The 227,495-nt window shown below is 68.4% G+C and carries 204 protein-coding genes, 2 tRNA genes and 2 pseudogenes (2 of these 208 running past the window's edge); 86 read left to right on the top strand and 122 right to left on the bottom strand.

Annotated elements, in window-relative coordinates; all coding sequences use genetic code 11:
• Positions 1 to 235 carry the 3' end of a protease inhibitor Inh/omp19 family protein gene (locus tag J2126_RS15870; protein WP_209487868.1) on the top strand. It extends 326 nt beyond the left edge of the window, so the window shows 235 of its 561 coding nt (coding positions 327-561); its start codon lies beyond the left edge, outside the window; the stop codon is at positions 233 to 235.
• A gap of 60 nt (positions 236 to 295) precedes the next feature.
• Here J2126_RS15870 and bluB read toward each other — a convergent pair whose 3' ends face one another.
• From bluB to J2126_RS15840, 6 genes are all read right to left on the bottom strand, one after another.
• The gene (gene bluB, locus J2126_RS15865) at positions 296 to 964 is read right to left on the bottom strand and encodes a 5,6-dimethylbenzimidazole synthase (RefSeq protein ID WP_209487867.1); all 669 of its coding nucleotides are present in this window, start codon (positions 962 to 964) and stop codon (positions 296 to 298) included.
• A 70-nt stretch (positions 965 to 1,034) separates the two neighbouring features.
• Positions 1,035 to 2,522 (bottom strand): glycerol kinase GlpK, encoded by a 1,488-nt coding sequence (gene glpK, locus J2126_RS15860; RefSeq protein WP_209487866.1) that lies wholly within the window; start codon positions 2,520 to 2,522, stop codon positions 1,035 to 1,037.
• Between the two features lie 21 nt (positions 2,523 to 2,543).
• Complete coding sequence (gene glpD, locus J2126_RS15855) at positions 2,544 to 4,052, bottom strand: glycerol-3-phosphate dehydrogenase (protein WP_209487865.1); 1,509 nt, start codon at positions 4,050 to 4,052, stop codon at positions 2,544 to 2,546.
• 96 nt (positions 4,053 to 4,148) lie between these two features.
• Positions 4,149 to 4,910, bottom strand: a complete 762-nt coding sequence (locus J2126_RS15850; RefSeq protein WP_209487864.1) for an SDR family NAD(P)-dependent oxidoreductase — start codon at positions 4,908 to 4,910, stop codon at positions 4,149 to 4,151.
• Positions 4,911 to 4,948: 38 nt separating this feature from the next.
• Positions 4,949 to 6,568, bottom strand: a complete 1,620-nt coding sequence (locus J2126_RS15845) for an acyl-CoA synthetase (protein WP_209487863.1) — start codon at positions 6,566 to 6,568, stop codon at positions 4,949 to 4,951.
• Between the two features lie 26 nt (positions 6,569 to 6,594).
• Positions 6,595 to 7,491 (bottom strand): IclR family transcriptional regulator, encoded by an 897-nt coding sequence (locus tag J2126_RS15840; RefSeq protein WP_348634315.1) that lies wholly within the window; start codon positions 7,489 to 7,491, stop codon positions 6,595 to 6,597.
• 221 nt (positions 7,492 to 7,712) lie between these two features.
• Between J2126_RS15840 and J2126_RS15835 the strand changes: the two genes are divergently transcribed.
• Entirely contained in the window at positions 7,713 to 8,744 is a 1,032-nt protein-coding gene (locus J2126_RS15835; RefSeq protein ID WP_209487862.1) for a TRAP transporter substrate-binding protein, read from the top strand.
• A gap of 55 nt (positions 8,745 to 8,799) precedes the next feature.
• On the opposite strand, the gene J2126_RS15830 is transcribed toward J2126_RS15835, so the two are convergent.
• The 5 genes from J2126_RS15830 to J2126_RS15810 form a co-directional block, all read right to left on the bottom strand.
• Positions 8,800 to 10,440, bottom strand: a complete 1,641-nt coding sequence (locus tag J2126_RS15830; protein WP_209487861.1) for an alpha-amylase family glycosyl hydrolase — start codon at positions 10,438 to 10,440, stop codon at positions 8,800 to 8,802.
• A 120-nt stretch (positions 10,441 to 10,560) separates the two neighbouring features.
• Positions 10,561 to 11,532 carry a HEAT repeat domain-containing protein gene (locus tag J2126_RS15825; protein ID WP_209487860.1) on the bottom strand — a complete coding sequence of 324 codons (972 nt, stop codon included), beginning with the start codon at positions 11,530 to 11,532 and terminating at the stop codon, positions 10,561 to 10,563.
• A gap of 5 nt (positions 11,533 to 11,537) precedes the next feature.
• Positions 11,538 to 11,771 (bottom strand): 4Fe-4S dicluster domain-containing protein, encoded by a 234-nt coding sequence (locus tag J2126_RS15820; protein WP_024277657.1) that lies wholly within the window; start codon positions 11,769 to 11,771, stop codon positions 11,538 to 11,540.
• Between the two features lie 30 nt (positions 11,772 to 11,801).
• A complete protein-coding gene (locus J2126_RS15815) occupies positions 11,802 to 13,550 on the bottom strand; it encodes a fumarate reductase/succinate dehydrogenase flavoprotein subunit (protein ID WP_209487859.1) in 1,749 nt (582 codons plus the stop codon).
• Positions 13,547 to 13,885: a DUF971 domain-containing protein gene (locus tag J2126_RS15810; RefSeq protein WP_209487858.1), complete on the bottom strand. Its 339-nt coding sequence runs from the start codon at positions 13,883 to 13,885 to the stop codon at positions 13,547 to 13,549. The genes J2126_RS15815 and J2126_RS15810 overlap by 4 nt, the downstream gene beginning before the upstream one ends.
• A gap of 133 nt (positions 13,886 to 14,018) precedes the next feature.
• Here J2126_RS15810 and J2126_RS15805 point away from each other — a divergent pair, with 133 nt between their 5' ends.
• Positions 14,019 to 15,122, top strand: coding sequence for an NAD(P)/FAD-dependent oxidoreductase (locus tag J2126_RS15805; RefSeq protein WP_209487857.1), 1,104 nt, complete (start codon positions 14,019 to 14,021; stop codon positions 15,120 to 15,122).
• Positions 15,123 to 15,412: 290 nt separating this feature from the next.
• Here J2126_RS15805 and typA read toward each other — a convergent pair whose 3' ends face one another.
• Positions 15,413 to 17,242 carry a translational GTPase TypA gene (gene typA / locus J2126_RS15800; RefSeq protein ID WP_209487856.1) on the bottom strand — a complete coding sequence of 610 codons (1,830 nt, stop codon included), beginning with the start codon at positions 17,240 to 17,242 and terminating at the stop codon, positions 15,413 to 15,415.
• A 266-nt stretch (positions 17,243 to 17,508) separates the two neighbouring features.
• On the opposite strand from typA, the gene J2126_RS15795 reads away from it, so the two are divergent.
• From J2126_RS15795 to J2126_RS15745, 11 genes are all read left to right on the top strand, one after another.
• A complete protein-coding gene (locus J2126_RS15795) occupies positions 17,509 to 17,934 on the top strand; it encodes a potassium channel family protein (protein ID WP_245327366.1) in 426 nt (141 codons plus the stop codon).
• Positions 17,935 to 18,106: 172 nt separating this feature from the next.
• Positions 18,107 to 19,402 carry a PP2C family protein-serine/threonine phosphatase gene (locus J2126_RS15790; RefSeq protein ID WP_209487854.1) on the top strand — a complete coding sequence of 432 codons (1,296 nt, stop codon included), beginning with the start codon at positions 18,107 to 18,109 and terminating at the stop codon, positions 19,400 to 19,402.
• A 70-nt stretch (positions 19,403 to 19,472) separates the two neighbouring features.
• Positions 19,473 to 19,793 carry a hypothetical protein gene (locus tag J2126_RS15785; protein WP_209487853.1) on the top strand — a complete coding sequence of 107 codons (321 nt, stop codon included), beginning with the start codon at positions 19,473 to 19,475 and terminating at the stop codon, positions 19,791 to 19,793.
• Positions 19,794 to 20,131: 338 nt separating this feature from the next.
• On the top strand, positions 20,132 to 22,339 hold the full coding sequence (locus tag J2126_RS15780) for an FAD-dependent oxidoreductase (protein ID WP_209487852.1): 2,208 nt from the start codon (positions 20,132 to 20,134) through the stop codon (positions 22,337 to 22,339).
• Positions 22,340 to 22,480: 141 nt separating this feature from the next.
• Entirely contained in the window at positions 22,481 to 24,643 is a 2,163-nt protein-coding gene (locus tag J2126_RS15775; RefSeq protein ID WP_209487851.1) for a heterodisulfide reductase-related iron-sulfur binding cluster, read from the top strand.
• A 3-nt stretch (positions 24,644 to 24,646) separates the two neighbouring features.
• Positions 24,647 to 26,050, top strand: a complete 1,404-nt coding sequence (locus J2126_RS15770) for a hypothetical protein (protein ID WP_209487850.1) — start codon at positions 24,647 to 24,649, stop codon at positions 26,048 to 26,050.
• Positions 26,051 to 26,058: 8 nt separating this feature from the next.
• The gene (locus J2126_RS15765; protein ID WP_209487849.1) at positions 26,059 to 26,853 is read left to right on the top strand and encodes an electron transfer flavoprotein subunit beta/FixA family protein; all 795 of its coding nucleotides are present in this window, start codon (positions 26,059 to 26,061) and stop codon (positions 26,851 to 26,853) included.
• Positions 26,853 to 27,824, top strand: a complete 972-nt coding sequence (locus J2126_RS15760; RefSeq protein WP_209487848.1) for an electron transfer flavoprotein subunit alpha/FixB family protein — start codon at positions 26,853 to 26,855, stop codon at positions 27,822 to 27,824. The genes J2126_RS15765 and J2126_RS15760 overlap by 1 nt, the downstream gene beginning before the upstream one ends.
• 188 nt (positions 27,825 to 28,012) lie before the next feature.
• A complete protein-coding gene (locus J2126_RS15755; RefSeq protein WP_209487847.1) occupies positions 28,013 to 29,728 on the top strand; it encodes an APC family permease in 1,716 nt (571 codons plus the stop codon).
• Between the two features lie 19 nt (positions 29,729 to 29,747).
• Entirely contained in the window at positions 29,748 to 30,887 is a 1,140-nt protein-coding gene (locus J2126_RS15750; protein ID WP_209487846.1) for an aminomethyltransferase family protein, read from the top strand.
• 285 nt (positions 30,888 to 31,172) lie between these two features.
• Positions 31,173 to 32,252: a helix-turn-helix transcriptional regulator gene (locus J2126_RS15745; protein ID WP_209487845.1), complete on the top strand. Its 1,080-nt coding sequence runs from the start codon at positions 31,173 to 31,175 to the stop codon at positions 32,250 to 32,252.
• Between the two features lie 12 nt (positions 32,253 to 32,264).
• Here J2126_RS15745 and J2126_RS15740 read toward each other — a convergent pair whose 3' ends face one another.
• Together J2126_RS15740 and J2126_RS15735 are read right to left on the bottom strand one after the other, a co-directional pair.
• Positions 32,265 to 33,032 carry an IclR family transcriptional regulator gene (locus J2126_RS15740; RefSeq protein ID WP_209487844.1) on the bottom strand — a complete coding sequence of 256 codons (768 nt, stop codon included), beginning with the start codon at positions 33,030 to 33,032 and terminating at the stop codon, positions 32,265 to 32,267.
• Complete coding sequence (locus tag J2126_RS15735) at positions 33,029 to 34,060, bottom strand: 3-hydroxyacyl-CoA dehydrogenase (protein ID WP_209487843.1); 1,032 nt, start codon at positions 34,058 to 34,060, stop codon at positions 33,029 to 33,031. Before J2126_RS15735 ends, J2126_RS15740 begins: the two co-directional genes overlap by 4 nt.
• Positions 34,061 to 34,437: 377 nt before the next feature.
• Here J2126_RS15735 and J2126_RS15730 point away from each other — a divergent pair, with 377 nt between their 5' ends.
• The 6 genes from J2126_RS15730 (at position 34,438) to pcaD (ending at position 38,985) form a co-directional block, all read left to right on the top strand.
• Entirely contained in the window at positions 34,438 to 35,661 is a 1,224-nt protein-coding gene (locus J2126_RS15730; protein ID WP_209487842.1) for an ABC transporter substrate-binding protein, read from the top strand.
• 121 nt (positions 35,662 to 35,782) lie between these two features.
• Positions 35,783 to 36,058 carry a muconolactone Delta-isomerase gene (gene catC, locus J2126_RS15725; RefSeq protein WP_209487841.1) on the top strand — a complete coding sequence of 92 codons (276 nt, stop codon included), beginning with the start codon at positions 35,783 to 35,785 and terminating at the stop codon, positions 36,056 to 36,058.
• A gap of 23 nt (positions 36,059 to 36,081) precedes the next feature.
• Positions 36,082 to 36,390 (top strand): YciI family protein, encoded by a 309-nt coding sequence (locus J2126_RS15720; protein ID WP_209487840.1) that lies wholly within the window; start codon positions 36,082 to 36,084, stop codon positions 36,388 to 36,390.
• The gene (locus J2126_RS15715) at positions 36,387 to 37,106 is read left to right on the top strand and encodes an SDR family oxidoreductase (protein WP_209487839.1); all 720 of its coding nucleotides are present in this window, start codon (positions 36,387 to 36,389) and stop codon (positions 37,104 to 37,106) included. Before J2126_RS15720 ends, J2126_RS15715 begins: the two co-directional genes overlap by 4 nt.
• A gap of 27 nt (positions 37,107 to 37,133) precedes the next feature.
• Positions 37,134 to 38,168, top strand: coding sequence for a cyclase family protein (locus J2126_RS15710; protein WP_209487838.1), 1,035 nt, complete (start codon positions 37,134 to 37,136; stop codon positions 38,166 to 38,168).
• Between the two features lie 19 nt (positions 38,169 to 38,187).
• The gene (gene pcaD, locus J2126_RS15705) at positions 38,188 to 38,985 is read left to right on the top strand and encodes a 3-oxoadipate enol-lactonase (protein ID WP_209487837.1); all 798 of its coding nucleotides are present in this window, start codon (positions 38,188 to 38,190) and stop codon (positions 38,983 to 38,985) included.
• 65 nt (positions 38,986 to 39,050) lie between these two features.
• On the opposite strand, the gene J2126_RS15700 is transcribed toward pcaD, so the two are convergent.
• On the bottom strand, positions 39,051 to 40,052 hold the full coding sequence (locus tag J2126_RS15700) for a hypothetical protein (protein ID WP_209487836.1): 1,002 nt from the start codon (positions 40,050 to 40,052) through the stop codon (positions 39,051 to 39,053).
• A gap of 355 nt (positions 40,053 to 40,407) precedes the next feature.
• Positions 40,408 to 40,481 (bottom strand) — tRNA-Gln (locus tag J2126_RS15695).
• Between the two features lie 268 nt (positions 40,482 to 40,749).
• Here J2126_RS15695 and J2126_RS15690 point away from each other — a divergent pair.
• Complete coding sequence (locus J2126_RS15690) at positions 40,750 to 40,956, top strand: DUF1127 domain-containing protein (RefSeq protein WP_209487835.1); 207 nt, start codon at positions 40,750 to 40,752, stop codon at positions 40,954 to 40,956.
• A 118-nt stretch (positions 40,957 to 41,074) separates the two neighbouring features.
• On the opposite strand, the gene pbpC is transcribed toward J2126_RS15690, so the two are convergent.
• Positions 41,075 to 43,162: a penicillin-binding protein 1C gene (gene pbpC / locus J2126_RS15685; RefSeq protein ID WP_209487834.1), complete on the bottom strand. Its 2,088-nt coding sequence runs from the start codon at positions 43,160 to 43,162 to the stop codon at positions 41,075 to 41,077.
• Positions 43,159 to 48,489, bottom strand: a complete 5,331-nt coding sequence (locus J2126_RS15680; protein WP_245327364.1) for an alpha-2-macroglobulin family protein — start codon at positions 48,487 to 48,489, stop codon at positions 43,159 to 43,161. The genes pbpC and J2126_RS15680 overlap by 4 nt, the downstream gene beginning before the upstream one ends.
• 469 nt (positions 48,490 to 48,958) lie before the next feature.
• Between J2126_RS15680 and J2126_RS15675 the strand changes: the two genes are divergently transcribed.
• The 8 genes from J2126_RS15675 (at position 48,959) to J2126_RS15640 (ending at position 60,517) form a co-directional block, all read left to right on the top strand.
• Positions 48,959 to 50,020, top strand: coding sequence for an HAD family hydrolase (locus J2126_RS15675; RefSeq protein WP_209487833.1), 1,062 nt, complete (start codon positions 48,959 to 48,961; stop codon positions 50,018 to 50,020).
• A 298-nt stretch (positions 50,021 to 50,318) separates the two neighbouring features.
• A complete protein-coding gene (locus J2126_RS15670) occupies positions 50,319 to 51,311 on the top strand; it encodes a phosphate acetyltransferase (protein ID WP_209487832.1) in 993 nt (330 codons plus the stop codon).
• 4 nt (positions 51,312 to 51,315) lie between these two features.
• On the top strand, positions 51,316 to 52,527 hold the full coding sequence (locus J2126_RS15665; RefSeq protein ID WP_209487831.1) for an acetate/propionate family kinase: 1,212 nt from the start codon (positions 51,316 to 51,318) through the stop codon (positions 52,525 to 52,527).
• Positions 52,528 to 52,537: 10 nt separating this feature from the next.
• Positions 52,538 to 54,838, top strand: coding sequence for a DUF3141 domain-containing protein (locus tag J2126_RS15660; protein ID WP_209487830.1), 2,301 nt, complete (start codon positions 52,538 to 52,540; stop codon positions 54,836 to 54,838).
• Between the two features lie 309 nt (positions 54,839 to 55,147).
• Positions 55,148 to 56,200, top strand: coding sequence for an efflux RND transporter periplasmic adaptor subunit (locus J2126_RS15655; RefSeq protein WP_394030441.1), 1,053 nt, complete (start codon positions 55,148 to 55,150; stop codon positions 56,198 to 56,200).
• A 4-nt stretch (positions 56,201 to 56,204) separates the two neighbouring features.
• Positions 56,205 to 59,372, top strand: a complete 3,168-nt coding sequence (locus J2126_RS15650; protein WP_209487828.1) for an efflux RND transporter permease subunit — start codon at positions 56,205 to 56,207, stop codon at positions 59,370 to 59,372.
• 234 nt (positions 59,373 to 59,606) lie between these two features.
• The gene (locus J2126_RS15645) at positions 59,607 to 59,795 is read left to right on the top strand and encodes a hypothetical protein (protein ID WP_209487827.1); all 189 of its coding nucleotides are present in this window, start codon (positions 59,607 to 59,609) and stop codon (positions 59,793 to 59,795) included.
• 92 nt (positions 59,796 to 59,887) lie between these two features.
• Entirely contained in the window at positions 59,888 to 60,517 is a 630-nt protein-coding gene (locus J2126_RS15640; RefSeq protein WP_348634314.1) for a glycosyltransferase, read from the top strand.
• A gap of 2 nt (positions 60,518 to 60,519) precedes the next feature.
• Here J2126_RS15640 and J2126_RS15635 read toward each other — a convergent pair whose 3' ends face one another.
• From J2126_RS15635 to J2126_RS15610, 6 genes are all read right to left on the bottom strand, one after another.
• Positions 60,520 to 61,473: a cupin domain-containing protein gene (locus J2126_RS15635; protein ID WP_209487826.1), complete on the bottom strand. Its 954-nt coding sequence runs from the start codon at positions 61,471 to 61,473 to the stop codon at positions 60,520 to 60,522.
• Positions 61,470 to 62,717 carry a Zn-dependent hydrolase gene (locus J2126_RS15630; RefSeq protein WP_245327363.1) on the bottom strand — a complete coding sequence of 416 codons (1,248 nt, stop codon included), beginning with the start codon at positions 62,715 to 62,717 and terminating at the stop codon, positions 61,470 to 61,472. The genes J2126_RS15635 and J2126_RS15630 overlap by 4 nt, the downstream gene beginning before the upstream one ends.
• Positions 62,718 to 62,724: 7 nt before the next feature.
• Entirely contained in the window at positions 62,725 to 63,630 is a 906-nt protein-coding gene (locus tag J2126_RS15625; RefSeq protein WP_209487824.1) for an alpha/beta fold hydrolase, read from the bottom strand.
• 164 nt (positions 63,631 to 63,794) lie between these two features.
• On the bottom strand, positions 63,795 to 64,928 hold the full coding sequence (locus J2126_RS15620; protein WP_209487823.1) for a pyridoxal phosphate-dependent aminotransferase: 1,134 nt from the start codon (positions 64,926 to 64,928) through the stop codon (positions 63,795 to 63,797).
• A 63-nt stretch (positions 64,929 to 64,991) separates the two neighbouring features.
• Positions 64,992 to 65,771 carry an SDR family oxidoreductase gene (locus tag J2126_RS15615; protein WP_209487822.1) on the bottom strand — a complete coding sequence of 260 codons (780 nt, stop codon included), beginning with the start codon at positions 65,769 to 65,771 and terminating at the stop codon, positions 64,992 to 64,994.
• A gap of 105 nt (positions 65,772 to 65,876) precedes the next feature.
• Positions 65,877 to 66,581, bottom strand: coding sequence for a GntR family transcriptional regulator (locus J2126_RS15610; protein WP_245327361.1), 705 nt, complete (start codon positions 66,579 to 66,581; stop codon positions 65,877 to 65,879).
• A gap of 240 nt (positions 66,582 to 66,821) precedes the next feature.
• On the opposite strand from J2126_RS15610, the gene J2126_RS15605 reads away from it, so the two are divergent.
• From J2126_RS15605 to J2126_RS15575, 7 genes are all read left to right on the top strand, one after another.
• Positions 66,822 to 67,673 carry an ABC transporter ATP-binding protein gene (locus J2126_RS15605; RefSeq protein WP_245327359.1) on the top strand — a complete coding sequence of 284 codons (852 nt, stop codon included), beginning with the start codon at positions 66,822 to 66,824 and terminating at the stop codon, positions 67,671 to 67,673.
• Entirely contained in the window at positions 67,673 to 68,464 is a 792-nt protein-coding gene (locus tag J2126_RS15600; RefSeq protein WP_209487820.1) for a class II aldolase/adducin family protein, read from the top strand. Before J2126_RS15605 ends, J2126_RS15600 begins: the two co-directional genes overlap by 1 nt.
• Before the next feature lie 208 nt (positions 68,465 to 68,672).
• The gene (locus J2126_RS15595; RefSeq protein WP_209487819.1) at positions 68,673 to 69,695 is read left to right on the top strand and encodes an ABC transporter substrate-binding protein; all 1,023 of its coding nucleotides are present in this window, start codon (positions 68,673 to 68,675) and stop codon (positions 69,693 to 69,695) included.
• Entirely contained in the window at positions 69,692 to 70,498 is an 807-nt protein-coding gene (locus J2126_RS15590) for an ABC transporter permease (protein WP_209487818.1), read from the top strand. Before J2126_RS15595 ends, J2126_RS15590 begins: the two co-directional genes overlap by 4 nt.
• Positions 70,495 to 71,247 (top strand): ABC transporter permease, encoded by a 753-nt coding sequence (locus J2126_RS15585; protein WP_209487817.1) that lies wholly within the window; start codon positions 70,495 to 70,497, stop codon positions 71,245 to 71,247. Before J2126_RS15590 ends, J2126_RS15585 begins: the two co-directional genes overlap by 4 nt.
• A 4-nt stretch (positions 71,248 to 71,251) precedes the next feature.
• A complete protein-coding gene (locus tag J2126_RS15580) occupies positions 71,252 to 72,550 on the top strand; it encodes an LLM class flavin-dependent oxidoreductase (protein ID WP_209487816.1) in 1,299 nt (432 codons plus the stop codon).
• Positions 72,551 to 72,651: 101 nt separating this feature from the next.
• Positions 72,652 to 73,047 carry a VanZ family protein gene (locus tag J2126_RS15575; RefSeq protein WP_209487815.1) on the top strand — a complete coding sequence of 132 codons (396 nt, stop codon included), beginning with the start codon at positions 72,652 to 72,654 and terminating at the stop codon, positions 73,045 to 73,047.
• Positions 73,048 to 73,056: 9 nt separating this feature from the next.
• On the opposite strand, the gene J2126_RS15570 is transcribed toward J2126_RS15575, so the two are convergent.
• Positions 73,057 to 73,611: a copper chaperone PCu(A)C gene (locus J2126_RS15570; RefSeq protein ID WP_209487814.1), complete on the bottom strand. Its 555-nt coding sequence runs from the start codon at positions 73,609 to 73,611 to the stop codon at positions 73,057 to 73,059.
• Positions 73,612 to 74,245: 634 nt separating this feature from the next.
• Between J2126_RS15570 and zigA the strand changes: the two genes are divergently transcribed.
• Positions 74,246 to 75,484, top strand: a complete 1,239-nt coding sequence (gene zigA, locus J2126_RS15565; RefSeq protein WP_209487813.1) for a zinc metallochaperone GTPase ZigA — start codon at positions 74,246 to 74,248, stop codon at positions 75,482 to 75,484.
• Between the two features lie 42 nt (positions 75,485 to 75,526).
• Here the strand turns inward: zigA and J2126_RS15560 are convergent, their stop codons facing one another.
• Positions 75,527 to 77,026: a CoA-acylating methylmalonate-semialdehyde dehydrogenase gene (locus J2126_RS15560; protein WP_209487812.1), complete on the bottom strand. Its 1,500-nt coding sequence runs from the start codon at positions 77,024 to 77,026 to the stop codon at positions 75,527 to 75,529.
• 96 nt (positions 77,027 to 77,122) lie between these two features.
• Between J2126_RS15560 and J2126_RS15555 the strand changes: the two genes are divergently transcribed.
• Positions 77,123 to 78,025: a LysR family transcriptional regulator gene (locus J2126_RS15555; protein ID WP_209487811.1), complete on the top strand. Its 903-nt coding sequence runs from the start codon at positions 77,123 to 77,125 to the stop codon at positions 78,023 to 78,025.
• On the opposite strand, the gene J2126_RS15550 is transcribed toward J2126_RS15555, so the two are convergent.
• The gene (locus tag J2126_RS15550) at positions 78,012 to 78,905 is read right to left on the bottom strand and encodes a LysR family transcriptional regulator (protein ID WP_209487810.1); all 894 of its coding nucleotides are present in this window, start codon (positions 78,903 to 78,905) and stop codon (positions 78,012 to 78,014) included. The two genes, J2126_RS15555 and J2126_RS15550, sit on opposite strands and share 14 nt — an antisense overlap.
• 129 nt (positions 78,906 to 79,034) lie before the next feature.
• On the opposite strand from J2126_RS15550, the gene J2126_RS15545 reads away from it, so the two are divergent.
• Positions 79,035 to 80,675, top strand: a complete 1,641-nt coding sequence (locus J2126_RS15545) for a GMC family oxidoreductase (protein WP_209487809.1) — start codon at positions 79,035 to 79,037, stop codon at positions 80,673 to 80,675.
• A gap of 176 nt (positions 80,676 to 80,851) precedes the next feature.
• Here J2126_RS15545 and J2126_RS15540 read toward each other — a convergent pair whose 3' ends face one another.
• The 4 genes from J2126_RS15540 to J2126_RS15525 all read right to left on the bottom strand — a co-directional run bounded on the left by J2126_RS15540 (position 80,852) and on the right by J2126_RS15525 (position 87,724).
• Positions 80,852 to 82,399, bottom strand: a complete 1,548-nt coding sequence (locus J2126_RS15540) for a class I adenylate-forming enzyme family protein (RefSeq protein WP_209487808.1) — start codon at positions 82,397 to 82,399, stop codon at positions 80,852 to 80,854.
• A 63-nt stretch (positions 82,400 to 82,462) separates the two neighbouring features.
• A complete protein-coding gene (locus tag J2126_RS25375; protein WP_245327357.1) occupies positions 82,463 to 85,366 on the bottom strand; it encodes an HD domain-containing phosphohydrolase in 2,904 nt (967 codons plus the stop codon).
• Between the two features lie 112 nt (positions 85,367 to 85,478).
• Complete coding sequence (locus J2126_RS15530) at positions 85,479 to 86,183, bottom strand: class I SAM-dependent methyltransferase (RefSeq protein ID WP_209487807.1); 705 nt, start codon at positions 86,181 to 86,183, stop codon at positions 85,479 to 85,481.
• 11 nt (positions 86,184 to 86,194) lie between these two features.
• Positions 86,195 to 87,724, bottom strand: coding sequence for a PLP-dependent aminotransferase family protein (locus J2126_RS15525; RefSeq protein ID WP_209487806.1), 1,530 nt, complete (start codon positions 87,722 to 87,724; stop codon positions 86,195 to 86,197).
• 160 nt (positions 87,725 to 87,884) lie between these two features.
• On the opposite strand from J2126_RS15525, the gene J2126_RS15520 reads away from it, so the two are divergent.
• Positions 87,885 to 88,409 (top strand): CinA family protein, encoded by a 525-nt coding sequence (locus J2126_RS15520; protein WP_209487805.1) that lies wholly within the window; start codon positions 87,885 to 87,887, stop codon positions 88,407 to 88,409.
• Positions 88,410 to 88,417: 8 nt separating this feature from the next.
• A complete protein-coding gene (locus tag J2126_RS15515; protein ID WP_209487804.1) occupies positions 88,418 to 89,380 on the top strand; it encodes a CobW family GTP-binding protein in 963 nt (320 codons plus the stop codon).
• Between the two features lie 47 nt (positions 89,381 to 89,427).
• Here J2126_RS15515 and J2126_RS15510 read toward each other — a convergent pair whose 3' ends face one another.
• On the bottom strand, positions 89,428 to 89,922 hold the full coding sequence (locus J2126_RS15510) for a hypothetical protein (protein WP_209487803.1): 495 nt from the start codon (positions 89,920 to 89,922) through the stop codon (positions 89,428 to 89,430).
• Between the two features lie 323 nt (positions 89,923 to 90,245).
• Here J2126_RS15510 and J2126_RS15505 point away from each other — a divergent pair, with 323 nt between their 5' ends.
• From J2126_RS15505 to J2126_RS15460, 10 genes are all read left to right on the top strand, one after another.
• Positions 90,246 to 90,995, top strand: a complete 750-nt coding sequence (locus J2126_RS15505; protein ID WP_209487802.1) for an orotidine 5'-phosphate decarboxylase / HUMPS family protein — start codon at positions 90,246 to 90,248, stop codon at positions 90,993 to 90,995.
• A complete protein-coding gene (locus J2126_RS15500; RefSeq protein ID WP_209487801.1) occupies positions 90,992 to 92,449 on the top strand; it encodes an aldehyde dehydrogenase family protein in 1,458 nt (485 codons plus the stop codon). Before J2126_RS15505 ends, J2126_RS15500 begins: the two co-directional genes overlap by 4 nt.
• Before the next feature lie 119 nt (positions 92,450 to 92,568).
• Positions 92,569 to 93,825, top strand: coding sequence for an amidohydrolase family protein (locus tag J2126_RS15495; protein WP_209487800.1), 1,257 nt, complete (start codon positions 92,569 to 92,571; stop codon positions 93,823 to 93,825).
• 95 nt (positions 93,826 to 93,920) lie between these two features.
• On the top strand, positions 93,921 to 94,811 hold the full coding sequence (gene nadC, locus J2126_RS15490; RefSeq protein ID WP_209487799.1) for a carboxylating nicotinate-nucleotide diphosphorylase: 891 nt from the start codon (positions 93,921 to 93,923) through the stop codon (positions 94,809 to 94,811).
• Between the two features lie 24 nt (positions 94,812 to 94,835).
• The gene (locus J2126_RS15485; RefSeq protein ID WP_209487798.1) at positions 94,836 to 95,591 is read left to right on the top strand and encodes a pyrimidine 5'-nucleotidase; all 756 of its coding nucleotides are present in this window, start codon (positions 94,836 to 94,838) and stop codon (positions 95,589 to 95,591) included.
• Positions 95,592 to 95,593: 2 nt separating this feature from the next.
• Positions 95,594 to 96,724, top strand: coding sequence for an ABC transporter substrate-binding protein (locus J2126_RS15480; protein WP_209487797.1), 1,131 nt, complete (start codon positions 95,594 to 95,596; stop codon positions 96,722 to 96,724).
• A 115-nt stretch (positions 96,725 to 96,839) separates the two neighbouring features.
• Positions 96,840 to 97,724, top strand: a complete 885-nt coding sequence (locus J2126_RS15475) for a branched-chain amino acid ABC transporter permease (RefSeq protein ID WP_024280736.1) — start codon at positions 96,840 to 96,842, stop codon at positions 97,722 to 97,724.
• Entirely contained in the window at positions 97,721 to 98,605 is an 885-nt protein-coding gene (locus tag J2126_RS15470) for a branched-chain amino acid ABC transporter permease (protein ID WP_209487796.1), read from the top strand. The genes J2126_RS15475 and J2126_RS15470 overlap by 4 nt, the downstream gene beginning before the upstream one ends.
• The gene (locus J2126_RS15465; RefSeq protein ID WP_245327355.1) at positions 98,605 to 99,375 is read left to right on the top strand and encodes an ABC transporter ATP-binding protein; all 771 of its coding nucleotides are present in this window, start codon (positions 98,605 to 98,607) and stop codon (positions 99,373 to 99,375) included. Before J2126_RS15470 ends, J2126_RS15465 begins: the two co-directional genes overlap by 1 nt.
• Positions 99,368 to 100,096 (top strand): ABC transporter ATP-binding protein, encoded by a 729-nt coding sequence (locus tag J2126_RS15460; protein WP_209487794.1) that lies wholly within the window; start codon positions 99,368 to 99,370, stop codon positions 100,094 to 100,096. The genes J2126_RS15465 and J2126_RS15460 overlap by 8 nt, the downstream gene beginning before the upstream one ends.
• A 256-nt stretch (positions 100,097 to 100,352) precedes the next feature.
• Here J2126_RS15460 and J2126_RS15455 read toward each other — a convergent pair whose 3' ends face one another.
• Complete coding sequence (locus J2126_RS15455) at positions 100,353 to 102,077, bottom strand: SulP family inorganic anion transporter (protein WP_348634313.1); 1,725 nt, start codon at positions 102,075 to 102,077, stop codon at positions 100,353 to 100,355.
• 187 nt (positions 102,078 to 102,264) lie between these two features.
• On the opposite strand from J2126_RS15455, the gene J2126_RS15450 reads away from it, so the two are divergent.
• Complete coding sequence (locus J2126_RS15450; protein WP_209487793.1) at positions 102,265 to 102,759, top strand: DUF2165 family protein; 495 nt, start codon at positions 102,265 to 102,267, stop codon at positions 102,757 to 102,759.
• Between the two features lie 4 nt (positions 102,760 to 102,763).
• Here the strand turns inward: J2126_RS15450 and J2126_RS15445 are convergent, their stop codons facing one another.
• The 3 genes from J2126_RS15445 to J2126_RS15435 are packed head-to-tail and all read right to left on the bottom strand — an operon-like array spanning position 102,764 to position 107,101.
• A complete protein-coding gene (locus J2126_RS15445) occupies positions 102,764 to 104,017 on the bottom strand; it encodes an ABC transporter substrate-binding protein (protein ID WP_209487792.1) in 1,254 nt (417 codons plus the stop codon).
• 46 nt (positions 104,018 to 104,063) lie between these two features.
• Positions 104,064 to 105,758, bottom strand: coding sequence for a dihydroxy-acid dehydratase (locus J2126_RS15440; protein WP_209487791.1), 1,695 nt, complete (start codon positions 105,756 to 105,758; stop codon positions 104,064 to 104,066).
• Between the two features lie 17 nt (positions 105,759 to 105,775).
• Positions 105,776 to 107,101 (bottom strand): FAD-dependent oxidoreductase, encoded by a 1,326-nt coding sequence (locus J2126_RS15435; protein ID WP_209487790.1) that lies wholly within the window; start codon positions 107,099 to 107,101, stop codon positions 105,776 to 105,778.
• A 117-nt stretch (positions 107,102 to 107,218) separates the two neighbouring features.
• Here J2126_RS15435 and J2126_RS15430 point away from each other — a divergent pair, with 117 nt between their 5' ends.
• On the top strand, positions 107,219 to 108,271 hold the full coding sequence (locus J2126_RS15430; RefSeq protein ID WP_209487789.1) for a LacI family DNA-binding transcriptional regulator: 1,053 nt from the start codon (positions 107,219 to 107,221) through the stop codon (positions 108,269 to 108,271).
• A 19-nt stretch (positions 108,272 to 108,290) separates the two neighbouring features.
• Here the strand turns inward: J2126_RS15430 and J2126_RS15425 are convergent, their stop codons facing one another.
• The 6 genes from J2126_RS15425 to J2126_RS15400 form a co-directional block, all read right to left on the bottom strand.
• On the bottom strand, positions 108,291 to 109,907 hold the full coding sequence (locus J2126_RS15425; protein ID WP_209487788.1) for an MFS transporter: 1,617 nt from the start codon (positions 109,905 to 109,907) through the stop codon (positions 108,291 to 108,293).
• Complete coding sequence (locus J2126_RS15420) at positions 109,904 to 110,341, bottom strand: DoxX family protein (protein WP_209487787.1); 438 nt, start codon at positions 110,339 to 110,341, stop codon at positions 109,904 to 109,906. The genes J2126_RS15425 and J2126_RS15420 overlap by 4 nt, the downstream gene beginning before the upstream one ends.
• A 3-nt stretch (positions 110,342 to 110,344) precedes the next feature.
• Entirely contained in the window at positions 110,345 to 112,210 is a 1,866-nt protein-coding gene (locus tag J2126_RS15415) for an amidohydrolase (RefSeq protein WP_209487786.1), read from the bottom strand.
• A 36-nt stretch (positions 112,211 to 112,246) separates the two neighbouring features.
• Entirely contained in the window at positions 112,247 to 112,534 is a 288-nt protein-coding gene (locus J2126_RS15410; protein ID WP_209487785.1) for a XapX domain-containing protein, read from the bottom strand.
• A gap of 59 nt (positions 112,535 to 112,593) precedes the next feature.
• Complete coding sequence (locus tag J2126_RS15405; RefSeq protein ID WP_348634401.1) at positions 112,594 to 113,424, bottom strand: alpha/beta fold hydrolase; 831 nt, start codon at positions 113,422 to 113,424, stop codon at positions 112,594 to 112,596.
• Positions 113,425 to 113,630: 206 nt separating this feature from the next.
• Positions 113,631 to 114,254 carry a hydrolase gene (locus J2126_RS15400; RefSeq protein ID WP_209490211.1) on the bottom strand — a complete coding sequence of 208 codons (624 nt, stop codon included), beginning with the start codon at positions 114,252 to 114,254 and terminating at the stop codon, positions 113,631 to 113,633.
• 118 nt (positions 114,255 to 114,372) lie between these two features.
• Here J2126_RS15400 and J2126_RS15395 point away from each other — a divergent pair, with 118 nt between their 5' ends.
• Positions 114,373 to 114,735, top strand: a complete 363-nt coding sequence (locus J2126_RS15395; protein WP_209487783.1) for a winged helix-turn-helix transcriptional regulator — start codon at positions 114,373 to 114,375, stop codon at positions 114,733 to 114,735.
• 191 nt (positions 114,736 to 114,926) lie between these two features.
• Here J2126_RS15395 and J2126_RS15390 read toward each other — a convergent pair whose 3' ends face one another.
• The 7 genes from J2126_RS15390 to J2126_RS15360 all read right to left on the bottom strand — a co-directional run bounded on the left by J2126_RS15390 (position 114,927) and on the right by J2126_RS15360 (position 119,330).
• On the bottom strand, positions 114,927 to 115,826 hold the full coding sequence (locus tag J2126_RS15390) for a helix-turn-helix transcriptional regulator (protein WP_209487782.1): 900 nt from the start codon (positions 115,824 to 115,826) through the stop codon (positions 114,927 to 114,929).
• Between the two features lie 134 nt (positions 115,827 to 115,960).
• Positions 115,961 to 116,584 (bottom strand): HupE/UreJ family protein, encoded by a 624-nt coding sequence (locus J2126_RS15385; RefSeq protein ID WP_209487781.1) that lies wholly within the window; start codon positions 116,582 to 116,584, stop codon positions 115,961 to 115,963.
• Positions 116,585 to 116,628: 44 nt separating this feature from the next.
• Positions 116,629 to 117,150, bottom strand: a complete 522-nt coding sequence (locus J2126_RS15380) for a DUF1097 domain-containing protein (RefSeq protein WP_209487780.1) — start codon at positions 117,148 to 117,150, stop codon at positions 116,629 to 116,631.
• Between the two features lie 127 nt (positions 117,151 to 117,277).
• Complete coding sequence (locus tag J2126_RS15375) at positions 117,278 to 117,616, bottom strand: nitrile hydratase accessory protein (RefSeq protein WP_209487779.1); 339 nt, start codon at positions 117,614 to 117,616, stop codon at positions 117,278 to 117,280.
• Between the two features lie 13 nt (positions 117,617 to 117,629).
• A complete protein-coding gene (gene nthA, locus J2126_RS15370) occupies positions 117,630 to 118,262 on the bottom strand; it encodes a nitrile hydratase subunit alpha (RefSeq protein WP_209487778.1) in 633 nt (210 codons plus the stop codon).
• A 55-nt stretch (positions 118,263 to 118,317) separates the two neighbouring features.
• Entirely contained in the window at positions 118,318 to 118,992 is a 675-nt protein-coding gene (nthB, locus tag J2126_RS15365; protein WP_209487777.1) for a nitrile hydratase subunit beta, read from the bottom strand.
• Positions 118,989 to 119,330 carry a hypothetical protein gene (locus J2126_RS15360; RefSeq protein WP_209487776.1) on the bottom strand — a complete coding sequence of 114 codons (342 nt, stop codon included), beginning with the start codon at positions 119,328 to 119,330 and terminating at the stop codon, positions 118,989 to 118,991. Before J2126_RS15360 ends, nthB begins: the two co-directional genes overlap by 4 nt.
• A gap of 295 nt (positions 119,331 to 119,625) precedes the next feature.
• On the opposite strand from J2126_RS15360, the gene J2126_RS15355 reads away from it, so the two are divergent.
• From J2126_RS15355 to J2126_RS15345, 3 genes are all read left to right on the top strand, one after another.
• Positions 119,626 to 120,777 carry a transporter substrate-binding domain-containing protein gene (locus tag J2126_RS15355; RefSeq protein WP_209487775.1) on the top strand — a complete coding sequence of 384 codons (1,152 nt, stop codon included), beginning with the start codon at positions 119,626 to 119,628 and terminating at the stop codon, positions 120,775 to 120,777.
• 13 nt (positions 120,778 to 120,790) lie between these two features.
• A complete protein-coding gene (locus J2126_RS15350) occupies positions 120,791 to 121,438 on the top strand; it encodes an ANTAR domain-containing response regulator (RefSeq protein ID WP_209487774.1) in 648 nt (215 codons plus the stop codon).
• Between the two features lie 89 nt (positions 121,439 to 121,527).
• Positions 121,528 to 122,565 carry an acetamidase/formamidase family protein gene (locus J2126_RS15345; RefSeq protein ID WP_209487773.1) on the top strand — a complete coding sequence of 346 codons (1,038 nt, stop codon included), beginning with the start codon at positions 121,528 to 121,530 and terminating at the stop codon, positions 122,563 to 122,565.
• A 63-nt stretch (positions 122,566 to 122,628) separates the two neighbouring features.
• Here J2126_RS15345 and J2126_RS15340 read toward each other — a convergent pair whose 3' ends face one another.
• From J2126_RS15340 to mmsB, 13 genes are all read right to left on the bottom strand, one after another.
• Positions 122,629 to 122,937: a GNAT family N-acetyltransferase gene (locus tag J2126_RS15340; RefSeq protein WP_209487772.1), complete on the bottom strand. Its 309-nt coding sequence runs from the start codon at positions 122,935 to 122,937 to the stop codon at positions 122,629 to 122,631.
• A 56-nt stretch (positions 122,938 to 122,993) separates the two neighbouring features.
• Complete coding sequence (locus J2126_RS15335; RefSeq protein ID WP_209487771.1) at positions 122,994 to 124,073, bottom strand: glycerol dehydrogenase; 1,080 nt, start codon at positions 124,071 to 124,073, stop codon at positions 122,994 to 122,996.
• Positions 124,070 to 124,846 carry an SDR family NAD(P)-dependent oxidoreductase gene (locus J2126_RS15330; RefSeq protein WP_209487770.1) on the bottom strand — a complete coding sequence of 259 codons (777 nt, stop codon included), beginning with the start codon at positions 124,844 to 124,846 and terminating at the stop codon, positions 124,070 to 124,072. Before J2126_RS15330 ends, J2126_RS15335 begins: the two co-directional genes overlap by 4 nt.
• Before the next feature lie 12 nt (positions 124,847 to 124,858).
• Positions 124,859 to 125,695 (bottom strand): carbohydrate ABC transporter permease, encoded by an 837-nt coding sequence (locus J2126_RS15325; protein WP_209487769.1) that lies wholly within the window; start codon positions 125,693 to 125,695, stop codon positions 124,859 to 124,861.
• Positions 125,696 to 125,702: 7 nt separating this feature from the next.
• The gene (locus J2126_RS15320; protein ID WP_209487768.1) at positions 125,703 to 126,563 is read right to left on the bottom strand and encodes a carbohydrate ABC transporter permease; all 861 of its coding nucleotides are present in this window, start codon (positions 126,561 to 126,563) and stop codon (positions 125,703 to 125,705) included.
• 150 nt (positions 126,564 to 126,713) lie between these two features.
• A complete protein-coding gene (locus tag J2126_RS15315) occupies positions 126,714 to 128,042 on the bottom strand; it encodes an ABC transporter substrate-binding protein (RefSeq protein WP_209487767.1) in 1,329 nt (442 codons plus the stop codon).
• Between the two features lie 50 nt (positions 128,043 to 128,092).
• Entirely contained in the window at positions 128,093 to 129,190 is a 1,098-nt protein-coding gene (locus J2126_RS15310) for an ABC transporter ATP-binding protein (protein ID WP_209487766.1), read from the bottom strand.
• A complete protein-coding gene (xylB, locus tag J2126_RS15305) occupies positions 129,183 to 130,739 on the bottom strand; it encodes a xylulokinase (RefSeq protein ID WP_209487765.1) in 1,557 nt (518 codons plus the stop codon). Before xylB ends, J2126_RS15310 begins: the two co-directional genes overlap by 8 nt.
• Positions 130,729 to 132,231: an FAD-binding oxidoreductase gene (locus J2126_RS15300; protein WP_209487764.1), complete on the bottom strand. Its 1,503-nt coding sequence runs from the start codon at positions 132,229 to 132,231 to the stop codon at positions 130,729 to 130,731. The genes xylB and J2126_RS15300 overlap by 11 nt, the downstream gene beginning before the upstream one ends.
• Before the next feature lie 141 nt (positions 132,232 to 132,372).
• Complete coding sequence (locus tag J2126_RS15295; RefSeq protein ID WP_348634312.1) at positions 132,373 to 133,425, bottom strand: LacI family DNA-binding transcriptional regulator; 1,053 nt, start codon at positions 133,423 to 133,425, stop codon at positions 132,373 to 132,375.
• A gap of 222 nt (positions 133,426 to 133,647) precedes the next feature.
• Positions 133,648 to 134,859 carry an ABC transporter substrate-binding protein gene (locus J2126_RS15290; RefSeq protein WP_245327940.1) on the bottom strand — a complete coding sequence of 404 codons (1,212 nt, stop codon included), beginning with the start codon at positions 134,857 to 134,859 and terminating at the stop codon, positions 133,648 to 133,650.
• Positions 134,860 to 134,992: 133 nt separating this feature from the next.
• Positions 134,993 to 136,492: a CoA-acylating methylmalonate-semialdehyde dehydrogenase gene (gene mmsA, locus J2126_RS15285; protein WP_209487762.1), complete on the bottom strand. Its 1,500-nt coding sequence runs from the start codon at positions 136,490 to 136,492 to the stop codon at positions 134,993 to 134,995.
• 33 nt (positions 136,493 to 136,525) lie between these two features.
• The gene (gene mmsB / locus J2126_RS15280; RefSeq protein WP_281066342.1) at positions 136,526 to 137,431 is read right to left on the bottom strand and encodes a 3-hydroxyisobutyrate dehydrogenase; all 906 of its coding nucleotides are present in this window, start codon (positions 137,429 to 137,431) and stop codon (positions 136,526 to 136,528) included.
• Positions 137,432 to 137,618: 187 nt separating this feature from the next.
• Between mmsB and J2126_RS15275 the strand changes: the two genes are divergently transcribed.
• Positions 137,619 to 138,506, top strand: a complete 888-nt coding sequence (locus J2126_RS15275; protein ID WP_209487760.1) for a LysR family transcriptional regulator — start codon at positions 137,619 to 137,621, stop codon at positions 138,504 to 138,506.
• A gap of 79 nt (positions 138,507 to 138,585) precedes the next feature.
• On the opposite strand, the gene J2126_RS15270 is transcribed toward J2126_RS15275, so the two are convergent.
• The 4 genes from J2126_RS15270 to J2126_RS15255 all read right to left on the bottom strand — a co-directional run bounded on the left by J2126_RS15270 (position 138,586) and on the right by J2126_RS15255 (position 141,820).
• Positions 138,586 to 140,139: a PLP-dependent aminotransferase family protein gene (locus J2126_RS15270; RefSeq protein WP_209487759.1), complete on the bottom strand. Its 1,554-nt coding sequence runs from the start codon at positions 140,137 to 140,139 to the stop codon at positions 138,586 to 138,588.
• Positions 140,140 to 140,225: 86 nt separating this feature from the next.
• Positions 140,226 to 140,936, bottom strand: coding sequence for an ABC transporter ATP-binding protein (locus J2126_RS15265; protein WP_209487758.1), 711 nt, complete (start codon positions 140,934 to 140,936; stop codon positions 140,226 to 140,228).
• Between the two features lie 123 nt (positions 140,937 to 141,059).
• Positions 141,060 to 141,278 carry a hypothetical protein gene (locus tag J2126_RS15260; RefSeq protein ID WP_209487757.1) on the bottom strand — a complete coding sequence of 73 codons (219 nt, stop codon included), beginning with the start codon at positions 141,276 to 141,278 and terminating at the stop codon, positions 141,060 to 141,062.
• Positions 141,275 to 141,820, bottom strand: a complete 546-nt coding sequence (locus J2126_RS15255; RefSeq protein WP_209487756.1) for a dihydrodipicolinate synthase family protein — start codon at positions 141,818 to 141,820, stop codon at positions 141,275 to 141,277. Before J2126_RS15255 ends, J2126_RS15260 begins: the two co-directional genes overlap by 4 nt.
• A gap of 211 nt (positions 141,821 to 142,031) precedes the next feature.
• Here J2126_RS15255 and J2126_RS15250 point away from each other — a divergent pair, with 211 nt between their 5' ends.
• Positions 142,032 to 144,074 carry a molybdopterin-containing oxidoreductase family protein gene (locus J2126_RS15250; protein WP_209487755.1) on the top strand — a complete coding sequence of 681 codons (2,043 nt, stop codon included), beginning with the start codon at positions 142,032 to 142,034 and terminating at the stop codon, positions 144,072 to 144,074.
• Between the two features lie 95 nt (positions 144,075 to 144,169).
• Here the strand turns inward: J2126_RS15250 and J2126_RS15245 are convergent.
• The 9 genes and pseudogenes from J2126_RS15245 to J2126_RS15205 form a co-directional block, all read right to left on the bottom strand.
• Positions 144,170 to 144,292: pseudogene (locus J2126_RS15245) on the bottom strand (transposase); the annotation flags it as partial.
• A 92-nt stretch (positions 144,293 to 144,384) separates the two neighbouring features.
• Positions 144,385 to 144,711: a Na+/H+ antiporter subunit G gene (locus J2126_RS15240; RefSeq protein WP_209487754.1), complete on the bottom strand. Its 327-nt coding sequence runs from the start codon at positions 144,709 to 144,711 to the stop codon at positions 144,385 to 144,387.
• Positions 144,712 to 144,720: 9 nt separating this feature from the next.
• On the bottom strand, positions 144,721 to 144,990 hold the full coding sequence (locus J2126_RS15235) for a K+/H+ antiporter subunit F (protein WP_209487753.1): 270 nt from the start codon (positions 144,988 to 144,990) through the stop codon (positions 144,721 to 144,723).
• Entirely contained in the window at positions 144,987 to 145,478 is a 492-nt protein-coding gene (locus J2126_RS15230; protein WP_209487752.1) for a Na+/H+ antiporter subunit E, read from the bottom strand. The genes J2126_RS15235 and J2126_RS15230 overlap by 4 nt, the downstream gene beginning before the upstream one ends.
• Before the next feature lies 1 nt (position 145,479).
• On the bottom strand, positions 145,480 to 147,012 hold the full coding sequence (locus J2126_RS15225; RefSeq protein ID WP_348634311.1) for a monovalent cation/H+ antiporter subunit D: 1,533 nt from the start codon (positions 147,010 to 147,012) through the stop codon (positions 145,480 to 145,482).
• A complete protein-coding gene (locus tag J2126_RS15220; RefSeq protein WP_209487751.1) occupies positions 147,009 to 147,359 on the bottom strand; it encodes a Na+/H+ antiporter subunit C in 351 nt (116 codons plus the stop codon). The genes J2126_RS15225 and J2126_RS15220 overlap by 4 nt, the downstream gene beginning before the upstream one ends.
• A gap of 3 nt (positions 147,360 to 147,362) precedes the next feature.
• A complete protein-coding gene (locus J2126_RS15215) occupies positions 147,363 to 150,212 on the bottom strand; it encodes a monovalent cation/H+ antiporter subunit A (RefSeq protein ID WP_209487750.1) in 2,850 nt (949 codons plus the stop codon).
• Positions 150,213 to 150,311: 99 nt separating this feature from the next.
• Positions 150,312 to 151,280: a universal stress protein gene (locus J2126_RS15210; protein WP_209487749.1), complete on the bottom strand. Its 969-nt coding sequence runs from the start codon at positions 151,278 to 151,280 to the stop codon at positions 150,312 to 150,314.
• A gap of 99 nt (positions 151,281 to 151,379) precedes the next feature.
• Positions 151,380 to 152,294: a LysR family transcriptional regulator gene (locus tag J2126_RS15205; RefSeq protein ID WP_209487748.1), complete on the bottom strand. Its 915-nt coding sequence runs from the start codon at positions 152,292 to 152,294 to the stop codon at positions 151,380 to 151,382.
• A 139-nt stretch (positions 152,295 to 152,433) separates the two neighbouring features.
• Here J2126_RS15205 and J2126_RS15200 point away from each other — a divergent pair, with 139 nt between their 5' ends.
• Complete coding sequence (locus tag J2126_RS15200) at positions 152,434 to 153,426, top strand: MBL fold metallo-hydrolase (protein WP_209490205.1); 993 nt, start codon at positions 152,434 to 152,436, stop codon at positions 153,424 to 153,426.
• Positions 153,427 to 153,595: 169 nt separating this feature from the next.
• A complete protein-coding gene (locus tag J2126_RS15195) occupies positions 153,596 to 154,552 on the top strand; it encodes an isochorismatase family protein (protein WP_245327353.1) in 957 nt (318 codons plus the stop codon).
• On the opposite strand, the gene J2126_RS15190 is transcribed toward J2126_RS15195, so the two are convergent.
• The 3 genes and pseudogenes from J2126_RS15190 to J2126_RS15180 form a co-directional block, all read right to left on the bottom strand.
• Entirely contained in the window at positions 154,492 to 156,537 is a 2,046-nt protein-coding gene (locus J2126_RS15190) for a hypothetical protein (RefSeq protein ID WP_209487747.1), read from the bottom strand. The two genes, J2126_RS15195 and J2126_RS15190, sit on opposite strands and share 61 nt — an antisense overlap.
• A gap of 345 nt (positions 156,538 to 156,882) precedes the next feature.
• Positions 156,883 to 158,038: pseudogene (locus J2126_RS15185) on the bottom strand (IS3 family transposase); the annotation flags it as partial.
• A 93-nt stretch (positions 158,039 to 158,131) separates the two neighbouring features.
• Positions 158,132 to 159,178: a class I SAM-dependent methyltransferase gene (locus J2126_RS15180; RefSeq protein WP_209487746.1), complete on the bottom strand. Its 1,047-nt coding sequence runs from the start codon at positions 159,176 to 159,178 to the stop codon at positions 158,132 to 158,134.
• A gap of 161 nt (positions 159,179 to 159,339) precedes the next feature.
• Between J2126_RS15180 and J2126_RS15175 the strand changes: the two genes are divergently transcribed.
• Positions 159,340 to 160,356, top strand: coding sequence for a GlxA family transcriptional regulator (locus J2126_RS15175; RefSeq protein WP_209487745.1), 1,017 nt, complete (start codon positions 159,340 to 159,342; stop codon positions 160,354 to 160,356).
• Between the two features lie 114 nt (positions 160,357 to 160,470).
• Here the strand turns inward: J2126_RS15175 and J2126_RS15170 are convergent.
• Both J2126_RS15170 and J2126_RS15165 read right to left on the bottom strand, forming a co-directional pair.
• Positions 160,471 to 161,657, bottom strand: a protein-coding gene (locus J2126_RS15170) for an IS3 family transposase (RefSeq protein ID WP_209490203.1) whose coding sequence is annotated in 2 segments (ribosomal slippage) — positions 160,471 to 161,408 and positions 161,408 to 161,657 — 1,188 coding nt in all. Because the reading frame shifts where the segments join, the coding sequence is not laid out codon by codon here.
• Positions 161,658 to 161,850: 193 nt separating this feature from the next.
• Positions 161,851 to 162,873, bottom strand: a complete 1,023-nt coding sequence (locus J2126_RS15165; RefSeq protein ID WP_209483277.1) for an IS110 family transposase — start codon at positions 162,871 to 162,873, stop codon at positions 161,851 to 161,853.
• Positions 162,874 to 163,079: 206 nt separating this feature from the next.
• Between J2126_RS15165 and J2126_RS15160 the strand changes: the two genes are divergently transcribed.
• Complete coding sequence (locus J2126_RS15160) at positions 163,080 to 163,439, top strand: hypothetical protein (protein ID WP_209487744.1); 360 nt, start codon at positions 163,080 to 163,082, stop codon at positions 163,437 to 163,439.
• Positions 163,436 to 163,975 (top strand): hypothetical protein, encoded by a 540-nt coding sequence (locus J2126_RS15155; protein WP_209487743.1) that lies wholly within the window; start codon positions 163,436 to 163,438, stop codon positions 163,973 to 163,975. The genes J2126_RS15160 and J2126_RS15155 overlap by 4 nt, the downstream gene beginning before the upstream one ends.
• A gap of 9 nt (positions 163,976 to 163,984) precedes the next feature.
• Here the strand turns inward: J2126_RS15155 and J2126_RS15150 are convergent, their stop codons facing one another.
• The 5 genes from J2126_RS15150 to J2126_RS15130 all read right to left on the bottom strand — a co-directional run bounded on the left by J2126_RS15150 (position 163,985) and on the right by J2126_RS15130 (position 168,810).
• The gene (locus J2126_RS15150; protein ID WP_209487742.1) at positions 163,985 to 164,359 is read right to left on the bottom strand and encodes a hypothetical protein; all 375 of its coding nucleotides are present in this window, start codon (positions 164,357 to 164,359) and stop codon (positions 163,985 to 163,987) included.
• A 353-nt stretch (positions 164,360 to 164,712) separates the two neighbouring features.
• Positions 164,713 to 164,802, bottom strand: a tRNA-Ser gene (locus J2126_RS15145).
• Positions 164,803 to 165,258: 456 nt separating this feature from the next.
• Entirely contained in the window at positions 165,259 to 166,116 is an 858-nt protein-coding gene (gene dapD, locus J2126_RS15140) for a 2,3,4,5-tetrahydropyridine-2,6-dicarboxylate N-succinyltransferase (protein ID WP_209487741.1), read from the bottom strand.
• A gap of 57 nt (positions 166,117 to 166,173) precedes the next feature.
• On the bottom strand, positions 166,174 to 167,781 hold the full coding sequence (locus J2126_RS15135; protein ID WP_209487740.1) for a peptide chain release factor 3: 1,608 nt from the start codon (positions 167,779 to 167,781) through the stop codon (positions 166,174 to 166,176).
• 66 nt (positions 167,782 to 167,847) lie between these two features.
• A complete protein-coding gene (locus J2126_RS15130; protein ID WP_209487739.1) occupies positions 167,848 to 168,810 on the bottom strand; it encodes a helix-turn-helix transcriptional regulator in 963 nt (320 codons plus the stop codon).
• An 87-nt stretch (positions 168,811 to 168,897) separates the two neighbouring features.
• On the opposite strand from J2126_RS15130, the gene J2126_RS15125 reads away from it, so the two are divergent.
• Both J2126_RS15125 and J2126_RS15120 read left to right on the top strand, forming a co-directional pair.
• Positions 168,898 to 169,557: a glutathione S-transferase family protein gene (locus tag J2126_RS15125; protein WP_209487738.1), complete on the top strand. Its 660-nt coding sequence runs from the start codon at positions 168,898 to 168,900 to the stop codon at positions 169,555 to 169,557.
• A gap of 143 nt (positions 169,558 to 169,700) precedes the next feature.
• A complete protein-coding gene (locus J2126_RS15120; RefSeq protein ID WP_209487737.1) occupies positions 169,701 to 170,156 on the top strand; it encodes a hypothetical protein in 456 nt (151 codons plus the stop codon).
• Positions 170,157 to 170,160: 4 nt separating this feature from the next.
• On the opposite strand, the gene J2126_RS15115 is transcribed toward J2126_RS15120, so the two are convergent.
• The 4 genes from J2126_RS15115 to J2126_RS15100 form a co-directional block, all read right to left on the bottom strand.
• Positions 170,161 to 170,664, bottom strand: a complete 504-nt coding sequence (locus J2126_RS15115; RefSeq protein ID WP_209487736.1) for a hypothetical protein — start codon at positions 170,662 to 170,664, stop codon at positions 170,161 to 170,163.
• Positions 170,665 to 170,797: 133 nt separating this feature from the next.
• Positions 170,798 to 171,133, bottom strand: coding sequence for a ferredoxin FdxA (fdxA, locus tag J2126_RS15110; RefSeq protein WP_024277374.1), 336 nt, complete (start codon positions 171,131 to 171,133; stop codon positions 170,798 to 170,800).
• Between the two features lie 106 nt (positions 171,134 to 171,239).
• Positions 171,240 to 171,515: an RNA-binding S4 domain-containing protein gene (locus tag J2126_RS15105; protein ID WP_209487735.1), complete on the bottom strand. Its 276-nt coding sequence runs from the start codon at positions 171,513 to 171,515 to the stop codon at positions 171,240 to 171,242.
• Positions 171,516 to 171,518: 3 nt separating this feature from the next.
• Positions 171,519 to 174,872, bottom strand: coding sequence for a helicase-related protein (locus J2126_RS15100; protein ID WP_209487734.1), 3,354 nt, complete (start codon positions 174,870 to 174,872; stop codon positions 171,519 to 171,521).
• 361 nt (positions 174,873 to 175,233) lie between these two features.
• On the opposite strand from J2126_RS15100, the gene J2126_RS15095 reads away from it, so the two are divergent.
• Positions 175,234 to 176,028 (top strand): creatininase family protein, encoded by a 795-nt coding sequence (locus J2126_RS15095; protein WP_432445336.1) that lies wholly within the window; start codon positions 175,234 to 175,236, stop codon positions 176,026 to 176,028.
• Between the two features lie 202 nt (positions 176,029 to 176,230).
• Here the strand turns inward: J2126_RS15095 and J2126_RS15090 are convergent, their stop codons facing one another.
• The 10 genes from J2126_RS15090 to J2126_RS15050 form a co-directional block, all read right to left on the bottom strand.
• Positions 176,231 to 176,848, bottom strand: a complete 618-nt coding sequence (locus tag J2126_RS15090) for an NUDIX domain-containing protein (protein WP_209487732.1) — start codon at positions 176,846 to 176,848, stop codon at positions 176,231 to 176,233.
• Positions 176,849 to 176,853: 5 nt separating this feature from the next.
• On the bottom strand, positions 176,854 to 178,488 hold the full coding sequence (locus tag J2126_RS15085; protein ID WP_209487731.1) for an ABC transporter ATP-binding protein: 1,635 nt from the start codon (positions 178,486 to 178,488) through the stop codon (positions 176,854 to 176,856).
• A complete protein-coding gene (locus J2126_RS15080) occupies positions 178,485 to 178,934 on the bottom strand; it encodes a type II toxin-antitoxin system VapC family toxin (protein WP_209487730.1) in 450 nt (149 codons plus the stop codon). The genes J2126_RS15085 and J2126_RS15080 overlap by 4 nt, the downstream gene beginning before the upstream one ends.
• Positions 178,931 to 179,161, bottom strand: coding sequence for a hypothetical protein (locus J2126_RS15075; protein ID WP_209487729.1), 231 nt, complete (start codon positions 179,159 to 179,161; stop codon positions 178,931 to 178,933). Before J2126_RS15075 ends, J2126_RS15080 begins: the two co-directional genes overlap by 4 nt.
• A 40-nt stretch (positions 179,162 to 179,201) precedes the next feature.
• On the bottom strand, positions 179,202 to 180,410 hold the full coding sequence (locus tag J2126_RS15070) for an ABC transporter permease (protein WP_209487728.1): 1,209 nt from the start codon (positions 180,408 to 180,410) through the stop codon (positions 179,202 to 179,204).
• Between the two features lie 3 nt (positions 180,411 to 180,413).
• Complete coding sequence (locus tag J2126_RS15065; protein WP_209487727.1) at positions 180,414 to 181,526, bottom strand: microcin C ABC transporter permease YejB; 1,113 nt, start codon at positions 181,524 to 181,526, stop codon at positions 180,414 to 180,416.
• A gap of 103 nt (positions 181,527 to 181,629) precedes the next feature.
• Entirely contained in the window at positions 181,630 to 183,525 is a 1,896-nt protein-coding gene (locus tag J2126_RS15060; protein WP_209487726.1) for an extracellular solute-binding protein, read from the bottom strand.
• Positions 183,522 to 185,438 (bottom strand): extracellular solute-binding protein, encoded by a 1,917-nt coding sequence (locus J2126_RS15055; RefSeq protein WP_209487725.1) that lies wholly within the window; start codon positions 185,436 to 185,438, stop codon positions 183,522 to 183,524. Before J2126_RS15055 ends, J2126_RS15060 begins: the two co-directional genes overlap by 4 nt.
• A gap of 163 nt (positions 185,439 to 185,601) precedes the next feature.
• Complete coding sequence (locus J2126_RS25635; protein WP_281066341.1) at positions 185,602 to 185,724, bottom strand: hypothetical protein; 123 nt, start codon at positions 185,722 to 185,724, stop codon at positions 185,602 to 185,604.
• Between the two features lie 274 nt (positions 185,725 to 185,998).
• On the bottom strand, positions 185,999 to 186,598 hold the full coding sequence (locus tag J2126_RS15050; RefSeq protein WP_209487724.1) for a c-type cytochrome: 600 nt from the start codon (positions 186,596 to 186,598) through the stop codon (positions 185,999 to 186,001).
• Between the two features lie 227 nt (positions 186,599 to 186,825).
• Here J2126_RS15050 and J2126_RS15045 point away from each other — a divergent pair, with 227 nt between their 5' ends.
• Positions 186,826 to 187,611: a 3-deoxy-manno-octulosonate cytidylyltransferase gene (locus J2126_RS15045; RefSeq protein ID WP_209487723.1), complete on the top strand. Its 786-nt coding sequence runs from the start codon at positions 186,826 to 186,828 to the stop codon at positions 187,609 to 187,611.
• 2 nt (positions 187,612 to 187,613) lie between these two features.
• A complete protein-coding gene (locus J2126_RS15040) occupies positions 187,614 to 188,492 on the top strand; it encodes a prephenate dehydratase (protein WP_209487722.1) in 879 nt (292 codons plus the stop codon).
• A 66-nt stretch (positions 188,493 to 188,558) separates the two neighbouring features.
• Here the strand turns inward: J2126_RS15040 and J2126_RS15035 are convergent, their stop codons facing one another.
• The 3 genes from J2126_RS15035 to J2126_RS15025 all read right to left on the bottom strand — a co-directional run bounded on the left by J2126_RS15035 (position 188,559) and on the right by J2126_RS15025 (position 191,840).
• Positions 188,559 to 190,364 (bottom strand): solute carrier family 23 protein, encoded by a 1,806-nt coding sequence (locus tag J2126_RS15035; RefSeq protein ID WP_209487721.1) that lies wholly within the window; start codon positions 190,362 to 190,364, stop codon positions 188,559 to 188,561.
• A complete protein-coding gene (gene nudC, locus J2126_RS15030) occupies positions 190,357 to 191,295 on the bottom strand; it encodes an NAD(+) diphosphatase (protein ID WP_209487720.1) in 939 nt (312 codons plus the stop codon). The genes J2126_RS15035 and nudC overlap by 8 nt, the downstream gene beginning before the upstream one ends.
• A gap of 122 nt (positions 191,296 to 191,417) precedes the next feature.
• Positions 191,418 to 191,840, bottom strand: a complete 423-nt coding sequence (locus tag J2126_RS15025) for an HIT family protein (RefSeq protein ID WP_209487719.1) — start codon at positions 191,838 to 191,840, stop codon at positions 191,418 to 191,420.
• Between the two features lie 306 nt (positions 191,841 to 192,146).
• Here J2126_RS15025 and J2126_RS15020 point away from each other — a divergent pair, with 306 nt between their 5' ends.
• The 5 genes from J2126_RS15020 (at position 192,147) to J2126_RS15000 (ending at position 199,647) form a co-directional block, all read left to right on the top strand.
• The gene (locus J2126_RS15020; protein WP_209487718.1) at positions 192,147 to 193,406 is read left to right on the top strand and encodes an aspartate kinase; all 1,260 of its coding nucleotides are present in this window, start codon (positions 192,147 to 192,149) and stop codon (positions 193,404 to 193,406) included.
• 95 nt (positions 193,407 to 193,501) lie between these two features.
• Positions 193,502 to 195,769: a phosphoenolpyruvate--protein phosphotransferase gene (ptsP, locus tag J2126_RS15015; RefSeq protein ID WP_209487717.1), complete on the top strand. Its 2,268-nt coding sequence runs from the start codon at positions 193,502 to 193,504 to the stop codon at positions 195,767 to 195,769.
• 71 nt (positions 195,770 to 195,840) lie between these two features.
• Positions 195,841 to 196,923: a peptide chain release factor 1 gene (prfA, locus tag J2126_RS15010; RefSeq protein WP_209487716.1), complete on the top strand. Its 1,083-nt coding sequence runs from the start codon at positions 195,841 to 195,843 to the stop codon at positions 196,921 to 196,923.
• Between the two features lie 3 nt (positions 196,924 to 196,926).
• Complete coding sequence (gene prmC, locus J2126_RS15005; RefSeq protein ID WP_348634310.1) at positions 196,927 to 197,865, top strand: peptide chain release factor N(5)-glutamine methyltransferase; 939 nt, start codon at positions 196,927 to 196,929, stop codon at positions 197,863 to 197,865.
• Between the two features lie 606 nt (positions 197,866 to 198,471).
• Positions 198,472 to 199,647 (top strand): DUF4167 domain-containing protein, encoded by a 1,176-nt coding sequence (locus tag J2126_RS15000; protein ID WP_245327349.1) that lies wholly within the window; start codon positions 198,472 to 198,474, stop codon positions 199,645 to 199,647.
• 82 nt (positions 199,648 to 199,729) lie between these two features.
• On the opposite strand, the gene cynS is transcribed toward J2126_RS15000, so the two are convergent.
• The 9 genes from cynS to J2126_RS14955 all read right to left on the bottom strand — a co-directional run bounded on the left by cynS (position 199,730) and on the right by J2126_RS14955 (position 208,077).
• A complete protein-coding gene (gene cynS, locus J2126_RS14995; RefSeq protein ID WP_209487714.1) occupies positions 199,730 to 200,218 on the bottom strand; it encodes a cyanase in 489 nt (162 codons plus the stop codon).
• Between the two features lie 38 nt (positions 200,219 to 200,256).
• Positions 200,257 to 201,207, bottom strand: a complete 951-nt coding sequence (locus J2126_RS14990; RefSeq protein WP_209487713.1) for an ABC transporter ATP-binding protein — start codon at positions 201,205 to 201,207, stop codon at positions 200,257 to 200,259.
• Between the two features lie 5 nt (positions 201,208 to 201,212).
• Complete coding sequence (gene ntrB / locus J2126_RS14985; RefSeq protein WP_209487712.1) at positions 201,213 to 202,052, bottom strand: nitrate ABC transporter permease; 840 nt, start codon at positions 202,050 to 202,052, stop codon at positions 201,213 to 201,215.
• 3 nt (positions 202,053 to 202,055) lie between these two features.
• On the bottom strand, positions 202,056 to 203,420 hold the full coding sequence (locus J2126_RS14980) for a CmpA/NrtA family ABC transporter substrate-binding protein (protein WP_209487711.1): 1,365 nt from the start codon (positions 203,418 to 203,420) through the stop codon (positions 202,056 to 202,058).
• Positions 203,421 to 203,493: 73 nt separating this feature from the next.
• Positions 203,494 to 204,672, bottom strand: a complete 1,179-nt coding sequence (locus tag J2126_RS14975) for an NAD(P)/FAD-dependent oxidoreductase (RefSeq protein WP_209487710.1) — start codon at positions 204,670 to 204,672, stop codon at positions 203,494 to 203,496.
• Positions 204,669 to 205,295 (bottom strand): 2-hydroxychromene-2-carboxylate isomerase, encoded by a 627-nt coding sequence (locus tag J2126_RS14970; protein ID WP_209487709.1) that lies wholly within the window; start codon positions 205,293 to 205,295, stop codon positions 204,669 to 204,671. The genes J2126_RS14975 and J2126_RS14970 overlap by 4 nt, the downstream gene beginning before the upstream one ends.
• 22 nt (positions 205,296 to 205,317) lie before the next feature.
• Positions 205,318 to 206,181 (bottom strand): sulfurtransferase, encoded by an 864-nt coding sequence (locus J2126_RS14965; RefSeq protein ID WP_209487708.1) that lies wholly within the window; start codon positions 206,179 to 206,181, stop codon positions 205,318 to 205,320.
• A 101-nt stretch (positions 206,182 to 206,282) separates the two neighbouring features.
• Complete coding sequence (locus J2126_RS14960) at positions 206,283 to 207,416, bottom strand: acyl-CoA dehydrogenase family protein (protein ID WP_209487707.1); 1,134 nt, start codon at positions 207,414 to 207,416, stop codon at positions 206,283 to 206,285.
• A gap of 94 nt (positions 207,417 to 207,510) precedes the next feature.
• On the bottom strand, positions 207,511 to 208,077 hold the full coding sequence (locus J2126_RS14955; protein WP_051678987.1) for an OsmC family protein: 567 nt from the start codon (positions 208,075 to 208,077) through the stop codon (positions 207,511 to 207,513).
• Positions 208,078 to 208,297: 220 nt separating this feature from the next.
• Here J2126_RS14955 and J2126_RS14950 point away from each other — a divergent pair, with 220 nt between their 5' ends.
• From J2126_RS14950 to J2126_RS14940, 3 genes are all read left to right on the top strand, one after another.
• Positions 208,298 to 208,933, top strand: coding sequence for a TetR/AcrR family transcriptional regulator (locus J2126_RS14950; protein ID WP_209487706.1), 636 nt, complete (start codon positions 208,298 to 208,300; stop codon positions 208,931 to 208,933).
• A gap of 110 nt (positions 208,934 to 209,043) precedes the next feature.
• Positions 209,044 to 210,171 (top strand): zinc-dependent alcohol dehydrogenase family protein, encoded by a 1,128-nt coding sequence (locus tag J2126_RS14945; RefSeq protein ID WP_209487705.1) that lies wholly within the window; start codon positions 209,044 to 209,046, stop codon positions 210,169 to 210,171.
• A gap of 82 nt (positions 210,172 to 210,253) precedes the next feature.
• A complete protein-coding gene (locus tag J2126_RS14940) occupies positions 210,254 to 210,391 on the top strand; it encodes a hypothetical protein (RefSeq protein WP_168462333.1) in 138 nt (45 codons plus the stop codon).
• 20 nt (positions 210,392 to 210,411) lie between these two features.
• On the opposite strand, the gene J2126_RS14935 is transcribed toward J2126_RS14940, so the two are convergent.
• Positions 210,412 to 211,476 carry a c-type cytochrome gene (locus J2126_RS14935; protein WP_209487704.1) on the bottom strand — a complete coding sequence of 355 codons (1,065 nt, stop codon included), beginning with the start codon at positions 211,474 to 211,476 and terminating at the stop codon, positions 210,412 to 210,414.
• 180 nt (positions 211,477 to 211,656) lie between these two features.
• On the opposite strand from J2126_RS14935, the gene J2126_RS14930 reads away from it, so the two are divergent.
• From J2126_RS14930 to J2126_RS14905, 6 genes are all read left to right on the top strand, one after another.
• Positions 211,657 to 212,259 carry a 50S ribosomal protein L25/general stress protein Ctc gene (locus J2126_RS14930; protein ID WP_209487703.1) on the top strand — a complete coding sequence of 201 codons (603 nt, stop codon included), beginning with the start codon at positions 211,657 to 211,659 and terminating at the stop codon, positions 212,257 to 212,259.
• A gap of 78 nt (positions 212,260 to 212,337) precedes the next feature.
• Entirely contained in the window at positions 212,338 to 212,946 is a 609-nt protein-coding gene (pth, locus tag J2126_RS14925) for an aminoacyl-tRNA hydrolase (protein WP_209487702.1), read from the top strand.
• Between the two features lie 137 nt (positions 212,947 to 213,083).
• Entirely contained in the window at positions 213,084 to 214,181 is a 1,098-nt protein-coding gene (gene ychF, locus J2126_RS14920) for a redox-regulated ATPase YchF (RefSeq protein ID WP_209487701.1), read from the top strand.
• Positions 214,182 to 214,190: 9 nt separating this feature from the next.
• Positions 214,191 to 214,649 (top strand): MaoC/PaaZ C-terminal domain-containing protein, encoded by a 459-nt coding sequence (locus J2126_RS14915; protein WP_209487700.1) that lies wholly within the window; start codon positions 214,191 to 214,193, stop codon positions 214,647 to 214,649.
• Between the two features lie 252 nt (positions 214,650 to 214,901).
• Entirely contained in the window at positions 214,902 to 215,366 is a 465-nt protein-coding gene (locus tag J2126_RS14910; protein WP_209487699.1) for a MaoC family dehydratase, read from the top strand.
• The gene (locus J2126_RS14905; protein ID WP_209487698.1) at positions 215,363 to 215,848 is read left to right on the top strand and encodes a MaoC family dehydratase; all 486 of its coding nucleotides are present in this window, start codon (positions 215,363 to 215,365) and stop codon (positions 215,846 to 215,848) included. The genes J2126_RS14910 and J2126_RS14905 overlap by 4 nt, the downstream gene beginning before the upstream one ends.
• 7 nt (positions 215,849 to 215,855) lie before the next feature.
• On the opposite strand, the gene J2126_RS14900 is transcribed toward J2126_RS14905, so the two are convergent.
• Both J2126_RS14900 and J2126_RS14895 read right to left on the bottom strand, forming a co-directional pair.
• Positions 215,856 to 217,676, bottom strand: a complete 1,821-nt coding sequence (locus tag J2126_RS14900; RefSeq protein ID WP_209487697.1) for an ABC-F family ATP-binding cassette domain-containing protein — start codon at positions 217,674 to 217,676, stop codon at positions 215,856 to 215,858.
• Between the two features lie 138 nt (positions 217,677 to 217,814).
• The gene (locus J2126_RS14895; RefSeq protein ID WP_024277333.1) at positions 217,815 to 217,994 is read right to left on the bottom strand and encodes a YdcH family protein; all 180 of its coding nucleotides are present in this window, start codon (positions 217,992 to 217,994) and stop codon (positions 217,815 to 217,817) included.
• A gap of 201 nt (positions 217,995 to 218,195) precedes the next feature.
• On the opposite strand from J2126_RS14895, the gene J2126_RS14890 reads away from it, so the two are divergent.
• A complete protein-coding gene (locus J2126_RS14890; RefSeq protein ID WP_024277332.1) occupies positions 218,196 to 218,402 on the top strand; it encodes a YdcH family protein in 207 nt (68 codons plus the stop codon).
• Between the two features lie 95 nt (positions 218,403 to 218,497).
• Here the strand turns inward: J2126_RS14890 and J2126_RS14885 are convergent, their stop codons facing one another.
• On the bottom strand, positions 218,498 to 218,983 hold the full coding sequence (locus J2126_RS14885; protein ID WP_209487696.1) for a peroxiredoxin: 486 nt from the start codon (positions 218,981 to 218,983) through the stop codon (positions 218,498 to 218,500).
• A gap of 94 nt (positions 218,984 to 219,077) precedes the next feature.
• The gene (locus J2126_RS14880) at positions 219,078 to 219,830 is read right to left on the bottom strand and encodes a protein-disulfide reductase DsbD domain-containing protein (protein ID WP_209487695.1); all 753 of its coding nucleotides are present in this window, start codon (positions 219,828 to 219,830) and stop codon (positions 219,078 to 219,080) included.
• A 326-nt stretch (positions 219,831 to 220,156) separates the two neighbouring features.
• On the opposite strand from J2126_RS14880, the gene J2126_RS14875 reads away from it, so the two are divergent.
• On the top strand, positions 220,157 to 220,774 hold the full coding sequence (locus tag J2126_RS14875) for a YqgE/AlgH family protein (protein WP_209487694.1): 618 nt from the start codon (positions 220,157 to 220,159) through the stop codon (positions 220,772 to 220,774).
• 122 nt (positions 220,775 to 220,896) lie between these two features.
• On the opposite strand, the gene J2126_RS14870 is transcribed toward J2126_RS14875, so the two are convergent.
• From J2126_RS14870 to J2126_RS14860, 3 genes are all read right to left on the bottom strand, one after another.
• A complete protein-coding gene (locus tag J2126_RS14870; protein WP_245327346.1) occupies positions 220,897 to 222,270 on the bottom strand; it encodes a cell wall hydrolase in 1,374 nt (457 codons plus the stop codon).
• A 124-nt stretch (positions 222,271 to 222,394) separates the two neighbouring features.
• The gene (gene meaB, locus J2126_RS14865) at positions 222,395 to 223,372 is read right to left on the bottom strand and encodes a methylmalonyl Co-A mutase-associated GTPase MeaB (protein WP_209487693.1); all 978 of its coding nucleotides are present in this window, start codon (positions 223,370 to 223,372) and stop codon (positions 222,395 to 222,397) included.
• 145 nt (positions 223,373 to 223,517) lie between these two features.
• A complete protein-coding gene (locus J2126_RS14860) occupies positions 223,518 to 223,850 on the bottom strand; it encodes a glycine zipper domain-containing protein (RefSeq protein WP_209487692.1) in 333 nt (110 codons plus the stop codon).
• Between the two features lie 290 nt (positions 223,851 to 224,140).
• Between J2126_RS14860 and J2126_RS14855 the strand changes: the two genes are divergently transcribed.
• The gene (locus J2126_RS14855; RefSeq protein WP_209487691.1) at positions 224,141 to 224,482 is read left to right on the top strand and encodes a rhodanese-like domain-containing protein; all 342 of its coding nucleotides are present in this window, start codon (positions 224,141 to 224,143) and stop codon (positions 224,480 to 224,482) included.
• A gap of 68 nt (positions 224,483 to 224,550) precedes the next feature.
• Here J2126_RS14855 and leuB read toward each other — a convergent pair whose 3' ends face one another.
• The 3 genes from leuB to yddG all read right to left on the bottom strand — a co-directional run.
• Entirely contained in the window at positions 224,551 to 225,663 is a 1,113-nt protein-coding gene (gene leuB, locus J2126_RS14850; protein WP_209487690.1) for a 3-isopropylmalate dehydrogenase, read from the bottom strand.
• A 136-nt stretch (positions 225,664 to 225,799) separates the two neighbouring features.
• Complete coding sequence (locus tag J2126_RS14845; protein WP_209487689.1) at positions 225,800 to 226,651, bottom strand: SDR family NAD(P)-dependent oxidoreductase; 852 nt, start codon at positions 226,649 to 226,651, stop codon at positions 225,800 to 225,802.
• 27 nt (positions 226,652 to 226,678) lie between these two features.
• Positions 226,679 to 227,495: the 3' portion of an aromatic amino acid exporter YddG gene (gene yddG, locus J2126_RS14840; protein ID WP_209490196.1), read on the bottom strand. It continues 38 nt past the right edge of the window; 817 of the gene's 855 nt are visible here — the last part of the coding sequence; its start codon lies off the right edge, out of view; its stop codon occupies positions 226,679 to 226,681.

Here is a 227,495-nt window from a genome sequence, read left to right as displayed (position 1 = left end):
GGGCTCCTGCCCGGTCCGCCTCGGCACCGATCGCGGCCTCAGCGGCCTGTCCGCCCAGGCCGACGTCTCCTGCCCCAGCGAGATCTTCATGACCAAGGGCTGGGATATGATGGGCTCGGACATCGTGCTGCAGAACCATCAGGGCAAGGTCACCGCCCGGCTCCAGCCGGATGGTCCCAACCATTACGTCGGCACCATCGCCGAGACCGGCCAGCAGGTCGCCCTCGCCCGCTGAGGCGGGCAACGTCAGGGGCATCCGCTGAGGCGGGCAACGCAGAGGCCTGCGCGGCGCGCCTCACGTCACCGCCTTATCCCCAAATCGCTCCGCGAAGACCAGCTCCTCCAGGGGCAGCCGCTGGCGCCAGCCGGTGCGCTCGAGGTCGGGCGTTGTCGCGAACCCATCCACATAGCCAACGCACAGCAGCGCCACCGGCACGATGGTATCCGGAATTGCGAGGATGCGTCTGAGGTCGGCAAGGTCGAGGATCGACACCCAGCCGACCCCGAGATTTTCCGCCCGCGCCGCCAGCCAGATGTTCTGCACCGCGCAGACGGTGGAATAGATGTCCATCTCGCTCTGGTGGGTGCGCCCCAGCACGACCGGCCCCGCCCTGTCCCGCTCGCAGGTGATGCACAGGAGGAGTGGCGCCGCGCGCAGCCCTTCCAGCTTCAGCGTGCGATAAAGCTGTGCCCGCTCGCCCTCGAACATCTCGGCCGCCTCCGCGTTGGCGCGCGAAAAGGCTTCGTGCAGCGCCACCTTGGTCTCGTCCGAGCGCACCACGATGAAGTTCCACGGCTGCAGGAAACCGACGGACGGCGCCGCATGCCCGGCGGCGAGCACGCGGGCGAGCACCGCGTCGGGCACCGGATCAGGCAGGAAGTTACGGCGCACATCCCGGCGGGCGGCAATGCAGCGGTAGATGGCGGCGCGCTCCTCCGCCGAGAAACTGTCGTCCCGGACCATGGCGCTCTCCCGTACTCGTTCAGTCAATTCGGCGCCGGCGCGCCGGCAAGTCAATCCCGAAGGCCCTGCCTCACACCCCGCCGATCAGCCGCCCCACCGCATCCCGCCACTGGGCGATGCGGCCGGCGCGCACCTCCGGCAGCATCTGCGGCGTGAACCGCCGCTCCAGCCGCCACTGTCCGGCGAACACGTCCGGCGGTGGGAAGAAGCCGCACTCGAGGCCAGCAAGATAGGCGGCGCCGAGCACGGTCGTCTCCTTCTCAACCGGCCGGTCCACCGGCGCGCCCAGCAGGTCGGCGAGGCGCTGCATGGTGAAGTCGGACGCGGTCATGCCGCCGTCCACGCGCAGCACGGTGTCGCCGTCCGGCCAGTCGGCCCGCATGGCATCGATGAGGTCCACGGTCTGGAAGCACACGCTTTCCAGCGCCGCCCGGGCCAGCTCCGCCGGGCCGGTGGCACGGGTGAGGCCGAACAGGGCGCCGCGCACCTCCGGCCGCCAATAAGGCGCGCCGAGCCCGACGAAGGCGGGCACGAGGATGACGTCCTGTCCCGCGTCGGCCTCGGCGGCGAGGCGGTCGCTCTCGCTGGCGGCGGAGATGATCCTCAGCCCGTCGCGCAGCCACTGCACCGCCGCGCCGGCAACGAAGATGGAGCCTTCCAGCGCATAGGTCCGCCGCCCGCCAATCTGATAGGCGATGGTGGTCAGCAGCCGGCTGGAGGAGGCGACGGGCGTGATCCCCGTGTTGAGCAAGGCGAAGCAGCCGGTGCCGTAGGTGGATTTCACCATGCCGGGCGCGAAGCACGCCTGCCCCACCATGGCCGCCTGCTGGTCCCCCGCCACGCCGCGGATGGGGATGGGCCCGCCGAACAGCGCCGGATCGGTGGTGCCGAAGTCGGCGGCGCAGTCCTTCACTTCGGGCAGCAAAGCGCGCGGCACGCCGAACAAGGCGAGGAGATCATCGTCCCATTCCCCGCGATGGATGTCGAAGAGCAGGGTTCGGGCGGCATTGGTGGCATCCGTCACATGCGTTCGGCCGCCGGTGAGGCGATACAGAAGGAAGCTGTCCACCGTGCCGAACGCCAGTTCCCCGGTCTCGGCCCGCTCCCGCGCGCCGGGCACGGCATCGAGGATGTGGGCGATCTTGGTGGCGGAAAAATAGGGATCGAGCAGCAGGCCCGTGCGCGCGCTCACCAGCGCCCCGTGGCCCTCCGCCTCCAGTTGCGCGCAGGTCTCGGCCGTGCGGCGATCCTGCCAGACGATGGCACGATGGATGGCGCGGCCGGTCGCCCGCTCCCACACGAGCGTCGTCTCGCGCTGGTTGGTGATGCCGATTGCGGCGATATCGTAGGCCGTGGCACCGGCCTTCTCCAGCACCGCGCGGCAGCAGCGGAGCACGGTGCCGAAGATGTCCTCGGCCTCCTGCTCCACATGGCCGGAAGCAGGGAAATGCTGCGGCAGTTCCTCCTGCGCCAGCGCCGCGACCGAGCCATCCCGGCACACCAGAAGCGCGCGCGATGAGGTGGTGCCCTGGTCGATGGCGAGAATATAGGCGGCCATGGCGTCCTCCCCTGTTCTGTTTCAGGCGCGGCGCGCCGCCATATAGGCATCGAGCGCCTCCACCGCGTGCGGCGCGGTGCGTAGGCCGAGCTTGGAGCGCCGCCACAGCACGTCGCCGGCGGTCTGCGCCCATTCGCGATCCATCAGATAATCCACCTCGCGGGCGCACAGATGCGCGCCGAACCAGTCGCCGAGGTCGTCCTCCCCGGTGACACCTTCCAGCAACTGGAAAGCCGACGTGCCATAGGCCCGCGCGAGCCGCGCCAGCAGAGCGGGATCGAGCGCCGGGAACGCGCCGCGCAGGGCGCGCACCAGTGTGTCGTAGCCCTGCCGGGGAAAGTCGCCGCCCGGCAGCGGCGCGGTTGCGGTGAAGGGCGCTCCGAGGTGGGGAAAGTGCGGCGCGAGCCGCGTCAGCGCCGCCTCGGCCAGCCGGCGATAGGTGGTGATCTTGCCGCCGAACACGGTGAGCAGCGGGGCGCCCTCCTCCGGCGCGTCGAGGGTGAGTACATAGTCCCGCGTCGCCGACTGGGCCGCGGTCGCCCCGTCGTCATAGAGGGCGCGCACGCCGGAATAGGTCCACACCACCTGCTCGGGGGCGATGGTGGCGGCGAAATACTCGCTCGCCGCCGCGCACAGATAGGCCACCTCCTCCGGCGTCGCGTGCACCTCCTCCGGATGGCCGGAGAAGTCGCGGTCGGTGGTGCCGATGAGGGTGAAGTCGCCTTCGTAGGGAATGGCGAAGATGATGCGGCCGTCGGCATTCTGGAAAATGTAGCAGCGGTCGTGCGCATAAAGCCGCGGCACCACGATGTGGCTGCCCTGCACGAGGCGGAGCGGCGCGTGCGCCTCGCCCCTGCCGGCCTTGAGCACGTCGAGCACCTCGCCCGCCCAGGGGCCGGCCGCATCCACCAGCGCCCGCGCCTTCACCGTATGGGGTCGGCCGCCATGCTCGCTCTCGATCACCCACAGCCCCACCTCCCGCCGCGCGCCGGTGACGCGCGTGCGCGGGCGGATGGATGCGCCCCGGTCGGCGGCATCGCGGGCATTGAGCACCACGAGGCGCGCATCCTCCACCCAGCAGTCGGAATATTCGAAGGCCCGGCCATAGCCCGGCCGCAGCGGCTGGCCGGCGGGATCGTGCCGCAGGTCCAGCGTGCGCGTGGGCGGCAGAAGGCGACGGCCGCCGATATGGTCGTAGAGCCACAGGCCGAGCCGCAGCATCCAGGCCGGACGCAGGCCCGGATGATGCGGCAGCACGAAGCGCAGCGGCCAGACGATATGCGGGGCGATGCCCCACAGCACCTCCCGCTCGGCCAGCGCCTCGCGCACCAGCCGGAACTCGTAATATTCGAGATAGCGCAGGCCGCCATGGATCAGCTTGGTGGAGGCGGAGGAGGTGCCGGAGGCGAGATCGCCCTTCTCGAACAGCACCACGGATAGGCCGCGCCCCACGGCATCGCGAGCGATGCCGCAGCCGTTGATGCCGCCGCCCACGATGGCGAGGTCGAAGACCCGGCCGCTCTCCTCCATCCCGGCCTCCCGGCAACTGGCGTTCCCGCGCCGGCTGACCGCAGCGCCCGACGGCACGCGATTCGGCCGGCACAGAATGCCAGAACCGGGCGGGTGTCACACGCCGATCAGGCCGGCGGCGGTGAAGCCGCCATCCACGCTGATGGTCTGGCCGGTGACATAGGAGGACTTCTCGGGGTCGAGCAGGAAGGCGATGGTGCCCGCCATTTCCTTGGGCTGCGCATAGCGATTGAGCGGCACGCGCGCGGTCCATGCGGCACGGGCCTGTTCGGTATGGACCGCCTGCACCAGCGGGGTATCCACCGGCCCCGGCGCGATGGCGTTCACACGGATGCCGAGCGCCGCGAACTCCACCGCGAGGATCTTGGTGAGCACGACCACCGCACCCTTGGACGAGCCGTAGGCGGCGCGGCCGAGATTGCCCTGGATGCCAGACACGGACGCGATGTTGACGATGGAGCCGGCGCTGCGCGCCTGCATCACCTTCGCCGCCTCACGCGCCACGAGAAATGTGCCGATGACATTCACGTCGAGGATCTTGCGGAAGATGTCGGCAGAGGTGTCCAGCGCCGGGATGTCGCGGGCGATGCCGGCGGAGTTCACAACACCCCACAGCGGCCCGAACCCGCTTTCGGTCTCGGCGACGAGCTTCACCACCTGCGCCTCGTCCGAGATGTCCGCCTGAACCACCCGCACGGCATCGCCATGGCCGGCGAGCGCGGCCCGCGCCTTCTCGACGCTCTCGGGCACGAGGTCGGCGGCGACGACGCGCCAGCCCTCGGCCAGAAGCTCTTCCACCACGGCGAGGCCGATGCCGGAGGCACCACCCGTCACGATCACGCTTCCCGGTCTCGACACGGCGTTTCTCCCTAAGGGTGTCTCTGTGAAGTTTCGGCTCAGATGAGCCCGCGCTCGGCCAGGGCCTCGCGCACCATCTTCTTGGTGATCTTGCCGTAGGCGGACTTCGGCAGGGCATCCCAGAAATGCACGCGCCGGGGCAGCTTGTAGCGGGCGACCTTCCCGTCGAGGAAGGCGATCAGTTCCTCCTCGCTTACTGCATGGCCTTCGCGCGGCACGCAGACGGCGACGCCCACCTCGCCCCACATGGCGTCCGGCACGCCGAGGATGGCCACCTCCGCGATGGCGGGATGAGTGAGCACCTTTTCCTCCACCTCGCGCGGATAGACGTTGGAGCCGCCCGAAATGTACATGTCGGAGGCGCGCCCGGTGATGTAGACGAAGCCCTCATTGTCCATGTGGCCGAGGTCGCCGGTCCGGAACCAGCCATTGCGGAACGCCTTCGCATTGGCTTCGGGATTGTCGTAATAGCCAGCCAGCACCGCCGGGCCGCAGACGCAGATCTCGCCGGTCTCGAAGGGAGCGACCTCGCCGCCCGCATCGTCCTGGATCTGGACCTGCATGCCGGTGCGCTCGAAGCCGCAGGTGCCGAGCTTCACATGCGGGCCGTCCTCGGGATCATGCAGATAGGGCGGCAGGACGGTGATGTTGCCCGTCACCTCGCCGAGGCCGAAATACTGCACCAGCACCTTGCCGAGCTTCCTCAGCGCGAACTTCTGGTCCTCCCGGTACATGGGCGCGCCGGCATAGATCACGTAGCGCAGGGAGGAGTGGTCGAACTGGTCCGCCGAGGGGTGCTCGGTGAGCAGCTTGGTGATGGTGGGCACGGTGAACATGTTGGTCACCCGCCAGTCCTCCACCAGCCGCCACGCCTCGGCGGCATCGAAGCGCTCGGAGGGCATGAGGATGGTCTTCACCCCGCGCGCCACCTGCACCAGTTGGTGCACGCCCGCGCCGTGGGAGAGCGGCGCAACCACGAGGGAGGCGTCCTGCTCGGTGGTGCCCGGCATCAGGTCGCAGAGGTGGTTGGTGATGACAAAGGCCATCTGGCCGTGGGTCAGCACCGCCGCCTTGGGGCGTCCGGTGGTGCCGGAGGTGAAGAAGAACCAGCAGGGGTCGTCATGCTCCACGTCCGCCACGGGCACCTTTTCACCGAGGCGGGCGGCGACGATCTCGCCATAGTCGGCGCCGAAGGGGGCGGCGCCGATGGCGATGACCTCGCGGATCGCCGGCGCCTCCGCGCGCACCGCTTCCACATGCTCCGGGAAATCGCGGTGGCAGATCATCACGCTCGCGCCCGAGGCTGAGGCGAGATAGGCGACCTCCCCGGGTGTCTGGCGGTAGTTGGTGGGCACCCACACCGCGCCGAGCCGGAAGGCGGCGAACATGCTCTCGAACATCTCAAGGCAGTTCTTCGACTGCACGAGGATGCGGTCACCCTTGACGACGCCGCGTGCCGCCAGCTCCGCCGCCATCGCGTCCACGCGCGCATCCATCTCAACCCACGTCACGGTGCGCGCGCCCTCCACGAAGGCGATATGGGCCGGTAGCCGACGCGCCGCCTGGCGCAGGAAGTGGGAGAGGTTCATCACCCGTCGGCTGGTACGCGCGACGCCGCCGCGCGGGGCCTCGGCAACGGTCTGGGCAGGTGCGGACATTCGCTTCACTCCGGGATCGGAAACGGTCAGGGGGCCGGGCGGGCCATGGAACGGGCCGGGCGTTGCGGCGGACCACGCTCGCTGCCGCCGAGCTTCGCCTCCAGCGCGGCGGCTTCGCGCTGGAGCAGCGGCACCAGTTCCTTCTGCCGCTCCGCGCCGAGACGGCTCTCGATGGCGGCGAGCGACAAAGCCGCGAGGGGACGCCCGTCCGGACCGATCACCGGCACGCCGATGCCCCACGAGCCGGCGACATAGAGGCCGGGATTGAGCGCATACCCGCGCGCGCGGGTATCGCCCATGGCGCGTCGCAGCAGATCGGGGGAATAGCCGGGATAGCCCGCGAGCGCCGCAGCATTCGCCTCGACGATCCGTGCCGCCTCGGACTCAGGGAGCGCGGCGAGGATGGCCAGCCCGCCGGCGCCGATGCCGAGGGGATGCCGGTCGCCGGCCTGCAGCACATGGGTGCGGATGGGCCAGGTGCCCTCCTCGCGGTGCAGGCACACGGAGAACGTCCCACGCGGCACGGAGAGAAAGGCGCAGTCGCCGCTCTGGCGGGCGATGCGGGAGAGGCCGTCGAGGGCGAGGGCATGGATGCCGAAGCGCGGGGCGGCCAGCGTGCCGAGCACATAGGCCTCGGGCCCCACATGATAGCGGCGGGTCGCCTCGTCCTGGTCCACCAGCCCGGCGCGCACCAACGCCAGCAAGACGCGCCGCACGGTGGGCTTGGACAGGCCGGAACTGGCCACGAGATCGGCGAGACGGGCGCCCTCCGCCCCGGCGCGACCCACCAGCATCAGCAGCGCCACCGCGCGCTCGATGCTCTGGGTGCCGCCGGTCGCCTCGGGCGCGGCGTCGGGGCTGGCGCCCGACGCATGCTGCGGCCCGGTCGTTCCGGCGGCGGGCGCCTTCAATCCCCCTGCCACGCGCGCTCCCTCGATCCAGAATATGGACCTGATTTATCTGGCGAATTGGGACTGCCGCCGCGCGGCATCCGAAGGGACCATAATCTGCTTGCGAAATAGCCACAAGCGGGCCAGCATGGGCGGCGGGAAAAGAGGTCCATATATTGGACCCATGGAAACCAGTCGGGCCGGGCCGGAGCCAGTCGGGGCGCCGCGCGAAACGGCCGCAAGGAGGAACACCGATGACGCTGACCCGCCGCACCCTCATCAAGGCGAGCGCTGCCACGGCGCTGACCGGCGCGATCGCCCCGGCCCTGTTCGCCCCCACCGTCGCGCGGGCGCAGAGCGCCGAATTCGCCTACAAATACGCCAACAACCTGCCTGTCACGCATCCCATGAACGTGCGCGCGCAGGAGATGGCAGCGAAGATCAAGGCCGAGACCAAGGGCCGGGTCGAGATCAGCATCTTCCCCTCCAGCCAGCTCGGCGGCGACACCGACATGCTGAGCCAGATCCGCTCGGGCGCCATCGAGTTCTTCACGCTGTCGCCGCTGATCCTCTCGACGCTGGTGCCCAACGCCTCCATCAGCGGCATCGGCTTCGCCTTCCCGGACTACGCCACCGTCTGGAAGGCCATGGATGGCGACCTCGGCACCTATGTGCGCGGGCAGATTGCCAAGGCCGGCATCGTCGCCATGGACAAGATCTGGGACAACGGCTTCCGCCAGATCACCACCTCCACCAAGCCCATCGAGACGGCGGCCGACCTCAAGGGCCTGAAGATCCGCGTGCCGGTCTCCCCGCTGTGGACCTCCATGTTCAAGGCGTTCGACAGCGCGCCCGCCTCGCTCAACTTCGCCGAGGTCTACACCGCGCTGCAGACGCGGGCGGTGGACGCGCAGGAAAACCCGCTCGCCATCATCGCCACGGCGAAGCTCTATGAGGTGCAGAAATACTGCTCCCTCACCAACCACATGTGGGACGGCTTCTGGTTCCTCGCCAACCGTCGCGCGTTCGAGAAGCTGCCCGAAGACCTGCGCGCCATCGTGGCGAAGAACATCAACGACGCCGGCCTCAAGCAGCGCGACGACGTGTTCGCCCTCAACAATTCCCTGCGCAAGGAGCTGGCGGAGAAGGGCCTCGCCTTCAACGAGCCGAAGGTGGACAGCTTCCGCGACCAACTGCGCAAGGCCGGCTTCTACGCCGAGTGGAAGGGCAAGTATGGCGACGAAGCCTGGGCCACGCTGGAGAAGTACACCGGCCAGCTCTCCTGAGTCCCGAACCCGCTGAGATCGATAGGGGCGGCCTCGTCAGGCCGCCCCTTTTCGTTCAGGGCGCCAGCTGCACGACGATGCCCTCATTGGGCCGCAGATCGATGGCGTCGCCCACCCGTTCCTCCGCCCGATCGCAGAAGGTCGAGAGCAGGAGGCGACCCCCACCCACCGCTCCCGGTAGCGTTGCCGACAGCGGATCGCCGCCGAGATTCAGCGCCACCAGCATCGCCTCCCCCTCCCCCTGCCTGAGATAGGCGACGAGATCGCCCACCGCCGCCACGGGCGACCACAAGCCCACGGACAACGCCGGGTGCGCCCGTCGCAGGGCCAGCAGCGCGCGGGTCAGCGTGAGCATTGAGGCCGCCTGCCCCTGCTCCCGCTTCACGTTCACCTCGGTGAAATCGTCCGCCAAAGGCAGCCACGGCTCCACCGTGGAGAAGCCGGCGAAGGGGCCGTCGTCCCACTGCATGGGCGTGCGGGCGCCGTCGCGGCCGAGGCCGAGGCCGGGGACATTCTTCTCGAAGGGGTCCTGCACCCGCTCGGGCGGGATGGACACCTGCGACATGCCGATCTCGTCGCCGTAATAGAGCGTCGGCGTGCCCCGGAGCGTCAGCAGCAGCATGGCCGCCACCCGGGCCTGATCCGGCCCCAGCCTGCCAACCACACGGGGGCGATCATGGTTGGAGAGCACCCAGTTGGGCCAGCCGCCCTCCGGGATGGCGGCTTCATAGGCGGCGATCAGCGGCGCCAGTTCCGCGGCGTTCCACGGCGCCGCCAGCAGCGTGAAGTTGAACGGCAGATGCACGCCACGCCCGTCCTCGCCGTAATAGGCGGCGATGCGGTGGAGCGGCAGATAGGCCTCGCCGATCAGCACCCGGTCGCCGTCATAGGAATCGGCGAGGTCGCGGAAGCCGGCGATCACGTCCATCACCTCCGGCCGGTCGCCGGTGTAGATGTGCGTGAGAGCGGAATGGGGGTTCATGCCTTCGCGGAAATCCGGGTTGGCCGGATTGTCCCTAAACTCCGCATCCTTGATGACGTGCCAGAGCGCATCGATGCGGAAGCCGTCCACACCCCGGTCCATCCAGAAGCGCAGGGCGTCGTGCATGGCTTTCACCACGTCCGGATTGCGCCAGTTGAGGTCCGGCTGCTCCTTCAGGAAGGCGTGGTAGTAATACTGGCCGCTGGCCTCGTCATATTCCCAGCCGCTGCCGCCGAATTCCGAAAGCCAGTTGTTGGGCGGGCCGCCATCCGGGCCGGGATCGCGCCAGATGTACCAGTCGCGCTTGGGGTCGTCCTTGGACGAGCGCGACGCCTTGAACCACGGATGCTCCTGCGAGGAGTGGTTGGGCACGAAATCGAGGATGATCTTCAGCCCCCGCGCATGGGCTTCCTCAACCAGCCGGTCGAAGTCATCGAGCGTCCCGAACAGGGGATGGATGGCGGTGTAATCGGCCACGTCATAGCCGAAATCGGCCATGGGCGAGGGATAGATGGGGGAGATCCAGATGGCATCGACGCCAAGGTCGGCGAGATAGGGAAGCCGGGAGATGATGCCCGGAATGTCGCCCACCCCGTCGCCGTTCGAATCCTGAAACGAGCGGGGATAGATCTGGTAGACCACGCCGGACTGCCACCACACAGGCCCGGTCTTCAGCCGCTCGCGTTCCTGCTCCGCCAGTTCCTGCTCCGCCATCGGCGCCTTCTCCCGCTCTGCCGGAGCACTCTGGCGCTCCGGCTCAGATTGGAGAAGTACGGCCGGCCCGGTTCGGTTTCATGACCGGGCGCAGGCCGGGGTGCCACAGAGCCGATCGACTCAGGCCGCGCGGCAGCGGTCGATGGCCCAGCGCACCAGCTTGCGCACGTCCGGGTCGGGATCGTCATAGACGGCTTCGAGCGCGGGCACGGCGGCGGGATCGGCGATCTCGCCCAGCGCCGCGGCGGCCTCCTTGCGGACGTTGGACAACTGGTCGCCCAGCGCTTCGGCAACAACGGGCACGGCGGCGCGGGCCTTCAGCTTGCCGAGCGCGTTCACGGCCTTGGCCTTGACCTGCCAGGCGTCGTCATTGGCGGCGACGATCAGGGGGGCCACCGCCTCCTGGATCTTGGCCTTGCCGATGGAATAGGCGGCTTCCTCACGCACCTGCCAGTGGCCGTCCTTGAGCCCGGCGATGAGCGCGGGCACGCCCGCCGTGCCGCTCTTCACGAACACGAGGGCCGCCATCACCGCCCGTCGCACTGCCGCTTCCGGGTCGGTGGCGGCGAGCAGCAGCGCGGGGAGCGCGGCATCCGCCTTCAGATAGCCGAGAACGCCCAGCGCCTCGCGCCGCACGGCGATCTCCGGGTCGGTGAGGGCGGCAAGAGCCACCGGCATGGCCGAGGGGTCCTGCATGTCGCGCAGCGCCCGGAGCGCCGAGGCGCGGACGAAGGCCGAGCACGCACCGCCCGTCTCCTGTGCCCGCTCGATGAGGCGGGGGGCGGAGGCCGGCTCCTTCTTGTCGGCGAGGCTCTCGGCAGCCGCGAGGCGCACCGCCTCCTCCGCGTCGTCCAGGGCATCGATGAGGCCGAGGGCGGCCGGCAGGCCGGAATGCTCGTCCAGGGACTTGGCGGCGGCTTCCCGCACGCCGGCATCGGCGTCCTTCAGGCCGGCGAGCAGCAGGTCCACCGCGCCCGGGTCCACGCTCTCGGCGAGACCCAGCATGGCCACGCGGCGGATGCCGGCATCGGGGTCGCGGGCGCGATCCGCCACGGCGTCGAGATCGTCGTCGAAATCGTCGAAGATGGCCATGGCGCTCACCGCAGCAGATAGGGGATTTCGACCTTCACCGCGCCGGTGGGGCAATCCACCTCGCACGGCATGCAATACCAGCACTCGTCATACTTCATGTGCGCCTTGCCCGAGGCCGGGTTGATGGCGAGCACGTCGAGGGGGCACACGTCGATGCAGACGCGGCAGCCCTTCTCGGCGATGCACTTGTCGTCATCGACGGTCACGGGCACGGAGGTGGTGTGATTGGCGAAAGGCATGGGGCAGCTCCGGAATTCGGGGTGTGAGGCTCACTCAGCGGCGATGGCCGGCGTGCGCAGCTGGTGGTAGGCGCCCATCTCGTCCTCATCGATCTCGACGACATAGGGGTCCACCGCGCGCTTCTTGTGCGCCATGCGGCCCATCTCGTCCTTGTAGAGGAGGGTGTGGCAGAACCAGTTCTCGTTGTCGGTGGCGGGGTGATCGACGCGCCAGTGGTAGAGGCCCCACCGGCTCTCGGTGCGGTAGAGCGAGGCGGCGGCGGCCATGTCGGCGCAATCGAGGATGGATTGCAGCTCCAGCGCCCGCATCAATTCATGCGGATCCTTCACGCACAGGGCCGAAAGATCGTCGCGCACCTCGGCGAGCCGGGCCTGGCCGATCTTGTACTTGGCCGTCACCTTCGGCGGCTGGAGATAGTCGTTCACGAGGCGGCGGGCCTTGTACTCCATCTCGAAGGGAGTAAGTCCGTCATCGCGACGGGTGGGCGCCATCACGCGGGCCTGCTCGCAGGCCACGTCGGCGGCGTCATAGACGGGCAGATCGGTGGAGGCGCAATAGTCCGCCGCATCCTCACCCGCGATGCCGCCGTTCACGAAGGCACCGAGCATGTAATTGTGCGGCACGCTCGCCATGTCGCCGGCGGCATAGAGGCCGGGCACGGTGGTGCGGGCATTCTCGTCCACCCACACGCCCGAGGCCGAATGGCCGGAGCAGAAGCCGATCTCGGAGATGTGCATCTCCACCATCTTCTCGCGATAGTTGGTGCCCCGGTTCTCGTGGAACCGGCCGCGCGAGGGCCGCTCGTTGGAGTGGAGGATGGTCTCGATCTCGGAGATGGTCTCCTCGGCGAGGTGGGTCATGTTGAGGAAGACCGGGCCGTTGCCGCTCAGCAGCTCGCCGTAGAATTCCTTCATCATCTGGCCCGACCAGTAGTCGCACTCGATGAAGCGCTCACCCTTGTTGTTGGCGGTGTAGCCGCCGAACGGGCCGGTGACATAGGCGCAGGCCGGGCCGTTGTAATCCTTGATGAGCGGGTTGATCTGGTAGCACTCGAGGTTCGCGAGGCCCGCGCCGGCATGATAGGCCATGGCGTAGCCGTCGCCGCAGTTCGCGGGGTTCTCGTAGGTGCCGAAGAGATAGCCGGAGGCCGGCAGGCCAAGGCGGCCGGCGGCGCCGCAGGCCAGCACCACAGCCTTGGCGCGGATCACCAGGAACTCGCCGGTGCGGGTGTTCACCCCGATGGCACCGGCGACGCGGCCGTCCGTGCCGGTCAAGAGGCGGGTGGCCATGTAGCGGTTTGTCACCAGCACCTGATGCTTGCGCAGCTGGCGGTAGAGCGCCTTCTTGACGTGGTGGCCTTCCGGCATGGGCAGCACGTAGGTGCCCATGTGGTGGACCTTGCGGACATTGTATTCGCCGGAGCCGTCCTTCTCGAACTTCACGCCGATGGAATCCAGATACTGGATCATCGGGTAGGAGCCCGTCGCATAGGCCATCACCGCCTTCTGGTGGACGATGCCGTCATTGGCGACGGTGATCTCCTTCACATATTGCTCGGGGGTCGCGTAGCCGGGGATGACGGCGTTGTTCAGCCCGTCCATGCCCATGGAGACCGCGCCGGAGCGCTTCACATTGGCCTTCTCCATGAGGACCACCTTGAGGCCGGGATTCTTCTCCTTGGCCTTGATGGCCGCCATGGGGCCGCCGGTGCCGCCGCCGATGACGAGGATGTCGGTCTCGACGATCTCGGTCTTCATCTCGCTGTCGAACGCGCTCATGGGTTCATCTCCGGAAGATCGTTGGCGGCTTCCGCGGCCAGCGCCGCGAGATAGGCGAAGGGGTAGACCCCGCGCTTGTGGCCGTCGGAAAAGGTCAGGTTCAGGCCGTGCGCGCCGAACGGCTCCACGCCGGTGAGCGCCACGCCCGGGAAGGCTGAGGGAAAGCGGTCGCGGGCGCGGTCCGCCGTGCAGGCGGCGCAGCGGCAGGCGCTCCGCAGGCGCTCGGCCGAGAATTCCGCCCGCGTCCCGCCATAGGCGAGGGTCAGGCGGCGCCGGTCCCGGTCGAGGCGGACTTCCTCTACGGCAAAGGGGAGGGGTGCGGGGGCAGACGTCATCATGCCCCCGATTGGACATCGCGGCCCCTCCTGCCGATAGCAACTAGTTGCTGGCTGGAGCACTTCCAGGAAGCCGCTCCCCGCAGGCCCTGCCTGCGCTATGGTACCCGCCGAGGATCACGGGATGAGCTGAATGGATCAGGTGGACTGCATCGTGGCGGGCGCAGGCGTCGTGAGCCTCGCCATCGCCCGCGTGCTGGCGCTGGCGGGCCGGGAAGTGGTGCTGGTGGAGGCGGCGGACGCCATCGGCACCGGCACCTCCTCGCGCAATTCGGAGGTGATACACGCCGGCATCTATTACGAGCCCGGCAGCCTCAAAGCCGAGCTGTGCGTGCGCGGCAAGGAGATGCTCTACGCCTTCTGCGAAAGCCACGGGGTGGGCCACAGGCGCATCGGCAAGCTCATCGTCGCCGCGACGCCGGAGGAAGTCGCTTATCTCGAAAAGCTCGCCAGGACCGGGGCGGCCAACGGCGTCGATGATCTGACGATGCTGAGCGGGGCGGAGGCGCGGGCGCTGGAGCCGGCCCTTTCCGCCCATGCGGCGCTGCATTCGCCCTCCACCGGGATCGTGGACTCCCATGGCCTCATGCTTGCGCTGCTCGGGGATATGGAGGCGGCGGGCGGGATGCTCGCCCTCTCTTCGCCTGTTGTTGCCGCCGAGGCGGGGCTGGACGGCGTCGTGCTCACCACCGGCGGGCCGGAGCCCATGACGCTCGCCTGCCGGCTGTTCGTCAACGCCGTCGGGCTCGATGCCCCGGCGCTCGCCCGCGCCATCTCCGGCATGCCCGCCCATCTCGTGCCGCAGGAGACCATGGCCAAGGGCAACTACTTCACCTGCCTGCGCAAGGTGCCCTTCTCGCGCCTCATCTATCCAGTCCCGGAGGTTGGCGGCCTCGGCACGCACCTCACACTGGACCTCGGCGGGCAGGGGCGCTTCGGGCCGGATGTGGAGTGGGTCAGCACGCGGGACTACGTTGTCGATCCCACCCGCAAGGCCGCCATGATGGCCTCCATCCGCCGCTATTGGCCGGATGTGCGGGAGGAAGACCTGGCCCCGGGCTATTCCGGCATCCGGCCGAAGATCCCCGGCGTGGACGGCCGCGCGCCGGATTTCGTCATCCAGGGGCCAGCGGTGCATGGCGTTCCGGGGCTCGTGAACCTCTTCGGCATCGAATCGCCGGGGCTGACGAGCTGCCTCGCCATCGCGGAGCGGGTGGCGGAAGTGGTGGAGGGGTAGGGGCCACGAGAGCCTACCCTCTCCCTCAAAGTCGGCTGTTGCCGATTTCGACCTTTGCGAGCCCAACTCGGCAACAGCCGAGTTGGGGCGGGAGAGGGGCCGGGGGTGAGGGGGATGCCGGGGCAAAGACCAGCCATCGGGGCAAAAGGCGCCACCCCCCTCACCCCAACCCTCGCCCGCAAGGGGAGAGGGAGTCGCCCACGTCCGCACGCCAGACGGCCGTCGCCGCCAAACAAAAAGGGCAGCGGCCGGAACCGCTGCCCTCTTCAAAACCCGGTCGCGGATGGCCCTCAGGCCATCTCGCTTTCCTTCTTGCGCTCCTCGCGCTTGCGGTCGTTGGGATCGAGCAGGCGCTTGCGCAGGCGGATGGACTTGGGGGTCACTTCCACCAGCTCGTCGTCCTGGATCCAGGCCAGCGCGCGCTCCAGCGTCATGCGGATCGGCGGGGTAAGGCGCACCGCCTCGTCCTTGGAGGTGGTGCGGATGTTGGTGAGCTGCTTGCCCTTCAGCACGTTCACTTCCAGGTCGTTGTCCCGGTTGTGAACGCCGATGAGCATGCCCTGGTACACCTTCCAGCCGGGCTCGATCATCATCGGGCCGCGGTCCTCGAGGTTCCACAGGGCGTAGGCCACCGCCTCGCCCGCCGCATTTGCGATGAGCACGCCGTTGGTGCGGCCGGCGATCTCGCCGCGATAGGGCGCGTACTCGTGGAACAGCCGGTTCATGATGGCCGTGCCGCGGGTGTCGGTGAGCAGCTCCGACTGGTAGCCGATGAGGCCGCGGGTGGGGGCGTAGAAGACGAGGCGCTGGCGATTGCCGCCGGAGGGGCGCATCTCGATCATCTCGGCGCGGCGCTCGCTCATCTTCTGGACGACGGTGCCGGAATATTCCTCATCCACGTCGATCAGCACTTCCTCGATGGGCTCGAGGGTCTGGCCGGTGGCCTCGTCCTTCTGGAACACCACGCGGGGACGCGACACGGCGAGCTCGAAGCCCTCGCGGCGCATGGTCTCGATCAGCACGGCGAGCTGAAGTTCGCCACGGCCGGAGACGAAGAAGGAGTCCTTCTCGGTGGATTCCTCGATCTTCAGCGCCACATTGCCTTCCGCCTCGCGGAACAGGCGGTCGCGGATGACGCGGCTGGTCACCTTGTCGCCCTCGGTGCCGGCGAGGGGCGAATCGTTCACGATGAACGACATGGTGACGGTGGGCGGATCGATGGGCTGGGCTTCCATCGCCTCGGTCACTTCGAGCGCGCAGAAGGTGTCGGCCACCGTGCCCTTGGAGAGACCGGCGATAGCGACGATGTCGCCCTGCACGCCTTCCTCGATGGGCTGGCGCTCGATGCCGCGGAAGGCGAGGATCTTGGAGACGCGGCCCTGCTCCACCAGAGAGCCGTCCTGCGCCAGCACCTTGATGGCCTGGTTCGGCTTGATGGAGCCGGAGGTGATGCGGCCGGTGATCATGCGGCCGAGGAAGGGGTTGGCCTCCAGCAGCGTGCCGATCATGCGGAAGGGGCCGTCGTCCACGGTGGGCTCGGGCACGTGCTTCAGCACCAGATCGAACAGGGGCGCCATGCCCTGGTCCATGGGGCCTTCCGGGCTGTCGGCCATCCAGCCGCTGCGGCCGGAGCCGTAGAGGATGGGGAAGTCGAGCTGGTCGTCGGTAGCGTCGAGGGCCGCGAACAGGTCGAACACCTCGTTGATGACCTCTGTCGGCCGGGCGTCGGAGCGGTCCACCTTGTTGATCGCGACGATCGGCTTCAGGCCGATCTTCAGCGCCTTGCCGACCACGAACTTGGTCTGCGGCATGGGGCCTTCCGCGGCGTCCACCAGCACGATGGCACCGTCCACCATGTTCAGGATGCGCTCCACCTCGCCGCCGAAATCGGCGTGGCCGGGGGTGTCGACGATGTTGATGCGCGTGTCCTTCCAGACCACCGAGGTGGCCTTGGCAAGGATGGTGATACCGCGCTCCTTTTCGAGGTCGTTCGAATCCATCACGCGCTCGGCGACCCGCTGGTTCTCGCGGTAGGACCCCGACTGCTTCAGCAGCTCGTCCACCAGCGTGGTCTTGCCGTGGTCGACGTGGGCGATAATGGCGATGTTCCGCAGCTTCATGGGCCGTCCAGCACGAAAACGCGGGTCCGAATGGCTCGGGCCCGCCGGGAAAGGGGTATTTTGCGGCGCAAAATACACACAAACCGCGCAAGATCAATGCGCCGGCACCGCGACCCTGTCACCCTACCTCCTTGCGTGGCTTCCACCACCCGCCGCGCCAAGGCGTGGCGGGTGCGCGCCGCCACCCCTTGCTGTCGCGACCGGACTGGTCCATCAGGCAGGTTCTGGGACCTACCCACGAAACGGGGAAATCGATGGGGACGTGGATGGACGGGGCGTTCATTTCGGGTCTTCTGGTGAGCGTCATCACCATCGCGATCCAGGCCATGGCCACCCTCTGCGTCATCAAGATGGTGCGTTACGCCGCGCGCCACGTCAGTGGGCGGCGCAAGATCGAGGCCCTCGTCGTGGTCATGGCCGCCGCGGGTACGCTCCTCACGGTCTTTCACCTGCTGGAGGTGCTGGTGTGGGCGCAGCTTTATGCGATCACGGGAGCGACCGAGATCGACAACGTCTATTATTTCGCCTTCGTCAATTTCACGACACTGGGCTACGGCGACCTCATCCCGGCCCGGCCCTGGCGCATCCTCGGGCCTATGACGGCGGCCAACGGCATGCTCCTGTTCGGCTGGTCCACGGCCGTGCTGTTCGCCGTGCTGTCGCGGGCCATCACCCAGTTGCACATCAAGTAGGCCTCCGGCTTTCCCGCGTTTGAGGTAAGGCCGTCCCGCCCGGCCTGCGCTATAGTGGTGCATCGCGAGGGGCGCGCAGCGGACGATGACACCAGGAGCAACGCAGCAGACGGCACCGGACCCCGGGGCTCCGGACAAGATCGCGCAGCTTGTGTCTGCGGCCGCGCAGGCAATGGCGCGCCACCCCTATTTCGCGGCGTTTCCCATGGCGGAACTCAGCGCTCTTATCGCCGGTGGCGAATGGATGCATGTCGCAGCCGGAACGCGCCTGCTGCGGCGGGGCGATGTCGGCACCTTCGCGCTTCTGGTGTTCGAGGGCACGGCCGTCGTCACCATCGACACCCCCTACGAGCACGTCCAGTTGGCACAGCTTGAGGCACCGGCCGTGATCGGCGAGATCGCCGCCTTCACCGGCGTCGCCCGCACCGCCCATGTGGACGCCCTCACCCCCATCCGCGCGGTGCGCCTTTCGGCTGAAGCGCTCGAAGCGGCCGGGCTAGTGCATCCCGATCTCCTGTCCGCGGTGATGCGCCAGTTCGGCCGCCGCTTCGAGACGTTCAACCAGGTCTTCGGCTTCTATGCCAACGCGCTCAACGCGCTGGAGCGGCGCGAGTTCGACCTCGCGTTGCTCGACGACCTGCGCAATCCACTCCCCGAGATGGTGGATTTCTCCCACTCCTTCCGCCGGCTCGCCGAGGCCATCATGAGCCGGGCGGCGGAGCGGCGCGAGATGGCGAACGCCGCCGCCATCCAGCGCGCCATGCTGCCCCCGCCCCTGCGGCCGGACGTGCTGGACGGCAAGGCGGATATCTTCGCCGCCATGCGCCCAGCCAAGGACGTGGGCGGCGATTTCTACGATTACTTCATCATCGACGGCCGCCGGCTTGTGGTGACGCTGGGGGACGTGGCTGGAAAGGGGACGCCGGCAGCCCTCTTCATGAGCGCCACCCAGACCGCGCTGCGCATGGTGCTCCGGAGCGAGCCGGACCTCGCCGTCGCGGTGGCGCGGGTGAACGACCTGCTCTGCGCCACCAATGGCGAGGACATGTTCGTCACCCTGTTCTGCGGTGTCATCGACCTCGACACCGGCATCCTCACCTACTGCAATTGCGGCCATACCGACTGCATGATCCTGCGCGCGGACGGCGCGGTGGAGCGCCCCGTGGCCACGGGGCCGGCACTCGCCATGATGGAAGGCGCCCGGACCCGTGCCGAGACCGTCGCGCTCGCGCCTGGCGATCGGCTGTTTCTGTTCTCGGATGGGCTCACCGATGCGTTCGATCCCGCCGAGGAAGCCTTCGGCGAAGCACGGCTGGAGACCGCAGCCCAGGCAGCCCTCGCGGCCGCGCCCGACCTTGCGGCCGAAGCCTTCCTGTCCGGCATCTTCGACACCGTGATCCGCTGGGCCGATACCGCGCCGCAGTTCGACGACATGACCGCGCTGGCGGTGACGCTCGGCCCGCGCTGATCCTCGCGGTGCGCGGAACCCCGTCGCCCCGCCGGTGTTGCCCGAAGGGGCGAGCAAGCGGAGAACCGCCATGGCCGACAAGAACAGCACCCACCTCTCACAGGGCGAGAGCCTGCCGGCCCGTACACCGCTGGAGCTGGACATCGCCGCCGCCGCCCATCGCAAGCTGCTGGTGCTGGTGCTGCAGCTGATGGCGCGGGACGACACCCTGCGAACGGCTCTGGTGGAGGCCATCAGCCAGAAGCTCACGTTTCATGATGCCCACGAGGACGCGGGCCTGGAAGCCGACGCCGCCTTCGCCTTCGAGCGGCGTGTGGACGAGGAGTTCCGGCGCATCCTGTCCGACGTGGAAGCCGTGCTCGGTGAGGAAATGCGCTCGCCGGTAGCCTGAGGGCGCCGCCAGCCGATCAGTCCCAGGCCATCGCAAAGGCTGCGAACCCGCACGCGCTTTACTCTACGTCAAGCAGTGACCCCCGGCATCAGTCGATCCTGATCTTGCAGTGCCGCATGTCACGATAGTGCCATTTGGCACTATTGCCGGAGACATGGCCCGGCGCGTTAGACTTATCCCAATAAGAAAACGACCGGGAACAGACAAGCAAGCTCTTCATCGAGAAGCGACAGTATCGGTGTGCGCACCCGTGCGCGCAGAGCCTTCTGCTTGTCTTTTTCGGCGAAGAGATCCGGTCGTCACACACCTGCCTTCCGGATTATTTACGGGGAGTCGAGATGACGCACGAAACGCTGGGTGTCAGCAAATACGATATTCTTTTCGAGCCCATCAAGATCGGGCCGAAAACACTTCGGAACCGCTTCTACCAGGTGCCGCACTGCATCGGTGCCGGCTCCGACAAGCCCGGCTTCCAGGCCGCGCACCGCTCGCTGAAGGCCGAAGGCGGCTGGGCGGCCCTGAACACCGAATACTGCTCCATCCACCCGGAATCCGACGACACGCACCGCGTTTCCGCCCGCATCTGGGACGAGGGCGACGTGCGCAACCTCGCCGCGATGACCTCGGAAATCCATAAGTACGGCGCCCTTGCCGGTGTCGAGCTGTGGTACGGCGGCGCCCACGCCCCGTGCATGGAGACCCGCCAGACCGCGCGCGGCCCGAGCCAGTATGCCTCCGAGTTCGAATCCCTCACCTATTGCCACGAGATGGACCACGACGACATCCGTCGTGTGCAGGGCTTCTACGTGGAAGCGGCGCGCCGCGCCCGCGATGCCGGCTTCGACATCATCTATTGCTACGGCGCGCACTCCTATCTGCCGCTGCAGTTCCTCTCCAAATATTACAACAAGCGCACCGACAAGTACGGCGGCAGCTTCGAGAACCGCGCCCGCTTCTGGATCGAGACCCTGGAGCAGATGAAGGCGGCCGTGGGCTCCGAATGCGCCATCGCCACCCGCTTCGCCGTCGATACGCTGATCGGCGAGGACGGCATCGAGGTGGAGCGCGACGGCCTCAAGTTCGTCGAGCTGGCCGACGATCTCGTGGACCTGTGGGACGTGAACGTGGGCGACATCGCCGAGTGGGGCGAGGATGCCGGTCCCTCCCGCTTCTACCGTCAGGGCCACCAGCTCTCCTGGCAGAAGTTCGTGAAGCAGGCATCGAAGAAGGTCGTGCTGGGCGTCGGCCGCTTCACCGATCCGGAGAAGATGGTCGAGGTGATCCGCAACGGCGAGCTGGACGTGATCGGCGCCGCGCGGCCCTCCATCGCCGACCCCTTCCTGCCGGAGAAGATCCGCGACGGGCGGCTCGACGACATCCGCACCTGCATCGGCTGCAACGTCTGCATCTCCCGCTGGGAGATCGGCGGCCCGCCCATGATCTGCACCCAGAACGCCACCGCCGGCGAGGAATTCCGCCGCGGCTGGCATCCCGAGCGCTTCCCCAAGAAGGGTTCGGACGATGCCATCCTGGTGGTGGGGGCCGGCCCCTCCGGTTCCGAGTGCGCCCGCGTGCTCATGGAGCGCGGCTATGTGGTCCATCTCGTGGACAGCGCCGAGAAGATCGGCGGCTATGTGAACGAAGTGGCCACCCTCCCCGGCCTCGGCGAGTGGAGCTATCACCGCGACTATCGTGAAGTGCAGCTGAACAAGCTGGTGAAGCGCAACCGCGACAGCCAGATCGCCCTCGGCGGCAAGAAGCTCTCGGTGGAAGACGTGCTCTCCTACGGCGCCGACAAGGTCGTCGTCGCCACCGGCGCCCGTTGGGTCACCGACGGCACCAACTGCCTCACCCACGCGCCCATTCCGGGCCTGGAGGGCACGCCGCGCGCCAATGTGCTCACGCCGGAAGACGTGATCCTCGGCACCAAGCCCATCGGCAAGCGGGTGATGATCCTCAATGCCGACCCCTATTACATGGCGCCGAGCCTCGCGCAGAAACTGGCGGAGGCGGGGCATCAGGTGACGGTGGCGTCGGGCGTGGAACTCGGCCGCTACATGCACTTCACCCTTGAAGCGCCGAACATGCACCGCATGCTGCACGAGCTGCACATCAACGTGCTCTCCAGCACCTGGGCGAGCCGCGTGGAAGACGGCCGGATCGAGCTCTACAACCTCTGGGGCGACGGGCATAAGCGCGTCTATACCGGCCCCGGCAAGATGCCGCGCAGCGCCAACACCACCCACGCCTGGCACGAGTACGACACCCTCGTGCTGGTCACCGCCCGCCGCTCCGAGGATGCCCTGTTCCGGGCCCTCAAGGCGCGCTCCGGCGAGTGGGATGCCCGCGGCATCAAGGGCGTGTACGTGATCGGCGACGCCTGGGCGCCCAAGCTCATCGCCGACGCCACCTTCGACGGGCAGCGCCTGGCCCGCGAGATCGAGGAGGCGAACCCGCAGGAGCCCAAGCCCTACCGGCGCGAGGCCGCCGTCTACGGCGCGCCCTACCAGCCGGGCGGCTCTTACGAGATCCGCTACCAGGGCTAGTTCCCCTCGTCCTGGTCAGAGCGGGCGGGGCGCGGCAGATCACGCGCCCCGCATGCCCGCCGTCGTCGGGGTCCAATCCCTCGGCCGGAACGGGCATTTGCACGAACGCAATCAAGAAAAAGATCAGAGGGCGAAGAGCACATGATTCCGAGCGGCATCGACCCATCCAAGGTCACGCGCATCCTGTTCCAGGACTTTTCGCCCTGGATGCTCGCGATCTTCTATGTCTATGCCATCGGCTGCATGGCGGCGTTCGCCTGGGGCGTCTACGCCCAGGTTCACAAGTATCGCGCCGGACGCCGGGGCGCGCGCCTCGCCTGGGGCGACATCGGCCGCAGGCTGCTCGACACAGCGAAGACCATCGCCTCCCATCGCACGCTGCGCCGGCGCGACACCGCGGCCGGGCGGCTCCATGCCTTCATCTTCTATGGCTTCGCACTGCTGTTCATCGGCACCGCCACCATCACGTTGCAGGAAGACATTCTCGGCCCGCTCATCGGCCTTAAATTCTGGCACGGCCCCTTCTATTTGCTGTTCAAGCTCACGATGACCCTGGCCGGCACCGGCTTCATCTGCGGCCTCCTCTACATGATGTGGCGGCGCGGCTGGCTGAAGCCGCCGAAGCTCGATTATGCGCGGCCCGACCGCACGCCGCAGGATGCCGACTTCTCCCGCGAGCGCTACCGCATCGAGGACTGGGCGTTTCTCTGGACCCTGCTGCTCATCGGCGTCACCGGCTTCCTGCTCTCCGGCGCGCGCATGGTGTGGCTCCAGAACGATCCCGCGGTGTGGGACACGCGCTGGTGGGCCCCGGTCGGCGCGTCCATCGCCGCCGGGCTGAAGGCGGTGGGCTTCACCAGCGCCGGCGCAGGCGCCCTACGCATGGGGCTGTGGTGGCTGCACGGCGTGCTGGCGCTCACATTCATCGCGCTCATCCCCTACACCAAGGCGAAGCACATCTTCACCGCCGCCGCTTCCTGGCTGCTGCGCAATCCCGAGGCGATCCGCCATCTGCCGCTCGGCGATCTCGATGCCGCGCGCATCGGCTATCGCGAGCTGGGCGACGTTGCGAGCCGCTATCTCGTCCAGGCGGACGCCTGCACCAAGTGCGGCCGCTGCCACGAGGCCTGCCCGGCGCGGGCTGCCGGCTATCCGCTCTCCCCGCGCGACGTGGTTCTGACGCTGCGCGAGCAGGCCAACACCCATCTCGGCGAGGTGCTGCCGAAGCCCCGCGCCGCCGGCTGCGCCACGCCACTCATCGGTCTCGCCACCGGCGAATACCGGCCGGAGACCCTGTGGTCCTGCCGCCAGTGCGGCGCCTGCACGGAGATCTGCCCGGTGGGGGTGGAGCACGTGCCGCTCATCAACATGCTCCGCCGCACTTTGGTGGACGAAGGCGAGATGGACCCGGCGCTCCAGCGTACCCTCGGGGCGGTGAACAAGACCGGCAATTGCTTCAACGAAAGCCGCCGCAAGCGCCCCAACTGGACCAAGGACCTGCCGTTCAAGATCAAGGACGCGCGCAAGGAGCCGGTGGATGTGCTGTGGTTCGTGGGGGACTATGCGAGCTTCGACCCGCGCAACCAGAAGGTCAGCCGCGCCTTCGCCCGCATCCTGCATTCCGCGGGCATCGACTTCGGCATCCTCTACGAAGGCGAGACCACGGCCGGCAACGACGTGCGCCGCGTGGGCGAGGAGGGGCTGTTCCAGCAGCTCGCCGAAGGCAACATCTCGACGCTTCAGGATTGCAGCTTCAACCGCATCGTCACCACCGATCCGCACTCCTTCAACACGCTGAAGAACGAATATCCCGACCTCGGCGGCACCTATGACGTCAGCCACGCCAGCGCCTTCCTGAAGGAGCTGATGGCGGACGGGCGCATCACCCCCGCCCGGAAGCTCGACTTCACCGTCACCTATCACGACCCCTGCCACCTCGGCCGCCTCAACAAGGGCTATGACGCCCCGCGCGAGGTGCTCGCGGCCACCGGCGTGACGCTGGTGGAGATGGGGAAGAGCCGGGACAATTCCTTCTGCTGCGGCGGTGGCGGCGGGCGGGTGTGGGTGCCCGACCCGCCCGGCACCACGAAAGTGGGCGAGATCCGCGCGCGGGAAGCCGCCGAGATCCATGGCCTCGACGCTCTGGTGGTCAACTGCCCCAAGTGCATGACCATGCTCGAGGACGCGGTGAAGACCACCGGCAACGAACGCAACTTCCGGGTGCTGGAACTGACCGAGCTTCTCGCCGAGGCGCTGGAGCCCGAGGAGCCCGCCCTCCTCCCCGCCCCCGCCGAGGTCGGCTGAGCGATGGGTGCGCCCGGCAACATGGCCGCGCTGACGGGTGCGCTGATCGCCCGGGGCGACGCCTATCTGGCACTGCCGGCCTATGGGGCGGAGGGCGCTGAGTGGGCGCAGGCGGCGCTGGCGCGGCTGCTGCTCTCGGACGCGCGACTGAAGCTGGTGTTTGCCGCCCTGCCCTTCGCGCCGCCGGCTTTCCTCGCCCTCCTCGCCGGCGAGGATCGGCCCGCCATCCTCCAGCGCATCCTGCGCAACCCTGCCGCGTCGGGCGCGACGCTGCTGCGCATCGCCCGGCAGATGGATGATGCAGCGACGCGCGCGGCGCTGGCGGCCCATGCCAACACACCGGCCATCGCTCTGATCGGCCTCGCCATGCATTCGGAGGCGCCCGTGCGCGCCGCACTGCTGCGCAATGCCGGAACGCCGGCTGTCGCCCTCCATGCCCTGCTGGACCACGCGGATGCCGCGGAGCGCGCCGCACTCGCCCGCCATCCACAGGCGGACGGTGACCTGCTGCGCACCCTCCTTGCCGGCGGCGATGCCATCATCCGCACCGAGGCGGTGGCTCACCCCCATTGTCCGCTCACGCAGGTGGCCGATGCGTGCGTCGATGCCGATGCAGCCATCCGCCGCCGGGCAGCCACCAATCCCGTTCTGCCGCCGAGCCTCAGGCAGGCGCTGATGGGCGATCCCGATCCGGCCGTGCGGGCGGAGGCCCTGCGCGGCCATGCGGAGGGCCAGGGGGTTTCGCTGGCGGGCGACACCGACGTGCGGGTGCGCCGCGCCCAGGCCCGCCATGTGACCCTGCCGGAGGATCTGGCAGAGGCGCTTTCTCGCGACGGCGACGTGTGGGTGCGCGTCTGGATCGCCCGCAATCCGGCTTTGCCGGCGGCTCTCATGCACCGGCTCGGCGTTGATGCCGAGGCGCGGGTGCGCCATGCCGCCGGCCGCAATCCGGCCTGCCCCGCCGACGTGCTCGCGACCCTCGCCCGCGACAGCGACGAATGGGTGCGTGCCGCCGTCGCCTGCCGTCCCGACCTACCGGCCGAGCCCCTGCGCGCCCTCGAACGGGAAGACGGGGAGGATGTGGCCTCCGCCGTCGCCCGCAATCCGCAGACGCGGGAAGCCGCGCTCCGCCGCCTCGCCCGGCACGGGCAGGCGGACGTGCGGCGCGCGGTGGCGCTCAATCCGGTTGCGCCCGCAGCCGCCCTGCGCCTGCTGCTGGACGATCCTTATCCCCTCAACCGCGCTTTCGCCGTGCGCCATCCGAACCTTCCGGTCGCGGATGCCTGGAGCTCAGCCGACGACGGCGCGCCGCAGGTGCGCTTCGCGGTGGGCAAGCGCGCCGCCACCCACGCAGCGGCCGCCGGGCGCGCCGCATGCAGGCACCTCGAAACCTTCCCACAGCCGTGAGGACACCCATGAAGATACTCGTGCCGGTGAAACGCGTCGCCTCGCTTGATGACGAGTTCGAGCTCAACGACGATGGCCGCGACGTCGATCCCGATTTCTGCGAGTTCGACCTCAACGAATTCGACGAATACGCGCTGGAAGCGGCGGTCCAGATCAAGGAAGCCGCGCCCGAGGGCACGGTCGAGGTGGTGGTGCTGACCATCGGCCCCGACGATGCCGACGACGTGCTGCGCAAGGCCCTCGCCAAGGGTGCCGACCGCGCCATCCGCGTGGACGATGCCGGCCTCGAAGAGGCGGACCGCGTGGCCATCGCCCGCGTCATCGCCCAGGTGGCGGAGAACGAGGAGCCCGGCCTCGTGCTGTGCGGCGCGCAATCCGCCGACCAGGGCCACGCCCAGACAGGTATGTCGGTCGCGGCGCTGCTCGGCTGGGCGCGCACGGCGGTGGTGTCGAAGCTCGACTTCACGCCGGGCGCCGCCACCGCTCAGGTGGAGCGCGAGCTGGAAGGCGGGCTCGTGGAGCGCATCGAGGTCGAGACGCCCGCGGTGCTCACCATCCAGCTCGGCATCAACACGCCGCGCTATGCCTCCCTGCGCTCCATCAAGCAGGCCAACGCCAAGCCCATCGAGTGCCTGACGCCCCAAGACATCGGCCTTGCCGCTGCCGAGATCGGCGGCGCTGGCGCGCTCAGCCGGGTGCGGCGCGTGTTCGTGCCCGAGCGCGGGCGCGGCGAGATCATCGCGGGCACCCCCTCCCAGCAGGCGGCCCGTCTTCTTGAGATCATTTCGGAGGTGAACGGCTGATGTCCGGCATTCTCATCCTGGCCGAGCACCGGCGCGGCACCCTGCGCGATGCCACTCTGGAGGCCATCGGCGCCGCCGGTACGCTCAAGGCCGTCCTCGGCGGTCCCGTCACAGTCCTCGTCATCGCGGCCGATCCCGCCCCGCTCGCCAAGGCGGTCAGCGTGGGCGCGGTGGACGAGGTCATCACCGTCGCCCGCCCCGATGCGGCGACCTACGAACCGCATGTCTACGAGGCGGTGCTGCGCAGCGTGATCGCCCAGCGCTTGCCCGCGCTGGTGCTGATGTCGCACAGCGTGGACAGCTTCTCCCTCGCGCCCGCCGTCGCCATCGGCGAGGGCCTCGGCTTTGCCACCGACGTGTTCGGTGTCGCGGTCGAGGACGGCGAGGTGGTGGCGACGCGTGCCGGCTACAACGAGAAGGTCTTCGTGGAGATCGACTTTCCCGGCCGCACCGGCGTGCTCCTCACCCTGCGCGGCGGCGCCTTCGCGCCGGAGACGGCGCCGGCCAGCCCGGCCGTGTCCGCCCTTGAGGCGGGCGATGGCAAGGCGCGCAGCAAGCACCTCGACTGGCGTGATCCGCCGGCCTCCGGCGGCATCGACATTCCCGGCTCGCCCTTCATCCTCTCCATCGGCCGCGGGGTCGGGGACGAGGCAAACGTGGCGCAGTTCCTGGAGCTGGCGGACGGCCTCGGCGCGACGCTCGGCTGCTCGCGGCCCATCGCCGACAACGGCTGGCTGCCCAAGGCGCGGCAGGTGGGCCAGTCCGGCCAGCTGGCGGCCAAGTGCAACCTCTACATTGCCATGGGCATCTCCGGCTCCGTGCAGCACCAGTGGGGCATGAAGCACGTGGAGACCATCGTGGCGATCAACAAGGACCCCGAGGCCTCCATCTTCACCATCGCCCGCTACGGCATCGTCGGCGACATGCTGGAGATCGCCGAGGAACTGCGGAAGCAGAAGGGCATCCAGTAGAGCACAGCTGAAAATCCGGGCCGGGACCGAGCGCCAAATCGGTCCCGGCCGCAGGCCCTGTCGATCGCGTCCAGAGGCAAGAAGAGCGACCTCCGAATTCATCGGAAGCGCAGCAGAGGTGACGACAAACACCATCCGGGCCGGGCACGCGCGCCGTCGCCTGAAAGCACCGGGCAAGGGAGGACACCGTGACGACGATAACCAACATTCACGCGACAACGGAGGGTGACGGGAAGCTGCACCGCTCCATCAGCTGGACCGGGGCCTTCTGGGTGGCGAGCGGCGTGCCTGCTTTGGTGCTGTTCTCCATCGGCGGCATCGCCGGCACCACCGGGACGCTCTCGTTTCTGATCTGGGCCATCTCCATCGGCATGGGCTTCATCCAGTCCTTCATCTATGCCGAGATCGCCGGCCTGTTCCCGAACAAGTCGGGGGGCGCCTCCATCTATGGCGCGGCTGCCTGGGTGCGCTACGTGAAGCTGGTGGCGCCGCTCTCGGTGTGGTGCAACTGGTTTGCCTGGAGCCCGGTGCTCTCGCTCGGCTGCTCCATCGCCGCCGCCTACATCCTCAACGCCTTCGCCCCCATCCCGGCGGTGAACGGACCCGAGGTGGCGCAGTGGATCGCCGCCCATGCCACCACCCTCACCGGCACCGATGCCGAGAAGGCCGCCGCCGCGGTGGCCGCGCTGACACCGGCCGTGCGCGACTGGACGCTGTTCTCCCACGCCATCGGCCCCGTCTCCTTCTCGCTGAACGCCTCCTTCTTCGTGGGCGCGACGCTGATGCTGGTGGTGTTCGCCATCCAGCACCGGGGCATCATGGGCACCGCTAGCGTGCAGAAGTGGATCGGCCTCTCGGTCATCATTCCCATGGTCATTGTCGGCCTCGTGCCGATCCTCACCGGCAAGGTGGACTGGGCCAACTTCTCGCCGCTGGTGCCGCTGGCCGCCGCCGGCGCGGCCGATCCCGGCAGCTGGAACATCCCGGGCTGGACGCTGGTGCTCGGCGGCCTGTTCATCGCCGCCTGGTCCACCTACGGCTTCGAGACCGCCGTCTGCTACACGAGCGAATTCCGCAATCCCGAGAAGGACACCTTCAAGGCCATCTTCTATTCGGGCCTTCTGTGCCTCGCGCTCTTCATCCTCGTGCCCTTCACCTTCCAGGGCGCGCTGGGACTTTCGGGAATGCTGGACCCGGCCATCGTGGACGGCTCGGGCGTCGCCCAGGCGCTAGCCCACATGGTGGGCGGCGGCAAGGTCATCGAGAGCGCCCTCGTGATGCTCATGATCCTCGCCCTCATGCTGTCCATCATGACGGCCATGGCGGGCTCCTCGCGCACCCTCTACCAAGGCGCCGTGGACGGCTGGCTGCCCCGCTTCCTCGACCATGTGAACGAGCACGGCGCGCCCACGCGGGCCATGTGGGCGGACCTGTGGTTCAACCTCGCGCTGCTCGCCATCGCCTGCGCGGACGCCACCAGCTTCTTCTTCGTGCTGGCCGTCGCCAATGTCGGCTACATCATCTTCAACTTCCTGAACCTCAACTCCGGCTGGATCCACCGCATCGATTCCGGTCACGTGGCGCGGCCCTACAAGGCCCCCACCATCCTCATCGTGCTCGGGACCGTGTTCGCCTTCGCCAATGCGGTCTTCATGGGCGCCGGCGCCAAGGTGTGGAACCCGGTGGCACTGTGGGCGGGGCTCATCACCGCCGCCCTCATCATCCCGGTCTTCATCTTCCGGCACTATGTGCAGGACGGCGGCAAGTTCCCGCACGAGACCTTCGAGGATCTGCAGGTCGGCGATGGGACGAAGACCCAGAAGCGCGCCGGCATCCTGCCCTATCTCACGCTCATCGCCGGCGTCGCGGTGGTGATCCTCTCCAACCTCTTCTTCCACCTCTGATCCGCAAGGAACATGCAGGATGACACAGGGACTTTCCGCCTTCTCGCGCCTCTCCGCGCTGTCCGACCGGCACCGCGCGCTCGGCACCGCCTTCGAGGCCTCCTGGAACGACATGCCGGTGCCGCAGAACTACGCCACCGACACCTATGACGAGGTGATCGCGGTGCGTACTGCCGCCGGCCTGTTCGACGTCTCCGCGCTGCGCATCATCGACGTGGCTGGCAAGGAAGCGCTCGCCGTGCTGAACGAGATGTGCACCTCGGACATCTCGAAGATCGCGCCTGGCGCCTCCTCGCTCTCCAGCGTGGTCGACGAGAACGGGTCCCTCATCGACGACGTGCTGATCTATTGCGATGGGCCCAACGCCTATCGCATCTCCCACGGCGGCGGCTCGCTGGAGGACATCCTGCCCGGCGTTGCGGCGGGCCGGGACGTGACCTTCACCAAGGACAACGACGTCCACATCATGTCCCTGCAGGGGCCGAAGGCGCTCGACATCCTCAACCCGAACACCCCGTTTGCGCTGGAGACCCTGCCCTATTTCGGGCACCAGCGGACGACCCTGTTCGGCCGCCCCGTCTCCATCGCCCGCGGCGGATACTCCGGCGAGCGGGGCTACGAGGTGTTCTGCGCGGCGGCGGATGCGGTCGCCTTGTGGGACGCCATCCTCGCCGCCGGACAGCCGTTCGGGGCCATGCCGGCCTCCTGGTCCTGCCTCGACGTGGTGCGGGTGGAGGGCGGCCTCCTGTTCTTCCCCTATGACATGCCGCAGGGCGACACCACCCCGTGGGAAGTCGGCCTCGGCTGGACCGTGGACCTGTCGAAGCCCGCCTTCCGCGGCCGTGACGCGCTGGTGCGCCGCAAGGGCCAGGAGCGGGTGGCACAGGTGGGGGTGGAGATCGACCACCACGCTGCCGTCGAGCCCGGCGCCAAGCTGTTCCGGGACGGCAGGGAGGTGGGACTTCTGAACTCCACCGCCTACAGCCACTACCTCATGCGCTCCCTCGCCCTTGCCCACGTGACGCCGGAGCTTGCCACCTGCGGCACCGAGCTGGAGGTTCGTGGGGCCGATGGCACGTTCGTGGCGCGGGTGGTGAAGACGCCCTTCTACGACCCGCTGCGCCTGCGCACCCACCCGCTTGAAGAACGTACGGCCTGAAACCTTAGCCACCTCAGGCCGTCGTGCCCCAGGGCTCCCTCCGACGCGCTGCCTCCGAGGCGCGTCCTGAGGGGCTTCCCCCCTGGGCGCTGCCGGAGAGCGTGCCGTCCCAATCGCGCTCTCCGGCCCTTCCCACTTGGGGCCGGCGTCGGCCGGCCCCATTTTTCTGAACGAGCCCCGCTACATGGTCCCTTCGCGTCCCCAGAATTGCCAAGCGCCGAAGCTTCGGCTTTATTCGCCGCAACAAGAATTTCGCGTGTGGCGAATCCGTTGGGGCACGTTGCCATGGTCGATGCCGATCACCCCCGGCCCGCTGCCCTTTCTGCCCGCTACAGCGCCGTGCGCCTGAACAGCCCGGACTGGTTCGCGCGCGTGGGCGATGTGGCCCGCTCGATCGGTTCGGACCGCTTCCATCGCGAGCTGGTGGAACTCGCCGGCGCCGCCATCAACCACGATGCCTGCTGGATCATCCGCTATTCACGCGTGGCGCCGCCGGATGTGCTCTACACCAAGGACGTGGCGAGCGACGTGGTCGCCTATTATTCCAACCTCTATTCGTCCGTGGACCCCTTCTCCGAATACTGGAGGAACAACGGCAGTCCCGGCGTGCTGATGCTGAACGACGTGCGCTCTCCCGGCCAGTCGTGGGACATGTACCACAAGGTTTTCCAGACGCTGGCCAGCATCTCCGACGAACTGGGCATGTTCTTCTCCACCGTCGGCCATTGCTGCTTCGGCCTGTTCCTGGAGCGGGAGACGGGGCGTTTCTCGCAGACCGACATCGAGCGCGCGCGGCTCATCTTCCCCATGCTGGAGGGCTTCCACCGCTCCCACCTCGGCGCCCTGTTCAACGATTTGCGCAACCCGCGCGGGGCGCAGGTGGAAGGATTCATCACCCGGCCCACCCTCATCGAGGACCGCTTCGGCGTGGATGTCTTCGCCAACGATGCCTGGCGCGACGCCGCCCGGCGCGCGCCCGCCCTCGCCGATGCGGTGGAGGCGCTGCGCGTCGCTCCGGCCGGGACGATCCATGCCTCGGGGCCGCTGAGCGTGAAGGTGGAGGCCTTCGACCGCGATTTTCCGCTCGCGCCGGGCGGGCGCATGTATGTGCTCGATGCGCCGCAGCGCGGGGCGGAGGACGATCCCGACCGCCTGCTGGAGGACGCGCTGGGCATCTTCACGCCGCGCGAGCGCGAAATCCTCCTGCTTCTGATGAACGGTCAGACCACCGGCGAGATCGCCCAGAAACTGAGCCTCAGCAAGGGCACCATCAAGAACTGCCGGCTGCGCATGTATCGCAAGACCGGCGTCGGCTCCGAGCGCGCGCTGGTCAAGCACGTGATGCAGTCCATCGGGGCGCGTTAAAGCAGAGGCCGGCTATTGCGGCAGCGCTGCCGAAATGCGCTGGGCGGCATCGAGAAGCGCCGGCAGGAAGCGGGTGCGCATCGCCTCGATGGAGCAGCGCCCCTCATGGGTGGAAACATTGAGGGCGGCCAGCACCTCCCCACGCCGGTTGCGCACCGGAACGGCGATCGAACGCAGGCCGAGTTCCAGCTCCTGGTCCACCAGCGCCCAGCCCTGCCGGCGCGCATTCTCCACAGCCTCCTTCAGGGCCACCATGGTGGCCACCGTTCGGGGCGTGCGCTTCTCGATTTTCACGCGGTCATAGAAAACCGCGAGTTCCGCTGGCGGGAGGCCCGAAAGTAGAACGCGCCCCATGGAGCTGCAGAAGGCAGGCAGGCGCGAGCCGATGGACAGGCCAATCGTCATCACCCGCGCCGTCGGCACGCGCGCCACGTAGACGATATCGTCGCCGTCCAGCACCGAGAGCGAGCAGGATTCCTGCAGGGAATTGACCACGTCGCGCATCACCGGCTGCGCCACCTCCCACAAGGGCAAAGAGGAGAGATAGGCGAAGCCCAGCTCCAGCACCTTGGGGCGCAGGGCAAAGAGCTTTCCGTCGGTCTCCGCATAGCCCCCGCGCACCAGAGTGAGCAGGAAGCGGCGGGCGGCGGCGCGGGTAAGGCCGGTGTGCTGCGCCACCTCGCTCAGCGTCATGCGCGGCTTGTACTGGCTGAAGGCGCGGATCACCTCGAGGCCGCGTACGAGGGACTGGACGTAGTCCTTGTCCTCGCCCGTCGTCATGCCCCCTCCTGCGAACCGCTGGCGGCGGAGTGCCCGGCCGGCGCATGATAGGGGCCGGCGTCCGCCTGCCCAGCGGCCCGGCTTATGTCGTCCGCCTGCTCGGCAGCGCGCGCCGCCATCAGACGCTCGTCGCGCCAGGCGACGCGAGCCTCCCAGTCCTCCAGCGGCAGCAGCGCCCGCCGCTCGGCCGTGGCGCGGGCGACGAGGGCCTCGCTCCATCCTTCCGGCTGGCCGCGCTCGGCCCCCATCTGCCGATATCGCTCGCCCATGCGCTGGGCATGCTCGGCGAGGCCGCCGCGATAGTTGAGATCCGCCGTCTCGAACGGCCCGACGATGGACCAGCGGAGCCCCAGGCCCGAGGTCATCACCCGGTCGATGTCCGCCACATCCGCGATGCCCTGCTCCAGCATCCAATAGGCTTCGCGCAGCACGGCACCCTGGAGCCGATTGTAGATGAAGCCGTTCACCTCGCGCTTCAGCACCACCGGCACCTGCCCTGCCCGCGCCATGAGCGCGCGCGTGCGGGCGGCGGCAGCTGCATCGGTGAAGGGGGCGGGCACGATCTCGACGATCGGAAGCAGATGGGGCGGATTGGCCGGATGGGCGACGAGGCACCGCGCGCGGCCGGGCAGACCACCGGCGAACTCCGAGGCCGGGAGCGAGGAGGTGGAGCTGGCGAGGACCGCATCCGGCGGCGCCATCTCGTCCATCGCGCGAAACAGCGCGATCTTCAGGTCCAGCCGCTCGGGGACGCTCTCCTGCACATGGATGGCACCATCCAGGGCATCAGCGAGCGTATCGACCACGCTCACGCGCGCCATCACCGCCTGCGGGGACTCATCCAGCAGCCCGTGCGCGGTGAGCATCGCGAGACGCTCTTCGACGGCGGGTAGAACGGCGCCGCGAACGTCCGTCGATGCATCATGGACCCTCACGTCGAGGCCTGCCCGGGCGAACACGATGGCCCAGCCCACGCCCATGCTCCCACCGCCCACGAGAGTGACGGGTCCGCTCCGGCCTTCGCTCATGGCGCGCCCCAATGTGCGTTCTAAACAATATATGTTCGTAATGCGAACAAGAGAGGAAAGCAAGGACGCAGGATCTGAAACGCAACCGGAGCGAGACTAAAATGAATCAAGTAACTGTAAATTATATATTTATTCCAGCATAGATCGATCAGTTCGCAGATGCAGCATCGATTCTCCTTGACTGCGATCGCAGCTACGCCGTACCAAACTACGCATTATAGTGCGCATATCGCACAAATGGAAGTTTGCGCGACGAGCCCCGCCCAAGCCCCCATCGGGGCGCGCAGCGGGCCGCCGGAAGCGAAACGGAACGCCGGCGTGCGGATGTGCTGACCAACCGGCCACTTCAGTCCCGCGTTGAGCTCGATGGAGGAAATATGAAGACCAAGGCTCTCGCTGCGTCCTTCGCGGCCGCGCTCCTCGCCAGCGCTATGATGGTCGCCCCCGCGGCCGCCCAATATGCCGGCGGCGGCGTGAAGATCGGCGTGCTGACCGATATGTCGGGGGCCTATTCGGACCTCGCAGGCTCGGGATCGGTGGAAGCCGCGAAGATGGCCATCGAGGACTTCGGCAAGCCCATCAACGGCAAGCCGGTCGAGCTCGTCTCCGCCGACCACCAGAACAAGGCGGACATCGCCTCCGCCACCGCCCGCAAGTGGTATGATACGCAGGACGTGGACGCCATCTTTGACATCAATGGCTCCGTGGCGGCGCTCGCGGTGCGCGAGGTGGCCAAGGAGAAGGGCAAGGTCGACATCAATTCCGGCGCGGCGTCCATGTCGCTGACCAACAAGGCCTGCTCGCCCACCGGCCTGCACTGGACCTACGACGTCTATTCGCTGGCCGCCGGCACCGGCAACGCGCTGGTGAGCGAAGGCTACAAGACCTGGTACTTCATCACCGCCGACTACACCTTCGGCCACGACCTGGAGAACCAGGTGGCCAAGATCGTGAAGGAGAAGGGCGGCACGGTGAAGGGCTCGGTGGCCCATCCCTTCGGCTCTTCCGACGTATCGTCCTATCTGCTCCAGGCGCAGGCTTCCGGCGCCAAGATCATTGCCATGGCGAACGCCGGCTCCGACACCATCAACACCATCAAGCAGGCCCGCGAGTTCGGCATCACCCAGGGCGGCCAGACGCTCGCGGCGCTGCTCCTGTTCCTCACCGACATCCACTCGGTGGGCCTCGACGCCGCCCAGGGCATGGTGCTGACCACTGGCTTCTACTGGGATACGGACGACAAGACCCGCGCCTTCTCCAAGCGCTTCGCCGAGCGCATGAAGGGCAAGATGCCCACCATGGTTCATGCCGGCGTCTATTCATCCGTGCTGCACTATCTGAAGGCCGCCGAGGCCGCCGGCACCGACGAGGGCGAGAAGGTGATCGCCAAGATGCGTGAGCTGCCCATCGAGGACATGTTCGCCAAGAACGGCAAGATCCGCCCCGATGGCCGCATGGTCCACGACATGTATCTGGCCAAGGTGAAGTCCCCCAAGGAGTCCAAGGGCCCCTGGGACTATTACGAGATCGTCCGCGTGATCCCCGGCGACGAGGCCTTCCAGCCGCTCAGCGAGAGCACCTGCCCGCTGGTGAAGAAGTAATCTCGCGCGCGCCGGCCCGTCTCCTCCCGGACCCGGCGCGCGCCCCGGGCGCCCGCGCGCACTTGCGGCGCGGGCGCCCGGGGTTTTTCCTTATCTCCGCACGGTCAAGAAGGCGAAGCCCATGCTGTTCCATGTCGAGATGCAGGTGAACATCCCGCACGACTTCCCGGCCGAGAAAGCGGACGCCATCAAGGCGGCGGAGAAGGCCTATGCGCAGGATCTTCAGCGGCAGGGCAAGTGGGTGCATCTGTGGCGCATCGCGGGGCGCTACGCCAACGTCTCCATCTTCGACGTTTCGAGCGTGGACGAACTGCACACGCTCCTCTCCTCGCTCCCCCTCTTCCCCTTCATGGACATCAAGGTGACGCCCCTGACGCGCCACCCCTCCGCCATCTGAAGCCGCGCCCGAAGGATCACCGCATGCCCTACATGATCGAGACCTTCGACAAGCCCGGCACGCTGGACTTGCGTGCTCAGGTGCGGGACACCCACCTCGCCTTCCTCGATGCGCACAAGCACCTGCTGCTCGCCTGCGGCGCCAAGCTGGACGACGACGGCAACGCCGCCGGCGGCGGGCTCTATGTGGTGGCGCTGGAGACGCGGGCGGAGGCGGAAGCCTTCATCGCCGCCGACCCCTTCTTCACCGCCGGCCTGTTCGAGCGTGTCCAGATCCAGCGCTGGCGCAAGGCCTATGTGGACGGCGTGTGCTACCTGCCGGAGGCGAAATGAGCCCGCGGACCCTGGTCACCGGCGGATCGAGCGGCATCGGCCTCGCGGTAGCGCGGCAGGAACTGGCCGCCGGCCGCGCCGTCGTGGTGCTGGACCGTGAGCCGCCCCCCGCCGATCTCGATGCCCGCTTCATCTGCGTCAACCTCATGGACGAGGCCGCGACCACCGCCGCCCTCGCGGAAGCCCTCTCGCACGGCCCCATCACCCGCCTCGTGAACAACGTGGGCATGGTGCGACCCGCCAGCCTCGACGACACCACTGCGGATGATTTCGCCGCGGTCATGCGGCTCAATCTCGGCGTCGCCATCCAGGCCACGCAGGCGCTCCTCGCGGGCATGCGGGCGGCACGCTTCGGGCGCATCGTCAACGTTTCGAGCCGCGCCGCCTATGGCAAGGAGTTGCGCACCGCCTATGCCGCCAGCAAGGCGGGGCTCATCGGCGCCACCCGCACCTGGGCGCTGGAACTGGGCAAGGACGGCATCACTGTGAACGCGGTCGCGCCCGGCCCCATCGCCACGCCATTGTTCACTACAGCCAACCCGCCCGACGCCCCGCGCACCCGCGCCATCGTGGAGGCCATCCCCGTCGGCCGCATGGGCACCCCGGAGGACGTGGCGCAGGCGGTTTCGTTCTTCCTCTCGGACGAGGCCGGCTTTATCACCGGCCAGACGCTGCCGGTCTGCGGCGGCATCACGGTGGGCAAGGGCGCGGTCTGAAAGGCACCGCCCGTCAAAGGAGACCGCATGCCGTCCAATCCCCGCTGGACCCGCCGCCCCGAAGGCTCCACCTGGGGCGACTTCGGCCCGGACGACGAGCTCGGCCGCCTCAACCTCATCACCCCCGACAAGGTGCGCGCCGCCGTCACCGAGGTGAAGGAGGGCCGCACCTTCTGCCTCAGCCTGCCCCTCGACCGCCCCGGCGGCAACGTGCTGAACGTGCGTCGGCTGCCGCCCGTGCTGAAGCCCACCGGCACCGAGGACGCGCCGCGCTTCAACGCGCAGCTGTGCGTAGAGGATGCGAGCCTTGTCGACGTGGTGAGCGACGACAAGGTGGAGATCTGCCTGCAATACTCCACCCAGTGGGACAGCTTCGCCCATGTGGGGGCGCTGTTCGACGTGAGCGGGGAGGGCCGACCAGAGCCGGTCTATTACAATGGCTTCCGTGCCGGAACAGATATCGTCGGCCCGCGCGACGCCGAGGCGCGCGGTATCGCCTCTGGCGCGCATCGTCTGGGCATCCACAACGCCGCCCTCCATGGCGTGCAGGGCCGCGGCGTGCTGGTGGATTTGCTCTCCCTCTTCGGCCGCGCGCGCCATCTTGTCGGCTATGACGATCTCATGCGGGCCATGGACGCCCAAGGCGTGACCGTGGAAGAGGGCGATATCCTCTGCCTCTACACCGGCTTCACGCAGGTCGTGATGGAGATGAACGGCATCCCCGACGGCGCGATCCTGAGCAAAAGCTGCGCCGCCCTCGACGGCCGCGACGCGCGCCTGCTGCAATGGATCTCGGATAGCCGCATCGCCGCCCTCGTCGCCGACAATTATGCGGTGGAGCATCTGCCGGCGAAGCGCCTCGCCGCCACGACGCAGGCGGCCATGCCGCTGCACCACCATTGCCTGTTCAGGCTCGGCGTTCCGCTCGGCGAATTGTGGTGGCTGGCCGATCTCGCCGCCCATCTCAAGGCCGCCGGCCGTAATCGCTTCCTCCTTACCGCCCCGCCGCTGCGCCTGCCCGGCGCCGTGGGCTCTCCCGTCACCCCCATCGCCACCGTGTGATCTTCCACAGGAGACCCGGATGCCCTTTATCGCCATCGACGGTCGCACCACCCATTACGCGCTCGAAGGGGCGGAAGGCGCACCGGTCCTGCTGCTCGCCAATTCGCTCGGCACCAGCTTCCTCGTCTGGGACGCGGTGATGCCGGCGCTGACCTCCCGCTTCCGCGTGCTGCGCTACGACATGCGCGGTCACGGCCTCTCCGACGCTGCCCCGCTGCCGGATGAGAATACCGGCTATTCCATTGCCACCCTTGCCGGCGATGCGCTGGGATTGCTCGATTCTCTAGGCATCGAACAGGCCCATGTGTGCGGCCTGTCCATCGGCGGCATGGTGGCCCAGCATCTGGCGGCCCATGCGCCGGCGCGGGTGGACCGCCTTGTCCTGTGCGACACCGCCATGCAGATCGGCCCCGCCTCGGTGTGGAACGAGCGCCTCGCCGTCATCCGCCGCGACGGGCTCCCCGCCATCGCACCCGGCGTCATGGCCCGGTGGTTCACCGACGGCTTCCGCGAGCGGGTGCCGCACATCGTCCGCGGCTATGCCAACATGGTCGCCCGCACGACACTGGAAGGCTATGTGGGCTGTGCCATGGCGGTGCGCGACGCCGACCTGACCGCCTCCGCCGGCCGCATTTCCGCGCCGACGTTGGTCGTGGTCGGCGACAAGGACCCCTCCACCCCGCCCGCGGCGGCCGAAGCCATGGCGGCGGCCATTCCCGGCGCGCGGCTGGAGGTGATCGCAGAGGCCTCACACATCCCCTGCGTGGAGCAGCCGGAAGCGCTCGCCCGCGCGCTGCTGGAGCATCTGGGCGCGTGACAAGGTATTGACCTGACAGGCCGATCGGGCTGTGCCACGCAAGCACTCCCGATTGGGGAACGTTCTCAGCTCCCGGCCCTGCCGCCTTTGGCATCGGGCTTCGCCTCCGGCTTGACCTCCGGCGGGGGGCCTGCGGCGCGCAGGTTCACCAGTTGGTTGAGGAGCTGGAACCAGAACGGCGCACCAAAGGAGATCGCAATGGCGGTCAGGAGCCACCCGGCGACATTCAGCGCATCCGTCCAGCGCAGCTCCGCGCGCACGAGGCGCTCCGGTGAAACGCAACGGGTCGAACCTGTTGGCGGCGTTGCGGAAATTGACGGCTTGGCGGCCTCCGCACCGGTTTGTTGAGCGCCGGACGGACAAAAATGCCAGCCGATCGGCAGTGGCGCCAGATCGGACAGAATGCGCGAAACGGAGATATCCCCATCGGGCGGAAGCCCTTGTTTCGAAAAGACTTCCGCCTTCAGCTGAAGCTCGGCCCGCAACTGGGGGCTTTTCATCAGCGCATCCACGAGGGTGAAGGTATCCACGTTCAGGGCGGCGGCGAGGAGGAAGCCGATGGCCACCAGCCAGGCTTGGGTATGGCGCTTGTACTGGCCATTGAGCCGGTCCATGGCCTGATCGTACCAGCCATCCACCGCAGCCCGGAAGGAATCGAGGTCAGCGCCAGCGCTTTCCATAAGCGTAGTAAGGGCTTGCTTCAGCTTACCATCCGGCAGGGCCCCCACCGTCTTGCGGATGTCGACCATGGTATCCGCCTGAGATCCCTGGCTGACGAGGGAGAGGAGGGCGAGGGTGAAATTCCGCGCCGGCACGTAGGACGGCCTGCCCTTCGGGCTCGTCCCACCAACCAGGGCATGTCCATATAATTCCTCAGCTATTTGGCGCAGCTGCCCATTGGTTGTCCCGTCCGGGGCGACCAGTTCGCGGATGGCGGCTTCGAGGCCCTTCTGGCGGTTCTTGAAGATGGCGGCGACCTGCTCCTGAACGGTGGAGACGAGCAGACTCATCATGGTGTAGGTGAGCACCAGCGCGATGGTGATCGTGAGGACATCGCTTAAGGTCATAAGCCCCTCCCCCAATTGGCTTTTTCCAGAGGTCCGGCGCCCCCGCGCCGCATCACAGGACCACTGGACAATTGAATTGTATATCGCAACAAAACAACTTTTAGTATATACCTTCGCGCGCGCCCGCCGGCCGCTGAAGGAAAATCAGAACGGCAAGCCAGATAATCCCGTAGCCGGCACGTATTCGTCGAGGATTGTAAAGACCGTGCAGCTCGGCGCCAGAATTCTCACGCTGCAGCCAAGGCCATTCGCCAGAACGCGAGCGTCAAGAAGAGACGAGGCCCGACGCGCAATCGCACGAAAGCGACCGCTATTACATCGGCTTCGGCACGTCGTCTTGTCCAAGAAGCGAATTTGGCTGGGGGACCTGGATTCGAACCAGGATTAACGGAGTCAGAGTCCGCGGTTCTACCGTTGAACTATCCCCCAACACCCGGCGTCCGCAGGAGCGGAGGCGGGAGGGTCTGCCGAGGCAGGTGGGCTCTATACGCAATTCGATCGCCGGGTTCAACTCCCGATTCAGCGTCATTCACACCCCCTTTTCGAGAGGGGTAGCACCGGGGGTATCGGCAGCGTTCGGCGGCAATCGGACCTGACTCCCTATTGGTATACGTCATACGCAATGGTGCCATGCACAATTCGCTATGTTGCAATGCACGCTGATGCCCTATCTTCCCTTCATCAAACGGAGGCGAAAATGGTCACGATCACTGCACATGCTCCCCGCGAAACCGGCTTCTTCGGTCGCATCGGCAATGCGGTCGGCGACTTCTTCGACGCCATCGCCGAAGCCCGCGCCATGTCGGAGCGCTACGAGTATCTCTCTCGCCGCTCCAACAGCGAGCTCGCCGAGATGGGCCTCGACCGTCAGCGCATCGCCCAGGCTGTTGCCCGCGGCTTCTGAGAATTTCTGAAGGCCCGGCCGCGCGGTCTCGCGGCGGCCGGATGAAGTCCCTGTCTTCCGCGTTTCCTCCCAGTGCCTCAACCCGCTGTCGCAAGGCAGCGGGTTTTTTCTTTTGCCCCTACTCCACCTTCACCGTCACGCTGTCGCTGCGTCCATCCGCATCGATGACGGTGAGGCGGGCGAAGCCGCGGCCGGGCGGGGTCCAGAACAGGGTGCGGCGGTCCTCCACCCGCGCAACCGGGCGGCCGTCCATGAGCAGGGTCAAGGGGAAGGTGCCGCCATCCACCTTGAGGGCCAGCGTCTCCGCCCCCTCGGCCGCGACCCGCGCGCCATCCGGCGGATAGACCACCTCCAGCGCCTGCTCCTGCCGCGCCCGGCCGAAATGCCGCTGCGGCGGGGGAAGCCTTGCGTTGCCGGCCATCACCGCTCCGCGCGGGGCGGCGGCGAGGCTCGCGGGGGTGCGCACGATGCGGGCGAAGGCGTCGAACAGCAAAGGCGCCGCCGCCGCGCGGCCGGTGAGGTCGGGCACGGCCTGCCCGTCCGGACGGCCGACCCAGACGCCCACCGTGCGCCGCCCGTCGAAGCCCACCGCCCAGCTGTCGCGATAGCCGTAGGAGGTGCCGGTCTTGAAGGCGATACGCCCGCCGAGCGCATTCTCGGGCGCCGGCGTGCCCAGAAGACACTGGCCCACATACCAGGCGGCCACCTCGTCCACGAGGCGGGCCTTGCGCGGCGCCGCCACCGCCCCGTCGCCCCGGCGGAAGACCGGGGCATGGGCCTCCCCGCCCCGCGCCAAAGCTGCATAGAGGGTGGTGAGGTCGATGAGGCGGATGCCCACGCCGCCAAGGCCCATGGGCAGGGCCGGCGCGGCGCCGGGGGGCAGCTCCAGACGGCCGCCCGCCTGCTGCATGCGGCTCGCGAGGCGCTGCGGCCCCACCGCCTCCAGCAGCCGCACGGCCGGCACGTTCAGGGACAATTGCAGCGCCTTGCGCACGGAGAGGGTGCCCTGGAAGGTGCGGTCGAAATTCTCCGGCCGCCACGCGCCGAAGCGGGCGGGCCGGTCCTCGATCAAAGTCTCGGGATGGGCGATGCCGTCCTCGAAGGCGAGAGCATAGATGAAGGGCTTGAGCGTGGAGCCCGGCGAGCGCACGGCACGGGCGAGGTCCACGGCACCCGCGCGGTCCCTGTCGAAATAGTCGGCGGCGGCCACATAGGCGCGCACCTCGGCGCTGTCATTGTCCATCACCACGATGGCGGCGGAGAGCCCGCGCCCCAGCGTGCGGGTGCGCTCGCGCACCAGTTCCTCCAGCCGCTCCTGCAAGGGGGCATCCAGCGTAGAGAGGTGGCGGGCGAGGTCCGGCCGCTCCGCCGCCATCTCCTCGGAGAGGTGCGGCGCGATCTGCGGCAGGGGCCGGCGGGCCGTGGGCACGGCCTCGGCCTTGGCGACGCGCACCTCGTCCGGCGCGAGGAGGCCCTGCGCGGCGAGGCGGTCCAGCACGCGGTCGCGCGCCGCCTTCGCGCGGACGGGATAGCGGTCGGGCCGGCGCGTCTCGGGGGATTGGGGCAAGGCCACCAGCAGCGCCGCCTCGCCCAGCGTCAGCCGGCGCGGCTCCTTGCCGAGATAGGTGAGGGCGGCCGCACGCACCCCCTCGATGTTGCCGCCATAGGGCGCGAGGGTGAGGTAGAGTGAGAGGATCTCGTCCTTGGAGAGCCGCGCCTCCAGCTCCAGCGCGCGCCGCATCTGGGCGAGCTTGGCATCGAGCGTGCGGGCGCGCGGCGGCAAGGTGAGGCGCGCCACCTGCATGGTCAGCGTCGAGCCGCCGGAGACGACGCGCAGCGATCCCGCCGCCTGCCCCGCCGCGCGCAGCAAAGCGAGGGCATCGACGCCCCTATGGTCACGGAAGCGCCTGTCCTCATAGGCGAGGATCATGGCGACGAGGCGCGGGTCCACATCGCTCGCGGAGGCGGCGAGGCGCCAGCGCCCGTCCGGCAAGGCGAAGGGGCGCAGCAGGCGGCCCTCCTTGTCTACTACCTCGGCCGAGACCTTCGGCTCGGGCGGCGGCGGCGCGTTGGCGCGAAGGACGGCGAGGCCGGCCGCACCGGCCCCCACCGTTAGCACGAGGCCGAGCCCCGCCGCGCCCGCCATCCAGCGCCAGCGGCGCGGGGGAGCGGGGCGTTGGTCACCGATCGCGTCGGGGCCGCTCATCGCGCGGGCGCGACCTCCATGCTGCCGGCCGCCGTGCGGGCGAAGCGGTCGGGGCGGTACATGTCCTCCACCATGGCCGGCGGATGGGCATAGCGGCCGGGCGAGACGGCCCGCACCGTATAGGCGACGACGAAGGGCTCATCGCCCTCCTCCCGCGTCACCGAGGCGACGAAGCGGTCGTCGCGGAACTCCACATGGCCGGCCTCGCTGGTCTCGTCGAGCCAGGTGAAGCCGCCGTCGCCGCCCTTGATGAGGTTGGGGTTCTCGATCTCGAAGCCCGCCGGCAGGTAGTCCACCAGCAGCACGTCGGCGAGCGCGCTCTTCTCCTCCGAGAAGGTGAGCACCACCGCGAAGCGCTGGTTCTGCACCGCCTTCGTCGGGTCGGCGGGCTTGCCGTCGAGGGTGAAATACTTGCGGTCCAGCGTGAAGCCCTTGGAGATGGCAGGCTCGGGCGCCACGGGGGCGCCGTTGACGCCCACCACCACCTTCACCGCTTCGGTGCCCGCATTGCGCACCGTGAGCGGGCCGCGCTCCAGATCGGCCCGCGAGAGCTTGCTGCCGAAGGGGCCGCGGTTGAGCCCGCCGTCCACCTCCAGCGTCATGTTGGCGGCGCTGGCGGCAAGCGTGCGGGCGGCGAGCAGCATCCACGCATTTTCCTGCGTCGAAGTCCGCTCCGTGCGCACGCGGGCCGCATCCACGCGGGCGAGCGCCACGGCGGCGACCTTGTCCAGCCCCGCCTCGCGGGCGAGCACGGTGAGGGCGGCGGCATCGCGCAGCACCGATCCGAAATCGGCGCGGCCGATCTCCGGCGCGGTGGCGCTGGCGGGGATGCCCTCCAGCGCCACGTTGAAGGCCCGTTCCGCGCGGGTGCGGTCGCCCAGCAGCGCGAGGGCCGCGCCCACCTGCCCGCGGGCGAGGGGCGAGGAAAGGTCCTTCAACCGCGTGTCGGCGAGGTAGCGCAGGTCGCCCAAGGGCGCCCGGCCGTTGCGGGCGAGCACATAGAGGGCATAGGCGAGGCCCTCGCTGGCGGAGCGCATGTCGGCGCCCGCGAGGTTCACCGTGTTGCGCAGCCGGTCGAGGGCCAGCGAGAAGGCCTGATCGGGAATTGCGAAGCCCTTCTCCTTCGCGCGGGTGAGGAAATCCACCACATAGGCGTCCAGCCACGTATCGCTGCCCCCCGCCGACCACAGGCCGAACGATCCGTCCGACCCCTGCCGCGAGAACACGCGGACGATGGCGTCGCGGATGCGCTGGTCGGCCTCGGGATCGGCCGCCCGGCCCACGAGAACGGACAGCTCGTTGTAGGAGAGCAGCGGCAGGGCGCGGCTCGTCACCTGCTCGGTGCAGCCATAGGGGTAGCGGTCGAGGGCCGCCAACAGCGCCGGCACGTCGATGGCACTGGAGGGCGACACGCTCACCGCCACGCTGCCGGTGCCCGGCAGCAGGTCGGCGAGGAGATCGCGCGACACGCTGATGCTCTCGCCGGGGGCGAGGTTGCGCACCGTGCGCCGCTCGATGTCCGGATAGGCCGGGCGCACCTGCATCTGGAAGGAGCGGGTGATGTCGATGCCCTGCCCCGTCAGCCGTGCCGTGAGGGTGGCGGGGCCGACGCCCCGGCCCTCCAGCGCGAGCCGCACCGACTGGCGCTGCTTCTGGGCCAGCGTGATGGCCGGCACGGCGCCGGTGACGGCGGCGGCGCCGGTGGCGGTCACCTCCAGCCGGTACTCGCCCGCCGGGCCTTCCACATTGGTCAGGTCCAGGTTGAAGCTGGAGCGGTCGCCGGAGGCGAGGAAGCGCGGCAAAGTGGCGAGCATCACCACCTTGTCGCGCACCACCACGTCGGCCGAAGCATGGCCGAGGCGGTTCTGGCTCCAGGCGATGGCCATCACCCGGAGCGTGCCGTCGAAGGCGGGCACGGGGAAGGAGACGGTGGCGGTGCCGTCCGCCCCCACTTCCACGAGGCCGGAGAACAGCGCCACGGGCGGGCCCTGCGGCGGGCTCGCCATCATGGCCGCCTCGCCGCCGTCGCCGCCGGAGCGCAGCCGGCCGGCGGCGCCCTGCATGCCGTCGATGAGCGCGCCGTAGAAATCGCGGATGTCGGCGGCGAGCCGGCGCTGGCCGAAGACGACGTTATCCGGCGCGGGCGGCTTGTAGCCGGTGAGGTTGAGGATGCCCACATCCACCGCCGCCACCGTCACGAACGCCTTCTCGCCGGCGGGGAGGTTCGACAGCTTCACCGGGATGGCGAGGGTCGTGTTGGGGCGCATCTCGGCGGGCGGGGACAGCTCCACCTTCAGGGTGCGCGCCGCCTTGTCCACCGAGAACCACGAGAGGCCCATGGCGCGGCCGGGCATGCGGCTCGCCTGAACATCCAGCGGGCGGTGGAGGAAGGCGACCACATAGGCCCCCGGCCCCCAATTTCCATCCACCTTGAAGCTGACCTTGGCGGCGCCCGGCTGCACCTGCAGCACCTGCTGCGCGCGCACGCCGTCATTCACCACCATCACGGTCGCGGTGCCGGCCGTGCGGGCGGTGACGGTCGCTTCCAGCGTGTCGCCGGCGGCGTAGGCCTCCCTGTCGAGGGTGAGTTCGAGGCGGTCCGGCGTATCGGCATTGCCGTCGCCGCCGAATCCGGCCTCGAAGGTGAGGGAGGTGAGCGGCAGGCCGTCGCCCGAGAGGTCGAGGCGGTAGCGGCCGTACTGGGTGGGCACGGAGAGGCGCGCCGGCCCGTCGGCGGTGGTGGCGATGGTGCCCTCGCCCATGCGGGTCACGGTCTTCACCGGCTCATAATCCCACGAGCCGCTCACGCGGTACCACTGGTAGCGCGTCTCGATGCGCGAGAGCTTCCACGTCAATCCCGGCGAGGCGAGGAGCTTGTCGTCCACGCCGGCCACCACCACGTCGAAATTGGCCGTCTCGCCCTCGCGGACACGATCGGCGAAGAGCGGTTTCACGCCGATCTGGCTGCCGGCCGGGGCGAGCGGGAGCACGATGGTGCGCTGGACGGCGCGGCCGCCGGCCTCCACGAGGCGCACGAAGGCCTCCATCTCCAGCGGACGGGCGGTCTTCGGCAGGTCGCCGGCCAGCAGGCGGAGCGTGGCGCGGCCGCGGGCGTCGGTGACGGGGGCGTCGGCGGTGGGCTGGCGCTCGGCCAGAACCTCGTCCTGCGCATTGCCGAAGGCATAGCCGGCGAAGCCCGGGCGGTTGGCGGCGGCGCGCAATTCGGTCTCCGCCTCCACGTCGAGGCCGGAGGCGGGGGCGCCGAACAGGAAGCGCCCATCCACCAGCACCTCCACCGCCTTGTCGCGCGGCAGGCGCGGTGCGCGGGCGGTGAGGTCGAACTCCACCCGGTCGGGGACGTAATCCTCCACGAGGAACGTCACCTCGCCGATGGCCGGGGCCTTGAGATCGGTGAGCGCCTTCAACCGCCAGGTGCCGGTCATGGCACCCTTGAGGATTGGCAGGTCGAGGGTGCGCCCGCCCGCGCCCTGGTCCTGCACCACCACCCGCCGGTCGGCGACGCCATCCGGCCGCACCAGTTGCACGGTCAGCGGTACGTTGGGCGCCGCATTGCCCGTCGCGTCGCGCAAAAGGACAGTGAGATGTACCGTCTCGCCGGAGCGGTAGACGCCGCGCTCGGTGGCGAGGAAGGCATCCAGCGCGCCGGGCGCCTCGCGGCCGGAGACGCCCCGATCGGTGAGGTCGAAGGCGTTCTCCTTCATGGAGAGGAAGGCGTAGTCGCCATTGGCGGCGCGCGCCGTCACCACCTCCGGCCCCATGCCGGCGGGGCCGCGCGAGAGGCCGGCATCGAAGCGGGCATAGCCGCTGGCGTCGGTCTTCGCGGTGCCCAGCACCTCATTGGAGCGGGCCACCAGAGTCACGTCCGCCCCGGCCACCGGCTCGGCACCGCCGAGCGAGCGCACCAGAACGTGGACGCCATCCGGCCCCGCAAGCGCGGTCATGCCGAGGTCGGAGACGATGAACCATTGGGTGGCGAGACTGCCGTAATCGTCCTCGCCCGAGGTCTCGCGCGGCTCGGCGGTCATGGCGTAGACGCCGGCTTCCAGCTTGCCCACCGCCTCGTTGACCGGGATGGCGGTGACCACGTCGGCATTCAGCGCGCCGTCCACCTCCAGCGTACCGGAGAACACCTCGATGGCCGCACCCTCGGCGAGCCGCTCGCGCACATAGCCGTCGAGGCCCTGGCGGAACTCGCCCTGGATGGCGGTGGGCACGAGGCCCCGGTCGCCGATGCGCAGCACCTTGATCTTCAGTTCCCGCGTGTTCACCGAGGTGACGGGGATGCCCTTCTGGCCCGTGCGCGGCAGCACATAGTTGCGGCCGGAGAAATGGGCGGAGGGCTGGCGGTCGCGCACATAGATGGAAAGCTCGGTCGCCTTCTTCAGCTTCTCGCCATTGGCCGAGGGCACGCCCGGCCGCACCGCGATGGTGTAGCGCGAGCCGTGCTTGAGGCCTTCCACGCAGATCTGCCGCGCCTCGCCGGTGATGGCGGGCTTGTCCATTCCGCCCACCTGCACGAAGGCGGCGAAATCGGTGCCGGGGGCAATGTCCTCGGAGAACTGTACGCAGGCGCGGGGCGTCACCGCGTCGGATTCCACCGAATAATCCACCAGCCGGAAGCCGTGCTCGTCCTTCAGCTTGTCGTAGAACGCGCGGTCGGCGGGGGTGTCGCGCAGGTCGAGGGCCAGCTTCATGGTGTCGATGGCCGGCTGCCACAGGCGCCGGTCCGCATAGACATGGCCGATGAAGGAAAGCGCCTCCCCCTCCTCCACCCGCGTCGCGGCGCGGCGGTAGGCGATGAAGGCGGCGGCCAGCGCATTGTCGATGAAGGTGGAGGCGTCCTCGTCGTCCGTGGGCTTGATGGCGGCGAGCGAGCGGGCGAGGCGCATCCAGATGGCGGGGTCCTGCGCCTGCACCAGCGCGAGGCCGGCATAAAGCTCGGCCGCGGCGCGGGCATCGTTGCGCTGGAAAGCCTGCGCCGCGTCGCGCCGCGCCTTGTCGATGGGGCCGGTGGGGGCGGTCGCCTCGCGGCGCAGCAGGCGCTCGTAGCGCCGGGCGCCGGTGATCAGGTCCTGCCGCTGGAACGTCTTCTGGCTCGCCGCGCGGGGCGGCAGCGGGGTGGCCGGCTGCGCGGGCGCGGGCTGCGCGGCGGGGGTTTGCGGGCGCGCCTGCTGGGCGAAGGCGGGCGTGCCGGGAACCGCGCCGGCCGTGAGCACGCTCGCCATGAGCGCGAATGCGAGGCCGAAGCGCGTGGGCAAAGGGGCGCGGTTGCGGCTGATATTGAGGAGACGACGGCGAAGGTCCATGGACCGCTCCCTCGGTGCGCAGCACCGTTGCGGGAGGCGAGGCGTGCGATGCGGCGGGACAGCTCCGGAGAGCGGCTCCTGCCCGCAGATCGTTCGACCGGCCCCCTCACGAGAAATGACCGACCGGTGCCCGTCATCCCCGTTCCGGAACGACGCAGCCCGACCCCGCACCGCCATCTATGCGCAACCCGAGCCGCTCGCCAAGAGGGACGTTTGCGGAACGTCAGTTATTCGCTGTGCGGGGACCGGACTCCCCTCTCCCCTTGCGGGAGAGGGGGCGGGGGTGAGGGGGCTGGCTCCGCCATCCCGGTTCTGGTGAAGGGGGAGAGAACCACCCCTCACCCCGGCCCTCTCCCGCAAGGGGAGAGGGAGTCCATGCGGCGACGATCCCGGCTTGAAGCCGTCGCGCAGGCGTCGCAGAATCGGGCAACATGCGGGGCGGCGCGACAGGGCGCGGGGGGCTTGATCCATGGTGTCGTTGAGATTTTCCGCCGGCCTGCGGCCGCTTGCCAGCGCCCTTCTCCTCGCCGCCGGCCTGTTCGGCGCGGTGCTCTCCACCCCCGCCCTCGCGCAGGTGGCCGACCCCCTCCCCTCCTGGAACGCCGGGGCGACCAAGACCGGCATCCTCGATTTCGTGAAGGCCGTCACCACCCCCGGCGGACCGGACTTCGTCGCCCCCGCCGACCGCATCGCCACGTTCGATCAGGACGGCACGCTGTGGGTGGAACAGCCGGTCTATACGGAGGTCGCCTTCGCCGCCGCCCGCGTGCGCGCGATGGCGAAGGCCAATCCGGCCCTGAACACCGAAGAACCGTTCCGCACCGCCATTTCCGGTGACGAGAAGGCCAGTGAGGAAGCCCTGGGCAAGCTCTCCTCCGGCGATTTCATGAAGATCATCATGCTGACGCTGGAATCTCTCACGGTGGAGGAGCTTCGCACCGCCGTGCAGGACTGGATGGCCACCGCCCGCAATCCGGTGCTCAACCGCCCGCACACCGAGCTCACCTACCAACCCATGCAGGAGGTGTTGCAGCTGCTGCGCGCCAACGGCTTCCGCACCTATATCGTCACCGGCGGCGGACAGGATTTCGTGCGCGCCTTTGCCGAGAAGCTCTATGGCATCCCGCCCGAGCAGGTGGTGGGCACGCCGGCCGCGGTGCGCTTCGGCTACGATGCCTCCGGCCGCCCGGTGCTGCGGCTGGAACCGGCCGTTCTGTTCGAGGACGTGTACGGCGGCAAGCCGGAGGGCATCCATCTCGTCATCGGCAAGCGCCCCATTGCCGCCTTCGGCAATTCCACAGGCGACCGGCAGATGCTGGAATATACCAAGGCCGGCAAGGGCGCGCGCTTCGCTGCCCTCGTGCTGCACGACGACGGCAAGCGCGAATTCGCCTATGGTCCGGCGCAGGGCCTGCCCAACTCCGAGGTCGGCACCTTCACGCAGAAGCTCTATGACGAGGCCAAGGCGCGCGGCTGGTTCGTCATCTCCATGAAGGACGACTGGAAGAAGGTGTTCGCCTTCGAGCCGTGAGGCGCCGTAACGTCCTCCTCCATTTTGGGGATGCGGCGCGGACCCGGTCCGTGGACCATGGCGTCGCGCTGAACCGAGACCTCCCGGGAAGCGCCGGCCGGGCCGCCGCTTCCCCGCAGGCGCCCGGCCGGATTTTTCTGACCGTCCCGCACCCGGACACCATCTCGCGCCCCGCGCACGCGCCCCTTGATCTGCATCATGGAAGGGGAGACGCTGCCGGCCGACAGCTTGGGGCGAGCATCCGTGCGGAGGCCCTGCCCCCTGGCCGGCCCGGACGGCGGCACGAGGGAGAGCGCACATGACCGCTCATTTGGCCGCGGCGGCGGCTCAGGACGCCCAGCAAACGCGCCATGCCAAATACGATCGCCTCATCGCGGCGGCGCAGGCGCTGCCGAAGCTCCGGGTGGCGGTCGCCCATCCGTGCGACGACGTTTCCCTGCGCGCGGCGCTGGAGGCTGCCGGCCTCGGGCTGATCGAGCCCATCCTCGTCGGCCCCCCGGCCAAGATCGCGGCGGCGGCGGCCGGCGGCGGGCTCGACCTGTCCGGCGTGCGTCAGGTGCCCGCCGCCCACAGCCACGAGGCGGCCGAGAAGGCGGTGGCGCTGGTACGCTGTGGCGAGGCCGACGCCCTCATGAAGGGCAGCCTGCACACCGACGAGCTGATGGGCGCCGTGGTCGCCCGCGACACCGGCCTGCGCACGGCGCGGCGCATCAGCCACTGCTTCATCATGGACGTGCCGAGCCATCCGGACGCGCTCATCATCACAGACGCCGCCATCAACATCGCCCCCTCGCTGGAGGACAAGGCGCACATCGTGCAGAACGCCATCGAGCTGGCGCACGCGCTCTCCTTCCCGGAGGTGCGGGTGGCCATCCTCTCCGCCATGGAGACGGTGAACCCCGCCGTGCCCTCCACCATCGAGGCGGCGGCCCTCTGCAAGATGGCCGATCGCGGCCAGATCACCGGCGGCATCGTGGACGGGCCGCTGGCGCTGGACAATGCCATCGACCTCGGCTCGGCGGCCATCAAGCACATCTCTTCCCCCGTGGCGGGGCGGGCCAACGTGCTGGTGGTGCCGGACCTCGAAGCCGGCAACATGCTGGCGAAAAGCCTCTCCTTCCTCGCCGGCGCCGATGCGGCGGGCATCGTGGTGGGGGCGCGGGTGCCCATCATCCTCACCAGCCGGGCGGATTCGGCGACGACCCGCCTCGCCTCCTGCGCCGTGGCCGCGCTGCTCGCCGCCGCGCAACAGGCCTCCGCGCGGGCGGCGGCCAAGGCGCTGGAGGGCTGAACCCATGGCAAAGGTGCAACTCGTCCTCAACGCCGGCTCCTCCAGCCTCAAGTTCCAGGTGTTTCTGGACGATGGCGCGGACGTGCCCAACCGCATCTATCGCGGCCTGTTCGAGGGGCTGGGCACTGACCCGCACTTCAAGGTCAAGGATCACGAGGGCGCGACCGTCGGGGAAGAGCACTGGGCCGGACAGACCGCGTTCGGCTTCGAGGAGGCGTTGGCCTACCTCTCCGACTGGCTCGGCGCCCACCGGGGCGGCCACCAGCTCGCCGCCGTGGGCCACCGCGTGGTGCATGGCGGCCCGCATTATACCCATGCGGTGGAGCTGACGCCCGCCATCATCAACGAGCTGGACACCCTCTCCCCGCTCGCGCCCCTGCACCAGCCGAAGAGCCTGGAACCCATCCGCATCATCGCCCGCCGCGTGCCCGGCCTGCCGCAGGTGGCGGCCTTCGACACAGCCTTCCACCGCACCCAGCCGGAACTGGCGCAGATGTTCGCCATTCCCCAGTCGATGACCGATGCGGGGGTGAAGCGCTACGGCTTCCACGGCCTGTCCTACGCTTTTCTCGCCACCCAGTTCCCCAAGGTGGACCCGCGCCTCGCCAAGGGGCGGGTGGTGGCGGCGCATCTCGGCAACGGGGCAAGCCTGTGCGCCTATGAGGCGTCGCGCTCGATTGCCACCACCATGGGCTTCTCGGCCCTCGACGGGCTGGTGATGGGCACGCGCAGCGGCAGCATCGATCCCGGCGTCGTCTTCTATCTCCAGCGCGAGATGGGCATGAGCGCGGAGGAGGCGGAGCACTTCCTCTATACCAAGTGCGGGCTCATCGGCGTCTCCGGCCTCTCCAACGACATGCGCGTGCTGCGCGAGCGCTGCGAGACGGATGCGGGGGCGCGGCGGGCCATCGACCTGTTCGTCTACCGCATCAACCGCGAGTTCGGCTCGCTGGTGGCGGCGCTGGGCGGCATCGATGCCCTCGTCTTCACCGCCGGCATCGGCGAGAACGATGCCGAGACCCGCGCCGAGGTGCTCCGCGCCGCCGCCTGGGCCGGCTTCGAGCTGGACGCCGAGGCCAACCGCGCCGGCGCCACCCGCATCACGCGGGGTAGCGGCCCGCAGGCCTATGTGATCCCCACCGACGAGGAATGGACCATCGTGCGCGAGATGCGGCAGGTGCTGTCGCATACGGCTGCCGACACGACTTCGGCCTGAGGAGGCTCCCATGCATCCCATGGACATGATGAAGGTCTACGGCCGGGTGGCGGAAATCTACCGCCTGCGCATCGGCGAGGCGGTCTCGGCCTATGGCGCGGCCATGCGTGATGCGGCCTCCGCCTTCGCCGGGGCGGGCCGCCCGCAGACCCCGGCCGAGGCGTGGCGGGACAGCGTCTCCTACGCTTTCGACGCGGCCCAGCGCTCGCTGATCTTCTGGGACACCATGCGCCAGCGTGGCAACAACTGGATCGCGCACGAGAAGGCCGGCAAGCCGCCGCTGCTCGCCTTCGACCATGAGATGGTGGCGGATGCCCGCACCTTCGCGCGGCCCTGCAATTACGCTCTCGTGCGCATCCTGCCGCCGGACGGCGTGACGGTCGATCCCGAGAAGCGCGCCTTCCTCATCATCGATCCGCGCGCCGGCCACGGGCCGGGCATCGGCGGGTTCAAGAAGGAGTCGGAAGTCGGCTTCGCGCTGAAGGCGGGCCATGCGGTCTACATGGTCATCTTCTTCCCCGAGCCGGTGCCGGGGCAGACGCTGGCGGACGTGTCGCTGGCGGAATCCGAGTTCGTGCGCCTCGTGCGCGAGCGCCATCCCACCCGCGAGCGGCCGGTGGTGATGGGCAATTGCCAGGGCGGCTGGGCGGCCATGCTGGTCGCCGCGCTGGACCCGGACAATGTGGGGCCCATCGTGGTGAACGGCGCGCCCATGTCCTACTGGGCCGGCAATGATGCCGAGAACCCCATGCGCTATGCCGGCGGCGTGCTCGGCGGGGCCTGGACCGCCTCGCTCGCGGCGGACCTCGGCGGCGGCGTCTTCGACGGCGCCTATCTGGTGGACAATTTCGAGTATCTCAACCCCGCGAATACGTATTTCACCAAATACTATTCGCTCTACTCGAAAATCGACACCGAGCCACCGCGCTTTCTCGAATTCGAGCGCTGGTGGGGCGGCTACTTCCTGATGAACCGGGAAGAGATCCGCTGGATCGTCGAGAACCTCTTCGTCGGCAACCGGCTCGCCGCCGGCAAGGCGGAATGGGCGCCGGGCAAGAGTTTCGATCTGAAGGCCGTGCGCTCGCCCATCATCGTCTTCGCCTCGCTGGGCGACAACATCACCCCGCCCCAGCAGGCCATCAACTGGGTGGCGGACCTCTACCCCACCACGCAGGCGCTGAAGGATGCCGGGCAGGTCATCGTCGGCCTCATGCATGAGAGCGTGGGCCATCTCGGCATCTTCGTCTCTGGCGCCATCGCCCGGCGCGAGCATGCGCAGATCGTGGACCTTCTCGATTATGTAGAGGCGCTGCCGCCCGGCCTCTACGGCATGAAGATCGAGGAGGACCGGTCCGGCCCCGAGGTGAAGTATGACGTGACCCTCACCGAGCGCCGGGTGGAGGATCTCGCGGTGCTGCAGAAGTATAACCGCAAGGACGAGATCCCGTTCGAGGTGGTGGCCAACGTCTCGCAGACCAATTCGCGGCTTTACGAGACCTTTGTCCATCCCGCGCTCGCCGCCGTGGTGACGCCGGAGATGGGCCGCCTCGTGCGCGCGGTGCATCCGCTGCGCGCGGTGCGCTGGGGCCTGTCCGATCTCAATCCATGGCTCAAGGCGATGGCGCCGCTGGCCGATTTCGCCCGCAGCCAGCGCACCCCGCGCGACGACAAGGGCGTGCATGTGGCCGGAGAACATTTCGCCGCCACCGCCATCACCGCCGGGTGGGACCTCTATCGCCGCCTGCGCGACGCGACGGTGGAGACCGAGTTCTTCCGCCTCTACGGCACCGCCGCCATGCTGGACCCGGACCTCACCGCGCCGGCCACCGCCGCAGCGCTGGTCGAGCAGCCGCCGGCCGAGGTCGCGGCCGCGCTCGCCGCCATAAGAGAAGGCGGCTTCACCGATGCCGGCGTGCGCGTGGCGCTCATCGGCTTCAAGCGCGGCGGCAACGAGCGCCGGCTTTCCACCCTGAAGCAGATCCGCGAGCTGGTGGGCTACGAGCTGGGGCTGCTCGCTTTGCCGTCCGATGTGGCGCAGGCCATCATCCGCCGCCAGTCCATCATCGTGGACCGCAACGAGGCGGCGGCCATCGCCACCCTGCCGGCGCTGCTGAAGACGCCGCAGGAGCGCTCGCGCCTCCTCGCCATGCTCGACCGGCTCACCGCCAACATGGACATCGCCCCAGAGGCTGCCTCGGTGGTGGACGAGGTGCGCGCGGTGCTGGCGGCGGATGCCGCGCTGGAGACGCACGCACAGACGCACGCACAGACGGGCGCGCAGGTGGTGCCTTTCCCGCTCAACGTGGCCTGAGACGAGCGGCGAGAACCGCCGGCTGGCGTCAAATGGCAATTGGCCCGGCGCGCCCCCTGTGCCAAGCGCAGGGACGAGACAGGTTCATTGCCGGCCCCGCCCATGGTGCTACTGTGCGCGCAAGCGCGGCGCTGCAGGGGTGTGAGACGGCGCTGCGGCAAGGTTGCGGGGTCCGGCACGTCGCCTGAACGGCATCGTCCGGCCGATCTGGGGAAAGCCATGGGCATCATCGTTCGCCGGGCGCCGGCGCGTTCGAAATCCGTTCGTCCCGCGCGGTGGGGCGCCGCCGTGCTGCTCGGCGCCACGCTCATGGGCGCGCTTCCCGCCCACGCCCAGCAAGGACCAATCCCCGTGGGCGTGGTCGCCGCCGAGCTGAAGCCCGTCGCCGACGCCATGGAATTCGTCGGCCGCGTGGAGGCGCCCGAGCGGGTGGACATCCGCGCCCGGGTGAAGGCCATGCTGGAGGCCGTCCTGTTCAAGGACGGCGAGACGGTGAAGGAGGGCCAGCCCCTCTACCGCATCGAGAAGCCGCCCTTCCAGGCCGACGTGCAGCAGGCGGAAGGCGACGTGGAGCGGGCCAAGGCGGCGTTGACCCTGGCCAAGATCCAGCGCGAGCGCGCCGAGGAACTGCTCGCCAAGAATGCCGGCACGGCGGTTGCCCGCGACCAGGCGATCGCCAACGAGGAAAGCGCCAAGGGCGCGCTGCTCACCGCCGAGGCGGCGCTGAACACGGCGAAGCTCAATCTCGGCTACACCGACATCGTCTCCCCCATCACCGGCCGCATCGGCCGCACCGCCTTCACGCGCGGCCACATCATCGGCCCGGACAGCGGCCCGCTCGCCACGGTGGTGAGCCAGAACCCCATGTACGTCACCTTCCCGGTGAGCCAGCGCGACTATCAGGAAGCGCAGAAGGACGAGGGCAAGGTGGACCTCTCCAACGTGGAGGTGCGCATCAAGTTTCCCGATGGCACCTTCTATGGCGAGGTGGGGCGCATCAACTTCATCGACGTCTCGGTGAGCCGCACCACGGACACCGTGGTGATGCGCGCCGACGTGCCCAACCCCAAGGGCCAGTTGGTGGACGGCCAACTGGTGCGGGTGGAGCTGAAGTCCGGCAAGCCGGAGGAGCGCATCGTCATCCCGCAGGCGGCGCTCATCGCCGATCAGGCCGGCGTCTATGTCTTCGTGGTGGAGGACGGCAAGGCGGTGGTGCGGCGCGTGAAGCCGGGCGGCAACGTCGGCAGCAACATCATCGTGGAGGGCATCAAGGCCGGCGAGCCGGTGATCGTGGACGGCTTCGAGGCGCTACGCCCCGGCGCCCCCGTGCGCGCGACCCCCGTCGTCGGCCTGAAGGGCTGAGCCCATGTTCTCCTCCGTCTTCGTCGACCGCCCGCGGCTCGCCATCGTCATCGCCATCGTCACGGTGATCGCCGGCCTGCTCTCCCTCTTCGCGATCCCCGTGTCGCAATATCCCGACATCATCCCGCCGCAGGTGTCGGTGACCACCTTCTATCCCGGCGCCTCCGCCGAGGTGGTGGATTCCACCGTCGCCCAGCCCATCGAGGCGCAGGTGGTGGGCGTGGACAAGCTCATCTACATGAAGAGCGTGTCCGGCGACGACGGGTCCTACACGCTGACCGGCTCCTTCGAGCTGGGCACCGACCCGGACATCAACACCGTCAACATGAACAACCGCGTGCAGGTCGCGCTCTCCAAGCTGCCGGAGGACGTGAAGCGCCAGGGCGTGACGGTGAAGAAGAAATCGTCCGCGCTGCTCGGCGTGCTGGCGATCTATTCGCCCAAGAAGACCTGGGATCCGCTCTACATCTCCAATTACGTCACCATCAACATCCTCGACGAGTTGAAGTCCATCCCCGGCGTCGGCGACGCGGCCCTGTGGGGTCCGCAGGACTATGCCATGCGCGCCTGGGTGAAGACCGACCGCCTCACCGGCCTCGGCCTCACCGCCGAGGACGTGGTGAACGCCATCCGCTCGCAGAACATCCAGGCCGCCGTGGGCCGCCTCGGCGCGCGGCCGGTGGCGGACGACCAGCAATTGCAGCTGAACCTGCGCACCAAGGGCCGGCTCTCCAGCATCGCGGAATTCGAGAACATCGTCCTGCGCACCAATGACGACGGCTCGGTGCTGCGCCTCGGCGACGTGGCGCGCCTCGAGCTTGGCGCCTCGAACCTCGACCGCGAGACCCTGTTCAACGGTGGCCCCTCGGCGGTGCTGGCGCTCTATCAGTCGCCCGGCGCCAACGCCATCACCACCATCGGCGCCATCCGCGACCGCATGGACGAACTGGCCAAGGCCTTCCCGGACGATCTCGCCTGGAAGGTCACCTACGACCCCACCGTGTTCGTCACCGACACCATCCACGAGGTGCAGAAGACGCTCATCGAGGCCTTCATCCTCGTGGTGCTGGTGGTCTACCTCTTCCTCGGCTCGTTCCGCGCCACCCTCATCCCGACGCTGGCGGTGCCGGTGAGCCTGATTGGCACCTTCATCGTGCTGAACGCCATCGGCTATTCGGCCAACACCGTGTCGCTGCTCGCCATCGTGCTGGCCATCGGCATCGTGGTGGACGACGCCATCGTGGTGGTGGAGAACGTCGAGCGCGTGATGGAGGAGCATCCCGAGCTCTCCCCCGCCGACGCCACCAAGAAGGCCATGGCGGAGATCACCGCCCCCATCATCGCCATCACCTTGGTGCTGCTCTCCGTGTTCGTGCCGGTGGCCTTCATCCCCGGCATCTCGGGCGAACTGTTCCGTCAGTTCGCCATCACGGTGGCGGTGGCCATGTTCCTCTCGGCCATCAACGCGCTCACCCTCTCGCCGGCGCTGTGCGGCATCCTGCTGAAGCCCTCCCACGGGCCAAAGAAGGGGCCGATCGGCTACGTCATGCGTGGCATCGACAAGGTGCGCGACACCTACGGCGCGGTGGTGGCGCGGCTCGTGCGCTTCTCGCTCATCGGGCTCGTCTGCGTGTTCGTGGCCTCGGGCGGCATCTTCGCTCTGTCGAAGCTCACCCCCACGGGCTTCCTCCCCGAGGACGACCAGGGCGCCTTCTTCGTCGTCGTGCAGCTGCCCGGCGGCGCCTCGGTGGGGCGCACCACGGAGGTGATCCGCAAGGCCGAGGCGATTCTCAAGGAAGAGCACACGGTGGAGGACTACACCTCCGTCATCGGCCTCAACTTCATCGACAATTACTCCCAGCCCAACGCCGCCTTCATCGTCGTCACCATGAAGCCGTTCGAGGAGCGCAAGGGCAAGGACGAGAGCGCCAACGCGGTGCTCGCGCGCCTCGGGGCGAAGATGCGCATGATCCCCGGCGGAACGGTGGTGCCGCTGGGCCCGCCGCCCATCGTCGGCCTCGGCACCGGCGGCGGCTTCTCCTTCGTGCTGCAGGATCTGCGCGCGGGCGATCCCAAGGTGCTGGCGCAGGTGCTGCGCGGCCTGCTGATTGCCGCCAACCAGGACCCGCAGCTCACCCGCGTGTTCTCCACCTATTCCGCCACCAACCCCTCGCTCCAGCTCGACATCGACCGCGACAAGGCGCAGGTGCTGGGCGTGCCGCTCGACAGCGTGTTCACCGCGCTCCAGACCTCGCTCGGCGGGCTCTATGTGAACGACATGAACCTCTACGGCCGCACCTGGCAGGTGCAGGTGCAGGCGGAGGGCGAGGACCGCAAGGACGTGGAGGACATCTACCGCATCCATGTCCGCAACAACAAAGGCGAGATGATCCCGCTCCGGTCCATCGTGGAGGTGCGGGTGGAGGTCGGCCCGCCGGCGCTCATCCGCTACAACAACAAGCGCGCGGTGACCGTGCAGGGCACGCCGGCCCCCGGCGTCTCCTCCGGACAGGCCCTCGCCGCCATGGATGCGGTGGCAGCGAAGACCCTGCCGCAGGGCTTCTCCGGCGCGTGGACCGACACCTCGTTCCAGGAGAAACGGGCGGAGGGCAAGACGGGCACCATCCTCGCCTTCGCCGTGCTGTTCGCCTTCCTGTTCCTGGTGGCGCTCTATGAAAGCTGGTCCATCCCGGTGCCGGTGCTGCTCTCCGTCACGGTGGGCATGCTCGGCGCCTATGCGGCCATCGTCATCGGGCAACTCACCCTCGACCTCTACGGGCAGATCGGCATGATCGTGCTCATCGGCCTCGCGGCGAAGAACGGCATCCTCATCGTCGAGTTCGCCAAGGAGCGGCGCGAGCATGGGGAGGACCTGCTCCAGGCCGCCACCGAGGGCTCGCGGCTCCGGTTCCGGCCGGTGATGATGACGTCGCTCGCCTTCATCCTCGGCCTCTACCCGCTGGTGGTTGCCACCGGCGCGGCGCAGATGGCGCGGCAGAACGTGGGCACGCCGGTGTTCGGCGGCATGATCGCCGCCTCCTTCCTTGGCATCTTCGTCATCCCGCCGCTCTACGTGCTGTTCCAGGGCCTGCGCGAGAAGCTGCGCCCCGGTGCCCGGCCGAAGGTTACGGCGCCGCCGGCACCGGAGGCGGGAGCCGGCAGCGGACACTGAGGCGGTTTCCTCCGAACGCGCCGTCATGCCCCGGCGCGTCCGGGGCATCCACCGGGCCGAAAGAGGGCTTCATGGGCCGAGGTCCCGGCCCGGCCACACCGTGGATCGCCCGGACCAGCCGGGCGATGACGGCGGATGGGGCCGTCCCGCCCCAACCTCGGGCGCGGCCGTTCTTGATTTGGCACCCCGGCGAACCCATACTGGCGGCATTGCCATAGCCAGTGGATTTCAGCCATGCCCTTGAAGGAAGAGGATATTCAGCCCGGCAAGTGCTACAAGACGAAGGGCATCGAAAATTACAAGGTCATCTCCATGACCCGCGGCATCGTCACCTACCAGACGTGGACCTCGCCGCTGCGCATCAACGTAGGGGTGAAGCAGTTCGCCGATGCGGTGTACAAGGAAGTGCCCTGCCCCAAGTAGGGCGCCGCCGGGGTGCGTTGACGCATACGTCAGGAATGTTGCATTGCGGCATCGACGCCGCTCGCCGGTAGCGGTATAGCTGGAAACTCCCCGTGAGAACGTTTCCCGTGCTGTCCGCCATTATCGCAACGCACAATTCCGAGCGCCGGCTCGTGCCGGTCCTGTCCGCGCTCGTCCAGGGCGTGACGGCGGGCGTGCTCAGCGACGTGACACTGGCGGATTCCGGCTCCACCGATGGCACCGCGACCATCGCGGATGCCGCCGGCTGCAACTTCTTCAAGGGCGCGCAGGACATCGGCCTCCGGCTGAAGCAGGGCGCCGCGCAGGGCCGGGGCTCGTGGCTCCTCTTCCTCACCGACGGCTCCATGCTGGAGGAAGGCTGGCCGCGCGAGGTGCTGGCCTTCATTGAGACCGCCCAAAGGCGCGGGCAGGCGGACCGGCTCGCCGCCACCTTCCGCCTCGCCGTGGACGGCTACGGCCTGCGCCCGCGCATCGGCGAAGCCATGGCCGCCGCGCGCCTCGCCGTCATCGGCCTGCCGGTGCCGGGCCAGGGGCTGCTCATTTCCCGCCGATACTACGACCGGCTCGGTGGCCACCCTCAAGGCCCCAAGGCGGAACGCCGCCTCGTCGCGCGCATCGGCCGGCGCCGCATTCATGTGCTGCGCCCCCGCGTGCTGCTGCCCGAGACGGGCAAGGTGGCCGAGTCCGCCCCGGCCGCCTGATCTCACTCCAGAAAGCTGAAGCCCATGGTGCGGGCGTGGTAGTGCAGCCCGCCGTCCTGCACGATGAGGAACAGCGCCCGCGCGTTGCCCTCATTGTGGTGCGAGTGGGGGGCGCCGGGCGGCGTCACCAGGGTCGCCCATTGCGACCACGGGCAGCGGGCGCCGTCCACCATGGAGTGGCAGTTTTCGCCCTGGAGCACGAGGGTGATGGCCGCCGAATTGTGCCGGTGCGCCCGCTGGTGCTCGCCGGGCGGCAGCGTGTTCAGCGAGAGCGTCAGGCTCGGCAGGATGTTGCGCGCCGCCGCCTGCGGCTCGGACGAGAAGATGAGGGCGATGCCCGAGGTCTCGCCGTTCTGGGCGTGGTCGTAGATGATGTCGATCTGCCGGGCGATCTCGGCGGCGGGATAATGCACTACCGCCACCGGGCGGCGTGCCTCGTCCGGCGGCAGGTCGCCGTTCAAGGCGAGCTGCGGCTCGTTGGACACCACCCACAGCACCAGCTTTTCCGCCCCGGCCGTGATGCGCACCGGCGAGCCCGGCAGCAGGAACGCGTCGCCCGGAGCCACGGAGAGGCTCTCGCCGAGGCAGTCCACCTGCCCCCGTCCCGCGATCACGTACCAGATGGAGCCGGTCGCCCGCAGGTCCGCCGTGAAGCGCCCGCCGGCCTCTACCACGGCGTAGCGCGCCAGCATCAGAGGCGTGGTGGCGGGGAAGCCGCAGGTGAGCGCGTCCGACTGGTCGCAGGGGATGAAGCCGGTGGATGTCCCCTCCGCCAGCGCGCGCGCCGGCTCGTCCGTGAACAGGCGGCTCGGCACCGGCGGCAGCTTGATGTTGAAGGCGTTGCCGGAATTGAAATAGCGCGCCCGTGCCTCGGCCGGGCTTCTCGGCGTGGCGGGATGCTGGGCCGGCAGGTCGGCCATATCGGGTTTCTGAAGCACGGCGGCGGGCTGGCTCATGATGCGGTCTCCTCGCGGGCCAGCTCGCCCAGCACGTCGGCCAGCACCTGCGTGCCGGCGGCGATGTGGGCGGGCTCGGCGAATTCATGCTCGGCGTGGGACACGCCATCGCGGCAGGGAATGAAGATCATGGCGCTGGGGCACACCTTGGCGAGGTGGCGCGCATCGTGCCCGGCGGCGGAGAGGATGGGCATGGCCGGAATGGCGTGACGCTCGGCGGCGGCCGCTATCTTCGCCATCAGGCCCGCGTCAAAGCCGTTGGGCGGCGCATCCACGAGGCGGGTGAGGGTGAAGCCGCAGGGTGCCGCCTCCTCCGCGCAGATGGCCTCGAAGCGGGCGCCCAAGAGGTCCAGCGCCGCGCCGTCGGGATGGCGCAGGTCCACCCGGAAGGTGACGCGGGCGGGCACCACGGAGGGGGCGTTGGGCTCCATCACGAGCCGGCCGATGGTGAACATGACCTGTTCGTCGTGACCGCCGACCTCCGGATAGAGCCGGTGCGCCATGCGGGCGAAGGCGGCGAGCGCATCGCGGCGCTCCGCCATGGCCAGCGTGCCGGCATGGCCGGGCGCGCCTTCGACGACGACTTCCCACGTCTTCTTGCCCTGGATGCCGGTGACGACACCCACCACGTTCTCCCGCGCCTCCAGCACCGGCCCCTGCTCGATGTGCAGTTCCAGATAGGCGGCGACGGGAAAGCCGAGCGGTCGGCGCGGCAGGTCCGGGAAGGCGGCATGCAACGCATCGAGCGCGGTTGCGACGCTCACGCCCTCCGCATCTGTCACGGCGCGGATCTCGGAGAGGGCGCGCACGCCGGCGAAGGCTTCCGAGCCCATCATGCCGGGGGCGAAGCGGGAGCCCTCCTCGTTCATCCAGGCGACCACGGTGAGGTCGCGGCGGGGCGTCACGCCCGCGCGCTTCAACGCCACCACCGCCTCCAGCGCCGCCATCACCCCGGCCGCACCGTCATATTTGCCGCCGGTGGGCTGGGTGTCGATATGGCTGCCGGCGAGCACCGGCGGCAGGGCACGGTCGGCGCCGGGCCAGGTGAGGAAGAGGCTGCCGGCATCATCGCACGCCGCCTCCAGCCCCTCCGCTTCAGCCCATGTCAGGATGAGCCGCCACGCCGCGATCTCGCCATCGGTGAGCGCCTGCCGGTCCACCCCGCCCTGCGGCAGCGCGCCGATTTCGGCGAGCCGCATCAGGCGGGACATGAGGCGGTCGGGGGAGATGGCGGGCGTGCTCATCATCGCCTCACGCGGTGCGCATGATCTGGCCGGGGATGGCGCGCGGATCGCGCGGCAGCCACTTGCCGGCCTCCACCTGCGCGATGAACTCGGCGAGCTGGGCGTTGAACAGGGCCGGCTCCTCCAGGTTCAGCGTGTGCCCGGCCTTGGGGAAGACGCTGAGGCCGCAGGCGGGGATCACCTTCTTGAGGTAGATCCCCGGCTGGAGGCAGTGGTCGTCCTCGTCGCCCACCATCACGAGGGTGGGCACCATCATCTGCTTCAGCCCCTCTTCCAGATCCCAGAAGGAGGGGCGGCGCGCCTGCACGCCGCGCATGGTGAGGGCCGCGCCAATGTCCGAATGGGTGGCGAGGCGGTCGGCGAATTCGCGCCAGCCGCGCGGGTCCTTCACCTCGAACTGCACGCGGCTCGCGCCCAGCGCGTAGATCTTGGAGAATTCCTTCGCACCGATCTTCTCGAAGTTTTCCGCCACGGCCAGCGACACGCCGCGGAAGTATTCCTCATGCTCTTTCTCGCAGCCGTATCCCGCCCCCGCGACGGTGAGCGAGAGCGCGCGCTCCGGCGTGCGCAGGCCGAAATGGACGGTGCAGAAGCCGCCCATGGAGAGGCCGACGATATGCGCCTTCTCGATGCCGAGGCCATCCAGCACCGCCACCGCATCATCCGCCGCGATGGCCTGCGAATAGGCCTCCACGTCGGTCGGAATGTCGGAAGGCGCATAGCCGCGCGCGGCGTAGGTGATGCAGCGGTGACGGCGGGCGAAGAACCGCATCTGCGGCTCCCAGCTCATGTGATTGCCGCCGAATTCGTGGATGAAGAGGATGGGCGTGCCCTGTCCCGCCTCTTCCACGTGGAGCTTCACGCCGTCCTTGGCGGAGATTTTGTGGGTGGCGGTGAGGTCTTGGTAGGTCATGGCAATAGTCCCTTTGGGGGGGCAGGCGTTCTGATTTCTCGCTGTCATCCCCCGGCTTGTCCGGGGGATCCACCGCGCCGTCGGCGCGCTGTCCGAAACATCGTCCCGGCCGTTCCGTGGATGCCCCGGACAAGCCGGGGCATGACGGCGCTTGAAAATTACCGTCAGAACTGCGCCGGCACGTCGTTGAGCGTGCGGGCCTCGGCCACCAGAGACGGCAGCAGCTCCACGAAGCGGTCGGCCCATTCCTCCGGAACGGAGGTCGAGACCTTGATGAAGCGGTCGCCGAAGCGGGCAGTGTGGTAGGTGCCCTGGCGGATCATCAGATCCTTGCGGCGGGCCGCCTCCACCAGCGCCTCGGGGCGGATGCCGGCGGCCTGCGTCTCAATCACCAGGAAGTTGCCGTGGGAGGGATAGACCGGGATGCTGAGCCCCTCGATGGCCAGCGCCGCATCGTGGATCTTAGCCTTGTTGGCGCGGTCGATGCGGCGCACCGTCTGCATCCATTCCGGCTTCACCTTGAGGCCGGCTTCCGCCGCGCGCTGGGCGATGACGCTCGCCCCGAGCACGGAGGTGGTGCGGGCGGAGCAGGCGTCCAGCAGCGCGGGCGCGCCCACCAGCGCGCCGATGCGCATGCCGGCGAGGCCCAGCCACTTGGAGAAGGAGAGCGAGACCAGCGCACGGTCCGGCGCCGCCAGCAGCGCGGGATAATGGCCGTCGGCGAAATCGCGATAGGTGCAATCGTGCACCAAGAGCGCGCCGCAATCCTTGGCGATCTCGCAGAACGCCTCGATCTCCTCCCGGGTGTAGCGGATGCCGAGGGGATTGTTGGGGTCTACCAGATAGATGATGGCGGTGCGCTCATCCACGTTGGCCTTCAGCGCCTCGGGGGTGAGCTTGTAGTTCACGGCCGGATCGTAGATCGGGATCTCGATCACCTCGGCGCCCATCTGGGCGGCGAACAGGCACGGCCACTTCCAGGTGGGATCGGTGGTGACGAAGGTGGTGCCCGGCCGGCAGTGGGCGCGGCACACGAGGGCCAGCGCATTCACCCCGCCCTCGGTGATGAGGGCTTCCGCGCCCGGCGTGCCGAGGTCGTCCACGATGGCGGCGCGCAGCGCCTCGAAGCCCAGCGGGGGCGCGTAGGCATTGTATTCCTGCGCGCGGATGGAGGCGATCATGGCCTCCTCGACGGCGGGATGGGCGGCGATGTGGTTGGTGTTCTGGCCCATCCACATGAGGCCGGGGGTGGAGAACAGGGTGTCGAAATAGCGGTTGCGCAGCCGGGCGGAGGACATGAAGGCGGTTTCCTCGAAGGGGAGGCCGGCGCGCCGTTGCGGCGGCGCCGGCGAACGGGTGCGTCAGATGACCGAGCCGCGGGCCGAGATGCCGCCGTCGATGGTCACGTTGGTGCCGGTGATGTAGCCGGCGCGCGGCGAGGCGAGGAAGGCGACGAGATCGGCCACCTCTTCCGCGGTGGCGGGGCGCTTGCCGGGATACTTGTCGAACAGCTCCTCCCAGCGCTCCTCGGCGCCGAGCATGTCGATGGCCTTGCGCTTCATGATCTTGAGCATGCGGTCGGTGGCGACGGGGCCGGGGTTCACGCCCACCACGCGCACGCCGTCGTTCAGGCTCGCGCCGCCGAGCGCCTTGGTGAAGCTCATGAGCGCGGCATTGCCGGTGGAGCCGGCGATGTAGCTCGCATCCCAGTTCTCGCCGGAATTGCCGATGACGTTGACGATGACGCCATCCTTGCCGCGCATGCGCGAATAATAGGCGCGCGACAGGGTGATGTAGCCGAAGACCTTGAGGTCGAAGCCGCGCCGCCAGGAAGCGTCGTCCACCACGTCCAGCGAGCCGGCGGGGATGTCGCCGGCATTGTTGACGAGGATGTCCACGTCGCCCACGTCCGCCGCGAGCTTCTCCATGGCTTCCGTGGAGCCGAGGTCCACCGGATAGATGCTGACCTTGACGCCGTAAGCGGCCTCGATCTCGGCCTTCGCCTGGGCGAGCGCCTCGCCGTTGCGGGCGGCGAGATGGAGATGGCAGCCCTCAGCTGCGAACACGCGGGCCGTGGCGAGGCCGATGCCCTTGGACGCGCCGGTGATGAGGGCGGTCTTGTCGGTGAGGTCGAGCTTCAAGTTTGCATCTCCGATGGGCAGGTGGCGCCGAAGGGGTCGCCAAATTGGATATACAAACTCTAGCAATATGCATACCAAGAAATTCAGAAACCGCCGGCTGCGCCCTCACCCGTAGGCGGCGAGAAAGTCCAGCAGGTCGTCCCCCAGGAGGTTCACATGGTCCCGCATGGCGCGCTGGGCGGCCTCGTCGTCATGCACGCGGATGGCCGCGATAACCTCGCCATGTTCCTTCAACGTCTTGGGAATCCGGCTCGGGCGGTGGGTCACGCGGCGGCGATAGGCGGCCACCTGATTGCGCAGGCGGCGGGTCTGGTCGGCGAGGAAGCCGTTTGAGGAGGCCTCATAGACGGCCTCGTGAAACTCCTGGTTCACATCATAAAAGAGGTCGATGTCACCTGACGCGCTAACCTCTTCCAGCCGCTTGTGAATCGCCTCGATGCGACTGAGCTGCGCGGGATTCGCCCGCCGGGCCGCGAGGCGCGCGCACAGGCCTTCCAGTTCCGCCATCACCTGAAACATCTCGATGAGGATCTGCGCGGAAATGGTGCGCACCACCGCGCCCTGTCGCCCCCGCAATTCCACCAGATGACTTGCCGCCAGAAGCCGGAACGCCTCGCGCACAGGCGTACGGGACACGCCATATTGCTCGGCCAGTTCCTGCTCATCCAGCTTCGAGCCGGGCTCCAGCCGGCCGGAGGAAATATCCGCCTCCAGCGCCCGGCGGATGCGATCGGCCAGGGTCTCGCCCGGCACGCTGGAGCGCCCATTCTGGTCAAGGGGCAGGCAGGTGCTGCCTTCTTGTGCACTCATGATAGCCATTTGCATTCTCAAAATTGCAGTTCAGTATACATCAACGCGACCGCGGCATCCATTCAGAGGGCTTCGGAAGGCGCTACGTTCCGTTACCTTCACTGGTTGACGCCCGGCGCGCCGTCCATAGAGTGTCCTTGCAAGAAGTGTGGCATGTCGATTGCTAGCAGGGAAGGCATGACCACCGTCCTTTCGCATGCGCCAACCGGCGCTCATTATACAAAGAAGAAAGAGGCAGGCTTGCCGGCTTCCCCAAACAGGCCCGGCGCGGCCGTCCTCGCCGCCGACGCGGCGGGTGCGCCCGACGCCGCGCAGATTCTCTCCCTCACCGGCGTCACCAAGACGTTCGGGGCCACCCGCGCCCTCGACGGCTTCACGGCGACCATCGAGAAGGGCGAGTTCGTCACCGTGGTCGGCCCCTCCGGCTGCGGAAAGAGCACGCTCTTCAACATCGTCGCCGGCCTCGAGGAGCCGGACCCCGGCTGCGCCATGCGCTTCGAGGGCAAGAGCGTGATCGCCGCCGACCTGCTCGGCCGCGTCTCCTTCATGCCCCAGCGCGACCTGCTGCTGCCGTGGCGCACGGTGATCGACAACGCGATCCTCGCGCTGGAGGTGGAAGGCGCCCCCCGCAAGGAGGCCCGCGCCCTCGCGGAAAAGATGCTGCCGGAGTTCGGCCTCACCGGCTTCGGCCAGCAGTATCCGCACCAGCTCTCCGGCGGCATGCGCCAGCGCGTGGCGCTGATGCGCACCTTCCTGTTCAAGCGCGACCTGATGCTGCTGGACGAGCCGTTCGGCGCGCTGGACGCCCTTACCCGCACCATGATGCAGCGCTGGCTGCTGGACGTGTGGCAAAAGCACCAGCGCACCATCCTCTTCATCACCCACGACGTGGACGAGGCCCTCTTCCTCGGCGACCGCGTGCTGGTGATGAGCGCCCGTCCGGGCAAGGTGAAGCTGGAGCAGAAGGTGGACCTGCCTCGCCCGCGCCCGGCGGAGATCGTCATCTCCCCCGAATTCATCCGCCTCAAGCGCACGCTTCTGGAGGCGATCGAGGAGGAAGCCATGAAGTCCTTCACCGCGGAGGGCAAATGATGGCCGCTCAAGTTATGGGCGCTCTCGCCGAAAAGCCGGCCTCCATGGAGGCCTCCGAGTGGGAGGCGCGTGTCGCCCTCGCCGCCTGCTATCGCATGGTGGCGAAGCTCGGCATGGACGATCTCATCTACAACCACATCTCCATGCGCGTGCCGGGGCATGAGGAGCAGTTCCTGCTCAACCCCTACGGTCTCCTCTTCGACGAGATCACCGCATCGAGCCTGGTGAAGATCGACATCGACGGCCGCAAGATCGACAACACGCCCTACGAGATCAATCTCGCCGCCTTCGTCATCCACGCGGCGATCCACAAGACCGGCTCGGACGCCGCCTGCGTGCTGCACACCCATTCGGATGCCAGCGTCGCCGTCTCGGGGCAGGAACAGGGGCTGCTGCCGCTCTCCCAGTTCGCCATGCGCTTCTACGACCGGCAGGCTTTCCATGATTACGAGGGCGTCGCCATCGACATGGACGAGCAGGCCCGCCTCGTCGCGGACCTCGGCCCGCACAAGGTGATGCTGATGCGCAACCACGGCATCCTCACCGTGGGCCGCACGCCGGGCGAAGCCTTCATGCTGCTCTATTATTTCGAGCGCGCCGCGCGCATCCAGCTCGCCATGCAGGCGGCCTGCGCCTCCGGCGTGAAGCTGGTGATGCCGCCCCACGAGGTGTGCGAGAAGGCCGCGCGCCAGTTTTGGGAGATGCAGGGCGACATCCTCGTTCCCGGCGAGCGCGAATGGCCCGCCCTCATGCGCCAGCTCGACCGCGCCGATCCGAGCTACCGGAGCTGAGCGGGATGGCGCTCTTTCCCCCTTGCTGCGTCATCCCCCGCCTCGTGCGGGGGATCCACCCCGTCGCATGTCCGGTGCTGGAAGCCCTGACCCCAGCCCGGCCGCACCGTGGATCCCCCGCACAAGGCGGGATGACGAGCGGAGAGTGTCGAACCACCCTTACCCAGACACAACACCAACAACACACCCTTCCAGCGGAGACCACCTGATGATCCCTCGCCGTACCTTCCTCTCCACCCTCGCGGCCGGCGCCGCGCTGCTGTCCACCGCCATGGGCGCGCTCCCCGCGCTCGCGGCTGATCCGGTGCCCGCGACGCTGCGCCTGAAGTGGCTGCCGCAGGCCCAGTTCGCCGGCTTCTACGTCGCCGTGGCGAAGGGCTACTACAAGGCCGAGGGCATCGACCTCACCATCAATCCGGGCGGCCCGAACATCCTCGCCGAGAACCTCGTCGCCACCGGTGCCGACACCTTCGGCCTCTCGGGCGGCCTCGACAGCGTGTTCGCCGCCCGCGACAAGGGCCTGCCGGTGGTGTGCGTGGGCATCTCCCACCAGATGACGCCCTTCGTCTTCGTGGCGCGCGCCGACGGCCCCATCAAGTCGATCCAGGATTTCAAGGGCAAGAAGGTCACCACCTGGTTCACCGGTGCGAACCATGTGCTCAAGGCGATGCTGACCAAGAACGGCATCGACCCCGCGCTGGTGGACATCCAGCCCCAGCAGGTGAGCGTCACGCCGTTCGTGGACGGGCAGGTCGATGTCATCACCGCCACCCGCTACAACGAGTACTACACCATCAAGACCCGCATGGGCGAAGAGAAGCTCCGCACCTTCGTGGCGGAAGATTCCGGCATCACCTTCCCGCGTGACACGCTGATCGTCTCCGAGCAGACCGCCAAGGAGAAGCCGGAGCTGGTGAAGGGCTTCCTGCGCGCCTCCATCAAGGGCTGGAAGGACGCGTTCGCCGATCCCAAGGGCGCGGTGGACACCATCATGAAGGCCGCCCCGACCCTCGACCGCGCCCACCAGGAATTCATGCTCGCCGAAGCCGCCAAGCTGATGCTCGCCGGCAAGGTGAAGGAGAACGGCCTGTTCTGGATCGACATGGACGCGGTGAAGATCACCCAGCAGCTCTTCCTCGACGCCAAGGTCATCGCCAAGCCCGTCGATCTCGACGTCACCTTCAACCGCTCCTTCCTCGAAGCCATCCCGGTGGCGGACCGCCGTCCGTGAGCGCGGCAACCTTCAAGTCCCCGGCCGCGCGGCCGGGGACCGCCCCCTGGCTCACGGCGCTGCTGCGCGCCGTGCGCGGGCTCGCCATCCTCCTCGCCGTGCTGGCCGCGGTGGAAGCGCTCGTCATCCTTCTCAACGTGAAGCCCTGGTACGTGCCGCGGCCGACGCTGGTGCTGAACGCCATCCTCGCCACGCCGGCCCCCTATGTGCAGGGCTTCCTGCGCACCCTCACCGAAACGCTGATGGGCTTCGCCTCGGGCGCCATCGTCGGCGTCGGCATCGCCATCGTCTTCTTCCGCGCGCGGGTGCTGCGCGAACTGATCTTCCCGGTGTTCGTGGTCTCGCAGACGATTCCCGTCATCGCCTTCGGCGCGCTGGTGGTGCTGTGGTTCGGCAACACGCTCATCGCCAAGGCCGCCATCTCCTTCTACCTCACCTTCTTCCCGGTGACGGTGAACGCCCTGCTGGGCCTTGAAAGCGTCGATCCGCGCCAGGAGGCGCTGATGCGCTCCTTCGGCGCCAGCCGCTTCCAGATCCTCACCCGGCTCCAGCTTCCGGCGGCGCTGCCGCAGATCTTCGTGGCGCTGCGCCTCGCCTCCGCCCTCTCGCTGGTGGGGGCCATCGTCGGCGAATGGTTCGGCGACACGGTGGGCCTCGGCGTGCTGCTGCTGCAGGGCATGTACAACGAGAACGTGGTCGCCATCTGGGCCGCCATCGCCATGTGCGCGCTGCTCGGCACGGGCTTCTATGCCGTGGTCGCGGCGGCCGAGCGCGCCCTTGTGTTCTGGGGAGCCGAGCAATGAGCGCGACCCAATCCTCCCGCGCCATCCAGCGCGGCGCCCTCGGCATGGTGCTGCTCGTCCTCGCCTGGGAAGGCATCGCCCGCGGCTTCAACCTGCCGGCCTATACGCTGCCCTCGGTCAGCGCCATCCTCGGCAGCATCTACGATCATAGGTCGACGCTGTTCCTCGCCGGCGCCTACACCTTCGCCGAAGCGCTGTCCGGCTACGTCATCGGCGCCGCCATCGGCATCGCTCTGGCGGTGGTCATCACCCTCATCCCGATGACGCGCAACGCTATCGTGCCCGTGGCCACCTCCATCAATTCGGTGCCGGTGGTGGCGTGGTCGCCGCTGATCCTTTTGTGGTTCGGCATCGGCATGCCGTCGAAGATCGTGATGGTGGCGCTCGCCGTCTCCTTCACCGTCTTCCTCTCGGCCCTCGCCGGCCTCGACCGGGTGGACCGCCGCTCCGTGGACCTGATGCGCTCGTTCGGCGCCGGGCGGCTTTCCATCCTGTTCCGCCTGCGCCTTCCCACCGCGCTGCCCTTGATCGCGGCGGGCCTGCGCGTCTCCACCGTGCGCGCGGTCATCGTCGCCATCGTCACCGAGATGCTGGGCGCCTACGACGGCCTCGGCTGGGTGATCTACCAGGCGGTGCTGCAGGTGGATTTCGTGAAGGTCTGGTCGGCCATCTTCATCGCCTCGGCCGCCAGCCTCGCCTTCTTCGGCCTTGTCGGCGTCGTCGAGCGGCGTCTGGTTTTCTGGAAGTAGAGACATGACCCGCAAGATGCATTTCGGCCTGTTCCTGCTGGGAACGGGGAGCCACATTGCCGGCTGGCGCGTGCCGGGGGCGGTGAACACCTTCGAGGATATCGAGGCGGTACGACGCATCGCCGCCACCGCCGAGCGCGGGCTGTTCGACCTCATCTTCATGGGCGACAACCTCAACGCCGACCCCGCCGCGCACCCCTCCTACACCGCCCGCCTCGAACCGCTGACGCTGCTCTCCGCCATCGCGGGGTCGACGACGCACATCGGCCTCGGCGGCACGGTCTCCACCACCTATAGCGACCCCTACACGGTCGCCCGCGCCTTCGCCTCGCTGGATCACATCTCCGGCGGGCGCGCGGTGTGGAACGCGGTGACCACCGCCGCCCCGGCCGCCGCCGCGAACTTCGGCACGCTCCATCCCGACCATTCCAAGCGCTACGAGATCGCCGGCGAGTTCCTCGACGTGGTGAAGGGCCTGTGGGACTGCTGGGCGGACGACGCCATCGTCGCCAACCGCGAGACCGGCCTCTACATCGACCCCGCAAAGGTGAAGGCGCTCGACCATGAGGGCGAGTTCTTCAAGGTGAAGGGGCCGCTCAACATCTCCCGCGCGCCGCAGGGGCACCCCATCATCTCGCAGGCCGGCGGCTCCGAGCCCGGCCAGCAACTCGCCGCGCGCACGGCGGACATCGTGTTCGCCGTGGTGCAGGACATGGCGGAGGCTCAGGCCGGCTACAAGTCGCTGAAGGACCGCCTGCCCGCCTTCGGCCGCAGGCCGGAGGATGTGACCGTGCTGCCCGGCGTGATGCCGGTGGTGGGCCGCACGGCGCAGGAGGCGCGGGAGAAGCTCGCCGAGCTGATGCGCTTCGTGGACGCGAAGAACGCGCTGGGCATGCTCTCCGAGCGCTTCGGCACGGACATGAGCGCCTACGACCTTGACGGCCCCATCCCGGACCTGCCCGAGGCGGACACCTACAAGTCCTTCACCGGCGTCATGCTGGCCAAGGCGAAGCGCGAGGGCGGCACCCTGCGCGACGTCTACAACATGGTCGCCGCCGCGCGCGGCCACTGGGTGCTGGTGGGCTCGGCGGAAGAAGTCGCCGACACGCTCCAGCTCTGGTTCGAGAGCGGCGCGGCGGACGGCTTCAACGTGATGCCGCCCTATTTCCCCGGCGCGTTCGACGATTTCGTCGATCTGGTCATCCCGATCCTCCAGCAGCGCGGCCTGTTCCGCACCGCCTATGAGGGGCCGACGCTGCGGCACCTTCTGGGGCTGGAGCGGCCGGCCAACCCGAACTTCTGAGCCGGCCGGGCGCGGGCCTTTCCTTCCGGCGGACGATGGGCGAAACAGGAGACGGGTCGGGCGCGTTTGCCGCGCGCCCGTCGCCGCCCTGAAAGGTTGCCATGCCCCCCGAAAGATGGTTCCCGAGCATGCTGCGGCCGGGCGGCGCCGGGCCGAAGGTCCTCGCCATCGTGTTCTGCCTCGTCATCACGGTGCTGTCGCTGCTGCCGGGTCAGGAGCGGCCGCACACGGGGTTCTCCGGCAATATCGAGCATGTCGTGGCCTATGCGGGCACGGTGGGCGTCACCGCATACGCCTTCCTGTCGCCGGGCATCGCGGTGCTGACGCTCGGCTTCTCCGCCGCGTCCGCGGTGTTCGAGATCTGCCAGCTGTTCATCCCGGGCCGCTCGTCCGGCCTCGACAACTGGATCGCCAGCACGCTGGGCGCGCTGGTGGGCGCCACTGCGGCGCGCCACCTGCTGCGCCCGCTGGTCGCGCGGTGGATCCGCCGCGCCTGAGGCCGCCCGTCACTGCCCGAAGGGGTGGTGCAGCTTGTCGAGCGCCGTCGCGCCGATGGCCTCGATCTGGAACTGGACGGGGACCTTGCCCGCCTTCTCGAAGGTGAGGGTCGCGTCCAGCATCTCCCCCTCCTTCAGCGGCTCCTTCAGATCGAAGAAGACGATGCGGCTGGCGCTCGGCTCCAAAAGGAGCGTGGCGCCGGGGGCGATTTCCAGCCCCTCGCGCACCGGGACGAGGCGCATGAGCCCGTCCTTCATGCCCATCTGCTGAACCTCCACGCGCTTGGCGAAAGATGCCGTCGCGGAGAGGAGGCGGTCGGCGGTCGTCCCGCCATTGTGGATGGCCATGAAGCCGGCGCCGCGATCCGCGCCATGGGTCGTGGCCCGCGCCCACGGATGGTCGATGAGCAGGTCTCCGACCTTGTATTCGTGCGCAAGGATGTGCTGGGCGGAAAGCACAAGCAGGCAAAGGGCGAACAGCGTCGCCGCGAGGATCTCCTCGCCATGGAGACGGGCGAACGGGCGATGGCCTGGCGCGCTGCGCCGGAAGAGACGATGGATCATGGGGGCTCCCTGTGATGCGGTCGGCCCGCGCGGGCCGTGCGTCTGGATATCGGCCGAAGCCGCGGACGCCTCAGGCCGGGGGAGCCCGGGCCGGCGGAGGGGAGCGCTCCGCGGGCCGGCGGATGGCGGCCGCGCCGCCCGCCCACGGGGCCAGCGCCGCGTGGCTTTCCGACCGCCGAGCTGCCGGGGCAGGACCGTCGGCATCGCAGGGGATGAGGTCGCCGTCGCTGTCTTCGTTCGCGGGCACCCCAAGGACGGCCGCCGCGTCGGCTGAAGATGGCGGCGCGCCTGTGAACGCAGGGCCGCCAACGCTGTCCGCCATAACGCTCCCGGCCATGGCACTGCTTACCATCCCGGCGAGCAGCAATTGCAGCGCCAGGATGCAGATACTCAGGAAGGCCATCGTCGCGCGGGCGGCGGGACGCGGGGCGGCCATGACGGATGCCTCGTGCGCGGGATTCGCGCTCCGACCCTGCCACCGGGACGCGCCGACGCAAAGCGGCAAATGAAGCGGCACGGCGAAGCACAGCGGGAAGCGCCCGGTGCGCCTTGACGGGGATGGCAACGGCTCTAAAAGATATATTATATCATTTAGACACGATGCATGCCGCACCCGCCAATCCGGAGTCTGCCGATGACAGCCGCCAATTCCGCCGCCCGCCCCGATCCGCGCCTGCCCGCCACCGTGCTTTCCGGCTTCCTCGGGGCGGGAAAGACGACGCTGCTCAATCACATCCTCGCCAACCGCGAGGGGCTGCGCGTGGCCGTCATCGTCAACGACATGAGCGAGGTGAACATCGACGCCGAGCTGGTGCGTTCCGGCGGGGCCAATCTCTCCCACACCGAGGAGAGACTGGTGGAGATGACCAACGGCTGCATCTGCTGCACGCTGCGCGACGATCTCCTCACCGAGGTGCGCCGCCTCGCCCAGGACGGGCGGTTCGACTATCTCCTCATCGAATCCACCGGCATCGCCGAGCCCCTGCCGGTGGCCGCCACCTTCGATTTCCGCGACGAGGACGGCCGGTCCCTCTCCGACGTGGCGCGGCTCGACACCATGGTGACGGTGGTGGACGCGGCGAACCTGCTGAAGGATTTCGGCTCCCGCGACTTCCTGCGCGACCGGGGCGAGGTGGCGGGCGAGGAGGACCAGCGCACGCTGGTGGACCTCCTCACCGACCAGATCGAGTTCGCCGACATCATCATCCTCAACAAGGTGTCGAGCGTGGATGAGGAGCGGCTGAGGAGCGTGCGGGGGGTGGTCAAATCGCTCAATCCCGATGCGCGGCTGATCGAGACCGACTACGCCCGCGTGCCGCTCGGCGAGGTGCTGGGCACCGGGCGCTTCGATTTCGAGAAGGCCAGCACCCATCCCGTCTGGTTCAAGGAGCTGAACGGCTTCAAGGACCACGTGCCGGAGACGCAGGAATATGGCGTGTCGAGCTTCGTCTATCGCGCCCGCCGCCCGTTCCATCCCGAGCGCTTCCAGGCCTTCCTGGCGCGGACGTGGCCGGGGCTGGTGCGGGCGAAGGGCCTGTTCTGGCTGGCGACGCGGCCGAAGCGCGTGGGCGAGATGAGCCTTGCCGGCTCGATCTGCCAGACCGGCACCGCCGGGCGCTGGTGGGCGAGCGTGCCGAAGGAGCACTGGCCGACCCAGCCGGACTGGCGCTCGTGGCTGCGCTCCCACTGGGTGCCGGGCTATGGCGACCGGCGGCAGGAACTGGTGTTCATCGGCATGGGGCTGGACGAGGGCGCCATGCGCGCGGCCCTCGACGCCTGCCTCGTCGGCCCGGCCGACCCCAAGAGGTTCGACGCCAGCGCCTTCAAGAATTTGCCGGACCCCTTCCCCAATTGGGAGGCGGTGCCGGCCTGAGCCGAACGACGAGGGAGGGGCGCGCGGCCCCTCCCTTTGGCCTCACTTCATGGTGGGCATCACGAACTCGGCGCCGGCGCGGATGCCGGTGGGCCAGCGGGTGGTGATGGTCTTCAGGCGCGTGTAGAAGCGCACGCCCTCCGGACCGTGCATGTGGTGATCGCCGAACAGCGAGGCCTTCCAGCCGCCGAAGGAGTGGAACGCCATGGGCACCGGGATCGGCACGTTGATGCCGACCATGCCCACCTTGATGCGGTGCGCGAACTCGCGGGCGGCATCGCCGTCACGGGTGAAGATGGCCGTGCCGTTGCCGAACTCATGCTTGTTGATGAGGTCCGCGGCGGTGTCGTAGCTGTCGGCGCGCACCACGGAGAGGACGGGTCCGAAGATCTCCTCCTTGTAGATGCGCATGTCCGGCGTCACGTGGTCGAACAGGGTGCCGCCGATGTAATAGCCGTCCTCATAGCCCTGGAGCTTGAGGCCACGGCCGTCCACCACCAGCTTCGCGCCTTCCGCGACGCCCTGGTCCACATAGCCGGACACCTTGTCGAGGTGCTGCTTGGTGACCAGCGGACCCATCTCGGACTCGGGGTCCGTGCCGGGGCCGACCTTGAGCGCGCGCACCCGCGGCTCCAGCTTGGCCATCAGCGCCTCGGCGGTGGCCTCGCCCACCGGCACCGCCACCGATATGGCCATGCAGCGCTCGCCGGCCGAGCCGTAGGCGGCGCCCATCAGGGCGTCCACGGCCTGGTCCATGTCCGCGTCGGGCATGACGATCATGTGGTTCTTGGCGCCGCCCAGGGCCTGGCAGCGCTTTCCGGTGCGCGCGGCGGTCTCGTAAATATAGCGGGCGATGGGGGTGGAGCCGACGAAGCTCACCGCCTGGATGTCCGGATCGTCGAGCAAAGCGTCAACAGCGGTCTTGTCGCCATGGATGACGGTGAACACGCCGTCCGGCAGGCCGGCTTCCTTCAGCCACTGCGCGAGCAACAGGGAGGCGGAGGGATCGCGCTCGGACGGCTTCAGGATGAAGCAATTGCCGCAGGCCAGCGCCACCGGGAACATCCACATGGGCACCATGGCCGGGAAGTTGAACGGCGTGATGCCGGCGACCACGCCGAGGGGCTGGCGCACCGCGTGGCTGTCGATGCGGGTGCCCACGTCCTCGGTGATCTCGCCCTTCAGGAGCTGCGGGGCGGCAGTGGCGAACTCCACCACCTCCATGCCGCGCTGCACTTCGCCCTTGGCGTCGGAGAACACCTTGCCGTGCTCGGCGCTGACCACCTCGGCGATCTGGTCCACCCGCTCTTCCAGGATGCGCAGGAAGGCGTTGAGGATGCGCGCGCGGCGCAGCGGTGTGGTGGCGGCCCAGCCGGGGGCGGCCTTGTTGGCGATCTCCACCGCCGCGCGCACTTCGGCGGCGGACGCGAGCGGAACCTCGCCGGTCTGCGCGCCGGTGGCGGGATTGTAAACCGGCGCCGTGCGGCCGCTGGTGCCGGCGACGAGCTTGCCGCCGATGAAGTGGAAAATCTCGTTGGGCATGATGCGCCTCCCGTTTGAATTGCCTCCGTGATGGCGCTTCAAACGGCGCGCAGCAACGCCATTGTCCGAGCATCTGTTGTGCGGATATTATAGCCCATGGACATCGCCCTCGATTGGGATCACCTGCGCGTCTTCCTCGCCGTCGCCCGGCGCGGGCAATTGCTCGCCGCCGCCAAGCACCTCGCGCTGAACCACGCCACCATCGCCCGCCGGCTCGATGCGCTGGAGGCGGCGCTGGGCAGCCCTTTGTTCGACCGCCGCCCCACCGGCTGCGTCCTCACCCAGGCGGGCGAGCGGCTGCTGCCGGCGGCGGAGCGGGTGGAGGCGGAGATGCTGGGCATCGCCGAGCGCTTCCGCAAGGAAGAGGCGGAGGTGTCCGGCACCGTGCGCATCGGCGCGCCGGACGGGCTGGGCAATTATTTCCTCGCCGCCGAGCTGGGGCGGCTCGCTCTGCTCCATCCCCATCTGGTGGTGGAGCTGGTGCCGCTGCCGCGCACCTTCTCCCTCTCCCGGCGCGAGGCGGACCTCGCCATCGTGCTGGACCGGCCCACCGAGGGCCGCCTCACCGTCTCGCGCCTCACCGACTACACGCTGGGCGCCTATGCCGCCACGAGCTACATCGCGGCTTTCGGTACACCGGAGAGCGAGGCGGATCTGGCCGGCCGGCGGGTGGTGACGGGGGTGGAAGACCTCGCCTATGCCTCGGCGCTGGATTATTCCGGCGTGCTGGAGAAGCACGGCGGCCAGCCCTTCCGCTGCGCCAGCGTCACCGGCCAGATGGAGGCGGTGCGCGCGGGCGCCGGCATCGGCGTCCTGCACGATTTCGCCGCCGCTTATTATGGCAATGCGCTGGTGCGCATCCTGCCGCGAATCGCCTTCCGCCGGAGCTATTTCCTGCTCGCCCATCCCGACACGGTGGAGGTGCGCCGCATCGCCACCGTGCGCGCCTTCCTCGCCCGCCGCTTCCGCGAGGAGCGCGCCCGCTTCATCTGCGAATGAACGCCGTCCGGTCCACCCGCACCACCGCCGTGATGGTGTCCAGCACCGCCCGCACCCGGGCGAGGTGGCTGAGATCGTCATGCACGGAGAGCCAATAGCTGCGGGTGAGGCGCACCTCGTCCTCCAGCAGCGGCACGAGCGTGCCATGGGGCGCCGCGAGGAAGGCGGGCAGCACGCCGATGGCCGCGCCGGAGAGCACCGCATTCACCTGCGCGATGACGCTGGTGGAGCGGATGACCGGCTTCAACTCCACCCCCGGCCCCAATTGCGAGAAGTCGAGGGCGCGGGTGAAGAGCAGTTCCGGGATGTAGCCGGCGAGCACGTGGTGCTTCAGGTCATCCACCGTTGCCGGCCGCCCGCGCCGGTCGAGATAGGCCTGCGTGCCGTAGAGCTGCAGCGTGTAGTCGGTGAGCTTGCGCACCCTGACCTGCCCGGCGATGGGCCGGTCCAGCGTGATGGCGATGTCCACCTCCCGGCTCGCCAGCGAATAGGACCGTGGCAGGGCCACCAGCTCCGTCTCCAGCTTCGGATTGTCGGCGGAGAGGACGGCGAGCCGCGCCGCCAGATAGCCCACCCCCAGCCCCTCCGGCGCGCCCACGCGCACCCGCCCGGTGGGCTGGCGCTCGCCCTCGCCCAGACCGGTGATCTTGCGCAGCACGAGGGATTCCATCTCCTCCGCCGCCTGCGCCAGCTTCTGCCCCTCCTCGGTGATGACGGTGCGCCGCCCCGCGCGGGTCACGAGGGGCGCGCCCACCGCCGCCTCCAGCCGCGCGACGCGCCGGCCCACCGTGGTATCGTCCAGCCCCAGCGCCCGCCCGGCGCCGGCCATGCGCCCGGTGCGGACGAGCTGGAGGAAGATGCGCAGGTCGTCCCAATCCATGATGCGGTGAAGTCCCTGCGCCTGTTGAGACGATTCCTGCAAAATTGCAGGATGGATCGGAAACTATCGTTCTTGCGTGCAGAAATCCAAGCTGGGATCACCAGCGGAGGGAAGAAACAGGAGACGCCGATGGACCGGCTTGAAGGGGATTACGACTATATCGTCGTTGGCGCCGGCACGGCCGGCTGCATCGTCGCCAACCGCCTCTCGGCCGATCCGCGCAACCGCGTGCTGCTGCTGGAAGCCGGCGGGCGGGACAATTGGATCTGGTTTCACATCCCCGTCGGCTATCTCTTCGCCATCGGCAATCCGCGCGCCGACTGGATGTTCAAGACCGACGCCGAGCCGGGCCTCAACGGGCGGGCGTTGAACTATCCGCGCGGCAAGGTCATCGGTGGCTGCTCGTCCATCAATGCCATGATCTCCATGCGCGGGCAGGCGGCGGACTATGACCACTGGCGCCAGCTCGGCCTCTCCGGCTGGGGCTGGGAGGATGTGCTGCCGGCCTTCAAGTCGCTGGAAGACCATTTCCTCGGCGCCAGCGACATCCATGGCGCCGGCGGCGGCTGGCGCATCGAGCCGCCGCGCATCGAGTGGCCGGTGCTGAACGCCGTGGCCGACGCCGCCACCCAGCTCGGCATCCGCAAGGTGCCGGACTTCAACACCGGCGACAATGAGGGCGTCGGCTATTTCCATGTGAACCAGAAGTACGGCCGCCGCTGGTCCTCCGCACGCGGCTTCCTCAAGCCCGCCCTCGGCCGCCCCAATTTGCGGCTGGAGACCGAGGTGCTGGCCGACCGCCTCATCATCGAGAATGGCCGCGCGGTGGGCGTGCGCTATCGCCAGAACGGCCGCTGGATCGAGGTACGCACCCGCGGCGAGGTCATCCTCACCGCCGGGGCCGTCGGCTCGGTGCAGATCCTCCAGCGCTCCGGCGTCGGGCCGGGCGACTGGCTGGCCGAGCGCGGTGTCGAGACCGTGCTGGACCGGCAGGGCGTGGGGCGAAACCTGCAGGACCATCTCCAGCAGCGGGCCATCTACAAGGTCTCCGGCATCCGCACCCTGAACGAGACCTATTATTCGCTTCCGCGCCGCGCGCTGATGGGCGTGGACTACGCCCTGCGGCGGCGCGGGCCGCTCACCATGGCGCCCTCCCAGCTCGGCATCTTCACCAAGTCCGATCCGCATCAGGAACGGGCGAACATCGAGTTCCACGTCCAGCCGCTCTCGCTGGACAAGTTCGGCGAGCCGCTGCACCGCTTCCCGGCCATCACGGTGGCCGCCTGTAACCTGCGCCCCACCTCGCGCGGCATCGTGCGCATTCCCAATGCCGATCCAGAGGCAAAGCCGCAGATCGCGCCGCATTATCTCTCCACCGAGGAAGACCGGCAGGTGGCCGCCGACGCCATCCGCGTCACCCGCCGCCTCATGCGCCAGCAGGCCCTCGCGCCCTACCGGCCGGAGGAGTATCTGCCCGGCCCGTCCGTGGGCGACGACGACGCCTCGCTCGCCAAGGCGGCCGGCGACATCGGCACCACCATCTTCCATCCCGTGGGCACGGCAAAGATGGGGCGCGTGGATGACCCCACGGCCGTGGTGGACGAGCGCCTGCGCTTTATTGGCCTCGGCGGCCTGCGCGTGATCGACGCCTCCATCATGCCCACCATCACCTCGGGCAACACCAACACCCCCACCGCCATGATCGCGGAAAGAGGCGCACGGCTGGCGCTGGAGGATGCCCGCGCAGGGGCAAGTTCGGCGGCGGCGTGAGGGGCTGGCCGTCCGCTGGCATCGTCCGCCTCATCCCCAACCAGCCGTCATCGCCCGGCTCGTCCGGGCGATCCACGGGTGGTCTGACACGGTGACCTATTCCCGGAGGCCGCCAGGCGGAGGGGTGGATCCCCCGGACAAGCCGGGGGATGACGGCTCTTGCGGCAACGCAGCCCCTACCCCCTGAGCGCGCGGCGCATCACCTTGCCGGAGCCGGTGCGGGGCAGTTCGTCGATGAAGACATAGGCGCGGGGGCGCTTGTATTCGGCGAGGTGCTCGGCGGCATAAGCTTCGAGCATCGCCGCATCGGCCATCGCCTCCGGCTGGAGCACCACGAAGGCGGTGACGAGGGAGATGTCGCCCGACCGGGTCTCCACCACCGCCACCTCGGCCACATCAGGATGGGCGGCGATGGCCCGCTCCACTTCCTCGGGCGCCACACGATAGCCGAAGGCGTTCATCTGGTCGTCGGCGCGGCCCTCGTACCAGAGGTAGCCATCCGCATCGAAGCGGGCGAGATCGCCGGTGAGGAACCACTCGCCGCGCAGGACTGCGGCCGTCTCTTCGGCCAGGCGCCAATAGCCGAGCATCAGGCCGGGATCGGAGCGGTGGACGGCGAGCACGCCGGTGTCGCCGGCCGGCAGCGGATGGAGCGCGTCCGGCGCCTCGCCCTCGGGCGGCAGCACCACGACGCGCCGTCCCGCCTGCGGCTTGCCGGGGCTGCCCGGCCGGGTCGGCACAAAAGGGCCGGAGGAGACGTAGGTTGAAATCTCGCTCATCCCCAGCGCCTCGTAGAGCGGACGCCCCGTCGCCGCGACCCACTCGCCGTGCAGCGCCGCCTTCAGCGCCTCCCCGGCGGTGAGGCCGTGACGCAAGGCGGGGAAACGGTCGGGCGTCACGGCGGCATATTTCAGGATGCGCCGGTAGAGGCCGGGCACGGCGGCGAACTGGGTGGCGCCGGTCTCTTCCAGAAGATCGGGCCAGGCACCCGGCGGGCGATCGCCGAGATGGACGATGCTGGTCGCCCCCACCGCCCACGGGTCCATGAGGCCGACGCCAAGCGTATAGGTCCAGTTGAACGCACCGGCGTGGAACAGGAGGTCGTCGCCCTTCAGATCGTGCCAGCCAGCGCGCATGGGCACGCGCCCGAGCCCGACCCGCTGGGCATGGGCCACGCCCTTCGGCCGCCCGCTGGTGCCGGAGGTGAAGACGAGGAAGGCGAGGTCGTCCGCGCCGGTGTCTGCGAAATCCACGGCCGATGCGGCCCCCAGTCGATCCATGCCGGCCGCATCGATGACGGTGACGCCCTCGCGCGGCGCCGGCATCACGCCCGATCCGTCGCCCACCACCAGCGCGGCGCCGGAATCGTCGAGGATCATCTCCACCTCGTGCGCCGTCAGCATGGTGGAGGTGGGGATGGGGGCGAGCCCGGCGGCGATGGCACCGAAGAACGTCAGCGGGAACTGCGAGGTGTTGCCCACCCGCAGCAGCACCCGCGCCCCCCGTGGCAGGCCGTATCCGGCGAAGCCGCCGGCCACGCGCAGCACCGCCTCGCGGAGCTCGCCATAGCTCCAGCGCTCGATGATGCGCCCCTTCGGTCCCTCGGCCACCAGCAATGCCGGCTTGCCCGCATCCGCGCCGGCGGCGGCGAGGCAGAAGCGGGCGAGGTTGAAGGGGGCAAGGTTGAAGGGGGGTGGCGCAGCCTGATTCCCGTTCTCGGTCATGAGAGGATCATGGCTGCGGCGCTTCCCCTGCGCCAGCGCTATCGCAGCGGTCGCGCTTGCGCTTCACGCGGCGGCCTGAAGCTGGCCGCACAGGCCCGCCACATCCACCGCGTCGTGCTGGTCTGCGCGCAGGAAGCGCCCGGCATAGGTCTCCCACAGGCGCGAGCGGAGGAAATAGTCCACCACCTGCGGATCGAGGTGCCCCTCCCGGCCCATGGAGACGAGGATGCGCATGGCTTCCGAAAGGGTCTTCGCCGGCTTGTAGGGGCGGTCGGAGGCGGTGAGCGCCTCGAACACGTCGGCCACAGCCATCACCCGCTCGGGCAGGCTGAGGCCATCGGCGGCGATGCGGCGGGGATAGCCCTTGCCGTCCATGCGCTCGTGATGGGTGGCGGCCAGTTCCGGCACCCGCTCCAGCCCCTCGGGCCAGGGCAGCGCCTTCAGCATGATGTAGGTCTGCACCACATGGTCGTTGACCTTGAACCGCTCTTCGTCGTTCAGCGTGCCGCGACGGATGGAGAGGTTGTACAGCTCGCCGAGATTCTGCGCGGCGGGCGGCAGGCGCATGTCGAAGCCATAGTGGTTGGCCGGGTCGCCCTTCTCCACCGGCGGGCGCACGCCCTCCCAGGGGCGGACATGCTCCGGCTTGTCGGCGAGCAGATGCTCCTCGGCGGGCAGCGCCGGGGCCGGATGGCCGGCGAGATGAGCCTCCTCCTCCCGCGACAGACCGAGCCGGTCGTCGAAATGGCGGGTCCAGGTGCGCGTCGCGATCTCGGCGAGGCGGGCGAGGGCCTCGTCGGTCATGAACTCCCCGCCCACGTTGGAGCGCGCGACGAAGGCGAAGTCGTCGGCGAGGCGCGCCTCCGCCTCGACCAGAATCTGCGCCGAGCGCACGGCATCCTCCCCCGCCGCGAGGCGCGTGAGATGGGCGATGCGGGCGTCGCGCAACAGCACCTCGAACCGCGTGCGCACCTCGTGGATGCGGTTGTGCACCGCTTCCAGCTTGGTGGCCTTGTCGATGATGTGCTCGGGGCTCGTCACCTTGCCGCAATCGTGCAGCCAGGAGCCCACCCGGAAGGCGCGGCGCTCCTCCTCGCTCAGGGCGAAGTCGCGATACGGGCCGTCCTCATCCGCTGCCATGCGCGAGACGATCATGTCTGCCAGCTCCGGCACCCGACGGCAATGGGCGCCCGTATAGGGGCTCTTGGCGTCGATGGCGTCGGCCACCAGATGGATCAGCCCTTCCAGCAGCCGTGACTGCTCCTCCATCAGGCGCCGCGTCTCGATGGAGATGGCGAGCGTGCCGGAGAGCTGGCGCGCGAAGGCGACGAAGGCGCCGCTCCGGTGCGCGGCATCGGCGCCATGGACGAGGACCAGCAGGCCGACCGGGCGGCCCTTGCGGTCGCGCAGCGGCAGAGAGAGACGTTGCGTGCCGTCCGGCTCCGGCGGCGCGACCTGCTCCGGCGCATCGAGCACCGACAGGGACAGCACCTCGGGCATGGCGGCGGAGGCATCGCCCGCCTCCCGCACATTGGCGGCGAGCACGAGGTCGCGGCGGGCGCCATCCACCAGATAGACGAGGCCGCGCGTGCAGAACGTGCCCTTCACGGTGGCGGCGAGCACCTGTTCCAGCATCCGGTCGAGCTGCGGCTCGCAGGCGATGGTCTCGCTGGTAGTGAGGAAATCGCGGATGGTCTCACCGACCGCATCGAGCACCTGGTGGAAATCGGCGATCTCGCGGATGAAGCTGCCCACCTTGGCCGGTCGGCCGAAATCGAACCGGGTGAGGCGCTGCGCCTGGAGGGCGAGTTCGTTCAGCCCCTGCCCCAGACGCCGGCCGGCGAACCAGCCGATGACGATGAAGCCGAGGGCGATGCCGCCGCTCACCCACATCTGCCGCTCAAGGCTCGCCCTGAGCGGCGCGAGCACCTCCCGGCGCGGCACCGCCATCACCAAGGTGTTGCGTTGGTCGACGCGCGAATAGAGCTGCGTCTTGACGCCCAGCCACTCCTGCCCGTCCGCGCTGAAGCTCGCCGGCCGGCGCGACGGCATGTCGATGCCGTCCAGCACCACCAGCGGCCCCGACCTGAGATCGCGCAGGGGCACGATCATGTCCGGCATCGCCGAGGCGGTGCCTGCATAGGCAATGACCCAGCCGGCGGCGTCGACGATGGCGACCTCCGTGCCAGGGGTGGGACGCAGGCCTTGCAGTTCGCGGGCGATGTCGGTGAGGGAGAGATCGAGGCCGATCACCGCATCGACGCCCGCCACCTTGCGGCTGGCGGTGACGCCCACCTCCCCGGTGGAGGGGAACACATAGGGCGCGGTGACATGCTGGCCCGGCGCCGCCATGGCGTTCACATACCAGTCGCGCCGGCGTGGATCGCGCGGGAGCGCCGCCGGGGCGGCGCGCTCGCCGATGAGGCGCATGTCCTTATCGAAGAAGCGCCAGACGCCGGCGGACGAGCCGGTCGCCGGCTGCTCCGCCCGAATGCCGGCCTCGATCACATGGGCGAGGAAACGCGTGCCCTGCGGCGCGGACTGGCGCCCGGCCTCGGCGGGATCGAGCGCCATGAGCCGCACGAAATTGCCGTCACCATAGGCAAAGGTGATGGAGGAGAGGAAGGGCATGCTGGCGAACACCGGCCGCAGCGCGCCGAGGTGATCGAGCAGCATGTCCGGCCCGCCGGTCACCGCGCTGCCGTCGCTGGCGAGGATTTCCAGCGCGACCGTTCCCGGCAGGGCGCGGTTCTCCACCCGTTCCGTGATCAGCTGGCCGAGCAGCGCCGCGCGCTCCAACGTGGCACTTAAAAGCGCATCCCGCCCGTGGGTCCAGGCCTGCCACAGCAGCGCGCTGGAGAGCAGGACCATGGCCGTCACCACCGCGAGGGCGAACAGCAGCCGCAGCGGCAGGGTCCATCCGGCGCGCGCCCCAAGGCGCCTTGCGGATGCGGACGACGGTATCATGAGTGCTCCCGACCGGCCCGGCAGAACTCCTGCCGCGACATCTCGGGCGTGACCGTAAAACGCAATTGATATCAAGTTGTTAAGCGGTCACTCGTTACCATTGCGTATGGCTTTAGGCCCGCGCCAGCAGCAGCGCGCGATGGGGCTGCGCCAGACGGATTCCTTCGGCTTCCGCGACGCCCCAGCGGGCCAGCTGGGCCTCCACGGCGTCGCGATGCCGCTCCGCCGCATCGCGCCGCGCGGGATCGACGGCCACCGCCCGCGCGAGGAAGCCATCCACCCCGGCCACATGGCGCACGTCGTCATAATCGAGGCGACGGACCAGCCGCGCAGCACCGCGCGCGAGGCAGGCCGAGAGCGCCTCCTGGGCGAGGGAGCGGATGGCCGTCTCGTCCTCCACCGGCCGCAGCACCTCGAAATAGCTGCCTTCGGCGAGAGGCTCCACCACCAGCACCGGCCCGCGGCTGACCCGGAGCGCCGCGCCGAGCGCGGCCGCCATCAGCTCCCCCGGCACATGGTGCAGGCTGTTGAGGAAGATTGCGGCATCGAAGCTCGCGTCCGCGAACGGCAGCGCCTCGGCCCCGGCCTCGGTGAAGGACGCCTCCGGCACCGCCGCGCGAGCCGCCGCGATGGCCTCCGCCCCCGGATCGATGCCGTGGACGCGGGCGCCGCGCGCCGTCAGCGCCCGCGCCAGCGCGCCATGGCCGCAGCCGATATCGAGGATCGACGTCCCGGCCAGCGGCCCGAGCCAGTCCTCGATCACCTCAAGCGCCGTGCCCTGCGGCCGCCGCGCGGTCTCTGCCTGATCTTCGCTCATCGCGGTCTTCCCTAAAGCGCGCCGCGCAGGCGGTGGATGCCGGCCTCGATCTGCTCCTCGGCGAGGGAGGCATAGCCCAGAAGCAGCCAGTCGTTGCTCACGTCGGCGGTGCCGTACTCATGCCCGCCGCCGTTCTGGATGGTGTAGAGCCCCACATTGCGGCTCTTCGCCAGCGCCGCCATCTGGTGCGCGCGCGGCAGGCCGGGCGGCAGCTTCCAGGCGAGATGGGTGCCCGCCTCCGTGCCGCGCAGCTCCACCCGCCCGAACGCATCGCGCAGGGCGGAGACCAGCACGTTGCGCCGCTGCTGATAGCGCAGCCGCACCCGCCGCAGATGGCGCACGAAGCCGCCGGTGTGGAGGAATTCGGCCAGCGCCGCCTGCTCCAGCCAGACATGGCCGTTGTCGAGCAGCGCCTTCGCCGCCCCCGCCGCCGGGGCGAGGTGATCGGGGAAGATGGCGAAGCCCGTGCGCAACCCCGCGCCCAGCGATTTGGAGAAGGTGCCGAGATAGATCACGTTCTCCGGGCTCATGGCCTTCAGCGCGGGCAGCAGCATGCCGCCGTAATGAAACTCGCTGTCGTAATCGTCCTCGATCAGATAGGCGCCGGTGCGATCGGCCCAGGCGAGGAGTTGCTGCCGCCGCTCCAGCGAAAGCACCCCGCCCATGGGATATTGATGGGAGGGCATCACATAAGCGAGCTGCGCCGCCACCCCGGCGAGGCGCGACGTGTCGATGCCGTGCTCGTCCACCGGCAGCGGGTGGGGGTGCATGTTGACGCTTTCGAACAGGTAGGCGGCGCCCTGGCTGCAGGGATTTTCCACCACCACCGCATCGCCTTCCCGCGCCAGCACCCGGAGCGCGAGGTTGAGGGCGAGCTGGGCGCCGGCGACGATCACCACCTGCTCCGGGCGCACATGGATGTCGCGCATCACCGCCACATGATCGGCGATGGCGGTGCGCAGGGCCATGAGCCCGCAGGGCTCGCCATATTCGGTGAGGTTGTGCCCCGCCACCGCGAGGGCGTGCAGCACGAGGCGCCGCCACGTCTTCAGCGGGAAGGCGCGCGGGTCGGTGCGCTGGGGCCAGAAATCGATGGGGATGCGGCTGGTGTTGAGGATGGAATGGGGCCGCCCGGTGAAGGCGGCGGGGGCGAGCTTCTCCGGCGCGCGCCGCTCCGCCAAGGCCAGGGGATCCGCGCTCCGGGAAGCGACCGACGCGGATGCCGCCACCGATGCGCTGACGGATGCGCTCATGGCGGCCTCGGGCACCACCGCCGCCACATAGGTGCCCACCATGGGGCGGGTGACGAGATAGCCCTCGTTGATGAGCCGCTCGTAGGCGAACGTCACCGAATTGCGCGAGACGCCGAGCTGCTGCGCCAGATGGCGGGAGGACGGCACCGCCGTCTCGGCCTTCAGCCGCCCGTCCAGGATCTGCTGGCGGATCTGCTCGAAGAGCTGTTCCTGGAGGCTCAGGGTCGAGGCGCGGTCTAGGGAGATCAGCACGGCGTCGCAACCCCATTGGTCCAGCAGACGCCGCATGTTGGCACCGGTTGGGGCCAGTTGCGAGAGGGCCAGTCGCTGTCGGCGTTTTGGGGCCACCCCGGCCGCTTGCTTGACTTGACCGAGGGGGGCCAACCATTTTCACCGTCAAAGCGCGTGCTTTGCCCCAAACGCCGCGCCCGGACCCGAGGCGACACGCATGCCCGACACCGCTCTGCTCCAGGCGGACGAAACCTTATTCCCCGCCCCCCTCCTCACCCTCGCCGCCGACGTGCTCGCGGCCGCCCGCGCGCGGAACATCCGCCTTGCCGCCGCGGAGACGGTGACGTCCGGCCTGGTCGCCGCCTGCCTCACCTCGGTGTCCGGCGCCTCGGAGATCTTCGAGCGGGGCTATGTGCTCTACCATTCCTCCGCCAAGGCCACCGGCCTCGACGTTCCGGCCGCCATCTCGGCCGCCCATGGGGCGGTGAGCGCGGAGGTCACGCGCGGCCTCGCCCAGGGCCTCCTCGGCCATTCCGAGGCGGGCGCCACCGTCGCCATCACCGGCTATGCCGGGCCGGGCGGCGGCAATGCGGTGAACCCCGTGGGCACCATCTTCATCGCGGTGGCGACGCGCGACGGCGGACTTGCGGAAGAGCGCCACGTCTTCCCCGGCAGCCGGGACAATGTGCGCCTGTGCGCGGTGCAGGCGGCCCTCGCCTTGCTCAAGTCGCAGCTCGGCTGACGCCGCGCATGAGCGATATTCCGGTCGTCCTCGTCACGGGCTTTCTCGGCGCGGGCAAGACGACCCTGCTCAACGATCTCCTCAAGCGCCCGGCCTTCCGCGACACCGCCGTCATCATCAACGAGGCGGGCGACGCGGGCATCGACCATGCGCTCATCGAGACCGGCAGCGACGAGGTGATGCTGCTGGAGGGCGGCTGCATCTGCTGCCGCCTGAAGGGCTCGCTGAACGCCACGCTCAATGGCCTGCTGCGCCGTCGCGCCATGGACGATTTCGCCTTCCGCCGGGTGGTGGTGGAAACGAGCGGCCTCGCCGATCCCGCGCCGGTGCTCCATGCGCTGATCGCCGATCCGCTGTTCAACCGGCATTTCTCTATCGCCGGCGTGACCACGGTGGTGGATGCGGCCAATTTCGCCTCAACCCTCGCTCATCATCCCGAGGGGATGACGCAGGTGGCCCTCGCCGACCGCGTCCTCATCAGCAAGGCGGACCTTGCCACTGCGGACCAGCTCGCCGCGGCCGAGCGCGAGGTGGCGATACTCAATCCTCTGGCGGAATGCCATGTGCTGCCGGCGACGGCGCGCGACGGCTCGCTGCTGTGGATCGACCCGCGCGAGACGCCGCGCCCGCTCAGCCGGCGCTTCTCGGCCACCGGCGTCGGCCATGCGGTGACCACCGCCTCCCTCGCGTTCCCCGGCCGCCTCACCCAGGACCAGGTGGACGCCTGGCTCGACCGGGTGAGCGACCTGTTCGGCGCCGCCGTGCTGCGCCTCAAGGGCATCCTGCATCTGGAAGGGGTGCCGCAGCCGGTGGTGCTGCACGGGGTGCAGGGGCTGGTCTATTCCCCCGGCCTCCTCTCCCACACGGCAGGGGACGAGAACCGCATGGTCCTCATCGCCCGCGGCATCGAGGAGCAGGATCTCGCCGACGCGCTGACCCTGCTCGCCGGAATGGCACGGCCCGTGGCGTGAGCCAAGGTCCGCGCGGCCCCGGCCTAAGGCCGCGGCCGATGGCTTGGTCAGCCGCCGTTGGCCTGGACGCACTGGTTGACGCGGGCCCACGCCTCCTTGGCGCGCTTGCCGAGGTTGACCGTCCCGACATCCTCGGAATCCGGCAGCGAGAACTGATAGGCGCCGGCGGCCACGATGTGGTCCATCGCCACGTAGGGCATGATGAACCACATGCGCGCGCCATCAGCGCCCCCCGGCACCGTCCATTCCAGCATGCCGCGCGGCTTGCCGGGGACGTTGATGATGGTGCCCTTGAAGTCGCCCTTACGGCCCTCGGCCTTGGCGCTCATGTAAACGTGGCCATCCGTGCGCCGGGCGATGATGTCGTCACGGTTGCCGACCTTGCGGGTGGCGCGGCAGTTGATGATACCGGACTTCTCCGTGGTGGCGGTGAAGTTCCAGCCATCGAAGCCCGCCCCGTAGGGTTTGACCTGCGCCTGTGCGCCCCCAGCGGTGGCGAGTGTGGCGGCGACGGCGAGCGCGGCGAGAAGACCCGTCTTCATATGGGACCTGCTTCTGGCGGGAGATGACGGGGGTGTGGGTGAAGGGCAGCGCGCCCCGCTGGTCTCGCCCCCCGGTCAAGCTCCAGCAGGGGCGATGTGTATGAAACATCGGCTGAATGCAAGTTGAACGAAGCGTGGCCGAATGCTGGCGCGATGCGAGCAGCCGTTGGGCAGTCCCTGCTCGCCATCACTGCCCGCCACCACTGGCCACGACTGGCTCCATCCTGCCGACTGGCTCCATAAGCCTGCAAGAAGCCGGCGCTACCTTGGTGCCCTCGCCCGCCCTAGCGTTCTGGCACAGGATGGAAGCGAGCGAGACCGCAATGGCCAGCACTTTTTCGGCGAAGACCTTTTCCGGCACCGTGGGCATCGTCCCCGCTCTCGACATCGAGACGCAGGAGAAGTTCGATGCGGTGGTGAAGGCGACGAGCGGCGTGCCCGGCGTTGCCGGCTACAAGCTCGGGCTCACCAGCGTGCTGCGCCATGGCCTGAAGGAGTCCATGCGGCGGGTGCGCGACCTCACCGATTTGCCCATCCTCTACGACCACCAGAAGGCCGGCCCGGACATGCCGGACATGGCGAAGAAGTTCACCGCTCTGTGCGCCGAGGCCGAGGTGGACGGGCTGATCCTGTTCCCCGTGGCCGGCCCCACCGCCGTGGACGGCTTCGTCGGCGAGGCGCTGAAGGCCGGCATCGCGCCGGTTGTCGGCGGCGAGATCCCGGTCGCCGACTATGGCGTCTCCGGCGGCGGCTATCTCCTCGACAATGCGCTGGACCTTATCCTCGCCCGTGCGGCGGAGGGCGGCGCCGACCATTTCGTGCTGCCGGCGCACGACACCGCCAAGGTCACCCGCTGGTCGCGCTGGATCGCCGCGAACGTGAAGGACCCGCTGGTATTCCTCACCGGCTTCGGCTCGCTGGGCGGCACCATCGAGGGGGCGTTCGCCGCCGCGAAGGACTGCCCGCGCCGCTTCGCCATCGTCGGCCGCCTCATCACCGAGGCGAACGACCCGGCCGGCGCCGCCACCGCGCTCTATGAGAAGATGCAGGCGCTGGAGACGACGGCGCCATGAGCGCCGTGCTGCCGTCCCTCCATCGCGAACCGTTCGTCGGCGGGCGCTTCGTGCCCGCCATGGGCGGCGAGGTCGAGGCGCTGGTCGATCCCTGGACCGGCGCGCCGCTCGCCGAGGTCGCGCTGGCCGGGCCGGTGGAAGTCGAGGCGGCGATCCGCACGGCGCGCCATGCCTTCGATGCCGGCGACTGGCCCCATCTTCCGCCGGTCGATCGCGGCGCCGTGCTCCACCGCATCGCCGCCGGCATCGCGGCCCGGCAGGACCAGTTCGCGCAGATCGAGGCTGTCAACGCCGGCAAGCCCATCTCCGGCGCCCTGCGCGAGGTGGAGGGGGCGATCCGCGTCTTCACTTATTATGCCGGGGCCATGGACAAGGTGTTCGGCGACACCATCCCCCTCGGCAGGGATCTGCTGGATTTCACATTGCGCGAGCCCCTCGGCGTGGTGGCGCAGATCGTGCCGTGGAATTTCCCGCTGCTCGGCGCCTCGTGGAAGCTCGCCCCGGCGCTCGCCGCCGGCTGCGCCGCCATCCTGAAGCCGGCGCCGCTGACGCCGCTCACCGCCCTGCTCCTCGCCGAAGTGTGCCGCGAGGCCGGCGTGCCGGACGGCTTCCTCTCCGTGCTGCCCGGCGGCGCGGACGTGGGGCGGCGGCTCGCGGAAGACCCGCGCATCGATGGCATCTCCTTCACCGGCTCCACCGCCGTGGGCTCGGAAGTGATGCGGCTTGCCTCCGCCTCCATCAAGCGCGTGGCGCTGGAGCTGGGCGGCAAGAACGCCGCGGTCGTCTTCGCCGACGCCGACATGAAGAAGGCGGCGGCGAGCGCGGTGGCGTCCGGCTTCGGCAATGCCGGCCAGTCCTGCTCCGCCCGCTCGCGCCTGCTGGTGGAGCGCGGCGCGCTGGAGCCCTTCGCCCGTGCCTTCGCCTTCGCAGCGGCGCGGCTGAAGACCGGCCCGGCGCTGGACCCGGCGACCAATCTCGGCCCGCTCATCTCCTCGTCCCACCGGGATGCGGTGGACCGCACCGTGGCGCAGGCCCGCGAAGCCGGGGCGACGCTGGTGAGCGGCGGCGCCCTGCCGGAGGGCGACGGCTTCTTCTATCCCCCGACCATCCTCTCGGGCGTCGGGCCGGACAATCCCGCCTTCAGCCGGGAGATCTTCGGCCCAGTCTGCTCCCTGACGCCATTCGACAGCGAGGCCGAGGCCATCGCGCTGGCCAATGACAGCGACTATGGTCTCAATGGCTCCGTCTGGTGCCGCGACATCGGTCGCGCGCTCCGGGTCGCGCGGGGCATGCGCACCGGGATGGTGGCCGTGAACGGCCTGCCCAGCGCCTCGAAGACCAGCGTGTTCGCGCCTTTCGGCGGCTACAAGCGCTCGGGCATCGGCCGCGAGCTTGGCCTTCACGCGCTGGATTTCTACTGTGAGATCAAGAACGTGGTGGTGGACCTCACGTAACGGAATATCCAAGGAGCCAGCGCAGCCGGGCTGGACCCATCGTTGCGTCGGCGGCTGGCTCTCAATGCCTGGCACTTGGCGTTGCTAACTTTTTGAACAGAGCGAAAGGCAAGGCGCGTATGGCCATCGCAATCGTCGGCGGAACCATGATCGACGGCACCGGGGCGGACCCCGTGCCGAACGCGGTCGTGGTGATCGAGGAAGGGCGCATCGTCGCCGCCGGTCCCGAGAGCCAGGTGAGCGTGCCGGCGGGCGCCCGGAAGCTCGACGCGGCGGGGCGCACCGTGCTGCCCGGCTTCATCGACACCCATGTCCACGGCACCTACCGCGCCCGCGACATGCGCCAGCATCTGCTCAACACGCCCACCTACAACGTGCTGAAATCCATCGAGGTTTTTCGCGAGACCATCGCCTGCGGCATCACCACCGCACGCGACATGGGCGGCGCCGACGCCGGCTTCCGGCAGGCCATCGAGGAAGGCATCATCGACGGGCCGCGCCTGCTGATCTCGCTGGGCATGGTCTCGCAGACCGGCGGCCATGGCGACTACTGGCTCCCCGCCGGCATGCGCATCCAGAAGCGCGCCTGGCTCCCGCACACGGTGGCGGACGGGGTGGAGGAGATCCGCCGGCTGGTGCGCGAACTGCTCATGCGCGGCGCCGACTTCATCAAGATCTGCGCCACCGGCGGCATCACCTCGGTGACCGACAGCTGGGACGAGCCGCAATTCACCATCGAGGAGATTTCCACCGCCGTCTCCGAGGCCGCCGCCAAGGGCAAGCGCGTGGCCGTCCATGCCGAGGGCCTCGCCGGCATCAAGAACGCGGTCAGGTCCGGCATCCACTCGCTGGAGCACGGCTGGTTCATGGATGAGGAGAGCGTGGACCGCATGATCGCGGGCGGCATCTGGTGGGTGCCGACGCTCGCGCTGGTGCCGCTGTCCATCGAGCACCGCCGAAAGAACACCGCCTGGGCCAGCCACCAATTGGGCCAGGAGGATGTGAAGGACGCGCAGATCTATTCCCTCATGCAGACGCAGATCCCCCTCTGGAAGGAGGCGGTGAAGCGCGGCGTGAAGGTGGCCATGGGCACCGACCAGTCGCACCGCCTGCTGGTGGGCGAGAACATGGCGGAGCTGGCCTTCATGGTGGACTGGCTCGGCATGTCGCCGATGGAGGTGATCGTCGCATCCACCACCAAGGCGGCGGAATGCATCGAGCAGCCCAACCTCGGCGCGCTGAAGGCCGGCTTCATGGCCGACGTTCTGGTGCTGGACGGCGACCCGCTCGCCGACATCCGCATCCTGGAGCAGCGCGACCGCCTGCATCTGGTGATGAAGGGCGGCAAGGCCTTCACCAACCGGCTGGATGGCTGACGCTGTCGATAAATGATTTTGTTGATTGATGTAGTAGAAAACAGCTGCTAGGCAGTATCACAGAGCCGGGCCGGGAGCGCCCCAGGAGCCGCGTAATGAAGTTGAACCGCTTTATGATCCGGCCTCTCGTGGAGCTGGGCCTGCGCGAGGAGTTAAGCTCCGGCGATACAACCGGAGGCTTTCTCGTCGGCGACGATCCGGTTCAGACCGCCAACATCTACGCCAAGGCGAACGGAATCGTCTGCGGCATGCTGTTCGCCGACGAGACCATCCGCTCCATCGAGCCCGAGGCGCGCATCGAATGGCTGGTGGAGGAAGGAGCCGCGGTGGAACCCGGCACCGTGCTGATGCGGGTGCAGGCCCGCGCCTCCACCTTCTTCGTGATCGAGCGCTCGGCCCTCGACTGGCTGCAGCAGATGAGCGGCATCGCCACCAAGACCCGCCGCTACGCCGATCTGGTGAAGCACACCGGCGTGCGCATCACCGATACCCGCAAGGGCTGGCCGGGCCTGCGCATGGTGCAGAAATACGCCGTGCGCGTGGGCGGCGCCCACAACCACATCTTCAACCTCGCCAATTGCGTGCTGGTGAAGGACAATCACATCAAGATCGCCGGCTCCATCACCGAGGCGGTGAAGATCCTGCGGGCGAGCGCGCAGCACACCTTCAAGTTCGAGGTGGAGTGCGAGAGCCTGGAGATGGTGCAGGAGGCGCTGGACGCCGGGGTCGAGATCATCATGTTCGACAACATGGACCTCGACGAGATGCGCGAGGGCCTGAAGCTCACCAAGGGCCGCGCCATGACCGAGGCGTCCGGCGGCATCAACGAGACCACCATCGTTCCCATCGCGGAGCTGGGGGTGGATGTGATCTCCATCGGCGACCTCACCCACACGGTGAAGGCCCTCGACATCAGCCTCGATGTCCGCGACATCAAGCCGAGCGCGAAGCGGACCATCGACCGCCTCAAGCAGCTGTCCAACTGAGCGCGGGGGATGATGCGCGGGGACATGCCATTTCGTCTGAGGCCGGGTACGGAGACCTTCGTCTTCGACCTCGACGATACGCTGTACCCGCGCTCCGCCGGCCTGCACGGCCAGATGCTCGCCCGCGTCTGGCTGTTCATCCAGCAGCTCACCGGCTCCACGCCGGAAGAGGCGGCGGCGCTGCATGCGCTTTATTACGAAACCTACGGCACCTCCCTCGTCGGCCTGCAGCGCCATCACGCGGTGAAGCCGCAGGATTTCCTCGCCTTCGTCCATGAGATCGACCTGACGGTGCTGGCGGAAAACGCCGAGCTGCGGCTCGCGCTGGAGGCCCTGCCCGGCCGGCGCCTCGTCTTCACCAACGGCTCGCGCGCCCATGCCGAGCGGGTGCTGGAACGCCTCGGCATCGCCGACCTGTTCGAGGGCGTCTGCGACATCGCCGCCTGCGACTACATCGGCAAGCCCGAGCGTGCCGCCTACGACACCATGCTCGCCCGCCACGGCGTGGCGCCCGAGCGCGCCATCATGTTCGACGACCGCGCGGTGAACCTCGCCGTGCCGCACGCCCTCGGCATGCAGACGGTGCTCATCGGCGACCACGGGCTGCCCGAGACGCCGGACGCCGCGCACGTCCATTTCCATTCCCTGGCGCTCGCGCCCGTGCTCGCCCAGATCGAGCCGCGCACGACCCCGATACCAACGCCAACAGTCCTGCAAAGCCTTTATAAGGGCCCGCAAAATAAGGGCTCATCAACGACCGACCTTCCTCAGGAGCCATGATGATGCACGCCCGTCTCACGCGCCTACTCATCGCCGCCACCGCCTTTTCCCTCGCCGCCGTGCCCGCTGCCATCGCGGCGGACGTGAAGCTCGGCATCGTGCAGTCCACATCGGGCGGCTCGGCTGCGCTCTACGGCACCATGCAGAAGAACGGCGCGGAGCTGGCTGCCGCCGAGATCAACGCCTCCGGCAAGCTCGGCGACCTCAAGCTCGTGCCCATCCATCAGGATGATGCGGGCGACCGCGGCCAGACCGTCAACATCTTCCAGCGCCTGATCAACCAGGACAAGGTGACGGTCATCTTCGGGCCGACGCTGACCACCTCGGCCTTCGCCGCCGACCCGATTGCCAACGCCGCCAAGGTGCCGGTGATCGCCTCGTCCAACACCGCGCCCGGCGTGCCCGCCATCGGCGAATACATCTTCCGCACCAGCGCCCCAGAGGCGGCGGTGTTCCCCGGCGTGCTCGCCTATGCCGTCAAGCGCTACCAGCCCAAGACGGCGGCGCAGATCTACGGCATTGACGACGTGCTGATGAAGGCCGCCTACGGCGTCCACAAGGCCGCCCTCGACAAGGCCGGCATCAAGGTGGTGGCCACCGAGACCTTCCAGAAGGGCGACGTGGACTATTCCGCCCAGCTCACCAAGATCAAGGCGGCCAACCCCGACATCATCGTCGTCGGCGGCCTCGCGGAAGAGACCGCCAACATCGTGCGGCAGGCGCGCCAGCTCGGCATTCCGCAGTCCACGGTGTTCCTCGGTGCCAATGCGGCCATCTCGACCAAGCTGAACGATCTCGCCGGCCCCGCCGCGCAGGGCTTCCTCGTGGGCTCGGGCTGGTTCATCGATTTCGACACGCCCGCCAACAAGGCGTTCGTGGAGGCCTACAAGGCCAAGTACGGCTCGGCCCCCGACACCTTCGCCGCCCAGGCCCATGCCGCCGTCACCATCTTCGCCGATGCGGTGAAGCGCGCGGGCGGCGTGTCCGATCCCGCGAAGCTGCGCGCGGCCATCGCCGACACCAAGGACCTCCAGACCGTCCTCGGCCCCTTCTCCTTCGACAAGGACCGCGAGCCGGTGCTGGTCGCCAAGGTGCTGAAGCTGAAGGACGGCAAGTTCCAGCTCGCCCAGTGATCCCCCGCCCGCCCCGGTCACAGGCCGGGGCGGATGGATTGGCGCGCCGTGCAGCCCGGGCATCCGCGGCGGCACGGTGCTTCGACCGGTTCGGGCAGGTCCGGGGGATCAGCGCATGACAACCTTTTTGCAGCAGGTCGTGAACGGGCTGTCGCTCGGCTCGATCTATGCGGTCTTCGCCATCGGCTGCACGCTGATCTTCGGCGTGCTCAACATCGTGAACCTGGCGCAGGGCGCCTTCTTCATGGTGGGCGCCTATCTCGGGCTGGAGATCGCCCTCCTCGGCCTGCCGCTGCCGTTGGCGCTCGTCGTCGCGCTGGTGGGCGGCGGGGTGCTCGGCATGGCGTCGGAGCTGCTGGTGTTCCGCGTGCTGCGGCTGCGCGGCGGGCACAAATGGATGGGCCTCGTCGCCAGCCTCGCGCTGGCCCGCCTCCTGGTGGGTATCGCGCAGGAGGTGTTCGGCACCGCCGTGCACGGCTATCCGCCGAACCCCTTCACCGCCATCGTGTGGGAGATCGGCGGCGTGCGTGTGCAGCTGCTTCAGGTGATCGTGGTGGTCACGGCCGTGATCCTGATGGGCATCCTCGGCTTCACCCTGCAGAAGACCTCGGTGGGCCGCGCCATCCGCACCGTGGCCTTTTCGGAGGATGTGGCGCGCATCGTCGGCGTGGAGGTGGGGCGCACCATCCTCATCACCTTCTTCATCGCCGGCGCACTGGCGGGGGCGGCTGGCGTGCTGCTTGGCCTGCTGTTCAACGTGGTGTCCCCCTTCATGGGCGAGCACATGCTGGTGAAGGGCCTCACCGTGATGATCCTCGGCGGGCTCGGCAACATCCCCGGCGCGGTCGCCGGCGGCTTCCTGCTGGGATTGGTCGAGGTGTTCTCCGTCGCCTACGTCTCCTCCGCCTTCCGGGACGCCATCGGCTTCGGGCTGATCTTCCTGATCCTCCTGGTCAAGCCCACCGGCCTCTTCTCCGGCTTCGAGGAGCGCCGCGCATGATGGCCGCCCTCGATACCTTTCTGGCCAGCTACGGCAACCTCGTGAATTTGTGCCTGCTCAATACGCTCCTCGCCTACGGCGTGTGGCTGGCGCTGGCGGCCAACATGTTCACGCTGGGCACCGGCGGCTTCATGGCGGTGGGCGCCTATTGCAGCGTCTATCTCACCATGCAGGTCGGCGCGCCTTTCGCCGTGGCGGTGGTGGCGGGCGGGCTCTTGGCGGCGGCGGTGGCGCTGATCATCGGCGCGCCCGTGCTGCGGCTGCGCGGCGATTATTTCATGCTCGCCACCTTCGCCTTCACCGAGGTGGTGCGGGTGATCGCGCTGAACTGGGATGCCGTCACCGGCGGCGCCATCGGCATCTACGGCATCCCGCGCTACACCGAGACCTGGCAGCTGGTGCTGCTCGTCCTCATCGCGCTCTATTTCGTCTTCGCTTTGCGCCGCTCCTATTTCGGTCGCTCCATCCTCGCCATCCGGCAGGACGACGTGATGAGCGAGGCCATGGGCGTCAACGTGTTCGGCCAGCGCCTTTCGCTGTTCGTCGCCTCCGGCTTCGTCAGCGGCGGCGTGGGGGGGCTTGCGGCGCATCTCAACTTCTTCGTCGGCCCGACGGATTTCGGCCTGCTGCGGAGCGTGGATGCCCTCGCCTATCCCATCCTCGGCGGCGTGAACGCGCTTCTGGGGCCGCTGGTGGGCGCCATCTTCACCACGCTGCTGCCGGAGCTGCTGCGCTTCTCCAGCCAGTGGCGCGAGATCCTCATGGGCCTGCTCATTCTCGCGGTGGTGCTGTTCCTGCCCGGCGGGGCCATGTCGCTCCTCAAATGGCGGCCGCGCAAGCCGGCGGGCGCCCGGCGCGCCGCACCTGAAGGAGCCAAATGATGGCGGCGGCCCAGCTCGAACTCTGGCAGGTGGCCAAGCGCTTCCAGGGCGTGGTGGCGGTGGACAGCGTGTCGCTGACCGCCACCGCCGGACAGGTGACGGGCCTCATCGGCCCCAACGGTTCCGGCAAGACCACCACCATGAACATGATCACCGGCCTCTATCCCACGGACGCCGGCCACATCCGCCTCGACGGCGTGGACATCGCCCGCCTCGCCCCGCACAAGGTGGCGGCTTTGGGTGTCGCCCGCACCTTCCAGAACATCCGCCTGCTCGCCACCGAGACCACGCTCGCCAATGTGCTGCTGGGCGCCCACCGCCACCAGTCGGCCAGCCTCCTCGACGTGCTGCTCGGCCTGCCGGCGGTGAAGCGCAGCGAGGCGCGGGAGAAGGCGCGCTGCGAGGCGCTGCTCGATCTCGTGGGCATCACCCATCTCAAGGACGTGGCCGTGGGCGGCCTCTCCTACGGCGACCGGCGGCGCGTGGAGATCGCGCGGGCGCTGGCCACCCAGCCGCGCCTGCTGCTGCTGGACGAGCCGGCGGCGGGCATGAACTTCGCCGAGAAGCGGGCGCTGGCCGACCTCGTGCTCGCCATCCGCGACATGGGCATCACCGTGCTCCTCATCGAGCACGACATCGAGTTCGTGGCGCGGGTGAGCGACCATATCGTGGTGCTCAATTTCGGCCGCGAGATCGCCGCCGGCACGCCCGAGGAGGTGCGCCGCATGCCGAGCGTGATCGAAGCCTATCTGGGGACCGAGGATGCTTGAGCTTACCAAGGTCACCTCCGGCTATGGCTCCGTTGCGGCGGTCGAGGACATCGACATCACCGTCCCGGCCGGCGCCTGCGTCTGCCTCATCGGCGCCAACGGCGCGGGCAAGACGACGACGCTGCTCACCATCTGCGGCCTCGTGCGTGCCTTCTCCGGCACCGTGCGCATCGAGGGCCGGGACATGACCGCCCGGCCCGCAGACAGGATCGTCCGCGCCGGCGTCTCCCTCGTGCCGGAGGGGCGGCGGGTGGTCGCCTCCATGTCGGTGGAGGACAATCTGAAGGTCGGCGCCTATGTGCGCGGAAGCGACCCCGCCATCGCCGACGACATGGAAATGATCTACACCCGCTTCCCGCGCCTGAAGGAGCGGCGTTTCCAGTATGCCGGCTCCCTCTCCGGCGGCGAGCAGCAGATGCTGGCCATGGGCCGGGCGCTGATGGCGCGGCCCAAATTGCTGTTGCTGGACGAGCCCTCCATGGGGCTCGCGCCCCATGTGGTGAACGACATCTTCGCCACCATCGCCGACATCAACGCCAAGGGCACCACCGTGCTTCTCGTGGAGCAGAACGCGCGCAAGGCGCTCTCGGTGGCCAGCTACGGCTATGTGATGGAGCACGGGCGCATCATCTTCGCCGACACCGCCGCAGCGCTCGCCCGCGATCCGCGCGTGATCGCCGCCTATCTCGGCATGCGCGCGGCGGAGACGGCCGCGGGCTGAGCGCCGTCTTCGCAATCCGGTAGGACATCACCCGGTGCTGTTCGACCGCGTGCCGCGCGGTATTTTCTTCGTTGCTTTCGCTCAGGCGCCGCGCGGGCTTTCCTTGTTGTCTTCGCTCAGGCGCCGCGCGGGCTTTACTTGTCGTCTTCGCTCAGGCGCCGCGCGGGCTTTCCTTGTCGTCTTCGCTCAGGCGCCGCGCGGGCTTTACTTGTTGTCTTCGCTCAGGCGCCGCGCGGGCTTTACTTGTTGTCTTCGCTCAGGCGCCGCGCGGGCTTGGGGCGTCCGCCGCCTCCCCGCTCGCCTTGAAGGCGCGATAGGCGTCGTCGAGATCGTCGAAGATCATGTCCGGCCCGATGGCGTCGAGCAGCCCCGCGCGGTCGAGCAGGGTGCGCACCTCGTCGTGCATCTCGGCGATGCCGAACTTGAGGCCGCGCCGCTCCAGTTCCGCCCGCACTTCCTCCAGCGCGGCGGCAGCCGTGGAATCCACCTGGGTGATGGCGCTGGCGTCCAGCACCAGCCAGCGCGTGCCCGCGACCAGCGTGTCGGCGATGGCGTCGATGCGGCCCTGCATCCGGTCCGCGTTGAAGAACAGAAGATCGCCCTGGATGAGCACGATGGCGAGCCCCGGCACCTGCCGCGCATCGTCCCGCCGGTGGAGCTTGTAAAAGCCCTCGTGGCCGGGCACGCGCCCCAGCAGGGCGTCGCGCGGATACATCATCTTGTGCAGCAGATAGGCGAAGGTGGCGCCAATGGCGATCAGCACGCCGTTCAGCACGCCGAGGCTGATGGGCGCGAACAGCGCGATCATGGCAAAGGTGAACTCCACCCGGCTGATCCGCCAGAGCTCGCGCAGCGCCGGGATGTCCACGAGGCTGAGGGCCGCCGAAATCAGGATCGCGCCCAGCGCCGGTATGGGCAGGATGGCGAGCGCCGGCTGCAGGAACAGCACGATGGCGAGCAGCGCCAGCGCCGCCACCACGCTGGCCAGCTGCGAGCGGCCGCCGACGCTGGCATTCACCGCCGTGCGCGAATCCGAGGCGGTGATGGGGAAGGCCGCGAACAGGCCGGCGGCGATGTTGGCGGCGCCGAAGCCCACCATCTCGCGGTTGGCATCCACCGGATAGCCGCCCCGCTCGCCGAAACTGCGCGCCGTCACGATGCCCGCCGCGAAGCTGACGAGGAAGATCGCCGCCGCGCCGATGAGCAGTTGGTCGATCGCCGCCCCGCCCCCGGCGGGCAGCGCCAGCGCCGGGAGCCCGGAGGGGATCGCCCCCACCACGGCGATGCCGCGCCCCTCGAAATCGAACAGCGCGGACAGCACCACCGAGAGCACCACCACCACCACCTGCCCCGGCACCGGGAGGCGCGTGCGGCGCACGAGATGGAGCACGGCGAACATGCCGAGCGCCAGCGCCAGCGAGGGCCAGTGCACCTCATCCGCCTTGCGCACCAGCTCCACCACCGGCGCGACGAGCCCGTCCCCGATGATGGGAATGCCGGTGACGCGCTTCAGCTGGCCCACCAGGATGGACAGCGAGATGCCGGCGAAGAACCCGACCAGGATGGGTCGCGACAGGAAGGTGGAAAGCACCCCCAGCCCCACCAGCCGCGCCGCGAAATAATAGCCGCCCACCACGAGGGCGATGAGGGCGGCGACCCCCGGCTTGTCCACCGCCGCGAGGTTCGGCATACCGGCGAGCACGGCCGCGAGCACGGTGATGGTCGCCGCATCCGGCCCCACCACCAGTTGCCGGGAGGGGCCGAACACCGCATAGGCGATGAGCGGCGCGATGGAGGCGTAGAGCCCGGTCTGCGGCGGCAGCCCGGCGATGGCGGGATAGGCGATGGCGCTCGGCAAGCCCACCGCAGCGATGGCGAGCCCCGCGGCGACATCCGTCTTGATCCAGCCCGGCCGATATCCTGCGAAGCTCGCCAGCAGCCTCCGTGGGGCTTCTTGAGACGACGTTCCGTCCGCTGCCACCGGTCAATCTCCGTCCGCCGGCATGAACGCCGCCGGGCTGGTGGGACCATGCCACAGGCAGGGACGGCCCGGAAAGTCCGTCAAAACCCGGCGGTCCCATCCTGAGCGGCGCGTCTTGCGTCACGGGCTCCCGCTTCTAGAATCGCCGCAGGAGCCGCATCAAGGCGGAGAGGCGGGGGCAGGAACGATGGTTCTGATCCGGCTGTGCAAGATCGCCCTCGTGGCGACGATCGCCATCTTCTTCACCCTGGTCGCCTTCGGCAACATCACCGACTACGGGACGAACTGGGCCTTCGTCCAGCACGTGCTGGCCATGGATACCATCTTCCCGGACTCCACCCTGCGGTGGCGGGCGATCACCGACGAACGGCTCCAGACCGCCGCCTATGTCGCGATCATCGCCACGGAGGGGGCCATCGCCCTCGTACTGTGGGCTGGCGTCGTGCGGATGCTGGCCGCGATCCGCACACCGGGCTTCCGCCGCGCCCGCACGACGGCGGTGCTCGGGCTCACCCTCGGCATCCTGCTCTATGGGTTGGGCTTCGTCGTCATCGGCGGCGAATGGTTCGCCATGTGGCAGTCGAAGACCTGGAACGGGCAATCCACGGCCTTCGCCTTCATCGGCTGGATCTCCGCCGTGCTGGTCATCCTCCTGCTGCCGGAGCAGGAGGAGGAGCACTGACGCGTTACTTCACCAGCGGGCAGTTGCCGGCGGCGAGGGGGCGGAAGGCCTTGTCGGCGGGAACGGTGGCGATGAGCTTGTAGAAGTCGTAGGGCCCCTTCGACTCCGCCGGGCTCTTCACCTCGAACAGATGCATGTCGTGGATGGCGCGGCCATCCGGACGCACCGCGCCCTTGCCGAACAGCGGGTCATCGGTGGGAATGGCCTTCATGGCCTCCACCACCTTGGCTCCGTCCTTCGCGCTGCCCACCTTCTCCACCGCCTTCAGATAGTGCAGAAGCCCGGCATAGACGCCGGCATGGACCATGTTGGGATAGCGCCCGCCATTGGCGGCAGCGAAGCGCTTGGCGAAGGCGCGGGTCTGATCGTTCAGGTCCCAGTAGAAGGCTTCCGACAGGAACAGGCCCTGCGCGGTCTCCAGCCCCAGCGCACTGATGTCGTTGAGCACCATCAACATGGCGACGAGCTTCTGCCCGGCCTTGACGATGCCGAACTCGGACGCCTGCTTCACCGCATTGATGGTATCCGCCCCGGCGCTGCCGAGGCCGATCACCTTGGCGCCGGAGGCCTGGCCCTGGAGCAGGAAGGAGGAGAGGTCAGAGGTGCCGAGCGGGTGCCTGACGGTGCCGAGAATCTTGCCGCCGGCCGCCTTGATGGCCTCGCCTGCGTCGCGCTCCAGCGCATGGCCGAAGGCGTAGTCCACCGAGATGAAATACCAGGTGTTGCCGCCGGCCTTGGTGACGGCGGTACCCACCGTGTTGGCTTGCGCCCACGTGTCGTAGGTCCAGTGGACGGTGTTGGGGGTGCAGTCCTTGCCGGTGAGGTCGGAGGTGCCGCCGCCGGAGATGACCACCACCTTGTTCTTCTGCCTGGCGATGCCGCTGACGCCCAGCGCGACGGCGGAATTGGGCACGTCCAGCACCGCGTCCACCCCGTCCGTGTCGAACCACTGGCGGGTGACGTTCACGCCGATATCGGCCTTGTTCTGGTGGTCGGCGGCGACCAGCTCGATGGGCATCCCGGCGACCTTGCCGCCGAAATCGGCGATGGCCATCTTCGCCGCCACCACCGAGCCCGCGCCGGCGAAGTCCGCCTGCACGCCGGCCTGGTCGTTGAGCACGCCCACCTTCACGCTCTCGGCGCGCGCGCCGCCGGCAAAGGCTGCGCAGACGAGGGCGGCGAGCGCCGTGGAGGCCAAAGCGCTCTTCAGCGTCCCGGACCTTTCAGTCTTACCGGACCTTTCAGTCTTCTTGGTCATTTCAAACCTCCCGATCCTGTCTGTTCGTTCTTGTTGTCGTCCGTTTTCAGGGCCGCGTGGGCTTCAGCACGGCACCCTTGGAGAGCGGCTGCACCATGGCGGCATACTGGCCGAGCCAGCCACGGATCTGGCTGTGGTCCGGCGCGCGCCACACCGCGCGGCGGGCGGCCAGCTCGCTCTCGGGGACGTCGAGATCGACGCGGTGGGCACCGATGTCGATGGAGATGACATCGCCCTCGGCGACGAGGCCCAGCGGCCCGCCTTCCGCCGCCTCGGGCATCACCTGGCCGATGGTGATGCCGCTGTTGAGGCCGGAGAGCTCGCCATCGGTCACCACCGCGACGCCGGCGCCCAGCCCCGCGCCGATCAGCGCCGCCATGAAGCTCGCGGCGAACACGGTTCCCGGTCCGCCCTTGGGGCCAAGGCCGCGCAGCACCACCACGTCGCCGGGCTTGATGGAGTGGGTTTCCAGCGCCTTGATGGCGACAGCCTCGTCCTCGAACACCCGCGCCTTGCCGGAGAAGGTGCGCACTTCCGCCGGCACGGCGGAGACCTTCACCACAGCGCCATCGGGCGCGAGAGTGCCGCGCAGGATGGTGAGGCCGGGCTCGTGGCGGAACGGATCGGCCAGCGGGCGGATGAAGGCGCGGTCGGGCTCCGGCACGTCGGCGAGGTTCTCGCCCAGCGTCCGGCCGGTGACGGTCATCACCGAGAGGTCGAGCACGCCGGCAAGTTCGCGCATCACGCCCCGGCAGCCGCCCGCACGGTCGAGGTCCTCGATGCGGTGGGGGCCGTTGGGCCGCACCGTGGTGATCTGGGGCGTGTCGTTCAGCGCCTCCAGCTCGGCCACGATGTCGATGTCCATCTCGGCTTCCGAGGCCGTGGCGGCGAGGTGGCGCACGCAGTTCACCGAGCATCCCGTCGCCACCGCCACGCGCAGCGCATTGCGGAAGGCGGCGGGGGTGAGAATCTGCCGCGGCCGGATGTCCTTGAGGATCAGGTCCACGATGGCCGCGCCGACGCGGGCGGCATTCTCCATCAGCGCCTGCGAGCCGGCGCGGATGGGGGCGCTGCGCGGCAGTGCCATGCCGAGCGCTTCGGAGAGCACGTGCATGGTGTTGGCGGTGGCAAGTCCCGCGCACACGCCCGGCCCGGTGATGGCGCTGCAGGTCATCGCCTTGAGGTCGGCGAGCGAGATGGACCCCGCCTTCAGCGAGCCGACGCTCTTGTAGACCTCCTCGATGTCCACTTCCTTGCCCGCGCAATGCCCGCCCAGCTGGTAGCCGCAGGGCAGCACCACGGAGGGCACGTTGAGCCGCGCGGCGGCCATGAGCTGGCCGGGGGTGGTCTTGTCGCAGGAGGCGAGCAGCACCATGCCGTCCAGCTCCGCGCCTTCCACCTGCACCTCGATGTCGTTCACCAGCAGGTCGCGGCTCGGCATCAGATAGCGCGCCTGACGGCCCGCGCTGGTGACGAAATCGGACGGCGCCACGGTGCGGATCTCGAACGGCAGGCCGCCGGCATCGCGGATCGCCTGCTCCACCACGCGGCACACGTCGTCGAGGTGGGCGTAGCACACCGAAAGCTTGCTGGAGCTGTTGACGATGGCGATCTTCGGCTTCAGCAGGTCGTCCTCGCTGTAGCCCATGGCGAGCCACTGGGCGCGGCGCACCGCCCAGCGGGTGGTGCCGGGCTCGAAATTGCTGCGCAGCGTCGGCTGCTTCTGTTCAGCGTCGGACATGAAACGTCCCTGTCTCGTCAGTTGAGCTGTGCACCGAGCGCATTGAGCGCGGCGCGGATGTCGGAGCCGGACGGCAGGGCCGCCGGATCGTCGCAGAGCTGGTCGGCGACAAGGCCCATGGCCTGCCCGTAGCCGAAGCATTGAGCGGTGACGCGGGCCGAGGCCATGGCCTCGTGCTCGGCCGAGAGGCAGCGCCCGGCCATCACCAGGCCCGTGCCGGTGGCTGGCAGGAAGCAGCCGAGGGGGATCTCGTAATAATCGTCCAGAATCCAGTGCAGCTTCGGCTTCTCGCCGGAATGCAGCTCGATGGGCCAGGGCGAGCGGCAGATGCCGTCCGCGCGCTTGCGGGCGGAGGTGACGTCCTCGTTCTTCAGAAGGTCGCGGCCGACGATCTGCCACGTCTGGCGCACGCCCACCTGCACGCCGGTGTCGTTGACGAAGGACGCCTCGCAGCCCGCGATGTGGTCGCGGATGAAGCGGGCGTATTCGCGCACCTGCTTGCGCCCCTCGATCTCCGCCTCGCTGAGGTCGGCGGCGCGGGTGGCATCCAGCTCGCGCCCGTCCGCGCCCATGATGCGCGTGGCGTTGCAGATCAGCTCGCCGGGGCGGGGCGTGGGGAAGAGGAAGATCTTGGCGCGTGGCAGGCGGTAGTCGCCCGCGGCGTTCAACTCCTGGATGAGCGTCATCACCCGCTCGTCGAGGATGGAATCCGGCCCGTTGGCGGCGAGGAAGCGGGCCATGTCCACGCCGAGGATGCGGAAGATCATGGTGGGGTTCTGGATGGCGCCGTCGCGCCCCTTGGTGAGCGCCCGCCCCGCCATGGCCGCCACGTCCGCGTCGCCCGAGGCGTCCACGGTGATCTTCGCGCGCACCTCCAGCGGCCCCTGCTTGGTGAAGGCGGTGACGCCGCGCACATGGTCGCCCTCGGAAAGAACGCCGGTGACGGTGACATGGTAGAGCACGCGGATATTGCCCTCGGCGCCAAGCAGCGCGTCGCTCGCCTCGCGCCAGGCGAGGGGATCGTGCACGCGCACATAGGTCTTGCCGTACTGCACCGGGCCGGTGAGGCCGCCGCGCGCCTCCATGGCGGCGATGAACTCGTTGACGAAGCCGTGGACCACCTGCTCCGGCTCGGCGTTGCGACGGTCCGAGGCCGCATAGAGGCCGCAGATGGTGCCGGAGAGGCCGGCCACCGCCGCCCCGCCGCTGAAGCCGTAGCGCTCCAGCAGGACGACGCGCCGGCCGCGCCGCGCCGCCGCCACCGCGCAGGCGAGCCCCGCCGCGCCGCCGCCGACCACCAGCACGTCCGTTTCCAGCACCTCGGCGGGCCTTGCGTCGCGCATCTCCACCCATCCCCGCTTTAATTGTTAGCGCTATCATTTGTTAGCGCTAACCACGTCCGCTTGTCAAGCGAGAGGCAGGCCATATGTTTGGCTTCAGGACAGGGGGCGGAATCGGCGATGCGGCAAAAGCGGGGGGGACGGGCGGCGGGCGTCACCATGGAGGATGTGGCCCGCGTGGCGGGCGTCTCCGCCATGACGGTCTCGCGCGTGCTGCGCCAGCCGACCCTGGTGAACGCCGACCTCAAGGCCCGCGTGGAAGCAGCGATCCGCGAGACCGGCTACATCTACAATCTGGTCGCCTCCTCCCTCGCCTCGCAGCGCAGCGGCATCATTGCGCTGATCCTGCCGACGGTGGCGTCCTCCATCTTCTCCGACAGCGTGAAGGGCGTTTCCGACGTCGCCCGCACCCACGCGGTGCAGATGATCATGGCGGAGACCAACTACGCCCCGGCGGAAGAGGAAAAGGTCATCGAGGCGCTGCTGCGACGCCGGCCGGACGGCTTCATCATCGTCGGCGTCTCCCATACGCGGGCGACACGGGCGCTGCTGGAGAAATCGGGCGTGCCGGTGGTGGAGACGTGGGACAGCACGCCGACGCCCATCGACAGCCTCGTGGGGCTCTCCAATTTCGATGCCATGAAGGCGATGACCGAGGCGCTGGTGGCACAGGGCTTCCGCCGCATCGCCTTCGTCGGCACCACCACCCGCGATCGCCGCGCCCAGATGCGCGCCAAGGGCTACGAGGCCGCCATCGCCGAGGCCGGGCTCGGCGCGCCGCTCATCCTCAACGCGGAGGATCTCACCAGCATGGACTCCGGCCGGGTGATCGCCGAGCGCATCGCCGCGCTCAGGCCCCGCCCCGATGCCCTGCTCTGCCTGAACGACGTGCTGGCGGCCGGTGCGCTGCTCGCCTTCCAGCGCATGGGGCTCACGGTGCCCGGCGACATCGCTGTGGCAGGCTTCGGCGGGCTCGACTTCTCGAGCCACCTCAGCCCCTCGCTCACCACCGTGGACATCCCGCGCTACGAGATGGGCCAGAAGGCGGCCGAGATGCTCATCGGCCGCATCGCCGGCACCGCTGCGCGCGGCGGCACCTGTGAAATGGGCTTCCGGATCGCCCTGCGCGAGAGCACGGGCGGCAGCCGCCCGACGGAGGCCAAGGCCTCCTGACGGGCCTCGTCGATCCGACCTAAAGCGGCCGATCGACTCCGATCCAGTGGCGGACCACAGGCGGCGCGGCGCCCGTGTGGAAGGACAGCACCTCGGCCTGCACGTCGGCATCGGCGTGGGACACCCGGCGATGCTGGCGGCGATGCTCGGCCCAGGATTCCACCATGAACCACTCCAGCATCTGCTCGGGATCGGCGGAATCCTCGCTGATGCCCCAGGCATAGGCCCCGTCCCGGCGCCGGGCGGCGGAGAGCCGCTCCAGCGCTTTGAGGAAGGCCTCCCGCTCCGCCCGCGCGACGCGATACTCGATCAGGATCAGCACCGGCCCCCGGTCGTTGGGGATGGGTTCGGCCAGCGCCGGCTCGGGCCAGTGCATGGAGGGCGTCAGGTCGGCCTCGCCCGCCGGCAGCGGCACGCGGTGCATGATGAGACCCACCACCGCGAGGCCGCCGGCCGCCACGACGAGCGCGACCTGAACCCCCATCGCCTGCGCCACGAGGCCCCAGGCGATGCTGCCGCCCGCCATCGCCCCGTTGAACACGGTGAGATAGACCGCCAGCGCCCTGCCCCGCACCCAGTTGGGCAGGATGGCCTGGGCCGTGGCGTTCAGCGTCGTCAGGGCGGTGATCCACGCCCCGCCCATCAGAAGCAGGATGGGCACCGCGAGCCAGCGCGGCGGCGCGAGGGCGAGCCCCACCGTCGTGATGGCGGTCAAGAGCGAGGCGGCAAGGATGAGGCCGTCCGGCGAAAGGCGGCCACGCAGCCGCGGCATCAGCAGCGCCCCGCCGATGGCGCCCACGCCCACGGCACCGAGCAGCAGGCCGTAATAGGCCGCATCCCCCTTCAAGAGCCCGCGCGCGACCAGCGGCAACAGCGCCCAGACCGCGCTGGCGAAGGCGAAGAAGAAGGCCGAGCGCAGGAGCACGACATGCATCTCCTTGCTCGACCGCGCATAGCGCAGCCCCGCCCGGAACGCGCCGGGGAAACGCTCGCCCAATTCGTCCTGCGGGGTCGCGGGACGCCGCCACCAGACGAGGGCGGCGATGACGAAGACATAGCTCGCCACGTCCGCCCCATAGGTCACCGCCGCGCCGAAGGCGGCAAGCAGCACGCCGCCCAGCGCCGGGCCGATGGAGCGGGAGATGTTGATGCCCAGCGAGTTGAGCGCCACCGCGCTCTTCAGGTCCGAGCGCGGCACCAGCTCCGGCACGATGGACTGCCAGGTGGGTGCCATCAGCGCCGCGCCGATGCCGCCGAGGAAGGTGAGCGCGATGAGCGAGGAAACGGTCATCAGCCCGGTGAGCGACAGCACCATCAGGGCCGCGCTGACCGCCGCCAGCCCGACCTGGATGGCGATGAGAAAGCGCCGCCGGTCGAGGATATCGGAGAGCACGCCCGCCGGCATGGCGAGGAGGAACACCGGCAGCAGGGCCGCCGCCTGGATGGTCGCCACCGCCGCCGGCGAGGCGGAAAGATCCGTGACGATCCACGCGCTCGCCACGTCACGCATGAAGCTGCCGGTATTGCCGAGCACGGTCGCCACCCACAACACGGCGAAGACCGGCCGCTTCAGCGGGGCGAAGGCACCGGGGGCGGCCGCGGGGGGAGACTGGGGGGATGGGGGATTTTCGCTCATGCTCGCCGTCCCTCCGCTTTCCCCGCCAGATCGTACCACGCCACCAGCACGAAGGCTCCGGCGAGGCCGACATGCTCGAAGAAGGCGTTGGCGGCGGCAAAGCGCTCCGCCCCCGCCATGCCCCAGAAGCGGTTGGCGAGAAGGCTTGCCGCGACGGTGAAGGCGGCGAGCGCCAGCGCGCCGGCCCAGCGCATGACACCGGAGAGCACCATGATCGGCGCGATGATCTCCAGCGCGATCACCCCGGCGGCGAGCGGAGCCGCCGGGGCGAGGCCGAAATGGGTCATCTCCGCCATGGCCCCGGAGAAATCCAGCGCCTTGGTGAGGCCGCCCTGCAGATACGCCGAGGTCAGCGCGAGCAGCGCGAACGCCCGCACCGGCCGTGGCGACAGAAGCGGCCGGGCGGCCTGTGCGAGGCGGTCAGGAAGGTCCATCGCTCAGAACGCCCAGCAGGCGCAACCCAGCGCACCGAAGAAGCCCTGCTGATCGCCCACCGGCACGTTCGCCCCCCACGCCCCGGCATGGGCGTGGCCATGGACGCCGCAGGCCTTGGCGCAGCCACAGGCTGCGGCGAAGGCGTATTTCTGCGCGCTGTCCGCCTTGCGCGGCTGATAGCCGCCGAAGGTGCGCACCGGCGACCAGTCCGGCATGGCCGGCGGCAGCGGCGGGGCGAGGTCGCGGAACGCGCCATCCCCATGCACCGCCTTGCCGCCGAGCAGGGTGAGGACCGAGGTGATGTCCTGAATGCGGTCCTCGGACACCGAGAAGTAATCATCCGACAGCACCACCAGATCGGCGAGCTGGCCGTCCTTGATCTGGCCCTTCTTGCCGGGCTCGCTGGAGAACCAGGTGTTGGCCTCGGTCCACAGCCGCAGCGCATCCTCCCGGTCCAGCCGGTTCGCCGGCGGGTAGAGGGAGAGCCCGCCGAGCGTGCGGCCCGTCACGAGCCAGGACAGCGAGACCCACGGATTGTAGGAGGCGACGCGGGTGGCATCCGTGCCCGCACCCACCGGAATGCCGGCCTCCATCATGCGGCGGATCGGGGGCGTGCGCTCGGCCGCCTTCGCGCCGTAGCGGTCGACGAAATATTCGCCCTGAAAGGCCATGCGATGCTGCACGGCGATGCCGCCGCCCAGCGCCGCGATGCGGTCGATGTTGCGGTCGGTGATGGTCTCCGCATGATCGAAGAACCAGTTGAGGCCCTTGAGCGGCACGTCGGAATCCACCTTCTCGAACACGTCGAGGGCGCGCGAGATGGTCTCGTCATAGGTGGCGTGCAGGCGGAACGGCCAGCGGTTTTCGGCCAGCAGCCTCACCACCGGCTCGAGGTCGCCCTCCATGGCGCCGGGAAGGTCCGGCCGCGCCACCTGGAAGTCCTCGAAATCGGCGGCGGAATAGACCAGCATCTCGCCCGCGCCATTGTGGCGATAGAGGTCGTCGCCCTGCCCCGGCGTGACGGACTTGGACCAGCCGGCGAAATCGGCCAGCTCCGCCTTCGGCTTCTGGGTGAAGAGGTTGTAGGCGATGCGCACGGTAAGGTTTCCCTCCCGATGCAGGGCCTCGATGACGGAATAGTCTTCCGGATAATTCTGGAAACCGCCGCCCGCATCGATCACCGAGGTGACGCCGAGGCGGTTCACCTCGCGCATGAAGTGGCGGGTGGAATTCTTCTGGTATTCGGGCGGCAGCTTCGGCCCCCTGGCCAGCGTCGCATAGAGGATGGTGGCGTTGGGCTTGGCCACCAGGAGCCCGGTGGGATTGCCGTTGGCGTCGCGGACGATCTCGCCGGCGGGCGGATCGGGCGTCTCCTTGGTGTAGCCCACCACGCGCAGCGCCGCCGCATTGAGCAAGGCGCGGTCGTAGAGGTGCAGGATGAAGACCGGCGTGTCCGGAGAGACGGCGTTGATCTCCTCCAGCGTCGGCAGGCGCTTTTCGGCGAACTGATGCTCGGTGAAACCGCCCACCACGCGCACCCATTGCGGGGCGGGCGTGACGGCCACCTGCCGCTTCAGCATCTCCATGGCGTCGGCGAGCGAGCGCACGCCGTCCCAGCGCAGCTCCATATTGTAGTTCAGCCCGCCGCGGATGATGTGCATGTGGCTGTCGATCAGGCCGGGGATCACCCGCCGGCCACCCACATCGATGATCTTCGTCGTCGTCCCGGCGAGCCGCATGGCGTCGTTGGTGGGACCGGCGAAAACGATCACGCCGCCGCGCACCGCCACCGCCTCCGCCGTGGGATTGGTGCGGTCGAGGGTGGTCATCTTCCCGTTGAACAGGATGAGGTCGGCGATCTCGCTCATGGTGCGCGCCTTCTGTGTGCGGGGCGTCAGGAAAGCTCAGGATTTCGGAGGGTTTGTATCGCCCGGGGCGCTCGGCTCGGCCGCGTCCCGCCGGCCCGGCAGTTGGCCGAGCACGTGGTCCTTGCAGTCGGCGAGGCCGATGGCGCGGGCGAGGCCATCGCCGTTCATCAGATGGCGGGCGACGGGCAGGATCTGCTCGCCCACGAGGATGCCGAGCAGCCCCAGCAGCGCCACCACCGGCGGTGCCGGGGAGCGCACGTTGATGAGGCTGTAGACGATGCCGACCAGGAGGCCCGCGCCAAGCGAGGCGAGATAGAGCTTCATGCGCCCTCCGCAAATGCAGGAACCGGCGCCGGCCGGGGGGAGGCCGGCGCCGGATGGGGTCACGCCTTGATGAAGGCGAGGAGGTCGGCGTTGATCACGTCCGCATGGGTGGTGCACATGCCGTGCGGATAGCCGGCATAGACCTTGAGCGTGCCGTGCTTCAGGAGCTTCGCGGAGAGGAGCGCGCTGTCGGCGATGGGGACAATCTGGTCGTCATCGCCATGCATCACGAGGGTGGGCACCTCGCAGGCCTTGAGATCGGCGGTGAAGTCGGTCTCGGAGAAGGCCTTGATGCCATCATAGTGGGCCTTGGCGCCGCCGGTCATGCCCTGACGCCACCAGTTCCAGATGGCGCCCTGGGAGACCTGCGCGCCCGGACGGTTGAAGCCGTAGAACGGGCCGGTGGGCACGTCGAGGAAGAACTGGGCGCGGTTGGCGGCGAGCGCCTTGCGGAAGCCGTCGAAGACCTCCATGGGCAGGCCGCCGGGATTGGACTCGGTCTTCAGCATGATGGGCGGCACGGCGCCGATGAGCACCAGCTTGGCGACCCGCCCCTTGCCGTGCTTCACGGTGTAGTGCAGCGCCTCGCCGCCGCCGGTGGAATGGCCGATGTGCACGGCGTTCTTCAGGTCGAGATGGTCCATCACGGCCGCGGCGTCGGCGGCGTAATGATCCATGTCGTGGCCGTCGCTCACCTGGGTGGAGCGGCCATGGCCGCGGCGGTCGTGGGCGACCACGCGATAGCCGTTGTTCACGAAGAACAGGAGCTGCGCGTCCCAGTCGTCCGAGGACAGGGGCCAGCCATGGTGGAAGACGATGGGCTGGGCGGTCTTCGGACCCCAGTCCTTGTAGAAGATCTCGACGCCGTCCTTGGTGGTCACGCTGGGCATGGGTTGAACTCCGTGGGAGGTGGAGACTGCGGGGGTGGAGGCTGCGAAGGCCGCGGCGGGAAAGTCGAGGCCGAAGGCGGCTGCGAGCGCCGCGGTGGCACCCGCGCCGAGCACGGTCCGGCGCGAGAGGAGCGAAGAGACAAGGAGGTCCTGTTCCGGGAGGCGCGCGCCGCCCGGCTGGTCATGCTCGGTCATGGTGATGAACCTCAGTGGCCTTCGGACGCGCCGAACATGGTCTTGGCGTAGATGATGCCGAGGCCGTAGGCGCCACCGTAGGTCTTGGCGATGCCGGTGGTCATGTCGTAGGTCGCGGTGCGGGCCCAGTCGCGCTGAAGCTCCAGCAGATATTGCAGGGACGTCATGGGCCGGGCGCCGGCCTGGATCATCCGCTGCATGGCGCGCTCATGCGCCTCGTCGGAGACGTCGCCGCAGGCGTCGGCGATCACATAGACCTCGAAGCCCTGCTCGATGGCCGACAAGGCCGGGCCGACGATGCACACGCCGGTCCACAGGCCGGAGAGCACGATGCGGCCCTTGCCGATCTCGTTGACCCGGGCGATGACGGCTTCATCCTCCCAGGTGTTCATGGAGGTGCGGTCGAGCAGTTTCTCGCCCGGGAATGCCTCGGTGATCTCGGAGAACATGGGGCCGGAGAAGCTCTTCTCCGCCACCGTGGTGAGGATGGTGGACACGCCGAAGCCGGCGGCGGCGCGGGCGACCAGCGCCGCGTTGTTACGCAGGTTCACGGCATCGATGGACTTGGTCGCGAACGACATTTGCGACTGGAAGTCGATCATGATGAGCGTATGGTCCTTCGGGGAAAGGAGCATACCGCCGGGGGCGGCGACGGCGTGGGGCACGGTTCATCTCCTGTGTGAGAGCGGGCGCGAAGCTAACGCCCGAAAAGTGCTGAGACCATTAGTTACTGGCGGGATACCGGGCACATCCATGAATTCCCAAGACAAGATCGAGCCTCAGGCAGACAAGGCGTGCATGGCCGAGCCCCTCCTGAAGTTTTTCGCTCAGGAGTGGATGGCTCATGTGGTCGCGGCACTGTCGCGCCACGGCACGTTGCGGTTCGGACAGCTCCGGCGAAGCTTGCCGGGGCCGATTTCGGCACGCGTCCTCTCTGCCCGGCTCAAGGCGCTCGAAGCCGGGGGATACGTGACGCGGCGGGAGATCGAGGGGCGGGTCCGTCAGGTGGAATACAGGCTGACGGACTCGGGTCGCGCCATCGACCTCCTTCTGTCGCAGGCGGAAGCGGCGCTGTACCTCGAAGGCACGGCGGGCGCACTGGCTAGCGGGCGCTGACGGCGCCCACCTCTGGGGGTAGACCGCAGCATGTGGCGAACTTGAACGAGGCAGTTCCCATCGGTTCGATCCCTTGCCGGAAGCCCGAAGCGGGTCTGATGGGGCGGACTATGGCGGTGCAGTTCGAGCCCGTCTTGCCGAAAAGCCCGCATCCTTGAACGATGGGATTTCCCGAAAGAGACCCCGCTCGCTCAATGCCCGCGCCGCCACAGGCCGGGCGCCGATCCGGTGAGGCGCGAGAAGGTGCGCGTCATGTGACTCTGGTCGGAAAATCCGCAGGTGATGGCGATGTCCGCCAGCGGCAGGCGGGAGCTCACGATGAGGTCGCGCGCGCGCTCCACCTTCAGGTGGAGCAGCCACTGGTAGGGCGTCAGCCCTGTTTCATCCCTGAAGCACTTAATGAAATGGCCGCGCGAGACGCCACAGGCCGCGGCGATGTCGGCGATGAGCACGTTGCCGTCCAGTCCGGCGGCGAGCCGTTCCTTGGCGATCGAAAACTGGCGCGGCGAGAGACCACCTGGCGTGCGGACGGCGGCGCCGTGATAGCGCGTCGCGACATGGGTCTGGATGGCGGAAACCACCTGGTCGAGAAACAGCGGCACCTGCCGATCGGGCGCATCCAGCATGGGCAGCAGCGCGCGAGACAGGCTCGCCAGCACCGGGTCGCGGGTGCCGGGCGTGCAGGAGAGGCACTCCGCAAGCGGCAGCCCCATCTCGGTGAATGTCTGGTGCAGCGCCGCGTGGGAGACCTCCAGCAGGAAGAAGTCGAACCCGGTCTCGATGTCCGCGCGATAGGTATCCGAGAAGGAGCGGACGTAGCAGCTGTCCGGCTCGAAATCATAGGCCGCCGTCGCACCATCGGCGAAGATGCGGCGGCGGTGTCCGGCCGAGAGCGCGACGCCCAGCAACAGGCCCCGGCCGCTCGGCGGGGTCTCGACACGGCTCACTGCCGAGCCTTCGTGCTGCTTGCGGTAAACGACGAAGCCGGTGCCGACCAGTTCCTTCTGATCTTCGAGCGCCGCGACGGAACAGCCGAGGCTGTCGCGCCGGGTGATTGCACCGGGTCCCGCCGTGTCGAGTCGGGCCGTCATCTGAAGCCTCGGGGCTGGCTTGCTGGTGCGCGAACCTACACCAGATGCGGGACGGGCAAAATCAAGCGTTGTTGACCTAAGCAATAGAGAAAGGTCTGAAGCCGGCACCCCGACGGGCGCCGGCTTCCGACCGTTCAGCCCGGGATCAGCTGCGTCGCCACCGCCGACAGGCCGATGCCGAAGGCGGCGGCGCCGGCAAGGCGCGGAGCCAGGGACGTGGGGGTCCAGGCGCGGCCCGACGCGACGAGGGCGACACCCGCGCCGATCACCGACTGCACCACCGCGAGGCCGGCGAGATAGGCGACGAGCTGGGTCGGCTCGGCGCCGACGATGGACTCACCGTAGGCGTAACCGTGGAACAGGCCGGCGATGGCGAACAGGCCGATCCACACTCCGCGCATGGGCTTTTCCCGGCCGGCGGCGAGCATGCCGCCGATGGCCACCACGCTCAGCGCGATCACCGTCTCGGCGAACGGCAGGTTCACGAGCTGCACGTGCAGCATGACGCCGGCGATGGAGGCCACCACGAAGGCGACCGGCACGAAGGCGCCGAGCCCCATCACCCCGGCGATCAGGCCGGCGGCGACGATGAAGCCCAGATGGTCGAGCCCGATCACCGGATGGGCGAGGCCGGAGATGAAGCCTTCGCCGAAGGTCGCGGGCAGCCGCCCGCCCATGGCGTGGTGCGCCTCGGCGTTGGTGGCTGCGAGGAGGGGAAGGAGGGACAGGAGCGCGATCCTGCTGACGAAACGGGACATGATGTTCTTCCTTGCTCTGGATGGGTTGGAAGGGGGGACGGGTCTCAGACGGGGCTGCGCTCCGGCTGGGCAAGAGCCTGCTGAATGCGCGCCGCGCACAAGGCGGAGGCGTAGGCGAAGCAGGCGCCGAGGATCATGGAGAAGGGCACCAGCAGAAGCGCGTTGCGGCCCGAGAGGGACAGCATCGCGGCCGGCGTGAAGGCATCCGCGTTCTGGGTGAGGAACGCGAAGGTGGCGGCATAGCCATAGGTCACGGCCGGGATGGAGGAGAAGGCCGGGATGTAGGCGGCGAGGATGTAGAGGGCGATGGACAGCCCGACGATGACGGCGCCCACCACCGGCCCGGGCGCGAGGGTGGCGAGGACCAGCCCCGTCGCCCACGCCACCGCAACGCCGAACAGGTTCGAGACGATGGTGGTCCGGAACGCCGCGGCGTTGCCGCCCGAGTGGAAGAAGCACGCCCAGGCGATGAACGCCGCCCAGATGAGGAACGCCTGCGTGGACAGGAACAGCCAGGTGCACAGGCCTCCCAGCACGCCGACGCTCAGGGCCAGGGAAATGATCATGTCGAAGCCTCCGCTGAGGCGGTGAGACAAGCCTCTCCCGTTCCGGCGCACGGGTGGCGCGCCGGTGGCAAGAGACGGCGATGCTTGCTGTCGTGGCGGCGGGTCTCGATGCGGCCCGACGCCCGGCTCAGATCACCTCTTCGCGGGTCCGGTGGAGGAATTCCTCCGTCCTGCGATCGAGCTCCTCGGCGCTGACGAGGCCGCGCGCCAGAGCGAGCTTCTCGAACGCCGCCAGCCACTGCTGGTAGTAGTTCCAGGTCTCGTCATCGGGTGCGTGGGATTTGTCCCAGGTGCCGATGGTGCCAATCAGGCTCTGGCGGAAGTCCTCCCACTGGTAGGCCTTGGCCTCGGCAAGGGCGAGGGCCATGCCGAACGCGCGGCCCTGCCAGGGCTCCTCGAACTGGAGGCTCTCGCAATTGCGCGGGATGGCGCCGCGCCCGTCGAGCGATTCCACATAGATGTCCATGGCGGCGCTCCTTTCAGGCGGAGACGAGACCGAGGCCCTGCATGGCCTCGGTCGAGACAAGGGCGGCGAGCTTTTCCTCGGGCCAGCCCTCGGTGCCGGCGGGCCGCTCGGGGATCACGAAGTAGCGCACCTGCGCGCTCGAATCCCAGATGTCGATCCGCTTGTCCTCGGGCAGGCTCACGCCAAAATCGGCGAGCACGCCGCGCGGCTCGCGCACGATGCGGGCGCGGAAGACGGGATCCTTGAACCAGTAGGGCGGCAGGCCGAGCAGCGGCCAGGGCCAGCAGGAGCACAGGGTGCAGCAGACCACATTGTGCGCGGCCGTGGTGTTCTCCACCACGCGCAGGTTCTCGCCCTCGATGCCGTCCTTGAGGCCGAGTTCGGCGATGGCCTTGTTGGCGTCGGCGAGCAGGCGGGCCTTGAAGGCCGGATCGGTCCAGGCCTTGGCCACCACCTTGGCGCCGTTGAACGGTCCCATCTCGTGCTCGAAGAAGCGGATGACGCGATCGACCGTGTCGATGCCGATCATGCCCTTCTCGCGGAACAGGGATTCGAGGGCCTTGGTGCGGGCGGCGTAATAGCTCTCGCTCTCCCGCAGGTGGTGATGGTGTTCGTGGTCGTGGTCGTGGTCGTGGTCGTCGCTCATGATTTTCCGCTCTGGCTATTGGGCGCGAGGCCGGTTGTTGTGAGGAAGAATGAGATCAGGCGGCTTCGAGATAGACTTCGAAGCAGTCGTTGTAGAGAACGTCGCCCTTGTCCGGGATGTCCGACCACAGGTCCCGCGTCTTGAACTTGACGAGATAGACCGGCTGGGTCGTGGAGATGCCGTCGGTGGGCACGTTGTCGGCGTAGAGATAGGCGCCCTTGTAGACGGTATCGATCACGCCGACCTTGTTGCGCAGATAGCCCGGCAGCCGGGTGTGGACCGCCGGCGGCATGTCCTTCACGCGCACCTTGTCGCCGACCTTGAACAGAGGATCCACCGCCACGTCCCGATAGGGATTGGCGCCGGTGTAGAAATACTCGATCACCCGCTCGGTGACGGCATTGCCCCCGGAATTGGGGAGCGGCGCGTCGGGATACTCAAGAAAGTGCTTGGTGCGCTCCTCAAGCTCTTTTTCGGAAATATAGTTTTTCGCCACCAGGAAATGGCACATTCCGCCGAGCCATTTGATGTAATAGCGATACTTGAAGTAGTCGAGCGGGCTCATGCCTTCGGCGAGAACCCGAAGATCCGGCCAGGCCCAGATGCCCGTGCCCATCATGGTGGTGTGGACCGCGAAGAGCTGGGCCTCCCACGGCTCCACGAACACGCGCTTCTCGACGGCCACGGGGCCGAGATTTTCGATGCCCCCGAGGAAATGTTGAACTTTCATGCCGACGCCTCTCTCTGCCATGCCTGCGATCCCAGGCGGATCGCGAGCCTCGGTTGATCCGCCCCTGCCGCCGCGACGGGCGGCCCGCGGAGCGGCGGAACACGAGGAGCGAGGCTTTCAAGGTCGACGAAGATGATCGCCAACGCAAAAAAGCCCGTCAGCACCTCGCTGCGGGCGGCTTTGCCACTGATCCATAAATCATGCTGGCGGCGTCTTGATGAGCGTCCTTGCTCGACGACCATGAAAACAGTGCGACGCAGCAAAAGAACTGTCAAGCGCGAATTTTGAGGCGCCGCCTTTAGCGTGGAAGACAGGATTTCAACCGCGGATACGAGCACCGACGCACATGGTATCGGCTCCCTCCATTTATGCCCCGCTCGGTGCGAGCCAGCCGCATTTGCGCTTGACACAGGGCCGGCGCACAGTCAGGCTAATTCGTAGGCGACAGGCAAGGATGCCTATTAAGTCGCCACTTGCGAACAGACATTCGGGACAGACCCCGTGGCGATGCAGCCCTCAGGCCGAACGGCCCGAGGGCGTTTTTGTTTGCGGCAAGGCCAGGCTGACCACGGCCACTTGCGGCAGGCGGACATCGAGCGGGGCCACCGGCAACGGACACCTGCGGTGAGGGAAATGGCGAGACCCAGCTATCGGATCGGCCTGATGTTCTCCACCACGGGGCCCTACAGCACGGTCGCCGGCGCCATGCTCAACGGCGCGCTGCTCGCCGTGTCGGAGATCGGCGAGGCAGGCCCGGTCGAGCTGGTGCCCGTGGTCGTCGATCCGGGCGGCGACCTCTCGCGCTACACGGCGCTGAGCGGCCAGCTCCTCGCCGAAGGGGTGCGCCATGTGGTTGGCTGCTACACTTCGTCGAGCCGCAAGGAGGTCATCCCCTGCTTCGAAAAGCATGACGGGATTCTCTGGTATCCCTCCCATTACGAGGGCTTCGAGAGCGCCGACAATGTCGTCTACACCGGCGCGGCGCCGAACCAGCATATCCTGCCGCTGATCGACTACCTCATGTCCACCTTCGGCGACCGCGCCTTCTGCGTCGGCTCGAACTACATCTGGGCGTGGGAAAACAGCCGCATCCTGCGCGAGACGGTGACGGCGCGCGGCGGCACCGTGGTGGCGGAGCGCTATCTCCCGGTGGGCGAGACGGACCTGCGCAAGCTCGTGGATGCGGTGATCGAGGCGCGGCCCAGCTTCGTCTTTTCCTCGCTCATCGGGGTCAGCGGTCTCGCCTTCCTCAGCGCGCTGCGCCACGCCTGCCTCGCACGTGGCATCGACCAGCCGGGCACCATGCCGGTGGCGAGCTGCAACCTCTCCGAGCCCGATCTCGACGAGCTGGAGCCGGAGGCCCGCGACGGCCACATCTCCTCCAGCGTCTATTTCTCGGCCCTGCGCAATCCGGTGAACGACGCCTTCGTCTCCCGCCATGCCGCGGCCTACCCCTCCGCACCGCTGACCTCGGCGGATGCGGAAGCCTCCTACATCGCGGTGAAGCTGCTGGCCGGCGCGCTGGCCGAGGCCGGCACCGATGAAATCCTCGCGGTGAAGGCCGCGGTGGCGCGCCAGCGGCTCGCCGCGCCCCAGGGCGATGTGTGGGTGGATGCGGAGACCATGCATCTCCATCTCACGCCGCGCATCGGCCGCTCGCGCGGGACGGAATTCGACATCATCCGCGAGGAGCCGGCGCCCATCCGGCCCGATCCCTATCTGGTGCGCTCCGCGCCCACCGACAGCTGGTTCGCATCCGCGCCGCGGCTGCGGGTCGCCAAGTAAGGAGCGGGCGAGCATGTCGCGCAACCTCCTCCAGAATTTCCGCGGCGCCCGCGCCCTCATTGTCGCCTCCGGCGAAGGCGGCATCGACACGCTGGAGAGCGTGCTCGGCAAGCTCGGCCTGGTGGTCGCCCGCGCGGATGCGCCGGAGGCGGGCCGCCAGCTTGACCTCGCCTCCGTGGAGGAGCGCGCGGACCTGCTCTTCATCGACGGCGATCTCGACAGCGTGCTGCCCTGCGACCTCGGCGCGGCCCGCACGCCGCCGGTGCCGGTGATCGGGCTGGTCGGCATCGAGGCGCCGGGCCGGCTGAAGGCGCTGATGAACCAGGGCGCAACAGCCTTCCTGCGCAAGCCGGTCTATGCCGGGGCCGTCTACACCACGCTGTTCCTCGGCGTGAACCAGTATCTGCTGCGCAAGGAGATGGCGAGCGAGCTGAACGCCCAGCAGGATCGCCGCCGCCGCCGCAAGGCGGTCATCAAGACCATTCTGCTGCTGATGGAAGAGCACCAGGTAGATGACGACGAGGCCTATGTCATGCTCCGCCGCGACAGCATGCGCCGGCGCCAGAACCTCGAGGATTATTGCGAGGACTACATCTCCGGCCGGTCGAAGCTGACCGCGTCCTTGCCCGAAGCCGAGCCGCGCACCGCAGCCCGGCGCTGACCTTACCGACCCACATCCCGACGGAGCCGCCCGGCTCCGCGCACGTGGCAGCTGCCAGCGACGCCAGCCCGCCCGCGAGGAGAAGGCATATGTCCCGGCATCTGACACCGCCCCCCTATTCCCCGCCGGATCCGGCCTGGCTCGAAGGCTCCATCATGGCCGCCCGTGGCGAAGCCAAGGGGCGCGCCGGCGAGCGCTACGAGATCACCGAGGCGAGCCAGGGCAAGTATCACTACGTCTACGGCCCCTATGCCACGCCCGTGCTGCGCGTGGATCCGGGCGCGGTGGTGAGCGCCGAGACCCACGACGCCATGGAAGGGCAGATCAAGAACGAGAGCGACAAGCCGTCGGAAATCCTCAACTTTCCCTTCCTCAACCCGCAGAACGGGCCGATCTTCGTCAACGGTGCGGAGAAGGGCGACTGCCTCGCCGTCTACATCCACGACATCGTGCCGCGCGGGCCGCAGCCCATCGGCACCACCTGCATCATGCCGGAGTTCGGCGGCCTCGTCGGCACGGGCGACACGGCGATCCTCAACGCGCCTTTGCCGGAGATCGTGAAGAAGCTGCACGTGGATCCGAAGACCGGCGTGCGCTGGAACGAGCGAATCAGCCTGCCCTATCAGCCCTTCATCGGCACCATCGGCACGGCGCCGGAGATCGAGGCCATCTCCTCCCTCGTCCCGGACTATTACGGCGGCAACATGGACCTGCCCGATGTCGCCCCCGGCGCCGTCATCTACCTGCCGGTGCATGCGCCCGGCGCCCTGCTCTATCTCGGCGACTGCCACGCGACGCAGGGCGACGGGGAGCTGTGCGGATTCGCCATCGAGCATCCCACCGTGACCACGGTGCAGATCGACCTCATCAAGGGGTGGAATTTCCGCTGGCCGCGGCTGGAGACGCACGACCGCATCATGACCATCGGCTCCGGCCGCCCCATGGAGGATGCGGCCCGCATCGCCTATCGCGAGCTGGTGCGCTGGATGGCCGCCGATTACGGCTATGACGAGTTGGAGGCCTACATGCTGCTGACGCAGGCCGGGCATCTGCGCGTCGGCAACATGGTGGACCCGAAGTACACGCTCGGCGCCTCCGTGGACAAGACGCTCCTCGGCGCGGCCTGATTCGGGCGCGTTGGCAACGGCTCCGGCGGTCACCCGATCGCCGGAAGCCTCCGGCCGGACCGTCTAAGCCCGCAGGTCGTGCCACTCGGGATGGCGACGGAACTGCGCGGCCACATAGGAGCAGAGCGGGGTGATCTTGAAGCCCTCGGCGCGGGCGTCGGCGATGAGGGCATCCACCAGCCGCCCGGCGATGCCGCGCCCCTCGAAGGCCGGCGGGACGCCGGTATGGGTGACGACGCGCGAACCATCGCCGGCGCGCTGGTAGCTAAGCTCGGCCTCCGCCCCGCCACCGAGGCGGATGACATAGCGGCCCCTGCTCGGGCCGTCCTCGCGCTGAACCTCGTGGTGAGCATCTCGGCTGGCGTCGCTCATCGTACCTCCGCTGGTCGTGCTGGCTCCGACCATAACGGCAAGACTACCCCATCAGTTCATTTGGCGCGCCCGACGGCGAGTGTCCGGAACGCATCGGCCAGTATCTCCTTGGACAGCGGCTGTACGAAATTGCGCAGGTAGGGCGCGGTGTCCCACGACACGGAGACGATGCCGTCCACCACCGCATCGGTCGCGACACCGAAATCCTCCAGCGCGCGCGGCAGGTTGAGGCGGGCGTAGAAGGCCAGCATGTCGGCCATGAAATCGGCGTCCCGCCCCTCCGCCAGCAATTGCACCAGAAGCCCGAGGGCCACCTGCTCGCCATGCAGCGCCCGCGCCACCTCCGGCACGGTGGAGAAGCCGCGCGTGAGCGAATGGGCGATGGAGAGCCCCCCGCTCTCGAAGGCGAGGCCGGACAGGAGAATGGTCGCCTCCACCACCCGCTCCACCGTTTCGTTTGCCGCCTTGCGCGCGACAGAGGCCACCGCCGCCTCGCCATCCTCCCGGATGGTGCGGTAGCAGGCATCAGCAATGGTGACGGCAAGCGCGGTGGGGCGGCCTTTGAAGAAATTCAGCCCACCAGCGGCAGCACACTGCGCCACCTCGAATTTCTTGGACAGCGCATCGCCGATGCCGGCCACGAAGAAGCGCGCCGGCGCCTGGACAATGACGGACGTATCCACCAGCACCGCGTCGGGATTGGCCTCCATCAGCCGCACTTCGCTCAGCACGTGCTCGGCCGTGTAGACCACCACGAGCCGCGAGGTGGGGCTGTCGTTGGAGGCGATGGTGGGCACGATGACGAGGGGCACGCGCAGCGCGATCCGCACGCCCTTCGCGGTGTCGATGGCCTTGCCGCCGCCGACGCCGATCACCACATCCGCGCCAGCGGCCCGCGCCGCCGCGGCGAGCTTGTCGATCTCCGCTGCCGTGCATTCCCCGCCGAAGGTAGCGAAGGTGACCGCCTCGGCCGCCGCCAGCTCATCCTTCAGGCGCGTACCCAGCAGATCCATGACGATGGCATCGGCCACCACGAAGGGCCGTTGGCCGTGCAGGCGCACCAGCGCTCCCAATTCGCCAAGCGCCTCAGGCCCCTGGATGTAGCGGGCCGGAGACCCGAACGCGCGTACGCTCATGCTTCACCCCAATGGAAATCGCGCTTGCCGCCGTCCATGCAGATCAAGGCGCCGTTGATGAAGGCCGCCTGCGTGGAGCATAGGAAGGCGACGAGCGCGCCCACCTCCTCCGGCTGGCAGAAGCGGCCGACGGGATTTTGTCCCGTGATCACGGCCCGCTTCTCCGGCGAGAAGGTGGCGATGAAATCGGTGGCCACATAGCCGGGGGCGATGGCGTTCACCGTGATGCCGTCCGCCCCGACCTCCTTCGCCACCGTGCGGGTGAAGCCCAGCACGCCGGCCTTGGCCGCCGAATAATTGGCGACCCCCGGCCGGCCGCCACCGGTGACGTTCATGGACGAGGTGTTGACGATGCGGCCGAAGCCGTTCGCGCGCATGAGCGGAATGGCGTGCTTGCTGCACAGGAAGGTGCTGCGCAGGTGGGTGGAGACGATGATGTCGAAATCCTCGATCTCCATCTCCGCCACGCGCCGCCCGAGATGGCGCCCGCCGGCGCCCGCATTGTTCACAAGAATATCGAGCCGCCCGAAGGCGACCGCCGCCGCAGCCACAACGCCCGCCGCGCCAGCCTCGTCGGCCACATCGCCCGGCGCCGCAGCCGCCTCGTGCCCGGCGCGCCGCAGCTCCTCGGCGCAGCGGGCGGCAGCTTCCGCATCGATGTCGTTGATGACGATGCGCGCGCCTTCGGCGGCGAGCCCCAGCGCCTCCGCCCGGCCGATGCCGCGCGCCGCGCCGGTGACGAGGGCGACCTTGCCCTGAAGTCCCAGATCCATGTCGATCTCCGATCAGCCCTTCACCGCGCCGGCGCCAAGCCCCTGGATGAAGTATTGGCTCAGCAAAGCGAAGGCGCCGAACAGCGGCAAGGCGATGAGGGTGGAGCCGGCCATGATCTCGCCCCAGCGCAGGTCGAACGAGCCGACCATGGAAGCGAGCCCCACCGGCACGGTCTTGTTGGCGTCGGAGCCGATCATGATGAGGGCGTAGGTGTAGTCCGTCCACGACAGGAGGAAGGAGAAGATCGCCACCGTGATGAGCCCCGGCAGCGACAGCGGCAGCACGACCCTGAGGAAGGCGCCGAGCCGCGTGCAGCCATCCACCATGGCCGCCTCCTCAAGCTCGAACGGCATGCTCTTGAAGAAGCCCCACAGGAACCACACGCCGAGCGGCAGCGTGAGGGTGAGGTGGGAGACGATGACGCTCGCCAGCGTGTCGCCGAGACCGAGCTTGGCGAAGATCGAGAACATGGGAATGGCGATGAGCAGCGGCGGGAACATGTAGGCGTAGAGCATCGCCCCCACGATGATCCCCTTGCCCCGGATGCGGTGGCGCGTGACCGCGTAGGCGATCATGATGGAGAACACCATGGTCACCACCACCGTCACCGCCGCGACGATGAGCGAATTCAGGAACTGGGAGGGATAGTCCGTCAGCTCCAGAAGGTTCGTATAGTATTCCCAGGTGAACGGACCCGGCAGCAGCGACGTGGAATTGATGAGCGCCTGCGGCGCGCGGGTGGAGGACACCACCATCCAGTAGATGGGAAAGGCCGAATAGACCGCGATGAGCAGGGCGGCGCCATAAAGCGCCACGCGGCCGGCGAGCGAGCGGGGGGAGCGAGACATTGCGGCATCACTCCGTATCGAGCGGGAACAGGCGGAAATAGATGAACACCACCAGCGACAGGATGGCGAAGGAGATGGTCGCCACCGCCGCACCGCCGCCGATGTCGAACTGCCCGAAGGCCTGCTTGTAGGACAGGATGGCGAGATGCTCCGTGGCGCCCACCGGGCCGCCCTGGGTGAGCAGCCAGATGACGTCGAACTTGTTGAACATCCACACCGCGCGCAGCAGCACGATCACCGTGAGGATCGGCTTCAGCATGGGCAGGGTGATGTGGAAGAAGCGCTGCACGGCGTTGGTGCCGTCCACCTTCGCCGCCTCGTAGAGAGACGACGGCACGGTCTGCAGCGCGGCGAGGAAGGTGGTGGTGACGAAGGGCGTCCACATCCACACGCTCACCAGGATCACCGAGGCCATGGCGGCGCCCGGGCTCTCGAACCATTGCACCTGCGGCAGGCCGAGGGCGGACATCATGGTGGTGAGCACGCCGATGGAGCCGTCAACCATCCACTTGAAGGTCAGCACCACCACCACGGTCGGCAGCAGATAGGGCAGGATGGAGAGGCCGCGCACGATGTTGCGGCCTGGGAACACCTGATTCAGCACCAGCGCGAAACCGATGCCAAGAACGACCTGGAAAACGATGGTGCCCAGAGAATAGATGAAGCCGTTGATGAGCGCGCGCCAGAACACCCATTGCGAGAGCATGCGGGCGTAATTGTCGAGCCCCGCCCATTTGGGCGCGCCGACGAAGGAATCCATCTGGTAGAAGCTCAGCGACACCGCATAGACCACCGGCGCCACGATGAGCAGCGCGGTGACGGCGAGGCCCAGGAAGAGGAAGGAATAGATCGTCGCTTTGGAGCTCACCTGCGGCGCCTCGCTGGAGCGGCTTTGACCTTCGGGGTCAAGACAGGAACGCCCGGCCCGAGGGCCGGAGCGGGGGAGAATGGCCGGCAGACCACGATCGGGGCAGAGCCTGCCGGCCTTGCGTCTTCGGACAGAACCCTCAGAACGCAGTCAGGAGGCGATCACCTGCCGCATGCGGTCGGCCGCCGTCTTCACGCACTCGGCGGAGGACATGCCCTTCAGCACCTTGTTCTGGAGCATCTCCGGGAAAACGAAGGCCTCGAAGATCTTGCCCGGCTTCAGGCTGGGCGAGGGGCCCTGCGTGTCGATGGAGGTGAGGATCATGTTCTTGTCGGTGAGGAACGACTTCATCATCTCCACCGCCGCATTGTGCTTCTCGATGAGCGGATGAGCCCGCCAGCGCGCATCGTCATAGACATCGAGGCGCGGCGGCTGGAAGTGCAGCGGCGCGGTGTGGAGGAAGTTGATGTACTGGTTCTCCGTGAACCACTTCATGAACTTCATGGCCTCGTCGGACTGCGGCGTCTTCAGCACCACCCAGCCGTCATAGCCGTGGTTCACCGCCTGATGCTTACCGGCGGAATCCATGTAGGGCATGATGCCGTACTTGTCGGCGAGCGCGGGATTGTTGCGCTCGATGGTCTCGATGATGCGGCCGGCATAGGCGGTGTGCGCCACCTTGCCCGAGGTGAAGTTCGAGAGCACCTCGCCGAAGCTCGCCTGGCTCGTGCCGGACGGCATGGTCTTGTAGAGATCGCCGAAGAAATCGAGATAGCGGCTGGCGCGCGGCGCCATGTCCGCATTGTCGAAGATGATGTTCCACTTGTCGTCGAACAGCTTCACGCCCTCGGCCCACATGAAGCCGGGGGAGAGCCAGTTGGTGGCGCCGTTCGAGCCGATGGGGAACAGGGCGCCGGACGTGCCGTCGCCATTGAGGGCCTGGCTGTTCTTCAGGAAGCCGTCCCAGGTCTTCGGCACCTCAAGCTTGTTCTTCTCGTAGAGATCCTTGCGGTAATAAATCCAGGCGAGGTTGTAGTCGTAGGGATACCAGTAGACCTTCCCGTCCACCGGGAACAGGATGTTCGGACCCCACTTGTACTTATCCGTCAGCTCGTTGAGCGGCATCAGCTGCCCCTCGGAGGCGAGGATCAGCACATGCCCGACGAAGGCGAAGGTGGCGATGTCGTAGGGCGTGCCGCCGCGCAGCGAGGTCGTCACCTTGGTGAAGATGCCGTCGAGCGGCACGGAATCCACCACCACCTTGGTGCCGAACTGCTTTTCGTATTCCGCCGCCGCCACCTTCAGCGCGCGGATGCTGTCGATGGAGGTCTCGGCATTGAGGAAGCGGATGGTCTTGGTGCCCTGCGCGCGCACCACGGCAGGGGCCGCGAGCCCACCCGCGGCGATGCCGGCACTCAAGGCTCCGGCGCCCTTCAAAAGGGTCCGGCGTGACAGCCCGTCCTTCTTGATCTCGTCCATGGCGTTCTCCCGATCGTGTTGTTTTCAGTTCTTGTTTTCACTCGGCAAATTCAGGCGGCGGGCCGCCGCCCCACGTCCGCGTCGGCGCGGTTGATCCGCGCTCCGGTTTCCTTGGAGAAGACATGCAGCCGGCCGGGCCGGAACTGGATCGGCAGTGTCGTGCCGCTGCGCACCGCATCGGTGCGGTCCAGCATCACGCGCAGCCGCACACCCGCCACCTCGCCGATGCACAGTGTCTGCGCGCCGAGTTGCTCGATCACCGCCACCTGGAAGGCGTGCGCGCCGGGCGCCTCGCCGACGCCGATGTGCTCGGGCCGCACGCCCAGCACCAGCGGCGTGCCCTCGGCGGCGGCGATGCCCCCCGGCGGCAGCTCGATGGAAAGGCTGCCCGCGCGCAGCGCCCCGCGCTCCAGATGCCCCTCGATGAGGTTCATCTCGGGGGAGCCGATGAAGCCCGCGACGAACAGGTTCGCCGGCCGGTCGTACACCTCCAGCGGCGCGCCCACCTGCTGCACGTGGCCGTCGCGCATGATCAGGATGCGGTTGGCGAGCGTCATCGCCTCCACCTGATCGTGGGTGACGTAGACCATGGAGGTTCCCACCTCCTGGTGCAGCCGGGCGATCTCCTCGCGCATGCGTACACGCAGCTTCGCGTCGAGGTTGGAGAGCGGCTCGTCGAGCAGGAACACGTCGGGGTCGCGCACCAGCGCGCGGCCCAGCGCCACGCGCTGCATCTGCCCGCCGGAGAGCTGCTTGGGCTTGCGCTCCAGATAGGGGTCGAGCCCCAGCATGGCGGAGGCGGACTTCACCCGGCGGTCGATCTCCGCCCGATCCATCTTGCGCATGCGCAGGCCGAAGGCGAGGTTTTCGTAGATGGTCTTGTGCGGGTAGAGCGCATAGTTCTGGAACACCATGGCGATGTTCCGGTCCTTGGGCTCGAGGCGCGTCACGTCGCGCCCGCCGATCTCGATGGTGCCGGTGGTGATCTCCTCAAGCCCGGCGATCATGCGAAGCGTGGTGGACTTGCCGCAGCCGGACGGACCGAGGAACACGACGAACTCGCCATCGCGGATATGGAGGTCCACCCCATGCACGGCCACCTGACCGCCATAGGCCTTGCGGACGGTGTTCAGCCTGACTTCAGCCATGGGTGACCTCATCCCGGCGCGCCGTGGCGCCGGAGCCCGCATCCGCGACGAAGGCGTGGATGCGATGGTTGATTGGGGCGAGCGACGCCTGGATCTCGCAATACAGGCCGTGGCCGCGCGCATAGAGCGCCGCCCGCTCGGGATCGGGCGTGGCGGTGGAAACGATGGCGACGCGGCGCGCCGCATCCGCCTCGTCGGCATAGGCCCCGACACCGACACCGGCCAGCAGCGCCGCACCGAAGGAGGCTTCCGCCACCGCCGGCAGCTCCACCTTCACATCCAGCACATCGGCCACGATCTGCCGCCACAGGGCGCTCTTCGCCCCGCCGCCGGTGAGACGGGCGGTGGAGAAGTCGAGCCCCTTGGCGCGCAGGGCGACGAGGCAGTCCTTCAGCGAATAGGCGATGCCCTCATAGAGCGCGCGCACGAAGTGTCCCGGCCCGTGGTTGAAGCCCATGCCCACGAAATCGGCGCGCAGCAGCGGATCCCAATGCGGGCTGCGCTCGCCGTTGAGATAGGGGTGGAAGAACAGGCCTTCCGCCCCCGGCCGCACGGCGCTCGCGAGGCGGTCCATCTCGGTGAACACCGCGCTGCCGTCCTCGCCCGCGCGCTTGAAGAAGGTGTCGCGCAGCCATTTGTGGGCCGAGGCGCAGGAATTGGTTGCCGCGATCACATACCAGTGGTCCGGCATGATGTGGGGATAGTTGATGACGGTGAAGTCCGGCCTTGGATGGCGCGAGAGCACGCTGACCGTCGCGGCGGTGGCGAGCTTCACCACGCCGAGCCCCTCCCCCGTCATGCCGGCGCCATAGGTTTCCGCCGCCGTGTCGGACGTGCCGCACACCACGGGCGTGCCCTCGGCGAGGCCGGTCTGCCGGGCGGCCTCGGCCGTCACGGTGCCCACCACCGTCTTGGGCGCAACGACGGGCGGCAGCGTCTCCAGCGGCCAGCCGATCATGGCGCACAATTCGGGCGACCAGCCACCGGTGGAGGCATCGGCCATCAGCGTGCCGACGGCGTCGATGGTGTCGGTCTCCCAGGTGCCGGTGAGGCGGGAGCGCAGCCAGTCCTTGGCCACATAAAGCCGGCGCACGCGGGCGAAGGCGGCCGGCTCGTGCCGGCGCAGCCACAGCATCTGCGGCAGGGTCCAGGTGGGATTGGCGCGGTTGGCGCCGATCTCCAGGATGCGCGCATCCCATTGCCGGCGCAGGTCCGCCGTCTCGGGGCCGGAGCGTTGGTCGTTCCACAGGATGGCGGGGCGGATCACCGCGCCGTCCGCATCCTCCAGCACCTGCGTATGGGCGCCGGCGGAGAAGGAGACGGCGAGCACATCCCGCGGCGAAGCACCGGCGGCGACGAGCGCGCGCGGCACGGTCTCGCACACCGCGCGCCACCAGTCGTGGGGGTCCTGCTCGCTCCAGCCGGGATAGGGCGCGGAGGTGGCGATGGGCGCGGACGCCTCGCCCGCCAGCGCGCCGTCGAGGCGGATCACGCTGGTCTTCAGCGCCCCCGCGCCGAGATCGATACCGATGAGGAGATCAGCCGCCACGGCGCACGTCCACCGCTCCGGCGGCCGGGCGCAGGCCCAGCTTGCCGGGATTCATGAGGTTGCCCGGATCCAGCGTGTCCTTGATGGCCTGCAGGACGTCGAGGCCGACGCCCAACTCCCGCGCCAGCCACGGGTTGCGGAACACGCCGACGCCGTGATGGTGGGCGATGGAGCCGCCGTGGTCCAGCGTCAGCGACTGGATCGTCTCCCACAGCCGCGCATGGAGCGGCAGGGCTTCCGCTTCCGGCATGGGCGGCAGGCGGATGGTCATGTATTGACAGGCGCCCTCGGGATAGATGTGCGACCAGTGGGCGCCGAAATGGATGTCCGGATAGATGTCCCGCACCGCCGCCGCGATGGCGGCATACAGGCCCGGAAGGGCGGACCAGTTTCCCGTCACCTCGATGGTGTCGTTGTAATAGCCCGCCGCCTGCCATTTCTGGGAATAGGCGACGTAGCGGTTTTCCTTCCAGTGATGGTACGGCCCCTCGGGCGCCACCACCGCGCCCTGCGCCTTGGCGATGGCGAGGCTCATCTCCTGCTCCACGCTCACCATGGGCTCGGAGCCGGAGAAGGCGAAGATGCCGAGGATGGGGTTGGACGCGAACGCCTCCAGCCCCTGCGTGCGCTCGGCGCTTTCGGCCGCGTCGTAAAGGCGGGCGATGGTGGGACGCAGCTCCGCCTGCATGATGAGGCGGGCGCTCTCCCACGCGGCTTCCAGCGAGGGAAAGGCCAGCACCACGCCGCGCTCCACCTCGGGCTTCTTCCAGATGCGCAGGGTGACCTCGGTGATGATGCCGAAGGCGCCCTCCCCGCCCACCATCAGGTCACGGATGGACGGGCCGACCGAGCGGCGCGCGAGCGGGCGCACCTCCAGCAGGCGGCCGTCCGGCAGCACCGCCTTGAGGCCGAGCACGATGTCCTCGATCTTGCCGTAGCGGCTGGAGGCCTGCCCCCCGCCGCGGCAGGCGACCCAGCCGCCGACCGTCGAAATCTCGATGGATTGCGGGAGGTGACCGCAGGTGAAGCCCTCGGCATTCAGCGCCGCCTCGAACGCCGCGCCGTTCATGCCGGCTTCCACGGTGACCATGGCGTTCTGCGGATCGAGCGAGACGATCTTGTCCAGCCGGCGCAGGTCCACCATCACCTCACGGGCGAGCGGGATCGCGCCGCCCAGCACGCCGGAGCCGTTGCCGTAGGGAATGAGCTGGATGGTGTTCGCCCGCGCATGGCGCACGATTGCGGCCACCTCATCGGTCGAGCCGGGCCGCACCGCGAGGCGCGGCATCACGCCGGCGAGCCGGCCGGTGCGGGCGCGGAAATTGGCGAAGGGCAGACGGTCATGGGCATAGGCGCGGCGGTCCTCGTCGCCGGCCAGGACATTGTCGCGGCCCACCAGCGCGGCGAAGGCCTCCGCCAGGCCCGCGTCGGCGGACGGTTCGGATCGCGCGGCTTCGGTGATGTTGCTTTGGACGGCGGCCGGACCAGTCATTGGCACCTCTTTGCGCGAGAGGCACGGCGATGCGGTCCCTTGCGGGCTCCCATGCTGGCGTCCTCCCGTCGTCGTTATCGATTTTGAACAATCGTTTGTTCAAAGCTGTCAGAGAAAGCCGGAGGCGTCAAGCGGCGATGTTCAGTGAGGAGCTGGGCCGGTGGAGCCACGCACCACGAGGGCGCCGGGCGGCAGCGGCGCGACGGGCTCAGGCTCTTCCCCCGCCAAGGCGCGAATGAGCAGATCGGCGGCGACGCGGCCCATCTCCTCGGTCGGCATGGCGACGCTGGTGAGGGCCGGATAGAGCATGCGCGCCACCGGCGCGTCGTGCAGGCCGATGATCGAGATGTCCTCGGGAATGCGCAGGCCCGCCTCGTGCAGCGTCGCCATGGCGCCGGCGGCGGAGACGAGGGTCGCGGCCAGCACCGCCGTGGGGTGTTGGGGCATCAGCGCCCGCATGGCCGTGGTGCCGCCTTCCGCGGTGTAGCCGGCCACGCCCACCAGTTTTTCGTCGAACGCGATGCCCGCCGCCGCGAGCCCGTCGCGATAGCCCTGCAGGCGCTCGCGGGCATTGAAGCCGCCTTCGCGGCCGGCAAGGTGGGCGATGCGCCGATGGCCGAGGGCGGTGAGATGCTCCACGCCCTTGCGCGCCGCCGCGCGGCTGTCCAGCACCACGGAAAGCGCGGCGCCGGGCAGGATGCGGTTCATCAGCACGAAGGGGACGCGCGCGGCGGCGAGGTCGGTGCGCAGCACCTCGTCATCGTCGAGGCTCGCGACGAGCAGGCCGTCCACGCGATTGGTGCGGGAGATCTTGGCGATGGTGGTGGCCGTCTCGCCCGGCTCGCGATGGGAGATGAGCAGCGAATAGCCGCGCTCGGCCGCCGCCAGCTCCGCCCCCCGGATGGCCGAGGCGAAGACCGGGTTGTCGAGCTGGGGCACCACGATGCCGAGCGTATCGGTGCGCTGGGTGCGAAGCCCGCGCGCCAGCGGATTGGCGAGGTATTGCATCTCCTCGGCGATCTTGAGGATGCGGACGCGCGTCTCCTCCCGCACCCGCTGGGTCGCCTCGCCCCGGAGCACGCGCGAGGCCGTCGACATGTCGACGCCCGCCGCCCGCGCCACATCCGCCAATGTCACCCGCGCCATCCCGCCGGAGCCCCCCGCCAGCTCTCCCGCGCAACCATCCCCAGTCACGCGCGTCTTTGCAAGGCGGTGCATGTCGTCGGGCCAAAAGAGCGCGCCGATGGCCCGGTCATGCTGCAGGACAAGACCATCGCCGGCGGCGCCGGCGCGCGATACTGGCCATCATAGGGTTCCCGTCGTCGCGAGCGGCTCGACCAGCGATGGCCCGCCCTGCCCTCATCCGACGAGAGGCGACCGGCGGGCGCCAGAGGGCACCTGCCGGTCGCGGGAGGACTATTTCGCCTGGCTGGCGGCTTCCTTGACCAGCGGGCAGCGCGAGGCGGACAGGGGAGCGGCGGTGTCGCCTTCCGGGATCTTGCCGAGCACCTTGAAATAGTCCCACTCGCCCTTGGATTCGGCCGGGGTCTTCACCTCCACGAGGTACATGTCCGTCACCATGCGGCCGTCGGGACGGATCTTTCCATTGGGCGCATAGGCATCGTGGACCGGTGTGGCGCGCATCTTGGCGGCAACCGTCTTGCCGTCATCGGTGCCCGCGGCCGCGACCGCCTGGAGATAGTGCGAGACGGCCGAGTAGGTGGCCGCCTGGACCACGCCCGGCATCCGCTTGGTGCGCTCCTGGAACCGCTGCGAGAAGGCGCGGGTCTGTGCGTTGTGATCCCAGTAGAAGGGGGTGGCGACGATCAGGCCCTGCGCCGCCTTCAGCCCGAGGGCGTGCACATCACTGATCACCACCGCGAGGCCCGCGAGCTTCTGGCCGCCGGCGGCGATGCCGAACTCGCCGGCCTGCTTGATGGCGTTGATGGTGTCGGTGCCGCCATTGGCGAGCGCGATGATCTGCGCCTTCGACGACTGCGCCCGCAGCAGGAAGGAAGAGAAGTCGTTGGCGCCGAGCGGGTGCTTCACCTGGCCGACGACCTTGCCGCCCTTCGCCGTCACCACCCGGTCCAGCTCGGCGGTCATCGCCGCGCCGAACGCATAGTCGGCGGCGAGGATGAACCAGTCCTTCTCGCCGCGGTCGAGCAGTGCGGACGCCGTGCCGACCGACTGCGAATAGGTGTCCCAGCCCCAGTGGAAACCGGTGGGCGAGCAGGATTCGTTGGTAAGCGCCGTGGTGAGCGGAGCGGTCATCAAGGTGATCTTGCCGAGGTCGCGCCCCATGGTGTTGACCGCGATCGCGACCGCCGAATTGGTGAGATCTGCTATGGCGTCAACGCCTTCCGTTTCGAACCATTGCTTGGCGGTGGCAACGGCCACGTCCACCTTGCTCTGGTGGTCCACCGAGACGATCTCGACCTTGATATTCTTGTTCTTCGACATGAATTCGTCGGCCGCCATGCGCGCGGCATCCACGGAGGTGCGGCCGCCGAAGTCGGCATAGACGCCCGACTGGTCGTTCAGCACCCCGATCTTGACCACGCCGCCGGAAATTTCGGCCGCCTGGCACAGGGACACGGACGCGACGAGCGCGGCAAGGGAAGTCATGAGCTTCACGGCGTTCCTCCATTTATGTTGTTGTCTTTTTTCGGCCCGGCCTCTTGCGGCCTCGGCCAATGCGGGGCGGAGGGGTTTTGCCTCCCCGCCCCGGCTCTCGTTCGACGCTGGCGGACCGCGCCGGTCAGCCGTTGCTTGGGAAGGACATCGAGACGGCGTGGTCGAGGCTGGCGTCCGGCTCGGGCCAGCGCTGGGAGATGGTCTTCATCTTGGTGTAGAAGCGCGCGGCGTCCGGGCCGAACATGTGGGCGTCGCCGAACTTGGAGCGGCGCAGGCCACCGAAATTGTGGTGGCCCACCGGCACCGGAACCGGGACGTTCACGCCCTGCATGCCGGCTTCCACCTCCATGTAGAAGCGCTGCGCCGCGCGGCCGTTGCGGGTGAAGATCACCGCGCCGTTACCGTATTCGTGCGCGTTCACCACCTCGATCGCCGCATCAAGCGAGTCGACACGCATCATGCCGCGCACGGGGCCGAAGATCTCTTCCTTCCACATCTGCATGTCGGTGGTGACGTTATCCACCAGCGACGCGCCGACATAGAAGCCGGACTTGCCGGCGACCTGCGCGCGGCCGTCCACCACCAGCTCGGCGCCCTCTGCGACGGCACGGTCGATAGCGGCTTCGACCGTGGCCTTGGCGGCCGCCGTCACGAGCGGGCCGAAGTCGGCGGACTTGTCGTTGTAGGACCCGACCCGCAGCTTCTCCACCATGGGCACGATGAGCGCGCGCAGCCGGTCGGCGGTCTGGTCACCCACCGCAACGAGGAGCGAGATGGCCATGCAGCGCTGGCTCGCGGAGCCGTAGCCGGCGCTGATGAAGGCGGCCGCGGCGGCTTCGAGGTCGGCGTCCGGCATCACCACCATGTGGTTCTTGCCGCCGGTGTAGGCCGCGACCCGCTTATTGTGGGAACAGCCCTTCTGGTAGATGTATTCGCCCACGCGCGTGGACCCGACGAAGCTGATGGCGGCGATGGAGGGGTGCTCCAGGATCGCGTCCACCACCTCGGCGTCGCCGTTGACCACGTTCCACACGCCGTCCGGCAGGCCGGCCTTCTTCCACAGCTCGCTGACAAGGGCGGTGGCGCCGGGAACGCGCTCGGATGGCTTCACCACCACCGCATTGCCCACGGCCACGGCCATCGCGCCCATCATGAGCGGCACCATGACGGGGAAGTTGAACGGCGCGATGCAGCCGACCACGCCCACCGGCTGGCGGATGGAGAAGGTATCGATGCCGCCGCCGACGTTGACGGAGTATTCGCCCTTCGTCACCTGCGGGGCGTTGGTGGCGAACTCCAGCGCCTCGACCGCGCGTCCGATCTCGCCTTTCGCGTCATCGATGGTCTTGCCGTGCTCGAGACCGGTGATCTCCGCCAGCGCGTCGATGTTGGCGATCACCAGTTCGCGCATCTTGAAGATGACCTGCAGGCGCCGCGTCTGCGACTGGCCGGCCCAGGCCCGGCCGGCCGCGACGGCCACCTTGGCCACCTCGTCCACCGTGCCGCGGTCGGCATAATTGCAGCGGTAGATTTCCTCGCCGGTGGAGGGATTGAACACCGGGCCGGAACGGGTGCCGGAGCCGCGGCTGAACGTGCCGCCGATGTAGTGATCGATGCCGTACACGGGATGAACTCCTTGGATTGGGGAAGACCGGACTCAGGCCTGATGTGTGTTCTGGTGCGTGTAGAGGGTCTGGATGCAGGAGAAGTCCAAGGCGGGCGCACCGGCCTCCTTGGAGCGCAGCGCATAGAGGCTCTGCGCCAGCGCCCCCAGGGGCACGGCGGCGCCGTTGGCCCGGGCGCTGTCGAGCGCGAGGCCGAGATCCTTGAGCATCAGGGCCAGCTGGAAGCCTGCGGCGTAGCCCTTGCTGGAGGGCGAGTCCGGCAGCACGTGCGGCCAGGGATGCCAGCGTTCGAGGAAGAAATTCCCGCCGGAGCTTTTCTGCATGATGGCGGTGAGGACGGCGGCGTCGAGGCCGTTGCGGGCGCCGAGTTCCATCACTTCGGCGGTCGCAGCCATGGTGACCGCGGCGAGCATGTTGTTGCAGATCTTGGCCGCCTGTCCCGCCCCATTGCCACCGGCATGGAAGATGAACCGCCCCATCTGCTCCAGCACCGGCCGCGCCTGTTCCAGCGCGTCATCCGCGCCGCCCACCATGAAGCTCAGCGTGCCTTCGGCGGCGCGCTGCACGCCGCCGGAGACCGGCGCATCGAGCATGCTGAAACCGTCCCGCCCGGCAGCGGACGCAAGATCGCGCGCCACCTCCGGTGCGATGGTCGAGCAGTCCACCAGCAGGGGGCGCCCCTCAAGGCGCGCAAGAAGGCCCGTGGGCCCGAGATAAAGATCCGCGACCGCGCGGCTGTTGGGCACCATGGTGATGACCATGTCGGCGCCTTCTGCCGCCGCAAGCGGGCTCTCCGCCGCCCGCGCGCCCAGCGCCGCGAGGCGCTCCAACGCCCCGGCGGAGGGGTCGAATGCGCGAACCTCGTGGCCGGCGCGCACAAGGTTGGACGCCATCGGAAAACCCATGTTTCCGATGCCTAGAAAGGCAATGCTGGACATAAACCTACCGCTCCCTCGGTCCGTCCGTTGTCAGCCTCCGCATTGCGTCGGCCTGAGCGTCTGGCGGATGTCGCCGCTGCGCTCGATGGATCGGTACCCAGGGGAATTGGTAACACGCAGGCCGTCCGCTTGAACTGCCGCTGGATGTGAGGCTAGTGTGCAAATTTGCACATCGCGAGTTCTCGGCATGGAATGGGACGATCTGCGGTTCTTCCTGGAGCTGGCGCGCACGCGCACGCTGACCGAGGCGGCCCGCCGGCTGGACGTCAAGCACACCACGGTCGCCCGCCGAATCCAGCGGCTCGAGCTGGCGGTGGGCGCGCCCCTCTTCACCCGCACCCACACGGGACATGAGCTGACATTGCGCGGGCGGAACCTGCTGGTGGAGGCACAGGCCGTCGAGGACCTGTTCCTCAGCATGGACGAGGAGAAGACGGCGCCCGCCCAGTCGGTCTCGGGCATCGTCCGGGTGGGCTGCACCGAGGGCTACGCCGCCGGCGTGCTGCCGCACGATCTCGCCGAGCTGCGCCGGCAGCATCCGAACCTTCGGGTGGATCTCATCGTTCAGCCCCGCCCGGTCCTTCTGGCGCGCAACGAGGCGGACATCGTCATCACCATCGACCGGCCCGAGCGCGGCCCCTACCTCATCACGAAGCTCTACGACTACACGCTGCGTCTCTATGCGGCGCCGTCCTACCTCGCGACCCACGCCCCCATCACACGCCTTGCGGACCTGAAGGACCACCACCTCGTGAGCTACATCGAGGAAAGCGGCCCGGCCAAGGGCCTGCCGGTGATCTGGGATCTGGTTCAGTCCAGCTGGCCGGGCATCCGCAGCACCAGCATTTTCTCCCAGATGGCGATCGTCGCCTCGGGTGGCGGCATCGCCATCCTGCCGTCCTACCTCGTGGGCCAGGACGAGGCCTTCAGGCCGGTGCTGGGCAGCGAGGTGAGCTTCCAGCGGACCTATTGGGTGATGATGCCGACCGAGCTGAAGCGCATCGCCCGCGTGCAAGCGGTGTGGCAGTTCCTGAAGCGGACCACCCGCGAGCACAGCCAGCGCCTGATGGTCTAGGCGCACGCGGCAAATCCGGGCCGATCGGCGGGGCTTGCGCCGGCTTCCTGCGCGGTCGGGCTGGCGGAGCGTGGACGCGCTATCGCTGCGGTCCCGGTGCCGCCAGCACGCTCGGCCGATGCCGCACGAAGCGGGGGGAGAGGTCGACGCCCGCCCGGGACAGAGCGGTTGCGAGCCGGGCGATGCCCTTGCGGATCGCCTCCGGCGTCAGCGCCGCATATCCCAGCACCACGGCGCGGGGACAGCGGAACGGGACGATCTCGTGGGCGCCCGCCGCCTCCAGCGTGTAGATTCCGACCCCGGCATCGGCGGCGATCCGCGCCACCTCGCGCACCGGCGGGAAATGGTCCGGCAGCGTCCACATGACGTGCATGCCGGCATCGGCACCGGAGATGCGCGCAGGCCCGAAATGGGTGTTCAGGCTGTCCACCAGGGCCTGCCGCGCCTCGCTGTAGGTCTGGCGGATGCGCCGCACGTGCCGGGCGAAGCGGCCCTGATCGATGAAGTCCGCGAGCACGATCTGGTCGAGCCAGGGATGGCCATAATTGGCGAGGCTCTTGGCTTGCCGCACGGGCCTGACCAGTTGCTTGGGAACCACCATGTAGCCGGTGCGGATGCCGGCGCCGACGGACTTGGAGAAGGTGCCGAGATAGATCACCGAGGTATTGGCATCGAGCCCCGCCAGCGCGGCGAGCGGGGCGCCGTCATAGCGGAAATCGCTGTCGTAATCGTCCTCCACCACATAGGCGCCGCTGCTGCGGGCCCAGGCCAGAAGCTCGCGGCGGCGCCCGAGCGACATGGTGACCCCGGTGGGGAACTGGTGGGAGGGAGTGACATAGGCGAGTGTCGCGCCGCAGCCCGCCAGATACTCCGTGCACAGGCCGTGCGCATCCACCGGCACCGGCACCAGAGCGCCGCCGAAGCTGGAGAAGACATGCGCCGCGCCGGCATAGCAGGGGTCCTCGATGGCGATCCTCACCCCCGGCTGCACGAACAGGCGGCTGATGAGATTGAAGCCCTCCTGCGCGCCGGCGGTGATGATGACCTGATCCGGCTCGGCCGGAATGGCGCGATTTGCCGAGACATGCCGGGCGATGGCGCTGCGCAGCTCGACCGCGCCTTCCGGCGAACCGTAGCCGGACAGGTTGCCGGAGGCGCGCGACAGGTTCTCCAGCAGCAATTGCCGCCATTCACGGAGCGGAAAATTCCGGCTGTTGGCGCTGCCGTACCAGAAATCCACCTGCATCCCGCTGGGGCCGGTCTGCACCATGCGCAGCGGCGCCGCGCGCAGCAGCACCGGCGGGTGCACGACCGCGGGCTCGGGTGGACGCGGCGCGCGGCTCGATGCCTCAGGAATAGGCGATTCCGACAGGCCGACGCAGGCCTCCGGCAGCACCTCGCACACGAAGGTGCCGGCGCCCGGCCGCTTCACGAGGTAGCCTTCCTTCGCGAGCCGCTCGAACGCAAGCACGATGGTGTTGCGCGACACCTTGAGCGTGCGGGCCAGTTCCCTCGTCGAATGCAGTGCCGCGCCCGGCGGCAGCGTGCGGGCGAGAATGGCCGCGCGGAACTGGTCGTAGACCTGCTCCTGGAGCGTGACGCCCGCGGCAGGGTCCAGATGCAGTGGAATCATGTGCCTGCTCGATCCTTGCCCCTGGGGCAGGAAAAGCAATTCATGTGCCATCCACTTGCTCCAAATCCCCCTGCTCCAAATCCCCCTCACGCAAGGCCGGAAGCCACCTGACGGACCAGCGGGTCCGCCCGCGCGGCCGCCAGGCTGCCGCGGAAGACGATCTCGCCCCGCTCGATCACATAGATGAGCGAGACATAGTGGGGAATATGCTGGACGTTGGATTCCGCCATCAGGATCGCCCGCCCCGAGGCGCGGATGGAGGCGATGCCGGCGGCGATGGTGGGGATGATGGCGGGCGAGAGCCCCTCGAACGGCTCGTCGAGCAGCAGCAGGTCGGGATCGAGGGCCAGGGCGCGGGCGATGGATACCATCTTGCGCTCGCCGCCGGAGAGTTCGGCACCGCCGCGCGCCATGTAGGTGACGAGCTTGGGAAAGACCTCATAGGCGAAGGCGATGCGGTCGGCCGCAGGGCGCTCCCGCGAGGGCCGCGTCCAGGTGCCGAAGGCGATGTTCTGGGCCACCGAGAGGCTTGCGAACACCTCGCTTTCCTCCGGCGAGAAGCCGATGCCGCGCCGGGCGACCTCGTGCGGCGGAAGCCCGGCCAGCGCCTTCCCGCGCCACAGGACGGCCCCGGCGCGGGGCGCGAGCTGCCCCATGAGGGTCCGGAGCAGCGTCGTCTTGCCGGCCCCGTTGCGGCCGACGAGGCAGACGATCTCGCCCGCCGCCACGTCGAGCGAGATGTCGCGCAGGATCGACGTGCCTGCGATATCGACGCTGAGGCGATCAACCGAGAGCATTGTGGGGCACCTTGCCGACGAGGGTGTCGATCACCTCCGGGTCCCGGAAGAAAGCATCGGGCGGCATGTCGGCGACGAGGCTGCCGGCCTTCAGGCCGATGACCCGGGTGGCGTAGCGCGCGATCAGAGCGCCAGCCCGAAGGGCGAGGAGACGATCAGGGCCATGAGGAGGAACATCACCGAGAACAGCCCGAGCGCGTACCAGTAGAACGGCCCCACAAGGAAAGCGGTCTTGCTCATGGAGGCGAAGCTGGCCCCGAACAGGCTGGGGCGTGGCACCGATATGCCGGATTCTCCGCCTGTCAGATCGTAGAACTTGAACAGGAAGGAATGGAAGATCATGCCGAAGGCGGCACCATGAAGGCGCGCGACAGATCTCCGGAGGAATCCTTCATGCCCACCAGCGTCGGGATGGACGAGAGCTTCTTCACCAGGGCCGGAGTGAGATCGATGCCGGCGAGCGGCGGATTGTTGTAGAGCCACAGGGGCAGGTCGCTGGCCGCGGCGACCGTCTCGTAATGGGTGATGATCTCGCGCTCGGTCGGCTTCCAATAGTTGAGCGGCACCACCAGCACCGCATCCGCGCCATGGTCGGCCGCGTGCTTCGCCAGGCGGACGCTCTCCGCCGTGGTCATGGCGCCGATGCCCGTCATCACCGGGACCCGCCCGCCCAGATGGGCTGCGATCTCCTCCAGAGCCTTCATCTTCTCGGCTTCGGTGAAGTAGCCGTTCGCGCCCGTGCTGCCGAACAGGGTGACGCTGTGGATGCCGGCCGCAGGTGCATCATCAAGATGTTTCTTCCACCGCGTGTAGTCGATGGAGCCGTCGGCCGCGATCGGCGTCACTGAAAACAGAACAACACTTTCGATATTCATCCTGGTCATGCCTCGGCTCTCCGTCTTCACTATGAAGCCTGAGCCCGGGCGATGCGGTTCACAAGGCATGCGATGGTTCCGCTTTGAGAAAAATCGATAGGACCAGCTCAGGGAGGGCTTAGGAGCCGGGGGGCCTTTCGCATAAATTGTCCCTGCGAACCGGCCGGTGCGGGCGGTCGCGACCGCTCTTCCCTTCACCAGAACGAGGCCGGCCAGCGCCATGGCGGATGAGGACTTCATCAAGACCACTTGCCCGAGGGACTGCTACGACGCCTGCGGGATGATCGTGGGTCGCCGCGACGGCACGATCCGGAAGGTTCTCGGAGACCCTGACCACGCCGTCACCCGGGGCGCCCTCTGCGGCAAGTGCGCCATCGCCTACAACGGCAGTTGGCGCGCGCCGGATTTCAGGCTGGCGACGCCGCTCAGGCGCGTCGGGGCCAAGGGCGAAGGGATGTTCAAGCCCATCGGCTGGGACGAGGCGCTTTCCCTGATCGCCCGGCGCTTCGGCGCGCTCAGCGCCGAAGGCGCGGCCCGCACCATCCTCCACACCCATTACACCGGCACGGTGGGGCTGGTGGGCGGCTGGTTTCCCATCCGCTTCTTCAACCGCCTCGGGGCGACGGAAGTCGACCCCGACACCGTCTGCAACAAGGCAGGGCATGTCGCGCTGGAAATGACCTTCGGCAACTCGCTGGAAGGCTTCGACCCGCGCACCGCGCGCGATGCCCGCACCATCCTGGTGTGGGGCGCCAATCCCTCCTTCTCGGCGCCGCACCAGAACAAGGGCTGGCTGGCGGACGCGCAGGCGGCGGGCACGCGCGTCATCGCCGTCGATCCGATCGCGCACGACACGGCACGCGCGGCGGACCTGCATTTGCAGCTGCGGCCCGGCAGCGATGCGGCTCTCGCCTTCGCCTTGATCCATGTGCTGCGGCGGGACGGGCTCGACGACACGGATTTCCTGAGCGCCCACGTGCTGGGGGCGGAGGATCTTGCCCCGACCATCGCCGCCATGACGCCCGAGCACGCGGCGACGCTGTGCGGCGTGCCCGCGGAGCTGATCGAAGAGGCGGCGCGCGCCTATGGTGCGGGCCCGTCGCTCCTGTGGCTCGGGCAGGGCGTGCAGCGCCAGCCCTACGGCGGCAATGCCTTCCGCGCGCTGGCGGCGCTGGTGGCGTTCTCCGGCAATCTCGGCAAGCCCGGCGCCGGTTTCCTCTACATGAACGGCCCCGGCGGGCGCGGCATCGACATGGCGGCGCTGACCTGCCCCGCGCTTGCAACCAACGCGCCGCCCGCTATCAGCCACATGGACCTCGCGGCGACGCTGGAGGATGCGAGCTGCGCGCGTGCCTTCGTGAACTGGAACAACAACCCCGCCGCCTCCTCGCCGGAGCAGGCACGCCTGCGCCGGGCGCTGGCGCGCGAGGACCTGTTCCATGTGGCGGTTGAGCTGTTTCACACCGACACCACCGCCTATGCCGACATCGTGCTGCCGGCGGCGAGCTTCCTGGAATGCGACGACCTGGTGCTGTCCTATTTCGACCTCACCGTCTCGGCGCAGGTGCAGGCGGGCGATCCCCCCGGCACGGCGCTGCCCAATTCGGAGATCTTCCGGCGGCTCGCGACAGCCATGGGCTTCACCGAGCCGGAGCTGTTCGAGAGCGATGCCGACCTCATCGCGCGGCTCCTCGCCCAGACACCCTTCGAGGGCACCTTCGCGGATCTCGCCGCCGTGGGCACGGCCACCGTCTTCCCCGAGCCGAAGGTGCAGTTCGAGGGCCTCACCTTCGGCACGCCGTCGGGACGGATCGAGCTTGCGAGCGAGCAGGCGGCCGCCCTCGGCCTGCCGCGCCTGCCGGTGGCCCATGCCGACGCGCCGCCCGCCGATGGCCGGATGCGCATCCTGTCCCCCGCCTCCCAATGGCAGATGAACTCCAGCTACGGCAATGATCCGGTGATCCGGCGCCGGCTCGGACCGCCGACCGTGGCGCTTCATCCGGACGACGCGGCGCGCGAAGGCCTCGCGGAGGGCGATCAGGTGGTTCTAGCCGCTGGCGAGGGCCGGGTGCCGGTCGCCGTCGCCATCTCGGACCGCACCCTTCCGGGCGTCGCGCTGATGCACAAGGGGCGCTGGCCGAGCCTCTCGCCGGGCGATGCCAACGTGAATGCCTTGGTGCCGGGCCGCAAGAGCGACATCGCCGAGAGCACCACCGTCCACGGCACCGAGGTGCGCCTGATCCGCCCCGAGGCCGCGGAATGAGCCCATCGCGGACGTTCGCCATGTGGTGCGTGTCTCTGGCGAGCTAGCAGGCGGACTCATAACGCGTGATCCAGATAGGTGTTGCAGCGAGGTTGAGGGCTGCGAGGCGGAAAGCGCCAGAGCATGCCGTTGATCACTCGGCGGTCATCCACCCGCGGCACGCCACGCAGCTTGTTCGGCAGCAGCGGCGCGATGATCGCCCATTCCTCGTCGGTCAGCTCGTGACGGGCATCTGTTAACCTCCCAGTACGGGAGCTTGCATCACGACACGCTCACGCGCGCGAATTCATGGGGCCACGCCCGGGGCAGCTCACTCCGTCGGTTGCGGGAGCTGGCTCCGCTCCGCCCGGCTGCGCAGGAGATGGGCCTTCGCCAGCATTTGCGCGCTGACGGGAGCGGTGAGGAAGAGAAACAGGGCGATGAGCAGCTCGTGAACGGAGAAGCCGCCCCGTGTCGCGGTGAAATAGATGATCGAGGCGATCAGCAGGGAGCCGATACCCAGCGTGGTCGCCTTGGTCGGTCCGTGCAGGCGGCGCATCATGTCCGGCAGGCGGGCGAGGCCGAGGGCACCCACGAGCAGAAAGAAAGCGCCGATGAGAATGAGCGCGGCGACGAGCGCCTCGACGAGCGGGTTCATGCGCCCCTCCTATTCGATCACGTTGCCGCGCAGCAGGAACTTGCAGAAGGCGACGGTGGTGACGAAGCCGACCATGGCGAACAGCAAAGCCGCCTCGAAATACATGCCCGTGCCGTAAGCGATGCCGAGCAGCACGATGAGCGCGATGGTCTCGATCACGAGCGTATCCAGCGCCAGCACCCGGTCGGTGGCGTCGGGCCCGACGGCGAGGCGGTAAAGGGTGAGGCCGATGGCGAGGCAGATGGCCCCCGCCGCAATGGCGATGGCGATGGCGATCATTCGAATATCCTCTTCAGCCGGCTTTCGTAGCGCGCCTTGATGGTGGCGACGGCACCGTCCGGGTCGCTGGCGTCGAGGCAGTGCACCAGCAGGGTCTTGCCATCTGCGCTGAGGTCAGCGCTCACCGTGCCCGGCGTCATGGTGATGGTGCCGGAGAGGACGGCGATGGCCTCCGGCGTCTTGAGGTCGAGGGGCACAGTCACGTAGCGGGTGCGCAGGCGGTTGGCCGGCCGGAACAAGATGATCCATGCGACCTCGATGTTGGAGACAATTATGTCCCACAGCACGATCAGCACGTAGCTCGCGATGGTCAGCGGCGCCTTCAGTTTCGGTCGTCCTGGCCAGAACGGCGCGGTGAGGAGCGGGATGATGACACCGAGGACGATGCCGAGCACCACCACGCCCGGCGTTACCTCGTTCATCAGGAAGATGAAGACGAGGATGAGGAGCAGCGTCAGCAGGGGATGGGGGAGAAGGCGTGTGCGCATGTCACTTCTCCGGCGTGGCGGGCGGCAGCACGGCCTGGATGTAGGCGTCGCGGTCGAGGGCCTGCCGGGCGGTGAGGCCAAGCGCCTGCGTGGCCGGGCCTGCGGCGAGCGTCCAGCCGATGGTGGCCGCGAGCAGCAGGATGACCGCCGCAAGCCCCGCCAGCGCGGGCACCGGCTTCGGCTCAGAGACCGGCCCGCTGGCCCAGAACAGCACCGAGCCCGCCCGCGCGAAGCCGAAGGTCATCAGGAGGCTGGCACCGAGGATGGCAGACCAGATCCACGGCCAGATGGCGGAGGTGCGCACGGCCTCGAGGATCATCACCTTGCCGATGAAGCCCGATAGAGGCGGCAGGCCGACGAGGGCAATGGCGGCGAGGAAGAACAGGGCGGCTAGGAGCGTCTCGCCCCCCATGGCCGGCGCCGGGATCAGCCGGTCGCTGGCGGCACCGCGCTGCTCCTGCACCATGCCGGCGATGAGGAACAGCGCCGCGCCGGCGAGCGTCGAGTGGACGAGATAATAGAGGCCGGCGGACAGCCCCTCCACATCGAAGAGGCCGAGGGCGATGAGCAGCGTGCCCATGGAGGCGATGACCGCGAAGGCGCTGAGATCGCGCAGCGTCCGGCTCCCCACGAGCCCGACCGTCCCCACCACCAGCGTCGCCAGTGCGGCGGGGATCACGAATGGCGCCGCCGCCAAGGCAACGGACCCGGCCCCGGCCCCGAAAACGAGGCCATAGACGCGGATGATGGCGTAGGCGCCGACCTTGGTCATGATCATGAACAATGCGGCGCACGGCGCCGACGTGCCGGCATAGGTGGCCGGCAGCCACCAGTGCAGCGGAACCAGCGCGGCCTTGGTGGCGAAGACGAGGAAGAGCAGAAGTGCGCCGGCCTTCAGCAGGCCCGCATCCGCCGGCTGGACCTGCGGCACCTTCACTGCGAGGTCCGCCATGTTGAGCGTTCCGGTGACGGCATAGATGAGGCCGACGCCCACCAGGAAGACGGCGGACACGAGCAGGTTGATGGCCACATACTGGAATCCCGCCTTCAACCGTCCGGGGCCGCCACCGTGCAGCATCAGCCCGTAGGAGGCGATCAGCATCACCTCGAAGAAGACGAAGAGGTTGAACACGTCGCCGGTCAGGAAGGCGCCGTTGATGCCCATGAGCTGGAACTGGAACAGCGGGTGGAAATGCCGCCCGCGCCCGTCTACGCCGCCGGCTGCATAGATCAGCACGCAGGCGGCCAGAACGGCGGTGAGGAGGAGCATGGTTGCCGAGAGCCGGTCCAGCACCAGGGCGATCCCGTAGGGCGCCGGCCAGTCGCCGAGCCGGTAGGCGCGGACTGTCCCGTCCGAGGCGAGCGCGAACAGGAGGACCGCCAGAGCCAGCAACAGCCCGGTCGCAGCGATGGAGGCGATGCGCTGGCCCCGCAGGTGATGGCGCAGCGCAAGCACGAGGAAAGCGGCGGTGAGCGCCGGCAGCAGCACCGGCAGGATGATGGCGTGGTCGAGGGCGGAGATGGCGGGCGTCACGGCGCATCTCCCTTGTCGCCGCGCGGCGCATCGAGGTGGGAGCCGTCGGAGCCGGTCTCCAGGAAGCCGCGCAGTGCCAGCACCACGATCAAGGCGGTCATGCCGAAGGAGATGACGATGGCCGTCAGCACCAGCGCCTGCGGCAGCGGGTCGGTGTAGCCGGCCGCATCGGGCACGGTCACCGGCGGCCGGTCGATGGTGAGACGGCCCATGGCGAAGAGGAAGAGGTTCACCGCGTAGGACAGGAAAGTGAGGCCGAGGATCACCGGGAATGTATGCGCCCGGAGCACCAGGTAGAGCCCGACGGCGGTGAGGATGCCGATGCCGGCGGCGAGGAGAAGCTCCATGCCTCAGCCCTCCCGCGCCCGGGAGGCGGACGGCTCCAGCCGGACATCCATCGGCTCCTGATTGTCCGGGGCGGGATCAATCCGCCGAGAGACCCGGGAGAGCTGGGCGAGCGACAGCACCATCACGCCCACCACGGTCAGGAATACGCCGAGATCGAACGCCATGGCGGAAGCGACCTCGAACTTGCCCACCACCGGCCAGGTCAGATAGCCAAAGGTGGAGGTGAGGAAGGGCCGCCCGAACAGGAAGGCCGCCACACCCGTGAGGCCGGCAATGGCGACGCCCGCGCCGATATAGGATTGCGCATCCACCCGCATGCGCGCCGCCGCCCAGCCATAGCCGGAAGCGATGTATTGCATGATCAGGGCGATGGCGACCACGAGGCCGGCGACAAAGCCGCCGCCCGGCTCGTTGTGGCCGCGCAGGAAGATGTAGGTGCCCACCACCAGCGACAGCGGTAGCAGCACGCGGGTCGCCATGACGAGCAGCAGGGGATGGGCGTCCAACGCCTCCTCGTGGGGGAGCATCGCCTTGATCCGGCGCACGGCGGCGCCCTTCAGGGCCGGGTCGAGCAGCGCATAGATGGCGAGGGCGGCGATACCGAGCACGATGATCTCTGCGAAGGTGTCGTAGCCGCGGAAGTCCACGAGGATCACGTTGACCACGTTGGTGCCACCGCCGCCGGGCTTCGATTCCGAGAGGTAATAGTCCGAGATGGAGGTGCCGTCGCGGGTCATCACCCCATAGGCGAGACCGGCGACGCCGAGGCCCGCGAGACCGGCCAGGAGACCGTCGCGCCATCGCACGGCACGGCTCTCCTCACGCGGCGTCGTCTTCGGCAGAAGGTTGAGGGCGAGCAGCATCAGGATGGTCGTCACCACGTCCACGGAAATCTGCGTCAAGGCAAGGTCGGGCGCGGAAAACTGGAGGAAGGCGAGGGCCACGATGACGCCCACCACGCCGGTGAGGATGAGCGCAGTGAGCCGATCGCCATGGCGCAGCAGGACCATGCCGCTGGCGAGGAGCAGGGCCAGGAAGGCGGTCGCGGCCGGCAGGCTCACCGGCAGCAGCGGCCGGCTTCCGGCCGCATGCGTCGCGCTCCAGAAGCCGTAGCCGCCGACCGCCACCAGCGTGGCGAGGATCACCCCGGCATAGCGCGGCAGCGACCCGTCATGAACCGCTGCCACGGCGCGGCGGCTGGCGACAACCAGGCCTGCGCTGGTCGTCTCGAACATGGCCTTGGCATCGAGGCGCGGCAGGCGAAGGCGGAGCGCGTCGGCGCGGGCGAAGCCGAGCAGGAGCAGGGCTGCTCCGGCGAAGGCGGCAAGGCTCATGACAAGGGCGGGCGTGATGCCATGCCAGAGCGCGAGATGATACTCCGGCAGCGGGCCGCCGATCACCGCACCGGCGGTCAATGCCACCAGCGGGCCGGCGACGGCACCGGGCAGGATGCCGATGGCGATGACCGGCACCACCAGCACGGCCACCGGCAACCACATGCCGAGCGGCGGATCGTGCGGATGGTGGGGATAATCGTCCCGCGCCTTGCCGAGGAAGGTGCCGATGGCGAAGCGCGCCGAATAGGCCACCGAGAACAGCGCAGCCACCGTCGCCAGCACGGGGAACAGGAAATCGAGGCCGAGATAGGCGGTGTGGGCGGTCTCCTCCAGCATCATCTCCTTGGACAGGAAGCCGTTGAACAGCGGCACGCCGGCCATGGAGGCCGACGCCAGAAGCGCCAGCGTGCCCGTGACGGGCATCAGCCAGAGGAGGCCGCCGAGGCGGCGGATGTCGCGCGTGCCCGTCTCGTGATCGACGATGCCGGCGCTCATGAACAGGGCGGCCTTGAAGGTCGCGTGGTTGATGATGTGAAACACCGCCGCCACCGCGGCCATGGGCGTGCCGAATCCGAGCAGCATGGTCATGAGCCCGAGATGGCTGACCGTGGAGAAGGCCAGCAGTGCCTTCAGATCGTCCTTGAACAGCGCGATCACCGCGCCGATGAGCATGGTGGCGAGCCCCACCGGCGCGACGATGAGAAACCAGGCGTCTGTGCCGGCAAGCACCGGCCACAGCCGTGCGAGCAGGAACACACCCGCCTTCACCATGGTGGCGGAGTGCAGATAGGCCGAGACCGGTGTCGGCGCCGCCATGGCGTGGGGCAGCCAGAAATGGAACGGGAACTGGGCCGATTTGGTGAAGGCGCCCAACAACACCAGCCCCAGCGCCGGCAGGTAGAGCGGCGAGGCGCGCACCACGTCGCCCCGCGCCAGGATGTCCGACAATTGGTAGGAGCCCGCAGCCTCGGCCACCAGCAGCAGCCCGGCGATGAGAGCGAGCCCGCCGCCGCCTGTCACAACCAAGGCCATGCGCGCGCCCTGCCGCGCGTCGGCGCGCTTGCGCCAGAAGCCGATGAGCAGGAAGGAGGTGAGGCTCGTCATCTCCCAGAAGACGAGCAGCGCGACGACGTTGTCGGAGAGCACCACGCCCACCATCGCCCCCTGGAACAGGAGCAGATAGGTGAAAAAGCGACCCATGGGATCCTCGCGCGAGAGGTAATAGCGCGCATAGATGATGACCAGGAGGCCGATGGTGAGGATCATCGCCGCGAAGAAGAAGCCGAGCCCGTCCGCGAACACCGAGAATGACAGGCCCATGGCCGGGACCCATGGTATTTCGGCTTTCGGTACCTCGCCGGAGAAGACGGCCGGCGCGTGGCTCATCAGCAGCGCGAGAGCGAGCAACGTGACGGCCGCCGTCGCCATCGCACACGTGTCGCGGCCGGAGCGGATGACCAGCGGCGGCAGCAGCGCGCCGAAAAACGGAACAAGGACAACGAGGAGGAGTGTCATGCGGTCGAGGCCTCGTCTCGCCTGCGGATGTCAGGTGGATGAGGCCGAAGCCCCGCGGTGCCGCCGGGATACGTCGGCGAGGGAAGTGACCGCCCCGCCTCAGTGATACAGGAAGATACAGGTTTTCGGCAGGCCCACGACGGTCTGCGTGGTGGAGCCGAAGATGAACTCCCTGAGTCCGCGCCGCCCGTATGCGCCCATCACCAGGAGCTCGAACCCGTCCACCACATGGCTATCGATGACCTCGGAGGGATGGGCGCCTGAGGTGATGGGCCTGGTCGACACCGCGTAGCCATGCCGGCTCAGATAGGTCTGAGCATCGGTCGCGAGGCGTTCCGCCGTCTCGCTCTGCGTATCCACCGAAACGACGGTGATGCTGCGGTCCGCCCAGCACCCCAGAAGGACGAAAAGCTGAAGCGCGCGCATGGCGGGAAGGCTGCCGTCATAGGCCACCAGCACGTCGCCGCCGGCTGGCGCCACGTCCGGGCAGACCAGCACCGGCCGCGGCGCGGCTTGCAGAAGCTGGCTCAGCGTATCCGAATTGCGCTCTCTGCCGGTGCCGCGGAACGTCACGTCGTGGCCGGCGACGACGAGATCGCAGAGCGCGCTGGCCGCTGTGACCTGATCGAAGGGATCTCCCTTGAAGGCAAGCTGGGCGGCGGGGATGCCTTCCCGCGCGCAGTCCCGCGCAAAGGCCTCGGTCAGGGTGTTGCTGGCCCGCTCGGCCGCGCTCTGGAGGCCGCTTTCCATCCGCGCATGATAGGCGGCGCCCCCGATGGTCCCCAGCATGGGAGCTTCGATGTAGGAGAGATCGATCCCGGCCAGTGCTGTCAGGGACACATCGCCGCGTCGGGCAAGCCCTCTGGCATACGCATTGGCAACCGCGCCGGCGGGGCTTTCCCCCAACAGAAGCAACAGATTTCTTATCATCGTAACGCCTCCGTCGTCTTCCTCCGGTCGCGCGCCGCGGGTGCGCGCCGCTCCTGCTCGTAGCACATTACGCAAGGTCAATACGGCGCGCACATGGTCGCGCCGCACTCGGCGCGCCGGTGCGATCGTGGATGCCATCACCGCGCTCTCGGCGGAGGGGCGGCCAACGGGTCGTGAGTGGCCGAGCTAGCCCGACACCGATCCAATTGCCGGCCACTCGTCCTTTTCCGGGACATCTCACGATCCGTCCGCCCCGAGCGTGGCCATGCGGGCGCGCAGGCGCGGGGCGGTCCAGTCCAGGAAGCTGCGAACCTTCAGAGGCAGCACCTCGGCCTGCGGATAGATGAGGCTCACCGGAAGCGGCTCCGGCGCAAACTCCGGGAGGAGGATCTGCAACTGGCCGGACTTAATCTCGTCCGCCACTTGATAGGACAGGACGCGGATGACCCCGAGACCGGCACACGCCGCCTGAATGGCGGCCTCCGTCGTGTTCACGGACAATCTCGGGCGCGGCTCGACGGTGAAGGCGGCACTGTCGCGCCGGTAGCGCCATTCGGGCGCGGCGGCGAAGCCCTGGAAGCCGATCCCGTCATGGGAGGCGAGATCTTCCGGCCGAGACGGCGTGCCGCGTCCTGCGAGATAGGCGGGGCTGGCGCAGATCACCCGGCTGACGCTGCCGACGCGGGTGGCAATGAGGGTGCTGTCCGTCAGGTGTCCGATGCGCAGGGCAACGTCGACGTGCTCGTCCACGAGACTGATCTGCCTGTCGGCCAGCATGAGGCGCAGACAGATGTCGGGATATTGCGCAAGAAATTCGAGTGCGACGGGCAAGAGATGGCGCTCCCCGAAGGCAATGGGCGCGGTGACATGCAGCGTCCCGCGCGGGGTGCTGAATTCGCCGGCCGCTTCCCGCTCCGCCTCCTCCAATTGGCCGACGATGCGGCGGGCCGCCGCCACGAAAGCGCGGCCGGTTTCAGTCAGCCGCAGTCCCCCGCGACTGCGCACGAACAGCGGGGTTCCCAGGTGATGCTCGAGTTCGGAAACCTTCCGGCTCACCGTCGCCAGCGGCGCCCGCAGGTGCCGGGCGCCGCCCGAGAGGCTGCCTGCCTCGACGACGGCCAGCAGCACGGTCATAGCATCGAAGCGGTCCATCGTACCTTCCGAATTTTGAGAGGATAGCTCCCGGAATGGCCCGGTTACTGCGTGGGCGTTAGATATCCTAACGTCGTCCGGAGACCGATGGAGAGTCCAGATGGCCTCCCCGCCCGTCGATCACCATACGGATGCTGCCATGGCCAACCTTTCCCGCCGCGCCCTCGCGTTCGGCCTTCCTCTGGGTCTTGTCGGGGGCAGCGCTCTCCAGATCCTCACCACCGGCCACAGTGCTGCGGAAGCCCCGGCGGCCGGTCCTGCCCCCAGTCCCGTCGCGGCCCGGGTGACTCCGCTGGCGCAGATCAGGGTCGGCCGCTTCACCGTGACGGCGCTCACGGACGGGTATGCGGACATGCCCTACACCTTTTTCCCCGGCCGGACGGCCGCCCAGGTCGAGCAGGCTGCCGTGTCGCAGTTCGTCGCGCGGCCGAGCGGCGTCCGCTTCGTCTTCAACCAGTATCTGATCGAGGATGGCGCGCGCCGCATCCTTCTCGATACGGGCCCGGCCGGCTCCATCGGTCAGACCGGCGCGCTGCCGCAGGCGCTCGCAGCCACCGGGCTGCGCCGCGACCAGATCGACGCGGTCATCGTGACTCACATGCACGAGGACCACATGGGCGGCCTGGTGGTCGGCGGGCAGAACAACTATCCCAATGCTGAACTCTACATCGATCAGCGGGACGTCAAGCATTGGACTGATCCGGCCAAGCGCGCCGGCGCCCCCGATTATCTTCAGAACAGCTTCCGGATGGCATCCGAGGTGGTGAAGCTCTATCCCCGGCTCCAGGCGATCGACGGCGAGCGTGAGGTGGCGCCGGGGGTCTCGATCGTCGACCTGACCGGGCACACCCCCGGCCACATCGGCGTGCGGGTCGCCGATGCCGGGCAGAGCCTCATCATGGTCTCCGACATGCTGTTCCCCGTGGTACATCCGCAGGCGACGGACGTGGGCTTTCTGTTCGAGCAGGATCGCGCCGCCGCAAAGGCCATGCGCGACCGCTTCTTTCCCCTCGCAGCCTCCGAAGGCGCCCTGATCGCCGCGACCCATATGCCCTTCCCCGGGCTTGGACGGGTCGTGCTGGACCGTGGCCAGATGCGCTGGCAGGTGGCGGACTGGGCCCTGCAGTCCTGAGCCCGCGGCACGGCCGCTGTCGGCGGCCCAGGCTAGGGCTGCCCCCTGCACGCCTCGGGCCGGCGCCGGGGCCTACCCCACAATCAAGCGATGCGCGGTCCTTGAGCGGCGCCATCCACAGGGTCGATTTGAGTCCACAGCATCGGTGCGTCAATCCCGGAGGCCCGAAATGACACCGTCGCCCAAGAAGACCAGCGTCCTCCCGAGCGGAGGGGGTGCCGCGCTGATGAACCCTTCGGATACAGTCATTCTTCTCCTCGATCATCAGTCCGGCCTATTCCAGACCGTGAAGGATATTCCTGTCGCGGACCTGCGCCGCAATGTGGAGATGATCGCGCGGCTCAGCACGCTTCTCAATATTCCGGTTATCACGACCGCCTCGGAGCCCGCCGGAACCAATGGCCCGCTGATGCCGGAGATTCACCAACTCGCGCCCCATGCCGTTTACGTTCCGCGCAAGGGCGAGGTGAACGCCTGGGACAATGACGACTTCGTCGCGCAGGTCGAGGCCACGGGCCGCAGGACGCTCGTCATGGCCGGCGTCTGGACCAGCGTCTGCGTGATGTTTCCCGCCCTTGATGCCAAGGTCGCGGGATATGAGGTCTATGCGGTGGTGGATGCCTCGGGCGACCCCAGCGAGATGGCTTCCCGCACCTCCCTGGCCCGCTTCGTTCAAGGTGGCGTGAAGCCTGCATCAACGAATGCCCTCCTGTCGGAACTCCACAGGACATGGGCGCGACCGGAAGCCGCCAGCCTGGCCCAGCTATATGGACTTGTTGCGCCCAACTATGCTGCCGTACCTTCCCGCTCTCCGCGATCACGCTGTCCAGTTCGGACTCTGCGGTCGCATCTGGTTTCTCGGTCGGACGAGCGGAAGCTTCAGCGGTGGTCATGGCGCGATAACGCGCCGAATTCGAATGTTCCTGAGACGCTTCAGCTTACGTTGCGTGAGCACCGGGTGCGGTATTGGGCTTGCCCCCTTCATGGTGAAGCGGATTTGGACGACGCCACGGAGCTTGCTCCGATAGGTTATGGCCCCGAAGCGCTCCACCTGTCCGCAAGGCTCTATTTCACGCCGTGGACGGGGTCCGGGTGTCCGTCGATCCGCATCTGGAAAACGAAATAGGTGGGCGAGCAGAAGCCGTTATCGCGCGCGATGGCCGCGACGCCGGGGATGCTGGCCGGCAGGGCCTGGCACATGAAATCCTCGCGGCAGAAGCGGCCCATGCCACAGGTCGGCCGATTGCCGCGCACCACGCTCGCGTCCATGCACTTGGCGAAATTGTCGGTGGCGACGCACAGATCGAACGCCTTGCCGCCCACCAGCGCGCAGATTTCCGCCGGCGCCCGGCCGGACGCGAAGCCCGCGAACGCGCGCTCAGACGGCGTGCATTGGCGGTAGGCGGCCCCGCCCGGCACGCCGAGCTTCGCCGGCCGGCAATTGTAGGCGGTGGGCGAGACCGAAGGCGCGCGGCTGTTGATCTGGCGCAGGATGCGGAAGCGGTCGAGATAGGGCGCCCTGCCGGGCACGATCTCCCCCGAGAGGCACGCCATGCCCGAGACGATGCCCGTCTCCTGACTCGGCATGCACTGGCCGGTCGCGACCGGCAGGCGCGGATTGTGGGCGATGGCCTCGCAGGCGAGGCCCCCGCCGCAGGCCCATGTCTCCTTGAACGGCGCCATAGCGGCGGGCAGGAGGCAGGCCATGGTGGCGGCGGCTGGCGCCGGAACGTGCGATGCCGGTTCGCCCCATATCGCGGGAGGGGCGATGGAGAGCGGCCGGAACGTGTCGGCCTCCCGCCCTGCCGCCAGCGCCGCCACATAGGCGCGCCGCCGCGCATCCTCGGCATGGAGGTGGGGCGAAATGGGCACCTTCACCACGTTGAAGGGGGCGGAATCCGGCTCGTCATGGCCGATGAGATGGAAGCCGGCGGTCGCGGCGCCCTGGTGGCATCCGGTGCAGGTCCCGTCATCGAGCCGCGCGATCAGTCCGGCGGAAGAGCCCAGATAGGATAGCTGTGCATAGGGAAGGCCGGCGAAATCCGCCTCGGTGAACAGGCTGGCGAAGGGATGGTTGGCGGTCCGGGCGCTGCCGAAGGTCGAGAAGGAGAGGACCTTCTCGGCGAGGAATTCGTCCGGGATCTGGTACACGCCCCGGTCGACCTCGGGCAGATGGGTGCGCACATACTCCACCAGCCGCGCTTTCAGCGCCGCATCGGCTGCAAGACGGCCGACATCCGGCGTGTTCTCCAGCGGCTTCGGGATCACCCGGTCGCCCTCGGCACGGAACACGCGCATCAGGTAGATGGCCTGTCCACCCAGCTCGGTCTCCATGCCGGACGGCAGGCGGACGACCTGCGCATTGACCTCGATCTGCCGAAGGCGAAGGCCGGACAGGGGACCGGATGCGAGCCAGTCCGCCATGGCGGTCGCATCCATGTCGGCGCGCGGCGGTGTCCACCGGCCGGCGAGACCGGGACAGGGGGCGTCCGCCGGGACCGGCACGTCGAACACCGCATTGAGGTTCACCGGCAGGCGGGAGGCATAGGTGGTCGCGCCGCGGCGGAAGCGGTAGGCGAGGCGATAGACGAGCCGCACCTCGCCGCAGGATGGCTGCGATGTCAGCGCGGTGAAATCGCGCCGGTCGGTGCGATTGACCACGCCGACGAGGCGAAAGCTGGCGAGCGGCGAGGCGAGCCAGCGCAGGTCGATGATGCGGCCCACATTGTCGTCCGTCACCTCGAACAGCGGGCGCCTGTTGGCCGCCATGTCCGCCCGCAGCGCCTTCACGTCGTCGCCCATCTGGCGTGCGAGGTCCGCATAGAGCGGGCTTGCGGCCTTCAGCGCCTCGAGTGTTGCCGCGCCTGGCGCGCCCATGAGCGCGGGGAACGACCGGTCGCGGGCTTCGATCAGGGTCAGGACGGGCCGGTCCAGCACCATCCGCACCGGCTCCCGGCGGGCAGCCTCCGGCGTTTCCGGGGCTTCGGCCGAGGCGAGTGCGGCGGTGGCGAGTGTGGCGGTGGCGAGTGCGGCGGTGGCGATCACCGTGGCTGCCGCCACCCCCAGGACACGGCCGACACGAAGCAGCGGCCGCAGGATGGCAGCCGCCATGCGCCGCATCAGATCCCGTCGCGGTTCCTTCCGCACCTGCGCCTCTCCTCCTCGTCCCGCTCCTTCGGGCGGGCTTCCGGGCAAGCCTTGCAGGACCTGCATGCCGCTTTTCCGGGCGCGGCGCTAGGGGCGCCCGTTGGGGCGGGCTGGACCAACGAATTCTGCCCCAACGCTCGCCCTAACGCAAAATTACGCTGTTGGGGTACATTGCGAGACGCAGAGGAACACAAAGGCCTGCGAAAAAACATTATCAGCGTTAGAATCTGGAGCTTTTGGCGATGTCCTGAAACAGAGGTCTGGCGGAGAGAGCAGTCGATAGCGAACTGAACCGCCCCGAGTTTTCCAGACGCCTTCGGCTTTGGCTTTGTGCCGGAGTTCGAACTCGATTGGCGACAGCATTCCGTTCCGTGCGTGCTTCCGGGTGGGGTTGTAGAACATCTCGATGTAATCGAACACGTCCCGGCGTGCCTCGTCGCGCGTGCGGTAGACTTTACGGCGGATGCGTTCGCGCTTGAGCAGGTTGAAGAAGCTCTCGGCCACGGCGTTGTCATGGCAGTTGCCGCGACGGCTCATCGAGGGCTGCAGATCGTGGTGTTTCAGGAACGAAGCCCACTCCATGCTGGTGAACTGGCTCCCCTGGTCTGAATGCACCAGCACACGGTCCTTCGGCTTGCGTCGCCAGACGGCGGCGAGCAGCGCCTGAAGCACGACGTTGGTGGTCTGCCGGGCCTTGATGGACCAGCCGACGACGCGGCGGGAGAAGAGGTCGATCACGACCGCCAGATAGGCGAAGCCCTCGTGGGTGCGGATGTAGGTGATGTCGGTCACCCAGGCCTTGTCAGGCGCCTCCGCATCAAACCGGCGATCGAGCATGTTGTCGACCGCCAGGGATGGCTTGCCTCCATAGTGGCCGGGGCGGCGCCTGTAGCCGATCTGCGCCCGGATGCCGGCAAGCCGCGTCAGCCGCGCAACCCGGTTGGGGCAGCAGCTCTCGCCCAGGTTCGCTAACTGGCTCCGCCAGGTCGTCGTGGAGCTTGCGATAGCCATAGACCTTGCCGCTCTCGCGCCATGCGGCGCGGATCAGCTCGGTCTGTCGTTGGTCTTCCTGCGCGCGCTTGCTCAGCGGATCCTTCAGCCAGGCGTAGAAGCCGCTAGGCTGGACACGCAGGCACCGACACATGGCGCGGATCGAAAACAGCAGGCGATGCTCGGCGATGAACGCGTACTTCACTTTGCATCCTTGGCGAAGTACGTGGCCGCTTCTTTTAGGATGTCGCGCTCCTCCGTCACGCGCTGCAACTCGCGCTTCAGCTGGCGGACCTCCGCGGCCTGATCGTCATCGCGGGCCACCGCGGCAGGCTTGCCGTACCGTTTCCTCCACTCGTAGAGCGAGTACTTGCTGATCCCCAGCCGCGGCCACCTCCGCAACCGGACAGCCCCGCTCGGTGATCTGAAGGACCGCGTCGCGCTTGAAGTCCTCGGTCAAGTTCGCTTTGCCCATCGAGGCCTCCTTGCCTAAAAATTTAGGGAAGAAGGCGTCCAGGAATCCAGGGGCGGTTCAGTGGCAGCCCCTCCCGGCCGCCTCCCTGAAAACCTACGGTCTTGCTTCGATGATCATGTTGAACGGTGTTGATGCCGCCTGCCGGAAGGTCGAGAACCCGCCGGATTGGACCACCTCAGCGATGCGCCGCGGTCCGGCCTGCGCGCCGAGCGCAGTGCCCCCGTCCTGGCTTAGAGCGGTGGGCACGCAGATGTGGGTGGATCCAGCATAGTAGACCCGTCCCACCGGGTTCAGGTTCTCCGCCAGGCTGTCACCGGCGGCCGGCTCCACCAGCATGAGCGTGCCGTCGCCCTTGAGGACGCTGCGGATATGCGTGGTGGCACCGACGGGGTCGCCCATGTCGTGCAGCGCATCGAACAGAGTCACGAGATCATAGTCCCGCCCCTCGAAATCCTGGGCGCGGCCGACCTCAAAGCGGACATTGCCACGGCCCTCGACCAGCCCGTTCGCATGTGCAATGGAGGCGGCATGATAGTCGACACCGATGAACTCGGAATTCGGAAAGGCGTCCGCCATCAGCAGCGTTGAGGCGCCGTGGCCGCAGCCGACATCCGCCACCCTTGCACCGCGCTGGAGCTTCTCCACCACCCCATCGAGCGCCGGCAGCCATTCGGCGACGAGGTGCCCGCGGTAGCCGGACCGGAAGAAGCGCTCCACGCCGCAGAATAGGCAGGTGCAGTGCTCACCCCAGTGCATGCCCCTGCCGGTCCTGAACGCCTCTGCGAGCTTGGGCTCGTCGTGGTAGACGGCGGTGAGCATGGCGAAGCCGCCCGCCATGGCGACAGGGCTGTCGTCATCCGCGAACACTGCCGCCTGCTCAGGCGAGAGCGAGAAGCAGCCAGTGGTGGCGTCAAATTCCACGAAGCCGGACGCGGCCTGGGCGGACAGCCATTCGCGTACATAGCGCTCGAAGGTGCCGGTGCGCGCTGCCAGTTCGGCCGGCGTTGCCGCGCCCAGCGCCAGCGCCCGGAACAGCCCGAGCTTATCGCCGAGGATGACCAGCGCGGCGTTGGATGCCGCGCCCAGCTCATTCACCACCTTACCGAGCAAGGCGTTCAGCTTGTCTGCATTCACGTCCATGGTTCCGTCTCCCGAATGGATAGGCGCCTGTCGCGCCGTCGGGGGCGGTCGTATCCTTGCGCCGAAGGAAGCGTGAGGGGCAGAATGGCCAGATCCGGGCCAGTTAAGCCAAACGCGCCTTGAGACAAGCGCGCCAGAGGCTCCCGCGAACGGGGGTGCCGATGAGCCGGCCGCGTATTCGGGTCAGCATTCCGATCTTCGCCGAATGCGATCCCTCCATCATCTATGGGGTGTTCGACACGCTCTGGGCGGCGGGACGCCAGTGGGAGCATGTGCTGGGCGGCGGACCGGAGGGGCTGTTCGAGCCGCGCCTCGTCGCCGTGAAGGTGGACCCGATGGAGCTCATCACCGGCGTGCGCATCGTGCCACAGGACACCATCGACGCGACGCCTTCGACCGACCTCGTCTTCGTGCCCAACGTGGTCATGGGGGCAGGCCAGTCCCCGCATGACCTCGACAGAGACCTCATCGCCTGGATCCGGAAGATGAACACGGCCGGCGTGCCCATCTATGCGGCCTGTGGCGGGTCCATCGTGCTGGCCGAGGCCGCCCTGCTCGATGGCCACGAGGCGACGACGCATTTCTCCTATGCCCCGCTGTTCGAGGCCTACTATCCAAGTGTCCGGCTCAAGATCGAGCGCATCATGGTCCAAACGGGTCCGAACCAGAGCCTGTACTGCGCCGGCGGCGCGTCCTCCTGGCAGGACCTCGCGCTTCTGATCATCGCCAAGTATGGCGGCATGCAGGAGGCCATCCGCATGTCGAAGATCTTCCTCTATCAGTGGCATCGCGACGGACAGCTGCCTTACGTCTCCATGATCCGGAACGTGAACCATGGCGACACCGTGATCCTGAACTGCCAGCAATGGATCGCCGAAAATTACGACCGCCAGGACATCATTGCCGAACTGGTCCGCCGGTCCGGCCTGCCCAAACGCAGCTTCGACCGGCGTTTCAGGGCGGCGACGGGCTATTCGCCACTGGGATATGTGCAGACGCTTCGGATCGAGGAGGCAAAGCACATCCTGGAGACGAGCGACGACGTTGGTGCGGACATCGCACGCCAGGTGGGTTATGAGGACGAGGCGTCGCTCCGCCGCCTGTTCCGGCGACTGACTGGCATGACACCGAGTACTTATCGCCGAACCCTGCGCCCGCCTAGGGCTCTGCTTTTGTAGCAGGCCTGTCTCAGATCAGATACCGCCCTGTCAGGCCCGGCGACAGGATAGCGCGCGGTCCGGGCGGGGGCGAACGGGCAGGCAGCGGAGCGCCGCTGACGTTGCCCCCAACTTCTATCCAGCGGTGAGTTCGTTCTGGCGGTTGGGTTTGCCTTCTCGGGCGTGTGGAGCGGCGGGAGCAGACGCGGAGCCGTTCATGTTGCGGAGCGTCTGATCCCGCCGCGGGTGGAACGTTGAGGCGAAGGCGCTTGGCGTCTGCCATCCGAGCTTCGAGTGCGGCCGGGCGGTGTTGTAGTCGAGCTGCCACCGGCCGAGAGCGGCTCTGGCCTGAGACAGGCTTGAGAACAGCGTCTCGTTCAACAGTTCGTCCCGCAGGCGGCCGTTGAAGCTCTCGATGAAGCCATTCTGCATCGGCTTGCCGGGCGCGATGTAGTGCCACTCGACCCGGGCCGCGTCGGTCCAGGCCAGAATGGCATTGGAGGTGAACTCGCTGCCATTGTCGCTGACGATCATCTTCGGCCGGCCGCGCTCTGCCAGAAGCCTGTCGAGTTCGCGAGCGACCCTGACCCCGGACAGCGACGTGTCCGCCACCAGCGCCAGGCACTCGCGAGTGCAGTCGTCCACGATGGCCAGCATCCGGACGCGCCGGCCGTCGGTCATCTGGTCGGCGACGAAGTCGAGCGACCAGCGCTCGTTCGGCCGCAGCGGGATCATCATCGGCGCCCGTGTCCCGATCGCCCGCTTGCGACCGCCGCGCTGGCGGACCATCAGCCGTTCCTCACGATAGAGCCGGAACAGCCGCTTGTGGTTGACCCGGAAGCCCTCCCGCCTGAGCAGGACGTGGAGACGGCGGTAGCCAAACCGCCGTCGCTCCCGGGCGATGGCCTTCATGCGCTCACGCGAGGCGTCATTCCCGCGCGTGGCTCTGTATCTCATGGTCATGCGGCAGAAGCCGGTGGCTTTACACGCCCGCCGTTCGCTCATCCCATGGGCTTCCATGAGGTGGGCGACAGCCCTGCGCTCGGCAGCGGACGTCACCACTTCTTTCCCAGGAGATCCTTCAGCGCGACGTTGTCCAGCATGGCGTCGGCGAGCATGCGCTTGAGCTTGGCGTTCTCATCCTCGAGCGCCCGCAGCCGTTTGGCCTCCGATACGTCCATCCCGCCGAAACGCGCCTTCCACTTGTAGATGCTGGCGTCACTGACCCCGTGCTTGCGACACAGGTCCGAGACCGGCACCCCGGCCTCGTGCTCCTTCAGGATGCCGATGATCTGCTTCTGTATTCGGTCCGGTGTCGTCAACCCCGATGATGGCACGTCGCGGGTTCTTTGCTTCTGTCCGTGGTCGAGGATCGCCACATGATGGTGTTCGATGGAATGACCGGTTCAAGCTCTTCGGCGTGCTCGGCCGCGTCAGCGGCTGCGACGACAGATCATGCGAACTCAATCATCCCGCGCCCCGCGACGGGCGTTCAGGGAACCACAGCCGGGTCGATCACGCCGCGGCCGCAGTCCATCGGAATTCCGTGCCGTTCCGCCACATGCTGTGAAGAACGACCGCCATCTTGCGAGCCAGAGCGACCTTCGCCCGCTTACTTCCCTGACGCTGAGCAATGCGCACCGCCCAGGCCTTCATCGGTGACCAGCGTGTGCTCGGTCGCAGGATGACGTTGGCGGCCTCGAACAGCGCAGTTCGCGTCTCCCCGTCGCCCACTTTGGTGATCCGTCCGGTCCGATCGATCTCGCCCGATTGATACCGCCGAGGTGTGAGCCCGAGATAAGCCCCGACGGACCGGGAGCGGGCGAAACGCTCGGGCGCATCGATCGTTGCTCTGAACGTCAGAGCGGAAACCGGCCCGATTCCGGGCATGGTCGTCAACAGGCGGCAGACCGGATCATTCCGGACAGCCTGGACGACCAGGCGATGAAGGCGCTGGTACTCCTGCATCAGTGCGTCCCGGGCTGCCAATAGGGGAGCCATCACCTCAGCCAGGATGGCGTTGTTGCCAACCAGATCTCGGACACGAGAGGCAAATCCGGCCCGCGACACGATGCCGACCTTCAAGCCGAAGGGACGGAGCAATCCGCGAAGTGTCTGCTCCGACGCGGCAATGGAGCGGATCAGGTGCTTGCGCGCCGCCACCAACGTTCGCGCGTGCTGGCTGCCGATGCTCTTCACGTGCACGACCTTGTACCAACCAGCCCTGACCACCTGGGCAATGCCGCGCGCGTCGTTCCGATCGGTCTTGACGGGCATTGCCGACAACGCCGCCTTCACCTGCCGCGCCTCCAGGCTGATGGCGGGAAAACCAAGCTCCGCCAAACCCGCAGTCAGCCATTCCGACATCGGCCCAGCCTCAAGCCCAATCTTCGCAATCCGATCCCGCCAAGGCTGGAGACACTGCGAGATGGCGGACGCCTCCGACGCCACGCTCGCCTCCTTCAGGATTTGACCTTCCCGGTCGATGACACAGACGGCTACGGAGTTCAAAGAGACATCAAGGCCGACGTACACCATGGGGACCTCCCGGCGCTGGGTTCAGGCCCCGATCGTCCTCTTCGCCGCCGAACGCCGCAAACGGCTCAAGAGATCAGGACCGAATACCCCATCTCCTCGGTGAAGCGGCTGCGCCTCATGTTCTGGTCCTCTCATTGGGCCAGAACGAACTTCAAACTGGATTAGCCAGGAGGGGCAACGTCACTATCACATGCGGGAGGCGGCCCATGTCTGAGCTTCGCACCTCCCGCCGTTCCCTGCTGAAGGGCACCGGCGCGCTGGCGCTCGTGGGCCTGCCTGCCACCGCCGCCGCTGCCCAGCCTGCCGATCCGCTCTGCACGCTCGTTACGGCCTACCGGGCCGAATGCGCCGCGCTCAACGCGACCGAGGGCGACATCCCGGACGGCACCCCCCTGCCGATATGGGACGCCCTCAACGAAGGCCGCATCCCGGCCGCCGCCAGCAATGCGGGGGCCATGGCCGCCCTGAGGCTGGCGGTGGAGATGTGCGAGGATTTCGCCGGCGCCGATGCCATCCCGAACCTCATGCAGGCGGCCCTGGCCTTTCTGGAAGGAGGTGAAGCATGACCCGCCGCACGTCAGCCGGGCGCCCTGGCCGCGCCCTCGCCATCTCGCCCCAGCTTCCGGCTGTCCAATTTGAGCACCAGCCCGAGCTGCGCGCCCTGATGATCCTGCCGACGCTTCCGCCGGGACACATGACCTTCCCGGTGGAGGATGACGCCTTCTATCCGCACCTTCGCCGCGGCGAGTTCGCGGTGGTGGACCTCGCCGACCACCTGCCGGCGCGGGGCGAGCTGTTCCTGATCTCCTTCTCCGACCCGCGGGTGGAGAGCGGGCTCGCCTTCGCACTCTGCATGATGCGCGGCTCGCATTGGTTCCGGCGAGCCGATGGCGTGAACGTGCGCAGTCCCGAGCCCGGCGCTGAGCCGGAGACGACGTGGACAGCCTGCTTCTGGATCCCACCGGAATCGCGGGACGAATACCAACGTCTCTTGCAGGCCGGCCGGATCGGCACCTGTGACGGGCCGATGCGGGAGGACTATGCGGCCGAAAGGCTGGTGGGGCGCGTCGTCGGGGTGTGGGTGCCGGGTCCCGGCTTCTAGCCGACACGATCAAGAGAAGTCGAAGAAGTCAGCAAGGATCCTCACGTTCCCCGGCTCCGCACGATGCCCACTGCGGCGAGAATCTATCGTGACGACTTCGACATCGAGCGCCCGCAAACCATCGACCTCCGCGACGCTAAGATGGCTGTTGTTGGTGCCGGCCTGGTCAGGATCAATACACACCACTCTGATCCGCTCCGGCAAGAACGCTTTTTGCAAGCCCCTACATGTATCAACGATACCCGGCATATTGTTCGCGGCCTTGGGCTGTACAGCACTCACATAGTTGATGCGCCAGAAGTTCGACCGTCGCGCCGCGTCACAGGCTTCGTCAATTTTGGAATGGAAGTCCGCCGGCGTCTCCATCGCTTCATGAGGCGACATAACGCGTCCTGCGATGCATCGCTCACGAGAGAGGGGCCTGATAGGCAATCGGCCCGACGTTGGAACTGTGCCCCCTAGCCTCCTATCGCTGAACATCTCGCGGATAAGGCGACTCTTGCCGGCATTTCTGTCGCCACAAACGAGGAGGAGGCGCTCGAGGTGCGCCCGTGTGCGATTCGCCTGTTCGATTTGCACCTCCCCGAATTCCCGCCCATTCTGCATGATCCCGGTCAAAACCGCCTTAGTCCACCACGGACCACCACGACCTAACGCACGTGCTAGGGCAGATGCTGGGGCACGATTTCGTGCCACATCAAATATCGCTTTATTTTCAGATGATTAGTTGTTGAAACTGGCGGAGAGAGAGGGATTCGAACCCTCGATACGGTTTCCCGTATACACGCGTTCCAGGCGTGCGCCTTCAACCACTCGGCCACCTCTCCAGCCGCATGCGACGGGCGCACGCAGAACTTTACTCATAGACGGCCGCCGAAGGCGGCCTGTGCGCCTTCAACCACTCGGCCACCTCTCCAGCCGCATGCGACAGGCGCACGCAGAACTTTACTCAAAGACCACCGACGATGGCGGTCTATGCAGGAGATGACGATCCTGCGCTGGGCTGGTTGATGGCCCGCAATTCCGTCGCCCCTGTTTCCAGCCGGCGCCGCAGGGGCGGGGCCGGGTCTCGCCGGTCGTCTCCAAGATGGCTCTGGGAAGGGAGCGGGCCGCGAGGGCGTCGCATCCGGGCGAGGCGGCGGAATATAGCGGCTCGGCCTTGGTTGGCAAGCCGGAATCTCCGCCTTGCCAACAGGTCGCATCCGTCGCGCCACGGCCCCGGCGTGCCGCCGGGAAAATCCCTTGGCGGCACATCTTCCGGGCCCTCCCGAACCGGCGCGATCTCAGTCGCGCAGGAGGTCGTTGATGGAGGTCTTGGAGCGGGTCTGCGCGTCCACCCGCTTCACGATCACCGCGCAATAGAGCGAGGGGCCGGGGGTGCCGTCGGGCAGCGGCTTGCCGGGGAGCGCGCCGGGCACCACCACGGAATAGGCCGGCACCTCGCCGATGAAGATCTCGCCGGTCTGCCGGTCGATGATCTTGGTGGAGGCGGAGATGAACACGCCCATGGAGAGCACGGAGCCGCGGCGCACCACCACGCCTTCCACCACCTCGGAACGCGCGCCGATGAAGCAGTCGTCCTCGATGATGACCGGGCCGGCCTGGAGCGGCTCCAGCACGCCGCCGATGCCGACGCCGCCGGAGAGATGCACGTTCTTGCCGATCTGCGCGCAGGAGCCCACGGTGGCCCAGGTGTCCACCATGGTGCCCTCGCCCACATGGGCGCCGAGGTTCACGAAGGAGGGCATCAGCACCACGTTCGGCGCGATGAAGGCGGAGCGGCGCACCACGGCGCCGGGCACGGCACGGAAGCCGGCGGCGCGGAACTCGGCCTCGCCCCAGTTCAGGAACTTGGAGGGCACCTTGTCCCACCAATGGGCGCCGCCGGGGCCGCCGGGGATGGCTTCCATGTCGTTGAGGCGGAAGGAGAGCAGCACCGCCTTCTTCAGCCACTGGTTCACCGTCCATTGGCCGTTGGCGCCCTGCTCGGCCACGCGGGCGGCGCCGCTGTCCAGCAGCGTCAATGCCTCGTTCACCGCGTCGCGCACGGCGCCGGTGGTCGAGAAGCCGATCTCGGCGCGCTTTTCGAAGGCGTCGTCGATGGTGGCGGCAAGGGCGGACAGGCGGGCGGCGTCGGTCATGTCATCCTCCGGACGGGCAGCGTCGTTACGCGCCCTCTGATCGTTACGGGAAAGGGGTCAGCCGCGTTCCTTGACGGCCACGAACTTGAGCTTGGGCCATTCCTCGATGGCGCGGTCCAGCACCCACTGGCTGCGGGCGAGATAGACCGGCGCCTCGTCGCGGTCGCGCGCGGTGGAAGAGCGGTTGGTCTCCAGGAAGCGGTCCACCTCGGCCCGCTCGCCGACGATCCAGCGGGCGGTGACGAAGGAGGTGGTCTCGTAACGGATCGGCACGCCGTATTCCTTCTCCAGCCGCGCGGCGAGCACGTCGAGCTGGAGGGTGCCGACCACGCCGACGATGGGGGCGGGATCATTGACCAGCCGCAGCACCTGCACCACGCCCTCTTCCGCCATGTCCTGCAGCGCCTTCTGCAGCTGCTTGGCCTTCATGGGATCGGAGAGCAGCACGCGGCGCAGGATTTCCGGGGCGAAGTCCGGCAGGCCCTCGAACTTGATGCTCTCGCCCTCGGAGAGGGTGTCGCCCACGCGCAGCATGCCGTGGTTGGGAATGCCGATGATGTCGCCGGCCACCGCCTCGTCCACCGTCTCGCGCTCCTGGGCGAAGAAGAAGATGGGGTTGGCGATGGCCATGTTGCGCTTCTCGCGCGGGTTGAACAGCTTCATGCCGCGCTTGAAGCGGCCGGAGCACAGGCGCACGAAGGCCACGCGGTCCCGGTGGTTCGGGTCCATGTTGGCCTGCACCTTGAAGACGAAGCCGGAGACGAGATCCTCCGCCGGCTCCACGGTGCGGTCGCCGGCGGCGGTGCGTGGCAGCGGGCTCGGGCCGACCGCGCCCAAGCCGAACAGCAGTTCGGCCACCCCCGCCTCCTTCAGCGCCGAGCCGAAGAAGACCGGCGAGAGATGGCCCTCGCGGAAGGCGGCAAGATCGAACGGCGGCAGCACGCCCAGCGCCAGCGTCAGGCTCTCCACCGCCTCGTTGAGGATGCGCTCCTCCACGCCGTCGAGACCGATGAGGTCTTCGGGTTCGTTAAATGGCACCTCGCGCACCAGCGGACCGCCGCGCTCGGTGGCGAGCAGCGCGCGCTTGTTGGCGATGTCGATGAGGCCGCGGAAATCCACGCCCATGCCGATGGGCCAGGTGAGCGGGGTGAGGTCCAGCGCGAGAGTGGAGGACACCTCGTCCATCAGCGCGATGGGGTCGAGGCTTTCCCGGTCCACCTTGTTCACGAAGGTGAAGATGGGGATGTCGCGCAGGCGGCAGACCTCGAACAATTTGCGGGTCTGGCTCTCGATGCCCTTGGCGGCGTCGATCACCATTACCGCCGCGTCCACCGCCGAGAGGGTGCGGTAGGTGTCTTCGGAGAAGTCCGAGTGGCCGGGCGTGTCGAGCAGGTTGAAGACGATGCCGTCGCGCTCGAACGTCATCACCGAGGAGGTGACGGAAATGCCGCGCTGCTGCTCGATCTCCATCCAGTCCGAGCGGGTGCGGCGGCGCTCGCCGCGCGCCTTCACGTGGCCGGCCATGCGGATGGCGCCGGAGGCAAGCAACAGCTTTTCCGTGAGCGTGGTCTTGCCGGCGTCCGGATGGGAGATGATGGCGAAGGTGCGCCGGCGGGCAAAATCGGGCAGGTCCGCGAGGGCGGCGTTGGGGGTCTGGTCGAGCATGGGCGCCTTATAAGGGCAAATCGCGCGCCATGAAATGGCGGGATTGGCCCCCGAAGCCGATGGATTTCAAGGCGCGTAGAGCCGCCCCATGCGCTCCAGCGTCTCCTGCACCCGCGCCCGCAGCTCCGGCGGCTCCAGCACCTCCGCCTCGGGGCCGAAGCGCATCAGATCGCTGGTCGCCTCCCAGAGCGCGCCCACGCGCAGCGTGACGACCCTGTAGCCATCAGCATCCGGCGCGCCCGCCTCCATCCCCGCCCGCGAGACGGCGGAGGTGACATGCTCCAGCATCTGCTGGCCGAGGGGCGAGAGGCGCACCGTCGCGCGGTTGGGATACATCTCCGCCTCCAGCCGCCGCGCGCTCGCCCCCCAGAAGGCGGCGAGGTCGAAGCCGGGCGGCGGCTCGAACCGCTCGGCCAGCGCCTCCAGCTCCCGGATGCGGCTGATGCGGTAGGTCCGCACGCTGGCCTCCACCGCGCCGACGAGGTACCAGGCGCCGCTTTTCAGCACGAGGCCGAGCGGCGCGACGCGCCGGCGCTTCTCCGCCCGCCACGACTGGTAGCGGATCTCGATGAGGTGCTGCTCCCACGCCGCCGCCGCGACGGACTGGAGGAAGGGCGGCTCCTCCGCCTCATAGAACCAGCCCGGCGCATCGAGATGGAAGCGCGCCCGCATCCGGGCGGCGGCGCTGCGCAGGTTGGCGGGCAGGCCGGCCGTCACCTTGGTCTGCGCCGCCGCGAGCACCGCGCCGAGGCCCAGCGCGGCGGCCGCGTCGCCGAGACCCGAGAGGAACAGCGCCTGCGCCTCCTGCGCGGAAAGGCCGTTCAGCCGCGTGCGGTAGCCCTCCAGCAGCCGGTAGCCGCCGCCGGCCCCGCGCTCGGCATAGACGGGCACGCCCGCCGCGCTCAGGGCATCGATGTCGCGATAGATGGTGCGCAGCGAGACCTCGCATTCCTCCGCGAGGGCCTGGGCGGTGACCGCCCCGCGGGCCTGGAGCACCATGAGGATGGAGAGGAGGCGGCTGGCGCGCATGGGGATAGAGCTAGCAAACCTGACAGAAGGTGTCAGCCTTGGCCGTCTAGAGGTGTGGCGTCACCCCTCCCGACGACAGGAGATCTCATGACCGCCGACGACACCATCACCCTGTTCCACGCACCCCACACCCGCTCCTCCTGCGCGCTGACACTGATCGAGGAGCTGGGGGCGCCCTATCGCCTCCATGTGCTGAACATGAAGGCGGGCGAGCAGCGCCAGCCGGCCTATCTCGCCGTGAACCCCATGGGGAAGGTGCCCGCCATCCTGCACCGGGGCGAACTCGTGACCGAGCAGGTGGCGATCTTCATCCATCTCGCCGATGCCTTCCCCGAAGCCGGCCTCGCGCCTGGCCTGGGTGCGCCGGGGCGTGGCCCCTATCTGCGCTGGCTTGCCTATTACGGCGCCTGCTTCGAGCCCGCCCTCACCGACCGCGCGCTGAAGCGCGAGCCCGCCGCGCCCGCCATGTCGCCTTACGGCGACTACGACACCATGCTCGACACCGTGACGCGCGAACTGGCGGCGAAGCCCTATCTCCTGGGCGACCGGTGCACGGCGGCCGACATTTTGTGGGGCAATGCCTTCAACTGGGGCGTGATGTTCAAGCTGGTGCCGGAGACGCCGGTGATCGCCGATTACGTCGCGCGCATTACCGGCCGGCCCTCGGCGCTGAAGGTGACGGAGCTGGATGCGCGCCTCGCGGCCGAGCATCAGGCGGCGGTGGATGCCGCTGCGACCACCGGCTGAGCAGCGGGCCCGCGACAGGCGCTCCCCTCCCCTGCGAAAGCCCGGCTTTGCAAATGCCGCATTTCCCGCCAGAACTGGCGGCAAGAGCGTCGGCGCCGCATCCCGCGATGACGGTACCGGGCGATAAGCAGCGGGAGGCGCGCATGGTGTACAGGTCGGACCGCAGGCAACCCGAGGGGGCCGCGCGGCAGGCGCTTCGCCACACCCTCCGCAACACCGCCCTCGCCGGCCTGCTGCTCCTCGGCGGCGCCGCGCCCGCGCTGGCGCTGATGTCGCCGCAGGTCTATGCGAGCGCCCGCGAGGGGGCGAAGAGCGTCATCGTGGTGGCGGTGGAGGGGGTGACCCTCACGCCGCGCGCCTTCGGCACCTGCGCGGTGGCGGGAACGGTGAAGGTGGTGGAGCGCGGCGAGGCCTACACGGTCGGCCAGAAGGTGACGCTCGACATTCCCTGCGCCAAGCCCAACGCGCTGCCGCCGCTGGGCGGCACCATCTATCAGGAGACCGACAGGCTGCAGGCCGCCAAATTCGGCCGCGCCTATCTCGACGCCGACGGCAAGCTGGTGCTCTCGCAATATTTCCAGCTTGAGGCGCTGCCCTGAGGGGTCAGCTTTCGGTGACTCTGTAGAAGTGCCCCTCGATGGGCTCGACGAACAGGTCCATGCTCCCGGCCTTGACGTGACCGCCCGGCGCGACAGGGCAATGGTCGCGATCGAGCACCGGGCAGGGGTCCGTGCGGACAGCGTCGGTCTCGTCGTAGACGACCGCTTCAATGAGCGTTGCCGTCACGAACAGGGACAGGTCGCGCCATTCCAGAACCAGCCGGACGGGCGATGCCGGGTTCCGGGCGCGCGCCTCGTCAATCATCCGCTCATAGCGGGGAAGATGAACGCGGAACCAGAAGGCCTGCGCAGCCGCACCGACGGCGGGTAGGCTGAACAGGGTGGCGAGCACGGCCGAGACGCCGAGAACGCATGTCACCGCGCTCCGGGGACGTCGTCTCCACAACTGGATCGGAACCGCGATCGTCGCGCTAGCCAGGAAGCCGAGGACCGGAAACGCCAGCAGGACCGCAGCGGCGTTCAGCTCGAAAAAGACAACGAGCACCATTGCAAGGCACAGCGCGCCGGCAATGGCCGATACCCGTGGAGCCCACCGGTGTGGCCGCGTCTGGGTATCGCTCGCATTGTCTGTCGACCGGACAGGATCGGGACGCACTCTGGCCGTTCCGCCGCACGCCCTCTCAGTCGCCCTGACCAGGCTCCGGGGAGAACAGCTCTTCCTTGCCGGGCTTGCCGTCCCATTCCTTGGCGTCGGCGGGGGCGTCGCGCTTCAGGGTGATGTTGGGCCAGGTCTTGGCGTATTCGGCGTTGAGCGCGAGCCACTTCTCCAGCCCCGGCTCGGCATCCGGCTTGATGGCCTCGGCCGGGCATTCCGGCTCGCAGACGCCGCAGTCGATGCACTCGTCGGGGTGGATGACGAGCATGTTCTCGCCCTCGTAGAAGCAGTCCACCGGGCATACGGACACGCAGTCCATGTATTTGCAGCGGATGCAATTCTCGGTGACGACGTAGGTCATGGGCAATCCCTTTCGAGGGGCTCGGGTAGCGCAGGCGCACGCGCCACGCAAGCGGCGGCAGGCCAAAGGCCGATAAAACTGGGCGCGCCGCAGTCCCTAAATCCCGTCACGCTTCTGTTATTTCCTCGAAAAGCGCGAGAGCGGATGTAGCATCTCCCCGGCGTTCCGCAAAGGCTGTCACCCGCAGCACCCGCACCTGCCGGTCGAGGGCGATGGTGAGCACCTGCCCCGCCCGCACCATGTGGCCGGGGCTGGTGACCCGTGCGCCGTCGAGCCGCACATGGCCCGAACGGACGAGATCGGCGGCATCCTCGCGGGCGCGCACCACGCGGGCATGCCAGATCCAGCGGTCGAGCCTCTGCCGCTCCGCCGGATCGCTCACGGCTCAACCGCCCTTCTTCTCCGCCTCCAGCCGCGCCTTGAGGGCGGCGAGGGCGGCGAAGGGGCTGTCCGGGTCCGCCGGCTTCTCGCGGCGACGCTCCTGATGGGCGGGGCGGTTGTCCGCCCGCTGCTCGGGACGCGGGCCGCGATGGCCCTCGTTACGATGGCCCTCGTTCCTGTGCTCGCGATTGCCCTCGCCTTCGCGCGGGCCGCGGAAGGGACGGTCGCCGCGCGGCGGACGCGGGGCGCGCTCGCCCTCGGGGGCACCGGCCTCAGCGGGCGCCTGCTCGGGACGGCGGTGGGGCGGGCGTCCGTCGCGACGCTCGCCGCGGCCACCCCCCTTCTCGCCACCGCGCTCGCCGCGATCTCCACCGGGACGATCGCCGAAGCGGCGGCCTTCGCCGGCCGGGCGCTCGCGACGCGGCGCGCCGGGCGGACGGCCGGGACGCCACACCTCGATCAGCTCGGGCTCGGCGGGAGCGGCCTCGGCAGCAGCACCTTCGGCAACGATCTCGGCCGCACCTTCCACCGCCTCGGGACCACCGGGGGCGGCAGGCGCCTCCACCTCGGCCGCGACTTCGGCGGCAGTGGGATCGCCGGACACCTCGACCGCCTCGGCGGCAGCCTCGGCCTCGGCCGCATCGGCGAGAACGACGTCGGCGGGGGTCTCTTCAGCGGGAGCGTCCTCGGCAGGCGCCTCGACAAGCGCCTCGTCCACCGATTCGGCCGGCTCGTCCGCAGGGGCCTCGGCCGGCGCTTCCGCCGGGGCGTCGAACAGCAGGTCGGCCTCGATGGCGCCTTCCGGCAGCGGGGCCAGCTCCACGGGAGCCGCTTCCGGCGCGGCGGCGGGGGCCTCGGCCTCCGGCGGCGGCGGGGGGCGGCGCTCCATGCGATAGCCGAGCGACTTCAGGATGGAGGCGAAATCCTCCCCCGAGCAGCCGGCGAGCGAGGTCATGCCCACGGTGACGGTGAAGCCGCGCCCGTCCACCGCTCCGGCCGGCTTGGGGCCGGGGGAGTTGGGCCGCCACGCCAGCGCGGGGCGGATGAGGTCGGCGAGGCGCTCCAGAATGTCCACGCGCACCGCACGCTCGCCGCACACGCGGAAGCCGACGGCGCGGTAGAGCCCCTTCTGCACCTCGTGATCCACGGGGATGGAGGTGCGGCCGGAGGCGGCGAGGTGCGGCAGCTCGTCGAGGCCCTTCTGGGCGAGGCCGCCGTGCTTCAGCGCATAAAGCTCCGCCGCCAGCGCGCGCGGGGCGGGCTTCAGCAGCGCCGGCAGGTAGATGTGATGGGCGCCGAAGCGCACGCCATAGCCGCGCAGGGTGGCGCGGGCGGCCTGATCCAGCCCCTTCACCTCGTCGGCGACGCGGGCGCGCTCCAGCACGCCGAGGCTCTCGACGATCTGGAAGGCGATGCCACGGGCGATGCCGGTGATGTCCTCGGCGGTGCCGAGCTTGGTGAGCGCGCCGAGCAGCTTCTCGATATGGGCGGCGATCCACAGCGTGAGGCGGGCTTCCACCTGGTCGCGCGCGGGGCCGGTGAGATGCTCGTCGGCGATGATCTTGAAGCGCGGCTTCAGCACCTCGTCGCCGGGGATGAGCTTGGCCACCGCCTCGCCCGTCCAGCGGATGGTGCCGTCGAAGGTGAGGACGAACGCCTCGTCCACCGCCTGCGACAGGCGCTGGGCGCGCTGCTCGATCTCGCCGGCCAGCGCCTGCTGGGCGGCTGCGCGCAATGCCTTGGCCTCCTCGCCACCGGCCGCGGCTGCGGGATCGGGGGCGAACTGGAAGCCGTGGAGGTGGCCGATGACGTGGCCTTCGACGGTAACGTCACCGGTCTTGCTGATTTCAGTTTCGAGCATCGTGTTCTCTCGCAGGCGCCGCATGAGCACGCTGGTCCGCCGATCCACGAAACGCTGAGCCAGCCTTTCGTGCAACGCATCCGACAGCTTGTCCTCGACCCCTCTCGTGACGCCTTGCCAGTGCTCCGGATCCCTGAGCCAGTCGGGCCGGTTCGCAACGAAGGTGAGGGTCCTCACCTGCGCAATCCGGTTCGACAACGTGTCGATGTCGCCTTCTGCGCGATCGGTCAAGGCGATTTGACGCGCGAACCAATCATCGGGGATGCGGCCCCCCCCTTTTATGTGCCCGAAAAGGGTGCCCACCAGCTCCGCATGGGCGCCCGGGGAGACCTTGCGATAGTCCGGCACCTGGCAGGCATCCCACAGCCGTTCCACGTCGGCGGCGCCGTCGAGACGGCCCGTCACCTCCATGTCCCGGCTCATGATTTCAAGCACCGCAACGTCATCGGCGGTGGGCGCGCGGGTCAGCCCCTCCTCCTTCGGCAGGCGCGAAAGGGAAGCGAGGAGCGCGGCGGGCGACTGGAAATCGGCGACGGCGTTGCGCCATTGCAACACCTTCGCGGTGTCGAACACATGCTCCTCCAGCCGGGAGACCAGTTCCTCCTCGAACGGTGGACAACGCCCCGTCGTGCCGAACGTGCCGTCCCGCGTCGCGCGGCCGGCACGGCCGGCGATCTGCGCCATCTCGGAGGCATTGAGCTTGCGATACTGCCAGCCGTCGAACTTGCGGTCCGAGGCGAAGGCCACGTGGTCCACGTCGAGGTTGAGACCCATGCCGATGGCATCGGTGGCGACGAGATAATCCACATCGCCGGACTGGTAGAGATCCACCTGCGCATTGCGGGTACGCGGCGAGAGGGCGCCCATCACCACCGCCGCCCCGCCGCGCTGGCGGCGGATGAACTCGGCGATGGAATAGACCTCGTCCGCCGAGAAGGCGACGATGGCCGAGCGGCGCGGCAGGCGGGAAATCTTCCGCTCCCCGGCGAAGGTGAGGGTGGAGAGGCGCGGGCGCACCACCACGTTCACGCCGGGAATGAGCTTTTCCACAAGCGGGCGCATCGTGGCCGAGCCCAGCAGCAGCGTCTCGTGCCGGCCGCGCCGGTTCAGGATGCGATCGGTGAAGACGTGGCCGCGGTCAAGGTCCGTGGCGAGCTGGATCTCGTCGATGGCCACGAAGGCCACGTCGAGATCGCGCGGCATGGCCTCCACGGTGGAGACCCAGTAGCGGGCGTTCTCCCCATGGCGGCCCTTGGGCTTGATCTTCTCCTCGCCGGTGATGAGCGCGACCTTGTCCGCCCCCACCCGATCGACGATGCGCTGGTACACCTCGCGCGCGAGCAGGCGCAGCGGCAGGCCGATGATGCCGCTCTCATGGCCGAGCATGCGCTCGATGGCGAGGTGGGTCTTGCCCGTGTTGGTCGGGCCAAGGACCGCGCTCACCCCCCGCGCCCTCAGGTTGCGCGGCAGCACGGCCCATCGGGTGACGTCGTCCATCGGCTCTGGCGCAATCCACGTAAAGGAGGGGTGTCCTGTATCATATCGGGACGCGAGGGCCATGGCGAAAGGGGGCGCGCGGACATTCGGCGAACGGGAGGGGAGCGAATCAGTTTGCGGGCGGGGTTCGCGGGGTGTTCTCCGGCGGGGCGGGCTGAAGTCGTCCCCTCGCCCGTACCCGACGCTCCTCCCCTCTCCCGTCTCGCGGCGGAGCCGCGATCCACCCTCTCCCGCAAGGGGAGAGGGGTAGCCCTTGGGCCGAGGCCCGCGCTGCCGCCCAGACCCTTGACATCATGCGGCTTTTCCTTCCCATGGAGGTAGGGTGGCGCGGCGTGCGCGGTTTGGGGCTTGGAGGCGGACGGTGTTTCTGAAATGGGCTGAACTTTCCTCACCGGCCCTCGCGGCACTGGACAAATCCCGCATGGTCGCCGTTCTGCCCGTCGCCGCCGTGGAGCAGCACGGCCCGCATCTGCCGCTGGGCACCGACCTGTTCATCGCCGAGGCCTATGTGGAGCGCATCGCCTTCATGGTGCCGCGCGAGGTGGATGCGGTGTTCCTGCCCGTGCAGGCCGTGGGCAAGTCCGACGAGCACATCTCCTTCGCCGGCACGCTGACCCTTTCCCCCACCACCGCCATCGCCGCCTGGGTGGAGCTGGGCCGCAGCCTCGCCCGCGCCGGGGTGCGCCGCCTCGTGCTCATGAACACCCATGGCGGCAACGTGCCGGTGATCGATCTCGTGGCCCGCACGCTGCGGGTGGACCACAGGATGCTGGCCGTCACCTGCTCCATGCACCGCTTCGGCTATCCGGTGGGCCTGTTCTCCGATCACGAGCGGGCGCACGGCATCCATGGCGGGGAGATCGAGACCTCGCTGATGCTCGCGTTCCGCCCTGAACTGGTGGACATGAGCCACGCCGGGCCGTTCCCGCCCTATTCCATCGCCATGGAAACCGAGTTCCAGCGCCTGCGCGCCAACCACCCCGTCGGCTTCGGCTGGCTGGCCGAGGATCTCAGCCCCGACGGCGCCATGGGCGACGCCACCCACGCCACGGCCCTCAAGGGCGAGGCCGCCTACGAATACGGCTCCCGCGCCTTCGTGGAGCTTCTGAGGGACGTGGCGGCGTTCGATCTGGCGCGGCTGGAGCCGCATGCGTGAGGGGTAAGGACGGGGACGGCAGGCCAAAGCGCCTGCTCCCCATGTCACTGCGTCATCCCCCGGCTTGTCCGGGATCCACGGTTGGGCTGGATCCGGCTCTCGAACATGGCTCAGGCGACGCAGTGGATCGCCCGGACGAGCCGGGCGATGACGGCGGGAAGGGAGCGCTTAAGTAACCCGTCCCTGACGGCGCAAAATCGCCCTAGCCCCGCTCCGCCGCCGCGATCAGCTCCGGAAGCCGGGCGTGGTTGAGCGCCAGCCATTGCAGCGCCAGAATAAGAAATCCGTTGATGCAGCGCCCCGCGCCGATGGCGGCGAGGGCCTCGTCTACCGGCACGGCGAAGGGGCGGGTGGTCTCCGTCTCCGCCGCCGATCCCGCCCGCTCGGGCAGGCCGGACGCATCGAGGATGCCGAGGTAGAGCTGCGCCATCTCGTCCGTCACACCGGGCGTGGGGGTGAAGGCGAGCATGGGCACGAGGGCGCGGGGCGCGACGCCCGCTTCCTCCACGCACTCCCGCCGGGCGGCGGCTTCCGGGTCTTCCCCCTTTTCCACCATGCCGGCGACGATCTCGATGAGATCGCCCTTGCCCCCCGCGAGGTGCGCCGAGAGGCGGAACTGGCGGATCAGCACCACGAGGTCGCGCTCCGGATCATAGCCCAGCACGCCCACCACCCGCCCGCCGCGCACGATGTCACGCACTTGGCGGTCGCTCGTGCCGTCCGCGTGGTGCAGGACGAGGTGGTAGCGCTCATAGGGGCGGAAGCCCTTGGCCAGAAGCTCCGGCCCGTCCACGTCCACACGGGCGGGACGATCCTCCATCACCGTCACTGGCGCACCACGCCGTGGCCGGCGGTGTCGAGGTTGAAGGCGGCGGCGAACAAAGCGCGGGTGTAGTCCTCCCGCGGATGCTCGAACACGTCGTGCGCCGGCCCCTCCTCCACCATCTTGCCGTTGCGCATGACGAGGATGCGGCTCGCCAGCGCGGACACCACGCGCAGATCGTGGGAGATGAACATGAAGGTGAGGTCGCGCTTCTTCTGAAGCGCGCGCAGGAGATCGACGATCTGCGCCTGCACGATCATGTCGAGCGCGCTCGTCGGCTCGTCCAGCACCACGAAGGAGGGCTCCAGCGCCATGGCGCGGGCAATCGAGATGCGCTGGCGCTGGCCGCCGGAAAATTCGTGCGGATAGCGGTGCCGCGTCTCGGGATCGAGCCCCACGTCGGCGAGGGCCGCGATCACCCGCGCCTCGCGCTCGTCGGCGGACAGCTTGCGCTGGTGGACGAGGAGCCCCTCCTCCACGATTTCCGCCACCGACATGCGCGGCGAGAGCGCGCCATAGGGGTCCTGGAACACGATCTGGAGGTCGGACCGCAGCGGCCGCATGGCCTTGAAGCTCAGTCCGTCGATGGGCTTGCCGAGGAAGGCGATGGGCCCGGAGCTGGAGATGAGCCGCAGCAGCGCGAGGCCGAGCGTGGTCTTGCCCGATCCGCTCTCCCCCACCACGCCCAGCGTCTCGCCCCGGCGGATGGCGACGGAGACCCCGTCCACCGCCTTCACGTGTCCCACCGTCTTGCGCAGGATGCCGCGCTTGATGGGGAAATAGACCTTGAGGTCGTTCGCCTCCACCACGATGGGTGCGTCGGGGGCGATGGGGGCCGGGTCCGGCTTCGGCTCGGCCTTGAGCAGCGCCTGCGTGTAGGGGTGCTTGGGGTGGAGGAAGGTCGCCTCCGCCCCCCCCTGCTCCACGATCTCGCCCTTCTGCATCACGCACACCCGGTCCGCGATCTTGCGCACGATGCCGAGGTCATGGGTGATGAACAGCATGGCCATGCCGAGCCGCGCCTGAAGCTCCTTCAGAAGCTTCAGGATCTGCGCCTGCACGGTGACATCGAGCGCCGTGGTGGGCTCGTCGGCGATCAGCAGGTCCGGCTCGTTGGCGAGCGCCATGGCGATCATCACGCGCTGGCGCTGGCCGCCGGACAATTGGTGCGGAAAGGCGTTGAGCCGCTCCTCCGGCTGGGGGATGCCCACCTCGGCGAGCAGCTCCAGCGTGCGGGCGCGGGCGGCGTGGGCCGACATGCCGCGATGGAGGATCAGCATCTCCCCCACCTGCCGCTCGATGGAATGGAGCGGGTTGAGCGAACTCATGGGCTCCTGGAACACCATGGTGATGTTGTTGCCCCGGATGCCCCGCAACTCCCGCTCGGGGACGGTGAGCAGGTCGCGCCCCTTGAACAGGATCTCGCCCGAGGGGTGGCTCGCCGAGGGATAGGGCAGCAGCTTCAGCACCGACAGCGCCGTGACCGACTTGCCGGAGCCGGATTCGCCAACCAGTGCCAGCGTCTCGCCCTTGGCGAGCTCGAACGACACAGTCTTCACCGCCAGAGCCGGCGGCGCGCCATCGCCGCGGCGGAAGGCGACGGAGAGGTCGCGGACGGAGAGGAGGGGTGTGGTCATTTGGGATTGACGATGTCGTCCACGGTGAAGGGAGAAAGAGGCAGTCGCGCCATGCCAGTCGGCACGGCGATCCGCTCGTCAGCAGAAACAAAGAACCCACAGCCCCCCAGTTGCGCCGTCGCGACATGGATCGCGTCCGGCAGCTTGAGGGAGGCGCGGCCGGCACGAAGCCGCGCGGCGGCGACCAGAACAGCCCGGTCGACCGGACTCACATCGAAGCCGACGGAGGGCGCGATCATGCCCTGATAGGCTTCGACCACAGCGTCGGCTCCACGCTCCAGGGGTTTCACCAGCACCTCGGACAAGGTCAGTTCGCTGGTGACACCAACGAACTCACCCTCCTCAAGGGACGACAAAACCCACCACGCATGGTCGGATCGCGCGCCTGCCTGCTCCATGGCGGTGATGAAAACAATCGTGTCGAGATTGACGCGAGGCACCGTCATCGACGATCCCATTCGTCCCGCAGCGCCCGGACATGATCGACGATCTCGTCGGTCGTCAGGAACTCCGTCCGGCGCAAATGCTTCCACCGCGTGAAATGACCTGCGGCCGGAGAGATATCAGGCGCTTCCTCTTCCAGAGACACCGTGACGGACGCATGCGTGATCCCGTCCCGCAAATCCTCGGGCAGCTTTTCCACCGGGTAGTTCTGGCGCACGATCCTGTTCATCTCAGCCAACCTCGCGCATTCATCCTACCACACCCGCCCCTCACCCGAACGTCTTGCGCGGGTCGAAGGCGTCGCGCACCGCCTCGCCGATGAAGATGAGGAGGCTCAGCATCACCGCCACGGTGAAGAAGCCGGTGAGGCCCAGCCAGGGGGCCTGAATGTTGTTCTTGCCCTGCGACAGCATCTCGCCCAGCGAGGGCGAGCCGGGGGGCAGGCCGAAGCCGAGGAAGTCCAGCGCCGTCAGCGTCATCACCGAAGAGGAGAGGATGAAGGGCAGCATGGTCAGCGTCGCCACCATGGCGTTGGGCAGCATGTGCCGCGTCATGATGGTGAGATTGCCGACCCCCAGCGCCCGCGCCGCCTGCACGTATTCGAAATTGCGCGCGCGCAGGAATTCGGCGCGCACCAGCCCCACCAGCGACACCCAGGAGAACAGGAGCAGGATGCCCAGCAGCACCCAGAAGCCCGGCACCAGCACCGAGGAGATGATGAGCAGCAGATAGAGCGAGGGAATGGCTGTCCAGATCTCGATGAAGCGCTGGAACAGCAGGTCCACCCAGCCGCCGAAATAGCCCTGCACCGCGCCCGCCGCCACGCCCACCACGGACGAGACGATGGTCAGCGCGAGGCCGAACAGCACCGAGATGCGGAATCCGTAGATGAGCCGGGCCACCACGTCGCGGCCCTGGTCGTCGGTGCCGAGCCAGTTCATCTCAAGGCCGGCGCAGCCGGAGACGCCCTTCTTCTCCGCCGCCGCCTTGCATTGCTCTTCGGTGAGCATCCAGGTGGGCGGCGAGGGTGCGGGGGTGGGCAGGTCCAGATTGTGGGTGGAATAGGAGAAGCGGATGGGGGGCCACACCATCCAGCCGCCCTTCTCGGCGATCAGCTTCTGGAGGAAGGGGTCGCGATAGTCCGCATCGGTCTCGAAATCGCCGCCGAACGCCGTCTCCGGATAGGCCTTCACCACGGGGAAGTAATAGCCGCCGTCATAGGAGACGAGGATGGGCTTGTCGTTGGCGATGAATTCGGCGCCGAGGCTGAGCACGAACAGCACCATGAAGACGACGAAGGCCCAATAGCCGCGCCCGTTGCCGCGGAAATTGGCGAGCCGCCGCCGGTTGAGCGGAGAAAGGGCGAACCGCCCTTTCGGCCGGCCCTCGCCGGGGGGCGGCAGCGCGCCGTGGGCGGTGTCGCGGGCGGCGGGCACGTCGGTGGGCGCGCCGGGCTGGAGCACGGGAACGGCATCCATGGCTCAGACCTCCCGCGTCTCGAAGTCGATCCTGGGATCGACCAGCATGTAGGTGAGGTCCGAGATGAGGCCGACGATGAGGCCCGCCAGCGAGAAGATGTAGAGGGTGGCGAACACCACCGGATAGTCGCGGTTGAGCACGCTCTCGAAGCCGAGCAGGCCGAGGCCGTCCAGCGAGAAGATGGTCTCGATCAGGAGCGAGCCGGAGAAGAAGGCGGCGATGAAGGCGCTCGGGAAGCCGGCGATGACGATGAGCATGGCGTTGCGGAACACATGGCCGTAGAGCACCCGGCTTTCCGAGAGCCCCTTCATCCGCGCCGTGGTGACGTACTGCTTGCGGATCTCCTCCAGGAACGAGTTCTTGGTCAGCAGCGTCATGGTGGCGAAGGCGCCGAGCACCATGGAGGTGAGCGGCAGCGCCAGATGCCAGAAATAATCGACGATGCGCTCCGGCCAGCTCATCTGCCAGAAATTCTCGGAGGTGAGGCCGCGCAGCGGGAAGAGATCGAGGAAGGAGCCGCCGGCGAACAGGATGATGAGCAGGATGGCGAACAGGAAGGAGGGAATGGCATAGCCGACGATGATGACGGCCGAGGTCCACACATCGAAGCGCGAGCCGTCGCGCATGGCCTTGGCGATGCCGAGCGGGATCGAGATGAGGTAGGTGATGAGCGTCATCCACAGGCCGAGCGAGATGGACACCGGCATCTTCTCGCCGATCAGCTCCAGCACCGAGATGTCGCGGAAATAGGACTTGCCGAAATTGAAGGTGGCATAGTCCGTGATCATCTTCAGGAAGCGCTCGTGGGGCGGCTTGTCGAAGCCGAACTGCTTCTCCAGCTCCTTGATGAAGGCCGGGTCGAGCCCCTGCGCGCCGCGATATTTGGACGACATGTCCGCCGCCGCCCCCGCCTGCGCCGCCGCGCCCGCCCCGCTGAAGTCGCCGCCGCCGCCGGACACGCGCTGGGTGGCGGAGACATCCTCGCCGGTGAGCTGCGCGATCACGCGCTCCACCGGCCCGCCGGGGGCGAACTGGATGACCACGAACGACACCAGCATGATGCCGAGAATGGTCGGCACCATGAGGGCGATACGGCGGACGATGTAGGCGAGCATCAGGCGTCCCGTTGCGGCACTTCGTTCAGGCTAGACCATATTGGCGGGAAAAGGTTGCCGCTTCACATGAAGATTCATCCATATGGCGGGGCGCCCCTCACCCTCAGCGGGCAGGCTCGGTGCCGGTGCTCCACCAGGTGTCGAGCACGCCCAGCTCGTAGCGCGGCTTCACCGCCGGCCGCGCGAACTGGTTCCAGTAGGCGATGCGGTTCTGGCCCGAATACCACTGGGGAATCCAGTAGCGCCCCGCCCGCAGCACCCGATCCAGCGCGCGGCAGGCGGTGACGAGGGCGGCCGCGTCGGCGGCGGCCAGCGCATCGTTGATGAGGCCATCCACCGCCGGGTCGGCGATGCCCGCCACATTGTAGGAGCCGCGCGTGCGCGCCGCCTCGGTGGAGAAATAGGCGCGCAGCTCGTCGCCGGGATAGGGCGCGAAGCTGTAGCGGCGCACCACGAGGTCGAAGTCGAAATTCTGCAGCCTCTGCTGGAACTGCGCCGGGTCCACGATGCGGAAGGAGGCATCGATGCCCACCTTCTTCAGATGGCCGATGAAGCGGGCGGTGTGCCGCTCCATGCTGCCGTCGCTGTCGAGGAACTCGATGGTGAAGGCCTCGCCTTTCGCATCCACCAGTTTGCCCTGCTGCACGGTGTAGCCCGCCTCCTTGAGGAGGTTCAGGGCCAGCCGGCGCAGGTTCCGGTCCTCGCCGGAGCCGTCGGAGGCGGGCGGCACATAGGGCTCGCCGAAGACTTCCTCCGGCAGGCGGTCGCGATACGGGTCGAGCAGCTTCAGCTCCGCCGGGGAGGGCAGGCCCTGGGCCATCATCTCCGAATTCTGGAAGAAGGAGACGGTGCGGTTGTAGCTGTCGTACATCAGGTTCTTGCGGGTCCAGTCGAAATCGAACAGGAGCCCGATGGCCTCGCGCACGCGGCGGTCGAAGAATTTCGGACGGCGGGTGTTGAAGAACCAGCCCTGCACGCCGGAGAAGCTCTCGTCGGTGAGGGTATCGATCTTCACCCGCCCCTCGCGCACGGCGGGAAAATCGTAGCCGGTGGCCCATTCGCGCGCGGTGAACTCCTCGCGGAAGAGATAGGCCTTGGCCTTGAAGCCCTCGAGGCCGGCCACCCGGTCGCGGAAATATTCGTAGCGCACCTGATCGAAATTGAAGCGCCCCTTCATCACCGGCAAATCGCGACCCCAGTAATCGGGCACGCGGGCGTATTCGATGTAGCGCCCCTGCTCGAAGCGGACGATGCGGTACGGCCCCGAGCCCAGCGGCACCTCCAGCGAGGACTGGCCGAACGGGTGCTTCGCCAGGAACGCCTTGGAGAAGATGGGCAGGCCGGAAACGGTGAGCGGCACGTCCCGCGCGCGGCCGGGCCGGAAGCGGAACACCACCTCGTTCGGCCCGTCCGCCTCGAAGGAGGTGACATCGCGCAGCGCCATGCGGATGGTCTCGTAGCCCTCCGCCTTGAAGGCCTCGAAGGTCGCCACCACGTCCGCCGAGGTGAGCGGCGTGCCGTCATGGAAGCGCGCCTCGCGCCTCAGCTTGAAGCGGTACGTCAGGCCCTCGTCCGAAATCACCACGGACGAGGCCAATCGCCCGTACATGGCGCTCTTCTCGTCGCCGGCGGCGGCCATCAGCGTGTCGTAGATCAGCTCGACGCCCTGCGCGCCGTTGCCCCGCTGGTTGTAGGGGTTCAGCGTGTCGAAGGTGGTGAGCGCCTGATTGTAGAAGGTGGCGCGGCCGAGCTGGGAGAACGGCCCGCCCTTGGGCGCGTCCGGGTTCACATAATCGAAATGGGTGAAATTCGGCGGATATCTGAGATCGCCGAAGAAGGAGAGGCCGTGCCGCTCCACCGCGCCGGCAGAGACGCCGCCCTCGGTCGCGGTGGATTCCGCCGCGGAGGGCATGCCCTGTGCGCGCGCCAGCGCGGGCAGCATGAGGGCGCAGGAGGAAGCGAGCGAGGAGGCCAGCAGGTCGCGGCGCGTCAGGCTCATTTGGCCGCTCCCCCGCCGGCCTTCGACGCCTTGGCCGGGTCGAACCACCAGATGTCCGGGAAGGCGTAGGAATAGGTGGGCAATTGCGCGGGATGGGCGAAGCGGTCCCAGCGGGCAGTGCGGGTATAGTTCAGCCCCCAGGCGGGGATGACGTATTCGTTCCACAGCAGCACGCGGTCGAGGGCGTGGGTGGCGGCCACGAGGTCGGCGCGGTCGGAGGCGTAGATCACCTTCTCGATCAGCGCGTCCACCGCCGGGTCCTTGATGCCGGCGAGGTTGCGCGAGCCTTCGCGGTCGGCCGCCTCCGAGCCCCAATATTCGCGCTGCTCGTTGCCCGGCGAGAGCGACTGGCCCCAGCCGGAGACGATCATGTCGTAGTCGCGCGAGCGCACGCGGTTGATGTATTGCGAGGTATCCACCATGCGTATGCTCACCTCGATGCCGAGGCGCTCCAGCGCCGGGCGGTAGAACACCGCGACGCGCTCCATGGCGGGGCTGGAGAGCAGGAACTCGATGGTGAAGGGCTCGCCCTTCGCGTTCACCAGCTTGCGGTTCTTGATCTCATAGCCGGCCTCCTTGAACAGGCGGGCGGCCTCGCGCAGGTTCGCCCGCCGCGCCTCCTCCGATCCGCTCTCGGGATTGGTGTAGGCGGTGGTGAACACCTGCGGCGGCACCTTGTCCTTCAGCGTATTGAGGATCTCCAGCTCACGGCCCTGCGGCAGGCCGGAGGAGGCCAGCTCGGTGCCGGAGAAGAAGGAATTGGTGCGCTTGTACTGGCCGAAGAAGAGTGTGTGGTTCATGCCCTCGAAATCGAGCGCGTAATTGAGCGCGCGGCGCACGCGCGGGTCCTTGAACTTGTCGCGGCGCAGGTTGGGAATGAAGGCCTGCATCACGCCCGAGGCGCGGTTCTCGAACATCTCCAGCACCACGCGGCCATCGGCGCGGGCGGGGAAGTCATAAGCCGTCGCCCAGTTCTTGGCCGAGGATTCCACGCGGAAGTCATACTGATCGGCCTTGAAGGCTTCCAGCATCACCGTATCGTCGCGGAAATACTCGTAGCGCATCTCGTCGAAATTATCCTTTCCGACATTCACATTGAGATCCTTCGCCCAATAGTCCTTCACCCGCTCGTAGGTGATGGAGCGGCCGGCGATGAAGCTCTTGATGCGGTAGGCCCCCGAGCCCAGGGGCACCTCCAGCGTGCCCTGGGCGATGTCGCGGGGCTTGCCATTGGCGTCCGTGCCGGTCCACCAGTGCTTCGGCAGGATGGTCAGCTGGCCGACGATCTGCGGGAGCTCCCGGTTGCCGGCCTGGTCGAATGTGAAGGTCACGTCCCGCTCGCCGGTCTTCTCGGCTTTCACGACGTGGCTGTAATAGAAGCGCTGGTTGGGGTTGTTCTTCGTCAGCGCCTCGAAGGAGAACACCACGTCTTCCGGCGAGATCGGCTTGCCGTCATGCCAGCGGGCGTCGGCGCGGAGCCGATAGGTGACGGAGGAGAAATCCGCCGGATGGCTCACGCCCTCGGCGATCAGGCCGTACTCGGTCGCCACCTCGTCATAGGACGAGGCCATGAGCGTGTCGTAGATGAGGTTGAGGCCCGTGGCGGGCGTGCCGCGCGGCACCACGAAATTGAAGCTGTCGAACGTGCCGTCCTCGGCAAGCCGCAGCTGGCCGCCCTTGGGGGCGCCGGGATTCACATATTTGAAATGGGGAAAGCCGGGCGGATAGGCCGGCTCGCCCATGAGCGACAGGCCATGCTTGAACACCGGCGTCGCGGCGGCGGTGGAGGCGGCGGGAGAGGGCGCGGCCGGGTCCGGCGCCGGTTTCGCCTCCTCCGCGCTGCGGCCGGGCGCCGCGAAGGCGAGGCTCAGCGCGGCGGCGAGGGCAAGGCGGCGGGCGAGGGACGCAAGCATCGGCAACTCCGGTTGGATCGCGCTTCGATCCGGGAATAGCCGATTATGGCACCCGCCGCGACGGCAGAAACATGGCGAGAGCGGGCGACAGAGGGCGTCGGCGGCGAGGGGCCGGGGTGGGCGGGATGACAATGGCGTGAAACGTTGAGACCAAGCCCATGTCTCACACCGCCGTCATGCCGCCCTCGTGACCGTCATCCCCGGCCGGGCGGATTCCGTCACCATCGTCATGGCCGGGCTTGTCCCGGCCATCCGCGTGGTTGGGCAGGGAATAGCTGTCGCACATCGCCCTTTCGGCCCGACGTGGATGCCCGGAACCCGCATGTTTGCGGGTCCCGCTCTCACGGGCGGACGTCGGAAACAGCCGACTTCCGGGACAAGCCCGGGCATGACGGGCGGATGGGGTGACCGATTGCGTGGAAGCCCAGCGAAAGGCGACGCCATCCAACGGCGAAGGCGCTTCGCCACAAGAAAAAGCCCTCTCCCGCAGCCGGGAGAGGGCTTCAATCGTTCAGTCGACGGACCCGCGCCGTAACGCTCGGGTCACCGCCCCGATCAGATCACTTGTGCCCGGCGGGCGCCGCGGCAGGCGCGTCTGCCGGAGCCGCAGCCGGGGCGGCGGCTGCGGTCGGCAGCGGCTTGGGGCTGTGGGACAGGGAGTTCAGATAGGCGATCAGGTCGGCGCGCTCGCCTTCCTTGCCGATGCCGGCGAAGGCCATGGCGGTGCCGGGCACGTCCGCCTTGGGATTGGTCAGGAACTTGTTCAGCGCCTGGGGGGTCCAGTCGCCGCCCTTGGCCTTCAGGGCCGCCGAATAGCCGAAGCCGGCGGCGGAGGCCACCGGGCGGCCGACGATGCCGTAGAGGTCGGGACCAACCTTGGCGCCGGCGCCTTCCTGGAAGTTGTGGCAGGCGGCGCACTTCTTGGCGGCGGCCTGGCCCTTCTCGATGGAGGCGGTGGCGAACAGCTGCTCGATCGGCACCTCGGCGGCCTTGGGCGCGCCGGCGGCGGCGGCGGCGCCTTCCTGCACGGCGATCTCGAAGCCGGGCTTGGCCGGAGCCTCGGGGGTGAACAGGATTTCGGACACGATCCCGAGGCCGAGGGTCAGCGTGAGCGTTCCCAGAACTGCACCCGCGATCTTGTTCAATTCAAAACTGTCCATCGGCGCTACGCCCCTCGGAGGTCCTGTGTCCCACCGGGCGCTGCACCTGAAACGGCGCGCTGCCCGGCCCCAAGCATGTCGATGAATGGCGCGCGGGGGAACCCCGTGCACCGTCGGGGACACTAAGCACTTTGAACCGGTCGAAGCAACCCGTATAAGGCGCGCCCCAATGCCACTCCCCGCGTCCGTCCCGGCGCGGCCTTCCGGACCCCGCCGAGGATCCCGCCATGCCGGCCGACACCCCCTCCCCCGCTCCAGCCCCGGCAGGGCTTTCGGCCGGGCGCGTGCTCGTGCTGATCCCCGCCCGCATGGCCGCGACGCGCCTGCCCGGCAAGCCGCTCGCCGACGTGGGCGGACGTCCCATGATCGTGGAGGTGGCGCGGCGCGCGGTCGCAGCCGGCATCGGCCGGGTGGCGGTCGCCACCGACGCGCCGGAGATCGCCGCCGCGGTCACCGCCGCCGGCCTCGAGGCGGTGATGACGCGGGCGGACCACCCCTCCGGCTCGGATCGCATTTTCGAGGCGCTCACCACCCTCGATCCGGGGGGCGAGGTGGAGATCGTGGTCAATGTGCAGGGCGATCTGCCGACGATTCGACCCGACATCATCCGAACCGCGCTGATTCCCCTCTCGGAAACCTCGGCTGACATCTCGACACTGGCCGCCGAAATCACCCTTGCCGAGGAGCGCACCGACCCCAACGTGGTCAAGGTGGTCGGCTCGCCGCTGGCGCCGGGACTGCTGCGCGCGCTCTATTTCACCCGCGCCACGGCCCCCTTTGGCGAGGGACCATTATACCACCACATCGGCCTCTACGCCTACCGCCGCGCCGCCCTGGAACGCTTCGTCTCCCTGCCGCCGTCGGCGTTGGAGAGACGGGAAAAGCTTGAGCAATTGCGCGCACTTGAGGCCGGCATGCGGATCGACGTGGCGGTGGTTGACGCGGTGCCGCTGGGGGTCGATACCCCCTCCCATCTGGACAGGGCACGGGCCCTTCTCGCGCAGGAAAAATGAGCATGCCCAAGAATGGCCCATCTGCCCGCCGCATCACGTTCCAGGGCGAGCCCGGCGCCAATTCCCACATCGCCTGCCGCGAGGTCTTCCCCGACTTCGAAGCCGTCCCCTGCCCCACCTTCGAGGACGCCTTCGCCGCCGTGGAAAGCGGGGCCGCCGCTTACGCCATGATTCCAATAGAGAATTCGGTGGCCGGCCGGGTCGCGGACATCCATCACCTGATGCCGCAGTCGAGCCTTTCCATCGTCGGCGAGTACTTCCTGCCCCTCTCCCACCAGCTCATGGCGGTGAAGGGGGCGAGCCTTTCGACCCTCAAGACGGTGCAGAGCCACGTGATGGCGCTGGGCCAGTGCCGCAAGGCCATCCGCACCCTCTCCCTCACGCCGATTATCGGTGCAGATACAGCAGGTTCCGCCCGCGAGATCGCCGAGGCGAATGACCCCGCGCGGGCCGCCATCGCCTCCCGCCTGGCGGCGGACATCTACGGCCTCGACATCCTCGCCGAGAACATCGAGGACGAGGCCCACAACACCACCCGCTTCATCATCCTGACCCGCGGCGCCGACTGGACTCCGGCCGGGCGCGGGCCGGTCATCACCACCTTCGTCTTCCGCGTCCGCAACGTGCCGGCGGCGCTCTACAAGGCCATGGGGGGCTTCGCCACCAACGGCGTGAACATGACCAAGCTGGAGTCCTACCAGCTCGACGGGCAGTTCACCGCCACCCAGTTCTACGCCGACGTGGAAGGGCATCCCGACGACCGCTCCGTGAAGCTGGCGCTGGAGGAGTTGGCCTTCTTTTCCAGGGAGATGCGCATCCTCGGCGTCTATCCCGCGCACCCCTATCGGGCGCGCTTCGGGGATGCCGATCCGGTGATCTGATAAGCCCGCGCGGCGCTTGAGCGAAGGCAACGCCCAAGCCCGCGCGGCGTCTGATCGATGAGACGCTCAGTGATCGAACCGCACCAGGATGCGGGCGCGCCCGCCGGTGCGGCCGAAGCTCACGTGGTCGGAGAGGTGGGTGAGCATATAGGCGGCGAAGGAGGCCTGCTCCTGGGCATCGCCAAGGAGCGCCTCTGGTGAGGGCCGCTCCTTCGGCGCCTCCATGACGACGCCGTCATAGACGACCGAGACATCAAGGTGGCTCTCGTCGAAGCGGGCCCGCAGCTCGATCGGTCCCTCGGCGATGCCGCTGTCGGCCACCAGTTCCAGGGCCTGGGCAACGGTCGGGATGGCCGCGGCGATCACGTCGCGTCGGGCACCCCAGTTATCTCCCTGGTTTTCAAGAAAGTCCCGCACGAAAGGAAAGGCGTGGGCGCCTTCGGGCACCCGCTCCACGGCCTCCTGTGCGATGCCGATGCGGAACAGGAGATTGAGGATGATGGCGCTGAGCGCGCCGACGGTGAGGGGCGTCGAGAACAGGGGCTGAAGCATCAGCGGCAGTTGCCGCGTGATCGGCAGCAGCGCCACGGAAAGCCCCGCTAGCACTGAGAGGCCGACCACGAACACCCTGCGCTCGCTGAGGCGGCGAGAGGTCACGAGATCCATGCCCGCGACCACCAGATAGGCGGAGGTGTAGAGCAGGATGCCGCCGATGACCGGCGAGGGGATGAGGGTGAGCGCCACGATCGCCTTGGGCACGAAGGCGATGGCGAAGATCATGATCCCGGCGGTAAAGCCGATGATCCGCGCGGTGGACTGGGTGGCGAAGGCGAGCCCGACCGAGGACGACGAAAGGCCGGACTGGAAGCCGGAGGTGAGCCCGTTCAATATGTTGCCGATGCCGCAGGCGGTCACGGCCCGCTGCGCCGCCGGCATGTGGGCGCGGCGCCAGTCGGCATCGTTCATCTTCTCCAGCGAGACGGTGACGGAGAGCACGTCCACGAGGTTCATCACCACGAGGAGCGCCATCAGCGGGAACAGCGCCGGCGCGAATTCGAAGGACGGCAGGGTCAGCGTCGGCAAGGCGAGGAGAGGCGCGGCGGCGATGGCGGCCGGCGCCTCCGGCCGGCCGGCGCCGAGGGACAGCGCGACGATCCAGCCGATGCCCGCCCCCGCGAATACCGCGAACAGCTTGAGTCGTCGCGGCGCGAACACGGTAATGGCAACGATGATGCCCACCGTCGCGAGGCTGGAGAGGATCGCATTCTCCTCCACCATCATGCCGTGGTCGAGGCCGAGCGCGCGCCGCAGCGCCGGGGTTGCCAGCGAGACGCCGAGCATGCTCACCGCCACGCCGCAGACTTCCGGCGGCAGCAGCACCCGCAGCGGCCGCACCAGCCGGGCGATGAACAGTTGCGCGATGCCGACAAGCAGCGTCGTGGTCGCCATCAGCCCCAACCCGCCCAGCGCAAGCGCCTGCACTGCCAGCGGAATCGCTCCCGGCGCCGGGATGTGGACGGCGAGGTAGCCCGAGCCGAAGCGGGTCCGCATGCACTGGATGATGGTGGCCACGCCGATGCTCATGGCGCAGGCTGAGACCATGGCGGAGATCTGCTCGGCGGGCAGCTTCGCCTCGGTCGCGGCCAGCACGGGATAGATCAGAAAGGTCACCGCCAGCATGGCGTGCTGGGCGGCGAGCGGAATCAGGGCTGAGGCCGGTACCGGATCATCGAGACCATAGACGAGGGACGGCGGGCGGCGTCCGGTCCGCATGCCGCGTCGGGAATCGGGAAAGAAACGGTCGAGGAGATGCGTCAGGCGGGCGAGGCGCGCCGGGCGGGGCGCGTCTTCGGGCGGCGCCGGCTCAACCATGCCCACCCTCGATGAAGCTGCGGATGAGATGATGCGCAATCGCGATGGGCGGCGGCACGAACAGCCCATCCGGATGGGTGCGCATCAGCATCTCCGCCACCTCGTCCCGGGCGAACCAGCGCGCATCCTCCAGCTCGTTGCGGTCGATGACCAGCTCTTCGCTGGTCGCCGTTGCGATGCAACCGATCATCAGCGACATGGGGAAGGGCCAGGGCTGGCTGGCGAAATAGCGCACGGCTCCGGTCGTGACCCCCGCCTCTTCCAGCGTCTCGCGGCGCACCGCTTCCTCGATGGTCTCGCCCGGCTCCACGAAGCCGGCGAGCGTCGACCACATGCCGGGCGCGAAATGCGGCTGCCGGCCGAGGAGGCAGCGGTCGCCTCGTTCCGTGAGCATGATCACGACGGGATCCGTGCGCGGGAAGTGCTGGGCGCCGCAGGAGGGACAATCGCGCCGCCAGCCGGCGTCCACGATGCGCGAGGCGGCCCCGCAATTGGCGCAGAAGCCATGCCTGCCGTGCCAAGCCCGCAGCGCCTTCCCGCAGGCGACAGGCCCGAGGTGATGGGGGGCGATCAGGCCGCTCACGGCGATGCTGCGCAGATCGGTGACTGTGAGCCCATCCGATTCAAGGCTCTCACGCAGGCCGGGATCGAACCCCAGGGCGAAGCGTGGCGCGCCGTCGCCCTCGATGCCGAGGAACAGGGGCTCGCCACGTCCGCGCGCCTCCGCCTGAGCCCGGGTGAACAGGGGATCGAAGACCGGCCCCGGACCGTTCAGCGCGACCAGTTCGCCGCCCAGAAGGTAGAAGCGGGCTTCGGCATGCCCGAGGAGATCGGCTGCACCGGCGCGCAGGTGGCAGGCGCGGTCGAGCGGGCTGTCCACATAGCCAAGAGTTGGCCAGGCGCCGAGATCGGGACGGGTAATCAAGGACATGGACCAGGCGACCCCGGAAGGCGGCAGGCTGAGGACGGATGGCGACCGTCGCACGCAGTCGGGACGGAGGCAAGGCTGTCGCTTGCCTGTCCCGCCGGCAGGATAGGCGCGGAAAGGCCCTATTAGCCGGGAATGCCCAGCCCCGCGCGCAGCGCCCGCAATCGCGCCGCCCGCTCCACATCCTCCAGCGGCTCGCGGGCGCCGGCACCGAACACCACGCCCGGCCAGGCGGCGTCGCCGGGGTTTCGCGCGATAATGTGGACATGGAGCTGGGGCACCATGTTGCCGAGCGCCGCGATGTTCAGCTTGGCGCAGGCGCTGGCGTGCTTCAGCACCTCGCTCACGCGGGCGATCTCGTCCATCAGGCGGCCACGGTCCTCCGCATCGAGGTCGAACACCTCCGACTTGGCGGCCCGGCGGGGCGTCAGCGAGACCCAGAAGAAGCGCCGGTCCTCCACCAGCCGGACATGACACAGCGGCAGGTCGCCCACAGCCGGGCCGTCCGCGGCAAGGCGAGGGTCGAGCGCGAAAGCGGAGTCGGTCATGGCTGGCTCCCGTGGCACGGGGGACTTGATGCCCGCGCGCTCCTCCCGCCGCAAGCTTTGGCGCGAGGTTGCGCTGGGCGGTTGCCCCGGCCCGCCGTTGCCGCTATGGAGGCGCCCCAACAGCCGCGCGACTTCAAGAACCCCGCGCGCAAGGACTTCAGGGATGTTCCGCTCGGCCACCTTCGCCCCCCCCGCATCGCGCGCCCAGCTGCGCCGGCGAAAATGACGCGGGTCCGAAGCCGGCGGCCGTGATCGGCGCCGCACGCGTGCAATCCTCGGGACATCAGGCGAAGAAAGGCACGAGCGATGGCTCGGCTTGTCATGAAGTTCGGCGGCACGTCCGTCGCCAATATCGAGCGCATCCGCAACGTCGCGCGGCACGTCAAGCGCGAGGTGCAGGCCGGCTACAAGGTGGCCGTCGTGGTCTCCGCCATGTCCGGCAAGACCAACGAGCTGGTCGCCTGGTGCAAGGATGCCTCCTCGCTCTACGACGCGCGTGAATATGACGCGGTGGTTGCCTCCGGCGAGCAGGTGACGAGCGGCCTCCTCGCCATCGCCCTCCAGGAATTGGGCGTTTCCGCCCGGTCGTGGCAGGGCTGGCAGATCCCGATCTCCACCGACGACGCGCACGGCTCCGCCCGCATCATGGACATCGACGGCGACCGGCTGGCGACCTCCATCGAGGGCGGCGAGGTCGCGGTGATCGCCGGCTTTCAGGGCATCCACCTGCCCACGGGGCGGATCACGACGCTTGGGCGCGGCGGCTCGGACACCTCGGCGGTGGCGGTGGCTGCGGCGCTCAAGGCCGAGCGCTGCGACATCTATACCGACGTGGACGGCGTCTACACCACCGACCCGCGCGTGGTGCCCAAGGCCCGCCGCCTCGACCGCATCGCCTTCGAGGAGATGCTGGAAATGGCGTCCCTGGGCGCCAAGGTGCTGCAGGTGCGCTCGGTGGAGCTCGCCATGGTGCATAATGTGCGCACGTTCGTGCGCTCAAGCCTCGTCGACCCCGACGCGCCGGAGATGCGCGAGGTCGAGAAGGCCGGAACCCTCATCTGCGACGAGGAGGAAATCGTGGCAAGCCAGATGGAATCGCAGGTGGTCACGGGCATCGCCTTCTCCAAGGACGAGGCCCAGGTCTCCATCCGCCGCGTCGCCGACAAGCCCGGCATCGCAGCCGCCGTGTTCGGCCCGCTGGCGGACGCGCACATCAATGTGGACATGATCGTCCAGAACGTGTCGGCGGACGGCTATACCGACATCACCTTCACCGTGCCCACGGCCGATTTCGAGCGCGCCAAGGCGGTGATCGAGACGGCCCGCGACTCGATCGCCTTCCAGTCGCTCGAGGGCGCGGGGGACGTGACCAAGGTGTCGGTCATCGGCATCGGCATGCGCTCCCACGCCGGCGTCGCCGCCAAGGCGTTCGAGGCGCTGGCCGGCCGCGGCATCAACATCCGCGCCATCACCACGTCGGAGATCAAGATCTCCTTCCTGATAGACGCGGCCTATACCGAACTTGCGGTCCGAACTCTCCATTCGCTATACGGGCTGGACAGCTGAGGGCGGAACAGGAGACGGTGGCTACGCGGGGGCGCGCCGTACCGATGGATTGCCCCGCGGGCGCCTGAGCCCGATCATTTTTAAGGATGCGGCCGATGCGTGGCGCGCTCGGCGGTCCGCGCGTGCTTCTCCGCCGCCTCCGCGAGGTGATGGCGGAGCCGGTCAGCGCGCAGGACCGCCTCGACAAGATCGTGGTGCTGATCGCCGCCAACATGGTGGCGGAAGTCTGCTCGGTCTACGTGCTGCGCGTCGATCAGACCCTCGAGCTGTACGCTACGGAAGGCCTGAACCGCGATGCGGTTCATTTGACCGTTCTGAGCGTCGACGAAGGCCTCGTCGGCCACGTCGCGCGCGAGGCCGAATCGCTCGCTCTGCTCGACGCCCAGTCCCACCCTGAATTCTCCTACCGGCCAGAGACGGGCGAAGAGGTCTACAACTCCTTCCTCGGCGTGCCGATCCTGCGCGGCGGCAACACGCTCGGCGTGCTCGTGGTGCAGAACCGCGCGCGGCGCACCTATACGGAAGAGGAGATCGAGGCGCTCCAGACCACGGCCATGGTGCTGGCCGAGATGATCGCCTCCGGCGAGCTGACCGCGCTGGCCAAGCCCGGAGCCGAGCCGGCGGTGCGCCGGCCGCTGCATCTGAAGGGTGTGGCGCTGGCGGATGGCCTCGGCCTCGGCCACGTCGTGCTGCACGAGCCGCGCATCAAGGTGACCAACGTCATCGCCGACGACGTGGTGAAGGAGGCCTCTCGTCTCGACGCCGCCATCGGCAAGCTCAGGCACTCCATCGACCTGATGCTGGAGGACGACGGCCTCTCCAAGGCCGGCGAGCACCGGGACATTCTCGAAGCCTATCGCATGTTCGCCCACGACCGGGGCTGGATGCACAAGATGCGGGAGGCCGTGCTCTCCGGTCTCACCGCCGAGGGCGCGGTGGAACGGGTGCAGTCCGATACCCGCGCCCGCATGATGCGCGCCTCGGACCCTTACCTGCGCGAGCGCCTGCACGACCTCGACGACCTCGCCAACCGCCTCCTGCGCGAGTTGATCGGCCGCGCCCGCGGCATGGAGCGGGAGGCGATGCCGGAAAACGCCATTATCGTCGCCCGCAACATGAGCCCGGCCGCGCTGCTGGATTACGACCGCAGCAACATCCGGGGACTTGTCCTTGAGGAGGGCGGCACCACCAGCCACGTCACCATCGTCGCCCGCGCCCTCGGCATCGCGGCGGTGGGGCAGGTGGAGAATGCCGCAGGCCTCGCCGATCAGGGCGATCCGGTCATCGTCGACGGACAGAACGGCGAGGTCCATCTGCGCCCGCCCGGCGACGTCGAAGAAGCCTATGCCGAGAAGGTGCGCTTCCGCGCCCGCCGGCAGGCCCAGTATGCCGCGTTGCGCACCCGCCCTTCCGTAACGAAGGACGGCGTGCATGTGGACCTGAACCTGAACGCCGGCCTGCTGGTGGACCTGCCGCACATCGCCGAGACAGGCGCGGCGGGAATCGGGCTGTTCCGCACCGAGCTTCAGTTCATGATTGCCTCGGCCTTCCCGCGCATCTCGGAGCAGTTGAAGCTCTACCGCGCGGTCCTGGATGCCGCCGGCGAACGTCCCGTCACCTTCCGAACACTCGACATCGGCGGCGACAAGGTGCTGCCCTACATGCGGACGGTGGAGGAGGAAAACCCCGCCCTCGGCTGGCGCGCCATCCGCCTCGGCCTCGACCGCCCGGGCCTCCTGCGCAGCCAGATGCGCGCCCTGCTGCGCGCCGGCGCCGGGCGGGAACTGCGGGTCATGTTCCCCATGGTGGCCGCGGTGGACGAGTTCGATCGCGCCAAGGCGCTGGTGGAGCGCGAACTGACGCATCTCCGGCGCCACGGCCACGGCCTGCCCGAGCGGGTGTATGTGGGCGCCATGGTGGAGGTGCCCTCCCTGCTGTTCCAGCTGGACGAAATTCTCTCACGCGCCGACTTCCTGTCGGTGGGGTCCAACGACCTCGTGCAGTTCCTCTATGCCGCCGACCGCGCCAACATGCGGGTCGCCGACCGCTTTGACCCCCTGTCGCCGCCCGCGCTCCGCGCGTTCCGGATGGTGGCGGAGGCCGGCATCCGCCACGGCAAGCCCGTCACCCTGTGTGGCGAGCTGGCATCCCGCCCTCTTGAGGCCGTGGCACTTGCCGCCTTGGGATACCGCTCGCTGTCGGTTTCGCCGGCCGCCATCGGCCCGGTGAAGGCCACGCTGCTGGAGACGGATGTCTCCGCCGCCCGCAAGGTGCTCCTGCCCTTGCTGGAGGATCGGACCGGCGCGGCCGATCCGCGCGCCGCGCTGACCAAGTTCGCGCGGGACTGCGGCCTGCCGCTCTAGCCGGCGCGCGCCCCGCAGCCTCGGCTCCCGCCCTTCTCCCGAAACCGTCCGGACTCCAGAACCGCGCCCTGATGAACACGCTCCCCCTCGCCAAGCTCGACCAATTGGTCGCCCGGCACGCCGAGATCGAGGCCGCCCTCTCCCACGGGGCGGAGGGGGAGGAGTTTGTCCGTCTCGGCCGCGAGTTTTCCGATCTCTCCCCGGTGGTCGAGCAGGTGCTGGCCCTGCGCGGCGCGACGCGTGACCTTGAGGGTGCGCAGGAGCTGCTGGCCGATTCGGCCGGAGACCCGGACATGCGTGCCCTGGCCGAGGCGGAAGTGGAGCGGCTGGACACCCGCATCGCCGAGCTGACGACCGCCGTGCGCCTCGCGCTCCTGCCCAAGGACGCCATGGACGAGCGCGGCGTCATCCTGGAGGTCCGCGCCGGCACGGGCGGCGACGAGGCAGCTCTTTTCGCCGGCGACCTCTACCGCATGTATGCGCGTTATGCCGCCGACAAGGGCTGGAGCGTGGAGGTGCTGTCCGAAAGCGAGGGCACCATGGGCGGCTACAAGGAGATCGTCGCCGCCGTCCACGGCAAGGGCGCCTATGCCCGGCTGAAATTCGAGAGCGGGGTCCACCGGGTGCAGCGCGTGCCCACCACCGAGGCCGGCGGGCGCATCCATACCTCGGCGGCCACCGTTGCCGTGCTGCCAGAGGCGGAGGATGTGGACGTGGACATCAACGAGGCGGACCTGCGCATCGACGTGTACCGCGCCCAGGGGGCCGGCGGACAGCATGTGAACAAAACGGAATCGGCGGTGCGCATCACCCATATTCCCACCAACACGGTGGTGGCGGTGCAGGACGAGCGCTCCCAGCACCGCAACAAGGCCCGGGCTATGGCGCTTCTGCGCTCCCGCCTGCTGGACGAGGAACGCCAGCGCAAGGAGGCGGGCCGCGCCGCCGACCGCAAGGGGCAGGTCGGTTCCGGCGACCGCTCCGAGCGCATCCGCACCTACAACTTTCCGCAGGGTCGGGTGACGGACCATCGCATCAACCTTACCCTCTACAAGCTGGAGGAGGTGATCGCGGGCACCGCGCTGGACGACATCATCGAGCCGCTGCTCACCGAGCATCAGGCGGCCCTGCTGGCCGCCGCCGAGGAGGCGTGAGCGGTGGACGGTCCCGGCGATAAACCCGAGGCCGAGCCGACCATCGCCCAGTTGCGCCGGCAGATGACCGCGCGCCTCGCCGCCGGAGGCGTTGAGACACCGGAGCTGGATGCCCGGCTGCTGCTGGCCCACGCTCTCGGCTTCGCGCCGGGGGATTTTCTTTCGCGCGGCGAAACGTCCGTACCATCGACGCTGCACTCTGCCGCCGACACTCTCCTTGCCCGACGGCTGGCCGGCGAGCCAGTCGCCCGTATCCTCGGGCACAAGGAATTCTGGAGCCTCACCTTCCAGCTCTCACCGGAGACGCTGGTGCCGCGCCCGGATACGGAGACCGTGGTGGAGGCGGTGCTCTCGCTCACTCCCGACCGCGCGGCGCCATTGCGCATCCTCGATCTGGGCACGGGCACGGGCGCCATTCTCGCTGCCATCCTCACCGAGCGGCCGGCCGCGACCGGCATCGCCGTGGATTATTCGGAAAGCGCCGCCCGCACCGCACGGCTGAATTTCGAGGCGAACGGCCTGTCCGGGCGCGTGGCAGTCCTTGTCGCGGACTGGGGAGCGTCGGTCACCGGCGGGTTCGACCTCGTGGTTTCCAACCCCCCCTATATCGCCGAGGGCGAGATGGCGGGACTTGCCGTCGATGTTCGCCTGCATGATCCCCGGCGTGCGCTGGTCGCCGGTGCCGACGGGCTCACCGCCTATCGCGCCATCGCAGCCGACCTTCCGCGCCTGCTGAAGCCCGGTGGCGTGGCTGTTCTCGAACTCGGCGCGGGGCAGGAACCGGCTGTCGCGGACCTTGTTCAACAGGCAGGATTGAACGTGCTCGGACCCGCGCGAGCGGACCTCGCGGGCATCCCGCGCGCCCTGTGTGCCCGGTGGCGGGGAGCCACCCAAGACCCGGCGGACGAAAAAAGGCTTGGAACCTCCGAGGGAAATCGCTAGTGTCAGTCGCAGGAATCGAACCGGAGCATTGGTCCAGAGGGCTGATGCGGGCTTCCGAAATCTCAAACGGATGTTTCGGTCGCTGGGGATGCGAGAGCGTCGAGCGCGCGATGGTGCTGCTCATGCAAGCATCCTGCGGTTGGATCGGTTCACGGTGTTGAACACGCGCAACCTTCGGAATGGCCGTGGCTTCTCATGCGATGGCGTCTTTGCCGCTGAGGCGGATGGCGATGAGGTCTCGAACGACGGGATCGCGGGTTGCGGCATTTCGTGCGGCGGCACCCGTGCTGGGGGCACGGAACGGGGCTCGATGATCGGACTGATCCGGACTTCTTGACGATTTTCGCTTTGATCCAGCGCGGATGCCGGCGCAGGCGGCTTCCGCGGAACTGACGGTGTTGTCCTGCGCACAGAGCAGCGTGCCGCGGCGTTTTTCTCCAGACGGAGGGGCCTCCGCAGGTTCGTTTCATGAGGCGCGCGCCGCCGGAGCGGGAAGCCCGGCGGGATATGCGGATTGTACCGGCGCGATGCGGCCGGGCGCAGACGGCGGCGTGAACGCCGGGCGAGTAGAGATTGATCCATATGAGAAATGGTCAGCAGAAGCGCATGCGCGGCCGCAACAACAACCGGCGCAGCTCAAACCCTTTGACGCGGGTGTATGAGTCGAACGGCCCGGATGTGAAGGTGCGCGGAACGGCCCACCACATTGCGGAGAAGTACCAGCAGCTCGCCCGTGACGCCCAGGCCTCCGGCGACCATGTGGCTGCCGAGAACTATTTCCAGCATGCGGAACACTATCTTCGCCTCATCGCCTCGTTGCAGGGCCAGTTCGCCCCGGCGAACGGCTTCGGCCGCGATGACGAGGGCGACGATGATGAGATGGACGACATGTCCTCTCTCGACGCGCCCCAGCCCTATGGCGGCCGCAACGAGCAGCCTTATGTCCGCGAAGAGCAGCCCTATCAGGGACGCGGCCAGCGGGACGATCGCGGCCAGCGGGACGATCGCGGCAACCGCGACGACCGTGGCCAGCGGGATGACCGTGGCCAGCGGGACGACCGTGGCCAGCGGGACGACCGTGGCCAGCGCGACAACCGGCAGGGCAACTTCCGCCGCAATCGGGATGACGACGAGGGCTATCAGCCCCGCGAGGCGCGCGACAATCGGGAGCCGCGAGAGAACCGCGAGCCGCGCGACAACCGCGACCCACGCGACCAGCGCGAGCCCCGTGAACAGCGCGAACAGCGCGAGCCAAGGGAACAGCGCGAGCCGCGCGAGTTCCGCCGCCGCAACCGCGACGACAACGGCGATGGTTTCGTGCCCCGCGCGGCGCGTGCGCCCCGCAGCGACGACACCGACCAGCCGCGTCTGCACCGCGCGCCGCGCAGCGAGGAGATCGAGCAGCCCCGTCCGCCGCGCGCGCCCCGCGCCGAGGAGCAGGATCTCGGTCTACCGTCCTTCATCACCGGCGCTCCGGCCGTGACCAAGGAGCGCCCTGAGCCCAAGGTCGAAACGAAGGCCGAAATGAAGGCCGAGGCGAAGAGCGAGCCGAAGGCCGAGCCCCGTGAGCCCAAGGCCGAACCGAAGGCTGAGGCCAAGGCAGAACCGAAGGCCGAACCCAAGATCGCTGCCGATGCGCCGCGCGAGGAAAGCGCGGAAGCCGCCGAGGCGGCGGACGCCCCGCGTCCCCGCCGTCGTCGCTTCCGCACCCGGGCCGGCGAAGGCACCGAGGCCGCCGCTGAGGCGCCCGCGCCCGAGCAGCCGGTGCTGTTCAACGAATAGGACAGGCCCTGCCACCCCTGAACAAAAAACCCCGCCGGTCGCCCGGCGGGGTTTTTCTTTGCCTGCGTGACGTGGCGCCGGCTCAGCTTTCCTTGAAACCGTACTCGGGGATGCCCTGTTCGTTGCCGTAATATTTGTAGGGCAGGAACTTGCCGGACATGGTGATCTGCACGCGGTCGCCCTTGGGGTTGGGCTCGCGCACCATCTCCATGTTGAAGTCGATGGCGGACATGATGCCGTCGCCGAACTCCTCCTCTATCAGCGCCTTCCACGCCGGGCCGTTCACCATCACCAGCTCGTAGAAGCGGTAGATCAGCGGATCGGTGGGGGGCATGGGCGTGCCGGCGCCGCGCATGGGCACCTCGTTGAGCATCCGCTCCTCCACCTCGGAGAGGCCGAACAGCTCGGCGGCCTTCTTCGCCAGCGGCTTCACCAGCTTCATCTGGCCCAGCAGCGCGCCGACCACGAGCACGGGCGACATGCCGCCGATCTCGTCGCAGATGTATTTCCAGGTCCAGCCCTTCTCGCGCTTGATGTCGAGGATCTTCTCGGTCAGTTGCTCGCGCTTCATCTTCTTATGGTCTCCGCTTGGGATCGGTCGAAAGAGAGTCAGTCCCGCGCCTTGGCGATCGCGGGGAAGGGAACGGTGTTGGCCGGCGCGAGCGCGGGCTCCGGCTGGCGGCCGAGACGCACCCGGGGCGGGTGGCGGCGGTCGTAGCCCGCAGGCATCTCCGCCTTGAACGTGCGGCTGCGGGAGACGAGGAAGTCGACGAGGTGATTGCGCACCGCGTAGTAGTCCTCTTCCCGGTGGATGGTGTCGCGGGCGCGCTCCATGGGCAGCGGGTTCTCCACCACCTCGGCAATCATGGCGTCCGGACCGTTGGTCATGAGCACGATCTTGTCGGCGAGGTAGATGGCCTCGTCCACGTCGTGGGTGATCATGACCACGGTCTGCCCCGTGGACTTGCAGATGCGCCGCACCTCGTCCTGAAGCGTGCCGCGGGTGAGGGCATCCAGCGCCGAGAAGGGCTCGTCCATGAGCAGGATCTTCGGCTCGATGGACAGCGCGCGGGCGATGCCCACCCGCTGGCGCATGCCGCCGGAGAGTTCCGCCGGCCGCTTCAGCTCGTTGCCCCTGAGGCCGACGAGATCGATGAAGCGGCGCGCGCGCTCCTCCACCTCGGCCCGCCCCGCCTTGCGCCAGCGGGAGGAAACCGCATAGCCCACATTGCCGATGACGCTCTTCCACGGGAGCAGCGCATGGCCCTGGAAGATCACGGCGCGGTCGAGGCTCGGGCCGGAAATGGCCTGGCCGTCCACCACCACCACGCCGTCGGACGGCTCCTCGAGCCCGGCGAGGATATTGAGCACGCTCGTCTTGCCGCAGCCGGAATGGCCGATGATGCAGACGAACTCGCCCCGCGGCACCGGTAGCCAGAGATCCTCGAAAATGGTTGTGGACCCGCCGCCCGCCGCCGGATAGCGCCGGGCGATGCCCTCGATGGAGATGAATTTGGGATCGATCTCGGTCTTGGCGTTCTCGGTCTTGGCGTTCTCCATGCCCCTCACTCCGGAAAGGTCACGCGCTTCTGGAAGCGCGCGAGAATGAGGTCGAGCACCATGCCGACGACGCCGATGAGCAGGATCCCGACGATCACATTGGCGATGGAGAGGTTGTTCCACTCGTTCCAGACGAAGTAGCCGATGCCGGTGCCGCCCACGAGCATCTCCGCCGCCACGATGACCAGCCAGGCGATGCCGATGGAGATGCGCATACCGGTGAGAATGGTGGGCGCCGCCGCCGGCAGGATCACCGTGAAGGCGCGCCGCCATGGGCCCACCTCCAGCGTGCGCGCCACGTTCAGCCACTCCTTGCGCACCGCCCCCACCCCGAAGGCGGTGTTGATGAGCATGGGCCAGACCGAGCAGATGAAGATGACGAAGATGGCCGAGAGGGAGGAATCCTTGATGGTGTAGAGGGCGAGCGGCATCCAGGCGAGGGGCGAGATGGGCTTGAGCACCTGGATGAAGGGATCGAGCGCCCGGTAGGCGAGCGGCGACATGCCGATAAGGAAGCCGATGGGCACCGCCACCAGCACCGCCAAAGCATAGCCGATGAACACCCGGCCGATGGAATAGAGGAGCTGGAGGCCCAGCCCCTTGTCGTTGGGGCCGTTATCGTAGAACGGACGCTTCAGATTATCCCAGAGCTTGCCGGCGACATCGAGCGGGCCCGGCATGGCGGACTGGGAGCCCGCGGTGGTGATGCCCATCAGCTTGGCATATTCCGGATCGAGCGCCGGCCCCGTGCTTGCGCCTGGGGTGACGGCGATCTGCCAGAGGGCGCAGAAGGCGAGGAACAGCAGCACCGAGAGGAGGCCCGCGCGCGCGCCGAGGCTCTTCATGGTTCAGCTCCGCTTGATGGCGAAGGAGGCGACGTACTCGGCCGGCTTGCCCGGATCGAACACCTTGCCCATGACCGAGAACGACTTGGAGGTGGTGGCCGGCGGCGTGAGGCCCATCTCCTTCATCACCTTGGCGGCGTCGGTGGCGAGGAAGACTTCGTTGGCCACCTTGGTGTAATCGACGTCGCCCTTGATCTGGCCCCAGCGCTTCATCTGGGTCAGCATCCACACGGCGAAGGAATCCCACGGGAAGGGATCGAAATCGACGCGCTTGGGGTCATCCTTGATGTTGCCGAGGCCGTCGGCGTACTTGCCCACCAGCACCTGCTCCAGCACGATCGGCGGCGCGTTGAGATAGGCAGCCGGCGCGATGGCCTCGGCGATCGCCTTGCGGTTTTCCGCCTTCGAGGCATAGCCGGTGGCATCCACGATCGCGCGCAGCAGCGCCGCGTAAGTATTCGGCATGGTGGAGATGAATTCCCTGCTGGCCGCGAAGGAACAGCACGGGTGCCCGTCCCACATGGTCTTGGACAGGGAATGGATGAAGCCCACGCCGTCGAACACCGCGCGCTGGGCCACGTTGTCCGGGGCGAGGAAGCCGTCGATGTTCTCGGCGCGCAGGTTGGCCACCATCTCCGGCGGGGGCACCACGCGAAGCTGGACATCGGTGTCCGGATCGATCCCGTTCTCGGCGAGGAGATAGCGCAGCAGGTAGTTATGCATGGAGAAGTCGTAGGGAATGGCGAGCTTCATCCCCTTCCACGACTTCACGTCCATCTTGTCCTTGTGCTTGATTCCGAGCGTGAAGGACTGGCCGTTGATGTTCTCGATGGCCGCCGCGACGAACGGGATCGGGTTCGAGCCCAGCCCCTGCGAGATGGCGAGCGGCATGGGCGCCAGCATGTGCGCGGCGTCGTATTCCTTGTTGATGGTCTTGTCGCGCACCACCGCCCAGCCGGCTGTCTTCACCACCTCCACGTTCAGGCCGTGCTTCTTATAGAAGCCCATGGGGTGGGCCATGATGATGGGCGTGGCGCAGGTGATGGGGATGAAGCCCACCTTCAGGTCGGTCTTCTCCGGCTTGCCGGTCTGGGCGAAAGCCTCGGTGGCCATGTCCAGCGGGAAGAAGGTGGCGAGGGCGGCTGCGGCGGTGGAGGTGCCCACCGCCTTCAGGAAGGCGCGGCGCTTCAGGTCGTTGGGAAACAGCGCCCGCATCAGGCCGGAGGCGACCACCTCCTTGTAGCGTTCCTCGTCGGAGAGCTTCGCAGCCCGTTCCGCCGCCGCGTGCTCCTCGGCGCTCGCGTGCCGCCCGCACAGGCAGCGGCGCAGCGTGGACTTCAGCGAGAACGGGTTGGAAAACATCGACATCAGGGCTCTCCATGAGGGCTTGCGATGGACCGGGCGAACGTGACGCTGGGATAGGGCAATGCCCGTGCCACGCTCACCCGGGAACGGGCACGGGTGGTGGGGTGGCGAGCGTCTTGCGCGCCAGCATGTGGCTTTTCGGATCGTTGACGGAGGCAACCGCGACGAGGCGTTCCCCCGCGAAATACCTGACGCAGAAGCGCGCGGCGGCGATGTCGCCCTCGCATTCGGTGCGGTCGTGGCCGTCGAGAAGGCCGGCGATCTGCAGCTTCACATCATACTGATCGGACCAGAACCAGGGGATAGGATCGTATGCAACAGCCCCACCGATGATCGCTTTAGCGGCAGCCTTGGCCTGATCGATCGCATTCTGCACGGATTCGAGGCGAACCCGCCGGCCGTAGAGCTTGCTCGGGAAGTTGGCCACATCTCCGGCGGCGTAGATGCCGGGCACGCTGGTGCGGGTCACCTCGTCTACCCGGATGCCGTTCTCCATGGCGAGGCCCGCATCCCCCGCGATTTCGGCGTTGGGCACCGCGCCCACGGCGGAGAGCACGAGATCCGCCGGGAGCACGCGGCCGTCTGCGAGTTCCACCCCCGTCACCCCATCCGTGCCCAGAATGCGGGCGACGCCCGTACCGGTGAGGATGGCGACGCCATGGCCCTCGTGCAGGTCGCGGGCAAAATCGGAGATCGTTGCGCAGGCGACGCGGGCGAGAAGCCGCGGAGCGCCTTCCACCACGGTGACATCGAGCCCGAGCGTCTTCGCCTTGGCGGCCGTCTCCAGCCCGATATAGCCGCCGCCGATGATGACCAGCCGCGCGCCCGGCTGCGCCGCCGCGCGGAAGTGCTTCACATCGTCGATGCTGCGGATGGAGAAGACGCCGGGCAGGTCGGCGCCCGGCACAGGCAGCGCGCGGGCACGGGTGCCGGTGGCGATGAGCAGCGCGCCGTAGGTGAGCCGGCTGCCATCGGAAAGCTCAACCTCCCTGCCCGCAGGAAAGATGCGGGCGGCGCGGGTGGAGAGGCGAATCTCGGCACCGGCCTCCGCATAGAAGGCGGGCGCCTTCAGCTCGAGCCGGTCCTCGGCCATCTCGCCGCCGAGATAGGCCTTGGAGAGCGGTGGGCGCTGGTAGGGCAGATAGGGCTCGTCGCCGATGACGATGATGGGCTTCCCATAGCCCTCCGCCTTGAGCGAGGTGACGGCCTGCGCCGCCGCCTGCCCGGCCCCGATGATGACGAGCGGGGCGGTCACGACAGATGCTCCCGTGCCACCGGCTCCTGCGCGACACCCAGCGCGGCGGCGACGAACAGCAGCCGGTCCTGGCCGAAAAACATCTGGCCATCGACGAGATAGGTGGGCGAGCCGAACACGCCCGCCTCAATGGCGGCGGCGGTGTTGCGCGCGATCTTGTCGGCCGCCTCCACGCTGTCGGAAAGGTCCGCCAGTTTCTCGCCGTCCAGCCCCACCTCATTGGCGAGGCGGACGAGGTTGTCCCTCTCGGAAATCTGGATGTCGCGCGCCCACACGGCGGAGAGGCACGCGCCGATGAGATCGGCGGGGTCGATGCCCTCAATCTGCGCGGCCGCGATGAGACGGCAGGCGGGCAGCGTATCGGTGGGCCAGAATTTCGGCTCGGTGTTGATCGGGATGTCGCGCACCTTGGCCCAGCGCACGATGTCCTCTTTGCGATAGGCATTGCGCTGGGGCGACTGCTTCGCCGGGGCGGTGGAGCCGCCTTCGGCGAAAACCTTCAGGATATCGACGGGACGCCAGAGAATGTCGGCGCCCGCCGCGCGCGCGATCTGGCGCAGGCGGCCGTGTCCCAGATAGGCATAGCCGGACTGGGGGCTGAAATAGCAGATGATCTCGGGCACGGCGGGGCTCCTTTGGCTCGGTTCAGCCGAGGGCCGCGGCCGGGTGCCCCTCCTCGATGGGCAGCGACGGATCGCGCGACCACTCGTTCCAGGAGCCAAAATACATCTTCACGTCCTTCACCCCCGCCTCTTTCAGCGCGAGGAAGGTGTTGGAGGCCCGCGCCCCTTTGAAGCAGTAGAGATAGACGGGGGTCTCGGGCGAAATGCCCACGGTGGCGCACTCGGCGAGGATCTCGGCGGACGACTTGAAGCGCGGCCCCTCGGCGGTCGGCTTCATCATGCGGTACCATTCGATCCACTTGGCGCCGGGGATGCGGCCCTTGCGGGGGCAGAAGTCCTTGCCGTAGGGCGAGGAGCTTTCGCCGATCCACTCGTCCACGTCACGCACGTCGAGCTTGGCGACGGCCGGATCCTCAACCGCCTTCAGCATGGCAGCGGCATCGATGATGAGTTCGCCGGCGGCCCGGTCCACGGGGAACGTGGCGGCCTTGGGCTCGGGCATGTCGGTGGAAACGGGAAGGTCCGCGGCCGTCCAGGCGGCGAACCCGCCATGCAGCACCTTCACCTTGGGATAGCCGAGGAAGGTCAGCAGGAAATAGCCACGGCAGGACTGGCCGAAGCCGGAATTCATCGACTGTTCGTAGATGACCGCCGTCTCCTTGCCGGAGAGGCCGGCCTTGCCGAAGGCGTCGGCGAATTTATCCCTAAGCTCGGCGTAGCCCTCGGGTGTCGAGGTGGCGAGGAAGGTGAAGATCTCGTGCAGGTTCACCGCGCCGGGAATGTGCCCGGCGGCATAGCTGGCCGGGTCGCGGGTGTCGATGACGACCGTGGGCTCGGACAGGATGAGGGTGGACAGATCGGACGGCGAAATCAGGATTGTGCTCATGGTGATCCCCTCTGGTGGGTCGGATCTTGCGGGTCGCAAGGACACGTCTTCGGAAGGCAACGGGGGCTTTTGCCCCTCATGTTTTGAAACGGCGGCCGGTGTCAGGCCGGCATCTGGTCCAGCATCAGCTTCAGTTGCTTGGTGGCCGGCGTGACGATGGCGACGAAATAGGCCTCGCGCAGGCGCCGCTGGCAGCGCGAGGCGCGCACATAGCCGCGGGCGCCGCAGTGGAGCATGGCGTAGTGCGCCGCCTCGACGCTCTTCTCGCCGGCCAGCAGGCGGGCGGAGACGACACGGCGCCAATAGTCCGGGCCCGGATCGAACGGCGTCTCGGCGAGGGTGTTCACCTCCGCCTCCATGGACGCCAGCGTCTCGGCCATCTGGTCCGGCTGGACGTCGAGATAGCGGTTGACGTGGCCGAGCGGCTCCTCCACCTCGCGCATCATGGCGATGCAATCGCGGATGAGGCCGATGGCCATGCCGGCCTGGAGCAGGATGAAGCCGGCCCGCATCTTCTTCACGAACGACATGGCGTCGTGCGCCAGCACCATGTCGTCGGGAATGAACAGGTCGCGCACCTGCACGGCGTAGGTGCCGGTGCCGTCCATGCCGAGGAACGGCTCGCAGGGCTTCAGCGTCACCGCCGGCTCGGCACAGTCGATGATGGCCATCACCGGCGCGGCGCCGTCCACGGCGAAGATGCAGCCGAAGAAATGGTCGGGGCCGAGGTTGGACACCCAGGGCAGGATGCCCCTTACCTTGTAGCCGCCCTCCACCCGCGTGCCCTTCAGCTTCAGCGTCTCGATGCCGAAGAAGGACTTCATGGGATTGGACAGTGCGGTTCCGCCGAGTACGTGACCCGTGGCGACGGCGGCGAGGTACTTGGCGCGCGGCGCCTCGTTCTCGGAATTGATGAGGTACCAGACGAGCGTGTTCTGGCACCAGGCCATGAAGCCGGTGGCGGCGCAGACCTCGGACACGCGCGACATGCCTTCGATGGCATTGCCGAGCTGATGCCCCTGAGAGAGATGCAGCCGGAACGCCCCCGCATCGGCGAAGCGATGCAGCAGCGTCGCCGGATAGGTGCCCTCGTCGATGGCCCGCGCCCAAGCGGAAAGGTCGGTCCGCGCGATCTTGCCAATCTCGCCCAGCGCCACGCCGGCATCGAGATCGGCCGCAGTGAGGTCATGCGGCGACAAGGCGGTGACGGCGGTGTGCAGCACAGACAGCGACATGGCGATCCTCGATGGGGAGAGGGCGGGAGCCTGCCCGGACCGTCGCCGGGCAGGGATGCGGCCGAAGACGGCCGGATTGGTCGGCGTCGGCGGGTCAGCCCAGCGCCACCTCGAGGTTCACCGGCCGGACGAAGGTGTTGGCCACCGGCGACCACTTGGTGACGTGGGAGATGAGCGCCTCGACCTCCTCCTTCGGCACGCCGTCGCATTCCATGTCGACTTTCACGCGCACGTCGGTGAAGCCGACCGGCTTCTCGCTGACGTCGCCCGTGCCCCACACGGCGGTGATGTTGAGATCACCTTCGAGCTGGAGTTCGAGCTTCCGCACGGTCCAGCCGCGATGCACCGCATTGGCGTGGAGGCCGACCGCGAGGCAGGAGCCGAGCGCCGCGAGGGAGGCCTCGGAGGGGTTCGGCGCGGTGTCGTCGCCGAGCAAGCCCGGGGGCTCATCGACGATGTAGGGCTCGAGGTTGCGGATGTAATTGGCGTGGCGGAAGCGACCCTCGGCGACGGTCTTGCACTTCAGGGTCTTGATGACCTTGGGGTCCGCCTTGCCGGCCGCGATCAGCTTGGCGAGGCCCTCCTTGTCGATGGGCGCAAGGCAGCCCGTGGTCGCTTCTGGCGCGAGGCAGCCGGTCAGTGCGGTCTGGGGCGCAGTCATCAGGATCTCCTTGGGTCGTGTAGACAGACCGGTCTGTCTTATGCACGCCCTATGCCAAATCCGCCGAAGCTGACGACTGACTGCAAGAGAAGTGCATTTCCTCATGAGAAATAAGGAGCTGCGGGAAAAGTTGACGCCGCTTGTTCGGCACGGTTCGTGCCTGTAGAAAACAGACAGGTCTGTCCGAGTGCACGCGAAAGCGGCACATTGGTGAGAAGCGATGCAGCACACGAAGGCAAGCCGCCCCAGGGCCAATCCCCACGCCGCCCCGGACGTCGGGGAGGCGGAGCCGAAGGCGCGCGAGCGCATCCTCCAGGCTGCGACGCGGCTGTTCTGCCAGCACGGCATCAATGCCGTGGGCGTGGACGCCGTAGTGGCCGAGGCGGCAACGGCCAAGGCGACCCTCTACAAGTCGTTCGGCTCCAAGGAGCGGCTGGTGGAAGCGGTGCTGGAGCGCGAGGGCGCGGCATGGCGCGACTGGTTTCTCGGCGAGCTGCTGAAAGGAGAGGCAACCGCGCAGATGCGTCTGCGCCGCATCTTCCCTGTGCTGCGGGAATGGTTCGGCGACGCCCGCTTCTTTGGCTGCCCCTTCATCAATGCGGTGGCCGAGCACGACAAGGCCGACGACCGCATGCGCCAGATTGCCCTCGCCCACAAGAAGGTGGTGCTGGAGACCATCACACGCCTTGCCGCCGAGGCCGGCGCGCGCGACCCCAACGGCGCCGCACACCAATTGGGCGTGCTGATCGACGGTGCCATCGTCGCCGCCATGATCACCAAGGACGCCAACGTCGCCCTTCTGGCGGGCCAGACGGCCGACCTCCTGCTGTCCGGCATGGCGGCGGAGGCCGCCTGAGGCGGCCGGAAAGGAGCGCCGCCGCCTCCCCTGCGAAATGCGCAGCCTCCCGCGCTTGACGCTCCGCCCCATCGCGTCCGAAAACGCGGTAACAGCATCGGGAGGAAAAGATGCAGATCCGCGCCGCCGTCCTGCGCACGTCTCCGGTCAGCAAACCCTACGCAGACACGCGCCCTCTGACCATTGAAACGGTTCACCTTGCGCCGCCCCAGGCTGGCGAGGTGCTCATCAAGGTGGCGGCGGCCGGCCTGTGCCATTCGGACCTCTCCGTCATCAATGGCGACCGTCCGCGGCAGTTGCCCATGGTGCTCGGCCACGAGGCGGCGGGCGTTGTGGTGGAGACGGGCGCAGGTGTCGATGATCTCCATGCCGGCGACCATGTGGTAATGAGCTTCGTGCCCACCTGCGGCACCTGCCCTTCCTGCATGGAAGGCCGGGCGCAACTGTGCGGGCCGGGACAGGCCTCCAACGGCGCGGGAACGCTGCTCGGCGGTGGCCGCCGGCTGAGGTGCGACGACGGTACCGACGTCTACCATCTGTGCGGCATCGCCGGTTACGGCGAATATGCGGTGGTCTCGCGCCGCTCCATCATCAAGATCGACAAGGAGATGTCGCTCATCGACGCCGCCTTGTTCGGTTGTGCGGTGATGACCGGTGTCGGCACGGTGGTGAACACGGCCGGCGTGCGGCCGGGCCAGAGCGTCGCGGTGGTGGGCCTCGGCGGCGTGGGCCTTTCCGCGGTGATGGGCGCGGTGGCGGCGGGCGCAGACCAGATCGTCGCGCTCGATCTGTCGCCGGCCAAGCTCGACCTCGCCCGCCAGCTCGGCGCCACCGACACCTTCCTCGCCAGCGACGCGGACATCGTGGAGGCGGTGAAGGAGGCGACCCGTGGCGGCGTGGACCACGCCATCGAGATGGCCGGCTCCGCCCCCGCCTTCGAGCTGGCCTACAAGATCACCCGCCGCGGCGGCACCACCACAACGGGCGGCCTCGCCAATCCCAATGCCCGCATCTCGCTGCCGCCCGTGCACCTCGTCGCCGAGGAGCGCACCATCAAGGGCAGCTACATGGGCAGCTGCGTGCCGCCGCGCGACATCCCGCGCTTCATGGCGCTCTACAAGCGCGGCAAGCTGCCGGTGAACCGCCTGCTTTCCTCCACCGGGCCGCTCGACACCATCAACGAGAATTTCGACCGCCTCGACCGCGGCGAGGTGGTGCGGCACGTCATCGTCTATTGAGGAGAGAAGGGGCCGCGGCGGCGCGGCCCCTTTCCTTCCCCGGCGGATCGCCTAATCTGCCGCGAGTTCCCGAGGAGAAGTCATGCGCGTCGCCATCCGTCTCGCCGCCGTCGCCGCGCTGGCCATCGCTGTTTCCGGCTGCGACAAGTGCGGCAACTGGTTTGGCCAGGGCACCCCGGTGGGCAAGCCCGGCGCCTGCCAGTCGTCGACGCCCAGATAGACCCTTTCGGGCAGGCGGACCTATCGCGCCTGCGGATTGAGCACGGCGCCCCGTGCCGCCTTCAGCCGTGCGATTTCAGCGCGGATGGGGGCGAACGGACCGAATTTATGCTGGCTCTGGGGAAAGCTGTCCGCATAGGGGCCATAGGGCGTGTCCACCGGCTTCTCGAGCAGGTTCGGGAAGTCGGCGGCGAAGGCGGCCCGGGAGGGTCGGGGCTGGCTCACCACGTAGGCCGCTACGTCCCATGAGTCCTCTGCCGACAACACGGGCATCAGCCAGTCGGTGCCGTTGGGCATGTTGTCGTGGACGAAATTGGCGATGGTCGTCAGGCGGTTCATGCCGGCACCGTCATTGAAGCTGTCGGGGCCCCACAAAGGCGGCACGCCATAGCCGAAGCTCGCATCCACCGGATTGCGCCGCAGCCCCTCCCCGCCGGCGCGGTGGCAGAACAGGCAGTTCTGCGCATAGACGCGCGCGCCGCGCTGCGGATCGGCAGCGCGGTCAAGCTCCGGAAGGGCCCCAGCCCCCGCACCCTCGATGCGCGCATCCTTCGGCAAAGCGGAGGAGAGCACGCGGAGATAAGCCACCAGTGCCTGCATGGGCCGGGCATCCCGTGGCATGGGCCGCCCGTTCATGGAGCGCATCATGCAATTGTCGAGACGATCCTCCAGGGTCGCGACCTGCCCCGTGCGCGTGGAATAGGCCGGGTAGTCCGCGGACGCCGCAACCAGCGGCAGGCCGAATTTCTTAAGCCCAGCGTCGAGGTGGCAGTTCGCACAAGCGAGGTTGTTGCCGGCGAACCGCATGGCCGGATCCGCGGCATCCGGCCCGATATGGCGCGCGCTCGCCTCCAGCACCGAGCGACCGTAGCGCACCAGTCGGCCATAATCGTCATCGGGCAGGAGGTCCACATCGGGAACGTCCCACATGGCGATCCGGGCATTCGCGGCGGCTGCACTCGCCGCCTCCCTGCCGGGCGGGACCGGGGCCTGCTGGGCAACAGCCGCACCCGTGGCGAGCGTCAGCGCGAGCAGCGCGCTGGCCCATCCGATCCGTCCCCTGGTGACGCGGCTCCAAGCCCTCATGGCATCCCCCCGCCGGGCGCAAACGCCCGCAATTGTTGCGTTGGCGCCGCGGCGCCGCTATAAGCGCGCCTTCGTCCGCGGCATGCGCCCCCCTGGAGGCGTGCCGACGGTCGAAGGCGTGTGTCCGCTGTGTGAATCACGCGCCATTCTCGGACCCATATCGAAGTTAGGACAAGTGCCATGACTGCCATCAAGGAACTGAAGGCTGTGGCGCGCCCGCGGGCCGGCAAGGGGGCCGCCCGTGCCGAGCGCCGCGCCGGGCGTGTGCCCGCCGTGATCTACGGCGAGAAGCAGGACCCCATCACGATCTCGCTCGACTTTATCGAGATCAACAAGATCATCTATGCCGGCCACTTCCTCACCACCCTGTTCGAGGTGGACGTGGACGGCAAGAAGCACCGCGTCATCCCGCGCGACTACCAGCTGGACGTGGTGAAGGACTTCCCGGTTCACGTGGACTTCCTGCGCGTCTCCAAGGGCGCGACCGTGACGGTCGAGGTTCCGGTGCACTTCGTGAAGCAGGAAGCCTCCCCGGCGCTCAAGGCCGGCGGCACGCTGAACGTGGTTGCCCACACCGTCGAGCTTGAGTGCGATGCGGAGAACATCCCCGCCGCCATCGAGGTCGATCTCACCGGCGCCGAGTTCGGCGACGCCTTCCACCTGTCCGCCCTCAAGCTTCCGGCTGGCTCCAGCTGGGCCGGCCAGGGTGACGACACGCTCGCCACCATTGTCGCCCCCGTGGGCGCCGAGGAAGAGCCGGCGGCGGAAGAGCCGAAGGCCTGAGCTGATCGCTGACCAGTACCGGGCGCCGCGCTTGTTTAAAGCCGCGGCGCCCCGTTTTCCGGGCCGGAGATCCGCCTCATGTTCCTGTTCGCAGGGCTCGGCAATCCCGGCCCGAAATATGCCGGCAACCGGCACAATGTGGGCTTCATGGCGCTCGACGCCATCTGCCGCCGCCACCGTCTCGGCCCCCTGCGGCGCCGCTTCCAGTCCGCCGCGGCGGAAGGCGAGATTGCCGGCGAGAAGGTCATCGCGCTCTTTCCCGAGACCTTCATGAACGAGAGCGGACGGGCCGTCGCCGAAGCCCAGCGCTTCTACAAGATCCCCCTCGACCACATCTTCGTCTTCCACGACGAGCTGGACCTGCCCCCCGCCAAGCTGCGGATCAAGAAGGGCGGCGGCAACGCCGGCCATAACGGGCTGAGGTCCATCACCGCCCAGTGCGGCAACGATTACTGGCGCATCCGCCTCGGCATCGGCCATCCCGGCGACAAGGCGCTGGTGCACGCCTACGTGCTCAACGACTTCGCCAAGTCCGAAAAGGGCTGGGTGGATGCCGTCAGCGACGCCTGTGCCGATTTCTCCGAGCTGCTGGTGAAGCAGCGCCCCGACGAGTTCCAGAACCGCGCCCACCTCTTCCTTGAAGCCCAGGGCTTCGGGGAGCAAAAAAGGGTCGGCGAGAAGGGCTGAGACCCGGCGCAAGCTTCGGCGGGTTGCGCACCCAAGGCCCGAGGGGCTATGCGATCCCCCAACGGCCGCCGCGCGGCCCGATCCTTATCTCCATCCTGCAGCCGCCCCGGCGGGCGGGTGCAACTGCTGAGCGTTCCATGGGCTTCAAATGCGGCATCGTCGGGCTTCCCAACGTGGGCAAGTCCACCCTTTTCAACGCGCTCACCCAGACGGCGGCGGCGCAGGCGGCGAACTATCCGTTCTGCACCATCGAGCCGAACGTGGGTGACGTTGCGGTGCCCGACCCGCGCCTCGACACGCTCGCGGAGATCGCCGGCTCCGGGCAGATCATCCCCACCCGCCTCACCTTCGTGGACATCGCCGGCCTGGTGCGCGGCGCCTCCAAGGGCGAGGGGCTCGGCAACCAGTTCCTCGCCAACATCCGCGAGTGCGACGCCATCGCCCATGTGGTGCGCTGCTTCGAGGATGGAGACGTGACCCATGTGGAAGGCAAGATCGCGCCCGTGGACGACATCGAGACCATCGAGACCGAGCTGATGCTCGCCGACCTCGAATCCCTGGAGAAGCGCGCCGCGGCGCTGGAGAAGAAGGCCAGGACCCTGGACAAGGAGGGCAAGGACACCCTCGACCTCATGACCCGCGCCCTGGTTCTGCTGCGCGAGGGTAAGCCCGCCCGCTTCGCCGAGGTGAAGCCGGAAGAGGAGAGGATGTTCTCCCAGCTGGGACTGATGACCGCAAAGCCCGTGCTCTATGTGTGCAATGTGGAGGAGGCCTCCGCCAAGGCGGGGAATTCCCTCTCGGCCCAGGTGTTCGAGCGGGCGAAGCTGGAAGGCGCCATGGCGGTAGTGGTCTCGGCCAAGATCGAGAGCGAGATCGCGGTTCTCCCTCCCGAGGAGCAGAAGGAATACCTGGAGGCCATCGACCTGGATGAGCCGGGCCTCAACCGGGTGATCCGCGCCGGCTACGACCTGCTGCACCTCGTCACCTATTTCACCGTGGGGCCCAAGGAGGCCCGTGCCTGGACCATCACCAAGGGCACCAAGGCCCCGGCGGCGGCGGGCGTGATCCACACGGATTTCGAGAAGGGCTTCATCCGCGCCGAGACCATCGCCTTCGACGATTATGTGAAGTTCAAGGGCGAGGCCGGTGCGCGCGAGGGCGGCCGCTTCCGCCTGGAAGGCAAGGACTATGTGGTCGCCGATGGCGACGTGCTGCACTTCCGCTTCGCCAACTGAGGCTCCGTGATGGTCGGGGCCGGGCCGCAGTTACTTGGCCGCTTCACCTTCACGGCCGAGGAGATCGTACGCTTCGCCCGCGCCTACGATCCCCAGCCCTTCCATGTGGATGCGGAGGCGGCCGCCGCCTCCCCCTTCGGCACCCTCATCGCCTCCGGCTGGCATACGGTCTCAACATGGATGGGCCTGTTCGTGCGCGCCCACGGCGCCACGGCTGAAGCCCTCCCCCCCGACCATGCGGCGGCGATCGCACCCGTGGGCGTCGGCTTCGGCCTGACGGATCTCAAATGGCTCGCCCCGGTGCGCGCCGGCGACACCATCACCTTCTTCACCGAAATCCTCGACGCCCGCCCCAGCGGCAGCCGCCCAGGCTGGACCATCTACCACCGCACCGGCAGCGCCCGGCGGGAGGATGGGACCGAGGTGATGCGCTTCGCGCTGAGGCATCTGGCACCGGATGCGCGATAGCTCGGCGACCGGCAGCACGCCTTGGTCAACACGCGCTACCGCGCAACCTGTCCGAATATCACGACGACGGCTTGCTCCCGGCGCTCCATCGTGAAGGCGGCTATGGATTTCCGGTCACCCCGACCATCCGCGACCTTCTCGTGGGGCGCGACAAGGACCTCTTTTGAGCCTGACGCGCCGGTATCCCCACGCCCAGCTTGACGTTTGCGTCATCCTCGCCTTCCATCGGCCTCCAACGACAGGGAGGCCGCCTTGCCCGACATCTTCTTCGAAGATTTCATCATCGGTGAGGTGAAGACGTTCGGCTCGCACAAGGTCACGGAGGAGGAAATCCTCGCCTTCGCGCGGGAGTTCGATCCCCAGCCCATGCATCTCGATGCGGCGGCGGGCAAGGCGTCCCTGCTTGGCGGGCTGGCGGCATCCGGCTGGCATTCCTGCGCCATCATGATGCGGCTCATCTGCGACGGCTTCCTGCTGCGCACCGCCGGCCAGGGCTCGCCCGGCGTCACCGAGAACAAATGGCTCGCGCCGGTCTTTCCCGGTGATGTGCTCACGCTCCGCCGCACCGTGCTGGAGAGCCGCACCTCCAGGAGCAAGCCCGACATGGGCCTCGTGACCTTCCGCTTCGAGCTTCTCAAGGCCGACAAGAGCGCCGCGGTCGATCAGACCTGCGTGTGCATGATCGGCCGTCGCAACCCGGGAGCGCGCCTCGCATGATGTATTTCGAGGAGGTCGAGGCGGGCGCCACCGCCGCGCTGGGCAACCACACCTTCACCGAGGCGGAGATGCTGGCCTTCGCCCGCCTCTACGATCCCCAGCCCTTTCATGTGGACCCCGAGGCGGCCCGGCGCAGCCCGTTCGGGGCGCTGGTGGCGTCGGGGTGGCATACTGCAGCCATGTGGATGAAGTGCTTCGTCGCCTCCAACATGGCCCTGCCCATAGAGGCGTCGAAACCCGGCGAGGAAAGCGTGCCGGGCGGCGGCTCCTTCGGACCGGCCTCGGGCTTCACCAAGCTCAGATGGCTGAAGCCGGTCTATGCGGGCGATACGATCTCGTTCGCCACCGAGGTGCGGGACAAGATCACCATCAAGTCCCGGCCCCAATGGGGCTTCCTGCGCACCTACAATTCCGGGGCGAACCAGTACGGTGATCTGGTGATCGACTTCGAGAGCACCGTGCTGATGCGGCGCCGCCCGTGAGGGCGGCCTACCCTTCCAGTTCCTCCTTGAGGATTTCGAGCCGCAGCCATTCCTCTTCCGCCGCATCCAGGGCCGCCTGAGTTTCGGCGAGGGCCGCCGAGGCCTTGTCGATGCGCGCCGGGTCGCGGGCATAGAGCGCGGGGTCGGCGATCTCGGCGGCGAGCTTCTCCAGCTTCGCGCGCAGGTCGTCCATGGTCTTCGGCAGCGTCTTGAGCGCGTGCTGCTCGTGGAAGGAAAGCCTGCGCTTGGCCGCGCCGGCGGGCGTCCTGCCGGCCTCGGGCTTGGACTCGCCGGCCTTGGCCTTCTGCGCGGGCGCGCCCTTGTCGCGCGCCTCCACGCCCCGGCCGCGCTGGGACAGCATGTCCGAATAGCCGCCGGCATATTCGCGGAACACGCCATCCCCTTCCGCCATGATGACGCTGGAGACGGTGCGGTCGAGGAAGTCACGATCGTGGCTGACGAGGATGACGGTGCCGGGATAGTCCGCCACCATCTCCTGCAGGAGATCGAGGGTTTCGAGATCGAGATCGTTGGTGGGCTCGTCCAGCACCAGCACGTTGGAGGGCAAGGCCAGCGCCCGCGCCAGCATCAGCCGGCCGCGCTCGCCGCCGGAGAGGACGGAGAGGGGTGCGTTGGCCTGCTCAGGGGTGAAGAGGAAGTCCTTCAGATAACCCATCACGTGCTTGGGCACGCCGCCCACCTGCACCTGGTCGGAGCCGCCGCCGGTGAGGGCGTCGCGCAGGGTGGTGCCGGGGTCCAGCGCCGCGCGCTTCTGGTCGAGGCTGGCGACTTCGAGATTGGTGCCGAGTCGCACCGTGCCCGAATCGGGGGCAAGCTCGCCGGTGAGCAACTTGATGAGGGTGGTCTTGCCGGCGCCATTGGGGCCGATGATGCCGATGCGGTCGCCGCGCAGGATACGGGTGGAGAAATCCTTCACCACCGCGCGGTCGCCGAACGACTTGGCGATGTGCTTCGCCTCGATGACCAGCTTGCCCGAGGCCTCGGCCTCGCTCACCGCCAGCTTGACGTTGCCGACCGCGCGACGCTCCTCGCGCCGGTCCTTGCGCATGGAATGCAGAAGGCCGAGGCGCCGCACGTTGCGCTTGCGCCGGGCGGTGACGCCGTAGCGCAGCCAGTCCAGCTCCGCGACGATCTTGCGGTCGAGCTTGTGGCGCTCGGTCTCTTCCTGCTCCAGCACGTCGTCGCGCCACGCCTCAAAGGCGCCGAACCCCTGCTCCAGCCGCCGCGTCTGCCCGCGGTCGAGCCACACGGTGGCGCGGGAGAGGGTTTCCAGGAAGCGCCGGTCATGGCTGATGAGCACCATGGCGGACTTTAAGCCCCTCAACTCGCTTTCCAGCCATTCGATGGCCGGCAGATCGAGATGGTTGGTGGGCTCGTCCAGCAGGAGCACGTCCGGCTCCGGCGCGATGACGCGCGCCAGAGCGGCCCGGCGGGCCTCGCCGCCGGACAGATGGGCCGGGTCTTCCTGTCCGGTGAGGCCCAGCTCCGTGAGGAGATATTGGGCGCGATAGGCATCGTCGCCCGGCCCGAGACCGGCTTCCACATAAGCGAGCGTCGTCGCATAGCCGGCAAAGTCCGGCTCCTGCGGCAGATAGCGCACCGTGCAGCCGGGCTGGAAGAAGCGCGTGCCGGAATCTGGCTCGATCAGCCCCGCCGCCACCTTCAGCAGCGTGGACTTGCCCGAGCCGTTGCGACCGACGAGGCACACCCGTTCGCCCGCCGACACGGAAAGCTCCGCGCCGTCGAGCAGGGGGGTGGCGCCGAAGCGCAGATGGATGTCCTGGAGGAGAACGAGCGGAGGAGCCATGGGGCCGGATTAAAGCCCAATGGCCCGGAACGCAAAGGCCGTTCGCGCGGAACGCCGCTTTGCGCCGCTCGTCTCACAGGACGCAAAGATGAGCGCGTCGCACCGTATTACACGGGCGGCGAGCACTCTCGCGAACCATCAATGTACGGTGGACGTCGGATTCAGCTTCGACATCTGGTCCTTGAGAACCAGCTTCTTGCGCTTCAGCTCTGCGACACGAAGAGGATCCGAGGCGGGGCTGTTCATTTCGCGGTTGAGCTCCTGCTCGATGGCCGCGTGACGCCGCTTCAGTTCCTGAAGGTGCGACTGGATGGACATTCTTAGCCACTCCCTGTCTGCAACACGACATCAGTCTGTCATGGAGCCAACCAAGAGTCGACCGCCTTGTCGACCGACTTCTCAAGCCGCTTTCCGCCCCTCCGGCGACCTCCCATCTTGCGGCGCGGCAAGCCCGTGCCATAGTCATTCCAAATGGGGGCGAGTGGGCGGCGGACCCGCACGCCGGTGACAGGACCGGGCATGACGAGCGACGAGGAACGGGATCTCAAGGTCCACCTGGAACGCCTGAAGCAGGAGCATCGCGATCTCGATGCAGCGATCGAGGCGCTCACCAGCGTGTCGGGATCGGACATCCTGCAGATTCAGCGGCTCAAGAAGCGCAAGCTGCAGCTGAAGGATCGCATCGGCCAGATCGAGGACGAGTTGTTCCCCGATATCATCGCCTGAGCGGAGGCGTGGGGCGGGCGCGAGGCCGGGCCTCCTGAGGAGGCGCCGGTGCGCGGACGCCGGGCGTGCCCGGCATCCGTCAGTCGCACGGAAAATCAGAGCTGGGCGAGCAGCGCGGTGGCGCCGGAGGCGTCGGCCTTGGAGGGCACGTCCTCGACATTGAGCGTCTTCACCACGCCATCCTCGACCACCATCGAATAGCGCTTGGAGCGCACGCCGAGGCCGGCGGCCGAGCCGTCGAAGGTGAGGTCGAGCGCGGTCGCGAAGGATGCGTCGGGATCGGCCAGGAACAAGATCTTGCCGTCGGAGCCGGACGCCTTCTCCCAAGCGCCCATGACGAAGGGGTCGTTCACCGAGACCACGGCAATGGCGTCCACGCCCTTGGCCTTGATGGCGTCGGCCTCGTGCACATAGCCCGGCAGGTGGTTCTTGTGGCAGGTGGGCGTGAAGGCACCCGGCACCGCGAACAGCACCACCTTCTTGCCCGTGAAGATCTCGTCGGTGGTCTTCGGCACCGGGCCGTCCTCGGTGGGAACACGGAAGGTGGCGTTGGGCAGTTTGTCGCCGACCGAAATGGGCATCGTCTTCTCCACATATTTGGGCGTTCGCGCCCGCGCCGACAATACGGCCTTTTGACCGGGAGAAAAGCGCCCGCGCAGGCTGAAGCGTCCGAACTCAGCGCGGCGGAATGGGCGGGACGGGAACGGTCGTGACGATGGCCTTCGGGCCGTCCACGAGGGTCAGGGTGAGCGGCGCGCCTGAGGGCTCGGTCCCGGCGGGAATCCCGTCGAGAGGCAGGTCGAAACGGGCGGCGCCGTCCGGCAGCATGGTCTTCTGCGGCAGCGGCAGCGCCCAGCGCGCGGGCCCCTCGGCAAAAAGGTCAGCCTTGGGGTTCTGCGCCTTCACCTCGATGACGACACGGGGCGGCGTGGCGGACGCATCGAGCGCGACCGTTTGAACGGATGTGGGCTCCGCCACGCCAAGCGGGCGCTCCACCGGGAGGGCCGCGCGGGCCGCCGCGATGCGAGTCGCCTCGGCCCCCGCATCGCCGCCGAGGGCAATGGCGAGGTCGGCGCGCGCGGGCATGCACAGCGCCTCGCACACCGCGAAATCCAGCGCGAGAGCAAGTCGGGCCGGCTTGTCCTTGTCCTTCAGTTCCACCTTGAGCGGGAACAGCACAGACCCCTTGTAGCCGATGGCAAAGCCCCCGCCCCCGTCGGCGAAGCGCTTGGGCGCCGGCCATTCCATGGTCACGCGCGCGATGTTCTCCGAGCCGCTCCAGTCCAGCGTCGGGGGCACGCCGCTGTCGCCGGGATAGCGCCAGTAGGTCTTCCAGCCGGGCGCGAGCTTCAGCTCGATGCCCGCATCCGCGTTGATGCCGGAGACGGCACCGGCCATCAGGATCACATCGGCGCCCGGAACCTTCACCGGCGGCGCGCTCGCGGCCCGAGAGGCAGGCGATAGGACAGCAAGCATCGCGCAGGCGAGGGATGCGCGGGCAAGAAGGCGGCGAGACGGGCCGCGAGACGATGATGAGAAGGCGGCCGCGCGCAAGGCGCCGGGGAAGCGCGGAGGGGTCGATGTCATGACCTTCCGGGTACCTTCTCGCGGCCCCGACGCAAAGCCCCATGCCGTCCCCATGGCGCGCACAAGCGTGTGAGCCGCCCCGGGCAGCCGCGCCGGCGGGGCGCGTCAAAGCCGCCGGCGTTGCAATCCGCATTTCCAAGACGGCCGAACGGCGGTAGCCTTTCTCCATGACTGCGAGCCAGAACCACACGATCGACGGCGGGGGGTCGGGTTTCCTCGATGGGCAGATGCTCATCGCCATGCCGACCATGCGCGACGAGCAGTTCGCCCGCACCCTCGTCTACATGTGCGCCCACTCTCCGGAAGGAGCCATGGGCATCGTGGTGAACCAGCCGGCGAGCCACATCGACTTCACCGACCTCCTCGTCCAGCTGGACGTGGTGCCCGCCTCCGAGCGCATCCTGCTGCCCAGGAGCGCAGGCACCGTCAAAGTGCTGCGCGGCGGGCCGGTGGAGACGGGACGCGGCTTCGTGCTGCACTCAGCGGATTATTTCGTCGAGAATTCCACGCTGACCATCGACGACGGCATCTGCCTCACCGCGACGCTGGACATCCTCAAGGCCATCGCCGGCGGGCACGGACCGCGCAGCGCGGTGCTGGCGCTCGGCTATGCCGGATGGGCGCCGGGCCAGCTCGAAACCGAGATCCAGGCCAACGGCTGGCTCAACTGTCCGGCCGACGCGGACCTGATCTTCGGCGCGGGTGTGGAGACGAAATACGACAGCGCGTTGCGCAAGCTCGGTATCGTGCCGGGCATGCTCTCCAGCGACGCCGGCCACGCCTGACGGCGCTTCGCGCGGGGTTTGTCGCCTTTTCGCTCAAGCGCCGCGCGGGCTTCTTGCGTTGCCTCGCTCAAGCGCCGCGCGGGCTGGAGGGGGCGCCGCTCAGGCCGGAAAGCGGGCATAGCTCAGTAGCTGTCGCCCCAGCGGCGCGGGCGGTAGAAGGTGTGGACGCCGATCTTGTCCAGCTTCCGCATCTCCCGCACCCAGCTCGGATGCACCCAATAGGCGTGGTAGTGGGTGGCGCGACCGATGGAGGCGAGCCAGAGCTTGCCGTCCAGCATGTCGGCGGCGATGTCCTTGGCCTGCACCCACATGTCCGGCTCGCGCACCACATCCTTCACGTCATCGCAGGCGAAGGTGAACTGGCAAGCGAGGTGCCTGTGGGCGTTCTGATAGACCGCCCCACACACGTCGTTGGGGTAATAGCCGGAGAACACCCGGTTCACGATGACCTGCGCCACCGCGATCTGGCCCCGCTTGGGCTCGCCGCGGCTCTCGAAATAGATGGCTTCCGCCAAACACTTCTGGGCCCGCGCCAGCTTCTCGCCACCGAGCTCCAGCCGCTGGGCCGGCGAGGGCCAGATGCCGTCGCTGGGCGCGGTCTCCAGTTCCACGGTGCTGTCTGGCGAGACGAGGTCCGCCTCGCCCTCGGCATGCGGGGACGGATGCGGCACATAGCCTTGCTCGGCGAGGGCCGCATACTGGAACGCCAGGGCCGGAAACAGCACCGGATCGCGGCTGAACACCGCCACCGGGTCCTGATGCGGCACGGGACGCACGAGTTCCGTACCACCCCCAAAGTCGTTGATCGCGTCTTCCGGCGCATCCTCGCGCGCCAGTGCCTCGGCAGCGCGGCGGGCCCGTTCCAGATCGGCCGGGACTTCTTCCGCCGCAGCGACCCGCGCGGCATCCTGGATGAGCGGCAGTTCGAGGACGATGTCGAGCGCCAGCTCAAGATAGGCGCCCGACATGTCGTGGTGGCGCGGCGGCTCGGCGGTTTCGCTCTCCGACAGAACCAGCGGCGGAGGAAAGGCGAAGGCGTCGTCATCCGCCGGGCTGGCGGCGGGCGATGAAGAGAATGAAGCGGACGCCAGCGCGGGCGCGATGAGGTCGGACGGTTCGACGCCCGTTCCCACGCCTTCCCGAGCACCATCCTCGCCCGCAACCTCCATCACCGGCTGGGCGGCAACGGCCGCGGCGCGGGCGCTGTCGTCGGAGACCGGCGCGAGGGAGGCAGTGACGATGGCGCCGGGTGCGACAACACGGCGCGCCGGCTTGGCGGCCTCGGCGCGCGCCTCCTTCGGAACCTCCGGCAGGCCGGTACCGACCGGCTGGGGCAGATCGAGCGTGGCGAGCTTCAGCGCCCGCGCGGAACCCGGCCAGAGGCCGAGACCTGAGCCCGCCGTCGCGCCCTTCGGCGCCCGGCCGGATGCGTCGTCAGCCCCTGCCCCGCAAGGCGTTGCGATGATGAAGGCGGTGGCGACGAGAAACGGCGACAAAGCCCGTCCGGCCCTCGGCCATCGATCCCGACAAATTCCCATGCGCCAGCCCTTGCCGAGACTTCATGTCCCCAATAGGGCGCCGGACCGTTGCCGGCCGGCGACACGCAAGAGCATTGTCCAATCAGTCTTGCCTGGAGGTTAATTCCCGCGCCAGCTCTGCTTCACGAGCGAACGGGCCCTCCGAACGCCGGGGGATTTTGCGTGCCCGTGCAAGGCCATGGGTGCCGAAGCGGACGCGCACCGCCTCCTCCACCCATTTGTCCTCCTGCGACGCACGCTGCGCCGCGCGGCGGTCTCCCGCGTCGAGAAAGGCGCCATGGGCCGCGACCGCCGCCTCGAAGGCGTCGAGCCCCTCCCCGGTCGAGGCCGACAGGCGGATCACCGGGACCGTCCAGCCGGCGGAGGCGGAACCGGCCAGCGACAGCGCCCCGGCAACCTCGGACGCTGCGCGGCGGGCAACCTCGGTCATGTCGGCCTTGGTGACGACGATGATGTCGGGCAGTTCCATGACACCCGCCTTCATGAACTGAAGGCTGTCGCCCGAGGCCGGCTGGATGCACAGCACCACCGTGTCGGCGACGAGGGAAATGTCCGCCTCCGACTGGCCGACGCCTACGGTCTCGACGATCACCAGATCGTAGACGGCACGCAGCAGCACCACGGCGGCGATCGAATCATCGGAGAGACCGCCGAGCCGGTCGCGCGCGGCCATGGAACGCACGAACACGCCCCGGTCGTCGGGATCGGTCTTCATCCGCGCCCGGTCGCCGAGCAGCGCACCGCCGGTGCGCCGCGACGACGGGTCCACCGCCAGCACAGCCACCGTGCGCCCGGCCGCGCGGGCGCGGCGGACCAGCGCATTGGTCAGGGTCGATTTGCCCACCCCGGGCGGCCCGGTGAGCCCCAGCACCTCAGCCCGGCCGGCGCGGGCGGCGGCATCAAGCAGCGCCACAAGGTCGGGCTGGCCGCGCGCCGTCTCCACCAGCGCCAGCGCGCGGGCGACGGCACGTTTTCCCCCGGCGGCCAGCGTGGCGAGATCTGGCACGATGGAGGTGCGGGGGCGGTCTGGGGCGTCGGCGGGAGCAGGCTCGGGCGGCATGGCGTCAATCTATCTGCCGCACTGCGGGAGGCAACACGGCCGTGCCCGCGCCAACGGAAAAAGGCGCCGGCAAAAGCCGGCGCCTCTCCCACTGATCGGATCCGTGCGGGGGAACGGAACCGATCAACAGTCCTGAGATCGAAGATCAGCCGCAGTAGCCGCGCGACACCTTGACCACGTTGCCGTTGGTCTGGCGCAGGTAGCAGCGGCCGTTGTTGCCCCAGAAATAATAGGCGCGGCGCTGGTCCTGCTGGTTGCCGATGATGGCGCCGGTGGTACCGCCGATGATGGCACCGGCCGCGGCGCCGCCGGCATTGCCTGTCACCGCGCCGCCGATCAGCGCGCCGGCCGTGCCGCCGATGAGCGCACCGCCCACAGTGTTGTTCTGGGCACTGGCGGTGACGGCGGAGCCGGCAAGGAGGGCCCCGGCCAGGGTGAAGGCGGTGAACGCGCCGAAGGCGGCTTTACGGGTCGACATCTTGATCCTTTCCGCATCCGCCGGGCGTCGGCCCGCGGCGTGCTGCGATGGCACCTGATCTAGCAAAGGCCACATGAACGCCAGATGAGCGGGTCGTTCGGGCGGCATGCAGCTTCGTCCAAGGTTCGAAGCCCGGCAAGCCGGCCTCGGGCACCTCCCCGGCGCAGCGGCGCGGCCAAGTGCGGGAACAGCTCTTGCATCTGCAACAGCTCTTGCATCCGCAAGGCGCTCCGGGCAGGCTCGCGCGCCCGGTACGAACCGGCTCACAGCTTCGTGTTCAGGACAGGTCAATGAGTGAACGCAACCCCTTCGGCGGGACCATCAGCCACCTCTCCCCGTCGGAGGTCCGACAGGGTCTCGCCGATGGCAGCATCCTTCTCGTGGACGTGCGGGAGCCGAACGAGATTCAGGCCGAGCGCATTCCCGGCGCCGTCAGTTTTCCGCTGAGCACCTGGAACCCGGCCGCTCTGCCCGACCCGGCGGGCAAGCGGCTCGTCTTCTCCTGCCGCTCCGGCCAGCGCTCGCAGCAGGCCGCCGCGGCCGCGCAGAAGGCGGGGCTCGCCTATGAGGAGCACATGAAGGGCGGCATCCTCGGCTGGCGCGAGGCCGGCTTCGAGGTCGAGCGCGGCTGAGGCGCGCGCTGCTTTGACCTTCCGGACGGGCCGGAGGGTCAAAGCACTTGGAATTGGAGCGCGACCGCTCAGGCGGTCGCGGCGTCCAGCTCGGCGATGATGGCCTTGCCCATCGCCTCGGTGCCGATGGTCTCCATGCCGGGCGCGGCGATGTCGCCGGTGCGCTTGCCGGAGGCGAGCACGCCCGCGATGGCCTGCTCGATGCGGTCCGCCACCGCGCCCTCGTTGAACGAATAGCGCAGCGCCATGGCCAGCGAGCCGATCATGGCGATGGGATTGGCGACGCCCTTGCCGGCGATGTCGGGGGCGGAGCCGTGCACCGGCTCGTAGAGCGCCGCGCGCTTGCCGGTCGCCGCATCCACCGCGCCGAGCGAGGCGGAGGGGAGCATGCCGAGCGAGCCGGTGGCCATGGCCGCGAGGTCGGAGAGGATGTCGCCGAACAGGTTGTCGGTGACGATCACGTCATACTGCTTGGGCCAGCGCACGAGCTGCATGGCGAGCGAATCCGCCAGCGCGTGCTCCAGCTCCACATCCTTGTAGGCGCGGGCGTGCAAGTCGGTCACCACCTGCTTCCAGAGCACGCCGGAGCGCATCACATTGTGCTTCTCGGCGGAGGTCACCTTGTTGCGGCGGGTACGGGCCAGCTCGAAGGCGACGGCGGCGATGCGCTCGATCTCGTAGGTGTCATAGACCTGCGTGTCGATGGCGCGCTTCTGGCCGTTGCCGAGATCGGTGATGGTCTTGGGCTCGCCGAAATAGACGCCGCCGGTCAGCTCGCGGACGATGAGAAGGTCGAGCCCCTCCACCACCTCGCGCTTGAGGGACGAGGCATCCGCCAGCGCCGGATAGCAGATGGCCGGGCGCAGGTTGGCGAACAGCTGGAGATCCTTGCGCAGGCGCAGCAGGCCCGCCTCGGGGCGGGCCTCATAGGGCACGTCCGCCCACTTGGGGCCGCCGACCGCGCCGAGCAGGATGGCATCGGCCGCCTTGGCGCGCACCATGGCGTCCTCGGAGATGGCGGCACCGTGCGCGTCATAGGCGCAGCCGCCGACCAGATCCTCCTCGATGGCGAAGGAGGCGAGGCCCGCCTGCTCCAGCCACTGGGCCACCCGTTTCACCTCGGCCATCACTTCGGGGCCGATGCCGTCGCCGGCGAGCAGGAGGAGCTTGTGGGTGGCCATGGGTCGTTTCCTCGGGTCTTGATTTACGCTGCGGCATCGCGCCGTTTTTCAGGCCGCCCTGAGGGCGGCGGCTCGGCGCGGAGTGCTAGGGCCTCGCCGGGCCGATGGCAAGGAGGATCACGTCCGCCGGCACTGTTCAGACCCCTTTCACGAATGCGGCGAAAGCCTCCGCATGGTCCTTGTGCCAGCGCGACAGCGGCGGCCGGTTCTCGATGATGTCGCCGGCCGCCCAGGCGATGCGCTTTTCGTCGAGCGCTCGAGGCACGTCATTGTCCGGGCAGAGGATGTAGAAATCCCCGGCCTCCAGCTTCTCCAGCAGGAAGTCCACGGTCTGCGCGGCGGTCCAGGCCCCCGCCGGCTTTTCCGTTCGCCCGCCGGCCGCCAGAGGGGTGAAGACGAAGCCGGGGATGAACAGGCGGGCGGACACCAGGCAACCCGGCGTGTTGCGCAGTTCGTGCTCCAGCGCCTCGGTGAAGGCCTTCACGCCGGCCTTGGACACGTTGTAGGCCGGGTCGCCCGGCGGGGTGGTGATGCCCTGCTTGGAGCCGGTGTTGACGATAAGGCCCGGCCGGCCCAGCGCGATCATCTTCGGCCCGAACGCCCGGCAGCCGTGGATGATGCCCATGAGGTTCACGCCCAGCACCTTCTCCCAATTGGCGAAGGGGCCGAAAATGGCGCTCCCCGGCTGCACGCCGGCATTGTTCATGAGGAGGTCCGTGCCGCCGAAGCGCCCGGCGACGATTTCTTCCAGCCGCTCCAGATCCTCCGGCCGGCTGACGTCGGTGGCGACGGCGAGAACGTCGCCGGCCCCGCCCGGCGCCACGGCCGCCACCCGAGCCGCGGCGGCATCGAGCTTTTCGCCGGGCAGGTCGGCGATGGCCACCTTCAGCCCGCGCGCGGCGAGCTTTTCAGCGGCGGCGAGCCCGATGCCGGAGGCGCCGCCGGTGATGACGGCGACGGCGCCGGACGAGAGCGCGGGATGGGTCATGACGGGTCTCCGTTCGGGTTCGCGCGGTCAACGTCGTGTGGCGACTAAGGCTCCGCCGACGATGAGCGCGCAGGCCACCGCCAGCGCGAGGGACGGCGCCGAGAAGCCGGTTGCAACCAGCAGCAACGTGGACAGCACCGGCGCCGCATAGGACCCGACGCCCAGAAGGCGCACGTCTCCCCGCTTCATGCCGATGTCCCAGGTGTAGAAGGCGAGCCCCACCGGCCCGATGCCCAGCAGCACCACCGCCGTCCATTCCCCCGTCGAGGCGGGCCACACCGTCTCCTCCCACGCGAGATGGCAGAGGCCGGCGAGCACCGCCGTTGCGAGGCAGAAGCCGGCCACCGCCTGGGTCGGCACATCCGCGAAATGGCGCGAGGCGACCGAATAGGACGACCAGATGAAGGCGCAGGCGAAGGCGGCGAGATAGCCCGGCAGAAACCGCATCTCGATGCCCGAGAAGCCGCCCTTGCCGGCGAGCAGCACCACGGTGCCGGCAAAGCCCATCAGCGCGCCGATCACATGCACGCGCCTCAGCCCGCCGCCCGGCAGGAAGGCGGAGAGCAGCACGATCAGCAGCGGCCAGAGATAGGCGATCAGCCCCGCCTCCGCCGCCGGCGCCAGCTTCAGCGCGGTGAAATAGAGGAAATGGTACCCGAACAGCCCGCCCACGCCGTGGAGATAGGCCAGCGGCCGCTGCTTCAGCACGGAAAGCCCCGGCCCGGCGAGCGCCGCGCCCAAGCCGACCGCCCCGCCGATGCCGAAGGTCAGCGCCGTCAGCAGAAAGGGCGGCACCTTCCCGGTCGCTGCCGTGAAGAAGGCGAGCGTCGCCCACAGCAGGATG

The organism is Xanthobacter flavus (genome assembly GCF_017875275.1).
Classification (GTDB): Bacteria; Pseudomonadota; Alphaproteobacteria; order Rhizobiales; family Xanthobacteraceae; genus Xanthobacter; species Xanthobacter flavus_A.
The sequence above is the reverse complement of the archived record's forward strand: the minus strand, read 5'-3'. Positions and strand labels throughout refer to the sequence as shown.

Bases quoted from the DNA above. Each gene is read 5' to 3' on its own strand.
- bluB (WP_209487867.1), bottom strand. From the start codon at position 964: ATGGTCCGGGACGACAGTTTCTCGGCGGAGGAGCGCGCCGCCATCTAC.
- glpK (WP_209487866.1), bottom strand. From the start codon at position 2,522: ATGGCCGCCTATATTCTCGCCATCGACCAGGGCACCACCTCATCGCGC.
- glpD (WP_209487865.1), bottom strand. From the start codon at position 4,052: ATGGAGGAGAGCGGCCGGGTCTTCGACCTCGCCATCGTGGGCGGCGGC.
- J2126_RS15845 (WP_209487863.1), bottom strand. From the start codon at position 6,568: ATGTCCGCACCTGCCCAGACCGTTGCCGAGGCCCCGCGCGGCGGCGTC.
- J2126_RS15835 (WP_209487862.1), top strand. From the start codon at position 7,713: ATGACGCTGACCCGCCGCACCCTCATCAAGGCGAGCGCTGCCACGGCG.
- J2126_RS15830 (WP_209487861.1), bottom strand. From the start codon at position 10,440: ATGGCGGAGCAGGAACTGGCGGAGCAGGAACGCGAGCGGCTGAAGACC.
- J2126_RS15825 (WP_209487860.1), bottom strand. From the start codon at position 11,532: ATGGCCATCTTCGACGATTTCGACGACGATCTCGACGCCGTGGCGGAT.
- J2126_RS15820 (WP_024277657.1), bottom strand. From the start codon at position 11,771: ATGCCTTTCGCCAATCACACCACCTCCGTGCCCGTGACCGTCGATGAC.
- J2126_RS15815 (WP_209487859.1), bottom strand. From the start codon at position 13,550: ATGAGCGCGTTCGACAGCGAGATGAAGACCGAGATCGTCGAGACCGAC.
- J2126_RS15810 (WP_209487858.1), bottom strand. From the start codon at position 13,885: ATGACGTCTGCCCCCGCACCCCTCCCCTTTGCCGTAGAGGAAGTCCGC.
- J2126_RS15805 (WP_209487857.1), top strand. From the start codon at position 14,019: ATGGATCAGGTGGACTGCATCGTGGCGGGCGCAGGCGTCGTGAGCCTC.
- typA (WP_209487856.1), bottom strand. From the start codon at position 17,242: ATGAAGCTGCGGAACATCGCCATTATCGCCCACGTCGACCACGGCAAG.
- J2126_RS15795 (WP_245327366.1), top strand. From the start codon at position 17,509: ATGGACGGGGCGTTCATTTCGGGTCTTCTGGTGAGCGTCATCACCATC.
- J2126_RS15790 (WP_209487854.1), top strand. From the start codon at position 18,107: ATGGCGCGCCACCCCTATTTCGCGGCGTTTCCCATGGCGGAACTCAGC.
- J2126_RS15785 (WP_209487853.1), top strand. From the start codon at position 19,473: ATGGCCGACAAGAACAGCACCCACCTCTCACAGGGCGAGAGCCTGCCG.
- J2126_RS15780 (WP_209487852.1), top strand. From the start codon at position 20,132: ATGACGCACGAAACGCTGGGTGTCAGCAAATACGATATTCTTTTCGAG.
- J2126_RS15775 (WP_209487851.1), top strand. From the start codon at position 22,481: ATGATTCCGAGCGGCATCGACCCATCCAAGGTCACGCGCATCCTGTTC.
- J2126_RS15770 (WP_209487850.1), top strand. From the start codon at position 24,647: ATGGGTGCGCCCGGCAACATGGCCGCGCTGACGGGTGCGCTGATCGCC.
- J2126_RS15765 (WP_209487849.1), top strand. From the start codon at position 26,059: ATGAAGATACTCGTGCCGGTGAAACGCGTCGCCTCGCTTGATGACGAG.
- J2126_RS15760 (WP_209487848.1), top strand. From the start codon at position 26,853: ATGTCCGGCATTCTCATCCTGGCCGAGCACCGGCGCGGCACCCTGCGC.
- J2126_RS15750 (WP_209487846.1), top strand. From the start codon at position 29,748: ATGACACAGGGACTTTCCGCCTTCTCGCGCCTCTCCGCGCTGTCCGAC.
- J2126_RS15745 (WP_209487845.1), top strand. From the start codon at position 31,173: ATGGTCGATGCCGATCACCCCCGGCCCGCTGCCCTTTCTGCCCGCTAC.
- J2126_RS15740 (WP_209487844.1), bottom strand. From the start codon at position 33,032: ATGACGACGGGCGAGGACAAGGACTACGTCCAGTCCCTCGTACGCGGC.
- J2126_RS15735 (WP_209487843.1), bottom strand. From the start codon at position 34,060: ATGAGCGAAGGCCGGAGCGGACCCGTCACTCTCGTGGGCGGTGGGAGC.
- J2126_RS15730 (WP_209487842.1), top strand. From the start codon at position 34,438: ATGAAGACCAAGGCTCTCGCTGCGTCCTTCGCGGCCGCGCTCCTCGCC.
- catC (WP_209487841.1), top strand. From the start codon at position 35,783: ATGCTGTTCCATGTCGAGATGCAGGTGAACATCCCGCACGACTTCCCG.
- J2126_RS15720 (WP_209487840.1), top strand. From the start codon at position 36,082: ATGCCCTACATGATCGAGACCTTCGACAAGCCCGGCACGCTGGACTTG.
- J2126_RS15715 (WP_209487839.1), top strand. From the start codon at position 36,387: ATGAGCCCGCGGACCCTGGTCACCGGCGGATCGAGCGGCATCGGCCTC.
- J2126_RS15710 (WP_209487838.1), top strand. From the start codon at position 37,134: ATGCCGTCCAATCCCCGCTGGACCCGCCGCCCCGAAGGCTCCACCTGG.
- pcaD (WP_209487837.1), top strand. From the start codon at position 38,188: ATGCCCTTTATCGCCATCGACGGTCGCACCACCCATTACGCGCTCGAA.
- J2126_RS15700 (WP_209487836.1), bottom strand. From the start codon at position 40,052: ATGACCTTAAGCGATGTCCTCACGATCACCATCGCGCTGGTGCTCACC.
- J2126_RS15690 (WP_209487835.1), top strand. From the start codon at position 40,750: ATGGTCACGATCACTGCACATGCTCCCCGCGAAACCGGCTTCTTCGGT.
- pbpC (WP_209487834.1), bottom strand. From the start codon at position 43,162: ATGAGCGGCCCCGACGCGATCGGTGACCAACGCCCCGCTCCCCCGCGC.
- J2126_RS15680 (WP_245327364.1), bottom strand. From the start codon at position 48,489: ATGGACCTTCGCCGTCGTCTCCTCAATATCAGCCGCAACCGCGCCCCT.
- J2126_RS15675 (WP_209487833.1), top strand. From the start codon at position 48,959: ATGGTGTCGTTGAGATTTTCCGCCGGCCTGCGGCCGCTTGCCAGCGCC.
- J2126_RS15670 (WP_209487832.1), top strand. From the start codon at position 50,319: ATGACCGCTCATTTGGCCGCGGCGGCGGCTCAGGACGCCCAGCAAACG.
- J2126_RS15665 (WP_209487831.1), top strand. From the start codon at position 51,316: ATGGCAAAGGTGCAACTCGTCCTCAACGCCGGCTCCTCCAGCCTCAAG.
- J2126_RS15660 (WP_209487830.1), top strand. From the start codon at position 52,538: ATGCATCCCATGGACATGATGAAGGTCTACGGCCGGGTGGCGGAAATC.
- J2126_RS15655 (WP_394030441.1), top strand. From the start codon at position 55,148: ATGGGCGCGCTTCCCGCCCACGCCCAGCAAGGACCAATCCCCGTGGGC.
- J2126_RS15650 (WP_209487828.1), top strand. From the start codon at position 56,205: ATGTTCTCCTCCGTCTTCGTCGACCGCCCGCGGCTCGCCATCGTCATC.
- J2126_RS15645 (WP_209487827.1), top strand. From the start codon at position 59,607: ATGCCCTTGAAGGAAGAGGATATTCAGCCCGGCAAGTGCTACAAGACG.
- J2126_RS15635 (WP_209487826.1), bottom strand. From the start codon at position 61,473: ATGAGCCAGCCCGCCGCCGTGCTTCAGAAACCCGATATGGCCGACCTG.
- J2126_RS15630 (WP_245327363.1), bottom strand. From the start codon at position 62,717: ATGAGCACGCCCGCCATCTCCCCCGACCGCCTCATGTCCCGCCTGATG.
- J2126_RS15625 (WP_209487824.1), bottom strand. From the start codon at position 63,630: ATGACCTACCAAGACCTCACCGCCACCCACAAAATCTCCGCCAAGGAC.
- J2126_RS15620 (WP_209487823.1), bottom strand. From the start codon at position 64,928: ATGTCCTCCGCCCGGCTGCGCAACCGCTATTTCGACACCCTGTTCTCC.
- J2126_RS15610 (WP_245327361.1), bottom strand. From the start codon at position 66,581: ATGAGTGCACAAGAAGGCAGCACCTGCCTGCCCCTTGACCAGAATGGG.
- J2126_RS15600 (WP_209487820.1), top strand. From the start codon at position 67,673: ATGGCCGCTCAAGTTATGGGCGCTCTCGCCGAAAAGCCGGCCTCCATG.
- J2126_RS15595 (WP_209487819.1), top strand. From the start codon at position 68,673: ATGATCCCTCGCCGTACCTTCCTCTCCACCCTCGCGGCCGGCGCCGCG.
- J2126_RS15585 (WP_209487817.1), top strand. From the start codon at position 70,495: ATGAGCGCGACCCAATCCTCCCGCGCCATCCAGCGCGGCGCCCTCGGC.
- J2126_RS15580 (WP_209487816.1), top strand. From the start codon at position 71,252: ATGACCCGCAAGATGCATTTCGGCCTGTTCCTGCTGGGAACGGGGAGC.
- J2126_RS15575 (WP_209487815.1), top strand. From the start codon at position 72,652: ATGCCCCCCGAAAGATGGTTCCCGAGCATGCTGCGGCCGGGCGGCGCC.
- J2126_RS15570 (WP_209487814.1), bottom strand. From the start codon at position 73,611: ATGATCCATCGTCTCTTCCGGCGCAGCGCGCCAGGCCATCGCCCGTTC.
- zigA (WP_209487813.1), top strand. From the start codon at position 74,246: ATGACAGCCGCCAATTCCGCCGCCCGCCCCGATCCGCGCCTGCCCGCC.
- J2126_RS15560 (WP_209487812.1), bottom strand. From the start codon at position 77,026: ATGCCCAACGAGATTTTCCACTTCATCGGCGGCAAGCTCGTCGCCGGC.
- J2126_RS15555 (WP_209487811.1), top strand. From the start codon at position 77,123: ATGGACATCGCCCTCGATTGGGATCACCTGCGCGTCTTCCTCGCCGTC.
- J2126_RS15550 (WP_209487810.1), bottom strand. From the start codon at position 78,905: ATGGATTGGGACGACCTGCGCATCTTCCTCCAGCTCGTCCGCACCGGG.
- J2126_RS15545 (WP_209487809.1), top strand. From the start codon at position 79,035: ATGGACCGGCTTGAAGGGGATTACGACTATATCGTCGTTGGCGCCGGC.
- J2126_RS15540 (WP_209487808.1), bottom strand. From the start codon at position 82,399: ATGACCGAGAACGGGAATCAGGCTGCGCCACCCCCCTTCAACCTTGCC.
- J2126_RS25375 (WP_245327357.1), bottom strand. From the start codon at position 85,366: ATGATACCGTCGTCCGCATCCGCAAGGCGCCTTGGGGCGCGCGCCGGA.
- J2126_RS15530 (WP_209487807.1), bottom strand. From the start codon at position 86,183: ATGAGCGAAGATCAGGCAGAGACCGCGCGGCGGCCGCAGGGCACGGCG.
- J2126_RS15525 (WP_209487806.1), bottom strand. From the start codon at position 87,724: ATGCGGCGTCTGCTGGACCAATGGGGTTGCGACGCCGTGCTGATCTCC.
- J2126_RS15520 (WP_209487805.1), top strand. From the start codon at position 87,885: ATGCCCGACACCGCTCTGCTCCAGGCGGACGAAACCTTATTCCCCGCC.
- J2126_RS15515 (WP_209487804.1), top strand. From the start codon at position 88,418: ATGAGCGATATTCCGGTCGTCCTCGTCACGGGCTTTCTCGGCGCGGGC.
- J2126_RS15510 (WP_209487803.1), bottom strand. From the start codon at position 89,922: ATGAAGACGGGTCTTCTCGCCGCGCTCGCCGTCGCCGCCACACTCGCC.
- J2126_RS15505 (WP_209487802.1), top strand. From the start codon at position 90,246: ATGGCCAGCACTTTTTCGGCGAAGACCTTTTCCGGCACCGTGGGCATC.
- J2126_RS15500 (WP_209487801.1), top strand. From the start codon at position 90,992: ATGAGCGCCGTGCTGCCGTCCCTCCATCGCGAACCGTTCGTCGGCGGG.
- J2126_RS15495 (WP_209487800.1), top strand. From the start codon at position 92,569: ATGGCCATCGCAATCGTCGGCGGAACCATGATCGACGGCACCGGGGCG.
- nadC (WP_209487799.1), top strand. From the start codon at position 93,921: ATGAAGTTGAACCGCTTTATGATCCGGCCTCTCGTGGAGCTGGGCCTG.
- J2126_RS15485 (WP_209487798.1), top strand. From the start codon at position 94,836: ATGCCATTTCGTCTGAGGCCGGGTACGGAGACCTTCGTCTTCGACCTC.
- J2126_RS15480 (WP_209487797.1), top strand. From the start codon at position 95,594: ATGCACGCCCGTCTCACGCGCCTACTCATCGCCGCCACCGCCTTTTCC.
- J2126_RS15475 (WP_024280736.1), top strand. From the start codon at position 96,840: ATGACAACCTTTTTGCAGCAGGTCGTGAACGGGCTGTCGCTCGGCTCG.
- J2126_RS15470 (WP_209487796.1), top strand. From the start codon at position 97,721: ATGATGGCCGCCCTCGATACCTTTCTGGCCAGCTACGGCAACCTCGTG.
- J2126_RS15465 (WP_245327355.1), top strand. From the start codon at position 98,605: ATGGCGGCGGCCCAGCTCGAACTCTGGCAGGTGGCCAAGCGCTTCCAG.
- J2126_RS15460 (WP_209487794.1), top strand. From the start codon at position 99,368: ATGCTTGAGCTTACCAAGGTCACCTCCGGCTATGGCTCCGTTGCGGCG.
- J2126_RS15450 (WP_209487793.1), top strand. From the start codon at position 102,265: ATGGTTCTGATCCGGCTGTGCAAGATCGCCCTCGTGGCGACGATCGCC.
- J2126_RS15445 (WP_209487792.1), bottom strand. From the start codon at position 104,017: ATGACCAAGAAGACTGAAAGGTCCGGTAAGACTGAAAGGTCCGGGACG.
- J2126_RS15440 (WP_209487791.1), bottom strand. From the start codon at position 105,758: ATGTCCGACGCTGAACAGAAGCAGCCGACGCTGCGCAGCAATTTCGAG.
- J2126_RS15435 (WP_209487790.1), bottom strand. From the start codon at position 107,101: ATGCGCGACGCAAGGCCCGCCGAGGTGCTGGAAACGGACGTGCTGGTG.
- J2126_RS15430 (WP_209487789.1), top strand. From the start codon at position 107,219: ATGCGGCAAAAGCGGGGGGGACGGGCGGCGGGCGTCACCATGGAGGAT.
- J2126_RS15425 (WP_209487788.1), bottom strand. From the start codon at position 109,907: ATGAGCGAAAATCCCCCATCCCCCCAGTCTCCCCCCGCGGCCGCCCCC.
- J2126_RS15420 (WP_209487787.1), bottom strand. From the start codon at position 110,341: ATGGACCTTCCTGACCGCCTCGCACAGGCCGCCCGGCCGCTTCTGTCG.
- J2126_RS15415 (WP_209487786.1), bottom strand. From the start codon at position 112,210: ATGAGCGAGATCGCCGACCTCATCCTGTTCAACGGGAAGATGACCACC.
- J2126_RS15410 (WP_209487785.1), bottom strand. From the start codon at position 112,534: ATGAAGCTCTATCTCGCCTCGCTTGGCGCGGGCCTCCTGGTCGGCATC.
- J2126_RS15405 (WP_348634401.1), bottom strand. From the start codon at position 113,424: ATGCCCAGCGTGACCACCAAGGACGGCGTCGAGATCTTCTACAAGGAC.
- J2126_RS15400 (WP_209490211.1), bottom strand. From the start codon at position 114,254: ATGCTCCTTTCCCCGAAGGACCATACGCTCATCATGATCGACTTCCAG.
- J2126_RS15395 (WP_209487783.1), top strand. From the start codon at position 114,373: ATGAATTCCCAAGACAAGATCGAGCCTCAGGCAGACAAGGCGTGCATG.
- J2126_RS15390 (WP_209487782.1), bottom strand. From the start codon at position 115,826: ATGACGGCCCGACTCGACACGGCGGGACCCGGTGCAATCACCCGGCGC.
- J2126_RS15385 (WP_209487781.1), bottom strand. From the start codon at position 116,584: ATGTCCCGTTTCGTCAGCAGGATCGCGCTCCTGTCCCTCCTTCCCCTC.
- J2126_RS15380 (WP_209487780.1), bottom strand. From the start codon at position 117,150: ATGATCATTTCCCTGGCCCTGAGCGTCGGCGTGCTGGGAGGCCTGTGC.
- J2126_RS15375 (WP_209487779.1), bottom strand. From the start codon at position 117,616: ATGGACATCTATGTGGAATCGCTCGACGGGCGCGGCGCCATCCCGCGC.
- nthA (WP_209487778.1), bottom strand. From the start codon at position 118,262: ATGAGCGACGACCACGACCACGACCACGACCACGAACACCATCACCAC.
- nthB (WP_209487777.1), bottom strand. From the start codon at position 118,992: ATGAAAGTTCAACATTTCCTCGGGGGCATCGAAAATCTCGGCCCCGTG.
- J2126_RS15355 (WP_209487775.1), top strand. From the start codon at position 119,626: ATGGCGAGACCCAGCTATCGGATCGGCCTGATGTTCTCCACCACGGGG.
- J2126_RS15350 (WP_209487774.1), top strand. From the start codon at position 120,791: ATGTCGCGCAACCTCCTCCAGAATTTCCGCGGCGCCCGCGCCCTCATT.
- J2126_RS15345 (WP_209487773.1), top strand. From the start codon at position 121,528: ATGTCCCGGCATCTGACACCGCCCCCCTATTCCCCGCCGGATCCGGCC.
- J2126_RS15340 (WP_209487772.1), bottom strand. From the start codon at position 122,937: ATGAGCGACGCCAGCCGAGATGCTCACCACGAGGTTCAGCGCGAGGAC.
- J2126_RS15335 (WP_209487771.1), bottom strand. From the start codon at position 124,073: ATGAGCGTACGCGCGTTCGGGTCTCCGGCCCGCTACATCCAGGGGCCT.
- J2126_RS15330 (WP_209487770.1), bottom strand. From the start codon at position 124,846: ATGGATCTGGGACTTCAGGGCAAGGTCGCCCTCGTCACCGGCGCGGCG.
- J2126_RS15325 (WP_209487769.1), bottom strand. From the start codon at position 125,695: ATGTCTCGCTCCCCCCGCTCGCTCGCCGGCCGCGTGGCGCTTTATGGC.
- J2126_RS15315 (WP_209487767.1), bottom strand. From the start codon at position 128,042: ATGGACGAGATCAAGAAGGACGGGCTGTCACGCCGGACCCTTTTGAAG.
- J2126_RS15310 (WP_209487766.1), bottom strand. From the start codon at position 129,190: ATGGCTGAAGTCAGGCTGAACACCGTCCGCAAGGCCTATGGCGGTCAG.
- J2126_RS15300 (WP_209487764.1), bottom strand. From the start codon at position 132,231: ATGACTGGTCCGGCCGCCGTCCAAAGCAACATCACCGAAGCCGCGCGA.
- J2126_RS15290 (WP_245327940.1), bottom strand. From the start codon at position 134,859: ATGACTTCCCTTGCCGCGCTCGTCGCGTCCGTGTCCCTGTGCCAGGCG.
- mmsB (WP_281066342.1), bottom strand. From the start codon at position 137,431: ATGTCCAGCATTGCCTTTCTAGGCATCGGAAACATGGGTTTTCCGATG.
- J2126_RS15275 (WP_209487760.1), top strand. From the start codon at position 137,619: ATGGAATGGGACGATCTGCGGTTCTTCCTGGAGCTGGCGCGCACGCGC.
- J2126_RS15270 (WP_209487759.1), bottom strand. From the start codon at position 140,139: ATGATTCCACTGCATCTGGACCCTGCCGCGGGCGTCACGCTCCAGGAG.
- J2126_RS15265 (WP_209487758.1), bottom strand. From the start codon at position 140,936: ATGCTCTCGGTTGATCGCCTCAGCGTCGATATCGCAGGCACGTCGATC.
- J2126_RS15260 (WP_209487757.1), bottom strand. From the start codon at position 141,278: ATGATCTTCCATTCCTTCCTGTTCAAGTTCTACGATCTGACAGGCGGA.
- J2126_RS15255 (WP_209487756.1), bottom strand. From the start codon at position 141,820: ATGACCAGGATGAATATCGAAAGTGTTGTTCTGTTTTCAGTGACGCCG.
- J2126_RS15250 (WP_209487755.1), top strand. From the start codon at position 142,032: ATGGCGGATGAGGACTTCATCAAGACCACTTGCCCGAGGGACTGCTAC.
- J2126_RS15240 (WP_209487754.1), bottom strand. From the start codon at position 144,711: ATGAACCCGCTCGTCGAGGCGCTCGTCGCCGCGCTCATTCTCATCGGC.
- J2126_RS15235 (WP_209487753.1), bottom strand. From the start codon at position 144,990: ATGATCGCCATCGCCATCGCCATTGCGGCGGGGGCCATCTGCCTCGCC.
- J2126_RS15230 (WP_209487752.1), bottom strand. From the start codon at position 145,478: ATGCGCACACGCCTTCTCCCCCATCCCCTGCTGACGCTGCTCCTCATC.
- J2126_RS15220 (WP_209487751.1), bottom strand. From the start codon at position 147,359: ATGGAGCTTCTCCTCGCCGCCGGCATCGGCATCCTCACCGCCGTCGGG.
- J2126_RS15215 (WP_209487750.1), bottom strand. From the start codon at position 150,212: ATGACACTCCTCCTCGTTGTCCTTGTTCCGTTTTTCGGCGCGCTGCTG.
- J2126_RS15210 (WP_209487749.1), bottom strand. From the start codon at position 151,280: ATGGCATCCACGATCGCACCGGCGCGCCGAGTGCGGCGCGACCATGTG.
- J2126_RS15205 (WP_209487748.1), bottom strand. From the start codon at position 152,294: ATGGACCGCTTCGATGCTATGACCGTGCTGCTGGCCGTCGTCGAGGCA.
- J2126_RS15200 (WP_209490205.1), top strand. From the start codon at position 152,434: ATGGCCAACCTTTCCCGCCGCGCCCTCGCGTTCGGCCTTCCTCTGGGT.
- J2126_RS15195 (WP_245327353.1), top strand. From the start codon at position 153,596: ATGACACCGTCGCCCAAGAAGACCAGCGTCCTCCCGAGCGGAGGGGGT.
- J2126_RS15190 (WP_209487747.1), bottom strand. From the start codon at position 156,537: ATGGCGGCTGCCATCCTGCGGCCGCTGCTTCGTGTCGGCCGTGTCCTG.
- J2126_RS15180 (WP_209487746.1), bottom strand. From the start codon at position 159,178: ATGGACGTGAATGCAGACAAGCTGAACGCCTTGCTCGGTAAGGTGGTG.
- J2126_RS15175 (WP_209487745.1), top strand. From the start codon at position 159,340: ATGAGCCGGCCGCGTATTCGGGTCAGCATTCCGATCTTCGCCGAATGC.
- J2126_RS15165 (WP_209483277.1), bottom strand. From the start codon at position 162,873: ATGGTGTACGTCGGCCTTGATGTCTCTTTGAACTCCGTAGCCGTCTGT.
- J2126_RS15160 (WP_209487744.1), top strand. From the start codon at position 163,080: ATGTCTGAGCTTCGCACCTCCCGCCGTTCCCTGCTGAAGGGCACCGGC.
- J2126_RS15155 (WP_209487743.1), top strand. From the start codon at position 163,436: ATGACCCGCCGCACGTCAGCCGGGCGCCCTGGCCGCGCCCTCGCCATC.
- J2126_RS15150 (WP_209487742.1), bottom strand. From the start codon at position 164,359: ATGTCGCCTCATGAAGCGATGGAGACGCCGGCGGACTTCCATTCCAAA.
- dapD (WP_209487741.1), bottom strand. From the start codon at position 166,116: ATGACCGACGCCGCCCGCCTGTCCGCCCTTGCCGCCACCATCGACGAC.
- J2126_RS15135 (WP_209487740.1), bottom strand. From the start codon at position 167,781: ATGCTCGACCAGACCCCCAACGCCGCCCTCGCGGACCTGCCCGATTTT.
- J2126_RS15130 (WP_209487739.1), bottom strand. From the start codon at position 168,810: ATGCGCGCCAGCCGCCTCCTCTCCATCCTCATGGTGCTCCAGGCCCGC.
- J2126_RS15125 (WP_209487738.1), top strand. From the start codon at position 168,898: ATGACCGCCGACGACACCATCACCCTGTTCCACGCACCCCACACCCGC.
- J2126_RS15120 (WP_209487737.1), top strand. From the start codon at position 169,701: ATGGTGTACAGGTCGGACCGCAGGCAACCCGAGGGGGCCGCGCGGCAG.
- J2126_RS15115 (WP_209487736.1), bottom strand. From the start codon at position 170,664: ATGGTGCTCGTTGTCTTTTTCGAGCTGAACGCCGCTGCGGTCCTGCTG.
- fdxA (WP_024277374.1), bottom strand. From the start codon at position 171,133: ATGACCTACGTCGTCACCGAGAATTGCATCCGCTGCAAATACATGGAC.
- J2126_RS15100 (WP_209487734.1), bottom strand. From the start codon at position 174,872: ATGGACGACGTCACCCGATGGGCCGTGCTGCCGCGCAACCTGAGGGCG.
- J2126_RS15090 (WP_209487732.1), bottom strand. From the start codon at position 176,848: ATGGAGGATCGTCCCGCCCGTGTGGACGTGGACGGGCCGGAGCTTCTG.
- J2126_RS15085 (WP_209487731.1), bottom strand. From the start codon at position 178,488: ATGACCACACCCCTCCTCTCCGTCCGCGACCTCTCCGTCGCCTTCCGC.
- J2126_RS15080 (WP_209487730.1), bottom strand. From the start codon at position 178,934: ATGACGGTGCCTCGCGTCAATCTCGACACGATTGTTTTCATCACCGCC.
- J2126_RS15075 (WP_209487729.1), bottom strand. From the start codon at position 179,161: ATGAACAGGATCGTGCGCCAGAACTACCCGGTGGAAAAGCTGCCCGAG.
- J2126_RS15070 (WP_209487728.1), bottom strand. From the start codon at position 180,410: ATGGATGCCGTTCCCGTGCTCCAGCCCGGCGCGCCCACCGACGTGCCC.
- J2126_RS15065 (WP_209487727.1), bottom strand. From the start codon at position 181,526: ATGCTCGCCTACATCGTCCGCCGTATCGCCCTCATGGTGCCGACCATT.
- J2126_RS15060 (WP_209487726.1), bottom strand. From the start codon at position 183,525: ATGAGCCTGACGCGCCGCGACCTGCTGGCCTCCTCGCTCGCTTCCTCC.
- J2126_RS15055 (WP_209487725.1), bottom strand. From the start codon at position 185,438: ATGCTTGCGTCCCTCGCCCGCCGCCTTGCCCTCGCCGCCGCGCTGAGC.
- J2126_RS25635 (WP_281066341.1), bottom strand. From the start codon at position 185,724: ATGTGCGACAGCTATTCCCTGCCCAACCACGCGGATGGCCGGGACAAG.
- J2126_RS15050 (WP_209487724.1), bottom strand. From the start codon at position 186,598: ATGGACAGTTTTGAATTGAACAAGATCGCGGGTGCAGTTCTGGGAACG.
- J2126_RS15045 (WP_209487723.1), top strand. From the start codon at position 186,826: ATGCCGGCCGACACCCCCTCCCCCGCTCCAGCCCCGGCAGGGCTTTCG.
- J2126_RS15040 (WP_209487722.1), top strand. From the start codon at position 187,614: ATGCCCAAGAATGGCCCATCTGCCCGCCGCATCACGTTCCAGGGCGAG.
- J2126_RS15035 (WP_209487721.1), bottom strand. From the start codon at position 190,364: ATGGTTGAGCCGGCGCCGCCCGAAGACGCGCCCCGCCCGGCGCGCCTC.
- nudC (WP_209487720.1), bottom strand. From the start codon at position 191,295: ATGTCCTTGATTACCCGTCCCGATCTCGGCGCCTGGCCAACTCTTGGC.
- J2126_RS15025 (WP_209487719.1), bottom strand. From the start codon at position 191,840: ATGACCGACTCCGCTTTCGCGCTCGACCCTCGCCTTGCCGCGGACGGC.
- J2126_RS15020 (WP_209487718.1), top strand. From the start codon at position 192,147: ATGGCTCGGCTTGTCATGAAGTTCGGCGGCACGTCCGTCGCCAATATC.
- ptsP (WP_209487717.1), top strand. From the start codon at position 193,502: ATGCGTGGCGCGCTCGGCGGTCCGCGCGTGCTTCTCCGCCGCCTCCGC.
- prfA (WP_209487716.1), top strand. From the start codon at position 195,841: ATGAACACGCTCCCCCTCGCCAAGCTCGACCAATTGGTCGCCCGGCAC.
- J2126_RS15000 (WP_245327349.1), top strand. From the start codon at position 198,472: ATGCGCGGCCGCAACAACAACCGGCGCAGCTCAAACCCTTTGACGCGG.
- cynS (WP_209487714.1), bottom strand. From the start codon at position 200,218: ATGAAGCGCGAGCAACTGACCGAGAAGATCCTCGACATCAAGCGCGAG.
- J2126_RS14990 (WP_209487713.1), bottom strand. From the start codon at position 201,207: ATGGAGAACGCCAAGACCGAGAACGCCAAGACCGAGATCGATCCCAAA.
- ntrB (WP_209487712.1), bottom strand. From the start codon at position 202,052: ATGAAGAGCCTCGGCGCGCGCGCGGGCCTCCTCTCGGTGCTGCTGTTC.
- J2126_RS14980 (WP_209487711.1), bottom strand. From the start codon at position 203,420: ATGTCGATGTTTTCCAACCCGTTCTCGCTGAAGTCCACGCTGCGCCGC.
- J2126_RS14965 (WP_209487708.1), bottom strand. From the start codon at position 206,181: ATGAGCACAATCCTGATTTCGCCGTCCGATCTGTCCACCCTCATCCTG.
- J2126_RS14960 (WP_209487707.1), bottom strand. From the start codon at position 207,416: ATGTCGCTGTCTGTGCTGCACACCGCCGTCACCGCCTTGTCGCCGCAT.
- J2126_RS14955 (WP_051678987.1), bottom strand. From the start codon at position 208,077: ATGACTGCGCCCCAGACCGCACTGACCGGCTGCCTCGCGCCAGAAGCG.
- J2126_RS14950 (WP_209487706.1), top strand. From the start codon at position 208,298: ATGCAGCACACGAAGGCAAGCCGCCCCAGGGCCAATCCCCACGCCGCC.
- J2126_RS14945 (WP_209487705.1), top strand. From the start codon at position 209,044: ATGCAGATCCGCGCCGCCGTCCTGCGCACGTCTCCGGTCAGCAAACCC.
- J2126_RS14940 (WP_168462333.1), top strand. From the start codon at position 210,254: ATGCGCGTCGCCATCCGTCTCGCCGCCGTCGCCGCGCTGGCCATCGCT.
- J2126_RS14935 (WP_209487704.1), bottom strand. From the start codon at position 211,476: ATGAGGGCTTGGAGCCGCGTCACCAGGGGACGGATCGGATGGGCCAGC.
- J2126_RS14930 (WP_209487703.1), top strand. From the start codon at position 211,657: ATGACTGCCATCAAGGAACTGAAGGCTGTGGCGCGCCCGCGGGCCGGC.
- pth (WP_209487702.1), top strand. From the start codon at position 212,338: ATGTTCCTGTTCGCAGGGCTCGGCAATCCCGGCCCGAAATATGCCGGC.
- ychF (WP_209487701.1), top strand. From the start codon at position 213,084: ATGGGCTTCAAATGCGGCATCGTCGGGCTTCCCAACGTGGGCAAGTCC.
- J2126_RS14915 (WP_209487700.1), top strand. From the start codon at position 214,191: ATGGTCGGGGCCGGGCCGCAGTTACTTGGCCGCTTCACCTTCACGGCC.
- J2126_RS14905 (WP_209487698.1), top strand. From the start codon at position 215,363: ATGATGTATTTCGAGGAGGTCGAGGCGGGCGCCACCGCCGCGCTGGGC.
- J2126_RS14900 (WP_209487697.1), bottom strand. From the start codon at position 217,676: ATGGCTCCTCCGCTCGTTCTCCTCCAGGACATCCATCTGCGCTTCGGC.
- J2126_RS14895 (WP_024277333.1), bottom strand. From the start codon at position 217,994: ATGTCCATCCAGTCGCACCTTCAGGAACTGAAGCGGCGTCACGCGGCC.
- J2126_RS14890 (WP_024277332.1), top strand. From the start codon at position 218,196: ATGACGAGCGACGAGGAACGGGATCTCAAGGTCCACCTGGAACGCCTG.
- J2126_RS14885 (WP_209487696.1), bottom strand. From the start codon at position 218,983: ATGCCCATTTCGGTCGGCGACAAACTGCCCAACGCCACCTTCCGTGTT.
- J2126_RS14875 (WP_209487694.1), top strand. From the start codon at position 220,157: ATGACTGCGAGCCAGAACCACACGATCGACGGCGGGGGGTCGGGTTTC.
- meaB (WP_209487693.1), bottom strand. From the start codon at position 223,372: ATGCCGCCCGAGCCTGCTCCCGCCGACGCCCCAGACCGCCCCCGCACC.
- J2126_RS14860 (WP_209487692.1), bottom strand. From the start codon at position 223,850: ATGTCGACCCGTAAAGCCGCCTTCGGCGCGTTCACCGCCTTCACCCTG.
- J2126_RS14855 (WP_209487691.1), top strand. From the start codon at position 224,141: ATGAGTGAACGCAACCCCTTCGGCGGGACCATCAGCCACCTCTCCCCG.
- leuB (WP_209487690.1), bottom strand. From the start codon at position 225,663: ATGGCCACCCACAAGCTCCTCCTGCTCGCCGGCGACGGCATCGGCCCC.
- J2126_RS14845 (WP_209487689.1), bottom strand. From the start codon at position 226,651: ATGACCCATCCCGCGCTCTCGTCCGGCGCCGTCGCCGTCATCACCGGC.